The following is a 230686-nucleotide window of genomic DNA, read 5'->3' as shown; positions in this document are numbered from 1 at the left end:
TGCTTTATGTTATTCGAGCGGATGGGTCTTTAAAATTTTATACGACGAAGAGTGAATTGCAAGCAAACCCAGGTGATTTAGTTGTAAGTTTAACTCCTCCGACGAAATTACAAGATAAAATCAACGATAAGATTTCTCAGTCGAAAGAATGAACTTTTTTAGAACCATGCCAATTTTCTCACAAGAGAGCTCCTTCTTTGATACAATAAAGTACGGGTAAAGGAGGTTCTACAACGATGAAAATTCTACTCGTAGACGGAACAATTATCGGCACGAAAACAAGTGTCATTCTTGAAAAAGTGAAAGATTATATAGAGGAAATTAGCACAGAGCATACATTAGAAATTATTCGATTTGCCAATTATGAGCATCAGTTTGTAGATGGCAGACCAATGGATCAGTACAATGACGATATGCAGCTACTTGTCAGTAAGTTCGAGCAAGCAGATGGGTATATCATTGCAACGCCGATTTTCCAAGGATCCATTCCAGGTGTTCTAAAAAACGCTTTTGATTTTTTACATCCGAAAACGATGCGATATAAACCGGTATCTATTGTTGCGAACGGTGGGACATATCAGCACCATTTAGTCATTGAAAACCAGCTAAAACCTATTTTGGACTATTTTAGATGTTTGGTGACACCAAATTATGTCTATACACAGACTAGCCATTTCGACGAGAATAATATAATCGTGGACGAAGATGTGCATAATCGTCTCCGTGAATTAGCTCGTGTATTCGTCCAGTATGCGGAAATGAGCAAAGGCCTTTGCAAAGAGCCAATTGATACGCATTAGTTAAGTCAAAGGATATCCCATTCAGTTGGAGATATCCTTTTTTTATTTTAAATTTAATGAACTTTTTCCTGACTCAGATGTCTAATAAATAGCAACAAATGAAATGGGGTGATGGGTTGGAGGAAGTGGAGCTTGCAAGTAAGGCGATCAAGCGAGATGAACAAGCATTTTTACAACTTATGAAGCTACATAAAAACGCTCTCTACCGAACTGCTTTTGCATTTTTAAAAAATGAACATGAAGCAATCGAAGCAATGCAGGAAGTAACATTTAGAGCTTTTCAAAAAATACATACAGTAAAAGAGCCAGCGTATATGAAGACATGGCTTATTCGAATCATGATCAATTATTGCCAAGACCAACTGAAAAAGAAGAAGCGTATTACTTCGGTTGAATTGCTAGGGGAAATCGGAAACCATTCGGATAATTTGAAACTTGAAATAGAAGAAGCACTTGCATCCCTATCGAAAGCAGAGCAACAGCTAATTTATCTGAAATACTACCAGGATACGAAAATTAAAGAAATAGCCGCACTTGAAAAAATACCAGAAGGTACAGTCAAATCAAGACTCCATAAAGCACTGAAGTCACTGAGAAATTTCCTAGCGGAGAAAAAGGGGACATAGATCATGTATGAGAAAGAAGAAAAGATGCTAAACGAGTCAAAAGAGCAACTGGAGCAACTAGCAATACCTGACCAGCAGATAAATGATGCAATTCAGCAAGGTTTTTACAAAGCTAATAGTAAAAGAAGAAAGCGTAAAAAAACAATTTGGACTCTAGCAGTTGCTGCAATACTCATACTTACATTTATCACTTCCATTCGTGTATCCCCGGCATTTGCAAACGCGGTTGCATCAATACCAGGTATGGAAAGGTTTGTTGACTTAATACAGTTGGATAAAGGATTGGAAGCTATTATAGAAAATGATTATTATGAGCCAATTGGGGTTAGCCAGGTGAAAGATAATATGACGTTCACGATAGATGGAATTATATTAGATGAAACAGGAATGGAGATTTTCTACACGCTAGAAGCACCGTTTTCTATGGAAGATATTCAATATGGGAAACTCGAGGTATGGAATGATGGGAAAAATCTTAGTGAGGATTCAGCCTATTCGTTTGGACATATGAGTGAAAAAACAAATCGAATAGTCGAACGTTTTAGCTTTACGTTTGGAAAAGCAAAGCAATTTACTTCCCACCAATTTGAATTGAACTTTCAAATAGAGAATGATAAAGAAACGACCTTCACAGTTCCATTTACTCTAAAAAATAAAATACCACAAGGCAAAGTATATAGCTTAAATGAAGAAGTAGAGATGGACGGTCAAAAAATGTTGGTGAAAGATATTACTGTTCATCCTCTTCGAGTAGCAGTAAATATAGAATTTAACGAACAAAACGATATGGAAATTTTGCAATTTGAAGATATGCGTCTAGAAGATGAAAATGGGGAAGTATGGAGTTCCATTCAAAATGGAACAAGTGGCTTTGGGGGAATAGAAAATAAAGAAAGAACTTATTTCTTGCAAAGTAATTATTTTAAAAAACCTAAAGAACTTTATTTTAAAATGGATAAGGTGCAGGCGCTGCCTAAAGAGGAAAGTTATTTACTAGTTGACTTTGGAAAGAAGAAGATTCTCAAACAGCCTTCAATAGGCAAAGTAAAAGTGACAAATATCGAGAGCAATTCATTAACAGTAAAATATCTACCAATACGAGAAAACCATTCCTATTCCCTATTTTCCCAAGGTAAGAATAGAAATGGTGGAGTGGTTGATATACCAACTCAAAGTATGAGAAGCGATGGAGAATATGAGTATTCCGAAATAACTGTAAATGCAGCAGATATAATTAATCCGGTGAGAATTGACTATATTGCTTATCCAAATTACTTAGATGGTTCTGTCTTAATTCAGATTAAATGATACAAAAATAGCTTGCGGAAATGATAGGATTGCTTGATAAGTAGAAATCCCAAAACCACAAACCGCCAAGGTAATCTCCTTCCTTGGCGGTTGTTTTATGCTCTTAACGACTCTCTTCCTTATAAACGGCAATAAGTAGGACAGCGTTATCTTCTCCAATATTTTTGACAAAGTGCGGGACACAAGCGTTCCAACTGAATGAGTCGCCTTCATTTGCAATGACCGAGTCTTCCCCTTGTTCTGCAAGTACAGTTCCCTTAAGGACAATATGACTTTCTTCCCCTTCATGCGCATTAGCTTCTCCAGTTGATGCACCGGGTGCTAATTCCACATGCATCATGCGTAGCCCGCTTTGAGACGTCAGATGCTCTATTTTAATATTGTTATGTGTCGTATACACTCGTTCAGACTTCCTTACCACTTTCATATGTTCCTTTTTTTCGAGTAGTAAATAAGGCAACGGAACATCCAAATAGTTTGCGATCGTTTGAAGTGTATTGAGGGAAGGGGATGTATTATCGTTTTCGATATTACTGATAAACCCTTTGGACAAACCGATTTGATCACTCATTTGTGCAATAGTAATCTTTTTTCGTTTACGTATATCACGGATTTTGGAGCCGATTTCCATTTTCAACCCTCCAAAAATAATTTTGATTGGCTATATCGTAACACAAATTAATTGACGATATCTACAATGAAATGTTATCTTATAGAAAATAAATATTCTTAATAGATAACTATATTTAAGTTGAATGGGACCAAATCAAAAAAAGAATATTTTTTTAAATAAATAGTTCACTTATATGAATAAAATATTTTTAAGTGAATAAAATTATGATGAAAGAAGGAAAGCAAGATGGATAAACTAGGGATAGGTACACTGTTATTAAGACTTGTGTTAGGAATTAGCTTTTTTGTACACGGGCTTGTAAAATTTCAAGGTGGTATTGAAAATACTGTAGGATGGTTTGATAGTATTGGAATTTTAGGTTTCTTCGCATATGCAGTAGCTACATTGGAATTAGTAGGGGGACTTGCACTTATTTTAGGAATTGGAACTCGTGTCGTTTCTGCATTTTTTGTTGTGTTAATGGTGGGCGCAATTATAAAAGTTAAATTCGCAATCGGGTTTTTAGGTACACCTGAGATGGCTGGTTATGAACTAGATCTTGCATTTTTAGTGATTGCTCTGTTTTTAGTGATTAACGGAAGTAAGTTTTTATCTATTGACGAAGCATTTTTTAAATAAAAAATTGAATGATGGATTCTAGAATCTCTGCTTAAAGCAGCTTTGCGCAGGAGCAACCAAATAAAAACAAGCCGATTCGCGAAGTGAATTGGCTTGTTTTTATTTATAGTTTTAAGTTTTTCAAAGCTTCAGCTAGTGCATTGTTCACTGGCTCTTCTTCTTTATTTTGCTTTTTCATATACTTTTGTACATCGCGTTTATCTGCTTTTCCACCGGAAGTTTTTTTGCGACGTGCTTCAAAAGCGGATAGCTTTTCACGGTAACCACATGTACAAGTGAAAATTTGCCCATCACCTTCACCACGTAGCTCTAGTTTTTTCTTACATTGTGGACAGCGAGCGTTTGTCACTCTCGATACGTTTTTGCGATGTCCGCATTCACGATCTTGGCAAACGAGCATTTTGCCTTTTTTGCCGTTCACTTCAAGCATTGGCTTACCGCAATCTGGACAGCTCTTGGTGGAGATGTTATCATGTTTAAATTTTTTATCGCTGTTTTTAATGTCACTAACAATTGTTTTTGTATAGTTTTTCATTTCACCGATAAACAGGTTTTTGTTCAGTTTACCTTTTGCGATAGCCTCGAGTTTTTGTTCCCATTCTGCTGTAAGAGCAGGAGTTTTTAAATCAGCTGGAACTAAATCTAATAGTTGCTTTCCTTTAGAAGTAAGGTAAATATCTTTTCCTCTCTTCTCCAATAGGAAGGAGTTGAATAGTTTTTCGATAATATCAGCTCTTGTCGCAACTGTTCCTAAGCCACCTGTTTTATCGAGTGTTTTTGCTAATTCTTTATCCTGTGTACCCATATATTTTGCTGGGTTTTCCATGGCTGTTAATAGAGAAGCCTCATTAAATCTTGCCGGCGGCTTTGTTTGTCCAGATGTTTCGTTTACGAATTTGATGGAAAGTTTATCTCCTTTTTCGATACGAGGAAGTATTTGTTCCTTCATATCATCCGCATTTTCATCTTCGTCAAAACGATTTTCATATACTTCCTTCCATCCGGAGGAAAGGATCGTTTTTCCTCTTGCTACAAAAGTTTCGTCACCAATAGAAGCTTTCACTGTAATTTGCTCGTATTCAAAAGGAGGATAGAGAACTGCTAAAAAGCGTTTCACGACTAAATCATAAATTTTGCGTTCTTTATCTGTGAAGCTGGCTTGATTGACAATTTCCTCTGTTGGAATAATGGCATGATGATCTGATACTTTACTATCGTCGACAAATGCCTTATTTGCTTTAATTGGTTTTTGCAACACTTTGTTCGCAAGCTGTCTATATTGTCCGATCCCACAGGATTTTAGGCGCTCCGGTAGCGTTTCTACAATATCACTAGATAGGTATCTCGAATCTGTACGAGGGTAAGTTAATACTTTGTGTCGCTCATACAGTGTTTGCATAATGCCAAGTGTTTCTTTTGCGGAGAAGCCGAATATTTTATTGGCATCGCGTTGTAATTCTGTTAAATCATAAAGCTGTGGAGCAAAGTTCTTTTTTTGTTTTTTATCGACTTCGATAATCGTACCTTGCTTATTGTCTACTTTTGCAATGACTTGTTCAGCTTTTTCCTTGGAGAAAGTTCGCATATCATTTGTTTGGCGATCCTGCCAGGCTAGTTTTAGGTTGTTCGTTGTATGTGCTTCTACACCGTAAAATGTTTTCGGTTTAAAATTGCGTATTTCATCTTCTCTTTGTGCGATGATCGCAACTGTAGGAGTTTGCACGCGCCCGCATGATAATTGAGCATTGAATTTACTTGTCAGTGCACGAGTTGCGTTCAGTCCGATATACCAATCTGCTTCGGAGCGGGCAACAGCTGCATGGTATAAGTTTTCATACGCTTTACCAGACTTTAAGTTTTGAAAGCCCTCTTTAATCGCTTTATCTGTAACAGATGAAATCCAAAGGCGTTTAATCGGTTTGTTTACTTTTGCTTTTTCAATAATCCATCTGGCAACTAGCTCACCTTCACGTCCAGCGTCCGTTGCAATTATGATATCACTAACATCCGTACGAACTAGCTGACTTTTGACAGCATTATATTGCTTGCTAGTTTGTTTAATAACAACCAGTTTTAAATCATTTGGAAGCATCGGTAAGTCTTCCAAATTCCACGTTTTGTATTTAACATCATAGCTTTCCGGATCTGCTAGCGTTACAAGATGCCCGAGTGCCCAGGTGACAATATATTTATCGCCTTCTAAAAATCCATTTCCTTTTTTATGACAATTCAATACACGCGCAATATCGCGAGCTACTGAAGGTTTTTCTGCAATTACTACACTTTTCTTCATGTATAAACATCCTTTCCACGGTAACCATTGTACATAAATATAGCATAGAAAGGTATGTTTTTACTTGCTGATGATTTCAATCGTGTTTCTTGAAGGATCTTGCACGATAATCGAGTTATCTTTCTCTTCAAACAGAAAATCCAAGTCTGTAAGTCGAGTTTTCGCTTCCTCTAATTCTTCTTTTGAAAAAAGAAGGGTAAAGTTTTTTAGCCCTCTAGAATTATCTGGTGGAGCAGGTATTCCAGTACCTGACCAGGTGTTTAGCGCTATATGATGATGGTAATTATCTTTGGATAAAAATAAACTACCATCATCTTTACTGGTTACATTAAAGTCAAGCCCATCGACATAAAACTTTTCCGTCATCACAAGTTCTGTAGCCTGCAGATGCATATGTCCAATACGTGTATCATCCGGAAGTCCATTCCAATTAGGGTTCGCTTCAGCTGCTAATTTTTCAAAATCCATCGGGTAAGATCCACCTGCATAACCGCCGTTCTTGTCTCTTTCCCAAGTGTCAGGAGATAGATCCGCGTAAATTTCTATCCCATTGCCATCTGGATCTGCTAAGTAGAGTGCATCACTGTACTGATGATTAGCGGCGCCTTGCATCGGATATTTGGTTTGTGCAAAATGCAACATCATATTTCCTAAGCTAACATGATCAGGCATTATAATCGCAAAATGATAGAGACCTGTTGAGGGAAATGGCCTTTCCACAGAGTCCTCTTGCTCCTCTAGTATGAGTAGGGGAGTGCGCCCATCAGCAGTAAGTGTTACCCGTTTGGATTCTTTCGTTAAAATATCAAATCCTATTACTTGTTGATAAAACGCAGTAAGGTTATCCACATCAGAAACAACTAAGTGCACTTCTCCAATTCTAGTAGGAGAGTCTGTATTATATAATTCATAAGTTGAATCATTCTTTTTAAATAGCATAAATAGAGAAATGAATAATGTAATTGAGATAATACCTATGATGATTAATCGTTTGTTTTTCATTGCAAAATTCTCCTTTTTCAACTAAACTACATGTTGTAGTGTATCAAGAGAGCTTTACAAAATACAATTATTTTTTTCACAATTTCTTATATGAGTAAATATGTTTGACCGAAAAACCTGTTTAAACTACAATGTGTAATGTGAGGTGGTTAAGCTATGAAAATTCGAAAATTTAAAATGAATGAAAGTGGATTAAACCGCTTTTTTGGTCCTCTAGAGGCAAAAATTATGGACATCTTATGGAACGACGTGGAAATGACGATTAAAGATGTGCAACAAGTGCTGGATAAGGAAAAGGTTACGAATTTTAACACAGTGATGACCGTCATGAACAGACTAGTGGAAAAAGGAATTTTGCAAAAGAGAGCAGAAGGAAGATCCTCTCTTTTCAAACCGGTACAAACAAGGGACGAATTTTTAAGCGCGCAATCGAAAGAAATGACAAATGAGCTGATGGATGAATTCGGAAATGTTGTTGTCAGTCATATGTTGGATGCGTTAGAGGACGTAGACGATGACCTTGTAGCGAAACTAGAGTTAAAAATTAAAGAATTGAAAAAGGAACAATAGCCTATGTCCAAACGTCAATCATCGTTTTTATTTCTCGCTACACTCGTTATTTCTGGTACTATTTTTTTGCAAATGGTGATATATGCGATCTCTATGCTAGTAGGGTGGAATGCTAAATTTAATCTGGTGGTAGTATGCCATAGCTGGTTAAAGGCAGTTGGACTATCCTCTCTAGAATATGCTTTGGACGGACTCGTAATCTTTACGCTCCTTTTTGCCATTTGGCATATTAGCTCGCAATTAATTCATACTGCACGTATGAAAACACGATTAGAGCAATATAGAGCAAAAAAACTTACGACTGAGTTCAATCAAACATATAGCAATGAAAAAGAAGGTTTGATCATCATCTCGCATCCTACACCAATGGCAATTACAATGGGATTTGCGCAACCTAAAATCGTTATTTCAACAGGTTTGATAAACTTATTAACAAATGAGGAACTGGAAGCTGTCATTGCACATGAGATGTACCATAAGGAAAATCGTGATCCACTAAAGATATTCATATTATCGCTTTGTGCATCAACAATCGGGTACATCCCAATTTTAAAATGTTTTAGTCATCAATATAGAATAATTCAAGAAATCTTAGCAGATGAATTTGCTATTAAAAAACAAGAAACAACTGTGCACTTAGGCAGTGCACTTTTGAAAATGTTAAAGGTGGGAACGGCTAAAAAAATGCCTTTTTCCTATGCATCCTTTGCAGATACATCCGTCAACTACCGGATTGAATATATATTGAATCCATTACAAATTCAAATGAAAATTCCAGGAAAAGTCGCATGGCTATCATTCGTTATTTTTAGCATGATTTGTGGGATTTTTATGTACGCTTTAGCATAGTTAAATTATTTTTGTTTAGAGAAGCTTACCGCTCAACTTCTGTTAAAAAGTAAGCAGTGAGCTTCAAAAACAAGATATTTTCATTTTTTTATCCCACTACACTACATAATGTAGTTTTGATTAGGAGTGTTTTAATTGTCAAAAAAATTATTTTGGATCATTGGAATAATCGCTGTATGTATTATAGGGATTATCGTATTAACAGACGCAAAACAAGAATCAGTAGACATTGACTATGCAGGACAGCCGTTTATCGGGGAAGAATCAGCACCTGTTGAAATTATCGAGTTCGGGGATTATAAATGCCCGCATTGTGGAGATTTTGATAGTACATTATTTCCACTCATCCATGAACAATTTGTAGAAACAGGAAAAGCGAAGTTTTACTTTATGAACTACTCATTCATCGCACCAGATTCTACGACATCTGCGCAATTTGCGGAAACAGTGTATAAAGAGCTTGGCAATGAAAAGTTTTGGGAATTCCATCACTTGTTATTTGCCAATCAGACAACTGAATCAGGACAAGAAAATGTAATGACAGAAGCGTTTTTACAGGCAGTATTAGCTGAAGTGGCGACTGCTGAAGAAGTAGAAAAGGTAAGTCTTGCATATAGCGAAAGTTCTGGGAAAGAAGCTTGGCAGAAGGATATGAATATAGCAAACAATCTAGGAGTCGCTTCCACACCAACAATCTACATAGGCGGGAAGGAATTCACAGGTGCAACGATGGATGATTTTGCAAAAAAGGTAGAAGAGGCTGCCGATGGTAAATAAGCCACTCCTATTTGCGTGGATCACTTCTATTATTGCGATGGTAGGTAGTTTGTTCTTCAGCGAGCGCATGGGGTTTATCCCATGTACACTTTGCTGGTATCAGCGAATTTTAATGTATCCACTTGTTCTATTTCTAGGTATCGCTTTTTATCGAAATGATCGGGAGATTTATACATATATATTGCCCATTTCGATTATTGGCATCGTTATGTCTAGCTATCATTATGCGCTGCAAAAGATCCCTTCTATGCATGAATTCAGTAGCTGCACAAGTGGAGTTCCATGCACTGGACAATATATAAATTGGTTTGGATTCGTGACGATTCCATTTTTAGCGCTCATTGCTTTTATATTTATTACAATCATGATGCTCATACTTTGGAAACGGAAGTAAGAAAGGAGAATTGTGTCAATGGAAAAAAAGAAAAAACGATTTTACATCCGTACCAGTATTTTGACCTTATTAGTCGTGGCAATCGTTTTTACGATCTATTCGAATTTAACGAAAGAGAAAACAGCGATATTACAAGTAGGAGACAATGCACCGGATTTTGCGCTTATTGATATGAATGGTGAAAAGCATCAATTATCGGATTACAAAGGGCAAGGCGTCTTCTTAAACTTTTGGGGAACTTGGTGTAAACCATGTGAAAGAGAATTTCCACTCATGGACAAACACTATCAAGATTATAAAGATCAAGGTGTCCAAATCCTCGCGGTTAATATTGGAGAATCGGATTTCGCTGTTCAGAAATATGTAGATAGAAAAGGTTTAACATTTCCAGTTCTAATCGACGACAATAAAAGTGTCATGGAAACATATAATATCAATCCGTTGCCAACAACGATGCTTGTGAACTCAGAAGGTAAGATAGAGAAAATCATAACTGGGGAAATGAGCGAAGAAGCAATTAAAGGAAATATGGAACAAATTAAGCCGAACTAAAGAAGCCTTACAACAGCAGTACAAACCAACAGCATGGTTTGCACTGCTGTTGTTTTTTTCAGGAAGGATCTTTACGCATAGGCTATTCCTGCTAGAGAAACCGTCTGCCGCTAATAACAAAATGTTATATAAAATTTTTAAAGGTGTGCATCCAAGAAATGGCTAAGGGCAACCAATCGACCATTGAAAGCAATCAGTTTTCTCGGAAAGCAACCATAATGACAGGAGAGCAACCAAATTGCGTGTGAAAGCAATCAATTCTTATAATAACAAGTTTACTTGAAGTGAAACGCGTATTTATTAGTTGAGCATTTCAATCTTCTACGGATAACTTCGTTGTAGCGCGATGCACAGTGGCTATTCCTCTAAATAGTTATTTAGACATATTTTATCCGAATAAAGCTACACCTTATTTTGTATCATTTTTCATACATAAGCTTATGACTAAAGTTTGTTTGATTATTCTGTTAATGTGGTAAAATATTCTATAATAGAAATGCAGGAAAGAGGTGAATCATTTGAACTTAGTAAGATCCACTGGTAATGGCATGCTAGGACGATGGGCAGACGTTGAAGAAAGAAAACGAATGCACAAACGTCATAACGCTGGCGATGCATACCGTAAACAAGCGGAATATTTCCAACCTAAAATACCAACCTTATCCCAAATAGAAGAGTTGTTACTAGGAAATAAAGAAAGAGAAAATGATACGCCAAGCAGTCCAAAAACGAATATGCTTGAAATTAAAGGTCCTAGTATCCCGGTGCAAACAATCGATGGACCTACACTTGAAAAAACAGTAGAACTATTAGAGAAAGTAAGAAGCACCGCGCTTGCTCCTGCAGAGCCAACGCCTGAGGATCTACGTGTTGCGGCTAGTGCATCCGCTAAAATTCAGCGTGTGAATGCACAAATAACTTTAAATACGGAAGCGAACCGTCAAATTGCACTTGAAATAAAACAACAACTAGAAGACGAAGCATCTATTTCGAACCGCTCTGTTTCTTCGGATCTATCACCCCCGAAAATGTTACAAGAAGACCTACAGAAAAAACGATTAAAAGAACAAGCGATTGCAAAATATTCGTATCAAGTACATTTAAAGAGATACGGATTTGCTGATTTAGAACCAAGTTTCTTCCATATAGCTTAGGAGCAATAAGAAATGGCCAAAAAACCAAAAACGAATGCAGTTCGAATGTTAGAACAGCAAAAAATAGATTTTGAGCTAATTGAATATGAATTGACAGGTGACAAAGTAGACGGGGTGACTGTAGCAAACAAAATCGGCTACCCTGTTTTTGTTGTCTATAAAACGCTACTTGTTACAGCTGGAACAGGTAAATATTATGTGTGCATCATACCGGTTGACAATGAACTGAATCTAAAAGCAATCGCTAAGGTAGTAGGAGAGAAAAAGGTAGAATTGCTTCCTCTAAAAGATTTACTCCCGACTACTGGATACATAAGAGGGGGATGTTCTCCTATTGGGATGAAAAAACTATTTCCAACAGTAGTGGATGCAAGTGCGGAAAAGCATGATTTTATTATTGTAAGTGGAGGAAAAATTGGGCTTCAAGTAAAGCTTGCATTGCCTGATTTACTTCGGATGACAAAAGGTCAGGTAGCTGCAATTAGTAATAATGGATAGCTATATTTACTTGTTAGAACATTACAACATTGTTGTGAAGGTTATGTTTAGGGAAGAAGGAGTGAAATGAGCAAAGAATGTATGTGGCGCTGGGTGTTTTTTGTTAGTGGTATTCTTTTGATGTCTCTAGGCATTTCATTGACAATTAAAGGACAGCGGTTTGGAATTAGTCCATGGGATGTTTTGCATGTTGGACTGTATAATCATTTAGGATTGTCAATTGGTACGTGGGCTATTTTAACTGGCATTATTATCGTTGTTGCTACCGTGATTGGTACAAAAAAGTGGCCACAAGTAGGAACATGGCTGAATATACTTTTTATCGGTTTTTTTATTGATATGTTCAACTGGATGCTACCAGATTTTACAAGCTTTGCTTGGCAATCTATTAGTTTTTTATTGGGACTAATCGTTATGGGGATTGGTGTTGGGGTATATGTATCTCCTAATATTGGAGCTGGACCGAGAGATTCTTTGATGCTTTTAATAGTACAGAAGATGGGCTGGAGCATTAAAACTGTTCGTACTGGCATAGAAGTAATCGTAGGATTAGCCGGATGGATACTAGGAGGACCTGTAGGCATTGGAACCATTATAACAGCACTCCTTCTAGGGCAACTTGTTCATTACACTTTACCGATGTCTCAAAAAATTTTACTAAATTTAAGTGGCTATACACAGCCTTTTGCAAAACTGAGTGTGGAAGATCAGAAATGATTTTCTGCACTTTTTTTCATCTTTTTCAATTCGTTCGCATATAGTATCCATGGAACGAAGAGATTGAAAGGGTGATAATTTGGGCGGGACAGTTACGCATTATATGGGCAGATCTTATACAGGACAAGGCGTGAAAAATTTTTATAAAGAACTTATTCAGGAAGCTAAAAAAGTATATTTTTTTAAAGGACCGACTTCTTATCGACTAACAGAGGTATTGAAAGAAATAGGATATGCAGCTATTCGCAGAGGCAGAGATACGGAATGGTTCTATGATCCATTACACGAGGATGTTTTAGAAGCTGTATATATTACCGATTCGAAAACACTCTATTTACAAGCGGATACCATTGATCCTACCTACTATGGGGCAGGGCATATATGGGTTCCGTTTTATGAAACGTATGATGATCGAAAGCTGCATGAATTAGCTTCTTTAATTCGCGATAAACAAATTGCAAATGAAGGTTGGTTGACGAAAGGGCTACAAACTTTATCACGGGCTAAGATTATTCATGATGAATGGGAGCAGCTAATCCTTCCGGCAATCGATTGGGATGGCATCAACGCATTGCTAGAAACAGTCAAAAAGAAATGTCTTGGTAATGTGCAACTTCAAAAAAAGTCAGACGTGACGCATCGATTAATGGGATCACTCACTCCTACAGGCGCACAAGACACGTTAAAGTCTATTTCTAAAAACTTAAAATCTCGTTTATATATAAAAGGTTTACCTGGAAGCGGAAAATCATCCTTTATGAAGAAATTTGGAGAAGCCGCAAAACTACAAGGATTAGACATTCGCTTCATCTGGTGTGGGCTAGATGCCAATAGTGTGGATGGAATTATTATTCCTGAGTTGCAGCTTTGTATGGTAGACGCAACAAGCCCTCATGTATACGACCCTGAACGTGAAGGAGACGAGATTGTCGATTTCATGTCTCATATCAACCAAGAATTATTAGAGGATAAAAAGATTGCAGAGGTAAGACAACGATATTCTAACGAAATGGAGCTTGCTCAAGATTATATTTCCACGTATGCAGGTGACTCTAGAACGATCAGAATGCTCTATGATTCTACAATAGATGAAGAGAAATGGACAACTTTCCAAAATGAAATGATGGCAACAATCGAATGAGCAGGGATATTTCCTGCTTATTTTTTTCGTATTTTTCTAGGAACATGTTAAACTAGAGAAGAATATTTCGCTTGAAAGGAAAGATGACCTTGTCAAACGTACTAAACAACTTTTTAACAGAAAACTTAGATGCACTAAAAAACCAAGGATTATACAACGAGATTGATCCAGTAGAGGGAGCAAATGGTGCGAAGATTCTAGTTCGTGGTTCAGAACTTATTAACTTATCTTCTAATAACTATTTAGGACTAGCAACTAATCCAGAGCTTAAACAAATCGCAAAAGACGCCATCGACAAATATGGTGTCGGAGCAGGAGCGGTCCGTACAATCAACGGAACACTAGACCTTCACGTAAAACTAGAACAAAAACTAGCTGAATTTAAAGGGACAGAAGCTACAATTTCTTATCAATCGGGCTTCAACTGTAATATGGCAGCAATCTCAGCGGTAATGGATAAAAACGATGCAATTCTATCGGACCAATTAAACCATGCATCCATTATCGACGGTTGCCGACTATCCAAAGCGAAAATCATCCCATTCAACCACTCAGACATGGAAGATTTACGTGCAAAAGCAAAACAAGCTACAGAATCAGGCCAATACAATAAAGTAATGGTTATAACGGATGGCGTATTCTCGATGGATGGCGATATCGCAAAACTACCAGAAATCGTAGAAATCGCAAAAGAATTTGATCTAATCACTTACGTAGATGACGCTCACGGTTCAGGTGTTACTGGTAAAGGAAAAGGAACAGTAAAACACTTCGGTTTAGAAAAAGAAATCGACTTCCAAATCGGTACTTTATCCAAAGCAATCGGTGTCGTAGGTGGATACGTTGCCGGTAAAAAGAACTTAATCGACTGGCTAAAAGTCCGTTCTCGTCCATTCCTATTCTCAACAGCACTACCACCAGGCGACGTAGCAGCAATCACTGCAGCAGTTCAAATGATCATCGATTCAACAGAATTGCATGACAAGCTATGGGAAAATGGTGACTATTTAAAAGCAGGTCTATCCAAGCTTGGATTCGATATAGGAGAATCGGAAACACCGATCACTCCATGTATCATCGGAGACGAAAAACTTACACAGGAATTCTCTAAACGACTATTCGAAGAAGGCGTCTACGCTAAATCCATTGTCTTCCCAACTGTACCAAAAGGCACAGGCCGTGTACGCAACATGCCAACAGCAGCCCATACGAAAGAGATGCTTGATGAGGCGCTTGCGATTTATGAAAGAGTTGGGAAAGAGCTTGGGGTAATTAAATAATGAAATCATCATGGGTAACTCTTAGAGGGGCCTGTAATCCAAATTAAATTATTGTCCAAAACAAAAAGCAGCCACGTAGGCTGCTTTTTCTTACTATTACTATATGTCTCATTCAAATCTCTTAAATGAATAAAGTAGACTAAACTTCTGAATGCCCCTAGCACTCTCAATACTAGAATCCACTTCTTTCCGGAACGTCTCCATATCCCCTTGTTCTTTTGCAATAATCGCTTCGATTGAATGCTTCATCCAAGAGGCTTGTAAACTCTCTTTTAATGCTCGAGCTTCCACGAATTTTCCTTGTAATGCTTCGGCATATGCTTTGTAATATGTACGAAGTGGCTCTTTACTTATTTGTCTAGCAAGTGTATTGAACTTAGAAATATTGTTTTCATATAGCGCTAGATTCGCTTTGTACACTTCTTGCATATACGGTTGTTTATATTTCTTTAAGATATCATTAATTGCTTGAATAATAGCAGTCCGATCGCCAGCTTTTACTGCAAGTGGGTATGCAAACAGCGGTTTCTTTTTATTTCCCTCTAAATAGCGCTCGATTCTAGCTAGGTTATTCGATTTGTACACGAGATACATCGGGGGAACAACTAGTAAAAGAATATACAAAACGATGATACTTAAATAAATAATCCACAAGGATACTTCTAAAAAGCTCATCACAACAGTTAATGCCATGCCGAGTAAAATAATCAAAACATATCTAAGAATTTTCATGTTTACCTCTTTTTTCTTTTATTATATCAAATCCCCATTCAAATCTCTTATTGTATTTTCCAAAAGAACAGCATATAATAATAAAAAATAAACGCTATTAAAACAACGTCAATAAACATAAAGTGTTCTTTCCAAAAATACAATTGTTTTCGAGAGGGAGTAGACAGCATGAAAAAAATTATGGTCACCGGAGCTTTAGGGCAAATTGGTTCAGAATTAATCACCAAACTTCGAAAAGAATATGGTGCAGAAAACGTACTTGCAACCGATATTAGAGAAATCACGTCTGAAACAACGAAAAGTGGCCCATTCGAAATCCTTGATGTAACAGACGGAGAAAAAATGCATCAAATTGCCAAGAACTTTGGAGCAGATACCATTATGCATATGGCTGCACTATTATCGGCGACTGCGGAAGCGAAACCACTATTTGCATGGAACTTAAACATGGGTGGATTGATGAACGCGCTCGAGACTGCACGTGATTTAAACATGCAATTTTTCACGCCAAGCTCAATTGGAGCATTTGGACCATCTACTCCTAAACAAAACACACCTCAAGACACACTTCAACGTCCAACTACGATGTATGGTGTGAACAAAGTTGCTGGGGAACTTCTTTGCGATTATTACTTCCATAAATTTGGATTGGATACACGTGGTGTACGTTTCCCAGGACTGATTTCAAACGAGACATTACCTGGCGGCGGAACGACTGATTATGCAGTAGATATTTATTACAAAGCGTTAGCAGAAGGTAAGTACACTTCTTATATTGCTGAAGGTACTTACATGGATATGATGTATATGCCGGATGCACTGCAGGCAATAGTAGATCTTATGGAAGCAGACGCGTCGAAGTTAATTCACCGCAATGCTTTTAATGTCACAGCGATGAGTTTTGAGCCAGAGCAAATTGCTGCATCGATCAAAAAAGTAATCCCAACGTTTACAATGGAGTATGATGTAGATCCTGTACGCCAAGCGATTGCAGACAGCTGGCCGGATTCAATTGACGCAAATGCTGCAAAAGAAGAGTGGGGCTTTACGTATAAATATGATTTAGATGCAATGACGAAAGATATGCTTGAAAAGCTAGCAACTAAAAAAACAGCGAACTCCTTGTAAAAGGGTTCGCTGTTTTTTTCATTTCATTAGAATAAAATATGTGCTGCTGCTGCAATAATCGGAAATGCAATAAGTGTACGTAGTAGGAAAATAAAGATTAAATCTTTAAAGTTAACTGGAATTTTCGAACCAAGTAACAACCCACCAACCTCAGACATATAAATAAGCTGCGTCACAGACATTGCGGCGATGAAGAATAAAGTAACCTCTGACTCGATGCCACCACTAAGTAGTGTTGGAAGAAACATATCCGCGAATCCTACAACCATGGTCTGAGCCGCCTCGGCAGCTTCAGGTATACCAAAAAGCATTAATAATGGTTCAAAAGGTTTTCCTAAAATCGTAAAAATTGGTGTGAACTCTGCAAGCATTAATGCGACCGTACCAAAAGCAAGTACGACAGGTGCAACACCGATGTATAAATCGACAACGTTTTTAATACCATCTGAGAAGAACTTCTTAATAGAGCGATTATCATTCGCTTTCACAAGTGCATTTTCTAAACCATGTGTAAAAGCATTATAGCCTTCAGGAAAGTCTTCAGCTTTTAAATCTAGCGGACGACCATCAATGTACTCATTTGGCTTCCCCCGTAGTGGATAAATTCGAGGCATGATGAATGCTAATATTAGACCGCAAAGCAGAACGGTAAAGTAAAATGGCAAGAAATAGTTAGAAAGACCAACCTCATCAAGTACGACGATACAAAAAGTGATGGATACAACCGAAAATGTAGAACCAATAATAGCTGCTTCTTTTTTCGTATAGTAGCCCTCTTCATATTGTCTTGCTGTCAATAAAACTCCAATTGTTCCGTCACCAACCCAAGAAGTCAGGGCATCTACTGCAGAACGCCCTGGAAGCTTGAAAAGCGGACGCATAATTTTTACTGCCATTGTACCGAAAAACTCTAGTAATCCAAAGTTCAATAAAAACGGTAATAATAACCCTGCGAATAAGAAAATCGTAAATAAGAACGATACTAAACCGTCTGGGCTAAGTAACATCCCACCAGTATTTTCATTCCAAACCGCTTGTGGCCCAATTTGGAAAATGATTAGTACAGCAAAAACAGCACCAACCACACGAGTAATGGTCCAAAATAACGATACCTTAAATAATTGGTTAATAAATGTATTTTGCTTAGGCAAAAATAGAAATACAACCGATCCAATTGCGGCAATCCATATCATTACTAATGCAATCCATTGCACAAATGGAGCAATGGCATTAGATAACATATTAGAAAACAACGCAATCGGAATTTTAAAGCCTTCCGAAGTAGGAAGGGGAATCATAAACAATATAATACCTGCAATCGATGGAAGCAGAAACAAAATCCATGTAGATAAAGAGAATTTCTTCAATGTTATTGACCAACTTTCTATAAATGAATAATTATGCGTAGTGTCAAGTCATTTATACATACTAATTCATTTACATAGAGAAGTCTATATAAACAAGTGATGTTCTATTATTCGAAATCTTTGTTGAAATCGTACGTATAGAATCGTTCGAAATGTAGCCAATTTTCTGCTTCTGGCTCCCCGTCCGCTAAGCGTTTATCCATTTCTTCTAGCATCCATGCCGTTTGCGAAATATGTGCGCGCATTGCACCCATTTTTTCTTCGCGAGATTCTTTAATATTATGCACAATATCCGGTTCTCCTAAAACTTCCTTGGAATCATTTGAAAAGGCAAGTGCATAAATAGTAGGGCGAGTCTCTTTTGGCATGCGGCGAATCGCGCGAATCATGGCACGTCCTGTTGCATCATGATCAGGGTGAACCGCGTAGTTTGGGTAGAACGTGATGACAAGTGATGGATTAGTATCTTCAATGAGGTTCTCCATCATTTCCACCATTTTTTCATCGTCTTCAAACTCCACTGTTTTATCACGAAGCCCCATCATTCGAAGATCCGTTACGCCCATTGCCTTGGCAGAAGCGAGTAGCTCCTCTTTACGAATTTGTGGAAGGGTTTCACGTGTCGCAAAAGGTGGGTTTCCCAAGTTTCTTCCCATTTCGCCTAAAGTTAGACACGCATATGTAACCGGAATTCCTTGTTTTACGTAAGTTGCAATCGTTCCGGAAACGCCGAAAGCTTCGTCATCTGGGTGAGGGAATACAACAAGTACATGTCGTTCCATTGGTAAAGTCATTTGTTTGTCCTCCTTAATAAGTGAATGGTGTTTTACTAATTTGTAATGCTACAGCAAGCTTCCCATTTTGGTCATGTCCTGCCATTAGTAAACGATCATGTTCGTCTAATTCAAAATGCGTAATGCCTTGAGCGTATACCCAACCATGTGGTAATTTAAGGCCGACACGATGTGGTGCTTCTCCTGCTACTTTTCCAAGCTCATATCGAAGCATGACATTGCGGATAAAAGCCCCTGCATTGAATACCTTTTCATCAAAATGGGATGCATATGCACCATTTGTTGTTTCTAGATGAATATATACATCTTCGTTTGCAAATTTATTCAAAAGTACTTGTAGTTGTTCTACATTAACAAGTTCCATTTATATATAGCCTCCTAACATAACGTCTTTTATAAGTATAATGAAAATAAGTTTGGGAAGCGAATGATTGAGATGAAAAACTCGCAAAGTCAGTGAGACTTTGCGAGTGAATCATTTCTTATACAGTAGTTGTCGTTACTTCTGGTGCACCGTATTTCCCTTTTGCTCCGTGAAGAACTGGTCCTACATATTGGTTTAGTTTCCAACCATGCGCAATAGCGGCTGAAACGAATTCTTTCGCTTCAAAAACAGCATCCGCAACTGATAAACCATTTGCCAAGTTAGCAGTCACCGCTGCAGCAAAAGTACAGCCAGCTCCGTGGTTATAAGTTGTATCTGTTTTTTCTGTCTCTAACAATGTGTGCGCTTGTCCATCATAGAAAAGATCGACCGCTTTATCATGTGCTAATTGTTTGCCGCCTTTAATAACAACGTTTTTAGCGCCAAGTGCATGAATTTTCTCCGCAGCAGCTTTCATATCCTCAATTGTTTTAAGTGTTCCCAGACCTGAAAGTTGTCCAGCTTCAAAAAGATTTGGAGTAACTACTAAAGCAAGTGGCAGTAGGTTAGTAATCATCGCATCCACTGTGCCTGGGTTTAATACTTCATCTTCTCCCTTGCACACCATAACAGGGTCGATTACGACATTGTTTGTACCAGACGCTTCTATGATGTTTCCAGCTGTTTCGATAATTTCTTCTGTACTTAGCATACCCGTTTTAATCGCATCGACATTTGTCGATAAAGCGGTTTTAGCTTGTCGTTTTATCTCTTCTACTGGAAGAGAAAATACACCATGGCTCCAACCGTTATCAGGATCCATCGTAGCGACAACCGTTAGAACGTTCATGCCATATGTACCATGCTCTTGGAATGTTTTTAAATCTGCTTGTATACCAGCTCCGCCTGAAGTGTCAGAGCCTGCAATTGTTAGTGTTTTTTTAATCGACATTTTAGCGTTTCCCCTTTTGGTAAAAAGTTAATATTTTTCATTATATCAGACAATAGTCGAAACTTACATTATGGAAGTTTCGGTGCAGTTAATAATTTCAGCAGAATGAAAATGAAAAGAGCTGCGACGAAAAAAGTGATAACGGATCCGAATATAATATCATTAATAAATAAGGAGATTGCTAAAAATAGAAGAAAGCCAATGAATAGTAGCATGCCCACTGTAAAGCAACCAAGTCCAAAACTTTTCACACCGTTAGAAACTTCATTTGTACGAGCAGCTTGTTCAATTTTTCTTAGTTTCTCTCGATAATGTAAATCAGCCATACACAGATCACCCTTTTTCATCGTAACAGATATAGAATAGTTGTGAAACGGACAATTTTTTTGTACTGTTAACGTAGTAGATTAAGAGGAAAAGAGAGATGAAATGCGAAAAGATGACAAAATTCGAGAAATGGAGAAACTACTAGCAGAATTGAAAGCACAAAAAAACGAAACAACTGCAACAATCGCAGAAAACCCTTCTAGACAAGGGTTTGGCTTTGGGAAAATTCCACGTGCTTTATATAGATTTAGAACGAAATCGATTATCCTTATTGTAATAATTGTACTCCTCTTGTTAGCTGCATTACCATTTGCCGCTTATTGGGCGATTCAAGGTAGTACGTTTACGGAGAACAAAGGTTCAATTGTTGAACGAGTACAGGCACTAAATGAATTGTCGACCGCTGAAGCCTATACAAAAGTAATTATCGAACGACAGGATAATCAGTTATTCGGCAAAGAAATCGGCATAGATTTACCAGGGACAAAAAGGCAGATTCTTGTTGTGGTGCCTGGAGCTGTTCGTGCAGGAGTAGATTTCTCTCAAGTAACGGAATCAGATATTAAAGTGGACGACGAGAGTAAGACGGCGACGCTTACATTGCCTATGCCAAAATTTCTAGGTGGACCTGAAATTTTCTTCGACCAAGTAGAAGTATTTTCATATGAAGGATTATTTCGTGAAAAAGCGGATATAACAGAGGCATACGAGCTTGCAGAAACAGCGAAAGAAATGATGATTGAAGAAACGACGGGACAAGGCATTTTACAGTTAGCGGAAGAAAATGCGGAGAAATCTGTAAAAGAGATGTTCCAATTAGTAGAATACGATGTACAAGTTCAGTTTAAGGAGTGATGCACATTGCCAAGCTGGAAAGAAGTTTTAGCAGATGAATGGGAAAAGCCATATTTTTTGGAACTGCAATCTTTTTTAGATAATGAATACGCAGAACAAACAATTTATCCAAAGCGAGAGGATATTGGCAACGCATTTCGTGCAACGCCTTTTGATGAAGTAAAAGTAGTAATATTAGGGCAAGATCCCTATCACGGGGAAGGACAAGCGCATGGGATGAGTTTTTCTGTAAACCCTGGGGTTAGGGTACCACCGAGCTTACGCAATATGTTTAAGGAGCTAGCGGATGATATAGGGTGTCCAGTTCCTTCGAACGGCTATTTATTGAAATGGGCACAGCAGGGGGTTCTATTGCTTAATACGGTAATGACCGTGCGAGCAGGGCAAGCTAATTCCCATAAAGGGATGGGCTGGGAAACGTTTACGGATGAAGTGATTAAGCGTCTATCGGAAAGAGAACAGCCGATTATTTTTGTCCTCTGGGGAAGACCAGCGCAAATGAAGAAAAAGCTAATTGAGACAAAAAAACATATGATTTTAGAATCTCCACATCCAAGTCCGCTAAGTGTACATCGAGGATTTTTTGGGAGTAAGCCGTATTCTAAGATAAATGCGCAGCTCGAAGCATGGGGAGAGACACCAATCGATTTTTGCTTATGACTATGCTATTATATGGACGGGAAAGCGAGGGAGTAATTTGGCAGTAAACTGTTTTAAATGCCGCTTCTTTTTTACTACATGGGATGCAAGACATCCACGTGGGTGCAAAGCTTACGGATTTAAAACGAAAGAGCTCCCATCTGCATTAGTAAAGCGTACCTCGGGCATGGAATGCTTGAAATTCGAACGAAAGCAAGAAGAGGGGCAAAGACGATGATTTCAAATGAACATATTTTCATGCAAATAGATAAACAGCTTACGCTAGCCAAAACAACTGGTAATGAACAAACGAAAAGAGAAGCACTCGCTGCAATACGAGCATTATGCGATTTAGCGTTAGAATCCGGGGGAACATCGCAAGCTTCACCAGTTGTCCAAGCGGTAGCCATAGCCCCAGCATTACAACAGCCGGTTGCATTAAAAGAAGACGATGCAAACGGAGAGTCATTATTTGATTTCTAAATAGAAAGATAGAAAGTAGGAATGATTGTGAAATTATTTATCATTGCAGGAGCTATCAATGGATTTTTGGCAGTAGCATTTGGCGCTTTTGGCGCACACGCTTTAAAGGAAAAACTATCTGAAAAGTATTTAGCGATTTGGGAAACGGCTGTACAATATCAAATGTTCCATGCACTTGCATTAATCGCAATCGGTATTTTGATGAGTAGCAAGATACTTGGACCTGTTTCATCATTAAATACAGCAGGCTATTTAATACTAGCAGGAATCATCTTATTCTCTGGTAGTTTGTATGTATTGAGTTTAACTGGTATTGGCATTTTAGGAGCTATTACTCCGATTGGCGGCGTAGCATTTTTAGTTGGATGGATTATGATTATTGTTGCTGCAGCAAAGTTTGCAAGTTAATGAAGTGAAGGGCGTAACAGTGACAACAAAGAGACTTATCCTTTAAATTCGGATAAGTCTCTTTGTTTATAAGTTATAGTTAATTTCTTCATCGAATGTTACATAGTCTAGATAAATCATTAACATTAAGTATCTCTTCCCATTTGGATCACTAATGATCACATGATCGCGGCCTGCTGCTTCTACATAGCCTTTAATCACTTTAGCATTCCATTCTTTGTTGTTTTCGAAGGTGAAATAGAATGTACCTAGCTTACCTCTGTTCATTCGTAAAATGTTCTCGATATACGATTCTTCTTGTCGGCCTGGGCTTGGCGGTTGAGCAGGAGGAGTCATCGGTTGTTGCTGTTGTGGTGGAAAAGCTCCAGGATACCAATAATATTGAACCATTCATACATCCTTTCTAGAAATAGAATTATACACTTGGGCAATCGGCAACGGTTGGAGAGTAAAAACAATGCGTTTTAAAACGTCCGGTGTTCCATTGGTTATACCACTGAGGAGGACAATCGCCACCCGGATCAAAAAACCATAAGGAGCGTTCGCCGGGACTAAAACGTTCCCCATTAATAACGCGTCTTGCTAAATTTCGATCCTGTTCACGGGCACGTTGATAAAAATAAGATTGGGTTGTTGCCACAAACCCACCTGGTTTTTGGAATACCATCTCTTCCAAATTACGAATATTACGAAAATCTAAGCAATCGGCAAGAACCCGGTTCACTCCAACATTACCAACCAATAACATACCGAGCTGACCATCCCCCTCAGCTTCCGCACGCATTAGCCTTGCTAGTAAATCTAGTTGCCTTGAAGTGGACTTAACTACTGCCAACGCATCACCTCCTATATATACACTATGTTCGGAACGGAGAAATGATACATATCGCGAGGAGAGAGGAAAAGAAAGAAGACCGCAGTGGTGCAGTCTTTCTTAAGCAATAAGGAAGTGATTACTGAGAAAAGAGAGGCTGGTCGTGACGTCAGTCACGGCCCAGCCTCTCCCAAAAATTAAACGGTAATAATATATAGCAACAGTTTTTTTACCTTAAAGGGCATTCGTTCTTTTCATTAATCTTTAAATGTTGAAAAATTCTACTCGTTTTTCGCCTGCTAAAATGGTACCAATAAAGAATGAACCAAATTCCGCATAACGAGCACTTACTTCATCAAAACGCATTTCGTACACTAACTTTTTAAATTGAAGCACATCATCCGAGAATAATGTTACGCCCCACTCGAAATCATCAAATCCGACAGAGCCAGAAATGATTTGTTTTACTTTACCAGCATAACCGCGACCGATTTTTCCGTGGCTCGCCATAAGAGCGCGACGATCTTCCATAGAAAGCATATACCAGTTGTCTTCACCGTTACGACGCTTGTCCATTGGATAGAAGCAGATATATTGTGAACGTTGAAGTTCCGGATATAAACGAGCTCGTACATGTGGATTTTGATATGGATCTTCCGTAGATTCTCCAGCTAGGTAGTTAGATAATTCTACAACTGATACATAAGAATAAGCAGGAATTGTAAAGTCTGCAATCGTTAATTTATTGAATTTCGCTTCGATTTCTTGAAGTTCGTCTATTGTTGGACGTAGAGTCATTAACATGAAATCTGCTTTTTGACCGACAATCGTGTAAAAAGCATGTGCGCCTGTTTTTGCGTCATCTGCTTGTTGAAGTTCGTCTAAAAATGCCACAAATTCATCTGTTGCTTCTTTGCGAAGTTCTGGATCTACTTGCTTCCAAGATGCCCAGTCCATTTGGCGAAAATCATGTAAAACGTACCAGCCGTCTAGTGTAATTGCTGCTTCATTCATTTTATCAGACACTCCTTTTATATAAGAAATTTACATCTTTAGTTTATCACAAGAAAAGATTCTTATCTCGTAATGACTTCGATATTGCATGACAATATGTGACAAAGTCGTGTATGCTTGAACTAATGAAAACAGTAGAGCAATCGTTAGATTAAGGAGTAAGAAGTATGTCACATATAGAATCATTACTACAGCACAAAGTTTGGCGATTTTGGGATCAATCGCTAAGTGGTAAAAGTCGCTCCGCATTGGAGTCATTTGCAGCGGACGATCTTCTTTGCCATTTAGTTGGACAAGGTTTGTCGCCGGCAACTGTTCGAACATGGGTGCATGATCAGACAGTTGTGTTAGGTATTCAAGATCACCGATTACCATTCGTAGAAGAAGCACAAGATTTTCTACGTACACAAGGCTACATACCAATTGTACGAAATTCGGGGGGCCTTGCAGTTGTATTGGATGAAGGAGTGCTGAATATTTCCATCGTATTGTCTGAACAAGCGCAGTCGGTTGATATTTCCGCGGGTTATGACGTAATGCTTACTTTCATCCGGCTCCTATTTCCAGAAGCAGAAGGAAAAATAGAAGCTTATGAAATTGTCGGTTCCTATTGTCCAGGTTCATATGATTTAAGTATTGATGGCAAGAAATTTGCTGGCATATCACAGCGTAGACTTCGTCAAGGAATTGCTGTGCAAATATACTTATGTGTAGAAGGTAGTGGGAGTGAGCGTGCTGAATTGATTCGCCAGTTTTATGAAATCGGTGTGCAAGGGGAAGAAACGAAATTCAGCTACCCAGTCATAAAACCAGAAGTAATGGCGTCGTTAAACGAACTTTTAAATGCCTCTCTTACAGTTCAGGATATCGTCATACGGGTTCAACAGGTGCTACAACAGCTATCTACAAAAATAGTATCGCAATCCGTCACGCAAGATGAAATGGAGCTTTATCAATTTTATATGCAACGTGTTGTCGATAGGAATAAAAAGATGCTTACAAAGGAATAAGAAAAACCACCAACTGCATTACATAGTTGGTGGTTCTTTTGAAACTAGGTTTCCGTTTTTCTCCATTTGGAAAACAGGTACAGCTGGTACTTCTTCATCATTCAATGTAACAAGTCGTCGTGCGCGGTTCATAATTTGTACAAACTGCTCGTAATCTTGTTTAATCGCTGCATTTTCTTTTTCAAGTTTGGCAAGTTCAGTTTCTAGTTTGCGAATTTTCTCGTTTGATATAGAAGCTAAATGACGATATCTAGAAATATCTGAATCGCTATGCTGTAAACGAACGAGATAGGCAATAATAATATCGATTGATAAAGCAGAAACCGGAACTGATGTGGTGCGTTCGCCTTCTTCTTGAGGCTTGGCAAGATAAATACCGTTTCCTCTACGTCGATAATCTTTTCCTAATATACGTAGCTTTTCTTTTCTTTCTTTTTTTGCTTCCTTTAGTTCACTTTCATATTGATGGCGGACAACTGCATTCCAGCGAAATCCACATGCAGCAGCAGTTCGGTTTAATTCGTCACCTGCTTCTTCAAATGCATTTAGTTGTGTACTGCCTTCGCGGACGTGTCGTAACACCATTTCCGCTAACATTTCATCATTTTCTGTCATCCATGCGTCTTGTCTTATTTTTACCATATTGCTCCTCCTACCATGTTCATAGTTTCGTTACTCTATTAACATCATGGACAACATAGCGCTCTTTTATTCACGTAAAATACACTTGATAGCAATATATATTTTAAGATACAATGGCGTGTAGACTATTATCTAATCTAATTTAGTTGGTATAAGGACACCAACTAAATTAGATTAATGCCTCCGGCGGATGTCACAGATTTTTAAAAGGAGTGAATTGTGCGTGCACAATTCAAAATCTGGACGCAATTACGTCGAGACGTAATTGATGAAAGGGGTTGTGGACGAATGGCAAACCATTTCCGAGTTTGCGATGAGTGTCAGGCCGTCAATATAAAAACATTAATTCCAAAGCTTAAAATAATAGATCCAGAAGCAGAAATTGAAATTAAAGAATGTCAATCCTACTGCGGACCGGGACGAAAAAAGACATTCGCATTCGTGAATAACCGTCCTGTTGCAGCTTTGACAGAAGATGAATTAATGGAAAAAGTACGCGCCAAACTAGAAGACTAAACAGAACTTTTGCCGCCTTACCACAAGCGGTTTTTTTCTTTATAATGAAGGATAAATAACATTTAACTTCACGGAGGTGGGCAAATGAGCTATGCAACGCAGAAACTAGCAGAAGAGAAAGTGTTTAAGGATCCGGTTCACAGATACATTCATGTTCGGGACCAAGTCATTTGGGACGTCATCGGCGCAAAGGAATTTCAACGACTTCGCCGCGTTAAACAACTTGGAACTACATATCTAGTTTTTCACGGGGCAGAACATAGTCGCTTTAGTCACTCTCTAGGAGTTTACGAAATTGTCCGTCGTATTGTGGATGATAGTTTCAATGGCCGACCCGAATGGGATGCCTCTGAAAGACTTTTAGTTTTATGTGCAGCACTTTTACATGATTTAGGACATGGACCGTTCTCACATGCTTTCGAAAATGTGTTCAATCTAGATCATGAGGAATTTACAAGAAAAATATTACTTGGGGAAACCGAAGTAAATGAAATATTAAAGAGGGTAAGCAAAGACTTCCCGCAAAAAGTAGCAGACGTTATTGCAAAAACCTATGGAAATAAACAAGTCGTTAGCTTAATATCCAGTCAAATCGACGCCGATCGTATGGATTATTTACAGCGAGATGCCTACTTTACAGGTGTAAGCTATGGCCATTTTGATATGGAGCGAATTCTGCGTGTCATGCGTCCTAGGGAAGATCAAATCGTCATCAAATCTAGCGGTATGCATGCAGTGGAAGACTATATTATGAGTCGCTATCAAATGTACTGGCAAGTATATTTTCATCCTGTTTCCAGAAGTGCAGAAGTGATTTTAACGAAAATCTTACATCGTGCAAAAGCTTTAAGCAAAAGTGGGTATGATTTCGCACAGCAGCCAACTCATTTCCAAGGCTTTTTCGATGGCACATTCACGTTAAATGAATATTTAGCTTTAGATGAAGGTGTCTTAATGACCTATTTTCAGCTTTGGGTAAACGAGAAGGATCCAATCTTAGCTGATTTAAGCTATCGTTTTGTCAATCGTAAGCTATTCCAATATATTGAGTTTGACCTGGCAAAAGATTATATGAAGATGAAAGAGTTGGAGTTATTATTTAAAAAAGCGGGTATAGACCCAGAGTATTATTTAGTATTTGATTCGTCATCGGACTTACCATACGATTTTTATCGTCCAGGGGAAGAGGGAGAACGAATTCCTATCCATTTACTCATGCCATCCGGAGAAATTAGAGAGCTTTCCCGTGAATCGGAAGTAGTAGAAGCGATTTCAGGAAAACGTCGAACTGATCATAAATTATATTTTCCAGAAGACTTTTTAACAGAAGACGGAAAGAAAAAAGCGTTAAAAAAACAAATATTAGATCTGTTGAAATAAAGGTGGGGGCTAGAATTGCTAGAAGAACATGCTAAAATCATACAATTTATCGGAGCAGCAGACGGAATAACTGGCAGAAAAAAACTGCAAAAAATGGTGTACATCGCTAAAAAGTTAGACTATCCATATAAAGAAAAGTACGAGTTTCATGTATATGGTCCATATTCGCATGAGCTCACATTGCGAGTGGAAGAGCTTTGCAATATGGGATTTTTACAAGAAGACAGACAGGATAAAGGGTCATACGTCCAATACAAATACCAAATGACGGACGCAGGGGAACATTTCACGCAAATGGCACAAGTGGAAGAAGCAGCACCAGCGCTAGTCGAATGTATTTCGCAAATGAAAAACAAAAGCTCTCGCTTCCTAGAACTCGTCTCAACTCTATTGTTTTTCGACCATCTTCCAAAAGAAGAACAAATCGAAAAGCTCCACGCTGTGAAAGGGAAGTTAAACTTCACAGAGGAAGAAATTGCAGACGCATACGAATTTGTCATGCATTTAATGAACATGAGAACTATCCACTAGGGGATGGTTCTTTTTTTGTGGAAGAATAATCCTAAACGAGACAAAACAAGCACCGAACGCGACAAACCACTTACCTAATACGACAAAGCCAAAAAGGCCCTTTGCTAAAGCAAAGAGCCAACTCCAAAATTATTTATCACTAAATAACTTCCCAGCAACACCGTAATGATTTTTGGGCATGTCCTCGATAAACACGACAACATTTTCAGCTGGTGCGTTCACTGTTTCTGAAACTGCAGCTGTTACTTTTTCTACTAAAGCTCTTTTTTGCTCTTCTGTGCGACCTTCTAGCATTTTTACTGTTACATATGGCATTTCATTTCCTCCTTTAGTGAAATTTTCTGTATAGTAGTATCATAACATAGTGATTTGTAAAATAAATCAGATATATTCAAAATGAAATAGTGGATTATATACTTCATTCTCTTGAAAAACCAAAGTGAAAATGGAAATGCTGACATTAAAGAAAGGATGATTATAAATGAAATACTTCGCTGTTTTTTTACCAATGTTGAATCAGGAGAAGAGCATAGAATATCGCGCACAGCATCTTCAGTATTTAGAGCAAAAGCGTAATGAAGGCAAAATCATTGCCAATGGCCGATTTGCTGATGGTACTGGGGGATTAGTTATTTATCGAGTTGACTCAATAGAAGAAGTGGAACAACTCGCAAAACAAGACCCTTATGTGATTCAAGGAGCGAGAGGCTGTGAAATCCACGAATGGGATATGGACAGTGACTCAGCATTACTTCGGTAACGTGAAAAGTACAAGGGATTCGGGTATATAGATAAAAAGGCATCAAAAAATGAGCTTGGACTCACATTTCTCAGCTCATTTTTATATGCATTATTAGTCAACTTTTACCTGTTAAATAGCCTATAAGTGTATGAAGAGTAAAGATATTAAACCTTCCTTATTAACGCGCTCGATTTAGATACTTTTCACTCGACAACTTTCTGGACATGCGCGGCAACTTAGCCTGCTTTTCTATGCATTAACTTACGTTTATGATAAGATTAAGAAAAGTTTCAATCCTTGATGTATCAAGGGTTCAAGAAATATAATTCACTTTATGTAAGATGAAAATACTACATATCATAACAGAACGGAGGGAACTTTTGGATGGCAAATGAAGAAAAACCAAAACAAAAAATCGGCTTCACCATTATAAAAAATGATCCAACTGATGGACACAAAGGCTTCGGAATTGGTTCTCTATCTTTAGAAAATGTGTCTCCGGTTATTATCGACGTCGAAGAAGACGTTGCGAGAATTGAAATTGGTGCGATGCATGCGCGCAGCGACACTGAAAGAGGCATCAAGTTTACGACGAACCGCGAAGACTCAGAAGGCGGAAAACCGTATTGGCTAGTTTGGGTAACAATCGATTATAAGGCAGAAGGTCCTTACTATGCAGGGGTTACTGCATGCGAAATGGTTGTAAACCGTGAAAAACGCCGCGGCTACAAATTACTTGCAGATCACGTAAATCGAATGGATAAATCGATGAAACGCCACATTATGGTAGATTTTATGGATAATCGTTCCAAAAATATTTTAAGCGATTTTTTACAAACACATAACCGCGAAATGTGGGAACGTAGCGATGAAAAGCTACATAATGACTTGTCTGTAACTTCCAATTAAACAGTAACAATTTGGTATAATTTCGTAATGAGGTTGAATTCAAATCGAAAAGACAGTACAATTTACTTAAAGCTTACTTCACAGTAATGCTAGGACACTTAGGAGTCGTAAGTAGGCTAGGAAAGTGTAATCATTGTGAAACCCAATCCTGTAATTACATAATTTTGGCAGAACGCAACACTAAGAAAAAGCTTTCCATTACCTTTTATAGGTAATGGAAAGCTTTTTATTTTTGTTTTGGTTGCTCTAGGGAGAGAATTGGTTGCTTTGGTCATGAAACTGCTTGCTTTCATTCGCAAATGGTTGCCCTTATCCAATTACTTCCAATTAAGCATATTTCCTAACCAAGTTAACTCGTTATAAAGAGAACTGGTTGCTCTCACTCTTGCCCTAATCCATCCATTCCGACTCACTTCATTCTCCAAAAAACGAAAATGGGAATATGGACCATGGCGTTGTATCCTCACTATCAGATGCTTCGAATGTTTGCTGCTTCAATGTCGGATCTGTACATAGTTTAGTTGGAACATCTTCCTCTTTTAAATAGACAAGTCGTTGTTTTTCACAAGCGGAAGTAGCAATTCCACCAGTCTCAATATCCACAATAACTCCTCGAACTCCTTGGGGAGCAATAAACGGTTCTGATGGTAATCCTTGATGTGCTTTTTCCATAAATTCAATCCACACTTGCTTCGTTACTTGCCTTGCTTCTGCTTCACTCACCTGTTTTCCTTGGTCATAGCCATTCCAAACACCAGCAGTCAATTGAGGGGAGAAACCGATTAAATATTGATCGGAAATCGTCGTCCCGGATTTTGCTGCATATGGTCTCGTTTGTTTCGCACGAATAGCTAAGCCAGTTGCAGGAGAGTAATCATTAAAAGTGGGATCGAACATACCAGTTAGTAAATGAGACAGCAAAAAGGCATCTTGTTCAAGCAACACTTTTTTATCTTTCCTTTTATCTTTCTCTAAATCATAAATGACCTTGCCATTGTTATCAGTTATTTTCGTAATATAAGTTGGCTCTCTCAAAATACCTTTAGCCGAAATCGCGTTATATGCTTTGGTCATGTCCAACAAAGAAGCTTCCGATGTACCGAGTGCAGTTGCAGGCGTTTCATCGATGTCCATTTTGATATTAAACCGGTCAATCAGTTGTTCAAAAGGTTTATATCCAATTTGTTCAAGGGTTTTTACGGCATAAATGTTATCCGAGATAGCAAGTGCTTGTGCCATCGATATAGGATGCTCTGCAAACTTATCATTGACGTTTTTCGGCTCATATTCTTGTCGCCCGTTATCATAGGTGAAAATAGTTCGTTCACTTTTCATATAAGTCAAAGGAGTGAATCCATTTTCTAATGCCGAAGCAAATAATAATGGTTTTATCGTCGAACCTGGCTGCCTTTTCGCTTGTGTTACTCGGTTAAATGGACTTTCGCCGAAATCACGTCCACCGACCATTGCTGTCACGTATCCCGTTTTTGGCTCCAGGCTTACAAAACCAATTTGTAGCTCTCCTTCTGGCATCCACTTTTCGATCACCTCTTCGGCTGCTTGTTGGTGACTTCTATTCAAAGTGGTCTCGATGGTCCATCCACCTTCTTCAATTCGTCGACCTTTTTTCTGAAGAATTCCTGTCGCTTCCTTCCAAACCTCTTCTAAAAAGTAAGGAGCCGCTTTTTTCTTCACAAGCGAATCTTCCGTCTTTAACACATAATGCTCACTGACAGCACGTTCCCGTTGCTCGGCAGTTATAAATTGCTCGTTTTCCATTAATTTCAAAATTAGTTGTTGTCTGTTTACCGCTTTTTCCTCATCGACTAATGGGGAATAATAGGTAGGTCCTTTTGGGATTCCCATCAACAAAGCCGATTCTGCAAGTGTTAATTCTTTTGCACTTTTTCCAAAATAATATCGGCTAGCGGCTTCTACACCGTACATACCATGGCCAAAATAAACGGTATTTAAAAATCCTTCCAACAATTCATCTTTTTCATAGAAAACTTCTAAACGGTATGCATACAAAGCTTCATTAATCTTCCGAGTCCAAGACTTTTCATGCGTCAAAAATAGATTTCTAGCATATTGCTGAGTAATCGTACTTGCACCTTCCACTTTTCGCATCGCTTTTATATCCTTCAAAAGAGCAGAAGCAATTCGAGTATAATCAAACCCGTGATGCTTATAAAATTCCTGATCTTCTACAGCAATAATCGCGTCAGGAATAAATGGTGACATGTCCTCGAGGGAAACCCAGTAACGCCTTTGATCTTCAAATCGATCCCCAATCACATTTCCTTGGTCATCTAAAAAGACAGACGAAATAGGTACTTGGATAATAGGTGCACCAACGATTTGAGCGTAAACCCGGAGCGTAACAAGTGCACCAATTAATGCAAAGCTAGCAACGATACTTAGTAAGAAAACTCTTTTCATGCGTTTAGATCGAGTGGCTTTTTTCCGGTATTGTGCACGCCCCAATAAAATCTCCTCCGTCCTGTTTGGATGTTTTTTATTAGTATGAGAACAATAGATTCAAATTAAACGGAAAAAGAAAAAAGTATTGCACTTTTGTGAAAAAGCTCTATACTTTCTTTGTATTATTTTTTTGATACAATAAATACAAATGTATACTCAAAGGAGATAGATAGATGAGCGGATTTTGGTTTACTGAAAAACAAACCGAGAATTTTGGAATTACGATGAAGGTAAAACGTACACTTCACACGGAACAAACAGATTTTCAATTATTGGAAATGGCAGAAACAGAAGAGTGGGGCAATATGCTCTTTTTAGATGGCATGGTTATGACATCTCAAAAAGATGAGTTTGTGTACCATGAGATGGTTGCGCATGTTCCTTTGTTCACACATCCAAACCCTGAAAACGTATTAGTTGTTGGTGGCGGAGACGGTGGAGTAATTCGTGAAATTATGAAGCACCCGAAAGTAAAAAAAGCAACTCTTGTTGATATAGATGGAAAAGTTATCGAGTATTCGAAGAAATATTTACCGGAAATTGCATGTGAATTAGAAAACCCACGTGTTGAAGTTCAAGTAGGAGACGGCTTTATGCATATTGCAGAATCTGAAAACGAATACGATGTAATTATGGTAGATTCTACTGAGCCAGTAGGTCCTGCAGTAAACTTATTCACAAAAGGATTCTATGCTGGAATTTCAAAAGCTCTAAAAGAAGACGGGTTATTTGTTGCACAATCGGACAACCCTTGGTTCAAAGCGGATCTTATCCGACAAGTACAAAAAGATGTAAAAGAAATTTTCCCTATTACAAATATGTACTTAGCGAATATCCCGACGTATCCAAGTGGACTTTGGTGCTTTACGATCGGATCAAAAAAATACGATCCACTTCAAGTACCGGACGAGCAGTTCCACGAAATCGACACAAAATACTATACAAAAGAGCTTCACAAAGCAGCATTCGTATTGCCTAAATTTGTGAAGGACTTAGCAGGAGAGTAAGCCGATGCGATTTGATGAAGCTTATTCTGGCAATGTATTTATTAAAAGCAAGCAAAATTATGATGAAGCGCAAGCGGTTATTTACGGCATGCCAATGGACTGGACAGTAAGCTATCGTCCAGGTTCACGCTTTGGTCCGCAGCGTATTCGTGAGGTTTCGATTGGTTTAGAGGAGTATAGCCCATACTTAGACCGTGAGCTAGATGAAGTAAACTATTTTGATGCAGGAGATATTCCGCTTCCTTTTGGAAATGCATCAAAAAGCTTAGATTTGATCGCAGGTTTTATTCGCCAACTTATGCAAGATGGGAAAGTCCCTGTTGGCATGGGCGGCGAGCATTTAGTGTCATGGCCGGTTATGAAAACAGTAGCGGACAATTACAAAGATTTAGCGATCATTCATATGGATGCACATACGGATTTACGTGTGGAATATGAAGGAGAGCCACTTTCTCACTCGACACCGATTCGTAAAATTGCGGAATACATCGGTCCAAAAAACGTTTATTCATTTGGAATCCGTTCCGGAATGAAAGAAGAGTTCGATTGGGCAAAAGAAAATGGCATGCATATTTCGAAATTTGAAGTATTAGAACCATTAAAAGAAGTATTGCCAACGCTAGAAGGTCGTCCTGTCTATGTCACTATTGACATCGACGTATTAGACCCTGCACACGCACCTGGTACAGGAACAGTAGATTGCGGTGGTATTACTAGCCGTGAGTTACTCGCTTCTATCCATGCAATCGCAAACTCAGGCGTCAATGTAGTTGGTTTCGATTTAGTAGAAGTTGCTCCTATTTATGATTCATCGGAACAAACTGCAAACACTGCGTCGAAATTATTACGTGAAATGATTTTAGGTTGGGTGAAATAATTTAAAAACGTGATGTCCTTTTGGGCACACGTTTTTTTATGTTTTACCCATGTTTAGTTGTCATTATCATGCTTTTAGCTTTATAATAAAAAGGTTACATTAAAAATGTTAAGGATGAACGCAATGTCTCAACCAATTAAAAAAATAGTTAATATCCACATACAATCTACGATTCAACACCCAGCTGCCGCATTAGAAACATTTGATATCCAAACAATAGGCGAACTTACGATAAAAGGGAATCAACCTTATTTAGTTTACGAGGAAACGCAAAATGACAAAGCTGTTAAAACTACCGTAAAATTAAATGGAGATTCTGCATTAATTATGCGAAGTGGCGGCGTAAAAATGAGACTGCCATTCGTAAAAGAAGAGCTTCAAACAGGAAGCTATGATCCGGGTTACGGAACTATAATGATCACAACAAATACAAAACAGCTACAATTTGGAGATGGTAATTTCAGAGTGGAATATGAACTCTTGATAAACGAAGAAGTAGTTGGTACATATACATTAGAACTAATTTACACGGAGGCGAATTAAATGAACGCAGTAGAACAAGTACAACAATCGATTAAAAACGCATTACAACAAGCAATTGTGAAAGCAGATCTTGTAACAGAGGAACAAATTCCTTCGATCCATTTAGAAACACCCAAAGACAAAGCAAATGGAGATTACGCAACAAATATTGCCATGCAATTAACGAAACTTGCTAAAAAAAATCCGCGTCAAATTGCGGATGCAATCGTTGAAAACTTAGATATGTCAGGAACGATAATGGAAAAAATCGACATCGCTGGTCCAGGATTTATGAATATTACGGTGCGTAAAGATTATTTACAGGAAGTAGTAAAAGCAGTGCTTGTAGAAAAAGCTGATTATGGTCGTACTAAATCTGGTGCTGGCGAAAAAATCCAAGTCGAGTTCGTCTCTGCTAATCCAACTGGTGACTTGCATTTAGGACACGCGCGTGGTGCATCTGTTGGAGATTCCCTATGTAACGTACTTGATTTTGCTGGATATGATGTTTCCCGTGAATATTATATAAATGATGCTGGAAATCAAATCCATAACTTAGCAGTTTCTATTGAAGTACGTTATTTCGAAGCATTAGGTTTAGAAAAAGAAATGCCAGAAGACGGATACCGCGGACAAGATATTATCGATATTGCAGCGGATCTAGTAAAAGAGCATGGTGATAAATTTGTGAACATGTCCGACGAAGAGCGCTATAAAGCTTTCCGTGCACACGGTTTAAAAGTAGAGCTTGCGAAACTACAAAAAGACTTATCAGACTTCCGCGTAGGCTTTGATAATTGGTTCTCTGAAACATCTTTATACACAGATGGAAAAATTGAAGTAGCATTAGATAAATTAAAAGCAAATGGTCATATTTTCGAAGAAGAGGGAGCAACTTGGTTCCGCTCTACAACGTTTGGCGATGACAAAGACCGCGTATTGATTAAAAGCGACGGTTCTTTCACGTATTTATTACCAGATATCGCTTACCATGAAGATAAGCTAGTACGCGGCTTCGACCAACTGATCAACATTTGGGGAGCAGACCACCACGGTTATATTCCACGTATGAAAGCAGCGATTGAAGCACTTGGGTACGAGCGTGAAAAACTAGAAGTTTCCGTTATCCAAATGGTTCAACTGTATAAAGACGGCGAGAAAATGAAAATGAGTAAGCGTACTGGTAAAGCAGTTACAATGCGTGAACTAGTAGAAGAGGTAGGACTTGATGCAGTTCGTTACTTCTTCGGCATGCGTTCAGGTGATTCACATATGGACTTCGATTTAGACTTAGCAGTTTCTCAGTCAAATGAAAACCCAGTGTATTATGCACAGTATGCACATGCACGTATTTGCTCCATCTTACGAGCAGCTGAAACTCAACAATTAAAAGCTTCAACAGATTCACTTGATTTATTACAAAGTGAAAAAGAATTAGATCTATTGAAAAAAATCGGTGACTTCCCACAAGTGGTAGCAGATGCTGCAAAACTTCGTGCACCTCACCGCGTCGCAACCTATATCCAAGAACTAGCAGCAACATTCCACAGCTTCTACAATGCGGATAAAGTACTCGATGCAGAAAATGTCGCATTAACTGGTGCTCGTCTAGCTCTAGTAACATCTGCTCGCCAAACAATTGCGAACGCGCTCCGCTTAATCGGCGTTGCTGCTCCAGAAAAAATGTAATATCGAACACTTCGACCTCGGTCGGAGTGTTTTTTTAATTAGAGGGAAAGGAGTACTAAATGGGGTAAAAGTAAAAAAGAGGAGAAATATATTCAAATTGTCGTTATTATCTCCATAGAGCTTTGGAAAGCACATTAGTCTTACTTTATTGTGAGAATCCAAGAACCAATAGTAAAGTTATGATCGAACGGCTCTTTTCATGGGTAATTCTATGAAGACACATTTGACCAATGTTCTTCTTGAGTCTGTACACTTCTCCATTCAGCCCGATTGTTCAAAAAGTCACAGACAGAGCACTATTCCTCATCGATCTATTCTCGGTCGACTCTTGACGACAGGTGTCTCATCTAACTTCACATCGAACATGTTCTGTAGAATCTGATTGTTGGAAAACTCATATTTGGAGTTTGTTATTATGTCATGCATATAACGAATAGCACCCAAATCATTTTTATTGTCTTACTGGAGATGCAAAGTATTAATTATCCAATATGATTCTATTTGTTAAGAAAAAGTTAAAAATATCACAAATTCAAGTCAAAATACTAAAAAAATAATATCTGAATAATCCGTATAATTAAAAAAACAGTATTAAGGGGAGGTTCAGATGAGATTGAAGAAACATTGGCTTGGTTTGGCTATTACTGGACTGTTGCTTTTAACAGGATGCTCTACACAGCTTTCGGCAGATGATGGATCATCTAGTAACGCGCAAGCGTCAGATGCAGATACGTTAATCATTGCACGTCTGTCAGATGCAGAAAACTTAGATCATCAATTTATGTCGACTATTAATGCGGCGAGTGTTACACATGGGAAGGTATACGAAGGATTAGTGGGGCGTGATAAAAGTTCTGAATTTGTGCCGCTTCTAGCTGAAAGTTGGAAACAAATCAGTGATACCGTTTGGGAATTTTCCCTTCGAGAAGATGTAACATTTCACGATGGAGAACCGTTTACGGCAGAGGCAGTGAAGAAAACATTCGAACGATTGTTAGATCCAAATGTAGGGTCGCCACGAGCGGGTGCTCTTTCTATGGTTCAAGAAATTAAAGCTGTTGATGACCATACTGTACAATTTATTCTTACTGAACCATATGCTCCTTTACTTTCTATTCTGGCGGGTCACGAAAGTGGAATCATCAGCCCTAAAGCAATTGAACGCTTTGGGAAGGAACTAATCAATGAACCTGTCGGTACTGGCCCATTCCGTTTTGAGCATTGGAAACCAGGGCAAGAAATCGTTTTAGTACGAAATGAAGAATATTGGGGCTCGGCTAGTAAATTAGCGAAAGTCATCTTTAAAGTAGTACCTGAAGAAACGACTCGTGTATCCATGATTGAGACCGGGGAGGCGCACGTTACAGAACCATTGTCAGTTACAATGATGGAGACAGTTGAAAATTCGCAGTCTAGTAATCTTTATAGAAGTGAAAGCTATGGTACGGAGTATCTTGGATTTAATGTTTCAAAGCAACCATTCGATAATGTACTTTTACGAAAAGCAGTTGCTCATGCAATTGAGGTTGATTCCATTCGAAAAGGAGTATTTAACAACGTTGGTGGAGTTGCTAATTCGCTTCTCGGATCTAAAGTGTTCGGATACGATGATACGATGCAGCCGTATAGCTATAATTTGGATGAAGCGAAACGTTTGATGGCTGAAGCTGGATATAAAGATGGATTGACGATTAAACTTACAACGATGGATAGCAAAGAACGTATTAACCTTGCTGAGGTGGTTCAATCTCAACTAAAAGGTATTGGTATTACAGTTGAAATAGAAGTTTTAGAATATGGTACGTTTGTAGATACGACGAATTCCGGTAATACAGAAATGTATATTTTGAGTTGGAGAAATGCCACTGGAGATGCCGATTATAACCAGTTTAATCTCTTGCATTCTAGTACACATGGACCGGGTGGAAATAGATTCTTCTACGCAGATCCACAAGTTGATGAATGGATTGAACAGGCAAGACAAGAGATGGATAGTGACAAGCGAGGCGAGCTTTATTCCAAAGCGCAACACAAACAAATGGAAGATGCTCTCTACATTCCAGTCCGTGTGATTGAAAACATGGCTGCGGTGCATAAAGATGTTAAAGGTTTCGATATCACCCCAGCGGGATATATCGATCTCTCAACAACTCGTATCAACAATTAACTACAGACAGGCTTCCTTGAAGCCTCTTTTCCATTTAGAGGAGGGTATTTTATGAAAGGTCTAAGAAATGTAAGAATAGAAAAAGGATGGAGTCAAGTTGATCACCAACGCGTAGAAACAGTTACAGAACTAGTGGATATTGAGTGGAAGAATGGTAAGATTGTCAAGATTAGCGAGACAACAGGAGATTCTTTAGCGGAAGGATGGCTAGATGCTGGTGGGAGATTGGCGTTACCAGGAATTTCTGAAAAACACGTACATTTAGACAAAACTTATTTCGGTATGCCATGGAAAGCGTGTATCCCAGCCTCCTCCGTATTGGAGAGAAGCTATATTGAAAAGTCAATACTAAAGAAAGCTGAACATACGTCAGAAAAAAGGGCAGAGAACTTATTTAAACATTTAATTTCGATGGGTGCCACTTCTATACGAACCCATGTGGACATCTATCCTGAAGTTGGTCTCTCTTTTTATAGAGAAGTAAAAAAAGTAACTGAGAAGTATCCTGAAATACAAACAGAAATCGTGGCATTTGCCCAACATGGTTTTCTTAACGACGATACAATCTCTGCCATGCGTCAGGCAATTGTAGAAGGGGCTGACTTTATCGGTTCTGTTGATCCGGCTACCGTGGATCAAGATATCGAAAAGTCCCTACGTACACTACTAGAAATGGCAGTAGAAGGTAACGTCGGTGTGGACATACATTTGCACGATCCTGGACACCTTGGAACGTATACTATTGAAAGGCTAGCAAAATTGACTTGCGAGTACGGACTTCAAGGGCGTGTTTATGTGAGTCATGCATTTGGGCTTGGAGATGTGCCGACAGAAGCTCTAGGTTCTGTTATACAGGCAATGAAAGAGGCGGAAATTCAAATTATTACAACAGTTCCTATTGGTCGAAACGCACCTCCAGTCGATTGGCTAGATAAACAAGGGATAGGTGTGTATCTAGGTAGCGACAATATTTATGATTCTTGGTGGCCGACAGGAAATGGGGATTTGGTAGAAAGATTAGGGAGATTGCTAGAAAAAAATCGCTGGACCAATGAAAAAGCATTGGCTGCGTCTCTCAAATTTATCACAGACGGTATTACTCCTCTCTCCGAACAAGGTGAGAGACTTTGGCCCTGTGTAGGTCAAGATGCTTCGATGATTTTAACTTCTGCTCAGTGTTCTGCAGAATTTATAGCACGACGCACACCTAGAGAGGTAGTAATCGCTAAAGGAGTACGTATGTATTAAGGAAAAGCCTTCTATCTTAAGAAGGCTTTTTTCTGTGAAATCAGGTGGTATTGAGAAATGCAAAGAAATCATAGAGAAAATAAGGGTCAAAAGAACCTACCAAGTACACAAAATAATCCCACAACCAATGAGACGATGGACATTTGAGATGTTCTGGAATGTCTTGTCATTTCGGAGTAACTGACGAAAGGAGCAATCCGAGTGGCAGTTAGTAAGGTTTATCGGATGCAGGTCAGGAGGAACATCATTGTACGTGCCATTATGTCAATCTTCTATTTCATCGGTTTCTTGTATTTTTGTAAGTTAAATAAATAAAACGCTATAAAAAGTAAGCATGCTGACAAAAAGCTTGCCCATATTGAAAAGAAGGAATGAAGTGATAGATGACTCACAATTCCTATGACAGAACCTATCGCAACAATTATGGTAGGTGCAGGTCCCGTGCGATGCTCTGTTATCAATATATACATCACAGCTGGAATCAAAGAAGCGTACAGATTCCCAAAAAAGAAGAGTAAGGAAAAAGACGAAGGGAAAACAATTGCAACGATTACGAAAAGGATAAATGCCAAAAGCCAAACAGATAGGTGACGATACTGTGTAATCTGTTTATCCGTCAATGATTTTTCTAGCCATACGTTTTTGATGAGAAGAGATGTCCAACCATGCAATTCACTACTCGAAGCTGTAAGCATTGCTATCAAACAAAAAAACACAAAGATAATCATTAAGAAAGATGCATCTAGTGCTTGCAACATTGTTTGGATGAGAAGGTATACATGATCAAATGATTTCCCAGATATTGCGAACAACAACAGTGCTAATAGTGCCATAGGAACGGTGGCCCAAATAAGCCCAGTAGATTGAAAAGCTAAACCAATTTTTTCTGGTTTTGTTACAAAAATTCGCATCCAAGTAGCGCTATCCGTTAGAATTTGCCCTGTGAATACAAGGATGGCAGCCGACACAAACCAAACCGTCTCATGACTTCCCATGAAAAAAAGATACGGATGATATAGTTTGACCCCATCATAGATGGGGCTTATACCGTTTTGAAGATACGAATAAATAGGGAGCAGGATAGTCGTCAGAAATATCATTACGACACTATAGAACGACAGGGAGGTTAATTTTTTCAACCCACCATACCCGCCAAAATAGATAACCAAAAGCAAAAATCCTCCAAAACCAATGAGTGGTAACTGAGGAATTGCATAATAAAACAGTGTTCCAGCTGCATAAAATTGCACCATAAGAGCATATGCACCCATGAAGAGCAGCATCAGAATAAAAGTGTGATAATAAGAAGGCAAAAGCTTTTCTTTTAACACGTCACCAATCGTTATTGCTTCAGGAAAACTACGTCGGACTCGTTTAGCCACAAGGCCAAGAAAAAAGAAAGCGAGTCCGCCTGCAATAGCGTACCCGATACTACCAGCAATTCCATATTGAATTAGCGTCTGAGGAGAAGAAAGGATGGTGTTTCCGGTTACCCACCGTGCAAGTAATGTAATAATTGCTAATCCTAATCCAAAGGTAACCGACCCACGCATATAGAGCATCCATTTGTCGTTCATGCCATGTACAGCTCCTTGGCTCTGTAATCTCGTGGGGTGGTGTTAAATTCTTTGCGAAACATTTGGCTAAAGTAATGCTGGCTGTTGAAGCCGCAACATTCAGCAATAGATGAAATTGTGGCATCTGGCTTTTCGCATAACATTCGCTTGGCAGCGACGAGACGATAATGGTTCACGTATTCAGCAAACCCCGTTCCGACTTCTTCTTGAAACTTTCGACTTAAGTAGGCCGGATTGATATGTATACGGGACGCTAAACTGCTAAGTGTTAGACGCTCACCAAATTCTTCATGAATAATTTGAAGCGTACGGCGTATCGTCTCGGAATAGTGAGAATGAGCTGTATAATGATTTAGTACACGCACTAGATCTTCTTCTATAATCGGTTTAGTCAAATAATCCAATACTCCGACTTTGATAGCCTGTTGTGCATATTCAAAACTTTGAAATGCAGTGACCATAACCAGATCAGCTTTTGTTTCTGTTCTAAGTTCCTGAGCAAGGTCCAATCCACTTTTACCAGGCATCTGTATATCCAAAAAGGCAAGACGAATAGAAGTCTTTCGGGCAAGACGAATAGCTTGCGATGCGTCTTGGGCTTTCCACACTGTAGCGGTAGGGAAATGCTTTTCAATGAGATACACCATCTGTTCAATCTCGAGAGGTTCGTCATCTACTACTAAAATGTTCATTTTTATTTCCCCTTTCTTCCCAATATTGGAATGGATATGAGATAGATACGGTGATCCATTCCCCATTTATCTGGCTTTCAATAGATATTTCGTCTTTCGAAAACAAGAGTGAAAGACGATTCTCTAAGTTTGATAACCCTATTCCTGTAGTATCTTCTTTATCTGTTGAAGAAACGACAAGATTGTTGGTGACAGCTATTTGTACTTGCGACCCTTTACGAATTGCAGAAATGATTAAATGAGCTCGCCCTGGATTTTTTTCAAATGCATGTTTAAATGCATTTTCAATTAATGTTTGGACTAAATATGGAATAGTAAGAGCAGACGATACCTGCTGTTCTGTTTGCCAATCGATTTCAAGGCGTTCACGGAACCTGATTCGTTGTATTGCCAAGTAGTATTCGACATATTCAAGTTCCTTTTGCAAGGTTAGGGTTCTATCAGTAGTAATATATTTGTGTTTTAGTAACTTTGAGAAGTTTTCAATTCCTGAAATTAACTCTTCTTTTCGTCCAAGTCTTGCTAAACTCAGCAAGGAGTTTAGCGTGTTAAAAAAGAAATGAGGTTGTATTTCTTGATTGAGTTGATTGTAGAGTGCTTCCTGTAAATCACGTTCTAAAGCCATTTCTTTTTTTTGTTTTTCTAGTAAATCAATTCGATTTTCGTAAGCTAATAAAAACAATAGGGCAAGCGCTCCTAAGATAGGAGCCAGAATGCAGAGGGCGATGAATATCGTAAAAGCCTCAATTGTTAACATATGCTCTGACTCCTTTTTAATAATCGGTTAAGCAGAGAAGAAATCGTTCGCGTAGTGACACGCAACGTAGTGTCCATTTTGCACTTCTACTGTCTCCGGTTCCTTACTACTACATAATTCTGTCGCAAAAGGACAGCGAGTATGAAAGCGACAACCAGATGGCGGATTGATTGGTGAGGGGACATCCCCTGATAAAAGAATACGTTCCGTTTGTACCTTAGGATTGGGTACAGGTATTGATGAGAGTAATGCTCGAGTATACGGGTGTGTTGGTTGATCAAACAGTGCGTGTTTAGGCGCAATTTCTACTACTTTACCAAGGTACATTACCATGACACGATCAGAGATATGACGAACAACGCTCAAATCATGTGATATAAACAAAAATGTCAAATTCAATTGACGTTGTAGTCGTTTTAATAAATTTAAGATTTGTGCTTGAATTGATACATCTAAGGCAGATACGGCTTCGTCACAAATTATCAATTTAGGGTTCACAGCCAATGCTCGTGCAATTCCGATACGCTGTCGCTGTCCGCCACTAAATTCATGAGGATGACGAGACAATGCTTCTTCAGGCAGTCCTACGAGATGCATAAGTTCTCTCATTCGATCTTTTCTTAACTCTTTCTGAACGGAGTTTTGAATCGACATCGCTTCGGAAAGGATCTGTTGAATCGTTTGTCGTGGATTTAAAGATGCGAAAGGGTCTTGGAAAATTACTTGTAAGTCACCTCGTAATGTCCGCAAATCCTTTTTTGACAATTCTAATATATTCTTACCATTATACACTACTTTTCCCGCTGTCGGTTCGTCTAATCTTAGGATCGCTCGACCGGTTGTAGATTTACCACAACCGCTTTCTCCTACAATACTTAACGTTTCTCCTTCGCGCAGTGTGAAACTAATATCATCCACAGCCTTCACAGAAAGCTTAGGTTGCAATAGCTTTTCTCGTTTTACAGGGAAGTACTGTTTAAGATTTTGTACTTCTAGGAGAACCTTTTGTTCTTGAACATTTATCATTACACAACTACCTCCTGTTCTTGCCACTTATTACTGTAAACCCAGCATCGTACCTTTGAGCCGCTTTCATGTTCAATTAATTCAGGTTTATACTCTCGACATAGGTTTGTTGCCAACGGACATCGGGAAGCAAAACGGCAACCGGATGGCATATTGAATGCACTTGGTACATTTCCTTCAATTGTATAAAGCTCTTCTTGATCCTCATCAATTTTTGGCAATGAAGCTAATAGTCCTTGCGTGTATGGGTGCAAGGGAGTTTCAAATAACGTTTCTGTAGTTGCATGTTCTACGATGTTTCCTGCATACATAACGGCCACTTTATCGCATGTTTCAGCGACCACTCCCAAATCGTGTGTAATGAGTATTACACCCATCCCTAATCGTTCTTGCAGTTCTTTCATCAATCTTAAGATTTGAGCTTGAATAGTTACATCTAATGCCGTTGTTGGTTCATCTGCAATAAGAACTTCAGGATTACATGATAGTGCCATCGCGATCATCACACGTTGTCGCATGCCGCCACTCAATTGAAACGGCTCTTGTTTGGCGCGTTTTTCGGGAGATGGGATACCTACAAGACGTAACATTTCTACTGCTTTTTTAGCAGCCTCTTTTTTATTTAGTTTCTGATGAAGGCGGATAGCTTCTGCAATCTGTTCACCAACAGGAAGTACTGGGTTCAGCGACGTCATTGGTTCCTGAAAAATCATCGAGATCTCATTTCCCCGTAATTTTCTCATCTCAGATTCAGGAAGTTCCACTAAGTTCCTTCCTTTGAAGAGAACCTCTCCTCCGGCAATTTTTCCTGGAGGAGAGGGAATTAGACGTAAGATTGAAAGCGACGTGATACTCTTACCACATCCAGATTCCCCTACAATTCCAAGGGTTTCCCCTTTGTGAAGTGTAAAATCAATCCCATCCACGGCCTTACTTGTACCTCGTTTAGTTGTGAAATGAGTCTGCAGATTTTTAACTTCTAATATGACCTCTTTTGACATGAAAATCACCTACTTTCTTGAATTAATTAAGTTCGATACGTTTATTGAATAGACGATATAGAATATCTACGATTAGGTTTACTACAACGAATACAAGAGAAGCGACAAGAACACCGCCTTGGACAACAGGCAGGTCACGCATACGAATTGCGTCGACAATCATACGACCTAATCCATTGATTGCAAAGATGGACTCTACTAGAACAGTTCCACCTAAAAGAGCGCCGAATTGCAATCCGACAACAGTAATAACAGGAATTAGGGCATTTCTTAATGCGTGCTTGTAGATGATTACACGCTCTTTAACACCCTTTGCACGTGCTGTTCGAATATAATCTTGGCGAATAACTTCTAGCATGCTCGAACGTGTCATTCGAGCCACGATTGCAGCACCACCTGCTCCAAGCGTGAATGCGGGAAGAACAACGTGTAACATGCTATCCCACCCTGCAACAGGGAAAATATGAAGTTTGACTGAAAAGGAATACATTAACATCAAACCGAACCAAAAGCTTGGTAATGAGATACCTAGTAATGCAACAACCATAACAACTGTATCTAAGATGGAATATGGTCTAATCGCAGAGATGATACCTGCAAGCATTCCAAGGACGATTGTGATAAGCGTACTGAAAATAGCAAGCTCTAATGTAATCGGTAGACGAGTCATAATTTCTTGCAACACAGGCTGGTTATTTTTGAGTGAGAAGCCCATATCGCCCCGTAGTAGATTGCTAACATAATCGAAGTATTGTACATAAAGAGGTTGATGAAGACCGAGTTGTTCACGAAGTGCTTCAATCGTCTCTTTTGTTGCCCCTTCACCAGCAAGTAGGACAGCCGGATCTCCAGGAACAAGTTGCATAATGACAAATACTACAATAGTTACTCCAATAATGACCGGTACGGTCTGCATTAAACGTTTTATGATGAACCAAATCATGTAAGCACCTCCTAATTTTTCATACGCGGATCCAGTGCATCGCGCAATCCGTCGCCAAAGATATTAAAGCCAAGAACTAGAATGGCGATGGCCATTCCTGGGAAAATAGCAATGTAAGGTGCAGAGAATAAGAAATCACGTCCACCGCTTAACATAGTTCCCCATTCAGACGAAGGAGGCTGGGCTCCTAGACCTAGGAAGGATAAACCAGCAGCAGACAAAATAGCTGTAGCAATCCTTAATGTCCCTTGCACGATAATCGGTGATAGAATATTCGGTAAGATGTGGCGAAAGATGATTGTCCTGTCTTTGGCCCCTAATGACCGAATGGCATCTACATACTCTAATTTCTTTACTTCTAAAGTAGAACCGCGTACGATTCGAGCAAATAGAGGTACTGAAAATGCTCCTACTGCTATCGTTACATTAATCATTCCTGGTCCTAATGCACTGATGATAGCAAGTGCTAAGAGAATACCTGGAAATGCAAGAAGTACATCCATACACCGCATAATGAGGGAATCTACCCATTTTCCGTAATAACCTGCAATCAAGCCAAAAAGAATTCCAAAGAATGCACCAAAGGCTACAGCAGCAAATCCAACTCCCATAGAGAGACGAGAGCCATAAAGAATTCTGCTTAATATGTCTCGTCCTTTGTCGTCAGTACCCATCCAGTGTTCAATAGAAGGAGATTGAAGCTTGTTCTCCAATTGAATCTCGTAAGGATCATAGGGAGCAAGTAGTGGAGCAAAGATAGCAATAAAAACATAGAAGGCAATGATAATAGCTCCAACAACAGCCGCTTTATTTCGGAAAAACTGAGAAATAAAATTGCGCCAAGCGGACTCTTTGGGAGCGCCTAATACTTGAGTGACAGCAAGTGTATCTGTCTCTTGGATCGTAGACATAATGTTCTCTCCTTTTTCAATTTAAAATCAGTAAGCTAGCTTAAAATTATCAAATTATATAGAAAAGTAAATGTGTTTTGAATATATAGTCGAAATAGTAAAACAACTTGTAAAAATAATGCAAAACGCATGGGGAACATTTAAGTACGATAGGTACTGTAACCAATAGATGCTGTGCATCAATTTCAAAGGGAAGGGAAATGAGAGTGATGAAAAAGATGAAACATTTGTTCCTTGCTGGGAGTATCGCGCTACTATTAGCAGCATGTTCGACTAGCGGCTCGTCAGGGACAGAGAAACAAACTGATGGAGTAGAAAATACGGCAGAAGAGTTGATTGTAGTCCGTCTGTCGGATGCTACAAATCTTGATCCCCATTTTATTACGGATATCCCATCGGCAAATATTTTGTACCAAAAAGTCTATGAAACGTTAGTAAGGCCTGATGAGAACTTTGAGATTCAACCCGGTTTGGCAAAAGAATGGAATGTAATCGATGATACTACTTGGGAATTCAAACTTCAGGAGGGCGTGACTTTCCATGACGGGACTCCATTCAACGCTGATGCAGTGAAAGCGACTATGGATCGTCTTTTAGATCCAGCTGTAGGGTCACCACAACGTGAAAAGTTTTCAATGATCGAAGAAATAGAGATCGTTGATGAACTGACGGTTCGTTTCCATCTCTCTTATCCATACGCTCCGTTGCTTTCCATTTTGGCAAGTCAAGAGGGAAGTATGATCAGTCCAACAGCTATCACAGAAAATCCAGAAGCCCTTAAAGAAAATCCGATAGGTACCGGACCATATACATTTGAAAAGTGGATCTCAGGGCAAGAGGTATCTATTGTGAAGAATCCAGACTATTGGGGAGAGGAAGCTGCTGTTGAACGTGTAGTCTTTAAAGTGGTGCCAGAAGACGCTACACGTCTGGCGATGATTGAGACTGGTGAGGCGCATATTAACGACCAAGTACCAGTAACAGAGATAGAACGAATTGAAGCTTCGGATACGATGGAACTTTATCGAACAGAAGGTCTTGCAGTTGAATACCTAGGATTCAACGTTGAAAAGGAACCATTTGATGATTTGCGTGTACGCCAAGCAATCAGCCACGCAATTGAAAGGGAAGCTATTATTTCTGGGGTCTACAATGATGTCGGTACATTAGCGAACTCTGCAATGAGTCCAAAGGTCTTCGGTTATAGCGAATCTTCTAAACCACTTGCCTACGATCTAAATGCAGCGAAAAAATTACTAAAAGAAGCTGGTATTGAAGAAGGCTACAAAATTTCCTTGCTGACTAGTGACCGTAAAGAACGTATTAATATGGCTGAAGTCATCCAGTCCCAATTAAAAGGGATTGGCATTGATGTTGAGATTCAAGTGATGGAATATGGAGCTTTTATTGAGATGACGAACAACGGCGAACATGAGATGTTTATCTCAGGTTGGGGTAATGCAACAGGAGACGGAGACTACAATCAATATAATCTGTTCCATTCCTCATCACATGGACCTGCCGGAAACTCATTCTATTACACTAATCCGGAAGTCGACCAATTAATTGAACAAGCGAGACAAGAAACAGACCAAGAAGAGCGCAAAGCACTTTACGAAAAAGTGTTACAAATTGAGTTAGACGAAGCAGTATATGTACCAATCCGTAACTATGAACACTTGGCTGTATCCAACAAAAATGTGACTGGTTATTGGTTAAACGCATCGAACTACCTCATGATTGAGAATGTAAAGATTACTGAATAATCATCATATCTTGGCATCATCTATTAAGGTATTGCCACTGACTATTAAAGGAGGAAGAAATAAATGAATAATTATTGGATTACAAACGTTCGAATTGAAAAAGGATACGAAAAACCTGAAAATACAGTCGCTAAAACATTGACAGAACTAGTGAATATTCAAATTGAAAAAGGGCGAATTGCCAATGTCACAACAGAAGCACCTCCATCTGAAAGTGAAATGATAGATGCAAATGGAGCGTTGATGATTCCTGCATTCCGCGAGATGCACATTCACATTGATAAAACATACTACGGGGGACCTTGGAAGGCAGTCAGACCAGCAACTAATGGAATATTTACTCGAATTGAAGAAGAACAAAAGGTGTTAAAAGACCAATTGCCAACGGTGGAAGAACGTGCAAAGAAAATGCTCGAATTGTTGATTCAGAATGGACATACACACATACGTACACATTGTAATATCGACCCAGTCGTCGGAATTGAGAATTTGAAAGCTACAGTCAGCGCATTAAAAGCCTATGAAGACTTAATCACCTATGAAATTGTAGCTTTCCCACAACACGGACTATTACGTAGTGATTCAGTCGAACTTGTTCGTCAAGCGATGGCAAATGGAGCAACGCATGTTGGGGGTGTCGATCCAGCAACTGTTGATAGGAACATCGAAAAAAGCTTAGAAACTGTATTCTCCATTGCACAAGAATTTGATGCACCGATTGATATTCACTTGCATGATTCGGATTCTCTTGGAGCCTTCCAAATGGAACAAATTGCAGAATTGACAGAAGCATCAGGAAATCAGGGCAAGGTAACAATCAGCCATGCTTTGGCTCTAGGAGATCTTGTGGAGCCGCGATTACAGACAGTAACTGAAAAACTTGCTGAGGTTGGTATTGACGTAACAACTACAGTACCTGTCAATAGACCGACTATACCTATTCCATACCTCTGGGAAAACAATGTTCCGGTCTCAGTTGGACATGACAGTATCACAGATCACTGGTCTCCATTTGGAACAGGGGATTCCATTCAGAAACTAGCATTATTGGGAGAGCGTTTTCGTATTAGCGATGAAATTGGTCTAAGCCAATTACTTCGTTTCGCTACTGGTGGGGTGACGCCACTATCACCAACTGGAGACCTACAGTGGCCGAAGGTGGGAGATGATGCTTCATTTTTATTAGTTGATGCTACCTGCAGCGCAGAAGCGATTGCAAGACGAAAACCAATTCGCGCTGTGTATGGAAAGGGAAATATATTCGTTCCTAAACAAGTTGTGGAAGAAGGCGTTCATTCATGACGCTTTGGTTAACCGATGTAAAGATTGAGACAGGACGAAAAACAGATGCAAATGGAACAATGTATACCATTACAGAACTTGTTTCCCTTGAGATAGTTGAAGGAAAGATACAGTCCGTTCAACCTGCTGAAGTTCCTCTCCCGACTTATGGTCGGTCTCAATCGATGAATGGTTTGTTATTAATGCCCGGATTTCGAGAAATGCACAATCATTTGGACAAAACATACCTATCGTTGGATTGGAAATCAATTCAGCCAGCAGCAAATTTAAAAGAACGACTGAGATTGGAAGCACTCGAACTTGCAGAGCTAGCACAGTCAGGAAAGCAACGCGCATTGGCGATGATCGATCTGCTTGCTTCACAAGGCGCAACACATATTCGGACACATGTAAATATTGATCCGTACATCGGTCTCCAGAATTTAATTTCAGTTCGAGAAGCGTTAGAGGAATCTAAGGATAAATTGAGTTATGAAATCGTTGCTTTTCCGCAACATGGGATGCTAAACACAGGAGTCGTTGAACTAATGCATGAGGCTATGCGTGAAGGTGCTACCCATATCGGTGGATTAGACCCTGCAGGTATTGATGGAAAAATTGAAACTTCACTGCGTACGATGATGCAACTTGCAGAGCGATACAATGCGGATGTTGATATTCATTTGCATGATGAAGGACATATAGGTGCATATACAATATCTAAACTCTTAGAGATTGTTCGGAGTCAGGGGTGGGAAGGTCGAACAGCTGTCAGCCATGCTTTTGCATTGGGTAGTATTCCGGAAGTTCAACAACGTACATTAATCGAAGAACTTGTACAGACAGAAACTGCAATTATGTCTACCGTACCTTTAACTCGTTCAATTCCCCCAATTGATCTATTAGATCATTCAGGTGTAAAGGTACATTTTGGTTGCGATGGATTCTATGATTCCTGGTCCTCCTTTGGAACAGGGAGTTTACTTGAAAAATCAACGAAATATAGTCTTGTCTATCGCCAGGCTCAAGAAGACCAATTAGCACGTAATTTAAAGTTTATTACAGGAGGGGTTACCCCTTTATCTACTTCGGGAGAACAGCAATGGCCAAAAGTAGGAGATGAAGCAACGTTTGTATTCATCAATGCTACCTCTAGCGCAGAGGCTGTAGCTCGAACAGCTACAACTGAAGCCATCTTTTATAAAGGCAATCAGACATATGGAGAAGTGAGTTGGAATGCAGAAAACTCAAATCATGCACGAACTGTTTGAGGCAATTACTCAATTTGACGATTTGGTGTTGACGAAATGTCTTGCAATGGGTATAGATTCAAATCGTACCAACGAAGTAGGGTTACCGCCAATTGTTGCAGCTGCAGCAATTGGTTTTACAAAAGGCATGCAGATTCTTTATAGAGCTGGAGCAGACCCAAACGCGTTAAATCGATTTGGAGGTACTATTCTCTTGCCTTCTAGTGAAAAAGGGCATGTATCAGTAGTGCGAGAAGGAGTCTATTGGGGAGTAAATGTAAATCACGCCAATTATTTAGGATGGACAGCTCTCCAGGAAGCATTGATTCTTGGTGATGATAGTGAACTTTATCAACTTGTCGTCTATATTTTGAATCGTAGTGGAGCAGATTGGAGCAAGAGAGATTTTAATGGAAAATCAGCAGAAGACTGGTTGAGTAAGAAAGAAGAGAGTTTTGTGCAGATTCAGTCGGACAGTCTACCTGTTATAAAGCAAATGTACTTTGAAGCATATTTCTTAAAGCTAGAAATTGAAGATAAGCTCCCTGCTGATAAATTCAGCTGGAAGAGCCTTGATTATTTTATGGCTTTTATCGATGCATATGATAGAGGCAATCACCAAACCGCTCTAACTCTCTGTCGACATGCTCGAAATCGCTTGTCGGTGGAAGAGCAAAGCTCTTTTATTTATTATGAATTTCTAGCGAGAAAGCGATTTATAGGATGGGAAGACGCTAACTTGTTTATTAAGCGTTTTCACGGAGAAATTCACGAAAACCTATTCTTTAAATACCAATATTCTAACTTTCTTAGAGAAGGTAATCAGCACGATGAAGCCATACAGATAATGAGAGAGCTATTAGAACAATCTCCAACTAGAACAGATTATCTTTTCCATCTAGCAAATAGCTTATCAAGTCTAGGAAAGAAGAGCGAAGCGCTTGATGTGATGAAACGAGCATCTACTATACAGCCAAACAATGCCTTGTTTCAGAATTAATGAGGTGTAAGCATGGACACACAATTTGTCCATGCTTTTTTATGTATTGTATTCAATGAATATAAGGTTGAAAACTTTTCTTTATCTACAATATTCGCTATACAGTTACTGAAAAAGAGAACCAGGGAAGTGAAGTAGTCACTCCCCTGATTCTCCAAAATTTCCACGATAAGAGTGTAGCAAATTGTCTAGCCAAAAGCACTCTTCAAAAAATTCGACAATTACCTATTCTCTAAAAATCATTGTCGACAACACTATCATTTCATGTATAATGAAGTCGATGCATACAAAATTATACTTTGAACATAAAGGTGCTTGCTATGAAACTAGTAAGTTAAAAGGGAAGCTGGTTAAAGTCCAGCACGGTCCCGCCACTGTGTGTGATAGTCCGCTATCATGAGTCAGAAAACCTGCCTTTATGTGTAAACACTTTAATGCCTACGAGGATAGGTAACGTGTGAGTCGGCTTGGCATTTGGAAAACCTTGCAGATTTATACCTATTCTATCTCTCGTTCATTGGACGAGAGTTTTTTATTTGCACAGAAGAAAATGGGGGAAAGTAACATGAAGAAATTATGGCAATTATGGATGACATCCGCTTTAGCAGTATTGCTTTTAGTAGGATGTGGCCAAAAAGAAGAAACACCAGTCGAAAATAACGACAATGTACAACAACAAGAACAACCAACAGAGGTAGATGAAGCAGCATTTCCGATAACAATGACGGATGCGGTTGGCAATGAAATAACGTTAGAAGAAGCTCCAAAAACAATCGTTTCCATGATTCCAAGTAATACGGAAATTTTATTTGCACTTGGATTAAATGAGGAAATCGTTGGAGTCAATGACTACGATAACTATCCAGAAGAAGCGTTAGAAAAAGAGAAAATCGGCGGACAGGAATTCAACGTAGAGAAAATCGTATCGATGAATCCAGATATCGTCTTTGCGCATGAATCAGGTTTAGGCGTGGGTGAAGCAGGATTACAACAAATTCGCGATGCTGGTGTGAAAGTATTCGTTGTGAAAAATGCAGCAGATTTCAATGAAACATATACAACAATCGAACAAATTGGTCGTGCTACAGGTAAATTAGAAGAAGCACAAACAATTGTAGAAGATATGAAAGCAAAAGTAGAAGAAGTAAAAGAAAAAGTAGCAAAAGTAGAAACAAAGAAAACAGTGTTTGTAGAAAACTCGGATGTTCCTGATATTTATACAGCTGGTAAAGGAACATTCATCCAAGAAGTTTTAGACATGGTGAATGCAGAAAATATCGCAGCAGATCAAGAAGGCTGGTTTATAATGTCGCCAGAAGAGATAGTTAGTCGTAACCCAGACGTAATTATTATTATGTATAGCTATGTAGATGGAATTGTAGATAGCGTCAAAGCACGTGATGGTTTCGATACGGTTACTGCGGTTCAAAATGATGCTGTAGTACAAGTGGATGAAAACTTAACAAGTCGTACAGGTCCACGTCTTGCAGATGGCTTAGAAGAAATCGCGAAAGCAATTTACCCAGAGGCATTTAGTGAGTAAAGCCATGATCGGCTACATCTTGTCGATTGCAGCGCTACTTGTTGCAATTTGGCTTGGTGTATCGGTCGGATCCGTAAAGGTACCGATCAGCACTTTATGGGATACGGGAGCAGATGCAATCGCATCGAATATTGTTTGGAAAATTCGCATGCCGCGTGTTGTGCTTGCAGGGCTAGTTGGTGCATCACTAGCTATTGCAGGCGCTGCGTTTCAAGGATTGTTAAAAAATCCGCTTGCCGATCCTTATACGTTAGGAGTGTCGTCCGGTGCCTCGGTAGGTGCCGTGACTACGCTCTTTTTCGGTATTTCGGTACCATTTTTAGGAATATTCACGTTGCCGGTTTTCAGTATGATCGGTGCATTAGTAACGATGTTTCTTGTTATTTCTTTTGCAAAACTAGTAGATCGTGCGATGAAAATGGAAACGATTATTTTAACTGGTATTATTTTCAGCTCTTTTTTAGGCTCCGTTATTTCACTAATGATTGCACTCACTGGGGAAGAGCTACGCCAAATTATTAGCTGGCTTCTCGGTAGTGTATCGATGCGCGGCTGGAGTTTTGTGCAAATGGCTATCCCTTTTGTGCTCATTGGTACGCTGTTATTATGGTTAAACAGAAGAGAGCTAAATGCGATGCTATTTGGGGAAGAGCGAGCACAGCATTTAGGGGTAAATGTGAAAAAGAGAAAAATGATGATTTTGATCGGTGGGTCCATGCTTACCGGCACAGCAGTTGCAGTATCTGGAACAATTGGGTTTGTCGGGCTTGTCGTTCCCCATATGACAAGACTACTATTTGGCTCGGACAATCGGCATGTGTTGCCACTTAGCTTTATAAACGGAGCGGCATTATTAATCATCTGTGATTTAGTATCTCGTACGATTATTGCACCAACCGAATTGCCGATCGGTGTCATTACGGCATTTATCGGAGCTCCTGTTTTTGCATTTATTTTCTTTAGACAACGAAAAAAAGGAGGCATTTAATATGTTAAAAGTGGAAAAGCTCTCGGGTGGATATGATCGCCAATTGATCGTCAAAAATGTCACCTTTCAAGTTGAAAAAGGAGAAATGCTAGGAATTTTAGGACCTAATGGGAGTGGCAAATCCACCTTGTTAAAAGTGATTAGTGGCATCCTACATAAGGAGTCCGGAGATGTGCTTATTGATGGGAAATTGTTAACGACGTATTCGTCGAAAGAGCTAGCGAAAAAAATGGCAGTTCTCCCACAATTACATAGTCATGCCTTTTCCCATACCGTAAGAGATACAATTGCACTCGGGCGTTATCCTCACCAAAGTGGGTTGTTTTCCTCGTGGTCGGACGAAGATGAAGCGGCTGTTGTAGGGGCGATGAAGCAAATGGGGATAGAAAAATATGAGCATCATATGTTAGATCTATTATCCGGTGGGGAGCAACAGCGTGTATTTGTGGCACAAGCACTCGCACAACAAGCGCCAATCCTGTTACTCGATGAACCAACAAATCATTTGGATATTGCACACCAAAAACAATTGCTAGATACGATCAAAACGCAAGCAAATGAAAACGCGATGACTATCATCAGTATATTTCATGATATCAATCTTGCATCTCTTTACTGTGACCGGCTCTTATTAATGGATCAAGGCGAAGTAAAAGTCATCGGTGAACCGCATGAAGTCGTTATGAAAGAAAAAATCGAAACAGTGTATAAAGCTAGAATTAGCACAAATCCGCATCCCGAGCGGCCAAAACCTCAAATCACGATACTGCCAGATATAAAAGAGCGATGTGAGGAGAAACTCATTACGATTGAAAACTTTCAAGTGACCGATGAGTTAGTCGTATTCCAAGCGGAACATCAATTAAAAACTTGGTCATCCGCAGTTATAAACGCTGGGACGGGCTGGTACCGAACATTTGTGAATAGAAGAGTAGACGCTTTTTATAATATTGATAACGCCCAAACAGAAATGCAACAATTCCTAACCAATCGCGGATATTCTGAAACAGAAACAGTAGGAATGATGACTGCTGTTTATACGAAAGATGCGGTTATTAAACAATACGATGGAGATTTTGGCTCCGTCATTATTATGGTGACCGCAGGAGTTGGAAATGCAGTAGATGTAGCAAAAGCTTATGAAGTAGAAGCATTACCTGCAATCGGTACCATTAACACATGGATCATTATAAACGGGGAATTAGCAGAGGAAGCTTTTATACAAGCGGTCATTACTGCAACCGAAGCGAAAACAAAAGCACTAGCGTACGAACAAGTTAAGGATCCTCGTACTGGCACGATTGCGACTGGAACATCAACAGATAGCGTGCTCGTTGCAGCAACACAACAAGGAGCATATATTCCATATGCAGGTCCAATTACGGAAGTAGGAAAGAAAATCGGACTTGGTGTGTATGAATGCACAGTCGAGGCAATCCAAACTTACAAAAAAGCTAAAGGCTGGGAATAGAAATGGGTCCACATATAATCGCAATTGCAATAGGGCTCATGCTCGATCGAATAATTGGTGACCCGCCGAATTGGCCGCATCCCGTTCGCTTTATTGGGACGCTTATTTCAAAGCTAACCACATGGTTGAATAAAGGGAGAGCGAAGAAAGCAAAAGGATTTCTCCTCGTTTTTATCGTTGTAGGAATTACATTTTCTGTAACGATTGCGCTTTTAATAAGTGCGTATTCCATCCATATGTGGGTTGGGATTATAGTGGAAAGTATGTTAATAGCTTCGGGACTTGCGCAAAAAAGCCTAAGAGAAGCAGCGTTGGATGTATACAAACCACTAGTTGCAAATGATTTACCTGCTGCTAGGCAAAAGCTATCGTGGATAGTCGGAAGAGATACGGAAACGTTAGATGAACAAGAAATTACACGAGGTGTCGTGGAAACAGTTTCCGAGAATATTAGTGATGGAATTACTGCTCCGCTTTTTTATGCGTTTTTGTTTGCAGGTGCACCTGGGCTTTGGGTTTATAAAGCGATCAATACACTCGATTCGATGGTCGGTTATAAAAATGAGCAATACGAAGAGTTCGGATACGCTGCGGCTAAGCTTGATGATATAGCAAACTATATACCAAGTCGTTTGACAGGCTATCTTATTATGCTGTGGGGTAAAAAAGAAAGTAAGCTACCTTTTAACAAGCGCATGAAGGGGTGGTGGCTTGATGCGAAAAAACATCCAAGCCCAAATAGTGGTTATTTAGAAGCAGCGACTGCTTACCAGCTAGGCATTCAACTGGGAGGAATTAATACATATAAAGGAATCATTTCGAATCGTGCCCGCATGGGAGTTGTAGAGGTTCCTTTATCACCAAACCATATATTAAGTACCATCTCGCATTTGAATACAGCGGTATTTCTATTTTGGCTTTGGATGATGGTTATTGGAGGAATTTTATATGGCATTACCTAATCATGGAGCAAATGCACATCACGTATATGAACGGCTAGGAATCGAGATGCCAGAGAAGATAATGGATTTTAGTGAAAATGTAAATCCTTTAGGTCCACCAGCATTTGTAATGGAAAGATGGTCGACCTATGCTGAATTAATCACAAAGTACCCAGATCCTGCTGGAGAGCCTTTTTTATCTGCAGCTGCTAAGTATCACGACGTATCCGTTAGTAACATCATCGTTGGAAATGGAGCAGCAGAGCTATTTGCAAGCATTGCGAAACGATATGAAAACAAGCGTGTCGTCTTGATTCATCCAACTTTTTCAGAATACGCGGCGACCCTTGCCCCTTATCATGTATACATAAAAGAAATAATTGCAATAGGACAGCTTCCTTTAGAGGAAGTGTTCGATGAAATCGAGTTTGCAGAGGCCATCTATATTTGCAGACCAAACAATCCAACCGGCTATCTAATACCTTTAGAGGAAATTATCCAAATTGTACGCTACGCAAAAAGATATAAATGTGAAGTGATTTTAGACGAAGCGTTTCTCGACTTTATTGATGAAAAAGAATCATTTATCCCGTATTTGAAGGATTTTCCGAACGTGGTTGTCGTGCGCTCGATGACGAAAATGTATGCGATTCCGGGGTTGCGCCTTGGATATGCAGTAGGAAGCGAAGCCTTTATAAAGGATATTCGTTCCCGATTGTCGCATTGGAATAGTAATGCAATTGCTACAACGATCGGAGCTGACTGTTTGCAGGAAGAGGAGTACCGAATACAGGCGATTACTTTTGCAAAAGAAATGCGGGAGGGCTTTTCGGACTTCCTAGAGAAATGGCATTGCATTGTATTGCCATCCACAACTAATTTCCTTTGTTTCCAACTGCCTGATCATGCACGTTCGAAAGCGTTTTTCGATTATTTATTGGCAAAAGGTTGTGTCCTTCGCCATACAGAAAACTTTAAAGGCTTGGATGGAAAATGGTTCCGTGTTGGCATGAAGGAAAAGGCGCAAATGGAGCATTTGCAAAGGGAGATGACCACATGGTTCGAGGAAAACTTATCTTCATAACAGGGGGCGTGCGGAGTGGAAAAAGCAGCTTCGCTGAACACTTTGTCATGAACGAGCAAGCAAAACGAAATGTGTACGTTGCTTCTGGTATTGCAGTCGACGAGGAAATGAAAGCACGTATTAACAGACACCAAGACGATCGTCGAAATTATTCGGTTGAATGGGTGACAATCGAGCAGCCAAGACATTTGGAGCAAATTATCCCTAAAATTGAAAAAGGGGATGCCATTCTTTGGGATTGTGTTACGACTTGGCTTGCAAATGAGCTTTACGAAGGTCAAATGGAAGAAGTAGAAAAGCAGTTATTCACGACAATTGAAAAGCTATTAGAAAAAGTGCAAGTATTGGTCATTGTTTCAAATGAAGTGCTGGATGAACCAGTATCAAAATATGAATATACAGCTCTCTATCAAGAGTGGATTGGTCGACTCCATCAAAAGCTTGTAGCAAAAGCAGATCATGCCTTCGAAATGGAATATGGTGAAGATCGTCAGTGGAAATGAGGGATGCAGATGAAAGGCTTAATGGTGCAAGGGACCGCTTCTAGCGTAGGGAAAAGCTTAGTATGTACAGCGATTTGCAGGCTCCTAGCAAATGAAGGAAAGCAAGTGGCTCCATTTAAATCACAAAATATGTCATCGTTAAGTATCCGAACAGAGGAAGGCTTGGAAATAAGTGTTTCGCAATCCTTACAAGCAAGAGCCGCAAAAACCCCTTATAGAGCAGAAATGAACCCAATCCTGCTCAAACCCGCGGGAAATATGGAATCGAACATCATTATTTTAGGGGAAAAGCTGAATAAAATGAATGGAATGCATTACCGGGAGCAGTTTTTTGAAGAAGGTCAACTATTGATAAAAAATAGCTTGAAGAAGCTTTCCACATCTTATGAATATTTAATTTTAGAAGGGGCCGGTAGCCCTGTGGAAGTGAATTTAAGAGATCGAGAATTAGTAAATATGCGGATTGCTGATTTGGCAGATGTCCCGGTTTTATTGGTAGCAAATATTGAGTATGGAGGGGTATTTGCATCTATCGTCGGCACGCTTGCACTGTTACCAGAAGCGCAAAGAGCTCGGGTAAAAGGAATCATTATCAATAAGTTCCGAGGGGATACTTCTTTATTCCAAGATGGAATAGACTTTATCGAGTCATTTACGGGAATCGATGTGATCGGAATCGTTCCTTATTTTCCTAATGAACTAGAGGAAGAAGACGGCGAAGCGAAAAATGGCGGGAATGCATCTGAAGAACAAATAGACGAGTGGGCAAACCATTTTAAAAAGCATGTAAAATGGGAAAAAATCATCTCCGTGTTAAACGGGGTGCAAAAGTGAATAGCTTGTTATTAGCACTTCAATTTTTCACTATTATACCAGTGAACAAAAATTTACCGATGGAAAGACGTCAGATTACGGGGATGTATAGTGTTTTTCCTTGGATAGGAGCTGGGATCGGGGCAATTGCCTGTATCGTGCTCTACGCCCAATGGAGTCCATTAATGACAGGATTTAGCATTGTACTGCTTGGCATTTTCTTTTCTGGCGGCCTTCATATGGACGGGTTTATCGATACATCGGATGCATTTTTTTCTTATAGAGACCGTATGAAGCGATTCGAAATATTAGATGATCCGCGAGTCGGAGCATTTGGTGTAATGGCCGTTGTATTGCTGGTCGTTGGCAAAGTAATTATTGTTTCGGAAGTACTTGCGGCAACGTCTTTTCATTGGATTTTACTCATACTAATCCCTTATTTTTCTAGGGTGATACTTATCACATTATTCTCTCTCACAAATAATGCGAAAACGAGTGGACTCGCTCATTTTTTCAAGCAAAAAATGAATGAGAGGGCTGTGTGGTTTGCAGCTGTATGTCACTTTTTACTGGGTCTTGCTGTTTTAGGATTGCTGACGGATTGGCTTGTGGCGGTCACAATTGCAGTCGTGTTGATTGGTTTTATTTGTTTATTTCGCAATTGGGCTCTTAGGAACTTCGGTGGGGTTACCGGTGATTTGCTTGGAGCGAGTGTAGAAGTTTCGGAGGTGGTATTATGGCTGACACTTTTACTATTACTCTCTTAAGGCATTTGCCAACGCAAGGGAATCGCGATAAAAAATACATCGGTTGGACCGATGAACCGATTATCGATGATATCCTAACGAAAAAACTATCTAGTACAACCAAACAAGTGATTGGCAGCGATTTAATGCGATGTAAACAAACTGCAGCGAAAGTATTTAGGGGAATTTCTTATACGGAAAATGCAAATTTCAGGGAATGCTCCTTTGGTGATTGGGAGCAAAAAACATATAATGAATTAAAAGAAGATACTTTATATAGAAATTGGCTGGATAATCCGAGGGAAGTTGCTCCTCCAAATGGAGAGTCGTTAGAACAAATGGAAGACCGAGTATTGCAAGCTTTCTATGGAGTAGTGGAAGAAGTAAACCATCCCATTATTATTACACATGGTGGTCCCATTCGCTTTTTGTTGATGAAATTTGCACCAGTTAAAAAAAGCTTTTGGGAATGGGAAGTACCACATGGGTGTAGCTACGAGTTGCAATGGACACGTAAAAAAGACGTACTGGAGGGAAAGCGATGCATGTCATTTTCGGTGGAGCATTTAATGGAAAACGAGCGTACGTAGAGAACCGGATTCAAGGAAGAAGCGTGCAATGGATGAATGCAGAGGAGGATATTCCAGTATTATTGTCAAATACAGAAGTAGTCGTTGTTTATGGGGTAGAAAATTTGGAACAAACAAAGTTGGAAGATTGGCTCGAACACTTGGATCGATGGAATACGAAAGTCGAGGTTATTGTAATCGCAACTGAAATTGGTCGAGGAATTGTACCGATGGAAGCAACTGCCCGTAGATTAAGAGATGACGTCGGTCGATTTTATCAAAAACTTTTTACAAAGGCGGAAAGTGTTACACGTATTTGGTATGGAATTGCACAAACAATAAAGGGAGATGTGTGGAGATGAAAATTTATACAAAAACTGGCGACAAAGGGAAAACAGGCTTAATCGGAGGAAGAACCGATAAGGATAATATTCGTGTAGAAGCATACGGAACAATCGATGAGCTAAATTCATTTATCGGAAAAGCGGTGACAGAACTAGATCCCGCTGTATTTGCGGATATTCTAGAAGATCTAGAAACTATTCAGCATGAGCTATTCGATTGTGGCGGAGATCTTGCAAATGTATCGAATCGTCGCGTATATAAAATGACAGACGAACCAATCGAAGCAATGGAAAAACGAATTGATGTACTTGTGGATGAAAGCCCGGAGTTAGAGCGTTTTATATTACCAGGCGGAACACCAGCAGCGGCAACGCTTCATATTGCACGCACTGTTACGAGACGTGCGGAACGACAAGTAGTCACTTTGACAAAAGCAGAAGAAGATGTACCAACAGTTGTGCAACGCTATTTAAATCGACTATCTGACTATTTATTTGCAGCAGCTCGAGTAGCTAATGCGCGAATGAAAGTTTCGGATGTAGAATATATTCGAAGTGCAAAAGTATTCAAGAACGTAGGAAGCGTTAAAAAAGAAGGGGAGTAAATAAGGTGAAGCTTCGTTTACTTACACTTGCAGCAATGTTTGCAGCACTATCCGCAATAGGAGCATTTATTAAAATTCCAATAGGGATTAATAGCGCGGCACTCGACACAGTGCCAGCGCTTATATCGGCTGCATTTTTGCCTCCTGTTTATGCAGGAGCAGCATCTTTAATCGGACATTTATCATCTTCTTTATACGCAGGATTTCCTCTGGGGCCACTACATTTAATAATAGCTGTTGAAATGTTTTTGATTTTATTCGTATTTACAAAGCTTCATCAAGCAGGACGAAATGTATGGAAATGGATATTTTTTATCGTCGCAAACAGTGTGCTTGCGACGCTACCGTTTTACTGGATCATTTCCCCGGCATTTTTTGTGATGGCATTGCCTGGAATAACAATTGCGACTGTACTAAACGCTGGAATCGCAATAGTTGTGTCTCCGGTCGTAGAGCGAGTAATGGAAAGAGTGAGAACACATGCGTAATGCGGTTTTATTGCCAAATGGATTTGTTTTGACGACCGATAATTCTGCAGGAATCGGTGAAAAAGAAGCCGATTTAGTGCATGTTTCTGACGAAGTAGTAGCTTATTTTGCAACGCGAGTCGCACTGATGGAGCAATGGGCGGCAGGAGCACATCCGATTTCGATCGTACTGCATAACTTTTCTGGCAATAAAAACTGGGATAAATATGTAGAGGGTATTAAGAAACTCTTTGGGGAGATAGCCCAGCCTTGTCCGGAGATTACCGGCAGCACAGAGTCAAATATGGAAACGTTGCAATCCGCCATCGCTGTCACGCTGATTGGCAAACAGAAAACGGACAGTGCTGAAAAATATACTTGGTATGTGTACGGCAAGCCATGTGTAGGTCAAGAGGTTATGACAGAGTCGGACAAAATTGCAGACCTGAAAAAGATTTGGGAAAGCATCAAGAGTGGTCTGGTAGAAAGCGTATGGCCAGTCGGTTCCACTGGAATAGCAGAAGAATGCAAGCGACTTGGTTTGCGTTGTGAATTGCAAGGTTGGGATATAGTGAAATCAGCAGGGCCAGCGACTACTGTACTACTTGGAATAGCGAAAAACCGAATCGAGGAAGCGAAATTACATTTTGGAAAGTATTTTGAAGAAATAAATTGATCGAAGAAGGCTATCTCGCATAGAGATAGCCTTTGTTATAGGTTTTGGTTGCGTTCACTGCTGAATTGGTTGCTCTTCGATATGATTCTGTTGCTTTGCCAAGCAAACTGGTTGCTTAAACAGTCCTATTGGTTGCCCTTATCTATTTTCTGGAAATAATTAAGGGCTACATCAAGCCGACTTAAGAAAGCTGTTTTCTAAAAATGAAAATTTTCAATAAATAACTGTTGACTGAATGCTCATTCAGTTTTAATATTAAATTAATTCTTTATTAATCTATTAGCCTAATGGTATTCTATGCATAACATCATTTTACGTCTTTAAGGGGGAGAATAAGATGAATCCATTGTTAATCGCAAACTGGGTACTGTTTATCGCAGTTACTTTGTATGCAATTGGTTTGTTCGCATATTTGTTAAAAACAAGATATGCATATATCAAACTTGGGAAAAAAGTGGAGTTTGAAGATAATGTGAAAGAACGACTCCAGAAAATTTGGGTGTATGTATTTGGACAAAAGAAACTGTTAAAGGATAAGAAAAGTGGAGCGATCCATGTCATGTTCTTTTATGGGTTTTTACTTGTTCAATTTGGCGCAATTGATTTTATTTGGAAAGGATTAGCGCCGGGGTCACATTTGCCATTAGGACCGTTGTATCCTGCGTTTACATTTTTCCAAGAAATCGTGACATTTGTTATTTTAATAGCAGTCGTTTGGGCATTCTATCGACGCTATATTGAAAAGTTAGTTCGTTTAAAACGCGGATGGAAAAGTGGACTAGTTCTTATTTTCATCGGTGGGTTAATGGTTTCTGTATTAGTTGGTAATGGTATGGGGATGATCTGGCATGGACACGAAGCGACTTGGTCAGAGCCGATCGCATCAACTGTAGCGACAATTTTTGGAATATTGCCAACTGCGGCTGCTACAACTATTTTCTATGCAATGTGGTGGATTCACCTATTATTCTTACTAACATTCTTAGTATACGTACCACAATCGAAGCATTTCCATTTAATCACTGGTCCTGCAAACGTTTACTTCCATCGTTTAGATAATGTGGGGAAATTACGTCCGATCAATTTCGAAGAGGAAGAGGATGAAGAGGCGGACGAAGAAGAAATGCCATCGTTTGGTGTTGGAAATATCCATGAGTTTACCCAAGCACAAATGATCGACTTCTACGCATGTGTAGAATGTGGTCGTTGTACAAATATGTGTCCTGCGACGGGAACAGGTAAAATGCTGTCTCCAATGGACTTGATCACAAAGCTCCGTGATCACTTAACATTTACTGGGGCTGTAGAAACAAAAGCAAAACCTTGGGTACCTGCACTTGCTTTCCAAGGAACAAGAGGTAACCAACTTGCAATGGCTGCGGGAGCAGAAGGTGCAATCATCGAAGATATTTATAGTCCTTCTTTAATTGGCGATGTTATTACCGAAGAAGAAATTTGGGCATGTACGACTTGCCGTAACTGTGAAGACCAATGTCCAGTTATGAATGAGCATGTTGATAAAATTATCGACCTTCGCCGTTATTTAGTCATGACAGAAGGAAAAATGGATCCAGATGCACAACGCGCTATGACGAATATTGAGCGTCAAGGAAATCCGTGGGGCTTAAACCGTAAAGAAAAAGAAAATTGGAGAGATGCTCGTCCAGAAATTCATATTCCAACGGTGAAAGAAGTATCTAAAGCTGGCGAAGAATTTGAATACTTATTTTGGGTAGGTTCTATGGGATCCTTCGATAATCGCTCGCAAAAAATTGCCTTAGCATTTGCTCACTTGATGAACGAAGCGGGAGTGAAATTTGCGATTCTCGGCAATAAAGAAAAGAACTCTGGAGACACACCACGTCGTCTAGGAAACGAATTTTTATTCCAAGAGCTAGCAACATCCAATATTTCTGAATTTGAAAAAGCTGGTGTCACAAAAATTGTCACTATTGATCCGCATGCATATAATATCTTTAAAAATGAATACAGCGATTTCGGTTGGAACGGGGAAGTGCTTCACCATACAGAAATGCTGTACGACTTAGTAAAAGCGGGTCGCTTAAAGCCGCAATACGCAGTGGAAGAAACGATTACATTCCATGACTCTTGTTATTTAGGACGATACAACGATGTATATGACGCACCACGAGAAGTGTTAAAGGCAATTCCTGGAGTGAAACTAGTGGAAATGGATCGTAACCGTGAAACAGGCATGTGCTGTGGAGCAGGTGGCGGACTAATGTGGATGGAAGAACATGTAGGAAATCGCATTAACGTTGCTCGAACTGAACAAGCGCTTGAAGTGAATCCAACGATTATTTCATCTGGTTGCCCTTACTGCTTAACGATGTTATCTGATGGTACGAAAGCGAAAGAAGTAGAAGAAAACGTAGGCACATATGATATTGCTGAATTACTGGAGAAATCTATTTTCGGAGAATTCACTCCATCATCCGAAGAGGAAGAGAAAGAAGAAGCAATTGTTTGATAAATATATTGCAAATAGTTTAACAGTTTCGTAAACTAGAAGTAACAGTAGAGGGAGTAGTTGATACTCCCTTTTTCTAACAAGTCAAATTGAGCGAGCGTTCAGTCAACTAAATTTTTTATTTTATTAGTAGTGAAAGCGCATACAAAAGGGGTGGCTATGTTGACAAAAACAGTAATTTTGGATGGGGCACGTACAGCATTTGGTAAGTTCGGGGGAGCACTTAGTAGTTTAACAGCTTCAGATCTTGGAGGAATTGCGATAAAAGAAGCATTGGCTCGCGCAGGGGTAGACGGAGTAGATGTGGATGAAGTAATTATGGGATCTGTATTGCAAGCTGGGCAAGGGCAAATTCCTTCTAGACAAGCGGCGACAAAAGCGGGAATTCCATGGTCAGTGAAAACGGAAACAATCAATAAAGTATGTGCTTCCGGTATGAGAAGTGTGACGCTAGCTGATCAATTGATTCGACTGGGTGACGAGGAAATAATCGTCGCAGGTGGAATGGAATCGATGTCAAATGCTCCTTACTATTTGCCAAAAGGACGTTTTGGTCTTCGTATGGGAGATGGTCAGATGGTAGATGGCATGATTTATGATGGACTTTCTTGTTCATTCCATCCCAAAAATGTGCATATGGGAACATACGGAAACTCTACTGCCGAGATGTTTGAATTATCACGGGAGAAACAGGATGAATGGTCCTATAGAAGTCATAACCTTGCACTAAAAGCGATGGACAATGGAATTTTAGGAGAGGAAATCGTTGCAGTAGAAATACCTCAGCGAAAAGGTGATCCAGTTGTTGTAAAAGAAGACGAAGCGCCAAGACGCGATACATCCATCGATTCGCTTGCTAAATTGAAACCAGCGTTTGGGAAAGATGGAACAATCACAGCAGGAAACGCACCAGGGGTTAATGACGGAGCTTGTGCAATCGTTTTGACCAATGAAGAAAAAGCAAAAGAGCTTGGTAAAGAGCCACTTGCATACGTTATTGGACACGCGGAAATCTCGATTGAGCCAGAAAACTTTCCGCAAACACCAGGAATCGTCATCAATAAATTGCTCGACAAAACTGGAAAGAGACTAGAAGATATTGATCTATTTGAAATAAATGAAGCATTTGCAGCAGTAGCCCTAGTTAGTAGCCAAATTGCAGGCTTAGATGAGGAAAAAGTGAATGTAAATGGTGGAGCGGTAGCACTTGGTCACCCTATTGGAGCCTCTGGTGCAAGAATCATCTTAACACTTGCGTATGAATTAAAACGTCGTGGCGGTGGAATTGGTGTCGCGGCAATTTGTTCAGGCGGCGGGCAAGGCGATGCAATAATGATCGAAGTTCCAAAAACAGGGAGAAATAACGCATGACAATTCAAAAAATAATGGTAATTGGTGCAGGGCAAATGGGATCAGGAATTGCACAAGTTTGTGCACAGGCTGGTTTTGAAGTGAAGCTGAATGATCGGGAAGAACAATACTACGAGCGTGGACTTCAAACAATTACAAAAAACCTTTCCCGTAATGTGGAAAAAGGTCGCATGTCAGAAGAGGAAAAACAAGCAGTACTAAATAATATTACTAAATCGCTGTCAATCGAAGATGCAAGTGACGTAGATATTGTGGTCGAGGCGGCAGTTGAAAATATGGAAATCAAGCAATCTATCTTCAAACAGCTAGATGAAATCACACCAAAGCACACAATTTTAGCAACAAACACTTCATCGCTACCAATTACGGAAATAGCTGCTGTAACGAATCGCCCGGAGCAGGTGATTGGAATGCATTTTATGAACCCGGTTCCTGTAATGAAGCTAGTGGAAATTATTCGTGGTCTGGCAACTTCAGATGAAGTCTATACAGCAATCGAAGATATGACAAAGAAGCTAGGCAAAGTACCAGTCGAAGTAAATGATTTTCCAGGCTTCGTCTCTAATCGAATTTTAATGCCGATGATCAACGAAGCAATTTACACGCTTTATGAAGGGGTTGCTTCCAAGGAAGCGATAGACGATGTGATGAAACTCGGGATGAATCATCCAATGGGTCCACTTCAACTAGCAGACTTTATCGGCTTGGATACTTGCTTATACATTATGGAAATCTTACACGAAGGGTTCGGAGACAGTAAATATCGTCCATGTCCACTTCTTAGAAAATACGTAAAAGCTGGTTGGCTAGGGAAGAAGTCTGGTAGAGGTTTTTACATTTACGAATAAAAGTGAAACTTCATTCAGTGGGTATGTTTATCACCCGCTGAATGTTAGTTGAGGCTCATAGGAAGAGAGCCACAAAGGCGTTGCCGCACGATGCGGCGTACTTAGTCTTTGTTCATAAAATGGAGGTTTTTATGGGCAGTTAATCTCCCACGGTTAGCTCCTCAAATTGACAAAATACTTGAAGTGTGAATTTACTGCCCGTTAATACGGGAAAAAGGGGAAAATAAGATGGAGCTAAAGTTTACTGAAGAACAACTTATGATGCGCAACATGGTCAGAGATTTTGCTAAAACGGAAATTGAACCTTTTATCGACCGCATGGAGCAGGGGGAATTTCCTCGTGAAATCATCCGGAAAATGGGAGAGCTTGGGTTAATGGGTATTACGGTACCAGAGGAATACGGCGGCTCAGGGATGGATTTTACAAGCTATGTCCTTGCTATTAATGAACTTTCAAAAGTAAGCGCAGTAGTTGGGGTAATTCTTTCTGTGCACACTTCTGTTGGAACAAATCCAATCCTCTATTTTGGCAATGAAGAACAAAAAAATAAATACATTCCAAAGCTTGCAACTGGTGAATACTTAGGAGCATTTTGCCTAACAGAACCATCTGCTGGATCTGATGCGGGTGCATTGAAAACAAAAGCTGTAAAGAAAGACGACCACTATGTACTGAATGGTTCTAAAGTCTTTATAACAAATGGTGGAGAAGCAGATGTAAACATCGTTTTTGCTTCGACAGATTCTTCCCAAGGCTCAAAAGGGATTACAGCATTTATCGTAGAAAAAGATACGCCAGGTTTCATTGTCGGAAAAGACGAAGAAAAAATGGGCTTGCACGGCTCTAGAACAGTTCAGCTTACGTTTGAAGATATGAAAATTCCTGTAGCAAATAGACTTGGTGAAGAAGGCGATGGATTTAAAATCGCCATGGCGAACTTAAACACAGGACGCATCGGAATCGCAACGCAAGCGCTAGGCATCGCAGAAGCGGCCTTCGAAGCGGCAATTGCGTATTCGAAAGAGCGCATTCAATTCGGCAAGCCAATTGCTGCGAACCAAGGAGTAGGCTTCAAACTAGCAGATATGGGGACTGCGGTAGAAGCAGCAAAACTTCTTGTTTACCGAGCAGCAAGTCTTCGCGATCAAGGACTGCCATGCGGTAAAGAAGCATCAATGGCAAAACTTTTTGCTTCGAAAACAGCGGTAGAAGTAGCAATCGAAGCAGTGCAGGTGTTTGGCGGTTACGGCTACACCGAAGATTATCCAGTAGAACGCTATTTCCGTGACGCAAAAGTAACGGAAATATACGAAGGCACAAGCGAAATTCAACGAATTGTTATTAGTAAGCACATAACTAATTAATATACTTTCCAATAAATGGTCAAACGCGACAAACTCACAATTGAACGCGAGAATACAAAAAAGGGGCGGGATACACAATGAACTTTCAACTTTCAGAAGAACATGAAATGATTCGTAAAATGGTACGTGATTTTGCAGAAAACGAAGTAGCACCAACAGCGGCAGAGCGTGACGAAGAAGAACGTTTTGACCGTGAAATCTTCGACAAAATGGCAGAGCTTGGCTTAACGGGTATCCCTTGGCCAGAAGAATACGGCGGAATAGGTTCTGACTATCTTGCTTATTGTATCGCTGTCGAAGAGCTATCTCGTGTTTGTGCTTCCACTGGTGTCACGCTTTCTGCCCATACCTCACTTGCAGGATGGCCGATCTTCAAATATGGCAATGAAGAGCAAAAGCAAAAGTATCTTCGTCCAATGGCAGAAGGTACTAAAATCGGTGGTTATGGTTTAACAGAGGCTGGCTCTGGTTCAGATGCTGGAGGCATGAAAACGACTGCTAAACTAGATGGCGACCACTATGTTCTAAACGGCTCTAAAATCTTTATTACCAATGGTGGAATTGCAGACATTTATGTTGTATTTGCGGTAACTGATCCAGAATCGAAGCATAAAGGAACGAGCGCATTTATCGTAGAAGCAGATTTCCTAGGATTCTCGGTAGGGAAAAAAGAAAAGAAACTAGGCATTCGTTCTTCACCTACAACGGAAATTATTTTCGATAATTGCCGCATACCAAAAGAAAACCTTCTTGGGGAAGAGGGAGAAGGCTTTATCATCGCGATGAAAACTTTAGATGGTGGACGAAACGGGATTGCTGCTCAAGCAGTTGGAATCGCACAAGGCGCATTAGATGCAGCAGTCGGATATGCAAAAGAGCGCGTGCAATTTGGTAAGCCAATCGTTGCAAACCAAGGGGTATCCTTTAAACTAGCGGATATGGCGACAGCAACAGAAGCATCAAGACTTCTTACGTATCAAGCGGCATGGCTGGAATCGAATGGGCTTCCTTATGGAAAAGAATCCGCGATGGCAAAGTTAATGGCTGGAGATACAGCGATGAAAGTAACAACAGAAGCTGTGCAAGTTTTCGGTGGATACGGCTATACAAAGGATTATCCAGTCGAGCGCTATATGCGCGATGCGAAAATTACTCAAATATACGAGGGAACGCAAGAAATTCAACGACTTGTTATTTCTCGTATGTTGACGAAGTGATCGATGCCTATGGAAAAAAAGCATGAAGTACTGACATCTATAAAAGATGAAAGTCTCATCGAAAAAAGACGCCACCAAATGATCCGTGCAGGTGTAACGTTATTCAAACAAAAAGGCTTTCACCGAACGACAACAAGAGAAATTGCAAAAGAAGCCGGCTTTAGTATCGGAACACTATACGAGTACATTCGGACAAAGGAAGATTTGCTCTATTTAGTTTGCGACAGTATTTACAACGAAGTGAATAACAAACTATCGGAAATTCCGCTGCAAAAAGGCACGACGCAAGGACTTAAAACAGCGATACGTCAATATTATGGAGTCATTGATGATATGCAAGATGAATTCGTCGTGATGTATCAAGAGACAAAATCCTTACCTAAAAGTGCATTGCAATACGTACTCACCAAAGAGTTGGAAATGGTTGAAATTTTTCGTAGTATTCTGATTGGCTGTCAACAAGCAGGGGAACTTGAGCTAACAGATACACAAATCAATCTGTATGCGCATACACTTGTCGTTCAAGGGCAAATGTGGGCATTTAGAAGATGGGCGCTCGGCAAAGAATATTCGCTCGAACAATTTACTGAATTACAAATACAGTATGTACTGAAGGGGATGGGACAGTAAATGGTTACTAAACAAAGGGGGAGCAACATGTCTTCTGTAGAAGTATATCGTCCAAAAAATCATATTCGTTTTGTCACAGCATCAAGTCTTTTTGACGGGCATGACGCATCGATTAATATTATGCGCCGTATTTTACAAGGGAGCGGGGCAGAGGTCATTCACTTAGGCCATAATCGTTCCGTAGAAGAAGTCGTGAATGCTGCGATTCAAGAAGATGTTCAAGGGATTGCGATATCTTCCTACCAAGGAGGACATGTAGAGTATTTTAAATATATGAAGGATTTACTCGTAGAACGTGGTGCACCACATATTCAAATATTTGGTGGAGGCGGCGGAGTAATCATCCCAAAAGAAATAAAAGAGTTGCAAGAATACGGCATATCCGGTATTTTCTCACCAGAAGATGGTCGGAAATTAGGTCTCCAAGGGATGATCAATAAAATACTGGAAGCATGTGATGTACCTACTAAATCGACAGGTGCCACCCTGGAAGTGGAAGCTGTTTCGACGGAAAAACCGGAATTGCTTGCCCACTTAATCACTGTTGCTGAAGAAGCGCACCAAACAGGAGATGCCGAAGCAAAAGCGATGATTGAGCGTGCGAAAAATATTACAAAAGGTACACCAGTGCTCGGTATTACTGGGACGGGGGGAGCAGGGAAAAGTTCACTAACTGACGAATTAATTCGCCGTTTCCTTCATGATTTGCCAAACAAAAAAATTGCGGTCCTTTCTATTGATCCAACAAAGCAAAAAACAGGTGGCGCGTTACTTGGAGACCGTATTCGCATGAATGCTATTTTCAATAAACGAGTATTTATGCGAAGTTTAGCAACACGCGGATCTCGTACAGAATTATCCGGTGCAATCTCGGATGTGCTAGATGTCGTAAAAGCAGCGGGATTCGATTTAATCATTGTGGAAACGAGTGGTATTGGACAAGGGGACGCTGAAATTGCCAATGTATCGGATGTTTCGATGTATGTAATGACAAGCGAGTTCGGTGCACCGTCTCAACTTGAAAAAATCGACATGATTGACTACGCAGACTTAATCGTCATCAATAAATTCGAACGAAAAGGCTCCGAAGATGCGCTTCGCCAAGTGCAAAAGCAATATCAACGAAGCCGTGAATTATGGCATGATGATTTAGATACAATGCCAGTTTACGGTACGATAGCGAGCCAATTTAATGATAAAGGAACAAATTCTTTATTTGCAGCATTAATTGGGGTATTAAATGATAAAGCGGGTACAGACTGGGAGACATCCTATGAGCAGTTTGTGAAAACACAAAAACAAAACGTCATCATTCCAAACGAGCGCCGTTACTATCTTCGTGAAATTACCGATGCAGTTCGTGGTTATCACAAAAAGTCGGAAGAGCAAGTAGCTTTTGCACGAAGACTATTTCAATTAGAAGGTGCCCTTGAAGCGGTAAAAGAAAAAGCAGCAGATGACGCGCTAGTAAGTTCCCTAGAATCACTTGCTTCCGGTGTACGTGACGAATTAACGGCAGAATCCAAACGTATACTAGAAAACTGGGCCGCTTTAAAAGCGGCGTATGCTGGAGATGAATTCGTCACAAAAGTTCGCGATAAAGAAATTCGTACTATCCTTCGGACTGAAAGCTTATCGGGACTTAAAATACCAAAAGTAGTCCTTCCGAAATTCGCTGATTACGGAGAGATTTTAAGATGGGTGTATAAGGAAAATGTACCAGGATCGTTCCCATATACTGCTGGAGTTTTCCCTTTCAAACGAGAAGGAGAAGACCCGAAACGTCAATTTGCGGGAGAAGGTACACCAGTACGTACGAATCGTCGTTTCCACTATTTATCAAAAGATGATGATGCTAAACGATTGTCTACTGCATTTGACTCTGTAACTTTGTATGGAGAAGATCCGGATCACCGTCCAGATATCTTCGGAAAAGTGGGAGAATCAGGCGTAAGTGTTTGTACGCTAGATGATATGAAAAAGCTATATGATGGCTTTGATTTATGTGCACCATCGACATCTGTATCGATGACGATAAATGGCCCTGCTCCAATTATTTTAGCGATGTTCATGAATACGGCAATCGATCAGCAAGTGAAGAATCGAGAAGCAGAACTAGGACGCACTTTGACTTTAGAAGAATTCACAGAAGTAAAAACAAACACATTGCAAGTCGTTCGTGGAACGGTGCAAGCAGATATTTTAAAAGAAGACCAAGGACAAAATACCTGCATTTTCTCCACAGAATTTGCCCTTCGTATGATGGGGGATATTCAACAATATTTTATTGACCAAAAGGTTCGTAATTATTATTCGGTATCGATTTCTGGATATCATATCGCAGAAGCTGGTGCCAACCCAATTTCGCAGCTGGCATTCACGCTTTCCAATGGTTTCACGTACGTGGAGTACTATTTAAGTCGCGGGATGCATATAGATGATTTTGCGCCAAACCTATCGTTCTTTTTCTCAAATGGCCTAGATCCTGAATATACGGTAATTGGCCGGGTCGCTCGTCGAATTTGGGCAGTCGTAATGCGTGACAAATATGGTGCGAATGAACGAAGTCAAAAACTTAAATATCATGTGCAAACATCTGGTCGAAGCTTACATGCACAAGAAATCGATTTTAATGATATTCGCACGACACTTCAAGCATTAATGGCATTGCAAGACAACTGTAATTCACTTCATACAAACGCGTATGATGAAGCGATTACCACACCAACAGAGGAATCGGTTCGAAGAGCAATGGCCATTCAAATGATTATTACAAAAGAACATGGTCTATCGAAAAACGAAAATCCACTGCAAGGTGCTTTCATTATCGAAGAACTGACAGACATAGTGGAAGAAGCTGTACTTGCAGAGTTCGACCGTATTAACGATCGCGGCGGCGTACTTGGTGCAATGGAAACGCAATATCAACGAGGCAAAATCCAAGAAGAATCCATGTACTACGAGATGAAAAAACATACAGGTGAATTACCTATTATTGGGGTTAATACGTACTTAAATCCTAATCCAGCAAGTGCTGAGGACATCGATAATATGGAAATTGCCCGTGCAACAACAGAAGAAAAAGAATCACAAATCACCAATCTTCGCACATTCCAAACAAAGCATGCAGAAGAAGCAAACCTAGCGCTTAACAAGCTAAAGCAAGTAGCAGTATCTGGTGGTAACATTTTCGAAGAGCTGATGTACACAGTCCAAAAAGCAAGCTTAGGACAAATCACCAACGCACTATACGAAGTAGGCGGACAGTACCGAAGAAATATGTAAAAAGAATTAGTGTCTCGATGTATTATCGGGACACTTTTTTGTATAATGAAGTAAGTAGATTATGTAGTAGAGGAGAAGAAGCGTGAAAAAACCAATTCAAATAATGCTAATTATTATACTCCTACTACTTACTATTTTTTTGTATAATAGAAGACTGGCATCTATTCCATTACTCTTGCTCTCTTTTTATTTGTTTTTAATGGCAGGTGAAAAGTTTTCTCTTTTCAAAAAGAATAAATGACGGTAGCATATAACATAATGGTTTGTATATAATGGAAAGTATGCAAACGGACATAGAAAGGACGTGCACGATTTGAATTTTCGTGAAATGACAACAGCACAACTACAAGAAGAATCGCTAATAGATTTAGGATTTGCGATTTTAGAAGATAAGAAAAATGCATTAACACTAACAGATCTATTTGATGAAATACAAAAATTAAATGGATTCACGGATGAAGAAATGGCTGCTCGTAAACCACAATTCTACACAGATATGAATATCGACGGTCGCTTTTTAGCAATTGCTGAAAACCAATGGGGACTACGTGAATGGTACCCAGTAGAACAAATTGAAGAAGAAACTGCTCCTACTGTTAAAGTACGTAAAAAGAAAGCAAAAGCAGTGGATGATGAAGATTTAGAAGATTTAGATGAAGATGAAATCGTATTCGAGGAAGAATTCGATGAGTTTATTGAAGATGAAGAAGAAGACGATGAGGACGATGTAGTAGTTGACTTTGAAGAAGAGATCGATGAAGAAATCGAAGAGGATCTAATCGATGAGGACGAAGAAGACTTTGACATTATCGATGACGAAGAATTAGATGAAGAAGAAGAGGAAGACGAAGAATAATTCTTGACATCTTCTTAGAATCGCTATAAGATTCTATTGGGCTCTTTTTAAAGAGACGTTACTCATGTGCATATAGCGCTCCCCTGCCAAATTAGCAGGCGGGGCGCTTTTTTGTTATTGTAGAACTAATTAACATTCTAGGAGGAACACATTTTGACTAAATTTATTTTTGTTACTGGTGGGGTTGTATCTTCATTAGGTAAAGGAATCACTGCAGCATCACTCGGTCGTTTATTGAAAAATAGAGGATTAAATGTAACGGTTCAAAAGTTTGATCCATATATCAACTTAGATCCAGGGACAATGAGCCCATATCAGCACGGGGAAGTTTTTGTTACCGATGATGGCGCAGAAACGGACTTAGACTTAGGTCATTACGAGCGTTTTATGGATATTAATTTGAATAAATATTCCAATATTACAACAGGGAAAGTGTATTCTTCCGTATTAAGAAAAGAGCGTCGTGGAGATTATAACGGTGCAACTGTACAAGTAATCCCACATATTACAAATGAAATTAAACAACGTCTATTCTTAGCTGCAAAAGAAACACAAGCTGATATCGTTATCACAGAAATCGGTGGAACAGTTGGAGACATCGAATCTCTTCCATTCCTAGAAACAATCCGTCAAATGAAACGTGACGTAGGTAGCAATAATGTGATGTATATTCACTGTACATTAGTACCATTTATTAAAGCTGCTGGTGAGATGAAAACAAAGCCAACACAACATAGTGTAAAAGAATTACGTAGCCTTGGTATTCAACCAAACGTAATTGTTCTTCGTTCAGAAGCACCAGTTCCTCAAGATATGAAAGACAAAATCGGGCTTTTCTGTGATATTAAACCTGAAGAAGTAATTGAATGTATCGATGCGGATTCATTATATGAAATCCCATTAAATCTTCAAGCGCAGCATTTAGATCAAATCGTTGTAGATCACTTCCAACTTACTACAAAAGAAGCAGATATGACGGACTGGAAAGAATTAGTAGATCAAGTAAAATCTTTATCGAAAAAAGTACGTATTGGTCTAGTGGGTAAATACGTTGAACTTCAAGATGCTTACATTTCTGTTGTAGAAGCAATGAAACATGCAGGGTACCAATTCGATGCAGATGTAGAAGTAAAATGGGTGAACGCAGAAGAAGTAAACGATGCAAATGTAGCAGAAGCTCTTTCAGATGTAGACGGAATCCTTGTTCCAGGTGGATTCGGAGACCGCGGTGTAGAAGGGAAAATCTCTGCAACTAAATACGCTCGTGAAAACAATGTGCCTTTCCTAGGTATTTGTTTAGGAATGCAATTGGCAACAGTGGAATTTGCACGTTCTATTTTAGAATTACAAGATGCGCATTCTTCTGAATTGGATCCAACTACAACACATCCAATCATTGACCTATTGCCAGAACAAAAAGATGTTGAAGACTTAGGTGGTACACTTCGTCTTGGATTATATCCATGTAAACTAACTCCTGGCTCTAAAGCTTTCGAAGCTTACGGAGAAGGACTTGTATATGAGCGCCACCGTCACCGTTATGAATTCAACAACGAATACCGTGAACAATTCGAAGCAGCAGGCTTTGTGTTCTCTGGTACAAGCCCAGATGGTCGTCTAATTGAAATCATCGAGCTTCCAGATCACCCATTCTTCCTAGCTTCTCAGTTCCATCCGGAGTTTGTGTCTCGTCCACGACGTCCACAACCATTATTCCGTGAATTCATCAAAGCATCTGTAGGTGAATAATATAAAACAAGCAGTTCGACATCGTCGAGCTGCTTTTTTAGTGTGGATAAAGGAAAAAAAGGCAAAGGGCAACCAAATAGTGTGGGAGAGCAACCAAATAGTATGTGAAAGCAACCAAATGGAGCATGAGAGCAACCAAGTCTTCTCGTAATAAGCCGACTTGGATTGAGATAGCATAAAAGAAAAGCTGTATTGGAGATAAATGGCAAAGAGCAACCAACTCCGTGGTCAAAGCACCAAATCAGCATGAGAGCAACCAAATAGTAAGTGAAAGCAACCAAATCCCCGACGAGAGCAACCAAGCCAAAAAAGTGCCCAAAGAAATGTCTTTGGGCACTCTCCATCATTATTCACCTAATAGCATTTCATCCAGCTTCATCTTCACTGCTTCGTACACAAACATCGCCGCTAGTGCATATGGCAAAACAATGCGGGAACCATCTTCTGCAGGTAGTAGGCCTTTCGATAACTTCAATGAAATATATGTATAGGCAAGATCCGCTAGCTTATTTTCTTCGCTTGCAGGCTCTGCAGCAAGTACGCTAAATGGGATAAATTCCTCGCTTAGACGTTCGGCAAGAGAGATTACTTCCTCATTTTCAGAAGATCGGGCGATAATCCAAACGCGGTCTGCACTAGTAAGCTGAACGGTTGGTGTCCAAGCTTTCATGCTTGGGAAAGGCTCTGCAGCAAATTGTGCATTTACCGCAATACTTGTCATTTCTCCAAACGCTGCAAAATAAATATTGCCTTCTCTTGCAGCGGCTTGTGCCAATAGTCGAGCAGTTTCTTCTATGTTCTCTTCCTCCGAAGTTGCTATACGCTGAAAAAGTCCAGTGAGTTGTGTTGTTAACATTTTCATTCTTTATTCACCTCTTTGTTATTATATCGGAAAGTCAAAAAAACGTCGCCTTTATGCCTAGCAAATGAGAATTTGAAAAATAATTAGGAAAAAAGGAGGAATAGCAAGCTATGTATCGAATAGTAGTATAAAAGTGGGAAATTCAAAAAAGGGGTTTGTTCATCATGAAACACATTTTAATTGTAGACGATCAGCTCGGAATACGAATGCTCTTGAAAGAAGTTTTTTCACAAGTACAATACGAAGTAAGTTTAGCTGCAAATGGTTTTGAAGCATTAGAAATTGCAAGTGCGCAGGAAATTGACGGTGTACTATTAGATATGAAGATTCCGGGGATGGATGGAATTCAAATCTTAAAAAAACTGAAGGATAAATGGCCCAATCTACCTGTAATGATGATGACTGCTTATGGGGAATTGAACTTAATTCAAGAAGCGATGGATTTAGGAGCATCTCTCTACTTCACAAAGCCCTTTGATATATTTGAAGTACGAGATGCTGTAACTAATTTATTGAAATAAGGAGCTTTCCTAGCAGGCAGTGGAAAACATCGCCTTTTTTTGTTATGATGAAAAGGATATAGGGTAAAAACACATTATGAAATAGTGAATAGAGGAGGCCCATTTAAATGGCTTTAGTATCGATGAAAGAAATGCTGGAAAAAGGGAAAAAAGAAGGCTATGCAGTAGGACAATTCAATATAAACAATTTAGAATTTACACAAGCTATATTACAAGCTGCTGAAGAAGAAAAGTCTCCAGTTATTTTAGGCGTTTCCGAAGGTGCAGCAAAATATATGGGTGGCTTTACTACAGTAGTGCATATGGTAAAGGGATTAATGGAAGACTACCAAACAACAGTACCAGTAGCTATTCACTTAGACCATGGTTCTAGCTTTGAAAAATGTAAAGCGGCAATTGACGCAGGATTTACATCCGTTATGATAGATGCATCTCATCATCCTTTTGAAGAGAACGTAGAAATTACATCAAAAGTGGTAGACTATGCACATGCACACAACGTTTCTGTAGAAGCAGAGCTTGGTACAGTTGGAGGTCAAGAAGACGATGTAATAGCTGATGGTGTTATTTATGCAGACCCAGCAGAATGTGCAGAGCTTGTAAAACGTACTGCAATTGATTGTTTAGCTCCAGCGTTAGGTTCTGTTCACGGACCATACAAAGGAGAACCAAATTTAGGATTCAAGGAAATGGAAGAAATTTCTCAGCTTGCAGACCTTCCATTAGTATTGCACGGTGGAACAGGAATCCCAACACATGATATCACACGCGCTATTTCACTTGGAACAGCGAAGATTAATGTGAACACGGAAAACCAAATTGCTGCGACAAAAGCAATTCGTGCATACTTAGCGGAAAATGAAGCGCAATATGATCCACGTAAATACTTGACTCCAGCACGCGATGCGATTAAAACAACTGTAATCGGCAAAATGCGTGAATTTGGAAGCTCAAACAAAGCGTAAACGAGTCAACACAAACTACTATAAGGGAGAAGTGTTCATCAAAAGGACCTTCTCCTATTTGTCCATCATGAGGAGGAAATACTACTATGAAATTTTTTATCGATACAGCAAATTTTGAAGAAATAAAAGAAGCACACGCATGGGGAATTCTATCTGGTGTTACAACGAACCCATCGCTAGTTGCAAAAGAAAACATTTCTTTTCATGATCGACTTCGTGAAATTACAGCGCTTGTGGATGGCTCAGTTAGTGCTGAAGTAATTGCACTAGATGCAGAAGGAATGATTAAAGAAGGTAGAGAGCTTGCTGCAATTGCACCAAATATTACAGTGAAGCTACCGATGACACCAGAAGGATTAAAAGCTTGTGCGGTATTCACAAAAGAAAATATTAAAACAAACGTAACGCTAATTTTCAGCGCAAACCAAGCATTGCTTGCAGCTCGTGCTGGTGCCACGTATGTATCTCCATTTTTAGGCCGTTTAGATGATATTGGGCATGATGGTATGGAGTTAATCGCTAAAATTGCACAAATCTTCGAAATCCATCAAATCGATACTGAAATCATTGCGGCTTCTATTAGACATCCACAGCATATTACAGATGCTGCGTTAAATGGCGCGCATATTTCAACAACTCCATTTAAAGTTTTAAAACAATTATTTAACCATCCTTTAACAGACAAAGGGATTGAAGGGTTTCTAGCGGATTGGAACAATCGTAAAAGCGAGTAACAAGTCGAAGGAGAAACGTATGGAAGTTTATAAGATAAAAGGTGCAAAACGCCTAAAAGGTACGATCAAAGTAAATGGAGCGAAAAATAGTGCTGTCGCATTAATTCCTGCTTCGCTACTAGCAAATTCACCTGTTACAATAGAAGGCTTACCAGAAATATTAGACGTATGGACGCTAAAAGAAATTTTAGAAGAACTAGGAGCAGATGTTACATTTGAGAACGGAACGATGACGATCGATCCCACAAAAGTAGTGGATTTACCGCTTCCAAATGGCAATATTAAAAAGCTACGCGCCTCCTACTATTTAATGGGTGTCCTACTTGGGAAATTTAACAAAGCAGCAATCGGATTGCCGGGTGGATGTCATCTCGGCCCACGTCCGATTGATCAGCATATTAAAGGTTTTGAAGCTTTAGGAGCCACTGTTTCCAATGAGCATGGTGCAATTTATCTGCGTACAGATGGATTAGTAGGCTCGAAAATCTATTTAGACGTCGTAAGTGTTGGAGCGACGATTAATATTATGCTTGCCGCAGTACTTGCAAAAGGAAGAACCATCATTGAAAACGCAGCGAAAGAACCGGAAATCATTGATGTTGCAACACTCCTATCTAATATGGGAGCAAACATAAAAGGTGCCGGAACGAATGTCATTCGTATTGATGGTGTAAAAGAGCTACATGGTACAAAGCATACAATTATTCCAGATCGTATTGAAGCAGGGACGTTTATGATTATGGCAGCGGTTGCAGGAGATGGTGTCACCATCGATAATGTCATCCCATTCCATGTGGAAGCATTAACGGCGAAGCTAAGGGAAATGGGCGTAAAAGTAGAAGAATATGAAGAGAAAATATTCATTCCAAAGACAACTCGCTTACATGCAGTTGACGTGAAGACGCTTGTTTATCCAGGATTTCCAACTGATTTACAACAACCATTCTCGGTTTTAATGACGCAAGCAACTGGTACATCGGTTATTACAGATAGTATATATTCTGCCAGATTTAAACAAATTGATGAGCTTCGACGTATGAATGCAAATGGTCGTGTCGATGGTAGAACGGCAATCATTACGGGACCAGCTAAGCTAGAAGCGGCAACAGTTCGTGCCAGTGATTTGCGAGCAGGAGCAGCACTCGTTATTGCCGGTTTGCTTGCAGAAGGAGAAACTGAGATTCAAGATATTTTTCATATTGAACGCGGGTACAGTTCTATTATTGAAAGACTTCAAGGACTCGGAGCAGATATTCGTCGAGTAACTGTAAAAGAAGTAGAAGTCAACAACGAGTAGGTCTTGCTACCTTGGCATGACATAGGTGCTTCCGTTTTTCTTATAAAATATGCTACAATAAAGCAGGAAGAAACACAGACCGGATTTTATTTACCGTAAAACGGGAGGCATATAATTAGATGGAACGTAGTTTATCAATGGAATTAGTCCGAGTAACAGAAGCAGCAGCAATCGCATCAGCACGTTGGATGGGACGCGGATTAAAAAATGAAGCAGATGACGCAGCAACTACAGCAATGCGTACAGTTTTTGACACAATCCCAATGGAAGGTGTCGTTGTAATTGGGGAAGGGGAAATGGACGAAGCACCGATGTTATATATCGGAGAAAAGCTTGGACATGGAACTGGAGGACCTCAAGTGGACGTAGCTGTAGACCCTTTAGAAGGTACGAATATCGTAGCTTCTGGTGGCTGGAATGCACTAGCAGTACTTGCTATTGCTGATCGCGGAAATCTGCTTCACGCTCCAGATATGTATATGGACAAACTAGCTGTAGGTCCTGAAGCAGTAGGGCAAGTAGATATCAATGCACCAGTAATTGATAACCTAAGAGCAGTAGCACGTGCAAAAAACAAAGATATTCAAGATGTCGTGGCAACGATTTTAGGACGTCCACGTCACCAAAAAATTATCGATGAAATTAGAGCTGCTGGTGCTCGCATCAAGTTAATCAATGACGGGGATGTAGCAGGAGCTATTAATACAGCATTTGATAACACTGGTGTAGATATATTATTTGGTATGGGAGGAGCTCCAGAAGGAGTAATCTCAGCAGTTGGATTAAAATGTTTAGGCGGGGAAATTCAAGGTAAACTTGTACCACAGGATGAAGCAGAGCTAGCTCGTTGTATCAAAATGGGTCTTGATGTAGACAAAGTTCTACGTATGGAAGACTTAGTAAAAGGTGACGATGCGATTTTTGCTGCTACTGGGGTAACAGATGGAGAACTTCTTCGTGGTGTACAATTTAAAGGAGCATTTGGTTCTACACACTCAATCGTTATGCGTGCAAAATCAGGTACGATTCGTTTTGTAGAAGGACGCCATAGCTTAAACAAAAAACCGAATTTAGTTCTATAAGTGAAACTTCTCTTAAGTATACCCGGTCAATATGAACCGGGTATCCTCATAATAAAGTGAAACTTCCATTAGTGGGGGTTTTTCTTCACCCTTACCTGATGGTTAGTTGAACCAATCGGGGATTTACAGGCTATTTCCCCTCTATTTTTCTCTTTTAAAAGTTGGGGAGAGGAATTACAGCCTGTTAAACCGGGGTAAACTTCATTCCTATTAAATCCGAAAAAAGACTTCACAACAAAATATAATAAAGAGTGGTGCGTTGCCGATGACACAAACGACAATTAATGAATTAGAAAACATGACGCTTAAAGAGCTTTATGCACTTGCGCGTAAATACAAAGTGACTGCTTATAGTAAACTTACAAAAAAAGAACTTATTTTTGCTATATTAAAATCACGTGCGGAACAAGAAGGCTTCTTCTTTATGGAAGGAGTATTAGAAATTATTCAACAGGAAGGTTTCGGATTCTTACGTCCGATTAACTATTCTCCAAGTTCTGAGGATATTTATATTTCTGCTTCTCAAATTAGAAGATTTGATCTGCGTAACGGTGATAAAGTTACAGGAAAAGTGCGTCCTCCAAAGGAAAGTGAGCGCTACTATGGTCTATTGCATGTAGAACTAGTAAACGGAGAAGATCCGGAAATCGCGAAAGAACGTGTACATTTCCCTGGGCTTACACCACTATACCCGGATCGTCATATTAAATTAGAAACCGTTCCTGAAAAGCTATCCACTCGCATAATGGACTTAGTAGCACCGGTTGGATACGGTCAACGTGGATTAATCGTTGCTCCTCCAAAAGCAGGGAAAACATTATTAATAAAAGAAATCGCAAATGCTATTACGACTAATCATCCAAACGCAGAACTAATTGTTCTATTAATAGATGAACGTCCTGAGGAAGTAACCGATATCGAGCGTTCTGTAAAAGCGGATGTCGTGAGCTCTACATTTGATGAAGTACCAGAAAATCATGTAAAAGTTGCTGAATTAGTTTTAGAAAGAGCGATGCGTATGGTGGAACATAAGCGTGACGTAATCATTCTAATGGATTCAATTACACGTCTTGCTCGTGCATACAATTTAGTAATCCCGCCAAGTGGACGTACATTATCCGGTGGTATTGACCCAGCTGCTTTCCATCGTCCGAAACGATTTTTCGGAGCAGCACGTAATATCGAAGAAGGCGGTAGCTTAACGATTCTTGCTACAGCTTTAGTAGATACAGGTTCCCGCATGGATGAAGTAATTTATGAGGAATTTAAAGGAACAGGTAACTTAGAACTTCACCTAGATAGAAGCCTCGCAGAACGTAGAATTTTCCCAGCCATCGATATTCGTAGATCTGGAACTAGAAAAGAAGAGCTACTTATCCCTAAAGAGCAGCTTGATAAATTGTGGGCAATCCGCAAAACATTCTCCGACTCATCCGATTTTGCAGAGCGTTTCTTGAAAAAACTTCGCCAAACAAAAACAAACGAAGCATTTTTTGAACAACTAGCAGAAGAAATGAAAGCACATCGAAGTGGGAAAGTAACGCTTTAAACTAATACTGAGTTAGATTTATAATTAATCTTAACTCATTTAATTGATTGAAGTAGAAGGTGGCGACTCCGGCGGGAAAAGCGAGAAAGTCGAGACCCCACAGGAAGCGTAGCGACCAAGGAGGCTCGACCTCGCCCGCGGAAAGCGTCCACCTGAAACGGAAATCCACATTGTATTTTAATGAGCCTAAAATAAAATAGTTGCAAGTGCATGCTAAAGATGATACTATATGTAACGTAACATCATACATTTCTGCTACATATGCGGTTGACATCAATCGGATCGTGTAAGGTATCAGTTTTCATAACCAACTCTGTTCCAGATGGTTCAGGGCGAGAGGAGAGATAGAGATGAAAGCAGGAATTCATCCCGATTACAAAGAAGCAACAGTAACATGTTCATGTGGTAACACATTCACAACAGGTTCTGTTAAATCAGACATTAAAGTCGAGTTCTGTAACGAATGTCACCCATTCTATACTGGACGTCAAAAATTCGCAGCTGCGGATGGCCGTGTTGATCGTTTCAACAAAAAATACGGTATTAAAGAAGAAAACTAATAACAAAATACCTGTAAGGCACATGGTGCTTTACAGGTATTTTTATTTGTGTGATACATAAGTGAAAAATGAAAACATTTCTTTAAATGTAGATGAACAGCATTGTATGTTATAAATAGATAGTGAAAAAATCATAAACGATGAATGATGAAGTGGCTGTGCTTGGAGACAGATTTCCCTAAAGCACATTTTTACGATAAATAAAAGACAGGATTTTTAATTTGTTTTTCGGTATGATGAGTAAAGACTGTTTGAAAGGGAGTATTTAAATGTTTATTACATCCCAAATGGGCTGGATAGAAGTTATATGTGGAAGTATGTTCTCTGGTAAATCAGAAGAACTAATTCGTCGTATTAGACGTGTGCAATTTGCAAAACAGAAAATTGCCGTGTTTAAGCCGATGATTGATAATAGGTATAGTGAAGAGGCGGTCGTGAGTCACGATGGAACGTCTACAATTGCAATACCGATTCAACGATCCGAGGAAATATGGCAGCATATTTCAGATGAAATCGACGTAATAGCAGTAGATGAAACGCAATTTTTCGATGAAGGAATAGTGGATGTTGTTACAAAACTTGCAGATCATGGTTATCGTGTAATTGTAGCGGGTCTAGACCAAGATTTTCGTGGCAAGCCATTCGGACCTATGGCTGCTATTTTATGTATGGCGGAGGATGTAACGAAACTCCACGCTGTTTGCGCAGTATGTGGATCTGAAGCAAGTAGAACGCAAAGGCTTATTAATGGACAACCTGCTGGTGCAGATGATCCGATTATTCTAGTAGGAGCATCAGAAGCGTACGAACCTAGATGCCGCCACCACCATGAAGTGCCTGTAGGAACAACAACTTTACAGAAATAACAATCCCAGGAGTAGCTATAGCTGCTCTTTTTTCTTGCAGCTTAATTGCTGGTGTTTAGAACCAGCAACTAAGCTGTAAGAAACCGTTGATAGAAAAAGTAGCGGAACCGATGTTTTTTCTTTATAATAGGAATGATATAGACTTAAACGAACGAGGTGAGGTCGATGTTTGATCGATTACAGTCGGTGGAAGATCGTTATGATAAATTAAATGAATTACTCAGCGACCCGGATGTCGTAAATGATACAAAAAAATTAAGACAATATTCAAAAGAACAATCCGATTTACAAGATACAGTTGATGTATATCGCGAATACAAAGAAGTAAAGAGTCAGCTTCAGGATGCGAAGCTTATGCTAGAAGATAAGTTAGATGCAGATATGAAGGAAATGGTAAAAGAAGAAGTGAACGAACTGGAGTCACAAATCGTGGAATTAGAAGAGCGACTCCGAGTTTTGTTGATACCGAAAGATCCGAATGACGATAAAAACGTTATTATGGAAATTCGCGGAGCAGCAGGTGGAGACGAGGCAGCGCTATTTGCGGGTAATCTATTCCGCATGTATAGTCGCTATGCGGAAACTCAAAATTGGAAAATTGATGTAATGGATTCTTCCCCTACTGGACTTGGTGGTTTTAAAGAGATTATTTTCATGATTAATGGAAACAATGCCTATTCGAAGATGAAATATGAAAATGGCGCGCATCGAGTACAGCGTGTCCCAGAAACAGAGTCTGGTGGTCGTATTCACACTTCAACCGCAACAGTTGCAGTACTTCCAGAAGTAGAGGAAGTAGATGTAGAAATTCATGAAAAAGATATACGAGTTGATACCTTTGCATCTTCAGGTGCAGGTGGACAATCGGTTAATACAACGATGTCTGCTGTTCGTATGACCCATTTACCAACCGGTATTACTGTATCGATGCAAGATGAAAAATCCCAAATCAAAAATAGAGAAAAAGCGATGAAAATACTTCGTGCTCGTGTTGCAGATAAATTCTTACAAGAAGCGCAAGCGGAATATGATGCAGTTCGAAAATCTGCAGTAGGTACAGGGGATCGCTCTGAACGAATTCGCACATACAACTATCCACAAAACCGAGTGACGGATCATCGTATTGGATTGACGATTCAAAAACTTGACCAAATTTTAGAAGGTAAATTGGATGAGATTGTTAATGCATTAATCGTAGAAGATCAAGCGGAAAAACTAGAAAGAATGAATGATACAAATGTGTAAAACAAATTATGAGGCCCTTACCCGGGCTTCTTCTTTTTTAGAGGAGAATAATCGGGAAAAAGGAGTTGCTCGTTTTCTACTACAACATGTCCTAGGAAAAAGTTATTCCCAACTTATGCAAGACTTATATGAAGACATATCCGCAGATGATTTTCAAATCTTTTGGTCATATGTGGAAGAACATAAAACGGGTCGACCATTCCAATATATTATTGGGCAAGAAACTTTTTATGACCGAAGCTTTCTAGTGAATGAACATGTCTTGATACCTCGACCTGAAACAGAAGAGTTAATAGTAGAAGTAAAAAATCGAACGAAAAAGCTATTCGGCGCACAATTCGCACCAAAAGTTGCGGATATTGGGACTGGTAGCGGCGCCATTGCCATTACGATAAAAAAAGAAATGCCTACCGCAAGCGTTACAGCAACGGATATTTCACCTGAAGCATTGGAAGTAGCTAAACAAAATGCAAAAATGCTAGAAGCGGAAGTTAAATTCAAGCAGGGCGATTTACTTGCCCCCATTGCAAATGAAAAATGGGATATCATCTTATCAAATCCTCCTTATATAGGAAATGATGAAGCGAAAGAGATGTCGGATACAGTGCTAGACTATGAGCCACATCTTGCTTTATTTGCAGAGGAAAATGGCTTGCAATTATATCGAAAAATGGCGGAGCAGCTCCCGCAAATGATGAAAATCCCTAGTTTCATAGGTTTTGAGATAGGTTATGCCCAAGGGCCTGCTGTACAAAGTATGCTTCAAACTGCTTTTCCAACTGCAACTGTAGAAATTGTAAAAGATATTAATCAAAAAAATAGATTTGTTTTTTGCACAATCGATGTATAAGTTATGAATCTACTGGTAACAATGTTCCTAAGGGAGGAATGTTACATGTTACCAGATTACGAGATTAAAAAAGCACCGAAACTTGGCGGGCAAATAGATGCAGTTATTTTCTTTATATGGATGTTGCTACTTATTCAGTTTTGTTTATTTTTTCTTTTCCAACAAGGAGAAGAAGCAGAAGGGTTACGCTTTCGCTTAATTGCCAATAGCAATACAGTACAAGATCAACAAGTAAAAGAAGAGGTCAAAAGCATAATTGAACCAATCTTATTGAAATATAATTTAGATCAGCAACAAGCATATAGCGAATTAGAGCAAGCTGTGGATAAGTTATCAGAAAAGTTAAATGAAGAAATCCATCTATCCACAGGTATGGCTCTATTTCCACCGAAAGTTTGGAATGAAGGAATTACTTCCCAAACAAATGTCGAATCAATTGTCATATCTATCGGAAATGCACGTGGAGATAACTGGTGGTGCTCGCTATTTCCTAAGGTTTGTTATAAAGAAGAAGTAGAAAAAGAAGAAAAGCCGAAATTTTGGGTATGGGAATGGTTAAAAAAGAAGTTTTCCACATAATTACCCACAAAATTCAGAAAGTTATCAACAAATTGTGGACAAAGTAGAGGGAAAGGAGAAAATACGACATGAAAACTGAAATAATGAGTGTGGATAACTTTTTAACGAGAGATCTTAGTTATACACAGGCTGTGGACTTATTAAGTACGGGAGAAACAGTTGCGTTTCCAACTGAAACTGTTTATGGCTTAGGTGCTATTGCCACGAGTGAAAATGCTGTGTCTAAAATTTTCAAAGCAAAAGGTAGACCGCAGGATAATCCACTTATTGTTCATATTGGATCAAAAGAAGAGCTATCCACATTTACAAAAAATGTTCCGAATCTAGCCAAAATATGTATGAATGCATTTTGGCCAGGACCGCTTACACTAGTATTACCTATAAAAGCTGACTCTCTTGCTAAAAATGTGACAGCTGGATTAAGTACAGTTGGTATTCGCATGCCGGATCATCCTGTAGCGCTAGAATTACTTAGACGTTTAAAACAACCAGTCGCTGCACCAAGTGCAAATAAAAGCGGAAAACCTAGCCCTACTAAAGCTGCACATGTGTATCATGACCTAAACGGGAAAATCCCGCTTATATTAGATGGAGGAGCAACTGGAATTGGATTAGAGTCAACTGTATTAGATTTTACAACGGAAGTACCAACGATCTTACGCCCAGGTGGGGTAACGAAAGAAATGCTAGAAAAAGTAATAGGTCCGGTAAATGAGTCTAAACTTACAGACGAAGCAGAAGCACCTCGCGCACCAGGGATGAAGTATGCGCATTATTCGCCTGATGCTCCTGTCTATTTAATCGAAGCCTCCGTCCCAAAAGTACAACAGGCGATTGAACAAATACATACGGATGAAAAAAAAGTAGCGCTAATAGCAACTGAACAGTTCACTCTAACAAAAGCGGACTATTATTTTTCATTAGGACAAGAACATCAACTAGAAGATGCTGCTCACTTACTTTACGAAGCGCTAAGAAATTGTGATGAAACAGATGCCCACATTATCTTAGTCCCAATATTTGCGAAGCAGGGTGTTGGAACAGCTATTATGAATAGACTGGAAAAAGCGGCTAATGGGAATTGGTTTGAGAGTTAACTACTTTATGTATAGGTTCTTTTGGAGAGCTTTGAACGGAACGAGTTCTACACCATTATCGAGAATCCTTGATGTGAAAGAGATGCGACAAAGTCATCTCTTTCACATTTTTTCGATAATCGTGTGGTAGTCGTTCGTCCGTCGCTCTTTAAAAGCACTAGTAATCAAATTGTTAAAGCTTTTCGGAACGAAAGAATAATTACTTTCCTATCGAAGAAAAACAGCCAAAGATACAATTTTGGCTGCTCTGTACTTCTCTATTGTATTTCGGCCTTTTCAATTAGAAGGAATTATCCATTTTTAATATAGTGTCAACAGATTGCTAGCATTTCACTTTTCAAAAGTATGTAAGGAAAGCATGATAGAAAGCGCTAGAACTCCCGAAATTGCATCGCATCTTCGGAGGTCCGCACGATGCGGGTCAGGCAGTCATTGCGACACTTGAACATATTTTGGAAAGCAGCTTTTCACTTATTATCCCAAAAGGTTAAACTGTTTTTTTATGACTTCAAAAGGGCGAAGGACAGACGCCAGTCACGAACTGCCTCTCTCGAAATCATTCGGTAATGATATAGCAACATGTTTGTCCAAAGTCCTTAGAAACCAATAGAAAAAGATTTAAAATTTAAAGTACACCCTTTGCTTTTATGATCTAGGTGTATTCTCTTCCATTCTTTTGCATACATTTAATTATGCAAAAGGACGGGGGAGATTTTTTTGTGGCGTGAAATTGTAGCGGGTGGATTAATGTCAGTAGATGTTCTGATTTTGTTTTCACTCGTGTTATATCGGAAGCAAATTTTTACACTGGCAGCGTGGGTCGCATCTTTACATATGCTTTTTCCGTTAATCGGCTACTACGCGGGAGCAATCGTGCAAAATTACTTGAAATTTGCAAGTCCGTATTTGTCTTCATTTTTGCTGATACTTGTTGGCTTGCAGATGATTTTAGCAAGGTCTCCTAAACAAGCACCGCTCCTATCACCTTATTTACTAGCGGTTGTTGCGAGCATTGATACCTTTTCAGTAAGTATTTCATTTGGTATGCTTAAAGTAGAAAAGTTTCTCTTCATATTAAGTTCGGGCATATTTTCTTATTTGGCTGTATTTATTGCCCAAAAAGTTATTTTTAAGCATGCTTTTCTCAATCGAGGGCTTATAATGAAGCTGGCGGGAGTTGGGATTTTAATATTAGGGATTATAATTTTACGAAATATTTAACAATTTACAACAATATTTGTGGCTAATTATTATATACTAGAGATGAGGAAATAGTACGATGAATATTTTGTTTGTGTGTACAGGTAATACGTGTCGAAGTCCAATGGCAGAAGCAATCTTAAAGGCTCGAGAGATAGGGAATATCCAGGTCCGTTCCGCAGGTATTTATGCGATGGATGGCGGCGAAATGTCTCTTAATGGGCAAAAAGTCTTAGAGAATGAAAATATACCTTTTATCCATGAGTCCGCTGCAATGAACGAAGCATTAGTGGATTGGGCGGATCTCGTTCTAACAATGACTGCATCCCATAAGCAAGCGATTATTTATTCATTTCCACAGGCTATTTCCAAAGTGTATATGTACAAAGAGTTTGTGACACCTGAAAATGCACAAGATGTTTCCGATCCTTATGGAGGCGATTTACGTACATATGAGTACACATTTCAAGAACTAAACACACTTACAGACGGACTAGTGAAAAAACTCCAGGGGGATTAGGATGACAACTGAAAAAAAGCGTTACTCATTTGGAATTCAAAAGAAAATTGTTTTATTTGTTACAGTTCTAGCGTTGGTTACATATACAACGAGTGCATTGTTCATCAATTTTGTACAGCCTTTACTTTTTGAAAATGCGACAAATTCGCTTGGGTTTGAGATTGCTATGTATGCATTAGGTATAATTTGGTCCGGTATACTAGCCTATTTTTTCAGCGGACTAATTATTAAACCTTTATTTAATTTGGAAAAGGTAGCAACACTGGCATCAGAAGGTAAAATTGGTGTGGACGTGGAAGTACCGAAATCGAAGGATGAAATCCAATCTGTTTCAATCGCTTTTCAATCAATGCTTGTCAATTTAAGAGAAATGGTTCAAAGCATTGAAGATAACTTTGAGAAAACGAATAATACGGTGCAACAATTATCCCAGCAATCCTCTGTAGCTGCTGATCAGGCAGAGGCGATTGCACAAACGATTGCACAAATTTCCGAAGGGGCAGAGCATTCGGCTGTTGCTGTACAAGAAACGGTGGAGTCTGTGGAAGACGTTCGAGTTCTTGCCTCTGAAGTCAATATGCGTGCAGAAAAGTCAAACGGACAGTCTAAGGAAATGATTCAAGGATTGGCGCAAACAACCGAAGTCATTCAATCGCTTGTAAATGGTATCCAACAAGTTGCTACTGGTAGCGAAGCGGCTTTAGTCAATGTAAAACAGCTCGAAGTAAATGCCGGGAAAGTGGAAAATATTATTCAACTAGTAGGTGATATTGCGGCTCAAACGAATTTACTTGCATTAAATGCATCGATCGAAGCTGCGCGTGCTGGAGAACATGGAAAAGGTTTTGCGGTAGTGGCAGAGGAAGTTCGTAAACTAGCAGATGAGAGCGGCAAAGCTGTTCAAGGGATTTCTTCATTAATCAACGCCATTCAAACCGATGTACAAACGGTTGTTCATCAGATGACCAATCAAGTAAACTTTGCAGTGGGAGAAGCGAAACGTGTTTCTGAAACGAATGAGGCGGTAGAAGGAATGTCGGATAAAATCCATCATATGGCGGAATCCGTGGCCGAAATTTCTTCATTAGTAGAAAAACAATTAACGAATATCGAAAATACTGCTCGTCAATCTCAAGAGGTAGCTGCTATTGCTGAAGAAACATCTGCAGGAGCAGAAGAAGTAAGAAGTGCAACAGATGAACAAGCACGATCAATCGAACAAATTGACCGCTTATCGTTCGGATTAAAGCAACAATCGGAAGAATTATTCAAGGTAATTTCGCAATTTGACAGAAATTCGTCAAAATAGATACTTTAAATACAATTCACTTTGCGTGAATTGTATTTTTTTTCGCAGATAAATGGTATGATGAAGTGGAGTACTAAAACAGAAAAGAGGGAACAAATTGAAAATTGCAATTTCTTCTGATCATGGTGGAAATAATCTTCGCAAGGAAATTATACAACAACTAGAAGAGCTCGGACTTTCTTATGAAGATTTTGGTCCAACGAGTGACGATTCTGTTGACTATCCTGACTATGCAATACCGGTAACAGAAGGTGTAGTAAGTGGGGAGTTTGATCGTGGTATTTTAATTTGCGGTACAGGCATTGGTATGTCGATTGCGGCAAACAAAGTAAAAGGTATTAGATGTGCGTTAGTGCATGATGTATTTTCGGCAAAGGCAACAAGATGCCATAATGACTCCAACGTACTTGCAATGGGAGAACGAGTAATTGGTCCAGGACTTGCAAGAGAAATCGTTGCGACTTGGCTTGCACAAGATTTCGAAGGCGGACGCCATACGCGCCGCGTAGAAAAAATAACAGCTTTAGAAAACTGAGGAAGAAGGGGATTTTCAGATGGAAGCAAAAGATTTGTGGAAAGAGCAAATAGAACAGCTTCTGCTGGAAGTAGAGCAGCAAATTGACTTTCACGAAGATGATCTTTTTGTTATCGGCTGTTCAACCTCAGAAATTATAGGGAAAAAAATAGGAACTGCCGGTGGTTTAGAAGTGGCGGAAATCTTATATGGACCATTGCAAGCATTTGCAAAGCGTAACAAGGTGCATTTAGCTTTTCAAGGCTGCGAGCATATCAATCGCGCTATAACAATGGAAAGAAAAACGCAAAAGCTTTATAGATTACCGGAAGTTTCTGTTATTCCAGTTGTTCGTGCAGGCGGCTCCATGTCTGCTTATGCGTACACAAAATTCCAAGACCCAGTCGTAGTCGAGCAGGTCCAAGCACGTGCCGGCATTGATATAGGACAAACCCTTATTGGTATGCAGCTGCAGCCTGTAGCTGTTCCAATTCGCGTGTCCACAAAACAAATTGGGGGAGCAGTCGTGACGATTGCAAACACACGTCCGAAACTAATTGGTGGAGAACGTGCATTTTACGGTTGATATTAGAGGAGGAAATGAGAAATGCAGAAAATTTTAGCACAAGATCCAGCAGTATACGAAGCGATGCTTGCGGAGAAAAAACGTCAACAAACCAATATCGAGTTAATCGCGTCTGAAAACTTTGTATCCGAAGCAGTTATGGAAGCACAAGGTTCAGTATTGACTAATAAATATGCAGAAGGCTACCCAGGTAAACGCTACTATGGTGGCTGTGAGCACGTGGACGTAGTAGAAAATATTGCTCGTGATCGTTTGAAAGAAATTTTCGGAGCAGAGCATGCCAATGTACAACCCCATTCCGGTTCACAAGCGAATATGGCGGTTTACATGACAGCTTTGCAACCAGGTGACACAATTTTAGGTATGAATTTATCACATGGTGGGCATTTAACACATGGTTCCCCTGTAAACTTTAGTGGAATTCAATATAACTTCATCGAGTACGGTGTAAGTAAAGAGACAGAACTAATCGATTACGAAGAAGTTCGAGTAATTGCATTAGAGCACAAACCAAAAATGATCGTTGCAGGAGCAAGTGCATACTCACGTACAATTGACTTCGCTAAATTCCGTGAAATTGCAGATGAAATCGGCGCATACCTATTTGTAGATATGGCTCATATTGCAGGACTAGTTGCTGCAGGTCTTCATCCAAATCCAGTTCCGCATGCACATTTTGTAACGTCAACAACCCATAAAACATTACGTGGACCACGCGGAGGATTAATCCTAACAACAGATGAATTCGCGAAGAAAATTGATAAAACAATCTTCCCTGGAATTCAAGGTGGTCCACTAATGCATGTGATTGCAGCGAAAGCAGTTGCATTTGGAGAAGCACAACAACCTGCCTTCAAAGAATACCAAGCGCAAGTAATCGCAAACGCTAAGACACTAGCAGATAGTTTAGTAGCAGAAGGTCTTCGTATCGTATCTGGTGGTACAGACAATCACGTAATGCTAGTAGACGTTTCTGCACTTGATCTTACAGGTAAAGTTGCTGAACACGTTCTGGACGAAGTAGGAATCACTGTTAACAAAAATACAATTCCTTATGAAACACAAAGTCCATTCATTACTTCAGGCGTTCGTCTAGGAACACCAGCAGTAACTTCTCGCGGATTCAAAGAAGAAGAGATGAAGGAAATTGCAGCAATCATCGCAAAACTATTGAAAAATCACGAAGACGCAGAAGTAATTCAAGAAGCAAAAGACCGCGTTGCAGCTTTAACAAATAAATATCCATTGTATAATTAATACAATAATTTGAAAGTAGGCTACCTTTTTTAGTATAGAAAGGTAGCTTTTTTGTGAGAAAAAATGGAAATACCAATTATTTGCATCTTACTATTACCAGTAAGTGGTTCTAGGCGACCAAATCCAGCGCGAACATGACAAAACTAACTCCGAACGCGAGAAAGCTACCCCTGAGTACGACAAACTGGACCAACTGATCTCTTCCAGCTAATTCGGCATGCTCTACGCCCCCATTTCTCTCTCATCTGCTCCATTCCTTTAATCATTTAGCCGTATTCAGGTTGGAATATTGCCATTTTGGAAAAGCTACATAAATAGTAAGATTAAGAGAGACGATTAGCTAGTAACTTTTCTGCATAAAGAAGAAATCATAGACAACATTTAATCGAGCTATATTTAGGATCTAAGGTCAAGAAATACTTTATTACAAACCAATGACGCCAGTGTGAATAGACGCAATATTAAGATATGCTATTAGTAGTATGTTACCTGCGTTTTTTGTTATAATTAATAGAATTTTAAATAAAACCGTGAAGGAGACGAAAATATGCCAAAAGTATTTGTATTTGATCACCCCCTTATTCAACACAAACTAACATATATCCGCAATATCGAAACGGGAACGAAAGAATTCCGCGAGCTTGTTGATGAAGTAGCTACACTAATGGCTTTTGAAATCACACGTGATTTGCCATTAGAAGAAACAGAAGTTAGAACTCCAGTACAAACAACAAAATCAAAAGTGTTAGCAGGGAAGAAAATAGGAATCGTGCCTATTTTACGTGCAGGAATTGGGATGGTTGACGGGATCTTAAAACTAATCCCAGCAGCAAAAGTTGGACATGTCGGCCTTTACAGAGACCCAGAAACATTACAACCAGTGGAATATTATGTGAAGCTTCCAGCAGATGTAGCAGAGCGCGATTTCATTTTAGTGGATCCGATGCTTGCAACAGGTGGTTCTGCAATTGAGGCAGTTAATTCTCTTAAAACCCGCGGCGCAACGAGCATTAAATTTATGTGTTTAATCGCAGCTCCAGAAGGTGTAGAAGCATTACAAAAAGCTCATCCAGATGTAGATATTTACATAGCTGCACTTGATGAAAAATTAAATGACCATGGTTACATCGTACCAGGTTTAGGTGATGCTGGAGACCGTCTGTTCGGAACAAAATAAAAACTCTACCCTATTTAAGTGAAAAACTAGTAGTGAAAGTAGCTTGGCCATAAAAATGGTCTGCTGACAAGCAAGTAGTTTCCACATTTCTTTTAAATTTGTCAAACCGATGTCAAATAAGAAGTATTTGTGAAGTTTTTCACTCTTACCAATTGACATCAAATTGCCCCTATTGTATGCTTACAAAGGATGTCAATGATAGGGGTTTCATGCGCGAAACACCTTGTCACATCTACTTTCTACTAGATTCACAGTTTTTACTTAATGCAGGAAAACATGAGGATTCTATTTATGCGTCACGCAAGACGTCCGTTACAAGGGATAGCATTATATTCAGCGATTCTCTCACAGCTTGTAGGTTCTATATTAATAGGAATATTCACAGGAATGTGGATAGATAAAACATATGGAACTACTCCAATTTTTTTAATAATTTGCTTACTACTAGGTCTTATGTCTGGTGTGTTAGCGCTTATTACTACCATTCGAAAATATAATTCAGGAGACTAATGAACAATGCTAGAAATGCAACGTATTTTTACTAAGCAGAAGAAATACATATTTTTTTTGCTCGCAGTATGTGCGCTAGGTTGGGGATTCACCCCATATTCGACAATTTTTGCAGGCTTAGCACTAGGTTCGTTGTTTGGTTTGTATAATTTCTGGATTCTAACTCGTAGAATGGAGAAATTTGATCGAGTGTTATCTGGTGAAAAAGGACGAGCAGGTTTAGGAACAGTATTCCGCTTTGGATCTGGAATTGCAGCTGTTGCCATTGCCCTTGCCCTTCCACAGTATATTCATCTTATTAGCACGGTAATTGGTTTAATGATTCCCTATGTTCTGCTTTTAGTAGAACGAGTTATGTTTCATTCAAAAAATCAGTAATGAGTATGTGAAAGAGAGGTGAACAAATCGTGGAACATGCAAATCCCACATTTAAGTTTCTCGGGATGTACGGTAACTGGTCCAACATTTTAATGCTTGCTGTTACTACACTCATCGTATTTTTGATCGCTTACATAGCGACAAGAAACTTGAAACTTAAGCCAACTGGTATGCAAAATTTCATGGAGTGGATTATGGACTTCGTGAAAGGCATTATTAAAAGTAACTTCGATTGGCAAACTGGTGGACGATTCCATATTCTTGGTATTACATTAATCATGTTTATCGCTGTAGCGAACGTACTAGGACTTCCGTTTTCTATCTCGTATGATGGAGTACTTTGGTGGAAATCTCCAACAGCAGATCCAACAGTAACAATGACACTAGCAGTAATGATTCTTCTATTAACGCACTATTATGGTATAAAAATGAAGGGCTTGTCGGAATATGGGAAAGACTTCTTAAAGCCACTACCATTCCTATTACCTTTAAAAATTATTGAAGAATTTGCAAACACGTTGACACTCGGTCTTCGTCTTTACGGTAACATCTATGCAGGAGAAGTTCTATTAGGACTACTTGCAGGTTTAGCAACAGGTTATGGCTTTTTCGGCTTTGTTGGTGCAATTATCCCAGCAATGGCATGGCAAGGTTTCTCTCTATTCATAGGCGGAATCCAAGCGTTCATTTTCGTTATGTTAACAATGGTATATATGTCGCACAAAGTGTCGGCGGACCATTAATATAATTGCTTGATTTTTAAGCAAAAATAAAACAAAACAACATTCCAAGGAGGAAATTAAACAATGGTAGGTTCAGTTGGTCTTTTAGCAGCAGCTATAGCAATCGGTTTAGGTGCACTTGGTGCAGGTATTGGTAACGGTCTAATCGTTTCAAAAACAGTAGAAGGTATCGCTCGTCAACCAGAAGCACGTGGAGCTTTACAAACAGTTATGTTCATCGGGGTAGCATTAGTTGAGGCGATTCCAATCATCGCTGCAGTTATCGCGTTCATCGTATTAAACCAATAGTATATTAGACAAGTCTATAATGGCGGAAACCAATCCGCCATTCTCTTTATGAATTAGAAAACAATAATAAATTATTTACATGATAAAAGCAAGATTTTAAAAGCAAGTTCTCTTAATAGCGTTTGAAAGGAGTGAAACAATCGTGTCTTTTGATTACCTAGTCCTTGGTGCTAGTGGCCATGACGGATTAAACATTTGGGATATCATCGCTACACTATTCTTCTTCTTATTACTTATGGCTCTTTTGAAGAAAGTAGCATGGGGTCCACTTATGGGAATTATGACTCAACGTGAAGAGTTGATCGCAAGTGAAATCGAAGCAGCTGAAAATAGTCGCCAAGAATCACAGCGTTTACTTGAAGAACAACGTGACTTACTAAAAGAAGCGCGTACAGAAGCATTAGCGATTGTAGAAAATGCGAAGAAGCAAGGAGAAGCATCTCGTGAAGATATTATCACGACTGCTCGTACAGAAGCTGCGCGTTTGAAAGAATCAGCTGTTCGTGAAATCGAGACAGAAAAAGAAAGAGCGATTGCAGCAGTACGACAAGAAGTAGTTTCACTTTCTGTACTTGCAGCGTCGAAAGTTCTTGAAAAAGAAGTTTCGGAAGAAGATAATCGTGCGCTAATCGAGGCAACGATTGCGAAGGCAGGGGAAGCTAATTGAGTAATTCAACTGCAGCAAAACGATACGCAATCGCATTATTCGAGCTAGCACAACAAAAAAACGAAATTCCATCTGTTGAGAATGATTTACGTGAACTTAAACTTGTTTGGAACGGCAACAAAGAAGTGAAGACATTATTCACTTCACCGAAGCTATCACTAGATAAGAAAAAAGCGTTAATCCGTGAGATTTTCAAAGATGCTAATCCAATCGTCATTAATACACTTTTAGTATTGATCGATAAGAAAAGATTAGGAGAAGTATCAGATATTATTACTGAATTTATGGTACTTTCGAACGATGCACAAGGTATTGCAGACGCGAAAGTGTATACGACTCGCGAGTTATCAGAACAAGAGCGTGCAAACGTTTCAGCTGTATTTGCGAAAAATGTCGGAAAACAATCTTTACGTATTCAAAACATTGTAGATCCATCCATTATTGGTGGAATGCGTGTTCAAATCGGAAACCGCATTTACGACAGCAGTCTTAGCACAAAGCTAGATCGTTTAAAACGTAATTTGATCGGTTAATATTATGAATTTTGAGAGGTGACATACATGAGCATCAAAGCTGAAGAAATCAGTGTCTTGATTAAACAGCAGATTGAGAATTATGAATCTGAGATGAAAGTTAGCGATGTTGGTACAGTTATCAAAATTGGTGACGGTATTGCCCTTGCTCATGGCCTCGACAACGTCATGGCTGGAGAACTTTTAGAATTCTCAACTGGTGTATTAGGTATGGCACAAAACTTGGAAGCGAACAACGTTGGTATCGTTATCCTTGGACCATACACTGACATCAAAGAAGGCGATGAAGTACGTCGTACTGGCCGTATTATGGAAGTTCCTGTTGGTAAAGAATTGATTGGCCGCGTTGTCAATCCACTTGGTCAACCAGTTGACGGACTAGGTCCTATTGCAACTACAAAAACTCGTCCAATCGAAAGTCCTGCACAAGGGGTTATGGCACGTAAATCTGTTCATGAACCACTTCAAACAGGTATTAAAGCGATTGACGCACTTGTTCCTATCGGTCGTGGTCAACGTGAGTTAATCATCGGTGACCGTCAAACAGGTAAAACAACTGTAGCAATCGATACAATTCTTAACCAAGCAGACCAAAACATGATCTGTGTTTACGTTGCAATCGGTCAAAAAGAATCGACTGTACGTAATGTAGTTGAAACACTTCGTAAAAAAGGTGCGTTAGACTATACAATCGTTGTTACTGCATCAGCATCTCAACCAGCTCCATTATTATACTTAGCTCCTTATGCTGGTGTAACTATGGCCGAAGAGTTTATGTTCGAAGGCAAGCACGTGTTAATCGTTTATGATGATTTATCTAAACAAGCTGCTGCTTACCGTGAACTTTCATTACTTCTTCGTCGTCCTCCAGGTCGTGAAGCATATCCAGGGGATGTATTCTACTTACACAGCCGTTTATTAGAGCGCGCTGCGAAGTTAAATGAAACACTTGGTGCAGGTTCAATCACTGCATTACCGTTCGTTGAAACGCAAGCTGGGGACATCTCTGCTTACATTCCAACAAACGTTATCTCAATTACAGATGGTCAAATCTTCTTACAATCTGACTTATTCTTCTCGGGCGTACGTCCAGCGATCAATGCTGGTTTATCCGTATCTCGTGTAGGTGGTTCAGCTCAAATTAAGGCAATGAAAAAAGTTGCGGGTACACTACGTCTAGACTTAGCTGCATACCGTGAACTAGAAGCATTCTCTCAATTTGGATCAGATCTTGACGCTGCAACTCAAGCAAAACTTAACCGTGGTATGCGTACAGTAGAAGTATTAAAACAAGACTTGAATAACCCGATTAAAGTGGAAAAACAAGTTATGATTTTATACGCTCTAACTCGTGGCCATTTAGATGATATTCCAGTAAAAGACGTTACTCGTTTCGAAACAGAACTTAATAGCTGGTTAGATTCAAACCACACAAACGTTTTAGATCATATTCGTACGACTAAAGACCTTCCTTCAGATGAAGATATGTCAAATGCAATCAATGCATTTAAAAAGACTTTCGCTAAATCTGAGTAATTCTAAAGTCTAAGTGAAAAAAAACGATAAGGTGGTGAAATACCAGTGGCATCATTACGCGATATTAAAGGTAAAATTACGTCAACAAAGAAAACAAGTCAAATTACGAAAGCTATGCAAATGGTTTCAGCTTCTAAATTGAATCGTGCGGAAGAAAATGCGAAAGCATATGTTCCTTACATGACGAAAATTCAAGAAGTAGTAGGTGCAATTGCAACAGGAACAAGCGACGGAGCGCATCCAATGCTAACTTCTCGTCCTGTGAAAAAGACTGCATATCTTGTTATTACGGCGGATCGTGGCTTAGCTGGTGCGTATAATAGTAATATTATTCGTGCAGCATCTAACGCAATAGCGGAGCGACATTCTTCCAAAGATGAGTATGTTATCTTTGCAATTGGTCGTATGGGACGTGACTTCTTCGTGAAACGTGGTTCGAATGTAATCGGAGATGTAATAGGTTTACCAGACCAACCTGCTTTTTCTGATATTAAAGAAATAGCGCGCAGAGCTGTTGGTATGTTCACGGATGGTACATATGATGAACTTTATATGTACTATAACCACTTTGTCAGTGCCATCTCTAGTGAAGTTACAGAGAAAAAGGTACTGCCACTTACGGATATTGCAGTAGAAAAAGGCACAACGGCTTCTTATGAATTCGATCCTTCAGCCGAAGCGATTCTAGAAGTGTTACTTCCACAATATGCGGAAAGCCTAATTTTTGGTGCATTACTCGATGGTAAAGCAAGTGAACATGCTATGCGTATGTCCGCGATGAAATCTGCAACAGACAACGCAACTGACTTAATTGGTAACTTAACATTAGTTTATAACCGAGCACGACAAGCGGCAATTACGCAAGAAATTACGGAAATTGTCGGCGGTGCAGCGGCTCTTGAATAGTCTATGAAAGAAAAGTAAGACAGGAGGGAACAGTAGTGAACAAAGGACAAGTACTACAAGTAATGGGTCCAGTTGTTGACGTTAAGTTTGACAACGGACAATTACCAGCTATTTATAACGCTTTAACTGTAGCGATTGAACGTCCAAACGAAGCGCCTACTACGTTAACGCTAGAAGTAGCTTTACACTTAGGAGATGACGCTGTTCGTACTATTGCAATGGCATCAACTGATGGTCTTAAGCGCGGTACGGAAGTAATTGATGCTGGTGCAGCGATTTCTGTTCCTGTTGGTGACGTAACACTAGGACGTGTATTCAACGTATTAGGTGAAGTTATCGACTTAGGAGAAGAAATTTCAGTGAATGATCGTCGTGATCCAATTCACCGTGCAGCTCCAACATTTGAAAATCTTTCAACAGAAGTTGAAATTCTTGAAACAGGTATTAAAGTAGTAGACCTACTTGCTCCATATATTAAAGGTGGTAAAATCGGTCTATTCGGTGGTGCCGGAGTAGGGAAAACAGTTCTTATCCAAGAACTGATCAACAATATTGCACAAGAACACGGTGGTATTTCGGTATTCGCTGGTGTTGGTGAGCGTACACGTGAAGGAAACGACTTATTCCATGAGATGAGCGATTCTGGCGTTATTAAGAAAACAGCAATGGTATTCGGTCAAATGAACGAGCCACCTGGAGCACGTATGCGAGTTGCATTAACTGGTCTTACAATGGCTGAATATTTCCGTGATGAACAAGGTGCAGACGTACTATTATTCATCGATAACATTTTCCGTTTTACACAAGCTGGTTCGGAAGTATCCGCACTATTAGGTCGTATGCCTTCTGCTGCTGGTTACCAACCAACACTTGCAACGGAAATGGGTCAATTACAAGAGCGTATCACGTCTACAAATACTGGTTCGGTTACATCTATCCAAGCGATCTATGTACCAGCCGATGACTATACGGATCCGGCTCCAGCAACAACATTTGCTCACTTAGATGCAACAACTAACCTAGAGCGTAAACTATCCGAGATGGGTATCTACCCAGCGGTGGATCCTTTAGCTTCTTCTTCTCGTGCGCTTTCACCAGAAATCGTAGGACAAGAGCATTATGAAGTAGCACGCCAAGTGCAATATACTTTACAGCGCTACAGAGAGCTTCAAGATATCATTGCAATCTTAGGTATGGATGAATTAGGGGACGATGACAAATTAACGGTTAACCGTGCACGTCGTATTCAGTTCTACCTATCTCAAAACTTCCACGTTGCGGAACAATTTACTGGTCAAAAAGGTTCATACGTTCCTGTTAAAGAAACAGTTCAAGGATTTAAACAAATTCTTGAAGGAAAATATGACCACCTTCCAGAAGATGCTTTCCGTCTAGTTGGACGCATTGAAGAAGTAGTTGAAAAAGCGAAAAGCATGGGCGTAGAAGTATAATAAATCGGACCAGGAGGTAAAAATATGAAGACACTTACAGTCAATATTGTCACTCCCGACGGCCCGGTATACGATTCTCAAGTCGACATGATCATCGCTAAAACAGCATCCGGTGAAATCGGTATTTTACCTGGACATATACCAACAGTTGCGCCACTTGTTATAGGTGCCGTTAAACTGAAAAAAGATGGGAAATCCGAGTACGTAGCAGTAAACGGCGGATTTGTTGAAGTTCGTCCTGAAAAGGTTTCGATTCTAACACAATCAGCTGAAGTTGCTTCCAATATCGATGTAGCTCGTGCGAAAGAATCGATGAAACGTGCAGAACAACGTCTTCAAGGAAAAGCAGATGCAACAGATTTTAATCGTGCAGAACTTTCATTGAAACGTGCGATGAATCGTATCAACGTTTATGAGGGTAACATTTAACTATATTTTGCATTATGGAACGGGCAGATAAAGTTCTGCCCGTTTTTTCTTGAATACATAGTTTGTGATGTTATAATACTAATCTAGCGTTTTTTTTATAACTAACTAGTAAGGAAAGGAAAATAAAATGGAGGACGATGAAAAATGGGTTTATTAAATAGCGAACAAGCAGTACTAGCGATTTTAGCAAATATTTTTTTTATCGGAATTTCTTTCTATGCATTACAGGCACTTATGCTGGACAGAATAATTAAAAAGAATCATGTGTTTCAAGCACAGCTTTTATTCATTTTGGGAAGCATTACAATAGGATCAATTGTCGCCAATTTTTTCTTGAACCTAACTGCATGGTCAGATCAATTACAATTTTTCTTTAATTAAAAACAGATCCTATATGCTCATGCAAATATTGGACAAGTTTGTATGAGCATGTAGAATCTGCTCGTATTTCCTGGGAAATAGTTTGTCGAATAGGTTTTGTTTAAAGCTATAGAGGGTAATAAAAATTATCTACACGAAAAGCCTGGGTATTACGTATAATACAACAAGAAAATATACTGAATTAGACATTGAAAATAGTGTTTTTGATGCTTGTATATAGTCGAATTACGTTGTATGATGAATATTGTTTTGAATACCTAAATATGACATCATACATATTTCTTTTATATAAAGCAAATGAGGATAAGAACGCGGAGGGAACGAAGTGGATAAAATCATTGTTAAAGGTGGCCAAACGTTAAACGGGAAGGTTCGAGTAGAAGGTGCAAAAAACGCCGTTCTACCAGTACTTGCTGCGGCATTGCTCGCTACAAACGGGAAAAACGTTATTAAAGATGTGCCTACACTTGCAGATGTTTTGACAATAAACGAGGTTTTAAAAAGTTTAAATACAGAAGTAGTATACAATCCTGAAAAAAATGAAGTGATTATTGATTCACAAGATAGACTTTCAAGTGAAGCTCAATTTGAGTATGTGCGCAAAATGCGTGCATCTATTCTTGTCATGGGTCCTATTTTGGCGCGCAACGGTTTTGCTCGTGTTGCGCTACCGGGTGGCTGTGCGATTGGATCACGTCCGATTGATCAACATTTAAAAGGGTTTGAAGCAATGGGTGCAGAAATTTCTTTTGGTAATGGCTTTGTTGAAGCAAAAACGAATGGTCGTTTACAAGGTGCCAAAATTTATCTCGATGTACCGAGCGTCGGCGCAACTGAAAATATTATGACAGCAGCAGCTCTTGCAAAAGGCACGACTGTTATCGAAAATGCTGCAAAAGAACCGGAAATTGTCGATTTAGCTAACTTCATCAACGAAATGGGCGGTAAAGTCAAAGGTGCTGGTACAGATACAATTCGTATCGAAGGAGTAAATGAACTTCACGGCACAGAACACCATATCATCCCAGATCGTATAGAAGCAGGCACTTTTATGGTAGCAGCAGCTATTACAAAAGGTGATGTAATTATCGAAAATGCGGTACCTGAGCATATGACTGCTCTAATTTCAAAAATGCAAGAAATGGGTGTAGAAATCACAGAAGAGGAACAAGGCCTTCGGGTAAAAGCTAGTGGCGATTTAAAATCAGTAGATATTAAAACAATGCCACATCCTGGTTTCCCAACTGATATGCAATCACAAATGATGGCATTAATGATGACGGCACACGGTACTGGCATTATTACAGAAACGGTTTTTGAAAATCGTTTCATGCACGTAGAAGAATTCCGCCGTATGAATGGCAACATGAAAATTGAAGGTCGCTCCGTTATAATGGAGTCTCCATCTGATCTTCAAGGCGCAGAAGTTGGTGCAACAGACTTACGTGCAGCAGCAGCATTAATCATCGCAGGCTTAGTTGCCAAAGGTATCACACGCGTAACTGAACTATATCATTTAGATCGCGGTTATGTGGACTTCGACAAGAAGCTTGCAGCACTTGGTGCAGACATTGAACGTATTGGAACAGAGAACCCTGAAAAAGCAATACAATTTGTGTAATATTATATGTAAAGCATTATTCATGTATTCGTGAATAGTGCTTTTTTGTGTTGGAGGAGGAGTTGGTTGCTTTCAGGCGAAGACTGGTTGCTCTTACTATGGGTTTGGTTTCCCTTAGCCATTTTCAGGTAGAAGGGCATTCGATTACGGAGTCATTTCTTATTCCATTGCTGTTTGGTTTCCACCAAGGCCACGTTAATTATTAAGTTTCATCGTATATTTTCTACCTCGAGACTGTCCGACTTTGCTTCATGCTTGTTGTTCAACTGTAAAAATTGTTGGCATTCTAGATTAGATATTGTGCTCTTTTAGATAAGAAAATAATCTTTTAGTGCGGATTCGTGTGCATAAGGATGAGAGGATTCGCATCTTGGGCAATACCAATTTCCTCTTGAATCTTAAAGAATTTTAAATGATTTTTAGGCATTCTTTTATAAAGAGCATGCAAAGCTTCTGTATATAGCGAAGCCGAATAGTTTTTGGCTATCATCATATCACCTCGCAAATAGCTTAGCATAATCTATGGGAAAATTAGAAACGGCAGAAATAGCGTTTTAGCATGTTATTAACAAGGGAATGAGATAGAAATGGCATTCTGAATGGAAACTAAGTATCAAAAATCAATTTTACTATAAATTTTTTTATATTCGTTGCTTTCACGCGTAAAATAGTTGCCCTTCGCCATATACCGTTATAATAATTCCTTTCAACCTTCTCTGCGTCAGAAAAAATCCACTCATGAGAACTCCCTCCTTCGCATATAGTTGTCCCATGAAACAAAATATCCTACTACTAATCCTATGCATCGGTCTCTTGTTATTACCTTTTTTATTGATCAAAGAAAAGCATGACGCAAAACCTGCACCAGTAGTCGATAAAGTATTAGAAGTAGACTGCCCAATACTAATAGATGTGGAAGGGGTCAAGGAGAAAATTCCTCTTGAAACATACGTACTAGGTGTCGTGGCTGCAGAAATGCCTGTTTCCTTCCATGAAGAAGCGTTAAAGGCGCAATCCATTGCGGCAAGGACGTATGTGCTAAGAGAAACAAACTATGGGGAAAAGTCGATCGACAAAACAGTGCAAAAACAAGTATACGCAACAATCGAGGATCGCAAGAAGAAATGGGGGGCCTCCTTCGAAGCATATGAGGACAAGCTTCAAAAAGTCATCGTAGCGACAGAAGGAGAAATTATTGTTTACAAAGATCAGCTGATCACTGCTATGTTCTTTTCTTCTAGTAACGGCCAAACAGAAAGCGCGGAAAATTACAGTGGATATGCGATACCTTATTTAGTCTCCGTACAAAGCGAGGCGGAAGAACAATATGCTCCAAATGTAAAAAAGCAATTTGAGTTCTCCCATAGAGAGTGGGCAAAAGCTTTTGGTATAAAGTGGTCTTCTAACATAGCAACTAGTTTTCAAGTTACAAAGACAGATACAAATCGTGTTGAGTCGATTCAAATGAATGGCAAGACATGGACTGGTAGAGAAGTTCGAACTCTACTTGGGCTACCCTCCACCGATTTCACAGTAACTTTTCAGAATGATAAAGTGGTAGTAAACACTGTGGGATATGGGCATGGGGTAGGGATGAGTCAGTACGGGGCTGAGGTGCTTGCGAACAATAATGCAAGCGCGCACGATATTTTATTGCACTATTATAAAGGAACAGAAATAAAAAGTTTTTCAGCATGTTTAAAATCTCCTTGATTTGCCAACAATGCAATTGAGGTGATGAAAATGAGAGAAGAACAATCAAACAAGACTTCTCAGAAGAAGAAAAACAATCCGAAAAAGCCATGGTTTTGGCCACTAGTGTATACTGGTTTTTCGGTAGCATTCGTAGGAATGATTTGGGGGTACAATGTCTATGTGAGCAATGATTCAGCAGAAGATGCTGAATGGAGCAAAACTGGTAACGAACCTGATAAAGTAGCAATTGAAACAAACGCTCAAACAGAAACGCTGAAATATCCATTTGAAGAAGCACTGTTTGATAAAGTGGAAGTTGTACAACATTATTACGACATGGAAGCTGATGAAACGACACGTGAAAAATCATTGCTCGTATTCAATCAAACTTACAGAACAAGCACAGGTGTCTCCCTATCTATGAATAGCGAACCTTTCGAAGTAGTAGCTGCAATGAGTGGGAAAGTAGAAGAAGTAAATTTGGATCCATTTGTAGGAGATGAAATTGTCTTAACGCATGCAAATGGTATGCAAACAAAATATCGCTCAGTCACTGGCATTCTAGTAAAAGTTGGAGACGAAGTAGAACAAGGGCAGCCTCTTGCATCTACATCAGAGAATGAATGGAATCCAACTGCAGGTAACCACTTGCAATTTGAAGTACTTGAAAACGGCGTTCTCGTAAATCCGGAATCATTACTAGCTTTTTAATTCATAATACCTGATACGTATGCATAAAGTGATGAAAAGTGTTCCTTTACTAACGAAAGGAAGAGTTGGTGCACGAAACGATTCGTCATAGATGTATACGTTTAGGTGAAATGGTCATTGAAACGAAAAAAACTGTCCGTGCCATCGCGAGCACAACCGGTCATTCCAAAAGTACTGTTCATAAGGACTTAACGGAAAGACTTCATTTAGTAGATCCGCAGCTAGCAAAAGAAGTGAAAGAAATTCTTGCGTATCATAAATCGGTCAGGCATTTGCGAGGTGGAGAAGCTACGAAAAGAAAATGGAAGTCAAAAAAGGAAGATAGAAAAGGTCGTGATTTGTAAAATCACGGCTTTTTCTTATGGATCAACTAGAGAGAACCCTAGATTGGTTGCTTTCGGAACGAATTGGTTGCCCTGCCCGAAGATTTGGTTGTTCATCCAGTCTAATTGGTTGCCTTAGCCACTTTCCCCAGTCAAATCGGTTCTCTAGCGTTAGCGTGAAAGTTGCTCTCACCCAAATCCAATCACCGCCAATCCTTCCTCCTCCATAAATTTATTTCCACCAGTCATACCTCGCAAATTCTACCTAATACGTTTCTAAAAAAAGTGTAATTCTGACAAAACTATGATAAAATAATAAGTTAGAGACGTATGGAAATTTACATATAAAAGGTTCTGACAGGGAAGGAGAAACACTGTTAATGTTTGCGAAGGATATTGGAATAGATTTAGGTACTGCGAACGTACTAATTCATGTAAAAGGAAAAGGGATTGTATTAAACGAACCTTCCGTTGTTGCCATAGATAGAAACACCAAAAAAGTGCTTGCAGTAGGCGAAGAAGCTCGTCAAATGGTCGGGAGAACTCCAGGTAACATCGTAGCGATTAGACCCCTTAAAGACGGTGTAATTGCCGATTTTGATATAACCGAAGCCATGCTCAAGTATTTCATTAATAGTTTGAATGTAAAAGGATTTTTGTCCAAACCACGCATTCTAATTTGTTGTCCCACAAACATTACAAGTGTCGAACAAAAAGCAATCCGTGAAGCAGCAGAGAAATCTGGCGGTAAAAAGATTTACTTAGAAGAAGAACCAAAAGTGGCGGCAATCGGTGCCGGCATGGATATATTCCAACCGAGCGGAAATATGGTTGTGGATATAGGAGGCGGTACAACAGATGTTGCGGTGCTATCAATGGGCGATATTGTAACTTCCGAATCCATTAAAATTGCTGGGGACGTTTTTGACAACGATATTCTTCAATATATTAAAAAAGAATATAAACTTTTAATCGGAGAACGTACAGCAGAAGATATTAAAATGACGATTGGCACAGTTTTCCCAGATAGCCGTAAGGAAGAAATGGATATTCGCGGGCGCGATATGGTGACAGGACTTCCGAGAACGATAACGATTCATTCAGACGAAATTGAAAAAGCATTACGAGAATCAGTTTCTGTTATTGTACAAGCTGCCAAAAATGTGCTTGAAAAAACGCCTCCTGAATTATCGGCAGATATTATTGACCGCGGTGTCATTATAACGGGCGGTGGAGCGCTGCTTCATGGAATGGACCACCTACTCATGGAAGAATTGAAAGTACCAGTATTTGTTGCAGAAGCACCAATGGATTGTGTCGCAATTGGAACCGGGATTATGTTAGATAATATTGATAAAATAACTAGACGCTAGTTAGAAAAGTGGAAGCGCCTATCTCTGCCACGACAGGCAAATGAGGATGGGGTAGGTCTGCAAAGTGCGCCACATCCTGTGGCAAAGCAGATATAACCCGCATCGTGCGGGCCAAGGAGGCAACTCTTCAGCCCACAGCTTTTTCACATTTGACCCCGAGGGGCAACGTTCTTCTGCGACGAGCTGTGCGCAGGAGCAAGGCGCTGCAACTAGACATTTGAATTAAACAACTTAGAGTGGAGGCTTTCTCATGTTTCGTGGATTTCATACAGTTGCATCGGGAATGATTGCGCAACAACGTAGAACAGAGTTGCTGACTAATAATATGGCAAATGCCAATACACCAGGATATAAAGCAGATCAAACAACGATTCGTTCTTTTCCGGACATGCTTATGTCTAGGCTTGGGCCTACTAAAATACCAACTGAAAATGCTATACATGGAAAGTATGCAGCAGAAATTGGTGGACTTGGAACCGGTGTATATATGCAAGAAACGATTGCACTATTAACACAAGGTCAATTGCAACAAACAGAGTTAAATACGGATATTGCCTTGATCGATGGAGCACTTCCGGTAGACGAGGAAACTGGTCAAACTGGTGCAGTATTTTATCGTTTGCAACATCCTGAAGAAGGAGAAGCCTACACTCGGAATGGTAATTTTACGCTAGATGCTGCAGGCTTTTTAACAAATGCGCAAGGATTATATGTGCTGGATAATAACGGGGAGCGAATTCAACTGCAAAATGATGATTTTCGATTAGCAGAAGATGGGCAAATTTTTGTAAATGATGCTTCCGTTGCACAAATAGATGTTTCATTTGCAGCACAGCCAGATACGTTATTAAAACAAGACAATGGTCTATTCCAAACAGCAGACGGTACAAACTTGCCATCTGCTTTCGATACAGCAAACGTGAGCTTCTCTATGCAGCAAGGGTATATTGAACGTTCAAACGTCGACGCACAAAAAACGATGACGGAACTTTTAACGGCGTACCGAGCATTTGAAGCCAACCAAAAAGTACTGCAAGCATACGACCAAAGCATGCAAAAAGCAGTGAACGAAGTAGGAAGAGTAAACTAATGAAGAAAGGAGGTCCACTTACATGTTACGTACAATGATCACTGCAACTAACACGATGTCGCAGCTCCAAAGCCAACTAGATATTATCGGAAATAATCTTTCCAACTCGGGCACCCATGGTTACAAAACAAAAGACGTGAAATTCCAAGAATTACTTTATCAGCAATACAATAACGACAAATTGGATAAAGCGGAAAGACAATCGCCTGTAGGAATTCGTTATGGAGTAGGAGCTTCTCTTGCCCAAACGCAGATGAATTGGAAACAAGGAAGCTTGCAATCTACTGGAAGAGACCTAGATTTTGCTTTTCAGGAACCGAAACAATACTTTAATGTGCTAATGCCAGATGGCGAAAATGGACAACAAACGGCATACACACGTCAAGGGGCATTTTATGTTTCACCACTTGAAAATGGTCAATTAATGCTCGTTAATGGCGATGGCTATCCAATAGCAGATAGTGCTGGACAAGTAATTACAATCCCAGAAAACGTTTCAAGCTTTTCGGTCAATGAAACAGGAATCCTTACAGCGACCTATCCAGACGGTGCAACAGTTCAGCGCGAACTAGTCGTGTCTGTTTTGCAAAAACCACAGTTAATGGAACAAATCTCTTCAACCTATATTGGGATGCCTACTAATCTGGATGAACTAGGCGTAAATGCAGAAGACGTAATGACGGATCTCCAAGGTGCAGAGCGAAGCGAAATTGCATTAACAAACCAAGTACTTGAAATGTCAAATGTGGATATATCAAAGGAAATGACCGATTTAATGACAGCGCAACGATCGTATCAATTCAATGCGCGTTCCATTACAATAGCAGACCAAATGATGGGTCTCATCAATGGAATAAGATAATCATTTCCGTAAGGAGTTAAACTTATGACACAAGAAGTAAAAATCTCTGGCAGACGACAGCGACGATTAGAAAAAGAGCAAGAGCAAACAGCGGAACCTAAAAAAACATATTGGGTACAAATTCGTATGTTTCCTATTTGGCTGCGTATACTACTTTGCATCATACTTTTTGCTGGAGCAGCCGCTACTGGATTAATGGTAGGATATGGCGTTTTAGGTGACGGTAAGCCAACAGATGCACTGAAATGGGAAACATACCAACATATTTTAGATATAAAAGATGGGAAATAGGAGGACGTTTCTATGTTAACAACAGAGCAAGTACAAGCACTTTTACCTCATCGTTATCCATTTTTAATGATAGATCGTATTCTGGAATTAGAAGAAGGAAAACGAGCTGTAGGTTTGAAGAATGTAACGATTAACGAAGATTTTTTTAATGGTCATTTTCCTGGATACCCAGTAATGCCAGGCGTATTGATCGTTGAGGCTCTTGCACAAGTAGGAGCAGTAGCTGTTTTACAAATTCCTGAAAACAAAGGAAGACTCGCGTTCTTTACAGGCATTGATAATTGCCGTTTCAAACGACAAGTAAAACCAGGCGATCAATTAAAATTAGAAGTGGAACTGACAAGATTACGTGGAGCAATGGGCAAAGGTCACGGCATTGCAACAGTAGACGGTGAGCTTGTTTGTGAAGCAGACATCCTATTTGCATTAGGTCCAGTAGTAGAGAATGCTTAATAATAGTATTCCTTTATTCGCTTAAAAATACAGTTAGTTAACATGTAAAAACAGGCAAGTTTGCCATGGCATAGTTCCTTCTTTTCCTGGACAACCTATCGTAAGTCACAAAAATGTGATGAACAAAATCCAGGAAGGAGGAATTTTTTAATGCTAAAAAAAGCTTTGCCGGTAGTGGCTCTTAGTTCTGTTTTGTTAGTTGGGTGTAATATGAACGATGATAACGTTCCAAATAATAACGAAACGCCGATGGAAGATGTTCGGGAAGGTGTGGACAAAATAGTTCCAGATCCTAACGTGAATACACCATCGCCAACTAATGAAAATGGAAATGATAATTTCAACAATAACTTTGATAACGATGGTTATAACGGCGGAGCAAACGGAGCTAACAACGGTATTAATGATGCACAGCCGAATATGCAAAATGAGAACGTTCCTAATGTAAGTGACGGTCCAATTGCACAACCGGATACGGGGAATAATGCAGATATGAATACCAATGAAGGCGTAATCCGAAAAGACGAAAACAACAAATAATGATTAAAAAGCTGATTCCTTTTGGGAGTCAGCTTTTTTTAGTATAGACAAAATGTTCTTGACTACGCATTATTCATCCCTTTTTAAAGTAGGTCTCGTTTTCATATCATGTTCAAACTTCGCTAAAAGTTCTTCGCCGGTCAATCCTTCTTCGATTAAATCAGAAAGCAGAGACTCTGCATATTTTCTTCTCGCACGTTTCAACGTACCACGCAATAATACCGATAAATGATCTCCGATTTGTTTCACTGAATAAGTTACTACTTCAAAATGTGCAGGTTCGTTTTCTGGGTAAGAAATAACCACCTTTGCTTTAAATAATTCACCGGAAGTTTTCAATTCATTAAAAAAGTCCTCATATTTTTGATCGATAAACAATTCTAATATCCATGAACGACTTGTATTCTCCTGGTTGATGACAATTCCATCTTCCAGTGCAATTTGCATTTCTTTACTTTCTCGAATAATATCAACGGAAATCATTTTGAATGTTTTCATAGACAGTCCATCCACCTTTACAGGGTTTATTACTACCTATTATAGCATAGCAGTGTTCCCTATAAAAAAACTTACGGAAATACCAAAATTGTATTTTGGATTTTCCTTTTATAGAGTCTATTAGCATCGGGGAGTAATGAAGAAATACAAAATACCATTTCTAACAAGAAAAGCCCTGGTAAATGAAATTGTTGACTTTTGCTAACAATTTAATGAGACGTTATGATGTTGCCATTGAGACAAAAGGAGGTGACAAAAGTGAACACGGTTTCGATAATCGGACGAATGACAAAAGCTCCACAGCTCAAGTATTTATCGGAAGGAAGGTTACAAACAAGCTTTGTCCTTGCCGTAAATAAAGGATATAAAAGTGATGATGCGGACTTTGTGCTATGCACGATTTGGGGTAAGCTCGCAGAAACGACGGTCAAGTATTGTGGGAAAGGCTCACTTGTTGGGATATCAGGTAGGCTAAATACGAGATCATATGATAAAGGCGATGGAACAAGAGTATTTGTGACAGAGGTAGTTGTGGAGGATATCCGATTTCTAGTGACTAAAAAACGAGACGAAGAAGAACAAAATGGTATGCAATCGATTGCTACACAGGAACACTCCAAGAATGAAGAAACAGATTTTGAGTTTCCAGCAACACAATCCAATCAACTTCCAGTATAGAAAGCGAAGACCGCAAAACTTTGCTGTTACAAAAGAGGAAAACCTGACCGGTGAAGCTCGGTCAGGTTTTAATATCAAATCGACAATGTTAATAAATCTTTTATATCCGCATCTGACATTTCCGTGATCCACTGACTTGAATGAATCAATTCTTCCGATAATGCCTGTTTTTCCTCTAGTAGCTTATCGATTTTTTCTTCAATAGTACCAATAGTAATAAATTTATGGACATGCACAAAGTTTGTCTGACCAATCCGATATGCCCGATCGGTTGCCTGATTTTCGACAGCTGGATTCCACCAGCGGTCGGCATGCAATACATGGCTTGCAGCTGTTAAATTTAAGCCAGTTCCACCAGCTTTTAATGATAAAAGGAATACAGGAAATTCCTTCGCCTGGAAAGCAGCTACTAAATGATCACGCTGATTTTTCGGCATGCTTCCAGTTAAAAATGGGGCGTCGACTTCATATAGTTCGGTCAAGCAATGCTGCAGTAAATGTCCCATTCCAATATATTGAGTGAAAATCAGACATTGTTCACCGCGAGCTGCAATTTCACCTGCCAGTGTCACGATTTGCGCCAGTTTTTCAGAACGTTCAAGCATATCTTCGGCATCATCGAACGGCTCTTTCAAATAAAGCGCGGGATGATTACAGAGCTGTTTTAGTTTACTTAGCATTTTTAAAATGAGTCCCTTTTTCTCAAAACCAGAAAGTGTATCAAGTTTACTCACTGTTTCTTGAATAAGCGATTCATATAAGGCAGCCTGCTCGGTAGTCAACGCACAATATTCACGTTGTTCTAGTTTTTCAGGTAAGTTGAGCAGAAGCTCTGGATCTTGTTTCGTTCTTCTTAATAAGAAAGGCTGAATTTTTACCCGTAGCTTATGCTTAGTCGCATTTGAATTATCTCGTTCAATAGGCACAATATAGTTTTCCTGAAATTTACCGAACGAGCCTAAATAGCCTTTATGGATAAAATCGAAAATAGACCAAAGCTCTGATAATCTGTTCTCGACAGGCGTTCCAGTTAATGCGATATGATGTGCGCCTTTTAGCTTTCGAATGGCACGAGACTGCTTCGTATGCATGTTTTTAATATTTTGTGCCTCATCAAGTGTAATACTAGACCAAACAATTTCTTCAAGTGATTCTGCATCTTGCATGGCAGTTCCGAATGTGGTGATGACAACATCTGCAGTCAAATCTATTTCTTTTGTACGAGTAGAGCCATAATGCGTCTGAACTTTCAAAGAAGGTGCAAATTTTGCCAGCTCTTTTTGCCAATTTCCTAAAACGGAAGTCGGACAAATGATAAGCGAAGGTGTTTCTCGCTTTTCATTTTCGTGAACATGCAATAAGTAGGAGATTAATTGCACCGTTTTTCCAAGCCCCATATCATCCGCTAAACAAGCCCCGAATTGTTCGTTACGCATGAAGGCAAGCCATTCCAGACCAAGCTGTTGATAAGGACGTAGCGTAGTCAATAAATTAGGAGAAACGGCGACTGCAGGAAATCCTTTTTTCTCGGAAAGCTGTTCCATGAGTGTTTGAAGGGATTTTTGCATTTCAAATTGGAATAATGGATCCTCATCTGACTCTTCGTCATCATCTAGCATCAGGGCCATTTCTTCGGGTATCTCTCGGAATAGTAGCTCTTTCACTGTCCAATTTTCGTCCTCTGATTTTTTCATTAGCTCGCGTATTTCATGCATCCATGCAGCATCTATGCGGAACCATTCATTGCCGGCTTGAATATAAGATCGGTTTTCGCTTACAAGACGCTGGAAATCCTCCGTTGAAATTTCTTGGCCGTTTAAAGAGAAACTCCAGTTAAATTGCAAAATTTCATTGAGACCAGCAGTAGTTTTATACGTATTCGCAGTTTTGGCAATTGTTTTGACGCGCATTTTTGTATCTTTTACCGCTTTTAACCATGCAGGAAGTACAATTTCAAATCCGAGCGCTTGTAGTTTGACTAAGTCATCTCGCAAGAATATGCGAACTTCTTCATCCGATAATGTAGAGGAGAAGAATATGTCCGGATTCAAGCTATCAATCGAAGAGATAAGGGAAAACATTTTCGATTGTATTTCTTCTATGAAGCTGCTAAATTCGCTCCATTTATCAGGTAAAGCTTCTTTGATTGGTAGCATTTTTTTACGATATGCCGGTGTCCAGTATACGCTGCTTTTCTTCCCGCGAACGACTGTTTCGAGTAGCCACGTGTCATCAAGTGCTTCTGGTTCGGATAATCGCAGGGCAACGAGTATATTTGGATGCTTCGTTTGCGATTTGATCGGCCAGCCGCCTTGTTGGAAAAATGGGATAAGTGCAGGTATATCTTCCAACGTAAGACCAGCTTGATACAGCTTTTGTGTGACAGCATTCGAAATTAGCGCCCTCGCTTTTTCATCAATTGGCGCTTTCACTTCAAATCTATTGTCTTTTAATTGGAGCTGGTCCCATAAGTTTGGACTTGCCCAAACGTTTGCTGCTTCTTTAAATGTTTGCAACCAATTGTTAGAGTCCTCGTTTACACCGGAAAAAGTAACAAAAGGATGTTTTTTTCCGGAAAAAAGTTCAACTAATTCAACTGGCGAAGCAATAAGTGCATTGTCTTCCACTTGTGTGTTAAGTCCAAAATAACTTTCCCGATGGTCTATATATAAATAGGGAACCCATTGTTCTGCAGGGCTGATTGCCGTTGTTAAATGGAAGTTCCCATTTTCAGTGGCGTGAATATGGAGTGAAAAATCTTTTGTAATAGATAAAGGCTGGGTCATAATGGCAAGTTTCCTTTCTCTATTTCTTGTTGTAATGCACGAAGTCGTTTGTATTTTTCACGTACGTTTTCTACATATGCATTCCAATAATCGGTGTCATTTGATTTCTTGGCTACTTGTTTCATCTTCTTCCAAATGCGGACTGCTTGTTTATAGCTATATCGATTTTTTTCTTGGATAAAACGCATCGCATAATGATGATAAAGCGGAAGCAATACTTCTGGAGCTTCTTCCTTTACGACAGGCAAGCCGCAAGCCTCTGCATATTCGAGTGATGAATTTGCCGACTGATGCAGTGCCATCCAATCACGGTAACGTTTCTCTTTTAATAACAAAGTCGAATAAGACTGTATTCCATACAGCCCAAATGATTGATATAGCTTTTCAAGTTCTTCTGATTCCAACTGGATTGTTGCAAATAACAACTCCAACCGGCGAATGAGCATGACGCGTGATGGATTGGTAACCACTTCATTTAGATAGTGGGAAATATGCGGCAATAACTTCCTTGCAAGATTATTCACCATATCTTTATTGGTCATGTGAAGTGCTTTTTCGCAAACTTCCAGCCATTCTAATAGTTGCTCCGTTTCCATCTTCTCAGCTGCTGCAAGCAATTCATAAGTCATAGATAACGTAAGATAGAAGTATGGCAATACGATATTCAAAGGAATATCTTCATCTGTTTTATCCAGTTGCTCTAAATACTCTACCTCTTCTAGACGAGTCTTTTTATCCGTTACAAGAGCGTCCCAAAATGCTAAATATACATGCTTTCGAAAACGAAAAAGGGACTCGGATTCGAAGTAAAAAGAGCGAACACGTTTCATCATGTCATCGTAAAATGGATCTGCAGCGAACATTCTTGGCTTGGAAGCTAGTTGTGCCAAAGAGTCATCCAGTTCATCTACATACTCATGTAAAAAATGAAAAACGCGATTGCGCATATTCGAATCGGCAAATGGCTCTAAATAAGGCCAAAGTTTGACTAGGATCGACAGATTTACATACACATCATAAATCGGCTGCCATTCTCTTTCAAAAGGACGAGATTTTTTAATTTGCGCTTTCAAATCATGCACGGCAAATTCTAATAAATAAAAACTCGTAGGCGGATATTGAGAAATGAACTTTCGGAAGAAGTTTTCGACGATTAGCTCCCAACTTCTAGGACTACGTTCATCCTTTAACAAAGTTAGCTGAGTCATATCATCATTGGCACGCCACTCCGAAATCCATGTCGATAACGAATCATTTTGTTGATACAAATAAAAAACAGCTGCCACAATATGCCGACAAGGTTTCTGCATCGGGCAAGGACAGTTAAAACGATTGTGTAATAGGTCATAAGATACGTCAATATTGCTAACATCACGAACCGTGAAATCGATTTTGTGATCCTGCGGATAGTAATTAGAAATAGAAACTGCCCCATTGCGCACAAAAAAAGTGGCACGTCGAACAAGCTCTTCGTCCTCTAAAATAGCAGGATGTAGCTTCTTTTCAATCATGTCCATTGATTGGTAAATATACTTTTTATAATGCGCGGCAAGTTTTTGGTAAGAAGTAAGGTTCAAGGGAATCTCTCCTAAGAAAAAAGGCTTTCCTTCCATTATACGTATAATCGAACGAGAATAAAAGCCGCACCTATTATTTAATAAAGAAAAGCTAAAATGAATGGCAGGTTTATTTGGAAGGTGATTTCTATGTTATTTAATAGTCCTTTAGTAAAATCAGTTTTCTTTCAAAGGAACAAGGTATCATTTTCTACTAATGAATGAAAATTTACAATAATTAACCTAATCTTTGTATTATTTAGGAAATAGTATGTTACTATAATTAGGAGGGAATTGGGGTTAAATTGATAAAAAGGAAGTGTAGGAAATAGAGAGAATACAGTTGCATATACCTAATTTATTGGGTATTCTAACTCACCAACCGACGATGGAGCCAGGAAAATTAAAATTGGTTGGTGCGAAGGCCAATAATTTAAGGTATTTGAATAATGATCCCTCAAGAGTAGAAACAAGTATTAAACAAATTGTAGCGGAAGATTTCACCGTTTATGATTTGGAGTTAGATTTTGAAACAGAAACCTTTACATTCTATTTAGAAAACGACAGTGAACTAAACGAATCGGAAATTCTACAAAAAGTATTTAAGACGTTTGCAATCAGATATGGTCCTTCAAAGGTCGGTTTTTTCTCTTATGCAAAAGGAAGAAATGAACCAACTGCTTTATTAGTAAAAAGATAAAATCCAAAAAGCAAATGCGACCTGCATTTGCTTTTTTACGCTTGAAACTTCGCTAAACACGGGAGATGCACTACACGAAAAATGTAAAATATGATAAACTAATAGTAATCAGAAAATTCTAATATAAGGAGGGGATGACATGCTACTCGTACAATTAATGAAACCATTTTACACAAAGCAAGAAGGCAATCGAATAAAATTAGTTTTTGCATACCAATACTTCTCCATCCGCAAAGATGATGAATTATTTCATTTTATACCAGTCGAAGGGAAGGAAATCATAGTTAATGCAGAAACATTGCAAGTGGAGAACCTAGCAGAAATTTTTGTTTTTCAAAAAGGAAACCGATATATCCGTCTACCACTCTATCAACTATTAGTCGTTTCAGATGTCCATAAGCATTTACAGGCAATCATTGAAACAAATGTCCATATGAATTTAAGTTCTTCATCTCTAGAAAATGCTGCTACAGTTATACAGGAGCTAGAAGAAAAAAACTATGAACGCATGATTGATTATGCATTATTGCATAGAGACATTAGCCTATTCAACAAATTACAACAATATAAAGAATTTAATGGGGGTTTTCCCAATTGAATAATACGAACACATAGAAACACCTAACACACAAAAACTGATAGGTGTTTTTATGATTCTAAAACGAAATGAAAAAGGGAAGAAAGAAAACAAAACCACTTGATCCAAGCCCCCCCAACAAAATATCCCCCAACTGAAACCTGGTCATTTGTCGATTTTCCTATCGATTCGACTCCTTTATACGTAAATTTCCCGGGAAATATCCCGATTTACGTCTAAGTCGAAAATTATTTGAAAAGCAATAAACAACATCTCCTATAACCTAACAAATTATACGAAACTCCTAGCACCATATTACAAAGGGGTTACATGTACCAAGTACCTGTAACCCCTGCAACAAAATTCTCTTAAAAATGTACGGAAATTGCCGATATAAAAAGAAAGACAAGCGTGGAGGGAGCTAAATTCGATGCTAGGTAAATGGAATGCTACTGGGATGTCTATTTTAAGAAATATGAATACACATTGGGCGCTGGCAAATAAGTCTATGGAACGTATATCCACTGGCTATCGCATTAACCGTGCTGCAGATGATCCCGCAGGACTTGCTATTTCAGAGAAAATGCGTGCACAGATTCGCGGTCTTGGCCAAGCAGCTCGTAATATTCAAGACGGTATTTCCCTCCTCCAAACAGCAGAAGGCGGACTAAGCGAAACCCACTCCATCTTACAGCGCATGAGGGAGTTAAGCGTACAATCTGCCAACGACACCTTAACAGATAATGATCGGAACCAACTGGCAATCGAATTTGATGAATTAAAGAAAGAAATTTCAAGAATTTCCACGGATACAGAATTTAATACAAAAACCTTACTCGATGGTTCTCAGACTTCGATAAAAATTCAAGCCGGTGCAAATGCAGGACAACATATCGACTTGCTAATTGGCGATATGGGGGCCGGGGCAATTGGGATCGAGAATCTATCTATTTCTACAAAAGAAGCAGCTGACAATGCAATTGGTGAATTAGATAAAGCGATCACTAAAGTATCAAGTGAGCGCTCTAGAATCGGCGCGTATACAAATCGGTTAGAGCATGCTTACAATAATGCAGTGAACATGGAAGAGAATTTGACCGCTGCGGAATCTAGAATTCGAGATGCGGATATCGCAAAAGAGATGATGGCACTTACAAAAGCGAAGATACTTGCACAAGCAGGACAGTATGTCCTAAGCATGCATATGCAACAAGCTCAATCTATACTACAACTATTAAAATAAACTGTTCTATATTAACTTTTCCGAGACAATCGTGAATGCGTCCTGTTCACGATTGTTTTGTTTGAAAACAATGAAAATGTCATTTTCATCTTTTTTCATAACTAGTATGAGAGCTACAAATTATTCCCAACTTATTGTTCGTAGAAAGTTCTGCAAAATGGTAGGTTTTGGGGTAATATAGGTTTATAGAGTACGAGAGGGGGAATAGGTATGAAGAGGTTTTCTGCGTTTGGTGCACTTATGATGACGATTGGTTTGTTGTTGGCTCCAATGGCAGCAGCGGCTGCGCCGATTGATGAGGTGAAGCAACTAGTTAGTGAACATTATATGGGAGAGCTTCCTTCGAATTTACAGAGCATGGCTTCGATTGATGACATTATTGTAAAACTGGATCCGTATTCTTCTTATTTTACTAAAGAAGAATTTGAGGCATACACAGGCTCTATCAACAATTCAGCGACTGGTATCGGTGTTATTATCGAAGAACATGAAAAAGGAATCCAAATAGTGAGCACGTTCGATGGAGCGGCTGCGGCACTTGCTGGAATAGAGCCAGGAGATATTATTTTGTCGGTTGACGGTGAGACGACAAAAGGTATGTCGATTCAACAGGCATCTTCCCTTATTACTGGCAAGGAAGGGTCGACGGTGCAACTAGTAGTGTTGAAATCTTCTAATCTAACCCAAACATACAAAATAACACGCAACAAATTCACCGTTCCCGCCGTGACGAAGCAACTTTTGTATGGAAATATCGGATATATTGGACTCAATACATTTTCAGATGATGGGGCAACACGTGTATTAAAAGCAAAAGAGGAGCTTCAAAAGCAAGGAGCAACTTCATTTATCGTGGATCTCACGAATAATGGGGGCGGCTTTGTACATACCGCAGAGGAACTCGTTGGTTTATTTCCGAAAAGCCCTTATGCCTATGCACTCCATATGAAAAAGCAAAATGGACTTGTGAAATCTGTGCAGCAACCATCCCTTTTCCCTGCAAACACCAAAGTACTAATAAATGGATATAGTGCCAGTGCCTCAGAAATGGTTGCTGGAGCATTACTCGATCAAAAATCGGCAACATTATACGGCCAAACGACGTATGGTAAAGGCTCGATGCAAACGTTTTACGAGTTGACGGATGGTTCCTATTTAAAACTGACGGTCGCAAACTTCACAGGACCAAAAGGAACGGTTATCCATAAAACCGGCGTCAAGCCACAAATTACGACAACGGTCGGGCAAGAACTAGCAAAAGCACATCTAGACGCCATTCTCGAAGCAAATAAAACCTACAAAAAAATGCCAGCACTACAAAATGTACCAACAACCAAAGAATTTACGGTTACATTCTCCAAGACTGTAGCATCAAACAAACAACAAAAAATAGAGTTAGTCAAACTGGGAACTGCGAGCAATGTACAAGTAAATATCAAGCAAAAATCGCATAATCAGTTCGTGTTATCACCAACAGCACCGCTTGAAAAAGGAGTAGCATACATACTGCTCATTCATCCAACATTCCAAACAGAAACAGGAGAAATGATGAAAAACGGTGCTTATGTGGAAGTAACTGTCCAGCCATAAGAGGGGGAACAATGGAATGTTTTTTGAATTTCGATTTTGGAAATACCTTTTTAACCGAAATGAGTTAATTGGGTCACTAGAAGATACAAAGATGCGCGGCTTTGAAAAGCGTGTCTGGCTAATCGCAATACTGGGAGTCCTCCTTTTTGCACTTCGTGATATTTGGGGGATGCACACAGAAGCACTCACCTCCCTATTTGTAGGTGGATTTGAAGATACATTCGTCATTGCACGAGCGACGTCTTTAATAGGAGCAATTATTTGGTCCTTTCTTTACATGGCGTTCCATTTCTTTGGAATTGCCTTTCTATTACATAAGATAACAAATATTGAATTGTCGAAAGTGGCGATCATTCAGCTATTTGTTGTAGCGCTACTGTTAATGGAAAAAGCATTTACTTTTTTCTTATATGCAATCGTAGGGTATACAACGGACTTTTCCATTTTGTCATTCGGACCGCTTGCTGCAACATTTTTAAACAATGAGTTTTTCACTTACTTTTTCAATGAATTAACGTTAATTACCGGATTAATCATTGCTATTCAGTTTCACTTCTTACGAGCATTTACCGAAATGTCGGCTCGCAATCTATTTATTATATTGCTAGTGATCCAGCTGGTTCTTGCTTTATTCGTAGCAGGGATCCAAGTGCTTCCACTTGAAGCATGGTTCGAAGGGGGGCAATCCGTATGAACAAAGTGATAACAATCGGTATTGCCATTGTCGTTTCTACATTTATTGCTTCCAACGCTATTCTTTTATTTTCGGATAAAAGCGAGATAAAGAGAACGTATTACGTCCATGAATACGACCGCGTACATGAAAGTACATACACAAAAGAACTGGAAAAAGAATCTGTCGTCGTACCAACAAATGAAATGACCGTAACTGTTGCTGTACATGCTATTTCTGACATCGTAGTAGCAGAAGGAGATATAGTACAAGAAGGAACGGAGCTTGCTACTTTAAATACACAGTCTGCCGATGCACAACGAGCACAATGGGAATCTGAGCAACAGGCATACACGGAAGAACAATCGCGACTCCGTGAAATTATGGACAACCTCGAATCGGAGCGCTACGGAGCAGGCTCTAATTCGACTAGCAATCAATCAGCAGGGAACGAAGAAACGACCGTAAATGTGCAAGTCGACGTAAACGTTTCACCTGAAGGGAATTTCTCCCAAGCAATTGCTGAAACAGAACAAAAAATTGCCGAAATAGACCGCAAGCTACAAATTGTCAGCACCCAACTTAGCCAAAACTCCGGCGAAACAGCCCTGCTAAGCCCAATAGAAGGGAATATTGCTACAATCGAAGAACGAAATGGCAGCTATTTCATCACCATTTATGCAAATGAAAAATCGGTCATCACCTATGCAAAAGAAGAGGAATGGCACCAAATCAATGAAGGCCAACGAGTAAATAACTACTCCGCCCACCGAGAGGGCGTAGTAGAGGGAACCGTTTTTGCCAAAACACAAGTACCAGCAAACAAATCCAAGTGGCTAAAAGCATACGAGCAATTTGGCGAGCATCCGAATGAACCCGTATACGAAGTACAAATTCAACTAGCAGAACAACTAGAATCATTACCGTTTTCAGCAAACATCAATTCCGTCTTCATCACAAATGAAGCCGAAAACGCCGTTCGCGTGAAAGCAAACTGGCTCCTAAACAGAGCAGATAATACTGCCGAAGTATACACCCTTTCAGCAGATGGAAAAATCATGCGAGCACAAGTAACCGTCCCATTTGACTTGAAAAAGCACGCTATTCTATCGGAAGGCTTACAAAACGATAGCATCGTACTGAACGCAGATCCAAAAACCGAAGAAGCACCAGCTTTCCTGCCATTCCCACGTGACCTCCCGTCTTGGAATAGCATCAAAGCAATCGGATGGAAAGACTACGCTAGATATTTAACTTACAAATAAAAGAAACCAGCTGTTGCACTTAACGCAATAGCTGGTTTCTTTGCTTTTGGATTGATACTTGTACTTGGTGTCAGTGACATCACTTTGGACAATCATTTGCTTTTTCTGGACAATAACTCAATAATCTTGGACAATAAAGCCCGAAAGGTGGACAATCATTTAGAACTTGGACAATCTCTTCCCAAAGGTGGACAATCCTATGCAAGACTTGGACAATCTTCTCAAATAGTTGGACAATCATTTAGAACTTGGACAAACTCTCCCCGAAGTTGGACAATCCTATGCAAAACCTGGACAATCAGCCCAAATAGTTGGACAATCTCCGTCTATTTCTGGACAATAAACCAATATTCTTGGAAAATCTCCAAGTCTTCCTAGACAAACAATCAATCTCCCTTAAGCGATACCTCTCAATCTCACAACAAAATCTCCCCTTAACAACTCAAAACAACTTCGCTATACTAAAGTAATAATATAAACGCAAGAGGTGGATATATAATGGATCCAAGATTTAAAATTGCCCATCGTGAAGCATGGATTGGCGTGGGACTGGCGGTTGTTCATTTTATATGGTGGTTCGGTTTTGCATATGGGCTTGGTTCACGGCCAGTAGAGGAGTACACGTATATCCTTGGTTTCCCAGATTGGTTTTTTTATAGCTGTATCGTCGGGTTCATCCTCATATCAATTACGGTGATTATTCTCGCAAAGTATATTTTGAAAGATGTGTCTTTTGAGGAAGAGGGGGATGAGTCATGAATACTGAAGTGATCATTCCACTTATTATTTTTCTTGGAGTCATTTTTTTCATAGGATTTTGGTCGAGCAAGAAAATAGAATCATCCACTGGTGGATTTCTACAGGAATACTTTCTAGGTGGGCGCGAACTAGGTGGCTTTGTGCTTGCAATGACAATGGTAGCAACTTATGGAAGTGCATCGAGTTTCCTTGGGGGACCGGGAACTGCCTATACGATGGGCTTCGGATGGGTGCTACTTTCTATGACACAGGTCGTAACTGGCTATTTCGTGCTTCTTGTTTTAGGGAAGAAATTTGCCATTTTAGCTCGGAAGTACAATGCGATTACGTTAATTGATTTCTTAAAAGTGCGCTATAACAGTACGGCAGTTGTATTACTCGCGGCGATCAGCATGATTATCTTTCTATTCTCCGCGATGACCGCACAATGGGTCGGCGGTAGTCGCTTAATCGAATCGTTAACTGGTATGAAGTATACAACGGCTTTATTTATTTTTGCTGTCTCGGTACTTGTATATGTCGTAATTGGCGGATTCCGCGCAGTTGCGGTGACGGATGCTGTGCAAGGTGGCGTGATGGTCATCGGAACGCTTATTTTATTGATCGCCGTTATTATCGCTGGCGGTGGAGTGCCGAATATTATGCAAGATTTACTTGCAGAAAACCCAAGACTGTTGACGCCTTACGGCAATGAAGGAAATCTATCCGCTGCATATGTATCATCCTTTTGGATACTTGTTGGTGTAGGTGTCGTCGGGCTACCGCAAATGGCAGTCCGTGCAATGTCCTATAAAAACACACGCTCGATGCACCGAGCACTGGTGATCGGAACGATTGTTACTGGATTTATCATGCTGAATATGCATTTAATCGGGATATTTGCTCGTCCTATTTTACCAGGAGTAGAAATCGCGGATACGGTCATCCCGCTTGTTACATTGAAGGTGCTACCTGCTTGGCTTGCAGGAATAGTGCTAGCTGCCCCGCTTGCAGCTATAATGTCGACAGTCGATTCGCTACTTATTTTGGTGAGTTCTTCTATTGTAAAAGATGTATATATTAACTATATAAAGCCGGATGCAAGCGAGAAATCCATTAAACGGCTGAGCTTCGGGGTAACGACTCTATTAGGATCCATTGTCTTTTTATTGGCATTAAATCCTCCTGACTTGCTGATATTCTTGAATTTATTTGCCTTCGGTGGACTAGAAGCGGCATTTATCTGGCCAGTCGTGCTAGGTCTATACTGGTCGTATGGCAATAAATACGGAGCCATCGCATCCATGATTACTGGAATTATTTCCTATATTGCGTTACACTTTTATAATGAAGCGTACGGCAATCTATTCGGCGTGCACACAGTCGTGCTGCCGATCATTTTATCACTACTTGCTTATGTGGCATTTAGTTTAACTATCAGGAAAACAAAATATCAATTTTAACAAGGAGGCCCTCAAGTGAAAGAATGGAAAATTTACGCCATGCTCGTGTTCGTCATGTTCGTTTGGGGAGCCAACCTTCCTATACTGAAATACTTAGTAACGGTAGTACCACCCGTTTCTTTAACAGCTATTCGAATATTAAGCGCTAGTTTAGCAGTATTTATCATCCTATGGAAAATGAAACTCCTCCGTAAACCGACAAAGCAAGAGTGGAAATATATATTACTAGGCTCTTTAACAAATGTCGTCTTGCACCACTATTTCCTAAATATCGGTTTATCCATCACAAGTGGAACCCACGGAGGACTCATTTTAGGTACGGGACCAATGCTCACTGCCATTTCTGCAGCTATTATATTAAAATACTTTCCAACGAAATTTCAGTGGCTCGGTCTAGTATTCGGACTTGCGGGAGTAAGTGTATCTATTTTAGTTGGCGGAGGCGAGTCGAACGGAGCAAATATTGGAGACTTCTACGTATTCCTAGCTATATTAGCACAAGTACTCAGCTATATGGTCGTAAGTAAAGCTGCAGCAACGCTTGACCCACGTCTGCTCACTGCATATATGATGATGATCGGTGCAGTCGTATTAGTCATCATAAGCTTAATACAAGAACCTGGAGGCATCGCCGTATTCGCAGAAACGACTCCGACGTTTTGGGTACTATTCCTAACTTCGGCCATTATCTGCACTGCCGTCGGTCACATGATGTACAACTACGCAGTAGGCAAAGCTGGCGCAACGAAATCAGCGATATTTATGAACTTAAATCCGCTATTCTCATTAATTCTATCGGCCATTTTCCTAGGCGAAATATTAACAGGACGCCATTTCATTGGCCTATTTCTCATTATAATAGGAGTAATGCTTGGATCCGGAGCGGCAGAAGATATGTGGAAAAAATATAGAGGAAAAAGAGCGGCTTCCTAAAAGTCGTTCTTTTTTTGTGCTTGCTTTTGTCAAAGCAATAACCAAAAAAAAACCTGTAATATATCTGTAATATTAATTTTTCTAGCATGACCCCCAGAAACCAAAAAGTGCGTACGAATAATAGAGTGTCCGAACAAAGCAGCATGGACAAATTCTATTCGAGGTGATTGGATTATGAAGATGAAATTTAAGAAAACTAGTGCAGCTCTATTAGTTGCAACGATAACAGTAACAGGTAGTGGATATGCATGGGCAAATGAAAACTTGTTCGATACGGTTGATTTAAACAATGTACCAAAAACAAGTGAACAAACAACTGAAACTACTAAAACAACAGAAGATTCCAAGGAAGTGACAACTGGAGATACTGTAGGATTTGATATTCAAATCCCAGAAGATTACCCAGCAGGAAACTTAGAAGCACTCTCAAAAGCATATGAAAATGCTGGAAGTGAAACTGCTAAAGCTGCAATCAAACGAAATGCAGAACGTGCAATCGCAAAATTTGAAGCATCACAAAAAGAGGAAACAGAAGCTACTGAAAGTGAAGAGCCAAAAACAGAACAACCAGAAGTTGAAAAACCAGTAGTGGAAGAACCAAAAACAGAAGCACCAAAAACAGAAGAACCAAAAGTTGAACAACCAGTAGTGGAAGCACCAAAAGCAGAAGAGCCAACTGAGGAAAAACCTGCTGAGGAAGTTCCAGCTAAAAAAGTAGAAAAAGAAGAACGTAAAGCAATTCAAGAAGCACAAAAAGCAGAGCGTAAAGCCCTTCAAGAAGAGCATAAAGAAGAACGCAAAGCATTACAAGCAGAACATAAAGCTGAAAAACAAGAAAACAAAAAGAACAAAAAAGACGAAGATTAATCATTTCGCAAAATAACCGCTTTTCATTTACCGATCTGGCCATTACAATAAGGGTCGACCGGTCAAGGTGAGAACGGAGGGTATGTATGCTTTTGTCCATTATTCAGGGATTATTCAAAACAAAAACAAAACAAACAATGAACGAGCTTGCTTATAAGGCGAAAGCAGGCGATGAGGAGGTTCTTAGTGACCTCCTTTTCGCCTTTACCCCTTTTATAAAAAAAACGGCGACCTTTATTTGCAAAAGACCGATTGATGAGCATGATGAGGAGTTCAGTATAGCGATGAATGGGTTTCATGAAGCGTTGAAGGCTTTTGATTCAACTAAAGATGCCTCTCTCCAAACATTTGCACATCTTATCATCAAAAGACGAATGGTCGATTTCATACGAAAAGAAGCAATAAGAAACGAGAAAGAGCTCTTCATGCAAACGAATGAAGAAGCGGCTACAACGGAACAACACTTTCTATTAGATAAGCAATCTATTGATACACACATAGAAGAACAACGGTCAGCTACAAGAAGAGAAGAGCTGATCCGTTACAGTGAATTATTAGCGACATTTAATTTATCATTTGATGAACTAACAAAAGTAGCACCAAAGCATGCGGATGCAAGAAAAACGGCATTTCAAATAGCGCAAATAGTCGCGGAAACTGAAGAATTCTATGATCATTTAATGAAAACCAAACAACTACCATTGAAAGAAATCGAAGCAATTGTCGAGGTATCTCGAAAAACATTGGAACGGCATCGCAAATATATGATTGCCGTTGTCTTACTGTTAAACAGTGACTTCGTTTATATAAAAGAGTACGTAAAAGGAGAAATCATATGATGCGCACATACACGGGCATTGTTTGCGAGAAGAAAAGTAAATACTCGGTTTTCCTAACGAATGAAGGCAAGTTTCTACGTGGTATTCCAGTCATTTCAAATCCCGAAATTGGAGAGGAAGTGGAGTTTCGGTTAGTGACCGCGACTCTTCAACAGAAGCGAATAAAACCTTTTTTCATCGGACCAGCGCTTGTCGCAGCGGTGCTACTTGTATTTTTGGTGGCATCATTCATTCCTAATACGAGTAGTGCGCTAGCAGCTTACGTGCAGCTGGAAGGAGAAACGGCACTTGAACTAGGTGTAAATCACGAAGGTAACGTCGTCTCCCTAAGATCTCTAGTCAATGATCCGATAACAATCGATGAATGGGAACAACTTCCTTTAGCGATTGTCCTCGATAAAGCTGTAAGCCAGATGAATCCGAAAGTAGAAAAACTAGAAATAATTATGATATACGAAAACGAAGAACAAGCAGAAACAAAGAAAATCGTCGAAGAAGCAGTCCGCACCGTCCAAAACGAACACACTAATCGGGTCTGGAAAGTATCAGAAAGCACAGAAGAAGAACGAGCGAAAGCAAACAAAACTAACCAAACGATCAAACAGCTAAGAAAAACAGAACAAGCACCAGCAATAAAGAATGAACAAAAACAAGCGCCAGTTCAACCGTCTACTCCAGAAACCAAGAAAGAGAAACAACAGGCTCCGCCTAAAGAAATTCCGCAACCGAAAGTAGAGAAACAACAAATAAAGCAAGGGAAACAAGAAGAAAAATCACAAAAGAAAAACGAAAAAGAAGAACAAAAGGCAGAGAAGAAAAATGACGGCAATCAGGGAAATGAGCACAATAATAATCAAGGAAATGAAAACAGCAATAAAGAAAATAAGCCTCATAACAATCAAGGAAATAATAATACCAACAATCAGGAGAACAAAAACTCCAATAATCAAGGTAACAAGAATAAAGAAGGAAACAATAACAACAAGCAATAGAACACAAAAAGAGGGCGACTCCCAAACGGGTCGTCCTCTTTTTTGAATAATTTTTCTAAATAAGACAAAACAAAGCGTGTCATGACCCGCCTCTAACACGATAAACCCTCAAAAACTACGAATTTCGAAATATATAAAAATACAATTGACTTTATAAATATGCAGTATTATACTTATCTCTAACATTAACGAAGAGGTGAACGAAAATGAAGGTAGGTATTATTGGTGCAACTGGGTATGGAGGAATAGAGCTGATTCGGCTTCTTCATAACCACCAAGAAGTTGAACGCATTGATTTGTTCACTTCTTCGGAAGAGGGAATGCAGTTTTCGAATAAATATACACATTTATTGAATATTCACGATCAGCCATTACAAAAAATTGAAAATGATAAACTAGCAAACTACGATGTTATTTTCACGAGCACACCATCAGGAGTTTCCACTGAACTTTTGCCTCCATTAATCGGAGCAGGACCAAAACTCATCGATCTGTCAGGGGACTTCCGCCTAAAAGATGCAACGGAATACGAGCAATGGTATAAAAAAACACCACCTCCAGCTGAAGCAGTCGCACAAAGCGTATACGGGCTAACTGAATGGAACGAAGAAGCAATCCAACAAGCGCAACTGATCGCAAACCCAGGCTGTTATCCAACGGCTGTCCTTCTTTCTGTATTGCCACTTATTAAAGAAAACCTAATCGATGCATCAGGACTCGTGATCGACGCGAAAAGTGGAATTTCTGGTGCGGGCAACAAGCCGAACCAAATGACGCATTTCAGTGAGACAAATGAAAACACAGCTATTTACAAAATTCATGAACACCAGCATATTCCAGAAATCGAGCAAGCAATCTGCAACTTTGCAGGTCAAACAGCGCCAGTCACATTTACTACCCATCTAGTACCGATGACAAGAGGGATTATTACAACTAGTTATGCACCAGTAACTTCCGGGGTGACAGAAGAGCAGCTCATAAACGCACTAGAAGAAACATACGCCAACCACCCGTTTGTCCGTATCATCAAAAAGTCAAACAAATTTGGCACAAACCAAGTGTACGGCTCCAACTTCTGTGATGTACATGTGAGACTAGACCCCAGAACGAACCGAGCGACTATCGTTTCGGTTATCGATAACTTAGTAAAAGGAGCAGCCGGGCAAGCGATTCAAAACATGAACGTCCAGTTCGGTTTGGATCAAACGTCAGGCCTCCAGCAAGTCCCACTATTCATTTAAAACTAGGAGGAATTTCATTTGACTACAGTAACTACTATGAAATCAATTTCATATAAAAATATTGCTTCACCTAAAGGCTTCAAAGCAACCGGCATCCACTGTGGACTTAAACACAAGAAAAAAGATTTAGCTTTACTAGTAAGCGATGTTCCAGCAAGCGTTGCGGGCGTCTTTACAACAAACGTGTTCCAAGCGGCACCACTACTTGTCTCAAAAGAAGTTGTGCAAAAAACTCGCAAGATGCAAGCAATCATCGTCAATTCAGGAAATGCCAATTCATGTACCGGCAAACAAGGGATGGCTGATGCCTACACGATGCAACAAAAAACTGCTGAAAAACTAGGCATCGAAGCGAACCTCGTAGGTGTAGCATCCACAGGAGTAATCGGTGAAATGATGAAAATGGAGCCTCTATTAGAAGGCATTCAAAAACTACATCCGATTGACGAACTAGAAGGGGCAATTGGGTTTGCACAAGCAATCATGACGACAGATACAGTAACTAAAAATACTTCGTACAAAACAACGATCGACGGAAAAGAAGTTATCTTTGCTGGAACCGCAAAAGGCTCTGGAATGATCGAACCAAACATGGCGACGATGCTTGGATTTATCACAACCGATGCAAACATCGAATCGAATCATCTACAAGCGGCACTTAAATCGATTACCGATGTAACGTTCAACTCCATCACAGTGGACGGCGACACATCGACAAACGACATGGTTCTTGTTATGGCAAACGGGCTAGCGGAAAATAACACCCTTACACCTGAACATCCAGACTGGGAAAACTTTATCCAAGCGCTCCATGCAGTCTCTCAAGATTTAGCGAAAATGATTGCAAAAGACGGAGAAGGCGCTACAAAACTGATCGAAGTGGAAGTGAATGGTGCAGCATCCGATGAGGAGGCACGCAAAATTGCCAAAACGGTAGTAGGCTCACCACTTGTTAAAACCGCTATTTTTGGAAGCGATGCAAACTGGGGAAGAATCATTGCTGCAGTAGGGCGTAGTGGTGCACATATCGATCCAACGGCGATCAAGATCAAAATTGGAGATGCCGATGTTGTAGAAAAAGGTGAACCAGTACCATTCTCAGAAGAAGATTTATTTAATTATTTAAAGCAGCATGAAGTGAAAATTACCGTCGAACTAAACAATGGCGATGGTCAAGGAATAGCATGGGGGTGCGATTTAACATATGACTATGTCCAAATCAACGCAACCTATCGCTCCTAAACGCATCGTTATCAAGCTCGGTGGAAGTATGCTTGAACGGTTAAATGAAGGACATATTGCAAACTTCAAAAGTCTGCAAGAGCAAGGGATTGATGTCATTATCGTGCACGGCGGAGGTCCTGCCATCAACAAACAGCTAGAAAAAAACAACGTCACTTCTACTACAGTAGGTGGAATCCGAGTAACGTCAGAAGAATCAGTAAGCATCGTACAGTCAACCTTGATCGGTCAAGTGAACCCTACACTAGTTCACCAGCTTAATAAAGGCGGGATAACAGCGATTGGGTTAAGCGGCTATGACAATCTACTAACCTGCACTTTTCTAGACAAAGAAACATATGGCTTCGTCGGGGAAATAAAAGAAGTAAACAGCCAATTACTCGATACCCTGCTCGCAAACGGCATCATGCCGGTCATTTCCTGCTTCGGCTGCGCAAATGACGGCATACCGCTGAACATAAACGGAGACATCGTAGCGAACAAAATCGCATTGGCAATCAAAGCAGAAAGCCTACTACTAGTAACTGACACACCAGGCATCAAAATCGCTGGAGAAGTGCAGCAAGTCGTCACCGTAAAAGCAATAAACAACTGGATCACATCCGAAGACATATACGGTGGAATGATTCCAAAAGTAACTGCAGCACTAGACTGTCTTGCAGAAGGTATCCCATCCGTCAAAATCGTCGGCGAAACATTAGAAGGAACGACCATTTTACAGCAGGAGGTTTACGCATGAGTGCATTATTCCAAAACTACGCCCGTCGACCCGTTCATCTCGTGCAAGGCAAAGGCACAATCGTTACAGATGACACAGGAAAAGAATATCTCGATTTCACAAGCGGCATCGCAGTACTAAGCCTTGGCCATGCCAATCCTGCGGTCGTGCAAGCCATTCAACAACAAAGTGAAAAACTGTGGCACACTTCAAATCTATTCGAAAGTCCAGAACAAGAAAAACTAGCGGCAACGCTTGTAAAAGAAACGCATCTTTCACATGCATTTTTCTGCAACAGTGGAGCAGAAGCAAACGAAGCTGCCATCAAAATGGCGCGTAAACATACAGGCAAAAACATTATCATCACATTCGAAAAATCATTCCATGGCCGAACATTTGGCGCTATGTCCGCAACCGGTCAAGACAAAATACGCCAAGGCTTCGGACCGTTACTAGAAACGTTTCGCACAATCCCTTTCAATGATATTCAGGCACTAGACGCTGCAATAGACAGTGATGTAGCGGCAATCATGCTAGAAGTCATCCAAGGTGAAGGTGGTATAAACAAAATTTCACCTGAATTCGCACAAGCAGTTGCGGACATTTGCGAATCAAAAGATATTCTACTGATCATCGATGAAGTGCAAACAGGTATCGCACGCACCGGAACTCGCTACGCATACGAGCAAACCGTCCTAAAACCGGACATCATGACACTCGCGAAAGGTCTCGGCGGCGGCTTTCCAATCGGAGCTATGCTTGGCACAAGTGCACTCTATGACACATTCAGTCCCGGCACACACGGCACAACATTCGGTGGAAACCCACTAGCAGTAGCTGTCGCGCAAACCGTACTAGACAATGTGTTCACGACTAAATTTTTAAATGCAGTCAATGAAAAATCTGCCTACTTTTTGGATAAACTAAAAACAGCACTACCGAACCATCAAATCGTCGGCTCCGGCTTACTACTAGGAATCAAATGCGAAGAAGAAGTAGCGCCAACCATCGAAAAAGCAGAACAGAATGGCCTATTACTAGTATCAGCAGGTCCAAACGTCATCCGACTTCTGCCACCGCTAACTGTAAAGAAAGAAGAAATCGACCAAGCTGTAAACATACTTTCTTCTATATTAATGTAGAACAAAAAAACTTGAATTAAAGCGCTCAGAGAACCGCTATTCACAACCGGATCGTCCTATTCCATAGGCCGGTCTTTTTTCAATTACCAAAATGAGTGGCAACCCTCAATTTATATCCTAATATAAAGTAGTTTGCCGATAAAACAATCCATAAAATGGTTAAGGGCAACCAACCGACCATGGAGAGCAACTAAAACTATCGGGAGAGCAACCAAATCGATTCTATAAGCAACCATTTCAAAGTCGAAAGCAACCATTTTTCTAAGTAAAAAACTTTTAGCCAAGATTTACTCATGTTTGTGCTTACTAACGAAACAATCCTCGATACTCTACATTCAGCACCTCGATCCACTAAAAAAACAAGCATTGTAATCAACCAATAATATGGTACACTATAGTGAAATTCGCAAACTATTCGGAATACTAAAAAGGAGCGCACACATGCTAACTTGGCACAAAGAAACCACGATTCAAGCACCAATCGAAACAATTTGGAACCTATTTGACCTCGACAACATCCAAAGAATCATGCCAAACATAGTAGAACACAAACCTTTAGAAATAAAAGAAGGCGTCGTGGGTTCCACCTATCAGCAAACCTACAGAGAAGGAAAAAGAACGGAAACGTACATCGTAACAGACATCGAATATGAAAACACAGCCCACAAAAAACACAATAAAATCGAGTTCACATTAGCAAAACTCTTTAAAATCCAAGCAGGCTTTACCTTAATAAAAATAGACGAACAAACAACTAGATTTATATACACCGGTCAAAATGAAGGGATCAATTTCATTGGACGTATTTTATCAAAAATGGGCAGTCAAAAACAAAATGAAAAAGTAGTAAATGACTTTGTGGAGCTTGTTCGTACCGAAGCATTAAAAGATACAAGTAAAGTGGTATAAAGTCCATTCATTAGCTGCTGTTGGCAGAGGAACTATTATAAATAATATAGGAAGGGATATATTAGTTGCTCTCCGTTCAAAAAGGTTAACGCTAATCATGATCTACTCTTTGAAATAAGACGCAAAAAAATGCCTTTTGCCAAAGCAAAGGGCATTTTTTAAACGGACGTAAATTAATCCTCTAAAAACTAGAAGTCATCGTCCAAATCGCCACCGCATCCTCGTCCCCTTCATTAAAAAAACGATGCGGCTGCGAACTATCGAAGTAAATACTATCCCCCTGACAAAGCGTGTGGCACTCACCCTCTAGCTCCACACGCAAGCAACCGGAAAGAATCATCCCACACTCCTCGCCCCCATGAAATACAAAAGGAGTATCCAAATCCTGTCCAGGTTCCACAGTCATCTTAAAAAAACTCATCTGCTTGCCGTTGCTTGGCGACAACAACTCATAACTCACAGTAGGACGTACTCGCTTCACCACTTTAGCCTCTCCGGCACGTGTAATCGAAACAGCATTCGTCTCCTCCGTTTCGAAAAACGAAAAGATTGGCACCTTCAAACTATGGCTCAACTTCCATAGTGTCTCCAAAGAAGGGGATACAAGTCCTCTCTCTATTTGGGAAATCATACTTTGACTCACTCCTGCTAGTCTAGCAAGCTCTTCTGACGTCAATCCTTGAAACCTACGTAAATAGCGTATTCGCTTACCAATCTCTCCTTTTGGAAACTCCATAACAAAACCCCTTTTCGAATAAATATACAATTACCAGAATAATAAAACATATAATATGATGAAGATAGATCACATATAATCTATTGGTAATTCTATTTTGCACCTTTTTGCAAATAGAATCAATAATAATAATATTATAACTATTTATTTTTTATGTAGACATGTGAATAATAATAATCTATACTACTAATAATTCACTAGTTTCAACAGGGGAACTGAATTAATTAGAGAAAAATGGGGGACACAAACATGAAAAAATGGTTAGCAGCAGTATTAATGATTACCATGTTAATCATTGCAGGGTGTAGCAATGATTCAGGTGGGGGAGTATCAACAGAAAACTCAACCATTCAAAAAGCATTAAAAAACAAAAAGTTAGTAATCGGGATGTCTACAGGATATTTCCCATTTGATATGAAAGATCCAAATGGTACTTTCGTAGGCTATGACGCAGACACTGCAGAAGCGCTTGCAAAGGCACTTGGCGTAGAAGTTGAGTACAAACAATTTACTTTTGACGGATTAATTCCTGCTCTACAAACAGGTGAAGTAGACATGGTTTTTGCTGGTATGACTATTCGCGGGGACCGCGCATTAGCAGTAAGCTTTGCTGATCCATACTTCCAAACTGGTCAAGCAGTAATGCTACCTGGTTCAGATACAGCGACTAAAACATGGCAAGACCTTGATGTAGCAGGTAAGAAAATTGCAGTAGGTATCGGAACGACTGGTGCGTTACTTGCAAAAGACGTATTTAAAAATGCACAAGTAGTGGACTATGAAAATTTCCCAGATGCAGCAGCAGCATTAGCACAAGGGCAAGCAGATGGTATCGTATATGACGAGCCGGCAATTGCAGTTTGGAAACTACAAAATGGTGATAATGTAAGACAGTTAGAAGGCTTAATTTCTACAGAAAATCTTGGAATCGCACTTAAGAAAAACGACTTCGAAACAATTCAATGGGTTAATTCATTCTTAAACAGCTACCTTGGAAGCCCAGCAGAGCTTGCATCTCGCGAAAAATGGTTCGAATCTTCTGACTGGTTAGATGAAGTAGTAGAAGAGTAGGACACTCTGGCAATCTAGAGGAGGAACAACTATGTATATGTATGACTGGAGTGTTATTACCCGCAATATGGATGTATTCATCTATGGAGCGTTGAAAACGCTGGAAATTTCAGCGATTTCTATCTTACTTGCTATTCCAATAGGGATTATTTTTGGAATGGGGCGTATCTCGAAAAATAAATTTTTTAGATTAATATCTTCTATATATGTAGAGATAATCCGCGGTGTTCCACTGCTTGTATTACTTATTTGGATTTTCTTCGTCCTCGGACAATTCTTGAAGCTGGGCTCCTATTGGGGCTCGATCTGGGGACTAGCCATTTTTGCTGGGGCATTTATTGCCGAAATCGTTCGTGCAGGTATCCAAGGTGTGCCAAAAGGACAAATGGAAGCTGCGCGATCACTTGGGATGTCTCACGCAAAGGCAATGACACACATTATTTTACCGCAAGCATTTAGAAGAGTATTACCACCGCTTGCATCGCAATTTATCATGCTAATAAAAGACTCGTCCCTGATATCTATCATCGGAGCGACTGAGTTAACCTTGGACGCAAAAAATCTAGTAGCAACATCATTCCGTTCTATTGAAGTGTGGACATTTGTTGCAGTTGTCTATTTCATCATGACATTCAGCTTATCACTAATCATTCGATACTTCGAAACAAGATTATCGAAAAGCGAAGCATAACGGCAAGGAGGGTGTACCCAAATGATCTCTATTAAAAATGTCAATAAAAGCTTCGGTGCCCACCACGTCCTAACCGACGTTTCGCTCGAAGTACCAAAATCGAATGTAGTCGCACTAATCGGTCCGAGTGGAGCAGGCAAATCAACCCTCATCCGAACGATCAATGCACTAGAACCTATCGATAATGGAGAAATTATCGTTGACGGAATCTCTATCCATGACAAAAAAACGGATATCAACAAAGCCCGTCTAAACATCGGCTTTGTTTTCCAAAGCTTTAACCTATTTCCGTTTCTAACGGCACTAGAAAACGTTACGATTTCACCAATGAAAGTAAAAGGTCTATCAAAAGAAGCGGCTGAAAAAAGAGGAAAAGAACTACTAGCATCGCTTGGGCTAGCGGATAAATGCGATGCTTACCCAAGTAGACTATCCGGCGGTCAACAACAACGTGTAGCTATCGCGCGAGCACTTGCAATGGATCCACACGTAATGCTATTTGACGAACCAACATCCGCACTCGACCCAGAAATGGTAACCGAAGTGCTCGATGCCATCCGTAAACTAGCAAAAGACGGTATGACCATGGTCGTCGTAACACATGAAATGGGCTTCGCCAAAGAAATCTGCGACGAAATCGTCTTCATGGCAGATGGCAAAATAGTCGAACGCGCAGCACCAAACAAATTCTTCACCAACCCAGATACACAACGCGCGCAAGACTTTTTATCCAAAGTATTAAACCACTAGAGGGATCTAGTGGTTTTTCTTTTGTAATAGATAAATAACAATAACTTATTTTATCTTCTATATAAACGAACACGTTTATATAGAAGAAACTCCCACTAAATATAAATAGTAATCAATTTCTCTAGGTGAACTTTATAGATAACAGTAGCCACCTAGCAGGCAAACTAAAAGGAGTTTTAGGACTATATGACATTACTATTCGTTTACGATAGTAATAAAAGTTTAATATTACTGAAAAGTTCGAATAGGTAAACAGTAAGTCGATTTAACTATCATATACAACTTTTATACTCTAGATTTATTTCTAAATAACTCCAATCAATCAGCTCTATTGGATTCGAGTGGCATAAAACGTTCTTAAATACTATCGAGTTCAAACACAAGACGGCTACGCTTGCCGCCCAACCTATACCGATAAAAAAACGACTTTCCGACCATAAGTAGAAGTACTTGCAGATCTGTTCAGAGGGGCTGTATTTGCGGCACGAATATAAAAAAGGCCCTTTGCATGAGCAAAAGGCGTAAAAATAAGAAAAGAAGCATCCGATGTTCAGATGCTTCTTTTCTTGAGCGATAAAACGAAGGAAGTAGAAGGCTGCACACTAATGAATGTACAAACAAGTTTACGGCGTTACACATCTATAAGTAACCTTCTATACTGTACATCATAACATAAATTTTGAAAAATGCACGCATTTAAACAAAGAAATTTTAAATAAAATAATTCACTAAAAAGAAGCTACTATAAATTGGCCGTAGAAAATAGAAAGAAAAATCAATTAAACTAATAAAAACAATGTTAGGTAATCTATCATTATAAAAATGGTAATAATTATTCAGAAAAAAAGGTGGCATAAATTTTAATAATCCTGTAATATGGAACATGTAATAGAGTCCTTGGTGCTTTCAAAACATCATCCTCAAAAATAAACTGGTAATCTTTGAGGTTTCTAGTTGATTTTAGCATAAGAGTTTTGTATACTCATATATTAGTTAGGGTGATGATATTGGACGCTATCAAGCGACCGGCGTTACACACTACAAAATTGCAACACACAAGCGAAGGGAGATCACAAGTTTATGAAGAAAAAAGCTATCAAAATTGCAGCTTCAACTGCAGTAGCAGCTTCAGCATTCGTTGCAGCAGCACCAGTAAACCAAGCTGATGCAGCAACAAATGTAAACCAATTAGTAACAGACGCACAAAACGCAGGTACAGTATTAAAATGGGCTATCTCAGTAGAAGGTTCTGCTGACTATGTAACACGTCCATATGACCAATACAACGCTGCTAAAAAAGCAATCGCAAATGCAGAAGCAGCAGCTAAAAAAGCTACTGCATCTGAACAATTAAGCATCAACGCTAAACTTGTAGAACCAAAATTACAAGTTAAACGCGCTCAAGCTTACATTGATGCAATTACTTCAAGTGAAAAAATTAAAGAATTAACTGCTGGATTAGATGCAGCAATTAAAACTGACGATATCGAAAAAGTAGAAACTGCTTACCACAAAGCAACTGCTGAGTACCGTAAACAAGCGGCTCTTTTAGACCGCGTATATGGTCAATCAACTCGTGACGGTATCCGTGGCGCAGTTAAACCAGCAATCGAAAAATTAGTTGCTTCAGTTAAAAACGAAGTAACTGTAAACATGTTATCTAAAGCAGCAGCAGCAGACGTTAAAGCAGGTAAAACTGCAGACGCTTCTAAAAAGATCGCTGAAGCACAAGCAATCCTTGATGCAAACGTTCTTACATGGGAAACTTCTTTACAAAAATCAGTTGATGATGTAGTTGCTTCTCTTCCATTAGCAGTTCAATCTGTTACTTATGTTGATAACAAAACTGTTATCTTAACTTTAACTAAACCAGTAGTTGCAGTATCAGAATCTGAATTTGTTTTAGATAATGGCGCTGTTGTAACAAAAACTGCATTTGGTTCAGACAATAAAACTGTAACTTTAACAACTACAGCTTTAGATGCTGCAACTAAATACTCTGTAACTTACAAAAACTCTACAGTTTCATTTGAAACACCTGCGGCTCCAGTTGGAAACGTTAATGTAGATGCAACAGCATTACATGCTGAAGTAGGTCAATCACTTGCTGTATCTTCTTCATTCAAGACTACACAAGGTACTACTCATAATGGTCCTGTAAAAGTTACATTAACTGATGATACTAACTATGTATTAGCAACTGTTAACGGTGCAGCTGCAGATGCTGCTGATGATATCTACTACCCAGTTAATGGACAATTAGTAGTAACTGTTAAAGCAGCTGGAAATACTGCTGCAACAGCTGGTAAAGTTAAATTCCAATCTTTAACAGGAGTAGAAGGATCTGTTATTGAAACAAAAACTTCTGGTTCATTAAACTTCTATACTGTACCTGAAACATTAACATTAGAAAACAATGCAACTGGAACTGTTAAATATGTAGATGCAGCTAATAACTATTTTGTTAATGATGCTAACCAAAAGATTCTATTGAAAGCAACTGGTAATGTATATCAAGATACAAACAATGCAGTTATTTCTTTAGATGCTTTAAAAGCTAAATTATCTAAAGGTGACGTAGTTACAGGTTCATACGTTAAAACTGGTGGTTCTACACTTCAATTAGCACTTGATAAAGTTGCAGGAGTAGACTTCTCATTAGATCAAGAATACTTAGGGGATACTACAGCTTTCCGTGTAGAAGGTAATACTATTACTTTAACTGGAACTGGTGAAGCAGGTAAAGTAGTGTCAATCTATAACACTTCTTTAACTCGTCCAGTAGCATCAACTACTGTAAAATCTAACGGTACTTGGTCTGTAGCTCTAAACGTAGACCCAACTGTAGCGGTAACTTTCCAAGCACGCCAAGCAGCTAACGTTAATGAAGTAGCTCCTGACTATGCTAACAATTTAGCTGGATTAAGCGATGAATTAAAAGTAGTAGCTGGTAAGTATAATGTAGCAGCTGTAACTGCTGGAAATGGTACTAATGAAACAATCACAGGAAAAACTGTAGCATTTAATGCTGCAAAAGATGAAGATAAAGATAATGTTAAAATTGCTTCAAAAGCACAAATTACATTATTAGACGGTGACTTAACTAAAGCTACTTATGTTGATGGAGTTAATAATACTTCAATCGTTGAAACTGCTACTGGTTTCAATATCACTTTTGGTGCTCCATCTTCTATCTCTGGTGGAGATGGTAAAATTAACGGTACTGTAACTGTTAATGGAGTAACAGGTGTAACTAACGAATACGGCTTAAAAGTTAATGTAACAAACTCTATTACTGGTTATTAATATTAATTAGAAATAATCTTTCTAACAATATTATCTAGTATTTATAAAAGCACTATTCCATTTATGATGGAATAGTGCTTTTTTGTTTCTTGACCGCTATTTGTAAAAAATCTGTCAATCGCCTCGATTCAAAATGAAGATTAAGCATAGAGTTCAATGAAGTAAGAGATAGCTAAATTAAAACTTTTGCTGTTTTTCTATGATATCATTTCTTTTAATTTATTATAATCGTTCAAAATTTGAATTGGTTAAATAATTGTAGAATTAACATGAGTAAAAAAAAATGTAATAATTTTTATTTTATAGTAAGTTTGTTTGTAAAAAATTGAAACCTTTACTATGAGAAGACGTACATATATATGGTAGAGTAATAATTCTGTAAAAAGGAAAGTAAGTAGTGTACATAGAATACATAAATACAACAAAATAAGTGTATGTTGAACATAGTAATTTAGTATAATCATATAATAAACAATATGAGTTTTGTAGAAGGGGATTATAAAATGAATAACAAGACAATGAAATTAGCAATTTCCACTGCAATTGCATCTTCTGTATTTATCGCAGCTACACCAAGTAACCAGACAAATGCAGCGGCAGCGACAAATATAGACAAATTAATGACCAATGTCCAAAATGCAAGTACTGTTTTAAAGTGGGCAATTTCAGTTGAAGGTTCAGCAGATGGGGTAACTCAACCATGGACTCAATACAACGAAGCAAAAAATGCGATTGCTCAAGCAGAAGCGGAAATAAAGAAATTGAGTTTTTCGGATCAATTGACATATGAAGCACGATTGTCAGATCCTAAAATACAATTGAAACGAACGCAAGGATATCTTGATGCAATTACAGCAAGTACAAAGATTAATGAAAAAACGAGTGCCCTTTCAACAGCAGTGGATGAAAATAATTTAGAAAAAGTTGAAAAAGCATATCATGAGATGACTGCAGAATTTCGGAAACAGACAATTTTATTGGACCGTGTATATGGTCAATCAACTCGAGATAAAATTCGCAATGCTGTTAAAGGACCGGCAGAAAAGTTAATTAAAGAATTGAAAAATGATGTTACAGTTCATATGTTAACAAAAGCAGCAGTTGAAGATATGCGAGTATCTAAACAAGCAGAAGCGACTAGAAAAATTAATGAAGCACAAGCAATTCTTGATGCAAATATATTGATGTGGGAAACTACGTTACAGAAGAGTTTAGATACTGTTACTAATGCAGTGCCAGTTCAAATTTCTTCTATTTCACGTGCAGATAATACGACAGTAATTGTAAAATTTAACCGTGCAGTTTCTACTATTAAAGCAACTGACTTTACAATTGATAACGCTTTATCTGTAATAAATGCAGTATTAAGTAAAGATGGGTTATCCGCAACGTTAACTACGTCAGCTCAAACGCCAAGTATTAAATACACAGTTAAATATAAGGGTAGTTCTTCTAGCTATACTGTGCCAGGAAGTATTGTGCCTATTCAAATAGGGGACACTACGACTCAACATAGAGAAACATCGGAAGTTCTTGCATTATCGGCTACCTTTGCAGGTTCGTATGGAAATAATACAGTAAGAGTGGATATTCCGGCCGGTGTTAAGCTATTAACTATTAATGGTATTGAGAATGTGATCTCTGGAGCGAAAAATGTAAATGTGTTACCGGACAAAAATGGGAAGGTGACAATTACCTTTACTGCAAAAGATGTGAATACTGCGGCATTAGATAAGACGATTTCTTTTAATCAAATGGTAAATAGTACTGTAGTAGATACGCTAACTTCAGCAAAAATAAACTTTTATGCTCTTGCTAAAGCAGGAACTATGACAAATAAAAAAATACATTATGTAGACATCAATAATAACTACTTTGTTACTTCTGATGGACTTAAATATAAACTAAAAGGTTCTAGTGACTCATACCGAAACGAAGGAATAGCAATTTCTTCTGATAGCTTCAAATCTGCTTTAGATATTGAAGATACCATCAGTGGAACATATCAATTAACATCTGCTTCGTCATTCAATATTACAGAAAATCATTATTCTGTTGGTTTATCTGTTGATTCGAAGTTTGCACGTAAATCAGGAACTACTGGATATCGCATGATTGGAAAAGATATAGAATTGATAGGAACGGGTCAACCGAACTATGAAGTGTTCTTTTTCAAAAATGGTGCTTATCTTTCAAAAGTTAAAATGAATTCTACTGGTACATGGAAATATAAAACTACCGTTACGCAAAACGACATAACGGATTTTACCATGATACAACAACCAGCTGGAAAAGCTACTCCATCGATTAGTGATTGGAATGGAACAACATTAAGAGTAGTAGAAGGTCCATTTAATTTATCTTCGATAACTGCCGGCAATGATAATGAGGAAGACATATCGAATAAAGTAGTAGCATTTAACATCGCTCCAATAACGCGTGCAAATGGAACAACAGTGGCTCAAGATCAGGCTGTAATTTCTAAAACATCCTCCATCACAGTGCAGGATTCAGATGGAACACAAGTTCAATTTACAAACAATGAAAGTGGTACACTCTTCACCAACACTACTAAGGGCTTTAATATTAAGTTCGGTCCAACAGTCGAAGATAAACTTGCTGGTAAGATTCTTAAAGATGGAGAGGATGGAACATTATCTGGCCCGCTAGATGTCATTTCAGTTGACGGTGTTTCCAATGCGTATGGTTTTATCTTAAAGGTAAATACAGGATTCCAAATCAAAGGGTACTAACTAAATAGAATTAACAAAGCCGTTAAGGGATACTCCTTTAACGGCTTAACTAATGGGAAAATCTTTTCTAAAAACTATTAAAGATGCTAATGTAGAAAATCTACAACAGGATGATTTTAGCAACTCACTCCTTATTTGGATAAATGGAAAGAACCTATTCATGATAGACTTATTTATAGTAGGACTCCACTTATTAAAACTTAGAGATATATTAGTAAAGGAAGAACAAAAATTATGAGAAATAAAGTCTTGAAAATAGCATGTTCAATTGCCATTGCGACATTTATAACATCGCCAGCTCTACAAGCCAGAGCAACTACGAATACAAGCCAATTAGTAACGGATGCACAGAATGCAGGCACCATTTTAAAATGGGCAATCTCAGTTGAAGGTTCTGCTGATTTTGTAACTCGTCCATACGATCAGTATAATACTGCAAAAATGAATATCCAAGCAGCAGAGACAGCTGCAACAAAGCTTTCAACTTCTGAAAAATTAAGTATTCAAGCTAAACTCGTAGAACCTAAGACTCATGTAAGACGTGCTCAGGCATATATCGATGCCCTTACATCCAGTGATAAAATCATCAATCTCACAAAAAACCTACAACAAGCAATAGATTCTAAGGACCTTGATAAAATAAACGTTGCATACCACAAAGCAACTGCTGAATATCGTAAGCAAGTAATACTTTTAGATCGTGTCTATGGGCAATCTACTAGAAATGGAATTCGTAATGCAGTAAAACCTGCTATGGAGAAGTTAATAGAGAAAGTGAAATATGATTTAACGGTCGAAATGTATCTAGAAAAGGCTTCTCAATTTATTAAAGAGAATAAGCTAGCAGAAGCAGCTACTGAATTAGAAAAGGCTCATTACTACTTAACTTTTAATGCTGCGAAAATTTCTTTCAAAAATCAATTACAGAAAAGCTATACGAAAATAGAAGAATCTTTACCATTACAACCTCTTGCCGTTACATCTGACGGACAGAATACAGTAATTGTGCATTTTTCAAAAGAATATTCTATACCACTAGCAGGATTAGAAGCTGGACAATTTAAAATTTCAGGTGAAACTGTGCAAAGTGCTAAATTATCAGAAGACAAAAAGGTAGTAATACTGACAACTTCCGATCTAAATCCTTCTACAGATTACACAGTCACTTGGAAAGACTATAAAAAGAATTTTAAAACAGAAGCGGTTGCTGATACTACAGGTATTTTATTATATGATACAGATGTTTCTTACTTGGAAACTTCTAATAATCATATATATCGAGCTAATATAACCAACTCTGATGGTTCTCCATATGTAGGTCGTGTCCGGATCACTTTAACTGAAGCAAACCCTGCTACTGAAACTACTTCTACTACTGCGGTGATTACTTCTGCAAATGGTCATATAGGAAATGCGGAACAAGAATTGACTGTGTACACCGATCAAAACGGGAACTTAACTTTTATAATTGCAACTGCTGACGATGCTTCAGCTACCTATGTGCAGCCGATAATTCAAAAGCTTGATGGAAACCAAAAAAGTAAAAGAGCTCCACTTACTCATTTTTTCCAGTTACAAAATACTAGTGATGTTTATGAGTTAAATATCGTATCTCCATATATATTTATGGAGGAAAACTATTTATTTTCTGATGGATTCAAATTTAAATGGGATTCTAATGATTTGTTTTTCATTCACGGCCAACAAGTATCACAGGAAGTATTTGAAACAGCACTATCTAATGGGGATTCAGTGACATCTGTTTATGAAACAGATGTAGAGAACATTTCTACTTGGAATATAACCAGTGATGTAACAGAAGCGGCTAAATTGGAAATTACAAACCCGGCGCATACACCGGTGACATATGATGGTTCTAGCTATATCATAAGTGGAACTGCTCAAGCAGGATATTCAGTAAAGGTTTACCGGAATAGTGTGTTCATTGGTACAGCGAAGGTAGATGAACAGGGAGATTGGACGCTAGGTTCGATTAGTTTATTGCAAAACGAAGCGAATACATTTGAAGCATATCAATACGCTCCTGGTAAAGACGGCAATAATGGGGAAGGATCTGAAAATCCGACTAAACCAGCCACTGCGACAATCAAAGAAGGTGCCTTTGCTTCATCTAAAGTTACTCTAAATGATAACAATGATAATGGATTATCTATTTTCGATACGTTAGATTTTACATTCATTAATCCTTCATATGAAAATGAATTTAAAAAAGATTTAACAGGTACGCTAACTATCAATGATGGATTTGGTAGAAATGCGGTTGTTAAAGTGGAGTATTTAGATGGTCATACACTCAAAGTTATTGATTTTGTTTCGATGGATCCTGATTTTACTCATCATTCATCTACATTTGTTATCGTAGCTGCTTCAGGAATAGTAAATCAAGATCAGCTTGCATATAATGTAGCTGAATCGAATTCGCTACTAGTAAAATAGAAATTTAGAAAAGTTCTTCGGAGAGAAATCTCTGGAGAGCTTTTTTCATTGCTTAAGTAAAATAAAAAGGAAGTTAGAGGGAAGGATTCCTCTCAACTTCCAAAGTTATTAATTCAATTCATCTAGTATATCTTCAAATGAAGATATATCTACTTTGGCCTTCTTCAACTTATCGATTAAAAGGGGGACAAATTGTTTAATAACAGTTGGGCTATCTAAACCGAGGAAAAGTTCTTTTGCATATTCTTTTAAGGATGCTGGTGATACTTGTTGCTTTTCGGCTGCTTTTAAGAACAATGCAGTCAATTCAACAACTTTATTAATATTATTTTCTATTACTAAAATAGAAATCGCCACTTCGAAATTTGCTATTCCTTTTGCATCAAATTTTAGTGAAGTTGTATTCATCTCTTTTAGATTTAATTCCACAGAAGCAATAAGTTTTTCATTGTCCTCTTTTGTTTTGAGGCTTTGTTGTACGTCATTTTTTAGGGCATTTACTTCTGCACGTGTAATAGAAGTATCTAATATAGTTTTTTCGATTACTTCACTAGATTGAATTTGTTCTTTTTCTCCGTAAGGTGGTAAAGCTGGAACTATAATGAGGAAGTTTTGTTCAAAGTTTGCAGGGGGATCTATTATTTCACCATTGTTGATTTCATCGATGTGCTCCTTAAAGTAATCTACCATTTCGTCTCTCACTAGTATGTCTGCTAAACTCAATACATGATTAGGATCAGTGACAAGTGTCCATGTTCCAAAGTAATCATTCGATTGATTCGTATATAAGGCAATTTGGTTCCATTGCCAATCATTAGAAAGCTTCTTCGTTAATTCACCATACTTAAGTTCTTCACTAACAAAGAGAATACCAACAGGTACCCCTTCTTCTTCCACTAAAACATATGGTTTGGATGGATCGTATCCAGGTATTTCATCCAAGAACTCATCAGGGAATCCAGGTATTTCACCTTCATTTTCTGCAATTTGTACGTTTTGATCTGCGTTAGCTGGTTGGCTATCATTTTGTGTAACTTCTATTACCACGTTATTATCGGAAGGAGCCTCCTCGCTAGTATTGCTAGCTGCCGAAACTCCACCAGCTAACAAATTAGTGGAAAGAACTCCTGAAACAATGGTACAAGCTATTATTTTATTTAACCTCTTTTTTCTTTCCTTTTGATCTTTGAAGTACATAGAATGATTCCTCCCTGAAGTAATTAGTAAGACCTATGCAGTATATGAACTTCCATTTATTAATATGATGTGCTTACAAATTAATTCAAAAAACCACTCAAGTATTCAACACTTGAGTGGTATCCTTTGCTATTTCACCGGAAGCATTTGAACATAAGAACGATGAATATAAACTTCATCATATGAAGTGGAGTCAGAAATCACTTTAATCCAATCAGATGCTGGTAAGTTATCATCTAAAATAGTAACTGGCATTCCAGCATTTGAATATTTATAGGCTACAGCATAATTGGTTCCAGGACCTGTACGAACATTGAGCCCCGAAGTAGTTGTGATTCCGATCTTGTATGGTGTTGCAGAATCTTTGCCGCCCATCGTTTGGTCGATTCGATACATATGACCAGCTGCTTTGGCACCCCAATATGGATCGGATGCATATCTTACGTTTAGTCCAATCGCTTTATTTCCAAAAACACTTCCATTTGCATAGCCTGCATTAGGAGGTAAATAGTTTTTATTCAAGAACGCATTTATCAGCTCATTAATATTTTGCTCAACTGTGATGAAATTTTTAGCAAGTGGATTGTTGTCGGTTACATATAGTCCAAACAAGTTATTGTATTGTTGAGCTCTATCACTTAATCCATAAGCACTTTCATGTTGTGCTAAGGCAAGGATATGTAGGGCATTGATATGATATGTTGCTTCCACTTGTTTTAAATAAGAGCCAAGCCCGATTAGTTTACTTTTTTGAGCTGCTTGTTGGTACATAGGGATGCTTGGATAATCGCTTTCTAGCTTTTGAAGCATAGACATTATATAGGCATCGATCTCTGCAGCTGAATAATTTGTTTTGCTTCTAGCAGATAAGTATTGAAAGTAAGGGTAGCTTGTCCCGACTTCTTGTCCAGTTGCATTTGTAAAATGTGCACCGTCCACACTGAAATATGTTTGACCCGAACTCATGAAGTTAGGTGCGTTGCCAACTTGATAGGATGCATATGAGCCAGTGTTAGGAGAGTAAATCGAATGAACAAGTTGACCATTTGAAACAGAGTAATAGGATCTTCCTTTTACCGCATTCCAAGGAAGAAGATTACTATTCTCATGCTTGATATATAAGTTTTTGTCGGCAACATTTACTTCCACATATGTATCGGTAGAGTCTATGTAAAGTAATTCTGTGTTAGCGGGTACGTATGTCACGGCTTTCGTTAGCTGCTTGTCCGAATAAATATTCGTTAGAACACTAGACGCAGTCCCTTTTGTGACAACCAAACCACTAGGTATTTTAATAAATGCCCCATTATATTGGATTGCTTGATCCGCTTTCAAATTAGTAACAGCCTCTTCAAACTTAGCGTAAGATTTCACTAGATTAGTGGTTCCATTAGACAAAATCGAGACAATATCGTATGTACCTGATGCTGAAGAGCCAATTGTAAATTTCTTATAAGTATAAGAGGAAAGAGATTCACCTTTTTCATCTTTAATGTCTCTCGTCATATGGAGCGTATATGTCTCCGCATTAGTATAACCTTGGAGTGGAGGTGCCACTAAGACACTTTTCCGATTTGATGAAACCGTTATAGCACCGTTCTTTTTTTCCCCAGATGAATTCAATACATAAATGGAGTCAGAATTGGCACTAGCAGGATCAATTGGTTTATTGAATGTAATTGTCCAGACCTTATCAGATCTCACATTCAATGCATCATCCAAATGGCTTTCTAATTCCTCCGCACTTGCCATAGTTGGTAAAACAATAAGTAGAATAAGTGCGAAAAAAGATAGCATTACATTTCTTATCTTATGTAGTTTTGCATACAACTGTTTTTTCCTCCTTTAAACCTCACTTTCCACTATTATACTATAAGACTGTAGTCGAAAGTCCTCAGATTGAGAGAAGGAGGGACAAAAAGGGATGAAAAAAGTCGTTAAAGGGAAAACCCTATAACGACATAATGATCTATAATGTTTGTGGAATCATTTCGATTTTCCAAGCACTGAAATCAGGACTTACTTTCATGAACACTTCTTTCGAGAAAGATAAGCTGAGTGGACGTGCTTGTTTAGAAGCAATTTCGAATTCTCCAATCGGGAAACCGAGTTTACATACTAAATCTCCAGTAGCATCAAACAATTGAATTGGTAGGTTTTCAATTGTTAATGATTGAGCAAATGCATTTCGAATGATGATATATACATTAACTGCTTCTTCTGTCTCGTGGAAATGGAATCCAACAACCGAGATTTCGTTCTCCTTAATTGGTTCTAATGAAGCAACCAAATTATGCACATACCCTTTTTGATCTTCCGTCAGGCCGTTCGACCAATTTTCATCTAAGTATAGTTCGAAATCTTTTACTACTTTTTCGTAATACTCAAATGCCATTTCAAAATCCATTTCATTTTGTATTTCTTCATAAGGAACTAGCAAATCGTCCCTTTCAAATAGGAAGTTCCATGGTCTCGCAGTACATGCTTCTAACTCCCCAAACAATTCCATATCAAATTGTTTCTTCGCTAGTTCTTTTCCTTCTTTATCTTTTACTACTAAGACTACCTGCTCGAGACGTAGTTTTTTCGGTAAAGAATGTCTAATAATTGCCGTTACAACAATACCATCATTCACTGTATATAATTTAACCCCATGTACATGAAGTTGGTTGGCTTCCAAGTCTGCTAATTGTTGATGAAAGTATTGAAAAATATACTTCTCCTGTGCTGGGATTTCCCAGTCTGTTGAAAAGTCGATTTCTGTTTTATATGTTTTAGGTGAATTTGTCATAAGTTAGTTCCTTTCTTCTAAACGTTCTATTTGATAAGTATAACATAATAAGACACATAGTCCTTCTGTAACCTAAAGATCCCTGTGTAAGAAACAATTCAGAATTATTTCTTACACAGGGATAAAAAACAAGACATTGAGCGAAAAATAAGAGAATGCTATACTAATCTGGTTAGTTTTAAAATTCAGACCATAAGAGGGGAAGATTTGAAAATGAGGAAATTTAGTAAAAGTATATCACTACTTATTGCTATGGTATTGATTCTTGCATCAGGGGTTTTATTTAAGCAAACACCTGTAAATGCACAGGAGAAGGAAGAGGAGATTAATATTACGCTCCTTGCCACGTCGGATATCCATGGCCGTTTTATGCCTTGGGATTATGCGATTGATGGTCCTAATTTAACAGGGAGTTTAACTCAATTACATACAATAATACAAGGTATTCGTAAAGATAATCCGAATACTATTTTGCTGGATAATGGAGATTTGATACAAGATAATTCTGCTGAACTATTCAATGACCAACCAGAATCTCCGATGACAGTTGCTATCAATGAAATGGGCTATGAAGCTTGGACTTATGGAAACCATGAATTTAATTTCGGTTTAGATGTATTAGACAAAGTTTCTAGTCAATTCAAGGGACCTAAACTAGCTGGAAATATATATAAAGAAAATGGAGAACGCTATTTACCAGCATATACAATCATTGAGCGTGAAGGGATTAAAATTGGGATTATTGGTATGGTGACTCCTATGATCACGGAGTACGAGAAGGGGACAAATCATCTGGATGGATTAGTTGTGAAAAATCCAATAGAAGAGACGAAAAAAGCAGTTGAAGAATTAACTGGTAAAGTAGATGTAATGATCGGCCTGATGCATATGGGCTTAGAAAATGAGAACGGCAATCCGGGAACGGGAGTGAAGGAAATGGCTAACGCGATTCCAGAACTAGCCGCAATCTTTGCAGGTCATAATCATGTACTTATTAATAAAGAAGATGTTAACGGGATCCTTATAACAGAACCTAACAAATACGGAACACATATTTCAAGAATAGATTTGTCATTTACTCGTCAGGGAGACAAGCTGACATTAACAGAAAAAGAGGCATCGACTATCCCAGTAAAGAACGAAGATGGGACATTTGTAGAATCAGATAAAGAACTGGAAAAGCTATTAAAACCATATCATGAGTTTGCTCGTAAGGATGCGAATATTGAGGTAGCACAACTAAAAGGAACAAATCTTGTCCCGAAAAATGAGATAAATGGAGTTCCTGCCGTACAAGTTCAAGAAACCCCTTTGTCAGACTTCTTTCATGAGGTCATGCTACATTATAGTAAAGCAGATGTAGTAGCACATCAGATTGATAACGACAAAGCATTATTGGATAAAGGTCCTATCAAGAAAAAAGATATTGCATACAATTATCAATTTGCTGGTGGAGAAGTATCTGTATATGAAGTAACCGGAAAAGACTTAAAAGACTATATGGAATGGGCGGTTGGTTACTTTAACAGTACACGAGACGGGGACGTAACGATTAGCTTTGATAAAAAACGACGTTCCTCTAAATATAGTACGAACGACTTTTTTGGCAATGTTAAATATGAAATTGACCTAACCGAGCAACCGGGAAACAGAATAAAAAATCTCCGTAAACTAGATGGAACACCTATTGAAATGGAAGATAATCTGAAACTTGGAATGAACTCATATAGAATGGATTTTCTTCTGTCAAAAGATCAAGCACTTGAAGGGCGTAAATTTAATATGATTTGGTCCTCTAAAGAGGAAAGTGCATATGGGGAAACAGGAGGGACTATCCGTAATCTAGCAATTAGATATTTAACAGAAGAGATGAACGGTAAGTATGAACCAATAATCCAAAATAACTGGAAAATTGTTGGGGTTGATACAACATCAGATGCTCGTATGGCTGCTGTCGAACTCATCAATAAAGGTATTTTAGACATACCTACGACAGAAGATGGAAAGTTTACGAATGTCGCTTCGATCAATGTAAAAGATACAATAACCAAAAAAGAAATTGAAGAGTTAACTAAGAAAGCAAAAGTAGATACAACTAAATTTTCTCAATTAAAAACGACAGGAGAATTTTATCAAGAGCTTGTGAAAGTCTTGAATACTCCGGTAAAAGAGAAAGAAACTGAAAAACCGGCAGAAAAGCCAACGATTCCAAGTAACACAACAACAGATAAACCAAAACCAACAAATACGAAACCAGTATTATCTAAAGAGAAAGGAATTGTTACTTCCTACTTCCTAAATGTTCGTCCTAAGCCATCCAACAATAGTAAACCAATAGGAGCAATCTCTAAGAATACAGAAATAACAATTCTAGGAAAAGAAAACGGTTGGTATAAGATTTCTTATAAAGGCAAAAAAGGCTATGTTTATAGTCGATATATTAAAATAGAAAAATAAGTTAGTTCTGTCCCTGTGTACGACTCAATTCTGAATAGTGTTTTACACAGGGACAATATCGAAAGAAGTGGCCAATGCAAACTGTTGGCTACTTCTTTTTTATATACAGTTATTGTTACTGTTGTCCGCACCAGTAACAATATTGTAATATTTCCCAAAATCCTGACATAACTCTCCAACGATCGGAATATAGTAGTTTAAATTCCCAACATTTCGGTAGGACAAGCTAATCATCACACTATTTCTAGAAGTTAAATAAAAAAACAGGGGGTCATTTATTCATGAACAGGAAACGATTTGTAGTTTTTATGATGTTTATTGACTTTTTGCTAATCGTATCGGGCTGTAATCGTTCAAAGGAAACGGATGCTAATAAGGGCAAGGATCGGGAAGTTGTGGTTGGGTTAGTTTCAGAACCCGACTCTGTGGATATCCATCGTACATCTTCTACTGGTGAAGCAAATATACCGCTATATGATACATTATTAAAACTTGATAATGACGGGAACATTGTACCAAATTTAATTACAGATTATGAAGTGATTGGGGATGGGAAGGAAGTGATTTTCAATTTGAAAGAGGACGCAGTATTTCATTCGGGAAAACCGGTGAATGCGGAAGCAGTAAAGTTATCTTTTGAACGGTTAATTTCTTCTTCACCATTTAGCACGAATGCAGGGGATATTGATAGCATCGAAGTTTTAAGTGACTACTCTTTCAAAATCACATGGAAGGATCAATTTGCACCGTTCTTTATTAATGCAACGACTCCATTTTTAGCACCTTTGGATGTTTCCGTATTGAATGGAGAAGGGGAAGGATTTGAGAAAAATCCTAGTGGATCTGGTCCGCTTAAGCTAGTGAAGATTAATAGAGGAGATTCACTTGTTTATGAGCCTTATAAGGATTTTAATTGGGAAAGCCAAAAACCTGGTTTTGATAGTGTGAAATTTAGATTTATTCCAGATGAGGAAACAAGAATTTTAGAATTTAAAAAAGGAAATGTAGATGTCTTGCTAAATGTTCCTTATCAATATATAGAAGACCTTGAAAAAGATTCGGAAGTAACGATTAAGAGAGTACAAAGTGATACATTAAGTTATTTGGGATGGAACAATAAACAACCTATTTTCCAAGATGTAAAAGTGAGACAAGCACTTGCACTTGCGATTGATCGGGAGTCAATTATCGACAACACATTAAATGGTGAGGCGCAAGCAGTATTCGGCCCACTACCAAAAACAGTGTTTGGCTATAGCGAAAAAATTGAGACAATGGCTCGGGACAAATATACAAGAGATATTGATGCAGCGAAAAAGCTTTTAGCGGAAGCTGGATGGAATGAAACGAATAAAGATGGCGTCGTGATGAAAGATGGTAAGGAGTTTTCGGTGGAGTTGTGGGTGGATGATGATCCAGCCAATCAAAGAGCGGCACAAGTCATACAAAATCAGTTAATGGAGATAGGGGTGAAAATAAATATTGCAGTGAAGGAATCCGCAACGATTATTGAACAAACACCAAAAGGCGTACATGAAATGCTGTTATGGAGTTACGGTTGGCCAGATGCAGATGTACTGAACTTTTTACTTTTCGGAAAAGACAAATCGAAAAGATTACATTATGAAAATGAGAAAATATACAGCATTTTAGACAAAGCAGCTATTGAAATGGACCAAGAGGATCGCTCAAAGTTGTATGAAGAGGCGCAAGAAATGCTTGTGGAAGAGTCTCCTTTTATCCCATTGTACGTAAAGGAAAACGTCACTGCTATCCGCAACTTTGAAAGCTTTGACGTTCATCCTATAAACAATACGATCGAGTGGACTAGTGTGAAGGTAAAAGAATAAATAAGTATTTGAGTTAATTTTACAATCGTAAATTGTAACTAAAAATCAGGATATTCGTTTGGAGTTCTAATTACATTGATTGAAGCGGAAGGCGGCGACTCCAGCGGGATTAGCTTGAGCTGAAGACCCCGCAGAAGCGGACCGACGAGGAGGCTGAAGCCAAGCCCGCGGAAAGCGTCCGCCTGGAGCGGAATCACATCGTTGTAGATTTTAAATGTTTTTCCCTATGATGAAATTGATTTAATTTACAATCTAATCCGAAGCAGAGGGGGCGTTTACTTGTCATCCTATTTGTTCAAAAGAATGTTCACGATGATCATCACTATATTTGGAGTATCTGTCCTAGTTTTTATGATTATTCATTTGATACCTGGCAATCCTGTTAATCATATTTTGGGAGATTATGCTACGGAGGAATCCATTAAGGAATTGGAGATGAGATTAGGGCTGGATCGCCCTATTCTTGTCCAATATTTTTCTTATATGTTCCAGGCTATCCAAGGCGATCTTGGAACCTCTTATATAACAGGCTATACCGTGGTAGAAGAGATTTTAAATCGTATTCCTATTACTGCGCAATTAGCGTTATATAGTATTATTTTTGGCTCTATTACTGGAATTATCATTGGGGTAGTAGCTGCAGTGAAAAAAAATACTATTTACGATCAACTTGCAATGGTTCTGGCTTTAATAGGAATATCCGCTCCTGGCTTTTGGATTGCTTTGTTTTTAATACTTCTATTTTCGTACCAACTAAGCATCTTCCCGATTTCTGGGTATAGCGGATTTTACTCACTCATACTACCCTCGATTACTTTAGGGCTCGGTACTGCGGGCAGTATTGCCCGGATGACTAGGTCGAGTATGCTAGATGTTATTAAACAGGATTATATTCGCACGGCAAAAGCAAAAGGAGCGGGTTCTTATCGACTTATATTTAGACATAGTTTACAAAATGCCATCATCCCTGTAGTTACGCTGATTGGCATGCAATTTGGCTATTTAATGGCGGGAGCAGTTGTGACAGAGACCGTATTTGCACTTCCGGGTCTAGGAAGTTTAATCGTATCCGCGATTTCTACTCGAGATATTCCAACTGTACAAGGATTACTCTTATTTATGGCTGCAATGATTATCATCGTAAACTTTGTTGTAGATCTTTTATATACAAAGCTAGATCCTCGCATTCAATACGAATAATAGGAGTTAGAGGGGAGAGATTATGCTGGGAAACAATCCTACTTCACTTGTTTATCCAGATCCAATTGATATCGAAACAAAGACCCAATCTTCCGTAGCACATTTTATAAAAAAAATGAAAAAAAATAAGGGCGCTGTAGTTGGAGCCATGATTTTACTCTTTTTTATCATCACTTCTGCTTTTGCGCCATTTATAGCACCATATCCAGTCAACGAAATGAAATTTGAAGATAGTTTGCAAGGACCGAGCATGGCACATTGGTTAGGTACAGATGAATTTGGAAGGGATATTTGGACCCGCATGCTTTACGGGGGACGAGTTTCCTTACTAATGGGGCTTTTTGCTGTGACGCTTTCTGGCACAATCGGAGTTATTTTAGGTGTACTTGCTGGGTACTACCGCAAATTGGATATTTATATCATGCAGTTTATCGATATATTGATGACGTTTCCTTCATTGCTTATGGCGATTGCTATTGTAGCAGTTCTTGGTGTCGGATTAACAAATGCCATGATAGCGGTAGCAATATCAGTAGTACCATCATTTGTACGAGTTGTAAGAGGTTCTGTCCTTTCTATTCGAGAAACAGAGTATGTAGAAGCATCCAAAGCAATTGGAGTAAAGGACTGGAAAATAATCTGCAAGCATATTTTGCCTAATGTCGCTTCGCCTATCATTATTTTAGCAACTTTAGAATTTGGTAGTTCCATATTATCTGCAGCGGCACTTAGTTTTCTTGGGCTTGGTGCACAGCCACCCAACCCAGAGTGGGGAGCACTTGTCTTCGTCGGAAAGTCATTTTTGAGCCAAGCTTGGTGGATGACGTTATTTCCAGGACTAGCCATTATGTTAGTAGTATTAGGGTTTAACTTATTAGGGGATGGGCTAAGGGATGCCTTGGATCCTCGATCAAAATAAAAGGAGAGATTGTATGACACTGAAGCAGCAAATCGAATCTTATATTGAAGGCATTGATGCTAATTTTGGTATTTATATTAAACATTTGGGGACACAAGAGGAAGTAAATATTCAAGGTAATCTATTATTTCAGATGGCTAGTGTGTTTAAGGTTCCTATTTTAGCAACTTTATATGAGAAAGTGTTTAACGGAGAAATTAATTTACAGGAACGGGTTCCATTAAACGAAGAAGATTATGTGCCGGGCTCCGGTGTTTTTCAAGAAATGCAATATGGGATAGAGCCGACTATAAAAGACTTGGCAACGATGATGATCATTGTTAGTGATAATTTAGCAACTGATAAGGTGCTGAGTATAGTTGGTGGAGCAAATAACGTACAGGAAAGAATGCATCAAATGGGATTTAAGGATATTTATATTCATCACACATGTTGGGAGCTTTTGAGCTTAAGCGCCGGTATACCATCTCAGCCCTATAGTAAAGAGCTTTTTGATGAGATTATAAATCGTTTAATAGAAGGTGACTATGATTGGAATAGTATCGTTTTTCAAGATAGTACAGAAAACAATGTAAGCTCTGCTAAAGATATGAGTCTCTTATTAGAAAAGATTGCATTAGATGAATTTGTTTCACCAGATTGTTCAAGAGAGATTCGTGAAGTCCTATTCAAACAGCATTTTCAGCAGCGTATTGGTGGTTTGCTGCCGAGAAATAAAAAAGTGGCGAATAAAACAGGCAGCTTAGGAACGATGTTCAACGATACTGGTATCGTTTACTTACCAGATAACAAAGGAGAATTCGTTATTACGGTCTATTCGACAGGCAGTTCTCTAGAGTATAAAGGTGATGAGCCAATCGCACGTATCTCAGAAATTGCTTATCAGTATTTTATGAACGGTGAGTAACGACATTACCCGTTTCGTCCATTAAGTGATAGGAGGTAGACCATTGACAATCGAATTAATAAAAGTCGAGAATATCAATATTTCCTTTCAAGATGATGAAGCAGGCACAATCTCAGCTGTTAGGGATCTATCTTTTCATATAAATGAAGGAGAAACAGTAGGTCTTGTGGGAGAGTCGGGTTGTGGTAAAAGCGTGACGGCTCTTTCCCTAATGGGATTAATAGAGAAAGGCACTAGCACAACAGAAGGAGAAATAGTGTTTGAAGGGGAAGATATTAATTTATATGCCGAAAAGAAAATGCGTTCCATACGGGGAAATAAAATATCTATGATCTTTCAAGAGCCGATGACCTCTCTCAATCCAGTGCATAAAATCGGCAAGCAAATTAGTGAAGTACTTCATTTACACGGATTTGCCAATAAAACAAATAGCAAAGAAAAAACAATCGACATATTAAAAAAAGTAGGTATTCCCAGAGCAGAGAGCATTATAGATGAATATCCTCATCAGCTATCTGGAGGAATGAGACAACGAATTATGATTGCAATAGCGATGGCCTGTAATCCGAAACTGCTCATTGCGGATGAACCGACGACTGCACTAGATGTAACCATTCAAGCCCAAATACTAGATTTGATGAATGCCTTACAACAAGAATATAACACCTCCATACTATTAATAACCCATGACTTAGGAGTAATCTCTGAGATGGCTGATCGAGTGATTGTTATGTACTATGGACAAATTGTGGAGCAAGCAGATGTGCGAACTCTTTTCAAACAACCAAAACATCCGTACACGATTGGTCTGTTAAATTCCGTTCCGAACATTGATAGTGAAAGCGAGGAAAGACTAACACCTATCGATGGAAACGTACCCAGTCTAGGCGTTATAAAATCGGGATGTCCTTTTCGTTCTCGTTGTCAGCATGTCCATGAAAAATGTCATAAGAAAAATCCGCCATTATTTAAGTGTGACTCACAATTTGTCAGGTGCTGGTTGTATGAGGAGCAGGGGGTGTCGGTTTGAATCAACCGCTACTAGAAGTAAAGAATTTGAAGACCTATTTTCCAATAAAGAAAAGCCTTTTTAACAAGAAAAAACACTTTGTAAAAGCAGTTGACGGTATAAGCTTTCAAGTAAATAAAGGAGAAACACTCGGAATAGTAGGAGAAAGTGGCTGCGGTAAGTCAACAATGGGCAGAAGCATTCTACGACTAATCGAACCGACAGAAGGCTCAATCCAATTCGAAGGAAACGAAATAACAGCCTTAAACCAAACAGATTTACGAAAGCTGCGAAAGGATATGCAAATCGTCTTCCAAGACCCTTTTGCTTCACTCAATCCGAAAATGACTGTTGGAGCTATTCTTGGGGAAGCCCTTGCAACACATCAACTGGAACAAAGTGCTAAAGAAAGAAAAGAAAAAGTTAAAGAGTTATTAGCGAAAGTGGGTTTAAGCCCTAACCATATAGGACGTTATCCACATGAATTCAGTGGTGGCCAAAGACAGCGCATCGGGATAGCGAGAGCGATTGCCGTAAATCCTGCAATCATAATTGCGGACGAGCCAGTTTCCGCTTTAGATGTCTCCGTTCAAGCACAAATTTTAAATCTATTTCAAGATCTTAAAGAAACATTGGGACTAACTTATATTTTTATAGCACATGACTTGAGCGTAGTAAAACATGTAAGTGATCGAATCGGTGTAATGTATCTTGGAAAAATTGTGGAGCTCTCTGATAAAAAACAATTATTTCGACAACCGCTCCACCCATACACACAGGCACTTATGTCAGCAGTGCCTTCTCTCGACCCAGATGTAAAAAAAGAACGAATTATTTTAACCGGTGACGTTCCAAGTCCATCCAATCCACCAACTGGCTGTGCATTTCATACCAGATGTAAGTTTAGAAGGGCTGTTTGTGAACAGGTGATCCCTAGTGAAGTGGTGGTCGCACCAGGTCGGTTTGTAAACTGTCATATGTATGATGAGGATTACCGGGCGGATTTTAATTGAAAGTCCTTTTAACTGTCCCTGTGTAAGAAACAATTCAAAATTGTTTCTTACACAGGGACTTTTATTAGCGGTGTAAAAAGGTCTATATGAAATTTTACAAAAACATTACAATATTCACATTGTACCAAATATTTCTTTTGATTATCTTTAAATAGGAACGTTATTACAAAATGGGAGGGAAATCATGAAGAAGAATACAGTGAAAAAGTCGGTAGTAGCCGTTGCTCTTGCAACGTCATTATTGGCTTCTACAAATGTAGGTTTTGCAAGTAGCTCGTTGCAAGATGTGGTGGATCAGGCAAGGAAAGACATGAAAGAGGCGGCTTATGCCTACGTCGTACCAGCGCAAAAGGGGAAAATTGCAACAAGTAAGGACTTATATCCTACGCTAAATAAAGCAAAAGCAAATTACACAAAAGCAAAAAATGCAATCGTCAAATCGAATGCTAAAAACAAAAACGTACTATTAAAAGAGTTAGAGGATTTACATAACGAACGTATTACAAAAGGAATCGTTCCATATATTGATGCTTATAATTATGTGGACAAGTATTTAAATCCAATCTTGGCGGATATCAAAGTTGCGGAAGCAGAAAAAGACTGGGCGAAAGTGGAGAAATTATACCACCAATTATCAGTCCAATTGAAAAGTCGAACGGTTATTCTTTACCGTTTCACTGGAAAAGCACCAAGAGATTTGTTGTTAGATCAATATAAAGAGCCAGCGAATGCAAAACGTGACCAGTTAATGGTGCCGGTAACTATTTATATGAAAGTAGTAGAAGCGGAAAAGTTAATTGCTGCTGGTAAAACTGAAGAAGCGGCAAAAGTTGTCGAATCTATTAAACCACTACTCGATAAAGTTCCTTCTACAAGTAGTATGCCAATGATGAAAGAGTTACTAGAAAAAGTAGCAGCATTAAATGTAGCACCTGCAGATGAAAAAGATACGGTTTCTTTACGTATTTTAGGTACTTCTGATATTCACACGAACATTGTGAACTATGATTATTATAAAGATACAGAGTCTAATAGTTTAGGACTTGCGAAAACAGCTACATTGATCAAAAATGCACGAAAAGAAAATAGCAACACATTATTATTTGACAATGGAGATGCGATTCAAGGTACTCCGCTAGGTTCATATAAACAATCGGTAGACAAACTGGTTGATGGGGAAGAACATCCTTCCGTAACTGCGATGGAACTTTTAGGTTATGACGGAGCTACAATGGGTAACCATGAATTCAATTATGGTCTCGATTATTTAAATGAAGTAATGGATGACGCGAATTTCCCTTATGTGAATGCGAATGTTCGGGATGCGGCAAGTGGAAAATTATTGTACAAATCTTATGTGTTAATCGACAAAGAAGTGGTTGATTCGGAAGGTAAAAAATCAACGATTAAAGTAGGGGTTACTGGAATTGTTCCTCCTCAAATTTTGAAATGGGATAAAACGAATTTAGAAGGAAAAGTGAAAGTCGACGACTCTGTGCAAGCTGTGTCAACAGTTGTTCCGGAACTGCAAAAAGCAGGGGCAGATGTAATTGTGGTGCTTTCCCACTCTGGAATGGGTGATGCAACACATGAAGTTGGCGAAGAGGATGTAACGTATTTATTAACTAAAGTTAAAGGTGTAGATGCGATTATTACTGGACATGCACACCAAGTATTCCCAGGAAAAGTAGATGCTTCACTTACAAATGTAAACATCGAAAATGGGACGATGAATGGTGTTCCTGTTGTTATGCCTGGTAAATTCGGTAGCCATTTAGGTGTCATTGATTTGAAATTGAAGAAAGATGGAGACAAATGGAAAGTGGCTTCTTCTAAAGCAGAAGTGCGCACTATCGCAAAAGATGCGACGGATGTCGATCAATCAGTAGTGAATGCGGTTAAAGAGGCACATGAAGGAACAATCACTTATGTTCGAAAAGCAGTTGGAAAAACTACAGCGGATATTCATAGTTACTTCTCTCAAGTGCAGGATGATCCATCTATCCAAATTGTAACGGACGCTCAAACAGCATATGTAAAAGCAAAACTAAAAGGTACAGCGAATGAAAACGTCCCAGTGCTATCTGCAGGAGCACCATTTAAAGCAGGAACAAGAAGCGACCCTGAGTACTACACATACGTTCCAAAAGGCGAGCTTGCGATTAAAAACGTAGCAGATTTATATCTATACGACAACACAGTATCAACAGTGAAACTTACGGGTGCAGATGTAAAAGAATGGTTGGAAATGTCTGCAGGTCAGTTCAATCAAATCGATCCTGCTAAAACAGGTGAGCAACAACTGATCAACACAGATTTCCGCTCATACAACTATGACGTAATTGATGGCGTAACATACGAAATTGACGTTACACAACCAGCAAAATACGATGCAGACGGCAAGCTATTAAACAAAGATGCATCACGTATCGTAAACTTGCAATACAATGGAAAACCAATAGACTTAAAACAAACGTTTATCGTGGCAACAAATAACTACCGTGCAAGCGGAACATTCCCAGGTGTCCGTAATGCAACTGAAATTGAAATTCATCCAGATGAAAACCGACAAATCATCATCGACTATATTCTAGAAGAGCAAACAATCGACCCATCTGCTGATAGCAACTGGAAATTTGCTGCGTTACCAGCAAAAGCACAAGTCGTATTCGAATCTTCTAAACAAGCGGAGAAAGTACTCCCAGCAGATGGAAACATCAAATATATCGGTGAGGGTACAGATGGATTTGGTAAGTATTCAATTAAATAAAGTCCCTGTGTAAGTGACTACCATTCATACGAAAAGCAGCAACTGGAGTGAAAACTTTAGCTGTTGTTTTTTGTTTTTGCATCTCTTTGTTAGTAACGATTCAGAATTACTGTCCCTGTGTCAGACACAATTCAGAATTGTGTTTTACACAGGGATATAACACTATTATTAAAATTATTGTACAAAGCAATATTTCCACATACAATTAACTTTATAAAAAAAATACAAGGAAACATACAAGCATGAAAAAAACCTACATAAAAATCATCACTATAATCGGAATTTTACTTATAAGTGCATTTTCCCTAAATTCGATACTAGTAAAAGAAAAACCAATATCACCAAAAGCAGTGGATGGAGTTTTGGATTTACGAAATTATGAGTTAGACGGAGCAGAACCAATAGAAATGAACGGAGAATGGGAGTTTGTTCCAAACAAGCTATTAGATTCTACGGCATTTGATAGACAACAATCATATCATGTTGAAGTACCCTCCATATGGACCGATTATGACTTAAATGGTCAGAAACTGTCGAGGTATACTAGCGGCACATATCGACTTAAAATCTTATTAAATAATTCACCAGAGGTTTTAGGGATAAAAACAACTAATATTCGCATGTCTAATGCTATCTATATGGATGGAAAACTAATAGGTAGCAGTGGGATACCAGCAGAAGATGATACTTATTCAGCTCATAATATCCCGTATGTTTCTTATTTTTCTCCAGATGAGAAAGAGCTGGACATAATTGTACATGTTGCCAATTTTGATTATGCATCTGGTGGTGGAATATTAGGTTCTATTTTTATTGGAGATCAAGATAGTATAGGCAATCTTCGAGAAAGATCGCTTGCATATGATTGGGTAACCATTGCCGCTTTTTCAACCATGTTTATATACTTTTTAGGTTCATTTTTGTATGCAAGGATCGGCGTGGAGCAGCTATTCTTTTCGCTCTTTTGTTTTGCCAATGTTTTATATGCTGTTTCTCACGGAGAGAAGGTATTTTTGGAGTTGTTCCCTGCTACACCATATGCTTTTTTCGAAAGAATCCAATCAGTTTCGAGTATTTGGATAGGTTTGTTTATGTTATGTTTTTTTCAATCGTCTTTAAAGCAATTTTCGAATCAAAGGATTGTACGGTTTCTATGGATAATTGGTATTTTGTTAACAGGTACTGCACTTCTACCAGTAAAGTTGAACTCTAGCCTACAAATCTATTATTCTCTTTATATTTTTATCAGCTTAGTGTATATCATCTATTTACAAATTATTGCGGTATCCAAAAAGGCTGTGGGTGCTTCTTATTTAATCTTTAGTAGCTTTACTATTTTTATTTATTTTACTGTTGGAACTTTGAATGTTTCGGCAAACTATGCGATGAATTCATTACCCCCTTTATTTCCTTTTATTTGTTTAGCGATGCTTTCACTTTATATATCCCACCGTTTCATGGATTCCTTCTTAAAGAAAGAAGAGTTGTCCAATGCTCTATTACGTGTGGATAAGTTGAAAGATGGAGTTCTTGCGAAAGCCTCTCATGAATTTCGAACGCCTTTACATGGAATTATAGCGATCTCTCAATCAATGCTTGAAGATAGAAAATCTTCCTTGTCGGTAGAGGAAGAAGAAAAAATGGGATTAATAGTAGGGACTGCTCATCGTTTGTCTAACCTTGTAAACGATATACTAGATTTTTCGAAACTGAAAGAAGGAGAAATGCGGGTTCGGATAACCTCTGTGGATCTATTTGCTATTACACATGTCGTTGTGGAAACTTTTACGTATATGATAGACAAAGATGTGAAAATTATAAATCACATCCAAAGAGGGCAATTAGTATTGGCGGACGAGGAAAGGTTTCGTCAGATTTTATATAATTTAATAGATAATGCGGTTAAATATACGATGCGAGGGAAGGTAGAGATTAAATGCTATGAACAGGAAGAAAATTTAGTCATAACAGTTAGTGATACTGGTATTGGAATTGCTTCAGAGAATTTAAAATTTGTGTTTGAGCCTTTTCGACAATATAGCAATGCAACTGGAGGAACTGGTCTAGGTTTAAGTGTGACGAAAGAGCTTGTGCAGATTCAAGGTGGCACAATTACTGTAAATTCTGTAGTAAATAAAGGAACTACCTTTTCGGTTACGCTTCCTAAAGCAACTCAATTAAACAAACCAACAAAGCAATCTTTTTCACTTCCTATTCCTTCTGTTAACGGAAATAAGGATCGAAAAAAAATAATCATTGCAGATGATGATCATGTGAATCTGAAAGTTCTCATGGATACGCTTATATCAGAGGATTATTTTATTGTCGCAGTTGATAGCGGAAAGGCAGTTTTGGAGCAGGTGAAAAAATATCCTGATATAGATCTAGTTATTTTGGATATTATGATGCCAGAGGTTTCTGGATATGAAGTATGTCAACAATTGAGAAAATCTTATCTACCCTCCGAACTTCCTATTTTAATGTTGACAGCTGCTGTTCGACCAGAAGATATGATTGCAGCGTTCCATTCTGGTGCAAATGATTTCTTACACAAACCATTGGATACATCAGAGTTAAAAACTAGAATAAGAAATCTATTATTAATGAAGGAATCATCTGAAAATGCGGTGAAGATGGAAGTTGCTTTTTTACAAGCACAAATTAAACCGCATTTTATTTTCAATGTATTAAATTCGATTCTTTCACTAAGTTATATAGATTTGGAAAAGGCACGTACTATGATTACAGATTTTGCTAATTTTATGAGAGGAAGCTTTTCCTTTGAAAATACACATAGTTTAGTTCCATTAGAAAAGGAACTTTCCCTCATTCAATCCTATGTAAATATTCAACGGACTAGATTTCCAGAGCGACTAGTTTGGGAAGTGCAAATGCAAGATCCATTGCATTGTTTTATTCCTCCTTTAATCTTGCAGCCTATCGTGGAGAATGCTATAGTTCATGGTTTAAAAATGAAGGAAGGTCAAGGAATCGTAAAACTCACTGTTGTAAGGGAAGATGACTTCATCGTTTTCCAAATATCCGATAATGGAACAGGGATTTCTGCATATAAACTACAACAGATTTGGAATGTAGAACAAGATACAGGTCAAAGTGTAGGACTACAAAATATAAAAAAACGTTTAAAGTATTATGAAAATGCATCCATTCAAATAACTAGTGAGGAATATAAAGGAACGATCGTGGAATTAAGATTTCCATTCATACAAATTGAAAAGGAGGGAAATTAAATGTTAAAAGCCATATTAGTGGATGATGAAATCTTGGCAATCCAGTTATTAGAAGCCATGCTAGCAGAAATTGGAGGAATCGAAATAATAGGCAAGTTTATTAATCCATTAGAAGGATTGGAAAGTTTGGAAGCACATAAGCCAGATATTCTGTTTCTTGATATTGAGATGAAGGAAATGAACGGAATAAAATTCGCAGATAAATTGAATCCAGTTGCTTTTCAAACGGATATTGTTTTTGTTACAGCTTATGATGAATATGCACTGGAAGCATTTAATGTCCAGGCAGTGGATTATATCCTAAAGCCAATCGAAAAAAGTCGTTTAGAAAAAACGGTTCGACGAATTGGTCAGCGTAGAATTCAGCGTGAACTACCTCCTAATGAGACACCATACTTAAAAGGAAATTTTCTAGGAAGCTTTCGACTGCTTGACCATGACCGTGAACCGATCAAGTGGCGAACCAAAAAGGTAAAAGAATTCTGTGCATATTTAATCCATCAAGACAAACCGGTTCACAGAGAAAAGATTATGGAAGAACTATGGCCAGACCGTACATTAGATAAAGCTTCAGTAGCATTGCACACAAGTGTATACCATTTACGAAAAGAGCTAAAAAATCATGGATATCATGATTCGATCAAATATGTGGATGAACGCTATTCTTTAGAGGTAGAGTTAAAGAGTGATGTGCAAGATATAAAAAATATCTTAAATCTGTCGCAAGACACCGCTGAAGACGTTAAAAAGCTTATAGATTTATATAAAAATCATTACCTGGCCGAAGAATATTATGACTGGGCGAGAGAAGAACGAGAACAGTTGCTGAAAGGTGTTGTACAGTATTTAGAGAAGTTTATCAATACATACAACATGGAAATAAAATTAGAAAATGTATTAAAAGAAGCGATCGACAAGCTCATAGAAATAGATCCTTGGGAAGAGCGATATACTAACTATTTGGTTCAATATTATATAGAAAATGGAGACAATCGAGCAGCTATACAAGTCTATGAGAACTATAAAACGATTCTATGGCAACATTTAGGAACAAAGCCACAAGAAAAATTGGAACATCTCATGAAAATAATAAAATAGACCTTAAAACCATCTTATTTTAATCCAATATGATGGTTTTTTGTCGTATTTTGTCAGCAATGTACAGAAAATGTCTAGACTAAAGTTCTATAATACACAAAAGGAATATATCAAAAAGACTGGCACCCTAAAAGGAGAAGTACATTTAGAATGAACAAAAAAATAGTTAAACAAACTGTCGTAGCTGCCTTGCTTACATCCTCTATTTTCTCATTTACTTCCGTATCCTACGGTAAGGAGATGACTATCCAGCAATCAATAGATGCTGTGAAACTAGAGATGAAAAAAGCTCCACTCTATTATGTAGACCCTGCATTAAAAAGTATATTAGAGCCGAGCAAGGATTTATACCCGGTACTGAACAATGTAAAAAAGCACTATAAAGAGGTAAAACAACAAATCCAATCTTCGAATCTTTCTACAAAAGAAAAGAAAGAAAAGATAAAAGAATTAGACGCATTGTATGAGGAAAAAATCACAAAAGGAGTCATACCTTATATTGATGCCTATAATTATGCCGTTAAATATTTGGATCCGATTTTAAAAGAAATGTTAGATGCTCACGCTGCAGGAGATTTGGAAGGCGTGGAACAAGCATATCATAAGTTATCGTATCAATTAGGTTCCCGCACATCTATTTTATACCGCTTCACGGGAAAAGCAGCTCGGGATTTATTATTAGAAAAATATAAAAAGCCATCTGATGCAAAACGAGACGAATTAAGAATTCCTGTAACAATCTACATGAAAAATAATGAAGTCCTAAAGTTATGGAACGAAGGGAAAAAAGAAGAAGCAAGAAAAGTAATGGATGAGGTCCTTACACTTGTTGCGAAAGCTTCCATCGATGGGAAAACAAATTATTCAAATTTGTTATCTAAAGAAGTGAAGGAAGCAGAAGCACTTTTCTCTACCCTTCCGAAACCTACTCCAACACCAGAAGTTCCGAGCAATCCATCAGTAGGTGGAGGGGGCAACGAAGAACCTTCTGAAAGTTCTGCAGAACGTAAATTACGAATAGCAAAAGCAAATGCGATTGTAGAGTTAGAAGCATATGGGAAACAAGTTGAATTTAATGAAGTAGACTGGACAACTATTTTATTAATTAAAGAATCAGGAAAACGTACCATAAATAATTCAGCTTCTACAAAAGCAGTTGAGCAAGAATTATTAGCAATAAAGATATCTATAGATCAAGTAAAAACTAAAGCTGCTACTACATTAGCGCTAAATGAAGTTATCAAAGCCGCAGAGCAACTTTTAGTAGATCATGTAGAAGGAACAAATGTCGGTCAAGCAGTGGCTGTTGATCGAATCGCGTTATCTCAAGCAATCACCACTGCAAAATCTATTTTTACAGATGCAACAAATAGAACACAAGCAGATTTAGAAAACGCGATCGTTATCTTAACAACAGCGATTAACACATTTGAAACACAAGTAGTGAAAGCTGGAAACGCAACAGCATTGAAGGAAACAATAACGGTAGCAGAACAACTATTAGATAAGTATGCGGAAGGAACAGGCGTAGGACAAGTATCGACTGCAGCTCGAGAAACATTCGACCAAGCTGTAACAGCAGCAAAAGCTATTCAATCGAATGCTGCAAGTAAAACGCAAGCAGACCTAGACAACGCGAGCACTATCTTAACAACAGCGATAACTACATTTGAAGCACAAGTGGTAGAAGCAGGAGATGCCACAGAATTAAATAGAGCAATTACATCAGCAGAACAACTACTAGATAATCATGCGGAAGGAACAGGTGTAGGACAAGCATCGACCTCAGCTCGAGAAACATTAGCCCAAGCAGTAACAACAGCAAAAGCTATTCAATCGAATGCTGCAAGTAAAACGCAAGCAGACCTAGACAACGCGAGCACTATATTAACAACAGCGATAACTACATTTGAAGCACAAGTGTTAGAAGCAGGAGATGCCACAGAATTAAATAGAGCAATTACATCAGCAGAACAACTACTAGATAATCATGCGGAAGGAACAGGCGTAGGACAAGCATCGACCTCAGCTCGAGAAACATTAGCCCAAGCAGTAACAACAGCAAAAGCTATTCAATCGAATGCTGCAAGTAAAACACAAGCAGACCTAGACAACGCGAGCGCTATATTAACAACAGCGATAACTACATTTGAAGCACAAGTGGTAGAAGCAGGAGATGCCACAGAATTAAATAGAGCAATTACATCAGCAGAACAACTACTAGATAATCATGCGGAAGGAACAGGTGTAGGACAAGCATCTGCCTCAGCTAGAGAAACATTCGAACAAGCAATAACGGTAGCAAAAGCTATTCAATCGAATGCTGCAAGTAAAACACAAGCAGATCTAGACAACGCGAGCACTATCTTAACAACAGCGATTACGACATTTGAAGCACAAGTGGCAAAAGCAGGAGATCCCACTGTATTAAATGGAGCAATCACAACAGCAGAACAACTATTAGTAAATCATGCGGTAGGAACAGGTGTTGGACAAGCATCTTCTCCAGCTCGAGAAACATTAGCGCAAGCAATAACGGTAGCAAAAGCTATTCAATCGAATGCTGCAAGTAAAACGCAAGCAGACCTAGACAACGCGAGCACTATATTAACAATAGCGATAACTACATTTGAAGCACAAGTGGTAGAAGCAGGAGATGCCACAGAATTAAATAGAGCAATTACATCAGCAGAACAACTACTAGATAATCATGCGGAAGGAACAGGTGTAGGACAAGCATCGACCTCAGCTCGAGAAACATTAGCGCAAGCAATAACGGTAGCAAGAGCCACTCACTCCAATGCTGCAAGTAAAACGCAAGCAGACCTAGACAACGCGAGCACTATCTTAACAACAGCTATTGCCACATTTAAAGCTCAAGTAGTAAAAGCCGGAGATGCGACAACATTAGCAACAGCAATTAGAAATACAACTACTCTTCACACTAACGCCATAGAAGGCGCGGAAGTAAATCAGTATATAGTAGGTTCAAAAACAATTTTGCAAACAGCAATAGATGCTGCACAATTTGTGCTTGATAATGCTGCTCACAAAACAACTCAACAATTGGCAGATGCGAAGGCTTTATTAGATCACGCAATAGCAGATTTTGAAAATAGCAAAGTAATAGCTTTACCAGGATTACAAGATTTAACAATAGTTGGTACTGCAACAGATAGAAGTAATGTTGTAGCAATAAATGATGATGAGACACTTGTACTTACTTCTAGTGATGGGACTGGAGCAATTACTACCGTAGTTGAAGACCCTCTGGGGGTGATTAAAGTAACAGGAGTTGCAGTTGGGGATCCAGTTACCATCACTGTACAAGTGGTAAAAGGTGGACAAGTTATTAAAAGTGGCTCATTTATCGTGAAAGTAATATCGGACTATATACTTAGTAAGACATTAACGAATCTTGATTTTTCTACAACTTATGGAACACAAGCTAAACTTGTAAGTAAAACTATTCCGAAATCAGACTTTACAGGAGATCGAAAAGACTTTTCTATTGTTGTAGGTTCTGATGAAATTCCGATTTATGTAGACTGGAAACTCTCTACTGACTTTCCAAAAGGAGCTGCGATAGGGGGAGTTGTAGATAGTTTTATTCAAGATTTCTACTATAAAAAGTCTGGTGCAGCTGGAATATTGAATAGACCGATAGGAGCAATGGGAGGGGATGATACATTCCAAATCTATGCATTTCAACAAGGAGCTACTTCATCGTTCACATTAAAAGGCAAGGATTGGTCGTACTTCTTTGATCAATCAGTTGCTCAAGGAACCGATACCAACACATCAAAAAATCGTACATTTACAATTAGTGATGGCACTAATACGGCTACGATTCAATTAACCAAAAGCTTTACATCATTTGACGAACTATTGAATCTAATTAATAATCGCATTGCAAGTGCTAAAGTAGAAGCGATTGTTGAAAGTGTGAGCGGGATTCAATTTAAAATTATACCAACTTCTAAAAAAGTTATAACTGTTGGCGGGGTAAACAAATCAGACTTTTTTGAGTAGACTGATCGTTTTTCATAACGGACTATCGTACAGAGATCTCTGAGCAACAGATTATGAATAGGGAACCACTAGTAGACAAAGTGTAGAAACTTAAAATATACAAAAACTATAAAATTACTCTATAGAAATATTTAGGGACAAAGCCACAAGAAAAATTTGAACATCTAATGAAAATAATAAAATGGACCTTAAAACCACCTTATCTTAATCCAATAAGGTGGTTTTCTGTCGTATTTTGTCAGCAGTGTATAGAAAATGTATAGACTAAAGTTCTATAATAATCAAAAGGGGTATATCAAAAAGACTAGAACCCTAAAAGGAGAAGTACATCTAGAATGAACAAAAAAATAGTTAAACAAACTGTCGTAGCTGCCTTACTTACATCCTCTATTTTCTCATTTACTTCCACATCCTACGGTAAAGAGACGACTATCCAGCGATCAATAGATGCTGTAAAACTAGAGATGAAAAAAGCTCCACTCTATTATGTGGACCCTGCATTGAAAAGTGTATTAGAGCCGAGCAAGGAACTATATCCGGTATTAAACAGTGTAAAAAAACACTATAAAGAGGTAAAACAACAAATTCAATCATCGAATCTTTCTACGAAAGAAAAGAAAGAAAAGATAAAAGAATTAGACGCATTATTTGATGAGAAAATCACAAAAGGAGTCATACCTTATATTGATGCCTATAATTATGCCGTTAAATATTTGGATCCGATTTTAAAAGAAATGTTAGATGCCCACGCTGCTGGAGATTTAGAAGGCGTTGAACAGGCATATCATAAGTTATCGTATCAATTAGATTCCCGCACATCTATTTTATACCGCTTCACGGGAAAAGCACCCCGTGATTTATTATTAGAAAAATATAAAAAGCCATCTGATGCAAAACGAGATGAATTACGAATTCCTGTAACAATCTACATGAAAAATAATGAAGTCCTAAAGTTATGGAACGAAGGGAAAAAAGAAGAAGCAAGAAAAGTAATGGATGAGGTACTTACACTTGCTTCGAAAACTTCCATCGATGGAAAAACAAATTATTTGAATTTGTTATCTAAAGAAGTGAAGGAAGCAGAAGCACTTTTCTCTACTCTTCCAAAACCTACACCAACACCAGAAGTTCCGAGCAATCCATCAGTAGGAGGAGGGGGTAACGAAGAACCTTCTGAAAGTACGGCAGAAAGAAAGCTTCGCATAGCAAAAACTAATGCAATCGCAGTGTTATCAGATTATAAAGAAGTGCTTAAAAATGATTATAGTACAGCAAATTGGTTCACTATCTCATCATTAAAAACAACGTGGACAAGTACGATCAATGCGGCAACAACACCAGCTGCAGTTGCCCAATTCTTAAAGGATGTCAAAGCAGCTATCGATGAAGTCCCAACAAAGGAGCAAGAGGCGCTGGAAGTGGCGAAACACCAAGCACTTGCAGGTTTAACATATTATAAAGAAGACATAAAAGCTAACTATAGTACAGAGAATTGGAGCACTATTGAAACACTAATAACATCGTGGACAAACACGGTTAATGCCGCAATGACACCAGCGGAAGTGGATCAAGCACTAATTGAGGCTAAAGCAGCAATCGATGAGGTCCCAACAATGGAGCAAGAGGCGCTGGAAGTAGCGAAACACCAAGCACTTGCAGGTTTAACAAATTATAAAGAAGACGTAAAAGCTAACTATAGTACAGAGAATTGGAGCACTATTGAAACATTAATAACATCGTGGACAAACACGATTAATGCCGCAATGACACCAGCGGAAGTGGATCAAGCACTAATTGAGGCTAAAGCTGCAATCGATGAGGTCCCAACAATGGAGCAAGAGGCACTGGAAGTAGCGAAACACCAAGCAATTGCAGGTTTAACAAATTATAAAGAAGACGTAAAAGATAACTATAGTACAGAGAATTGGAGCACTATTGAAACATTAATAACATCGTGGACAAACACGATTAATGCCGCAATGACACCAGTGGAAGTGGATCAAGCACTAATTGAGGCCAAAGCTGCGATCGATGAAGTCCCAACAATGGAGCAAGAGGCGCTGGAAGTAGCGAAACACCAAGCACTTGCAGATTTAACAAATTATAAAGAAGACGTAAAAGCTAACTATAGTACAGAGAATTGGAGCACTATTGAAACATTAATAACATCGTGGACAAACACGATTAATGACGCAATGACACCAGCGGAAGTGGAACAAGCACTAATTGAGGCCAAAGCTGCAATCGATGAAGTCCCAACAATGGAGCAAGAGGCGCTGGAAGTATCGAAACACCAAGCACTTGCAGATTTAACAAATTATAAAGAAGACGTAGAAGATGACTATAGTACAGCGAATTGGGAAGCTATTCAAGCATTAAAAACCACGTGGACAAGCACGATTAATGGTGCAACGACACCAATAGAAGTTGATCAAGCATTAATTGAGGCTAAAGCTGAAATCGATCAAGTGGAAGTCAAATCGAATGTTTCCACCATTAATGGAATAACTGTTAAGAATATATCAGCAGTAGTTGATAATTCTGATTTAAATGTTTACAATGTCACTCTTCCAAGTGGAACTGTTTTGGCAGATATAACAGAAACAGATATTATTACTACGCCAACAAATTTAGATGCGGCCGTAAAAACGACAACAATTGATGGGGGAATTACGTGGCAAATAGTAGTTACCTCGGAAGATGGCAAGAGTACCAACACGTACAAACTAAATATTACAATTACTCCTCAATAAAAATAAACGAAACGTTACGCTATAAGCTGATTATTAATTAGTGAAACGCGTGGAAGAGAACAATTTCTTCTAACTGCTATGTTCAATTGGTAGGTGCAATTCCTACTCTTGTTTAACAGTCCAACAAACAAGTACCTAATCCTCCTGGGTCCAGTGAAGCACTGAAATGTGGAAAGGGCTAAGTCAGGTGAAGTCGTACCCGAAAGTATCGGGGCGGGGTTCTTTAAAAGATTTCTATGGTTAGGCAGACGAATCCATGTAAGCAGGGTAAGCAAGTGTATAGTGAGAAATGACAAGCTAGGAGTTCACTGTGCATCCATATAGTTGAAATACTATATCGGCGATTGACGAATTGACTGTTAACTCAGTTGTTCTTACACCTGGATAGTGGAAACCTAAGGAAATCAAAATAAGGGATGAACATAATGGAACGTTTGAAGTCTTGCTTAAAGAGGTGTTTCAGCATCAATGACATTAGCAAGATGGCAGCAGGTTCATAGTAGTGAAGATCGCTGACCGTTTGGACTTATATGGTAACATATGAGAAGGATAAAAACAGCAGGAGCAAAGGAACCTAGTCAGTGGTGAAAAAAACACTGATGGCACGCCGTGTGCGATGAAAGTCGCTTGCACGGTGTAGGCTCGTTATAATACCTTATTTAAAAGGGATAAGACGGGAATAGCATTTTATTACCACCAACTTTATTAACTGATTCCACTGAGGCTACTGTAGATAATATATTTGATATTACGTTTATAGATAATAGCGCATGGAGATCGGCAGTAACAGATGTGCAGGTAAATGGTGTCTCAGTAGGTGTAGGAAATTGGATCTTAAACGAAGGACACTTACTGCTCGATCCAGTAGATATACCGTCTTTACAAACGCCAGGAAATAAAGATATTACAATAATTGCAAACGAATACTCTGTTGTAAGTGTTCAGCAATATGTTGCTGTAGGAAAATTTTCGGAAGCAAACTCATCAGTCAAACCAAATGCAGGTTTAGTACCAGGACCAGGAAAGGGATTTTCTATGGTATTAACTGCCAAAGACCGATATGATAATTTGATTAAAGGTTATCAGTTTAAGCTGGATATTATTATTAATAATAACAATCCACTAAATGGAGAGTGGGTTTATTATTATAATAACAGGCATATGGTATCTATAACTGCTGATAAGTTAAACTTACCATCTCTTACGGATGGGAGTGGTGCAACATATCCCTCCTTCCAATGGGCTCCGTCCGGAGATAGGGGAGATTCAACTCAAATAGTATGGCGGGATCAAGACGGAAATCTAATTTTTACGCCAACGACTGTTACTTATTAAGTAAACTTCTTTTCAATATAATATTTAATAGAGAATTATTAAATTTTCCAGTAATAATTGAATCCTCTTGAGTCTAAAAGACTTTAGAGGATTTTTATTATCTTTATAATTATCGATAAAGGGCGAAGTAGTCACAATACCCCTTTAACAAGATAATACTTCAAACGTTATAAAAGCTACGTTAATATCTTCTTTATTTATATTCTGCAAAAATAACAGTTACTAAGGAATAGTATTAATCTTTTCCGTAACTCCAATTCCTGAATTACCTCGTTCATTTTTCAATCCATGTACTTTAGACCTATCAAATTCTTTCTTGCTTTTAAAGGATAGAAAAATATATTTAAATACGCCCAGAGAGATTCTATTAATAGTTAGAGGAAATAAATAAATTCTTGAAAGCAACCCATTCATTTACAAGTTGTGTCTAATCTAAAAAGAGGATTAGATCTATCTACCTATAATTAACTGATAATTATAAATAGTACTTTCATTCAGAAAATAATTATGTTATATTCATAATCGTTACAGTGTTACTGTAATTTAAAAGGAGTGTTTTTAGTATGGAAGATATTCACCTAAAGATTAAAGCGTTAAGGCAAGAGCTTAATATGACACTTAAAGATTTAAGTGAGGAAACAGGATTGTCTCTTAGCTTTTTATCACAAATTGAACGAGGCGCCTCCTCATTATCTATTACTTCACTAAAAAAGATCTCGGACGCCTTAAATATTCATATTAATTATTTTTTTCTTGAGGAGAATGATCATCAAAACTTTGTCGTACGTAAAGAAAACCGCCATAGCTTCAGTACTAATTTAGGCAGTCAAATGTATACGAGATTATCTGGCACATTTCCCGGAAGAAAACTAGAGCCTTTAATTGTTACACTACCTCCCCATATGAATGAGAATCATCCATATAGTCATAACGGCGAAGAATTGTATTTTATTTTAAAAGGTGAGGTTATTTTTTATTTGAATAAGGAGAAGTTTCACTTATATGAGGGAGATACTATTCACTTTCCTTCAAGCATCAGTCATCAATGGGAAAATCCTTTACCGACCGAATCAGTAGTATTAAGCGTAGTTACACCTATTATTTTTTAACTTATTCAGCAAGAAAATAGGATAAAAACAGGAGAGTGAGAGAAATGAGAGTAGCGACGGATATTGGAGGAACTTTTACAGATTTAGTGTATGTCGATGATAATGGAAATTTTGGTATTGCCAAAAGTAATACAACTCCACCACATTTCGAAAAAGGAGTATTGGATGTGATTGAAAAGAGTGGGGTAAGCGATTCTCCACTTACGATGTTTATCCACGGAACTACTGTAATCATTAATTCTTTAACGGAAAGAAAAGGTGCAAAAACAGCATTGATAACAACAAAAGGTTTCCGAGATGTTTTAGAGATTGCTCGTGGAAATAGACCAGATTTATTTAATGTTAAATATGATAAACCAAAGCCTTTTGTTGATCGGTATTTGCGAAAAGAGGTAAGTGAACGGCTGAACTATAAAGGAGAGGTACTAACCGAACTGAATATAGAAGAGGTAAAAGATGCAGTTGCTTATTTTAAGCAAGAGGGAGTAGAGGCAATTGCCGTATCATTCTTGCATTCCTACGTAAATCCATCCCACGAACAACAAACAGTACAGTTGATAAAAGAGATTTGGCCAGAAGTGAAAGTTACCGCATCAAGTGATATCACACAGGAATGGCGAGAATATGAAAGAACGAATACAGCTGTATTAAATGCATATGTGCAGCCAACAGCTACAACGTATATTGATCGTCTGGAACAGGAATTGCAGGAACAAGTAAAAATTGATCAACGTTATATTATGCAATCTAACGGAGGCACTACAAAATTCTCTAAAGCGAAGGAATCTCCTATTAACATGGTGGAGTCAGGACCTGTAGCTGGAATTCTAGGAGCAGCAGTTTTAGGAGAAATGATTGGTGAGAAAAATATTATTGCGTTTGATATTGGAGGAACAACAGCTAAATGTTCTCTTATTGAAGACGGAGAAGTAAAGGTTTCAACTGATTATTATATAGAAAAGGATAGCCGAAATGCTGGTTATCCAATAAAAACACCAGTTGTTGATATTGTGGAAATAGGTAATGGTGGTGGATCGATTGCTTGGATAGATGAAGCCGGTTCTTTAAAGGTTGGTCCACAATCAGCGGGAGCAAGACCGGGACCTGTTGCCTATGGGCAAGGTGGTACAGAGCCGACAACAACGGATGCAAACTTGTTAACGGGCAGACTTTCTTCCAAGAACTTTGATTATAATGTCAATTTAGAAAATGTGAAGTCAGCCATTTCTACTAAAATTGGTAATCATTTTGGTATATCTGCCGAAGAAGCTGCGCTTGGCATCATACGAATAGCGAACTCTAATATGCTAAATGCACTGAAACTTATTTCTATTAGAAAAGGTCATAATCCGCAGGAATTTACATTGCTTGCATTTGGTGGCGGTGGATCCATGCACGCCCCTGCACTGGCATTAGAGCTTGGAGTGAAGAAAGTAGTTATCCCAGTTGCATCACCAGTTTTCTCTGCATGGGGAATGCTAATGACGGATCTTCGTCACGATTACATTCAAACATATATCAAGCGTATGAATGAACTGACCATCGATGAGATCAATAAACAATGGGATGAGATAGAGCGTAATGCATTTACACATTTTGAAGAAGAAGGTATGGAAGCTAGTAATGTAGTATTCCAACGTTTTGCAGATATGCGTTACCTTGGTCAAGAACATACCGTAAAAGTTCCAGTAGCAAATGGAGAATGGACAGCAGCGCAAAAACAACAAGCAATTGAGGATTTCCATAAGCTGCACGAGAAAAACTTTACATTCAACTTACCTGACGCACAGACTGAGATTGTCAATATTCACGTGACAGCCTTTGGAAAAGTGCCAAAGCCACAACTACTTAAGTTAGAGCGAAACGGAACACTTGAAGAAGCGAAAAAAGAAGTAAGAGAAGTTTACTACGAAGAAGAAGGCTGGGTAAGTACACCTATTTACGACCGAGATAAGTTACCAACAAGACAAACAATTAAAGGACCTGCAATTGTAGAAGAAAAGGCTGCAGTAACGGTTATATATAAGCAGCAAAAACTCTATTTAGATGATTACGGAAACATTATCATTGAGAAGGAGGAAAACTAAGATGACTACAATGACTAAGCTCGATCCATTTACTTTAGAGATTGTGAAAGATTCTCTCTTATCAGCTGGAGATGAAATGTTTGTAGCCCTTGCGCGTACTTCGATGAGCCCGATTATTTATGAAGTGTTAGACTATGCAAGTGGTTTGACGGATGCACATGGAAATTTATTGACGCAAGGGAACGGAGTAACAGGTTTTATAGGAATGTTAACGTTTATGGTAAAAGAAACGCTAAATAAATATCCTGGTGAAAAGTTAAAAGAAGGAGACATCATTATTATTAATGACCCTTACCAAGGAGGGGGTTCTCATCTATCAGATGTTGGACTAGTTATGCCTATTTTTTATAAAGGTGAGCTCATAGCATTTTCTGCCAACAAAGCCCATTGGACAGAAGTGGGAGGAAAAGATCCAGGTTCATTTACAAATGATTCAGTAGATATTTTCCAAGAGGGTCTTCAGTTTTCTTGCATAAAGCTCTATGACGAAGGGAAATTGAATGAAGGAATTGTAGAAATTATACGCTCGAATGTTCGTTTCCCTGACTTGTCTCTTGGAGATATGTTTGCACAGGTTGCTGCTTTACGTACAGGGGAGCGCCGCGTAAAAGAATTATGCGAGAAACATACAATGGAAACGATTTTAGCTGCTATTGAATATCATTTAAACCATGGAGAGTTGATCTCTCGCCAAGAATTAAAGAAGCTTCCAAAGGGTGATTTCTATGCGGAAGATTTTATCGACACAGATGGTATTGGCAATGGTCCTTTCCCTATAAAAGTAAAAGTGACCATCACAGATGATGAGTTTATTTGTGACTTTAGGGGGAGCTCACCTCAAGTTCCTGGCCCAATGAACTGTTCATACACAGGATTGGTGTCAGCGGTGCGTGCAATCTTTCTGGCAATTACAAATCCTGCTCAAGACGTAAACGATGGTGTGTTCCGTCCACTAAAGATTATAGTAGATTCCAAATCTATTATGTCTGCTGAACGGCCGGTACCAGTTTCCAATTATTTTGAAACGCTTTTGGGAAGCTTAGATTTAGTCTGGAAAGCGATGGCCCCACATATCCCATCTCGCTTAAATGCAGGGCAATTTTTATCTGTATGTGCGGTTACATTGTCTGGTAACCATCAAGATACAAATGAACCATTTCTTATTGTGGAGCCGTCTGTTGGTGGTTGGGGAGGCTCTATCGACAAAGACGGAGCTTCAGGCCAATTCTGTTTCTCAGATGGAGAAACATATAATGTGCCAGTCGAGGTTGCAGAAACTAGATATGGTGTACTACTAGACGAGTATAGTCTTCGACAAGATGGAAATGGAGCCGGAGCAGGAAAATTTATCGGTGGGAAAGGTGTTATTCGTTCTTATCGTGCTCTTTCAGATGGACAAGCGGTAACTGTAACTTTTGGACGGAATAAGTTTTTGCCATGGGGAATTGATAAAGGCCATGAAGGGTCTCCAAATGAATTCTATGTAAAAAAATCGACAGGAGAAGTGGATGGTCCTTATGGGGTTTACCCGAGATACAAACTAAACACAAATGATGTAGTTCAGCTAATGACAGGAACAGGCGGAGGCTATGGTGATCCGTTAGAACGTCCTGCTGTACAAGTTGCAGAAGATGTGAAAAATGGGTACTTCACTGTCGAAGAGGCTCGAGACTATTTCTTAGTTGAAGTAAATAAAGATACATTCGAATATAAAGAATTAGCTGGAAGAAATTAAGTAAAGGGGAATCACAATATGAAAAAAACAACACCACAAGTAACAAATGATATTGTTCAAAACCTATTTCACGATCAGTATCCACATGCAGAGGTGAAATTTGGATATGTAACGGTGCCAGCAGGAGAACGCCTTCCAGCAGAAGGAACCAATGCACATGAAGAGCAAGAGTATTCCTACCTATTAAAAGGTACCCTTCGCGGAGAATCCAATGGAGAATCATATGAAATTAGTGCAGGAGAGGCCTCTTTTATACCAGCTGGTGAGCAACATTGGTGTGTAAATGAAGGAAATGAACCAGTTGAATTAGTATTTGCATTAGTTAAAGCATAAAAAACGGAGGTAGAAATACCTCCGTTTATATATAAGGGGTGGAATGAATGGCCAATAATCAATCGGAAGAAAAAACATCTTTTTTAGGAAATGACCCTGCTTTATCTGCTATTCCAGAAAAAGACCGTCAGCATTGGATTACTCCGGCAATGATATTTGGAGGCTTAGAATTTACTATACCTGTATTAATGGTAGGAGCAGCTCTCACAGCAAGCTTTGGTTTAAGTAAAATATTGCTGATTCTTATCATTGCGTTATTCGTATTCCAATGGGTTGGGAACACTTTACAGGGATATATTGGCGCAAAAACTGGACGATCTTCTTCCGTAATTGCAAAAACTAGCTTCGGATCTGTTCAAGCCAAAGTACTTGTGGGTCTTACGATTTTCATCGTCTCACTAGGATGGTGGGCACTCCAAACAGCAGTAGCGGGAAATGCGATGTCCGCAATGTTTGGTATTGATTATGAAACTAACTGGATAGGTTGGGCGGTTATTACGACGATTGCGGGGATTCTTTTCGCATTACCATCCATTATAGGCTATGGCTCCATGAAATGGACTGATTATCTTGCTGTTCCTTCAGGTTTGTTATTGATAATTGGTGGTATTTATCTGGCATTGAAAAATACAGGTTGGGAAACAATTACATCATGGAATCCAGAACCTACCATGACCATTTTTGCAGCGATTAGCTTAGTGATTGGGGTCAATGTTTCCCAATGGGTAATTGCATCTGACTATACACGTTATGCAAAACCAACATGGAGAGACAATTGGATTATCCCGAGTGGAATTGTAGTTATCGGCTTTCCATTATTTATTGTAGGAGCAATCATGTCAGTTGGTGTTGGGGATGCAGACATTGTAAATGTAATGATGAACCTTGGTTTTCCAGTATGGGGTTTTCTAATCTTGTGGTTAGCTACTTGGACTTCTCAGCTTGTAAATAATTATAGTATGGGTCTAGCACTTGCAAACGTATTAAACGTTAACTCGAGTAAAGGGAGAGCGCTCCTTACATTAATAGGGACAATCATCGCCATCATTATTGCATTAATGGGTATTTTACAATATTTTGAAGACTTCTTATATTTAACTGCACTTTTATATCCAGCCATTGCAGGAGTAATGATGGGTGACTTTTTCTTCATTCGACGCCAGCAGTGGGAAGACATACCTGGATGGAATTGGATGGCGACAATTGCTGTCGTGGCGGGAATTATTGTAGGCTACATTACACAATACATTAGTCCGATGGGTTTACCAGCGGTACAATCATTATTAGTGTCGATAGCAGTTTACATTATAGCGATGAGGATTAAAAAGAAAGTCGCACCAGACCGTTTTACCGTATAACAATATAATACTTTAATTCGACTATAAATAAATATAGATTCTGTACTTATAATATTTGCGCTATAATTATAGATTAAAAATTCAAGATTTCCGTAAAGGGAGGAGTGTTCTAGCACTTCTCCCTATTTTTGTCCCTGTAAAATTAAAGCTTATGTATTTTCTCTTATAAAGAACACAATTATGTAAACGCACTCAACTTTTCAACTATTCTGAAATAAAACAAGATAATCAAGTAGAATCATGTATAATAGAATATGAAATCATTATTTCAAGAAAGTAAAAAGGGGTATGTTTATGAGGAAAAACAAATTATTTTGGCTTTTAGGAATGATTTTGGTACTAGGTATCTTTTTAGTGGCGTGCGGCGAGGGGGACAACGCCGACACTTCTGACGATACAAATGACGCGGATCAAGCAGAAGGTACAGAAAAGGCAACAGGCGACAAACTCGATAAAGAACAAGTATTAAATTTAGTAGAGAGAGCAGAAATTCCATCTGTGGACTCCGTTCTTGCGGATGATGCTGTTTCTTTCAATGTATTAAACAATATTGGGGAAGGGTTGTTCCGTTTAGACCAAGAAAATGTAGCGGTTCCTGCTATGGCTGAAAGCGAGCCTGAGGTTAGTGAAGATGGGATAACTTATACATTTAAATTACGTGATGCTAAATGGTCAGATGGTACACCTGTTACTGCACATGACTTTGTGTTTGCGTGGCAGCGTGCGGTTGACCCGGCTACCGGATCGACTTACGGACCTTATATGATGACAGGTATTATTAAAAATGCGACAGAAATTGCGAATGGCCAGCTGGATAAATCGGAGCTCGGGGTAGAGGCGAAGGATGACAAAACGTTAGTTGTGACATTAGAACGTCCAGTTCCTTATTTTATTTCTCTAATGGCTTTTGGGACATTTTATCCACAAAATGAAGCATATGTAACTGCGCAAGGAGAGAACTTCGCTACAAACTCTGAAAGTTTAATATCTAATGGACCGTTTATCCTTAAAAATTGGGATGGCACAGGTCTATCTTGGTCCTTGGAAAAGAACCCAGAGTATTGGGATGCAGAAACAGTGAAGCTTGATATGATCAATGTTGACGTTATTAAAGAACCAGGTACGGCTGTTAACCTGTATAATAATGGCGAAAAAGATCGAGTTGGACTATCTGGAGAATTTGCAATGCAGTATGCGGATGACGTGGAAGTAGAGCAAGTTTTAAAACCGACCGTCTACTATTTGAAGTTAAATCAAGAACGAAATGGTGAAAAGACACCGCTTTCCAATGTGAAGTTACGAAAAGCAATTGCTATGTCTTTCAACAAGAAGGATATGGTGGATGTTGTTCTAGCAAACGGTTCTATTCAGGCAGACTTCCTTGTGCCAACTGGGTTTGCATTCGATGAAAACAAACAGGACTTCCGTGATGTAAACGGTGATATGCTTCCATTCAATGCAGAAGAAGCCGCGAAATTATGGGAAGAAGGGTTGAAAGAGGAAGGTCTGACAGAGGTGACACTCGAGTATATATCTGGTGATACCGAGCTTTCTAAAAACTTAGATGCTTACTTAAAATCACAGATTGAGTCAAATCTTAAAGGGCTTACGCTTAATATTAAGAACCTTCCATTCAATGTTAAATTAGATTTAGATGCAGCTCAAGATTACGATATCCAAAGCACTGGATGGGCTCCTGACTTCCAGGACCCAGTTACATTCTTGGATTTATTCCAATCGGAGTCATCCCAAAATAATATGTCCTTCTCTAACGAAAAATTCGATGCACTGCTTGAAAAAGCAAAAGGTGAACTTGCACTAGATCCAGCCGCACGTTGGACAGCGTTAGCGGAAGCTGAAAAAGTAGTTGTCGAAGAAGAGGCATCGATTGTTAATTTATATCAAACAGGAACGATGTCGCTACAAAAACCTTATGTACATGGAATCGTCGCACACCCATTCACTGGTGATTATAGCTACAAATGGGCTTATATTTCTGGAAAAGAATAAAATAAAATGTTAAAAGGGTATCCGGTTCAGAAGAAAATTGAACCGGATACCTTTTTTTCTATCTTTGTGTCAGTCACTGTAAAAAAAGTTAAATCGAATCTCACATCTTGTATTCTCATTATACTTATCAATATCTGTAGAATATTGTAATCTAATGACATAATTTACGAACCTACAATAATAATATCCTAAAATAAATCCAAAAATAGGAATAAAAATGGTGTTTCAATTTTTAGAATATTTATACTATAATAATAGAAAGTAAAAATCTATTATCTTACTCCTCAGCCTATCTCATCACTCTTCCATCTAGAAAAAATCAGCATTGAACAAAATCGTGTCTTAAGTCATAGCACCATGAATTATCACATACATTAAAAACAGCATGAAATGATGGGGGTTACTTTCTATGTAATGCTCATTATTTTTCACAGAAAGGAAGCGATGATTATAAAAAAGCATTAGCATAAGGCTGGACAAACTTATAGTTTTAAAGAGTAATCATTCGGGGAAATGGGGGAATTATGATTGAAGAAAAAAACATTAAATAAGTTATTTAGCCTATTTATGGTACTAGCTATGGTCTTTACGATGTTCAGTCCAGCTATAACAGCTTCTGCGAACACAGCTGTAAAACCATTTAAGCAAAACATTCCAAGCGAAAGCACGATGCAGCTAAAGTCGGCAATCGCTGATCAATTAAATTTATTGGATGGAGCACCTAAACTACACAAAGAATTACAGAGTCTCACAGGTAACCAAGAGGTTGCGGTAATCATACATTTATCTGAAAAACCAGTTGCCCTTGAAAAGGGAATTAACCAGTTAAAGGGGAAATCATTCTCTGCCTCACAAGAAAGCCAAGTGAGAAGCAAAGTAAAAAGTCAACAAATATCCGTACAAAAAGAATTAGCGGTAAAAAATATCTCGATTAAAAAAGGCTATACATTCGATACAGTACTAAACGGTTTTGCAGCAACTGTAAAAGCGAGCGATCTTCCAAAACTACTAAATGTTCCAGGAGTGACTTTAGTAGAACCGGACACAATCGTTCATGCTTCGGCAGAACCTCAAAAAACGAAACCGACTAAACCTTCTACGATCAACAAAGATAAAGTCGTAGATGCAAAAATGAATACGAGCATATCATTCCTAGGAATTGAACAACTTTGGAATGAAGGAATACAAGGACAAGGTATCAAAGTGGCTGTTCTTGATACAGGAATCGATGCAGATCATCCAGAGTTCGCAGGCATTTATAAAGGCGGAAAGAACTTTATCCCGAATTCTTCTACCTATACAAGACCACGTGCCGATAATGACGCATCAGAAACTTCACCAGTAGAACGACCTGCTGGAACGCCAGAATTTAATGCAAATGGAAGTGCATTCTATACTTCTCATGGTACACATGTTGCAGGTACTATCGCTGCAATTGGTGCAAATCAATACGGCATTAAAGGGATCGCTCCAAAAGTAGATCTTTACGCTTATCGTGTGCTTGGAGCATATGGAAGTGGAGCTACTTCTGGTATCGTAAAAGCAATTGACACAGCTGTTATTGAAGAGATGGATGTTATTAACCTATCACTTGGTGGCGGTGCTAATACAGAAACTGACAGCGGATCATTTGCGATCAACAACGCAATGATGGCTGGAACAATTTCAGTAATCGCAACTGGTAATGACGGCCCTAATCGTGGGACGATGGGAACTCCAGGTACAGCACGTTTAGGGATCGCAGTTGGAAACACGACTAACCCTGAAACAATGTACGATGGACAAGTGAAAGTTACAGTTGGTGATTACAATCTAACTAAACAATTACAGTTAATGGGCACTACTTTTGGTCAAGACTTAGCATCACAACTGCAAGGTGAATTTGACTTAGTAGCAGTTCCTGGAAACGGAGAAGCAAAGGATTACCAAGGAATCGATGTAAATGGAAAAGTTGCATTGATCTCTCGTGGTAGCATTGCATTTGTGGATAAAATTGAATATGCGAAAGCAAATGGAGCAGTTGCAACGATAATCCATAACTTCGCAGGTGGAACGAATGCACCGAACGCTTCAGGTACATTCCTAGGTGATTCCTTTGCGTTTATTCCAACATTTGATATGTCCCAAACAGATGGAGATGCTATTCGTGCAGCGTTAAATGGAGGAACAGGAAAAGTTTCCTTTGGTAATTTCCACTCTGCAGCAACTGTTGGGGATGAGGTAAACGATTCAAGTTCACGTGGACCATCCACTCCAAACTTTGATATCAAACCAGATGTAACTGCACCTGGAACGAATATTATGTCTACCATTCCAATGTACAAAGCAGATTTCCCAGATGCTGTTTACAACGAAGCTTATGACCGCAAAACAGGAACATCGATGGCTACACCACATATCGCTGGAATTGCAGCGCTTGTAAAACAAGCAAATCCAGACTGGAATGCATTCGATGTAAAAGTGGCACTTTCTAATACCGCTAAAGTGCTTAACAAATCTAAATACGATGTATTCGCTCAAGGTGCTGGACGTGTAAATGCGTATGCAGCAGCTCATCCGACTGCACTTGCTTATGCAGTAGATACAGCAGTACTAGATGGTAGTGGAGCTATCGTTGAAAACTTAAAAGGGACAGTTACATTTGGTCCGCAATCATTAAAAGATGAAAACCTTTCCGTTACAAAAGAAATTCTAGTAAAAGATTTGAAGGGTACGGGAGGAAATTATGAAGTAACAGTTGATACTATCAAAACATTTGGCGACGCTAAAGTAACGGTAGATAAACCGACATTCACTTTAAATGGAGAGCAAGTGTTAAATGTTAAGTTGACTGCTTCTAAAGCTACAGCACCAAACGGTTCTGAAATTCTAGGATATATCCACATCAACGGTGGTGGTTCAGAAATTTCATTACCATTCGCAGCTGATTTTGGTGGAGTTGCTACTACAGAAATTAGAGATATGAAAATTTCTGGAACGGATCTTTCCTTCAACGGCGATGGTGTGAAAGATTCAGCTGTTCTTTCATTCACATTAACAGGCGATGTAACAACAAACTATATTGAGCTTTGGGACATTATGAATCCTGAAGGTGGAGAGTACGGGGATGGCTACATCGGCTATTTACATGCAGGTTCTTCACTTGGAAAAGGATCATATACACTAAACGTAGCTGGGCAATACAAGCCATGGGGCAGTGCTCCGGCAACAACGATTCCAGATGGTCTATATACAATTGACTTTACAGCACTTGCTGCTTCAGGAGTAGTTAGTGACTACGTTGGACCAGTTGTAGTAAAAACAACGAAACCAGCAGTAACAGGTTCTGTGAAAGATGGAGTAGCAACAGGCAAAGTAACAGACAAGTATATTGAATATAACGAAGAGTTATATTTATATGGTTTAGAATATGACTTAAATGACAAGCTAAACGCTTCTTATATTGTTAACGGGGATACAGCTAATGCAGTAGACTTCGATTTAGCGCAAGATGGATCGTTCACATTCCCAGTAACTGCAGCAACTAATTCTGTGAAAGTAATCATTAAAGATGCAGCAGGCAATGTAGGGGAAGCTTTAATTTATGAAAAAGAAGAAGAAAATGCAGTAGTAACGCTTTCTGTAAATCCGACATCCCTTGACTTAAAGGTAGGAGGAACAGCTCAGCTAGCTGTTACAGAAACTTCCACTCCTGCTGAAGGAACACCAACAAATACAGATGTAACTGCAGAAGCTACGTATGTGGTAGCAGATGAAAGCATCGCAACAGTTACAAATGGTTTAGTAACTGCAGTAGGAAAAGGTTCTACAACAATCACTATTACACATGGTGGAAACGAAGTAACGGTAAATGTAACGGTAAAAGATGCGGATGTAATCGTGCCAGGAGTTACATTAACTGCTAACAAAACACAAGTTGATCTTCAAAAAGGTAAAGAAGCACAACTAAAAATTACAGAAGTAACAACAACAGCAGATGGCAAAACGAAAAAACAAGATGTAACAAAAGCGGCAACATACAAAGTGGCAGATACGAAAGTTGCTTCTGTCAAAGATGGTTTAATAACAGCTAAAAACGCAGGAAGCACAACAATTACAGTTAAATACGGTAAAAATGAGCTTACTGTAAATGTAACAGTTACAGAGCCTGGCGTGACGCTAATTGCAAACAAAACAGAACTTGACTTGCTAAAAGGAAAAGAAGCACAGCTAAAAATCACAGAAGTAACAACAACTGCAGATGGCAAATCGAAAAAAGTAGATGTAACTAACTCAGCAAAATATTCTGTAGCAGACAGTAAAGTAGCTTCTGTTAAAGCTGGTTTAGTAACAGCTAAAAATGCAGGAACTACAACAATCACTGCTAAATACGGTAAAAATGAAGTGACGGTAAACGTGAAGGTTACAGAATCAGTCGTAACTTTAACGGCAAACAAAACTCAAATTGACCTAGAGGCAGGAAAAGAATTCCAACTGAAAATTACCGAAGAAACTACAACGGCTGATGGAAAAACGAAAAAGACAGATGTAACAAAAGCAGCGACGTATAAAGCGGCTAATACTAAAGTAGCTTCTGTAAGCAATGGTTTAGTAACTGCAATCGGAGCTGGAGATACAACAATTACTGCTAAATACGGCAAAAATGAAGTAACAGTAAATGTAACAGTGACAGAACCAGTCGTGACGCTAGAAGTAAATAAAACTGAGCTTAACCTTGAGCCTCAAAAAGAAGCTCAACTGAAAATTACTGAAGTGATCACTTCTGCTGGTGGCAAAACAAAAAACACGGATGTAACATCTCTTGCAACATATAAGTCAGCAAATACTAAAGTGGCAACTGTAAGCAATGGATTAGTAAAAGCAAAAGCTGCAGGAACTACAACAATCACAGCTAAATACGGCAATAAAGAAGTGACAGTAAATGTAACAGTAACAGAGCCGGAAGTATCACTAAGCGCAAACACAACAGAAATTGCCTTAGAACCTGGAAAAGAAGCTCAACTGAAAATTACAGAAACTACTACAGGAGCAGATGGAAAAACAACGCAAAAGAATGTAACAACAGCTGCCAAGTATAAAGTAGCAGATAGTAAAGTGGCTTCTGTAACTGATGGAGTAGTAAGAGCAAAAGCAGCAGGAGCTACAACAATCAACGTTAGCTACGGTAAAAACAACCTAACAGTTAACGTAACGGTTACAGCACCAGAAGTATCATTAGTTGTGGATAATACACAACTTGATTTGGAAGCAGGAAAAGAAGCTCAACTAAAAATTACAGAAGTAACAACAGCAAATGGAAAAACGACGGAAAAAAATGTGACAACATCTGCAACTTATAAAGTAGCAAATGGTCAGATTGCTTCTGTAACAAGCGGTTTAGTAAGAGCAAGAAATGCAGGAACTACAACTATAACTGTTAAATATGGCAAAAATGAAGTGCCAGTAAATGTAACAGTTTATGCAGCAGAAGTGTCACTAGTTGCAGATCAAACACAAATTGATTTAGAACTAGGAAAAGAAGTACTTCTTAACATTAAAGAAGTTACAACATTAAATGGCACAACAACTGAAAAAGACGTTACAACAGCAGCTACTTACAAAGTGGGAGACACTAAAGTAGCTAGCGTAACAAATGGTCTAGTAAGACCTAAAAAAGCGGGCAGCACAGCTATCACTGTAAAATACGGTAAAAATGAACTAACTGTCAATTTAACAGTGAAAGAAGCAGCGCTAAAATCTGTTGTACCAAACGCTGAAACTCTAGTACCAGGTCCAGAGACTGTTACACCAGATTTCGATTTGAAGCTGCCAACACCAGAGTACAACGTACCAAATATTGACACACTAATCCCAGGTGCAGGTCCAATGCCTGTAGCTGTGTGAGCTTGAAATTCTATAGAAACAGCTGGGGACCTTTCCCCGGCTGTTTCTTTTTTGAAGTTTACTGTTAAAAAATGGAGATTTTAAAGGAAGAGGTGGATTAATCGTTAATGAATTTAGATTTGACCTTAAAATGTATAGCAACTAAAAAGAAAAGGCGCATCACCTAAGTGATCACGCCTGTAAGATAGATTAATCCCAAATACGTACTCTTGGAACCCCCGCCATTCTTAAGTAATCCAGCAATTGACCGGTATGTACGGATTCATGATAAGCGACTCTTAACAACATGTCACCCAAACTTCTTATGTAACCTGAATCAGAACGATCAATTTTAATACTGTTTAAATCTACTTCAGAATATGACTTTATAGTTTCTATGAAGTCATTTCTAAATGGTTCTGCAAATTTCAATTCTGCATTTACAGTAGAAAAGGGTTGTTTTTCGAAAGGAGAATCAAAGGCTGCCAGACTGCCTTGATTTTGGATAGCTAGATGGTAGTAATGTTCACTTTCTAGAACATGCCTAACCATCTCAATACAAGTCATAGCTTCATCATCGGGTTTCCAATGTAATTTTTCTTGGGGAATAGATGTCCAAATCTTAATACTTCTTCTACGTACTTCGTTGAAATTTAAAAGAATTAAATCGATTGAGTTCATAATTTATTCTCCTTTAATTGGTATATTTTAAATATACACGAATGAACGTTCGAATAAAAGAGTGCAATTCTACTAAACACGACAAAACTACCTCCGAACACGACAAACCACACCGACCACACGGCAAACTCCCCCGCGAACGCTACAAACAAAACACAAAGCAAAGAAAAGGCCCAAAACCTATTCGGTTTTAGCCCTTTCCAATAATCTGTTAATCCAAATATCTCCGAGCACCAGCATAGTTTCGCTTATAAACGCCAGCTGAAATAGATTCAATCTTCACTTTATCCGAAGCGTTCGGTGCATGAAGCATTTTACCATCCCCTACATACAATCCCACATGATACACCTTTCCTTTTCCGCCGTTGCCAGCAAAAAAGACGAGATCGCCAGGTTCTAATTTACTTTTGGAGACAGGTGTTCCTTTCGTTGCTTGATAAAACGAGTCGCGAGGAATGAGAATCCCATGGTTTTTATATACAGAGTAAATGATGCCAGAACAGTCAAATCCAAAGGAGGATGCACCTGCCCAAAGATAAGGTAGGCCAAGGAACATTTTGGCGCTATTTACGATATCTTTTTGTGTTGGCTTTGGAACTGCTGCGTAATTTTTGTGTACTTTTGCGTCCTTTTTAGGCAAGTACTTGATGCCATTTTGAGGAGTAAGCACATGCAGCCATTCGCCTTCTTCTTTTACAACAGGAAGAATCGTTGTATAGCTGATATCTATATATTTATTCTTTTTCTTTGTATCACTATATAGAGTAGAAGATTTTGCATTTACGATAGCAATCGAACAATTGGACGTATCCGTTGTAGTTTCATATAAATGCGATGTTGGTACCCAACCAGGATAGCCTTCTTTTTGATAGGGCACGTACTGGTCTTTGATTGCAATTTTGGACCATTTGCCGCTTTTTTGTAAGACGACGACCTCATCTCCGAATAACGCTTGCGTATCCGTTTTATCTACAAGCCACCATTTTTGTTTGAGATTCATCGTTTTCATCCATTTAGAAATGTCTACTGGAGTAGAGATAGAAGGACGATCTACGGCTCTATCTATGCCTGGCTTATGCCAAAGCGATGTAACTTGAACGTTCACTTTCACTGTTTTTGTCTTGCTTGGCTTTTCACAAGAAGCAGGAACGGTTGGAGCAGGTTGAACCGGGGGAACCGCCGGTGTTTTAATTCGGAATTCGGGATTTATTGCCCGAGCAATAAATACAGCAAAATCTGCTTTTGTAATGTTTGCCAAAGGCTTAAAAGTATTGTCTGGATAACCATTTGCAATGTTCACTGCTTGCAGTGTACTAATAGACTCTGCAACCCAATAAGTCGGTGACACATCGGCAAATGGCGTCGTGGATGTCCCTTTCAGATTAAAAGACCTTACAACAAAGACAGCGGCCTCTCCTCGGGTGAAAGGGGCACCTGGATTGAATGCTCCATTCTCATCGGCTCTCATAATTCCGCTGTTTGCCAAGGTCGCCATGATTGGAAAGCTTGGGTGGTCAGCGGCCACATCCGTAAAATTCGGATCTACTGGGCTCGATGTATCAAGTCCCAGAGACTTCACAATCATTTCCGCAGCCTCTAAACGAGTAATTTCCGCATCCACTCCGAAAGTTCGTCCGGGGTCACCGGCTATGATGCCTTTCGAAGCTAAAAAATCTAGTTCTGCTTTTGCCGGATGATTATCTCCAACATCCTTATACAAAGGAGCAGCAGAGACGCTACTAAAACTTGAAAATAAAAGAACAATAAGTGCAAAGAATACGAAGAACCTTTTCATTTGGCTGCCTCTCCCTTAAGTTTGGTAGTTTCATAATAGTATAGACTATTTTTATAACCTTGTGTGCAAACTTTTCTGAATAATTGCTCTCATATAAAAGTGAACCAAAAGTTTCAAAAAATTTATTATTATTTGTAAATTATAACTATACATAGTTTCTTATATTTGATAATATGTAGAAGGAGAGGGGAATAATGGAGTAAAGAAGGGGAATAACTTGAAAAAAATGAAAAACGATTTGAAAGAGAAAGATTCTAAGTTGATTAATCGAAGAGTATTAGCAGTTGAACCGTATTTTACGAATGGCAACAAATCGAAAATCACGACAACGCACGGAATTCATTATTCAAAAGTGTCTGTACTGGAGTTACTTAACAATGCTTGCATACGCTATGCCTCTACAATAGAGGGCCGTATGAAAGCAACGAAAGAAGTCATGGATTACAATCAGAAAACACCTATCCTCATTAATCCGAATGAGTTCGGTGCATTCCCAACATTATCATACAAAGATATTGAGTGTGTTTGGATATTTAATCATCACTTCTACGTAAACGAGTTAGGTAATGGAAAATCGCAAATCGTATTTGACAACGGAATTCACCTGACCGTAAAAGCCTCCAAAAATGTATTACTAAAACAACAACAAAGATTACATACAGCGATCAGTATATTTAGCAATATGGAGCATTCAGAGTAAAAATATCTGAAAAGAAAAAGCAGTCGAAGAAAAAAACTTCGTCTGCTTTTTTGCTGCTCAATCATTTGTAGCAGTATTCTACTTTCGATACGAACAAATGAATAACTTCCTCCTCATAAACATGTAGTTTCAGCCTACATACTGTGCGTATGCCAATTCGTACGTTCACGAAAATCCATATATTCTATATCTACCTAGGAATAACTGAACCGTGCACGAGTCAAAAGGAACGCACAGTGAACACCTTTGAAGAAGTACTGCCGCAATATGAACCAATGATTTCTGCCTGCATTCGCAAATTGCATATTTACAAAAACCACGAGCTTTATAAACAAGCCGGAAGAATTGCCTTATGGAAAGCTTGGGTAAAGTTCGATGCAACAAAAGGGGATTTCGCACCGTATGCCTATAGGTGCATATACGGAGCCATGCTGGATGAGCTAAAAAAGGAAAAACATCAGGAAGAATACATCGATGTAGTAGAAGATGAAAAACTGTCCATTCTGTTGGAAAAGTCGCTCGTCACAAGCTTCGTCAACGAAGAACTAGGAACCGCTTTAGAAAATTTGACCGAAAATGAACGGAAGCTGTTGCTCTGGATTTTTGTCGAAGGAATCTCCCTTCAACAAGCTGCAACACGAGCAGGCATTACAATACCCGGTATCAAAAAAAGACGTGAACGCTTGCTATTAAAACTGAGAGAAAAACTGACCCAGTAATCGAAAAAACTCTGTAGAGAAGGAAACATCTCTGCAGAGCTTTATTCCAATAAATGGTGTAATGTAACAAAATAAGCAGTGAACGCGACCAACCAACCTCCGAACAAGACAAACCCCAAACAACCAATCAAATCAAATAAATCATTCGATCCAAATAAGTCCCCAGCATCGTTCCGGCCATAATAGTCACCAAAATCAACATCAACAAAACAAATACCAAAATATAAAGAATAAAACCGTACAAAGAATCCATGCCAGGCGCCTTTTTAGTCGCTAAAAAACTAACCAAGTATAGCGGCAAAATAAACAATGCAAATATAAAACTTACAACTAATACAAACTGCCCATATGTAAAAGATTGAATAATCATCAGCAAAAACGCCAGCCCAACACTTACTAAAACAGGAGACAGCTGTCCTCCATAAAAACCAACAATAGCCTTCACTGAGTTCGGGGAACCAAAAAAGTTATTTGCAATAAAAAGTGCAAACACCGCAATCCCACACAGCATGAATACAAGCAGCATAACCTGAAAGAAAAAAGGAAAAAAGCCTAAAGACTCTCCAAAATAATTTCGATTAACAACTAAAAACAGAGAAACGGTGTACATAATGGCAAACAAAACAATGCTAAGTAACCCGTTCGTAAAATCCTTATCTCCTTGTTCAAATGCGCGTGAAGGATTTTTTAATTGTTGCACAAAATAGGTTCTGTAGATTTTGGATTGCTTTTTAATCTTTTCTATATGGATATTCGGTTCAACCTGTTGAGCGGAAGATCTTTTTTTCACCACAACACTCGGCTCTTCTAATTTTTCACCACATATTCCACAAAAGTTTCCGATGGCTTGTTCGTGACTACAATTAGAACATACGATATGAATTTCCTCCTGGGTTCTTTTAATCCCGCTTTAACGGGTAGGAAACCCCTACTTACATGAAGTTTCACTTATATATATCGTATGAGATCGGTAGGACTAATATTCCAATTGGTATATCCTGTCTAAAACAAGCCGTCATTATCTACTCCCTGTGTTAGACACAATTCTGAATTGTTTCTTACACAGGGAAGCAAAAAAAGTTCACATAGAAAAAAGTCGGATTTTGGTGAATGTTAGAACATTAGAAGAATCGTTTGCAATACCACTAAACTAAGCGATATGATAGGTAAAAAAGGCGGGATATTAATTGGAAATGACTATAGGACGCAATAACCCATGTCCGTGCGGGAGTGGGAAAAAATATAAAAAATGCCATGGCGGCAAAGAAGTCGTATCAATTCAGCAAGTGGTCGACAAAGAATTGAGCTCCATCATCGAAAGCTTTTATAAAGAATATCCAGAACGAAAAGATATTTATGAGCTTCGTCTTCTACTCCACAAATGGAATGCAAGATTAAAAGGATTCTGGCCATCAAATAGAATTGAGCAACAACTGGTAGATTACTATTTACTATTACAAAAGCAAGAGATTTGGACAAAATACGTAGAGAAACAATTGCAAAAAACAATACGTCCATCCGTCATTCAAGTGCTAGAGAAGTGGACAAGCCCTATGATGATTATCGGGGAAGTATTAGAGACGCAGCAATCGTCTATTCAATTGAAGGAAATTGTAGATGGTAATGTGTATGAACTAGAAACATTAAGCGAAGATTCAAAAGCTGCTGTAGGAAGTTATGTAGTAGGTATCGTCCTACCGGATAGTCGCCGAGGAGCAAATGGCATTATGATTCTATCAGGCGTTGCATTCCTCCCAAGTGGGATAGCAGACAGCTTGAAACAAGTGAAGCAACTTGCCAAAGAAAGCAAACTCGATACACAAGCGTTTTATCGTGAACATATGCTAGAAAGCTTATCATTCATCCATGAAAGTGAAAAACGTGAGGATGAAACATCGAAAGTCAATCTCGAAAGTGAGATAGTCGAAAACGATAATGAGAAACAAGATTCAACCATGTCCGAAAAACAAACAGAAATGCTAGTAACGTTGGAAGACATGATGAACGAGAAGGGGATACATAACGACCAACTTATCCGTATTTTCCGTTCCTACTTAACAGAATGTGCTCCAAACCCACGAAAAGCAGGAGCTGCAGCAGCCGGTGCCGTCCGTTTTGCAAAAGAACGTTTGTGTGCAGATGAATTCCCATGGACAAATAAAGAAATAGCAGCCATGTTCGAAGTATCCACATCGACGGTTCAAAAGTATTTTGAAGAAATTGAAGAGTTTTCAGCTGTCCCTGTGTAAGACATAATTTGAGAAATAGAGCTAAATTGTTCCTTACACAGGGAACAATTTCAGCGTCTCAATTTAGGGTCCAAATATTTATGGAACACTATTTTCTTCGAATCTTCTAGTTCTTGCTTTGCTAATTTGGGAGAATAAAACATCGTAGACCCTAATGCAAGCTTGTCCGCCTCTGCTTCATAATCGATAACTGAAATATTCCGATTACCTGATCTTTTAAGAATATCGATCAAGTCACTAGTCCCCATATCGACTCCTAAAATAACATGCTCTGTCTTTCTCTTCTTACTCAGATGTTGATGCATTTATACTTCCTCTTTTCATGTGTTTTCTTGCGTATATCATATCACTTAATATTGTTCTTGTGTATGACGGAAGTTGACCTCACTTCCCTGTGTAAGAAACAACTTCGAAACAATTCAGAATTGTTCTAGATTTGTTTCTTACACAGGGAACAATAGGGAACGATACCACGCTGAACCACCACAATCTCCCCCTAGACAATTCCAACCCTCCCTATTAAAATAAAAATAAAGAGAGTAATAGCTTCACAACCCCATAATCTCAAACCAAAAATCCCATTCACCAGTAAACTTGATTCAGCGCAATATCTCATCGTCTAACAAGATAATTTCCCATAAAACAAACGAATTTATATCCTTCCCAAAACAAACAAATCCAACAACAATATTAGAAAAGTGAGGAGCACGCATTGACAAGAAAACGAAACCTAAATCCTAATTCTTATTATCATGTCACCATGAGAGGCAATAACCGCCAACCAATCTTTGGAACCCATCAAGACATATACGAACTCATACGAGCATTTCACCATACCCACAGTAAATATCCCTTTGAAATTCTTGCCTACTGCATCATGACAAACCACTACCACATTCTAATCAAATCAGACAAGGATTCACTAAGTAAAGTGATGGCTTCTATCAATAAGCGATATAGTAATTCATATGCCAAACGCTATAACCATGTAGGAAGAATCTATCAACAACGCTACTTTGCAAAAGAAGTAGATTCGCCTCTCGGTCTTCTGACAGTAAGCAAATACATTCATCGCAATCCCATAGAAACAAAGCAGCCTATGGTCGAACGATTAGAGTGGTATCCTTACAGTTCCTACCCACTATACTTCGAAGAAAATAAAGCCGCACCACCATTTCTAAACAGAGATATTTTAAAAAATCTCCTACCTACTCAATACGACAAATCAAACGCTGGTTATTGTAGCTACTGTTTAACTGTTCCCTGTGTAAAAAACAATTCTACAGTATTCTGATAATAACCGATAATGACTTGGTCAAACGAAAAATAGCCAAAGCAAAGGAGCTTTGGCTATTTTTAAACTAGTTTTACGTTGGTTTTGAACCATTCAGAATAGTGTTGGACTTGTGTATTACAAGGGGAATCAAAAAAATTGGAATAGTGCTGGAATTGTGTGCTACACAGGGAAGTAAACCAAAACCATTCAGAATAGTGGTGGATGTGTGTATTACACAGGGAACTGAAAAATTCAGAATAGTTTTGTAACTGTGTGCTACACAGGGAACCAACAAAACATGACTTGGTCAAACGAAAAATACCCAAAGCAAAGGAGCTTTGGCTATTTTTAAACTAGTTTTACGTTATTTTAAACCATTCAGAATAGTGGTGGATTTGTGTATTACACAGGGAACCGAAATATTCAAAATAGTGCTAGATCTGTGTCTTACACAGGGAACCCCAAAAAACAAACCCAAAAAAACCCCATTGTAAACACCATCATTTTCAGTGTACAGTAAAAGAAGGAATATTTTGGAGAAGGGATGTGGGATAGTGAAAAGGAAAATTTTCATCTTTTTGTCGATTAGTATTTTTCTTTTAACGTTGATAAGTATAGTGCACTCATTCCAGTTGTTAGATTCTCCTACTATTCCAACACAAAATGGAGTCTTGTCATTGCAAGAGTGGGAAGAAGAAGACGACCCAATCATAGAGCTAAACAACACATGGGAATTTTATCCGAATAATCTACTTGTTCCAAATCCTGAATATAATGTTTTTGCTGCTTATCAAAAGATAAGAGAGCAAATAACGGTACCTGGAGATTGGAGCGGTCACTTTGAAAAAGATAACGATCCTCATGGAATAGGTACATATCGCTTGCTTATCGAAGTTCCTGTAGACGGAGCATACGGGCTTAAGGTAGATTCCATTCGCAATTCTAGTAAAATATTTATCAATGGAAAAGAAGTAGGAGGCGCCGGAAATCCTACAAGTGATAAAGATGACTACATCTATGATAATAGAAAATATACAGTGTACGGTGAAAGTGTAAACAAACAGTTGGAAATTGTCGTGTTAGTAGCAAATTTGACTTATCATACAGGGGGAATTGTACACCCACTTAAGTTTGGTCCAGCTGAGAAAATAATGGTCAAACATGAACTGGATAAGCTGATCGAAATGATGATAATTTTAGGATATATTGTAATCGGTGTAATTCACTTTTTTATATTTTTACAACGAAAAAAATATATGTATGAATTGTTCTTTGGCTTATTTTGTATCGTGCTTGGGCTTTATACTTCTATGTTAAATGAGTACCTATTCTTTCTTATATTTTCGGGCTTTGATTCAACCGAGCAAACAAGAATGCAATTATTATCCATACATTCGGTCGTATTGTTTTTCTTGTTATTTGTTTTCCTGCTTTTTAAACAATATGCGAACAAAAAAATAGTAGTTGTTTTAAGTATTTTGATTAGCACACAGATATTTCTCTATAGTACGGAAAGTCCATTGCTCTTGTTAGTCAGGTCTTTTCCATTAGAGGTTAGACAAGTATGGATTGTATTCCTATTAGGTGTGTGCTTTGCTTACATATTCATCATCCTGATGAAAGCTTTTTTTAGAAAGAAAGAGGATGCCGAATATTTATTGCTAACGGTGACTACTTTCATGTGCTACGGATTACTATTGGGATTAGAATTTCTTTTAGAAATAGAAGTTCACAATATGATGGCAGTTTTGTGTTTGCTGATGATTTTCAGCTTGTCCTTACTGATGAGTCATCGTTACCAAGCGGCTTTCAAGAGAGTAGAAGGGTTAACGGAAGAACTTCTATTATACGACCGACTTAAAGATGAATTTCTAGTCAAAACATCGCATGAACTAAGTACGCCCTTACATGGAATTATTAATCTATCGAAATCTTTAATGGAAGGAATCGAAGGTCCCTTAAAACAAAAGCAGCAAGAAAGCGTTATTTTAATACACAATGTGGGAAAACGATTGGCAAGCTTAGTAGAGGATTTATTGTTTGTATCTAACATTAAAAAAGGAGAAATACCAACTATCGCACAACCGGTGAACTTTCATGTTGTAGAAGAAGTGCTTGCAGAAATGAATTATTTAATTTCACCGTCGCAAAAAGTCACGCTTATCAATAATGCTGCAAAGAATCTTCCGCTTATTTACATGGATGAACAAAAGCTCAAGCAGGTCTTTTTTAACCTAGTATATAATGCGATTAAGTTCACAAAAGAAGGAAGCATAATCATTGACGCAGAAGTAAGAGAAGGCCAGATGCATATATCAGTAACAGACACAGGCAAAGGGATAGAAAAAGAGCATTTAGATTTGATCTTTTCTTCCTTTTATCAAATCGAGAGCAGTAGATTAGGAGATGCAACAGGATTAGGATTAGGACTTAGTATAACTAAAAATATTGTAGAAAGCTTTGGGGGACGTATTTCGGTTTCCTCAGAGGTAGGGAGGGGTACCCGTTTCACTTTCACAGTTCCACTTGCAACTACACAGCAAATTGGAGAAGTTGTAGAAAAGAACAGTATAGAACGTTTGGAGCAGAAAACTTTTATTAAAAAAAGAGAAGTGGCTCAGCTTCAATCAGCGACAATATTATCTACAAAAAAGACGGATACTAAAACTTATACCATACTTGTTGTAGATGACGAACCTACAAACTTGAAAGTTCTTGTAAATATGATTCGGTCGCTGGAATATAATGTAGTCACTGCTAGCGATGCCCAAGAAGCGCTGACAATTTTAAAAAGAGAAGCGATCGATCTCATTATTACGGATTTAATCATGCCGAAGATGTCTGGATATGAATTATGTCAAGAAGTACGGAAGGAATATGGTCTGGTGGAATTGCCGGTCATTATATTGACAGCTGGTGGACAATTATCCGATTTAGTCGTTTCTTTTCAGATGGGGGCAAATGACTTTTTACAAAAACCAGTAAATTTAGCAGAGTTAAAAGCCCGTGTGGAATCGCTGCTATTGATGAAAAAATCTTCCCAAGATGCTTTAAACCTTGAGCTAAGCTACTTTTATGCACAAATAACGCCTCATTTTTTATACAATACACTTAACACCATTATTGGTTTAAGTTACGAAGATGAAGAAAAAACACGGGAGGCCCTACAGCATCTATCTATCTACTTCCGTGCAAAATTAGACTTTCAGGGCCATCATTCATTTGTACCGATAGAAGATGAGGTAGAACTAGTCCAATCCTATCTAGCAATTGAAAAAATGCGTTTTGGTGAAAGATTAACGATTGAATATGCGATTGACGAAACAATCGAAGCGTACATTCCATCGATGACCATACAACCGCTAGTGGAAAATGCGGTACAGCACGGTATTTCCAAACAAGAACAAGGTGGAACTTTACAGTTGGCTATTGAGAGGGAGTTTCCTAACATCAAAATAACCATTAAGGACAACGGTGTGGGCATCCCTCTTGAAAAACAACAAGAACTACTAGAAGGTAAAAACAACCGAATCGGTTTTACCAATCCATTGAAAAAATTAACGCTTATAAAAGGGGCAACTTTTCAACTGGAAAGTATTGAAGGGGAAGGAACAAAAATAACAATACGAATGCCTGAGGTAAAAAACAATGAGAGTATTATTAATTGATGATGAAGAAATGGCTTTAAACGTCAATGAAAATATGCTACAAGAATTGAGCGGCATCGACGTAGTTGGAAAATTTACAAACCCGTACTTAGCTTTGGAACAAATAGAAAAATTAGATGTAGAAGTAGTGTTTTTAGACATGGAAATGGGAGAAGTACATGGACTGGAACTTGCAGAAGTGATTATGAATAAATATAATCATGTAGAAATCTTATTCGTGACTGCCCACCCACAGTATGCACTAGAAGCGTTTGAAGTAAATGCAATCGATTATCTATTAAAACCTCTCAATAAAAAACGACTAAAAAAAGCGATTGACAAGACGCAGGGGAAGTTAGAACTATATAGAGAAAGTAAAAAGCGGAACACAGTTAAAGATGTACCTTATTATGCAAAAACTCTGGGCAACTTTCATCTACTAGACAATCAACAAAATATCGTCAGATGGCGTACGAAGAAAGTTAAAGAGTTGTTTCTGTTCCTTTGGCAACATCAAGGAACACCCATCCATAAAGCGGTAGTCATGGAGCAGCTATGGCCAGATACACATATAGACAAGGCTGCAACTCTCCTGCATACAACGGTGTATCAGCTTAGAAAAACATTTAAAGAAAATGGAATAGAGAACGCAATTCAGTTTATAAATGAGCGATATACATTAGGTGTATTTATAGATAGTGATTATACAAAGTTAATAGAATTATTAGACGCAAGTAAAATGGAAGCATCCAAAGTGGAGGAAATTCTTTCACTGTATGAAGGTGACTTCTTAGAGGAAGAGGATCTCAGTTGGGCGGTTTCTATTCAGCAGAATTTACGACACAGTGTATTGCAATATTTCGAACGTGTAATCTCCAATGATGAAAGGGATCTTCAGCTTGTAGAAAAATGCTTGGTGAAGATGCTGAAGATTGACTATTATAATGAAAGCTATATGTACCAACTTTTGACTTTTTATAACGAAACGAAAAGCAGTCAAAAGATGAAAGAATTTTATAAGACAGTTGAAGTTAGATTAAGAGACGATTTAGGTATTGAAATTCCACCTGAAATAGTAAGGCTATATGAGCAAAATATCCAATTTGATTAAACACTTATTTCCCATTTGTTGGGAGATAAGTGTTTTTCATTGTTCAGAATTTGTTCAGTGCTGAACAGCTATCATTTGAGACGGGTATTTCTGAGAAAAAAATTTCAAACAACTAAAGATAGATGTGCACACAAGTAAGCGGAAAACTTAGTAATACCTAGTGATGAATTGAGCGTATTAACGTGGAAAGGAGATGGAGATTTGCGATGGGTCATCAGTATTGGCTTTCTGCTTTTAGGTTTCTTCCTGCTGTTTCATCCTCAGATGGAGAAGAAGTTCTTTGATAACAAGCAAGAGCAGCTTATAGAGGCTTTTGAAAGTCTGGGAGATACTAGCTCCTATGAAGAAGCGGTTTCGCCAGTAGAAGTTCAAGCGAATACTGGTGATAAAGGGCTAGGCTTATTAGATGGAGCGAGAGGAATTATTCGAATTCCAAAAATTGATTTGGAAATGATGATTTTTGAGGGAACTACACCCAGTTCTTTAACAAAAGGAATCGGCATGATAGAACCTCACAAACAATTCGGTATAAATAATATTGGACTTGCAGGCCATCGTGCGACAACAAGTGGAAAACAATTCAATCGTTTGGATGAGCTAACACTACACGATATGGTGGAGGTTCAAACAGAAGCTGGAACAATCGAATTTGAAGTTGTTCAAACCTTTGTCGTGGATCGAACACAAATAGAGGTATTACAAGATGGGCAAGAACCACTCCTGACATTAGTAACTTGCACCCCCCTAGGCCAAAAAAATCCAACCGACCGGTTAATCGTTCAAGCAAAGTTAAAAGATACACGATAAACAGGGGGTAGCTATGAGAAAGATAAGTTTTGTCACGCTCGTATTTTTATTAGTTTTGCAAAGCTTCATGGGTCCAATCGCGGCTAGTGCTAACACCGAAACTGCGCCAAAACAAAGTTTCACATTTAGCGAAGTCACGGTCGGTGAGGATGGCAAAGCAAGCATTCCATGGATTTTTGTTGCAGGTAACGAGGAAACGGATGTTCCATACACACACCAGACGGAATTTACACTAGACCAACTGGTCACAGGTAGTTTAAATGGAATAGGTAGTTATACGATTTCGCCTGAAGGGCTTATAACAGTAACTGTTTTAGCACATCAAACACAAGATGCAAATGGAACAATAGAAGTGGTAGGGATTCAACAACCAACTACACAAAGCAACGAACAAGAGCCTGTAGAAGCTACACCTGAGAGCGACACGACAGATGAGGCGGTAAAGGACAAAGAAACAACGGAGGAAGTAGAAAAGGATTCAGAAAAAGTAGAGGAAGTAGTAGAAGAAGTTTGCGAAGAACAATCTAACGAGAATGAACAGACTAAATGTGAACCGCAACTTGAGGAAGCAGTAAAAACTACGAATGCCCCATCAGTAATTACGGAGAATTTACTGACAGGTGCAACCCTTCTCTATGAGGATAGCAATGGTAATGTAGTAGAAAAGCCAAGTGTAGATTCTATTGTTTCTGTAAAATACACATGGGCTTTGCAAAATAACCATGGTTACAAAGCTGGATCAACCTTTACGTTTAGCCTACCACCAGAACTGATTGTATATGATGCGGCGGATAATTTACCGATGAAAGATGGAAATGGGGAAATTGTTGGCCACTTTACATTCACTAAAGATGGGAAAGCTACTGTGACATTCACAGATTATATCGAAAAGCGTTCCAATATCAATGGTAATCTGGAAGTACTGACAAAGCTAAGTAAAGAAATCATTGTAACAGAAGACAAGACAATCACGATTACACCTATAGCTGGTGGAGCTTCAATAACCGTTCCACTTGATTTTACGCCTGGTGGTCCTTCTGTTACGAAAAAAGGTATACCAAATAGGGCTTACAATGCTGAAACGATAGAATGGACTATAGATTTCAACAAAACATTGGAAAATGTTGAAAAAGCAATCCTTAGTGACCCAATTCAAGACGGACAGCTATTAAATGAAGGCTCCATCAAACTTTATCACTTGAACACAAAGTTAGATGGAAATGTTACATTAGGATCAGAAGTGACATCAGGATTTGCAGTCGGCAAAACAGCAGGCGGGAAAGATTTCACTATTAACTTTGAGGGAGATATAAAGTCCGCTTACAGACTGGTCTATACAACAACTCTTACAAATGAAGACCAGACAAAATTTGAAAACAAAGCTACCTTACTATCCAATGGTCAAAATGTAGGAGAGGCAGCCGCTTCTGTTACAGTCAATCGAGGTACGGCATTAGCCAAAAAAGCAGCCAAATACGATGCGGACAGCCAAACCATTACTTGGGAAATTAAATACAATTACAATGAAAAAAATATCCCTCAAAAAGATGCTTTGTTGAAAGACTTTTTTAATGGTTCCCAAGAGCTGATTAATGATTCATTTCAAGTGCAAGAGATTACTATTAATGAAAATGGGAATGAAAGTGGATCGAAAGACGTTTCGACAGGCTATACAATAACACCCAAAACTATGGATGGTAAAAATGGATTTGAATTTCAATTTAATCAGGGTATCCAATCTGCATATAAAATCACCTATAAAACAAAAGCAACGAATCGGGTGTTTGAAACGGAAGAAATCGTGAATATTGTATCGTCGGATGATAAACAATCAACCGGAAAACAAACGATCAATCAACGAATATTGTTTAAATCCAATCAAAATGCAAATTACAAAAATAAAACAGTCGATTGGACAATTACATTCAACCATGACCGCCAAGAAATGAAAAACGTTATATTAACAGATGTATTCACCAATAAAGGACTTACGCTAGTTCCTGATACGATTATAATTACAACTGGCAGTACGACTCTCACATTAGGTGAAGATTATAAGATTATAAAAAATGAACGAGATGAGTTTGTCATTGAGTTCCTAAAAACATTAAACACACAGCATACGATCAAATACACAACAAACTTTAATTATGAACAGCGTGCGGATATTCAAAAGAATTATTTACAAAACAAGGCAACGCTAACTTGGAAAGACAAAGACGACAAAGACCGAACTAAAGAAGCAGTATCTGACTTCAAGCCAGATAATTACACACAATCCAACGGGTTTAAAAATGGTTCTTATAATGCGGTTACACAGGAGATCACTTGGAATGTCGGAGTAAACTATAACTTGAAAACTCTTGCGAATGCAGCGATAGAGGATTTCATTGTAGGCAATCAAAAAGTATTAAAAGAGTCACTAGAAGTTTATCAAATGAGTCTGACAGGCGGAGCTAACGGAACGAAAGTTGAGGAATTGATTGAAGGAGTAGATTATTCCATCAGTTGGATTAAAGATATGAATAACAATCCTGGTTTTCGAATCCAGTTCACTAAAGAAATCAATTCGCCCTATATGGTAACATACAAAACTAGCCTAAAAGATTTAAGTTTTGTAGAAAAAGAATATAAAAATACAGCAACATTTTATAATGGTTCACAAAAAGAAACAGATTTAAGTGCAACTGTATCTATTCCTAACGGTGGAACGTATACGACAAAAAATGGAGCTCAGAATAGTAAAATCCTTAATTGGTCAGTCAATATTAATTTTGCACAAGCGAAAGTGTCAAATGCAACAGTGACCGATATGCCAAGTGCTGATCAAGCAATTTTAGAAGATTCCATTCAAGTGTATGCTACTACTATTGAAACGAATGGTAATGTAAAAAAAGCAGAACCATTAGTTAAGGGTAAAGACTATGAGCTGGATTTCCAAGAAAGTCAGCGTCCCTATGGGTTCAAAATTTCATTTAATGAAGAAATCGATAAGCCCTATATTTTAGAATATCAATCCTTTATTCTAAAGGCACCAGCTAGTATTTCCAACAAAGTTCTATTTAATGGTGACCATGTGAAGGAAGATAAAAAGGAATCATCTAAAGTAGTTGAAGTGAAGAAAACTATTGGAATGGGTGACGGCACGGGAGAACTAGGCGGACTACTCATTACAAAAACGGATGCCACTACTAAGCAAGTACTGGAAGGAGCTAAGTTCGTATTAAAAGATAAGGATACCGGAACTATTATCAAAACAGGAACAACAAATGATAAAGGGATGGTCCAGTTTGATAAATTACTATTTGGTGAATATCTGTTAGTAGAAACGGAGGCACCTGTAGGATATTTAAAAAACAATGCCGAAATTCCTATCACAATCGATAAGGCATATGTAGCCGAAGATACTGTGAAAACAGGCAATGCTGTACCTGTAACAAATAAAAAACTAGTTCATGCTGTTCAGTTAGAAAAAGTGGATAGCGAGGATGCTAGTAACAAGTTAAAAGGAGCAAACTTCCTCCTCGAAAGAAAAAATGGAGACAACTATGAAACTATAGGGCTTCTTGTAACAAATGAACAAGGAATCATTTATAAAGAAGAACTAGCACCAGGCGAGTACCGATTCACTGAGCAAATAGCTCCAGCTGGTTATGTAAAAGATGACACACCGATTCCTTTTTCGATTAAAGAAAACCAATTGGCAGTTATAAAACTTGGCCCTATTAAAAACGAAATAATAAAAGGGGCAGTCGAACTCAAGAAAGTAGATAAAGACAACCAGAAAAAAACATTGGAAGGTGCAATATTTACATTACAAGATACCAATGGAAACAAGCTGAAAGAAGGCTTAACAACAGATGAAAACGGAAAACTCACTGTAAATAATCTTAAGCCTGGTAAATATCAGTTTGTTGAAACAAAAGCTCCATTTGGATATAAACTAGATACAACTCCAATTTCATTTACTATTGTGGCATCACAAAATACAACGCTTGAATTGACGGCACAAAATGAAATGATTTTAGGCTCCGTCTCGCTAACGAAAGTAGATGAAGATGATTCGAAGATTACATTAAAAGGTGCCATCTTTGAATTACAAGATAAAGAAGGTAACACGCTTCAGTCTGGGCTTTCCACAAATGCGGAAGGAAAGATTGTAGTTCCAAACTTAAAACCAGGTACTTACCAATTCGTTGAAACTGAAGCACCTGACTACTATCAACTGAACACTGCACCGATCCCATTCAATATTGAAATGGGTGAGACTACCAAAACAACTATGTTAATGGTACCAAACAAATTAATAGCGGGTTCTGTTGAATTGTCGAAAGTCGATAAAGACGACGCTAGCCAAGTGGTAGCAGGAGCGGAATTTGCATTGCAAGATGCAAACGGGAAGACGCTTCTGACAGAATTGAAAACGGACACTGACGGCAAGCTGTCAGTTACTAAACTAAAACCAGGTAGTTATCAGTTCGTAGAAACGAAAGCACCTTTCGGATACGACTTAGATCAGACACCTATTAAATTTACAATCGAGAAAAGTAAGTCAATTGCGGATGTAAAAGTAGCGAAAGTCACAGCTCAAAACGAATTATCGACTGGATCGGTGGAATTAACGAAGGTTGATAAAGAAGATCAAACCACTACTTTGGAAGGCGCGGTATTTGAATTACAAGATGCAAATGGTAATGTCATTCATACTGCATTGACTACAAACAAAGATGGTAAAATAGTTGTTTCTGATTTAAAACCTGGCAACTATCAATTTGTCGAAACGAAAGCACCATTTGGTTATGACCTTGATCCAACACCGGTTATTTTCACTATCGACAAAGGTCAATCTGAAATGCTAAAAATTTCAACCAAGAATAGCTTAACACTTGGTTCCGTAGAGCTTATCAAAGTGGATAGCGACAACAAAGAAGTAACTCTAGCAGATGCACAGTTTAAGCTATTGGATGCAAAAGGCGATTTACTGAAAGAAAATCTTTCAACAAATGCGGAAGGCAAACTAGCTGTAGATGACCTGAAGCCTGGTAACTATCAATTCGTTGAAACAAAAGCACCTTTTGGATACGAATTAAATGAAAATCCAATTGAATTTACAATCAACATAGGTCAGACAGAAGCACGCAGCATAGAATTTCCAAACACGATCACGAAAGGCTCTGTCGAATTGACCAAACAAGACAAAGACAATAACAATGCAGCGCTAGCGGATGTTGAATTTACCTTGCAAGATGAGCATGGTATTTCCATTCAAGAAGGCTTGATTACGGATAAAGACGGTAAAATCATCGTAGATAATTTAAAACCTGGTAACTATCAATTTATCGAAACGAAAGCACCATTTGGCTACAAGCTAGATCCAACACCAATTAAGTTTACAATCATTCTAGGACCTACAACTGTAAATTAGTAGAGGCCTTCAATGAACTAGCAACAGGTTCGGTTGAACTGACAAAGCTAGCAAGACATAATGGAAACCTGAAGCTTAGTGGAGCCATCTTTAAACTTCAAGATGCAGCAGGAAATACATTGCAAGAAGGATTAATTACAAGTAATGAAGGTAAAATTGTCGTAAACAATCTAAAACCAGGACATTATTACTTCATCGAAACAAAAGCACCAACTAATTATATTCTCGATACAACACCAGTGCCTTTTGAAATAGTTAAAGGGCAAACGGTTACAGTGCAGCTTTCAAAAACAAACAAGTATAACCCATATGTACCACCGACAGATCCAGGTGAACCGGAAGAACCAGGTAAGCCAGGTAAACCGGAAGAACCAGGTAAGCCAGGAGAACCAGGCAAACCGGGTGAACCAGGTAAGCCAGGAGAACCAGGTAAACCGGGAGAACCGGGTAAACCAGGCGAACCAGGTAAACCAAGTGAACCAGGCAAACCGGGAGAACCAGGTAAACCAGGAGAACCAGGCGAACCAGGCGAACCAGGCGAACCAGGAGAACCAGGTAAACCAGGCGAACCAGGTAAGCCAGGCGAACCAAGTAACCCAGCCGATCCGAGCAATCCAGAAGAACCAGGTGTTCCAAGTAACACTGGAACACCAGGAAAACCAGGGAACCCGAATAATAACGGACAACCGGATAATCCCGAAAAAGTAAAAGATCCAAAAGACTCCAGTACATTAATCGAAACCAATAGAGGAAACTATCTTCCACAAACTGGGGAAGCATATCCGATAGGCACTCTATTTGCGGGTATTGCATCCATCCTTTTTGGTCTTTGGATAGCATTTAAAAGAAGAAAAACATCTAAAGCATAACTAAAAAAAGGACTATTAGTAGTTTATGATAACACTAATAGTTCTCTTTTTTTTGTAGTCTAAAAAGGAATGAATATTATTTTTTCATTTTATATCTTAATATTCAGAATAATTTTAAGTTGTGTGCCACACAGGGAGCTGAAAAGTCGACAACACTATAAACTGAATATTATGAATAGTACTGAATTGTGTCTTACACAGGGAACCCAACAGTTTAATAAAATTCAGAATTTTGTCGACCACTAGCTGTTACTGGAAAACCAATCCATTAAATAAGTTGAATAGTTTCCAGTTAAATAGTAATATTGAAATTGTTAAAATATATTGTCAATTTGAAGGCAATCTATTACTAAAAATGAGGAGGAGAAACATGAGTAAACGTCTTATTAAGCAAACGACAGCAGCAGTATTATTAACAACATCGGTATTATCATTTTCATCCGCTGCACTAGGGGCGACGAATTCATCCGTGGATCAATCGGTGAATAAGGTGAAAGTAGAATTGAACAATGCGACGAAGCATTATGTGTATCCGTCACTAGATGGGAAACTTGCTCCAAGCAGCAAACTATACCCAGCATTAAACAGTGCAAAGAAAAACTATCAACTTACTAGAAGTGCAGTAGTATCTTCTAAACTCTCTTCTGCGCAAAAGAATGCAAAATTGAAAGAGATTGATGCGCTTTACAGCGAGAAAATTTCAGGTGGATTAGTACCATATATTGATGCATACAACTATGCAACAAAATACTTAGTGCCAATCATGGATGAAATCGCAGCAGCACAAGAAAGAAATGACTTTGCAGCTGTCGAAAAAGGTTACCACAAATTATCGTACCAACTAAAAGGCAGAACAGCGATTCTATACCGTTTCTCTGGTAAAGCAGCTCGTGAACTACTACTGGAAGAGTACAAAAAACCAGCAGATGCAAAACGTAATGAATTAATGGTGCCTGTAACAATCACGATGAAAATTACTGAAATCAACGATTTATTGAAAGCAGGCAAAAAAGCGGAAGCTAAAACAGAGTTTGCAGAAATCGAAGCACTATTACACCGTCTTCCAAATGCTTCAACAAACAAATTTGTTGCTGCATTGTTAGCGGAAGTAGCTAAAGTGAAAGCAGCTGTGGGCGATACTACACCAGTAACTCCACCTGTGACACCACCAGTAGTTACTCCAATTGATCCACCAGCAACAGGCGGTGGCGGAGATGATACACCTTCTCAACCATCCCAACAACAAGTATTAAATACGAAAGTTGCTAGTTTGGTAAAATTACTTAATGCAGAGCAATCTGATATAGCGACAGCTTCTACAACTGGTTCAAATTCTCTTACGGTTAAAGTGGTGAAAGAAGACCTTGCAGTAGCAGACTTTTTAGGGAAAGGATTCTACCAAACATTTACGAAACAATTAGGTGTAACTAAAGTAAATGGTCATAATCCTACATCTCTAGAAGCTGTAACTTATATTACAAATGCATTCCCAACAGGAGTTACTACTCTAAAAGACTTAAAAGGCCAAACAGTAACGCTTAAAATTACTGTAGACAATGGTTCTCCGTTAGACGTTAACTTTAAAATAACGTTTGAGTAAACAAAAATCTATACAAAAATCCCTTCACATCGACAACTTGTGAAGGGATTTTCTGCATTATCTGACTTTAATCTACTCTTCTCTTATTCTTCATGCTAAACTATTGATAGAATCACGGTAGACAAAGGAGAATCCTATGAAGAAACTGAAAATCTTTTTAATCGCGGCTTTAGTCATCATACTCGGTGGAGGAGGCTACTTGCTTTATATGTTCAAATTTAAAGAGTATGACATAGCAGATGAAGAAGTAAGTGAGATTGTCGCAGATCCATATAAAGTGGAACTCCCGGATGGAACCTCACTGGTCATCGATGAACAAGGGAAAGTTGTTATAGGAGAGTCAGGAGAATCTGAAAACAATACCAATACTAATACTAATGCAAATAATAATACGACAAGTCCATCAACCAACGAAGAGAAGCTAGGCGGAAAGACGGCAGGGACTAGCACGGATTCAACAACTACAGGAAACAACTCAAGCGGTACAACAACAACCTCTACCGAAAAGCCAACAGTTGCATCGATAAAGGATAAATACAGACCGGCATTCGAAGGATTAGAAGCACAGGCAGATACTAAGATTAATGCACTCATTGGACGAGCAGTAACCGAATACAACGGCAAAAAAGCAAGTGGAGAAAAAGTAGATTTCGGCTATTTTTACAATAAATACATGGCGGCAGCAGGTAATCTGGAAGCGAGCACGGATACAGTATTCAATGCAGTACTAGGTGCTGTAGAAAAAGATTTAGCTGCAAATGGCTATGATAAATCCTACGCACAAAGCTTCAAAGATGAATACGAAGCGACTAAAAAAGCGCGACGTGATGGAATTCTAAAAAAAGCAATGGGCAATTAATGCCAAACCAAAAATCCCCTCCCTACAGTTTGAAAAACGTAGGGAGGGGATTTTATTTACCGGTAAAATAATGAATTAAAGATAAAGCCCAAGCTTTCGCACCTTCACTATTGGGACTATTATCTTCTGTAAGCAAATCTTTCAATGCAGGATCATTAGTAGCTGGCCAAGCACTCCAATGATTAATATATGGATATCCTCTACGTGTAGCAAACTTCTCTAGTGAGTCAATCTGCACTAAGTAAAAATTAGCTTGAAAAATAGGATGAGATGGCTGAAGGATCACAACTGCATCTGGCACTTCCTCTAACACTTTCTGCTCAAAAGCTTGAATATGCCTATGTTCATCTTCAATGACTACGACTCCATTATTATTGAGCGTGAATGGTTCCATCAGGACAAGATCAAACCCTTTCTCCCAAGCAATTTCTGCCATACCTTCGATAAATTGTTTGGACGTACCATTGAACGGCAAAACAGTCGTTTCGACAAAATCCCCATATGTATCCGTTAAGGCATTTGTAAGTATAGTAGCGTAGCCTGGTGCTCCTTCTTCCATTGAGCTAGAACCTACGATAAGTAGCTGAACTTTTACTCCTGCATCTAATCGATTCAACAGTAATTCTTGTACTTTTTCATCTGCATTTTTTATAGAATCTTCGACAAAAGTTCTACTTAAAACAATAGATTCCTCTTTTTTAGGTAGTATTACATCCTTTTTTTCGGTAAGTTCTGTCTGGGTAGAATGGATTGTTTTTATATCGCCTTTAACATAATCGATTCTCGATTTCCACGTAAGATAACTAGAAATAAGCAAAATAATACAAATAGCGGAAATAACTATTGCTATCATACGCCCGTATTTCACTTGAATCCCTCCTTTCCTCCTATATAGGTAATCTTTCACTTGTTGTGGTTATATTATACTTCTCTATGATAGAATATTAAAGATAAAGGCGTAAAATGCCGACATATGCTATACTATATCGAAAATAGAAGAATCGAAATTAAAGGAGTTATCAGTTAATGGAAGAGACAATTAGCCTCCAGGATTTATTTAAAACACTGAAAAAAAGATTACTATTAATCATACTGACAACTATTATCGCAATAACGGTCAGTGGAGTTGTTAGCTTTCTTTATCTGACACCCATTTATCAGTCCTCTACACAAATTTTAGTCAATCAAGAAAAAGTAGATATTAGTACATTAAACTCCCAAGACATACAAACGAACTTACAACTAATAAATACATACAATGTAATCATCAAGAGTCCCGCAATTTTAAGTAAAGTAATTGAACAGCTAGATCTTAACACCACGCCATCTGCTTTAACCAATCAAATTACAGTCAAAAATGAACAAAACTCACAAGTAGTGAATATTACCGTGCAAGATGCCAATCCAAATGTAGCGGTGGATATTGCCAATACAACAGCTACTGTATTCCAAGAAGAAATTAAAAAGTTAATGAAGGTAGACAATGTTAGTATACTAACACCTGCGTTGCTTGGAGAAAATCCATCACCTGTAAAACCGGATCCAATGCTCAATATGGCGATTGCAGCTGTTATTGGATTGATGCTAGGAGTAGGAATTGCATTTCTATTAGAATATTTAGATACTACGATGAAAACAGAACAGGATATCGAAGAAATCTTAAACTTACCGATACTCGGATTAATCAGCACGATTTCAGATAAAGAGATTCAACAAACAATGGTACAAATGCCACAGAGAAGAAAGAGGTAGTTAAATGGCTAGAGCAAAAGCGAAAAAAACAAAAAAACGTGCTCTTCAAACTGTAGCGCGAAAGCTTATTACGAGTGTTAATACTAGATCCATTGTGTCGGAACAATTCCGTACGCTTCGTACAAATATTAACTTTTCTATGCCAGACAAAGAATTGAAAACCTTTCTAATTACCTCTTCAGCTCCGGGAGAAGGGAAATCGACCGTCGCAGCCAACACAGCGGTTGTCTTTGCACAAGAAGGGAAAAAAGTATTGTTAGTCGACGCAGATATGCGGAAACCTACCGTGCACTATACGTTTCATCTAACAAACACAACTGGTACATCCAATCTATTAACTCGACAAGCTACTGTAGAGGAAGTAGTGAAACAAAGTGAAATAGAAAACTTGGATATTATTACATGCGGTCCTATTCCGCCAAATCCTGCGGAGCTTTTAAGCTCTCAAACAATGGATAAAGTAATGGAAGAGATGAAGGGAATCTATGACATTATTATTTTTGATGCTCCGCCTATTTTATCAGTGGCAGATGCTCAAATACTCGCCAACAAGTGTGAAGGCTCCATCTTAATAATGAGTGCGGGAGAAACGGAAAAAGATAATGTGCTAAAAGCAAAAGAAGCACTTGTCTCCTCTCAAGCGAACATTATTGGAGTAGTCCTGAACAACTTCCAATTACAGAAGGACCATTATTACTATCAGTATTATGGAAACGCTGAATGAGTAGGTAATTTTACCTAATCATTCTTTTTTTCGTTTAACTTATAGGAAAAACGGGTAATGAAAAGTGAGTGTTATGCATGCGCATATTTTCCCTGGCGTGGATAACAAGCCACAAACGTTGTCTATCTCGTTAAGTTAATAGAACAAGCAGTAAATAGAAAAAAGGGGTAATGAAAGATGATTGACATACATGCGCATATTCTTCCAGGAGTAGATGACGGACCACAAACGTTAACAGAATCGATGGAGTTAATAGAACAAGCGGTAAAGGAGGGCATCACAGATATTATTACGACATCGCATGCAGACAATCCGCATTACGATGTCTCCAAAATAGAAGTACTTGAAAAAATTGAACTGCTAAATGCAGAGATGAGAAAAAACAATCTATCGATGAATATTCATCCTGGCCAAGAAATAAGGATAGGACAATCTACTATTGAGAGATTAACTAATGGAGAGCTCCTGACACTGGCAGATTCCAAGTATGTATTAATCGAGTTGCCGACTGGGGGAATACCTGCTTACACTATTCAAATAATTCAAGGGATTTTAAATTTAGACAAAGTACCAATTATTGCACACCCAGAAAGAAATCGAGCAATTGCAGAAAAACCAAGTAGATTACTAAAACTGATCAATCACGGGGCACTAGCTCAAATTACGGCAGGGAGTCTCGCTGGTCATTTCGGTAGAAATATTCAAAAGCAATCGCTTGAATTGGTGGATGCTAACTTAGTCCATACATACGGCTCTGATGTTCATAACGCAAAAACACGCCCGTTTCTTTTTGACGCTGGATTACGTTACTTGGAAAAGCATAAAAGGCTAGATGCAGTTGATATTTTTCTAGAGAATAATGCAAGAATAGTAGAAAATATTGAAGTAATTATATTGGAGCCAAAAGAACTACAAAAGTCTAAGTGGTGGAAAATATTTGCATGATTTAGTGTTAATTAATAGATTTATCTGATAATTAATGGCCGGATGATAAAATTGAATCATGGTCATAGATAAAAGATATATAAATAATAGTTCTTTTCATCCATTTAATTGTAAGAAGCAATAATTGCAGGAAAGAAAGTCAAGTAAGTATGATACAAAAGTGCTATAATCATTTATGGAAATGAATATACAAAAATGTATAAAGAATGGTGGGTGCTGGATGTCGTTGAGAAAAAGAATGTCGATGTTAGTAGTGGTGGATTCTTGCATCGTGTTGTTTTCAATTTATATTGGCTATTTTTTATTGCATCCGATAAACAACCCTTTTACTGACACTTTTCTATTGGTAAGTTCACTTGCAATTTTTTTAGCGCATCACGGTTTTGCGATGTTTTATGGACTCTATCGAAAGGTATGGGAATACGCATCAGTAAGAGAGTTAGTATCGATTTTTAAAGCAGTAACATTTTCAATCGTAGCTGTAGCAATTATTCAATTTATCGTAAAAGGGGACATCCTGTATCGTGCATTATCCATTACATGGATGCTTCATATCCTATTAATCGGGGGCTCTAGGCTTTCCTGGAGAATCATTCGAGACACTTATATATCAGGTGAAAAATTCACTAGTAAAAAGAAACGAACCCTTATAATAGGAGCAGGTTCCGCGGGGACGATGATCGCAAGGCAATTATTACGTAATAGCGAAGCTGAATTAGAACCAATCGCTTTTTTAGACGACGATTCCACGAAAAAAGGATTAGAAATCTTTAATATCCGTGTATTAGGTGGAACAGACATCATTGCAGATGCAGTGAAAGACTTAGATATCCAACATATTATTATAGCTATCCCATCACTCGATAAACCAACGAGTTCCATGCTTATGCAAAAATGTCTAGATACCGGTATTCATACACAAATCATGCCACTTATAGAAGATTTACTAACTGGTAAAGTTTCTATTAATGAAATAAGAGATGTGAAAATAGAAGATTTACTCGGCCGAGACGAAGTAGAACTAGATTTAGAGTCAATCTCTACGAAACTGACAAACAAAAAAATTCTCATAACTGGAGCGGGCGGCTCAATAGGTTCTGAGATTTGTCGTCAAGTAGCAAGATTCGATCCAAAACAACTCATCCTACTCGGTCACGGCGAGAATTCTATCTATACTATAGACATGGAATTACGAAATAAAGTTTCAGCAAATACAGAAATAATTCCAATAATCGCCGATATCCAAGATCGCAATCGCATCTTCGATATCGTTTCGGAATACAAACCAGATGTAATTTATCATGCAGCTGCCCACAAACACGTGCCATTAATGGAATACAATCCAATGGAAGCAGTGAAAAATAACATATTCGGCACAAAAAACGTTGCAGAGGCTGCGGACATGTTCGGAGTAGGATATTTTGTCATGATCTCCACGGACAAAGCGGTAAATCCACCGAACGTTATGGGTGCTACTAAGCGTTTTGCGGAAATGATAGTTCAGAATCTTGCGAAAGAAAGTAAGACGAAGTTTGCAGCGGTACGATTCGGTAACGTTTTAGGATCCAGAGGTAGTGTTGTACCATTATTTAAGAAACAAATAATGGCTGGTGGACCAGTGACAATAACAGATGAGCGAATGACAAGATACTTTATGACGATTCCAGAAGCTTCCAGACTAGTAATTCAAGCTGGTACGCTTGCAAGTGGTGGAGAAGTCTTCGTCCTCGATATGGGAGAACCAGTGAAAATTGTAGATTTAGCTAATAATCTAATTCGATTATCTGGTTATTCAAAAGGTGAAATTGAAGTGAAAGAAACAGGAATTAGGCCTGGAGAAAAACTATATGAAGAATTGATGAATGAAAATGAAAGACAGAGTGAAGTTATATTTCCGAAGATTTATATCGGGAAAGCGACACCGATTACTAGCAATCAATTAGATTACCTACTAGAAAAGATTCCTACACTTTCGATAGATGTATTAAAAGATACGTTAGTAGGAGTAGCTAATCAGAAGAATGTGGAAATAGAGCAAAAGGTAGTGAGTGTGTAACAGGTGATTGCATATAGATTCGATACTGAAAATTCAAATTTCTAGATCGGAGAATAGGGATGAGCACATTAACATTACAAACACACTATTTAGAGGCTTATATACAACAGGAAGAGTTACTTCTACTAAATGAGTCTGTTAAAACTATTCATGAAGAAATGCATAATAGAAGTTCAGTAGGAAGTAAGTTTTTTGGTTGGTTAGTGGTGGAAACAATTATTTAGAAAAGGTAAAGGGAAATGGCGTGATGGGATATTCCCAGCAGCAGTTTCCTATTCAACAGATCTTCATTCAATTGGACGATATATTCAGGACGGTAAACGTTTCTTATTTGAAACATTATTACATTTTTACGAAGCAGAGGAAGATTGTGAAATTCCATACGATAGTCAAAACAAAGATCAGTTGAATTATTTGAGTGATAAAACTCTAAACACCATCAATGATATTGCAATTATTTATTTTGTTATTTCAATATTCTTCCCAAGTAATTCAAGCATTCTCTGCCTATATGATTCTACAACTGGTAAGTCAAATGGATTAAGGTGGTGGCGAATGAAAAAAGTAAGAAAAGTCATTATTCCAGCTGCTGGATTGGGAACGCGTTTCCTTCCTGCTACAAAAGCTATATCGAAAGAGATGTTACCAATTCTTGATAGACCATCTATTGAATATATTGTTGAGGAAGTAATCGCATCTGGTATAGAAGATATTATTATTGATACGGGTAAAGGCAAACGTGCGATAGAAGACCATTTTGATCGGAATTTAGAGCTTGAAGAAAACTTAATGGGAAAGGGGAAGTTCGATTTATTGAAGAAAGTAAATCAATCCTCTAAAGTTGAAATTCATTACATACGACAAAAATAACCTAGAGGGTTAGGACATGCCGTATGGTGCGTACTCAATTTTATCAGTGTTGAACCATTTGCGGTATTACTAGGTGTGACTAGTTGATTGGGCTTTGTGTTTTTAAGTATTAAGAAATAAATACATATACTTATCGACTACAAAAATAAGCTATTTAAATTAGGAAGGAAGTCTTGAAAAATGCAAGGTAGAATATTCCTTTCATCACCACATATGAGTGATGAAGGTTATGAAATGCAATATGTAAAAGAAGCTTTTGATACAAACTGGATTGCACCACTTGGAGCAAACGTGAATGAATTTGAAAATGAATTAGCTTCAAAGGTTGGTTCTAAAGCTGGAGCTGCATTGAGTTCTGGAACTGGAGCAATTCATCTTGCACTTAAGGCGGCGGGAGTAGGAGAAGGGGATATCGTTTTTTGTCCAACCTTAACGTTCTCCGCTACAGCAAATCCTATTATTTATCAAAATGCTGTACCTGTTTTTATAGATAGTGATTATAAAACTTGGAATATGTGTCCAAAGGAGTTGGAAGAAGCCTTCGAAAAGTATCCTGAGGTGAAAGCAGTAATAGTTGTTCATCTTTATGGATTGTCTGCTGATATGGATAAGATTATGGAAATCTGTAGACGGCATAATGTTGCTCTAATTGAAGATGCTGCTGAATCGCTAGGAACTTATTACAAAGGTAAACATACAGGGACTTTTGGGGATTATGGTGTTTTTTCTTTTAATGGGAATAAGATTATTACCACCTCCGGTGGTGGGATGTTGGTTTCTGATAATGAAGAAAGAATCGCTAAAGCTAGATTTTGGGCTACCCAGTCTAGAGATCAAGCAAGACATTATCAACATAGTGAATTAGGGTTTAATTATCGTATGAGTAATGTTGTTGCTGGGATTGGTAGAGGGCAGCTTAAAGTATTGGACGATAGAGTTGCAAAGAAAAATTACATTTTTGAGTTTTATAAAAGAGAACTTAGCGGGCTTGATGGAGTTGAGTTCATGCCAAGTAATGGGTGGAATGAGCCTAATTATTGGTTAAGCTCAATGACTTTACATGGCAAAGTTAGACCAGTAGATGTTATGGATGTACTTAAAAAAGAGAACATTGAGTCAAGACCTGTTTGGAAGCCGATGCATATGCAGCCTTTCTTTGAAAAGTATGATTTTGTTGGGACAGACGTGTCAGAGAAGTTGTTTGAGAATGGTGTTTGTTTGCCAAGTGATACGAAGATGACTGATGGGGATTTGGAGAGAGTTTGTGAGATTATTAAGGGGTTGTGGAGATAATCAATGAGAATTTTAAATTTATTTATTAAACGTATCGTAGATTTTTTTGGAAGTTTAATAGGTGTGATTATTATTTCTCCAATTCTTATTCTTATAGCAATGTCTATTAAGTTGACTTCAAAAGGTCCAGTGTTTTTTAAACAAGAACGACTTGGAAAGAATGGTATGGTCTTTAAAATTTTCAAATTTAGAACAATGGTTGTTAATGCTGAAAATCTGGGATCAGGTTTGTTTGTTAAGACGGAAAAGGATAATCGAATTACAAAAGTTGGTAAATTGCTTCGTGCCACTAGCTTAGACGAACTTCCCCAACTTTTAAATGTGTTAATTGGAGAGATGAGTTTAGTTGGACCAAGACCTCCAGTGCCACATCACCCATATAAACATGAGGATTATAATGATTTCCAACGAAAACGATTCGAAATGAAACCAGGTATGACTGGATTGACACAGGTTACCGTTAGAAACTCTGTATCATGGGATGAGAGAATTCCAATTGATGTTGAGTATATTGAAAGATTTAACATTTGGTTAGACGTTAAGATTCTTTTTATGACAATTCTAAAAATTTTCAAACGAGAAAGTATTTATACTCATTACAATATAAAAAATTCAAAAAAATCATCTAGCATAAAATAAATTGCGAGGGGTTATAGTATGAAAATAGCTATTCGGAAATTTCAAGAAGAGGACATACCATACAAGGTAAAATGGATAAATGATGAAAGAAATAATAAATACCTGCATTATGATTTACCACTTAGAGAAGATAAGACCCTTCAATGGTTCAAATCTCTTGAAGCTAGAGATGATAGGGTTGATTACACCATTACGTATGGTGGAGAACCTGCTGGATTAATTGGATTACTGAATATTAAATTAAAAGGTATGGAAGCTGAATATTACATTTGTCTTGGTGGAGACAAATTTAAAGGTAAGGGGATAGCTAGCGTAGCAACAGACCTTCTAATTAAAACTGTTTATGAAGAACTTGGTCTTATTAACATATATCTTTATACAGAAGTAGATAATATTCGAGCTCAAAAACTTTTTGAGAAAAATGGCTTTGTAAAAGATGAATTAATAAATAATGATCTATTTTACAATGGCAAACATATAGATAGATATAAATATAACTTATGTATGGAAAACTATATTCATAATGTAGGTGGATTAGAAATTGGATCTATTTAATTTTCAAACGACACCAATTCAAAAGTTAAGTGAAAATCTTAATAACAACTTATTTTATATAAAACGAGACGATCTGCTTCCTATTTCATTTGGAGGAAATAAAGCAAGAAAAGCAGTTCTTTTTTTCGAAGATTTAATGCGAGAAAATTCTGATTGTGTAGTTACTTACGGTAGTAGCAGTTCCAACCATTGTAGAATTATCGCCAATATTGCAGCAGCAAAGGAGATTCCATGCCATATCATTTCACCAAGTGAATCTAGTTTCGGAACCTCTAATAAGAAGTTGATTGAATTGTTCGGTGCGTTAGTTACTCAGTGTCCTGTCGCCGAAGTTAGCACCACGATTGCTAGAAAAATGGAAGAATTAAGAGCAACAGGATATAAACCCTATTTTATTCAAGGGGGAGGCCATGGTGATATCGGTACGGAGGCTTATGTTAATGCATATGAAGAAATTCTGGATTATGAAGGTTTATCTGGCCTACATTTTGATTACATTTTTCATACGACTGGAACAGGAACTACACAAGCAGGACTAATATGTGGAAAAATATTGCATGGTGATGAAAGGGATATAGTTGGAATCAGCAACGCAAGAAAACATCCTAATGGAGGTCAAGTAGTTCTCGATAGTGTAAATAGTTATTTGCTGAATAAAGATAAAGAACCAATCGGCCTTGAAGCCATAGCATTCGTAGACGATTATATTCTTGATGGCTATGGTTCCTTTAACAATCAAGTATTAAAAACTATTAAGGAAGTTCTAATAAATGATGGTATACCAATGGATGCTACATATACAGGAAAAGCTTTTTGGGGTATGAAAGAGTATATTAAGAAGAATCATATTCTTGATAAGAAGATTCTTTTTATCCATACTGGTGGAACACCATTGTTTTTTGATAATTTGGAGGAACTAACAAATGAAAGATGATGTGAACATACTGATCTTAAGTTGTGGAACAAGAAATAAAATAGTGCAATATTTTAAGAGAGAGTTATTAGACAAGGGTTCAGTTATTGCTACAGACTGTAGTAATTTAGCACCAGCGCTTTATGAAGCAGATAAACATTATATAGTTCCCCGAATGGATGATGAAGGTTACATAGATGTTATTCTTTCAATTTGTAAAGAGAATAATATTAAAGCTGTTTTATCATTGATAGATCCAGAACTTAGTCTTCTAGCCCAACATAAACAATCTTTTTTAGATATTGGTACGATACCTATTGTCTCAGGTTACGAGACTATAGAATTGTGTTTTGATAAATATAAGATGTACGAATTCCTAATACGCAGTGAAATACAAACTGTTAAAAGTTATATAGAAAAAGAGAAATTTTACAGCGATGTAAAAATAGGAGTTATTAATTACCCTGTCTTTGTGAAACCTATAAAAGGCAGTGCGAGTATAAATATTAGTAAAGTTACCTCAAAAGAGGAAATTGAATTATTATTTAGTAGATTTGATAACCTAATGATACAAGAGTTTATGGATGGAACAGAGTATGGTGCGGATGTTTATATTGATATGATTTCTAGTGAACCGGTTGCGATATTTATAAAAGAGAAGATTAAGATGAGGGCTGGTGAAACTGACAAGTCGGTTTCGATTAAGGACGAGCGGCTCTTTGAATTAATTAAGAAGTTCGTAAAAGAGACTGGATTTAAAGGGATTATTGATATTGATATTTTTAATGTTAATGGTGAATATTTCATTTCTGAAGTAAACCCTCGTTTTGGTGGAGGCTATCCACATGCATATGAGAGTGGTGTGAATGTACCCAGTATGATAATTAATAATATAGATGGAAAAGTGAATACAAACATGATTGGTCAATATGATGAGGATATATATATGATGAAGTACAATGAGATAAAGATTCGTAAAGAGATGAAAAAAGTAGGAGGGGAGTTGTAGTAACTAATTATGTACTCAAAAAAAGTTTGGATTATGAACCATTATGCTACAAATAGTTTTTTTAATAAAGGTGGTCGTCATTATTGGTTTGCAGAAAATCTTATAAAAAAGGGTTATAAACCAACTATTTTTTGTGCAAATCTGAGGCATAATAGCGAGGATGTAATAAACATAAGTAATGGCAAATACACAAGTGAAAAGTCTGATGAAATACCATTTGTATTTGTAAAAACATCATCTTATTCAAGTAATGGAACAGATAGAATTAAAAACATGTTAGCTTTCTATAAAAACCTTTTTCCCGTTGCGAAAGAATATGCTAGAAAACATGGAAAACCTGATGTAATTCTTGCTTCAAGTGTTCATCCACTTACACTGATAGCAGGATTAAAAATAGCCAAGAAGTTTGGGGTCCCTTGCATTTGTGAAGTGAGAGATTTATGGCCTGAAAGTATTGTAGCGTACGGTACTTTAGAAAGAAATAGCATTATTGCGAAATTATTATATCAAGGTGAAAAATGGATTTATAAGAAAGCAGACTCTATCATCATGACATGGGAAGGTGGAAAAGAATATATTCTTGATCAGAAGTGGGAAGATAAAATTGATTTAACAAAGGTCAAGCATATAAGTAACGGGGTAGTACTTAATACATTCGATAGTAACAGTGATGAGTATAATATAGTTGACTCAGATTTAGATAATAAAGATTTTAAAAACGTAGTATATGCTGGTTCTATCAGAAGAGTGAATAATCTTGGTATGTTATTAGACGCTGCAAAAATAATTCAAAGTCAAGGGAGAGATGATATTCGATTTTTGATATATGGTTCTGGGGATGAAAGTGAAATGTTAAAAATGCGTTGCGAAGATGAAAATATAGATAATGTAATATTTAAGGGGCGTGTAGATAAAAAGTATATACCGTCAATATTGAAAAAATCCTATATAAACTTACTTCACAATTCAAGTACTTCACTTGATAAATACGGGCAAAGTCAGAATAAGTTTTTTGAGTATTTAGCAGCAGGGAAATGTATTGTTCAAACGTATTCAACAGGTTATAGTATCTGTGAAAAGTTTAATTGTGGTATAAGTGCTACTATGCAAAATGCAGAAGAGATTGCTAAAGCTATTCTTTTGGGGTGTAGTGACAAGCAGATTAATAGTTTAATGGGAAAAAATGCTCGAGAAGCAGCTATTGAATTTGATTTCACTGGTTTAACCGATAAACTTATAAAGATTATTGAAAATGAAGATTGAAGGAAGATGCACTTAGATTAAATTATTAATTCATTAATTTAGGTCATTCTAAATAATTTCTAAGTAAAACGGGTATTTAATATAAAAGCAAATAAAAAGTATAGGAGATAATCGTGAAAATTTTGCATATTAATTCTTATTACAATGGTAGTAAATTCTATAAAAATCTATATGACAAACAAATCGAAGAAGGACAAGACATTGATGTTTTCGTTCCAGTTTCCTATGCGAATAAAGAATTGAATTTTGATTTTGGTAGCTACACTACAGTCAGTAGAAATCATAATAAATTTGATAGATACATTTTTCATATAAAACATTATAAAATTTATAAGGATATTGTAAAAAAATATCAAATAAATAATTATGGTACTATTCATGCTCATTCGTTATTTTCAAATGGTTACATAGCGATGAAGATTAAGGAAAGTTACGGTATTCCATACATAGTAGCTGTAAGAAATACGGATGTAAATTTATTTTTTGCTAAGATGCCTCACCTAAGAAAAATGGGTATAAAAATACTAAAAGAAGCTAATAGAATTATTTTTTTATCAGAATCGTATAAAGATTATGTTTTCACTGAATACATACCAAAAAATCTGAGAGATGATTTACTAGCAAAAGTTTCTATTATTCCTAATGGAATTGATAATTTTTGGTTTAAAAATATTGGTAATTCCAAACAACTATTGAGCAAAGAAAAATTAAATCTACTTTTTATAGGGGATATTAATAGGAATAAGAATGTAACAACAACTATAAAAGCTATAGAAATCCTAATAAAAAAAGGCTATAGAATTGAGTTTACAGTGGTTGGTGAAATTAGAGATCAGGATATTTATAAACAGATTAGAAATATACAGTATGTTAAGTATATATCCCCAAAATCCATGAAAGAGCTTAGGAAGATATATTTGAATAATGATATTTTTGTGATGCCATCAATTAAAGAAACATTCGGTCTAGTTTATGCTGAAGCAATGAGTCAAGGATTGCCAATTGTTTATTCTAGAGGTCAAGGATTTGACAGGCAGTTTACTGAAGGAGAAGTTGGTTATTCTGTTTCTAATAACTCAGCAGAAGAAATATCTAATAGAATACAACAACTTATTGGCGATTATGAGGTAATCTCCAAGAGGTGTGTTAATAATGTAGGTAAATTTAATTGGCAAAAAATATCACAAGAATATATCCAGTTATACTATCAAATTAAAGATCATTAGATTTATTTTTAGTATTTTATATTTTACTTTTCTATAAAGAATTACTTCTCCTATAGAGGGAGTGGTTTATAAATGGAAATGCTTTAAAGTAATAAATTTAAAATAAAAAAAACTAATAATCAAAAGGGGAATTTCACCATTTTAAAAATTAGATGTGTAAGAAGATGAAGATGATGATGAAAAAAATATTAAAAAGTGATTTTAATAAAAACGTTTTAACTTTGCTGACAGGGACAACGATAGCGCAAGTCATACCTATTGCAATTTCTCCTCTTCTAACAAGGATTTACACACCTGAAGATTTCGGCACATTTGCAATTATTTTAGCGGTTACATCAATAATAAGTACTATAGCTACTGCAAGATATGAAATAGCAATTGTATTGCCTAAAAAAGACGAAGATGCTATCAATCTCGTTGCTTTGTCAATGGGGATTGCAATACTAATAAGTAGTATATCGTTGATAACCATTGTTTTTTTTGAGAATACTATAAAATCTATTTTAGGTAAAGATTTTAGTTATGTTTATTTATACTCAATTCCAACTATCGTTTTTTTTACAGGTTTTTATAACTCTCTAAAGTATTATTTTATAAGGAAAAAGCTATATAAAGATTTGTCGACAACAAATATGTTTAGAGCTAGTGTTTTAAGTACAACTCAAATAACATTTGGCTATTTGAGTCTAGGAAGTTTAGGATTAATTTTAGGGCAAGTTATATCAAGTATTTTTGCCAATTCTAGAATGTTTTTGAAATACTTCGTTGATTGGAAAGAGTCAGATGATAAAAGTTTGAAATCAGTTAAAACAGTAGCCAAAGAGTATATAAGTTTACCAAAATTCTCAGCTGCAGGTTCTTTTATTAATGCTAGTGCACAAAATGTCAACAACCTTTTATTACCAATGGTGTTTAATAATCAACTCCTTGGCTTTTATTCTTTAGTAAATAGAATTTTAGGTACACCAACTACGCTTATAGCATCCTCTATAAGCCAAGTTTATTTTCAAAGCGCTTCAGCAGAGAAAAATCAAAAAGGAAATAATATTTTATCATTTACTAGCACTTTAAAAAAGCTAATAATACTTTCTATTCCTTTGTTTGGTGTTCTTTACTTGATCATAGATAATTTTATTGTGCTTATATTCGGAAAAGATTGGGAAATGTTAGAGCCAATTAGTAAACTACTGCTACCATTATTTCTCATCAGATTTATAAGTTCGACATTAAGCACTACCTTGAACATACACCGTAAGGAAAAAGAATTTTTATTAGTTAATATAATATTATTTTTGGTATCAGTTTTAATATTAATTGTTGCGAAAGTAGTCTCTTTAAGTATTTTTGAATATTTTGGTTTTCAATCTATAATTCTATCAATTTTATATTTATTGCTATTATATCGATATTATATAATATCTAAGGGGTAGGGATAAAAATTTTATGAGAAGGTGTAAAAATGACTTTCAAGTCTCTAGGTATAATTCTTGCAAAATTCATAGGTAAAGTGTTTTACGACAAAAAATATTTAACAGGAAAATGGTTTGAAGGTAAAGATACAGGATGGAATTTCGTATTAAAAAATTTTATTTGGCAAAAAATTTTTAGGTTTAATAGTCATATTCCTTTTCCAGTGAGCCCAAGAATTGTTATTGCAAAGAATGAAAATTTAATCTTTCATCCAGATGACATAAATAATTTCCAATCATTTGGTATATATTTCCAAAATTATAATGGCAAAATTATAATAGGTAAGGGTACATACATTGCTCCTAATGTAGGATTAATAACTTCAAATCACGATCCTACTAATTTGAAACAACATTTGCCTGGAAAAAACGTAATATTAGGAGAAAAATGTTGGGTAGGAATGAATGCAGTGATTTTACCAGGGGTAGAACTAGGTGATAAGACCACTGTCGCTGCTGGAGCTGTTGTCACCAAAAGTTTTATTGAAGGTAATTGCATAATTGGTGGAGTGCCAGCTAAAGTAATTAAGAGATTGTAAACTAATTTCATTTGAAAGTAAGTTAACTTTTTTCAAGAAAGGTAGGACTAATGAATATATTATATGTTACGCCTATGTGGAGTGGTTTAAAGGATATTTTGATTGATGGTAAAGAGGAAGCAGGGGGGATGCCTGCTTTTATTAATCCTTTAAAGAAATTAATTGAAGGAGGGAATCAGGTAGATTTATTAATTGGTACTGATTCGTACAAACAGGATTTGAATATTAAAGCTTCTTGGTTAAAGAATAGTAAAATAAAGTTATTAAAATGGGATTTGTCTTCAAATAAATTGTTAACTTTTATTAGGACATATTATGAAATTAAAAAAAGAATAAAAGAAAAACAGTATGATTTTATATATTCACATGGATCTTTTGGGGTTTTAGGAGTGTTAGTTGCTCAGTCATTAGGTATACCAAATGGTCAAAGAATGTATGGCACTTTTCTTCATAAGAAAATAAATGATCCCAATTATAAAATATTTCTTAAACATCCTTTAGAGTTTTTATCTTATAGAATAAATAAGTCATTCCTAATTATGACTAATGATGGAACAAAAGGAGATATTGTTTATAAAAAAATAGCAAAAAAATCAAATGATAAATTCTATTTTTGGTTAAATGGTGTAAAGCAGTCTTATTCTAATAATGCGGATTCCAATTTACAGAGTGAGTATTTAATTTATCCTGCAAGAATCACGCCTTGGAAAAGACAACATTTAGCTTTAGAAGTATTAAAAAAACTTCATATTAAGGGATATACAAACATAAAGTTAATTTTTTTAGGTCATATCAGTGATTTGAATTATAGAGATAAATTAATTGAAATAGCAAAGGAAAACAATTTAATTGAGAGCGTTGTGATTAAATCATCAATAAATCAATCCGAATTATACACACATTACAAAGAATCATTAGCAGTATTATCTTTTTACGAGTTATCCAATTTAGGTAACGTAGTTATAGAGTCATTAATTAATGGAGGAGTTACAATTGCTTGGAATGATGGAAGTCTAAATGAAGTGATTACAAACGAAGTAAATGGATTTTTAATAGATAATGAAGATGAGGCTTCTGAAATACTAGAAAAAATAATAAAAAAAGAAATAGATATTAATCTTGTAAAAAAGAATGCAAAAAAGAAAGCTAAAACTACCTTTAGTTCATGGGATGAAAGAGCTTTAAAAGAGATAGAAATAATATATAAAGAATGTAAGTTGTCACGGGAATAGGGATGAATAAATGTTAGATAGACTAATTTATATAATTAAAAAAATATATAGTATTATTTTTTCATTTGAAATGATTTTTACTATTTTTTTGTTTGCTGGAAGATTTAAAGGCGATGATAGGTTTGATTGGATTCCTGTAGATATAACTTTATTATTTTGGATTATTAGCTTAGTAATAGGTATTTATGTATTAGTGAAAAATGAATTTAAATTTAAGGGAAATAATTTAAGATATTTTGTGTTATTTTTAATTTTTTCTATATATATTTTGGTTTCGAATTTATGGACTCCCAGTACTATTTTTGCCTTCGAAAAAACGATTATTTTTATAAGTTTTTCTCTATGGATATTTTTCTCAGTAAGCAACATTATAGCTACAGATGGAAAAAGGGTAAAACGCTTTTTTATTTGTGTAACTATTTTTGGGATTTGGATGTTAATTGAGTCTTTTCTTAATTTGATCAAAAGTCCAACGGTTTCTTTCATTAATACTCTTGGAGGAAATTATTTAGGAGTTGGGCGGATTTTAGGTTTTATGTGTTGTATCCTAATCACTTATTTACTATTTGGTGAAATAAAAAAAAACATGAAATTTTTACTATTAACTATTTTAGTTTTAACAGTTTACATAATGTTTTCTGTTGGTGGCAGAGGCCCTTTTATAGCATTATTGTTCTCTTTTCTTCCTCTATTCTACTATCTTTTTCATTTTAAGAAGAAATCAATTATAGTTAACAAAAGAATGAATATATTGCTGGGATTATTCTTAATATCAATTATTTATTTAATATATATTTTTTCAACTAACAATATTCCTTCGACAATTAGAAGGCTGATAGTTGTTTTTGAGCAGGATAATATGGGAGCTTCAGCAGGATTAAGGATGTATTACTATCAGTTAGGATTTGAACTTTGGAGAGAAAACTTCTTCTTTGGTCATGGAATTGGATCTTGGTCTCTAATAAGTAGTGGTATTGATTCAAGAGGCTACCCCCATAACATAATAATAGAGATTCTTGTTGAATTAGGAACTGTTGGTTTAATACTGTTTTTGATTATCCACATAAGAGCTTTTTATTTTATTAGAACTGCCAATAAAATACGTAATCCTATATCTTTAGCAATTACTGTATCTCTAATTTTCTTTTTTATAAATGCACTTTTTAGTGGTGATTTAAACGATAATAGGTATTATTATGCAGTGTTAGCATTGAGTGTATTTTTGCCAGTGAAAAAAATCCAGATAAATAAATAGATATATCTAAAGGAGAGACAATAATGTCTACACACTATGAAGAATTATTAGCAAAAATTGAAAACCACACAGCCGTAATCGGAGTGGTTGGATTAGGATATGTTGGTTTACCACTTGCAGTTGAAAAAGCAAAAGCTGGATACAATGTAATTGGTTTTGATGTACAAGAGTCAAAAGTAGAGCAAGTAAATAAAGGAATTAACTATATCGGCGACGTAGTAGACCATGACTTAAAAGATATGGTAGGCTCTGGTCATTTAAGAGCATCTTCTGACTACGGTTCCATCAGTTCAGTGGACGCGGTCGCTATTTGCGTTCCTACACCACTTGATATTTACCAACAACCAGATACTTCTTATGTAGAAAGCTCTGTAAATGAAATTGCAAACTACGCAAAACCAGGAACATTAGTTGTATTGGAATCGACAACTTACCCTGGTACAACAGAAGAAATTATCCGTAAAGCATTAGAAGATAAAGGATTTACTGTAGGAGAAGATATTTTCATCGCTTACTCTCCAGAACGTATCGATCCAGGTAATAAAAGCTTCAATACGAAAAACACACCAACTACTTTTGGTGTGTTT

The 230686-nt window shown here is 38.3% G+C and carries 207 protein-coding genes, 1 pseudogene and 1 riboswitch (1 of these 209 cut by a window edge); of the genes and pseudogenes, 172 read left to right on the top strand and 36 right to left on the bottom strand.

Annotation, left to right across the window (positions count from 1 at the left end):
• From FG382_RS06150 to FG382_RS06135, 4 genes are all read left to right on the top strand, one after another.
• Nucleotides 1-152, top strand: the final stretch of a protein-coding gene (locus FG382_RS06150; protein ID WP_244950521.1) for a cation:proton antiporter. Its footprint begins 1648 nt before the window's first position; only the last 152 of its 1800 coding nucleotides appear in the window; the start codon falls outside the window, past its left edge; the stop codon is at nt 150-152.
• An 84-nt stretch (nt 153-236) separates the two neighbouring features.
• Nucleotides 237-800, top strand: a complete 564-nt coding sequence (locus tag FG382_RS06145; protein ID WP_142538027.1) for an NADPH-dependent FMN reductase — start codon at nt 237-239, stop codon at nt 798-800.
• Between the two features lie 98 nt (nt 801-898).
• Nucleotides 899-1426, top strand: a complete 528-nt coding sequence (locus tag FG382_RS06140; protein WP_142538026.1) for a sigma-70 family RNA polymerase sigma factor — start codon at nt 899-901, stop codon at nt 1424-1426.
• A 3-nt stretch (nt 1427-1429) separates the two neighbouring features.
• The gene (locus FG382_RS06135) at nt 1430-2734 is read left to right on the top strand and encodes a DUF4179 domain-containing protein (RefSeq protein WP_142538025.1); all 1305 of its coding nucleotides are present in this window, start codon (nt 1430-1432) and stop codon (nt 2732-2734) included.
• 103 nt (nt 2735-2837) lie between these two features.
• Here FG382_RS06135 and FG382_RS06130 read toward each other — a convergent pair whose 3' ends face one another.
• The gene (locus FG382_RS06130; protein ID WP_142538024.1) at nt 2838-3365 is read right to left on the bottom strand and encodes a helix-turn-helix domain-containing protein; all 528 of its coding nucleotides are present in this window, start codon (nt 3363-3365) and stop codon (nt 2838-2840) included.
• A gap of 228 nt (nt 3366-3593) precedes the next feature.
• On the opposite strand from FG382_RS06130, the gene FG382_RS06125 reads away from it, so the two are divergent.
• Nucleotides 3594-3986 (top strand): DoxX family protein, encoded by a 393-nt coding sequence (locus FG382_RS06125; RefSeq protein WP_142538023.1) that lies wholly within the window; start codon nt 3594-3596, stop codon nt 3984-3986.
• Between the two features lie 103 nt (nt 3987-4089).
• Here the strand turns inward: FG382_RS06125 and FG382_RS06120 are convergent, their stop codons facing one another.
• Nucleotides 4090-6279: a DNA topoisomerase III gene (locus tag FG382_RS06120; protein ID WP_142538022.1), complete on the bottom strand. Its 2190-nt coding sequence runs from the start codon at nt 6277-6279 to the stop codon at nt 4090-4092.
• 60 nt (nt 6280-6339) lie between these two features.
• Complete coding sequence (locus FG382_RS06115; protein WP_142538021.1) at nt 6340-7281, bottom strand: VOC family protein; 942 nt, start codon at nt 7279-7281, stop codon at nt 6340-6342.
• A gap of 156 nt (nt 7282-7437) precedes the next feature.
• On the opposite strand from FG382_RS06115, the gene FG382_RS06110 reads away from it, so the two are divergent.
• The 10 genes from FG382_RS06110 (at nt 7438) to FG382_RS06065 (ending at nt 15213) form a co-directional block, all read left to right on the top strand.
• Entirely contained in the window at nt 7438-7851 is a 414-nt protein-coding gene (locus FG382_RS06110; RefSeq protein ID WP_142538020.1) for a BlaI/MecI/CopY family transcriptional regulator, read from the top strand.
• 3 nt (nt 7852-7854) lie between these two features.
• Nucleotides 7855-8700 (top strand): M56 family metallopeptidase, encoded by an 846-nt coding sequence (locus FG382_RS06105; RefSeq protein ID WP_142538019.1) that lies wholly within the window; start codon nt 7855-7857, stop codon nt 8698-8700.
• Between the two features lie 135 nt (nt 8701-8835).
• Nucleotides 8836-9477, top strand: a complete 642-nt coding sequence (locus tag FG382_RS06100; RefSeq protein WP_142538018.1) for a DsbA family protein — start codon at nt 8836-8838, stop codon at nt 9475-9477.
• The gene (locus tag FG382_RS06095; RefSeq protein ID WP_142538017.1) at nt 9467-9871 is read left to right on the top strand and encodes a disulfide oxidoreductase; all 405 of its coding nucleotides are present in this window, start codon (nt 9467-9469) and stop codon (nt 9869-9871) included. Before FG382_RS06100 ends, FG382_RS06095 begins: the two co-directional genes overlap by 11 nt.
• A gap of 18 nt (nt 9872-9889) precedes the next feature.
• A complete protein-coding gene (resA, locus tag FG382_RS06090) occupies nt 9890-10423 on the top strand; it encodes a thiol-disulfide oxidoreductase ResA (protein WP_142538016.1) in 534 nt (177 codons plus the stop codon).
• Between the two features lie 518 nt (nt 10424-10941).
• On the top strand, nt 10942-11577 hold the full coding sequence (locus FG382_RS06085; protein WP_142538015.1) for a hypothetical protein: 636 nt from the start codon (nt 10942-10944) through the stop codon (nt 11575-11577).
• Between the two features lie 12 nt (nt 11578-11589).
• Nucleotides 11590-12075 carry a Cys-tRNA(Pro) deacylase gene (gene ybaK / locus FG382_RS06080; protein ID WP_142538014.1) on the top strand — a complete coding sequence of 162 codons (486 nt, stop codon included), beginning with the start codon at nt 11590-11592 and terminating at the stop codon, nt 12073-12075.
• Nucleotides 12076-12141: 66 nt separating this feature from the next.
• Complete coding sequence (locus FG382_RS06075; protein ID WP_142538013.1) at nt 12142-12792, top strand: YczE/YyaS/YitT family protein; 651 nt, start codon at nt 12142-12144, stop codon at nt 12790-12792.
• 103 nt (nt 12793-12895) lie between these two features.
• Nucleotides 12896-13933, top strand: coding sequence for a hypothetical protein (locus FG382_RS06070; RefSeq protein WP_211356368.1), 1038 nt, complete (start codon nt 12896-12898; stop codon nt 13931-13933).
• A gap of 89 nt (nt 13934-14022) precedes the next feature.
• Nucleotides 14023-15213 (top strand): glycine C-acetyltransferase, encoded by a 1191-nt coding sequence (locus FG382_RS06065; RefSeq protein WP_142538011.1) that lies wholly within the window; start codon nt 14023-14025, stop codon nt 15211-15213.
• 108 nt (nt 15214-15321) lie between these two features.
• Here the strand turns inward: FG382_RS06065 and FG382_RS06060 are convergent, their stop codons facing one another.
• Nucleotides 15322-15945 (bottom strand): hypothetical protein, encoded by a 624-nt coding sequence (locus tag FG382_RS06060; protein ID WP_142538010.1) that lies wholly within the window; start codon nt 15943-15945, stop codon nt 15322-15324.
• A 168-nt stretch (nt 15946-16113) separates the two neighbouring features.
• Between FG382_RS06060 and FG382_RS06055 the strand changes: the two genes are divergently transcribed.
• The gene (locus tag FG382_RS06055; RefSeq protein WP_142538009.1) at nt 16114-17073 is read left to right on the top strand and encodes an L-threonine 3-dehydrogenase; all 960 of its coding nucleotides are present in this window, start codon (nt 16114-16116) and stop codon (nt 17071-17073) included.
• Between the two features lie 26 nt (nt 17074-17099).
• Here FG382_RS06055 and FG382_RS06050 read toward each other — a convergent pair whose 3' ends face one another.
• From FG382_RS06050 to FG382_RS06030, 5 genes are all read right to left on the bottom strand, one after another.
• Nucleotides 17100-18440 carry a YjiH family protein gene (locus tag FG382_RS06050; protein WP_142538008.1) on the bottom strand — a complete coding sequence of 447 codons (1341 nt, stop codon included), beginning with the start codon at nt 18438-18440 and terminating at the stop codon, nt 17100-17102.
• Between the two features lie 107 nt (nt 18441-18547).
• Complete coding sequence (gene bshB2 / locus FG382_RS06045; protein WP_142538007.1) at nt 18548-19234, bottom strand: bacillithiol biosynthesis deacetylase BshB2; 687 nt, start codon at nt 19232-19234, stop codon at nt 18548-18550.
• A gap of 13 nt (nt 19235-19247) precedes the next feature.
• Complete coding sequence (locus FG382_RS06040; RefSeq protein WP_142538006.1) at nt 19248-19598, bottom strand: YojF family protein; 351 nt, start codon at nt 19596-19598, stop codon at nt 19248-19250.
• 118 nt (nt 19599-19716) lie between these two features.
• A complete protein-coding gene (thiD, locus tag FG382_RS06035) occupies nt 19717-20550 on the bottom strand; it encodes a bifunctional hydroxymethylpyrimidine kinase/phosphomethylpyrimidine kinase (protein ID WP_142538005.1) in 834 nt (277 codons plus the stop codon).
• A gap of 68 nt (nt 20551-20618) precedes the next feature.
• A complete protein-coding gene (locus FG382_RS06030) occupies nt 20619-20876 on the bottom strand; it encodes a hypothetical protein (RefSeq protein ID WP_142538004.1) in 258 nt (85 codons plus the stop codon).
• Between the two features lie 103 nt (nt 20877-20979).
• Between FG382_RS06030 and FG382_RS06025 the strand changes: the two genes are divergently transcribed.
• The 5 genes from FG382_RS06025 to FG382_RS06005 are packed head-to-tail and all read left to right on the top strand — an operon-like array spanning nt 20980 to nt 23262.
• Nucleotides 20980-21732 (top strand): DUF4230 domain-containing protein, encoded by a 753-nt coding sequence (locus FG382_RS06025; RefSeq protein ID WP_142538003.1) that lies wholly within the window; start codon nt 20980-20982, stop codon nt 21730-21732.
• Between the two features lie 6 nt (nt 21733-21738).
• On the top strand, nt 21739-22392 hold the full coding sequence (locus FG382_RS06020; RefSeq protein WP_142538002.1) for a uracil-DNA glycosylase: 654 nt from the start codon (nt 21739-21741) through the stop codon (nt 22390-22392).
• A gap of 37 nt (nt 22393-22429) precedes the next feature.
• Nucleotides 22430-22609, top strand: a complete 180-nt coding sequence (locus tag FG382_RS06015) for a uracil-DNA glycosylase (RefSeq protein ID WP_142538001.1) — start codon at nt 22430-22432, stop codon at nt 22607-22609.
• Nucleotides 22606-22854: a YwdI family protein gene (locus FG382_RS06010; protein ID WP_142538000.1), complete on the top strand. Its 249-nt coding sequence runs from the start codon at nt 22606-22608 to the stop codon at nt 22852-22854. Before FG382_RS06015 ends, FG382_RS06010 begins: the two co-directional genes overlap by 4 nt.
• Before the next feature lie 27 nt (nt 22855-22881).
• Nucleotides 22882-23262, top strand: a complete 381-nt coding sequence (locus FG382_RS06005; RefSeq protein ID WP_142537999.1) for a DUF423 domain-containing protein — start codon at nt 22882-22884, stop codon at nt 23260-23262.
• A 66-nt stretch (nt 23263-23328) separates the two neighbouring features.
• On the opposite strand, the gene gerQ is transcribed toward FG382_RS06005, so the two are convergent.
• The 3 genes from gerQ to hemQ form a co-directional block, all read right to left on the bottom strand.
• On the bottom strand, nt 23329-23652 hold the full coding sequence (gene gerQ / locus FG382_RS06000; protein WP_142537998.1) for a spore coat protein GerQ: 324 nt from the start codon (nt 23650-23652) through the stop codon (nt 23329-23331).
• Nucleotides 23653-23677: 25 nt separating this feature from the next.
• On the bottom strand, nt 23678-24097 hold the full coding sequence (locus FG382_RS05995; RefSeq protein ID WP_142537997.1) for a cell wall hydrolase: 420 nt from the start codon (nt 24095-24097) through the stop codon (nt 23678-23680).
• 243 nt (nt 24098-24340) lie between these two features.
• Entirely contained in the window at nt 24341-25090 is a 750-nt protein-coding gene (gene hemQ, locus FG382_RS05990; RefSeq protein WP_142537996.1) for a hydrogen peroxide-dependent heme synthase, read from the bottom strand.
• Nucleotides 25091-25257: 167 nt separating this feature from the next.
• On the opposite strand from hemQ, the gene lipL reads away from it, so the two are divergent.
• Nucleotides 25258-26100, top strand: coding sequence for an octanoyl-[GcvH]:protein N-octanoyltransferase (gene lipL / locus FG382_RS05985; protein WP_142537995.1), 843 nt, complete (start codon nt 25258-25260; stop codon nt 26098-26100).
• Nucleotides 26101-26118: 18 nt separating this feature from the next.
• Here the strand turns inward: lipL and FG382_RS05980 are convergent, their stop codons facing one another.
• A complete protein-coding gene (locus FG382_RS05980; protein ID WP_142537994.1) occupies nt 26119-26742 on the bottom strand; it encodes an RsfA family transcriptional regulator in 624 nt (207 codons plus the stop codon).
• A 288-nt stretch (nt 26743-27030) separates the two neighbouring features.
• Here FG382_RS05980 and FG382_RS05975 point away from each other — a divergent pair, with 288 nt between their 5' ends.
• From FG382_RS05975 to FG382_RS05965, 3 genes are all read left to right on the top strand, one after another.
• Nucleotides 27031-27258, top strand: coding sequence for a YuzB family protein (locus FG382_RS05975; protein WP_142537993.1), 228 nt, complete (start codon nt 27031-27033; stop codon nt 27256-27258).
• Between the two features lie 84 nt (nt 27259-27342).
• Entirely contained in the window at nt 27343-28638 is a 1296-nt protein-coding gene (locus FG382_RS05970; protein WP_142537992.1) for an HD domain-containing protein, read from the top strand.
• A 15-nt stretch (nt 28639-28653) separates the two neighbouring features.
• Complete coding sequence (locus tag FG382_RS05965) at nt 28654-29169, top strand: YwgA family protein (protein ID WP_142537991.1); 516 nt, start codon at nt 28654-28656, stop codon at nt 29167-29169.
• Nucleotides 29170-29298: 129 nt separating this feature from the next.
• On the opposite strand, the gene FG382_RS05960 is transcribed toward FG382_RS05965, so the two are convergent.
• The gene (locus FG382_RS05960) at nt 29299-29484 is read right to left on the bottom strand and encodes a 2-hydroxymuconate tautomerase (protein ID WP_142537990.1); all 186 of its coding nucleotides are present in this window, start codon (nt 29482-29484) and stop codon (nt 29299-29301) included.
• A 166-nt stretch (nt 29485-29650) separates the two neighbouring features.
• On the opposite strand from FG382_RS05960, the gene FG382_RS05955 reads away from it, so the two are divergent.
• Nucleotides 29651-29929 (top strand): YciI family protein, encoded by a 279-nt coding sequence (locus FG382_RS05955; protein ID WP_142537989.1) that lies wholly within the window; start codon nt 29651-29653, stop codon nt 29927-29929.
• 366 nt (nt 29930-30295) lie between these two features.
• Nucleotides 30296-30820, top strand: a complete 525-nt coding sequence (locus FG382_RS05950; protein WP_142537988.1) for a YwhD family protein — start codon at nt 30296-30298, stop codon at nt 30818-30820.
• Between the two features lie 414 nt (nt 30821-31234).
• On the opposite strand, the gene FG382_RS05945 is transcribed toward FG382_RS05950, so the two are convergent.
• The gene (locus tag FG382_RS05945) at nt 31235-33307 is read right to left on the bottom strand and encodes a transglycosylase domain-containing protein (protein ID WP_142537987.1); all 2073 of its coding nucleotides are present in this window, start codon (nt 33305-33307) and stop codon (nt 31235-31237) included.
• A gap of 170 nt (nt 33308-33477) precedes the next feature.
• On the opposite strand from FG382_RS05945, the gene speE reads away from it, so the two are divergent.
• The 6 genes from speE (at nt 33478) to FG382_RS05915 (ending at nt 40814) form a co-directional block, all read left to right on the top strand.
• Nucleotides 33478-34311 carry a spermidine synthase gene (speE, locus tag FG382_RS05940; RefSeq protein ID WP_142537986.1) on the top strand — a complete coding sequence of 278 codons (834 nt, stop codon included), beginning with the start codon at nt 33478-33480 and terminating at the stop codon, nt 34309-34311.
• Between the two features lie 4 nt (nt 34312-34315).
• Nucleotides 34316-35188 carry an agmatinase gene (gene speB / locus FG382_RS05935; RefSeq protein ID WP_142537985.1) on the top strand — a complete coding sequence of 291 codons (873 nt, stop codon included), beginning with the start codon at nt 34316-34318 and terminating at the stop codon, nt 35186-35188.
• A gap of 123 nt (nt 35189-35311) precedes the next feature.
• Nucleotides 35312-35731, top strand: coding sequence for a YwiB family protein (locus tag FG382_RS05930; RefSeq protein WP_170206463.1), 420 nt, complete (start codon nt 35312-35314; stop codon nt 35729-35731).
• Complete coding sequence (gene argS / locus FG382_RS05925) at nt 35732-37399, top strand: arginine--tRNA ligase (protein ID WP_142537983.1); 1668 nt, start codon at nt 35732-35734, stop codon at nt 37397-37399. It abuts the gene before it with no gap.
• 607 nt (nt 37400-38006) lie between these two features.
• Entirely contained in the window at nt 38007-39566 is a 1560-nt protein-coding gene (locus tag FG382_RS05920) for a glutathione ABC transporter substrate-binding protein (protein WP_142537982.1), read from the top strand.
• 51 nt (nt 39567-39617) lie between these two features.
• Entirely contained in the window at nt 39618-40814 is a 1197-nt protein-coding gene (locus tag FG382_RS05915) for an amidohydrolase family protein (protein ID WP_142537981.1), read from the top strand.
• Between the two features lie 272 nt (nt 40815-41086).
• On the opposite strand, the gene FG382_RS05910 is transcribed toward FG382_RS05915, so the two are convergent.
• From FG382_RS05910 to FG382_RS05880, 7 genes are read right to left on the bottom strand one after another with little or no spacing between them, the layout of a single operon-like run.
• Nucleotides 41087-42391, bottom strand: coding sequence for an SLC5/6 family protein (locus tag FG382_RS05910; RefSeq protein WP_142537980.1), 1305 nt, complete (start codon nt 42389-42391; stop codon nt 41087-41089).
• A complete protein-coding gene (locus FG382_RS05905) occupies nt 42388-43083 on the bottom strand; it encodes a response regulator transcription factor (RefSeq protein ID WP_142537979.1) in 696 nt (231 codons plus the stop codon). The genes FG382_RS05910 and FG382_RS05905 overlap by 4 nt, the downstream gene beginning before the upstream one ends.
• Nucleotides 43061-43840 carry a sensor histidine kinase gene (locus FG382_RS05900; protein WP_142537978.1) on the bottom strand — a complete coding sequence of 260 codons (780 nt, stop codon included), beginning with the start codon at nt 43838-43840 and terminating at the stop codon, nt 43061-43063. The genes FG382_RS05905 and FG382_RS05900 overlap by 23 nt, the downstream gene beginning before the upstream one ends.
• A gap of 27 nt (nt 43841-43867) precedes the next feature.
• On the bottom strand, nt 43868-44866 hold the full coding sequence (locus tag FG382_RS05895; RefSeq protein ID WP_142537977.1) for an ABC transporter ATP-binding protein: 999 nt from the start codon (nt 44864-44866) through the stop codon (nt 43868-43870).
• Nucleotides 44866-45867, bottom strand: a complete 1002-nt coding sequence (locus FG382_RS05890; RefSeq protein ID WP_142537976.1) for an ABC transporter ATP-binding protein — start codon at nt 45865-45867, stop codon at nt 44866-44868. The genes FG382_RS05895 and FG382_RS05890 overlap by 1 nt, the downstream gene beginning before the upstream one ends.
• 22 nt (nt 45868-45889) lie before the next feature.
• Nucleotides 45890-46810 carry a nickel ABC transporter permease gene (gene nikB / locus FG382_RS05885; protein ID WP_142537975.1) on the bottom strand — a complete coding sequence of 307 codons (921 nt, stop codon included), beginning with the start codon at nt 46808-46810 and terminating at the stop codon, nt 45890-45892.
• Between the two features lie 11 nt (nt 46811-46821).
• On the bottom strand, nt 46822-47721 hold the full coding sequence (locus tag FG382_RS05880) for an ABC transporter permease (protein WP_142537974.1): 900 nt from the start codon (nt 47719-47721) through the stop codon (nt 46822-46824).
• 200 nt (nt 47722-47921) lie between these two features.
• Here FG382_RS05880 and FG382_RS05875 point away from each other — a divergent pair, with 200 nt between their 5' ends.
• The 26 genes from FG382_RS05875 (at nt 47922) to FG382_RS05750 (ending at nt 77580) form a co-directional block, all read left to right on the top strand.
• Nucleotides 47922-49487 carry a glutathione ABC transporter substrate-binding protein gene (locus tag FG382_RS05875; protein ID WP_188713288.1) on the top strand — a complete coding sequence of 522 codons (1566 nt, stop codon included), beginning with the start codon at nt 47922-47924 and terminating at the stop codon, nt 49485-49487.
• 63 nt (nt 49488-49550) lie between these two features.
• The gene (locus tag FG382_RS05870) at nt 49551-50789 is read left to right on the top strand and encodes an amidohydrolase (RefSeq protein WP_142537972.1); all 1239 of its coding nucleotides are present in this window, start codon (nt 49551-49553) and stop codon (nt 50787-50789) included.
• A complete protein-coding gene (locus FG382_RS05865) occupies nt 50786-52039 on the top strand; it encodes an amidohydrolase (RefSeq protein WP_142537971.1) in 1254 nt (417 codons plus the stop codon). Before FG382_RS05870 ends, FG382_RS05865 begins: the two co-directional genes overlap by 4 nt.
• A complete protein-coding gene (locus FG382_RS05860; RefSeq protein ID WP_142537970.1) occupies nt 52005-53018 on the top strand; it encodes an ankyrin repeat domain-containing protein in 1014 nt (337 codons plus the stop codon). The genes FG382_RS05865 and FG382_RS05860 overlap by 35 nt, the downstream gene beginning before the upstream one ends.
• 292 nt (nt 53019-53310) lie before the next feature.
• A riboswitch (cobalamin riboswitch) is annotated at nt 53311-53450 on the top strand.
• Nucleotides 53451-53583: 133 nt separating this feature from the next.
• A complete protein-coding gene (locus FG382_RS05855) occupies nt 53584-54561 on the top strand; it encodes an ABC transporter substrate-binding protein (protein WP_142537969.1) in 978 nt (325 codons plus the stop codon).
• Between the two features lie 4 nt (nt 54562-54565).
• Complete coding sequence (locus FG382_RS05850) at nt 54566-55549, top strand: FecCD family ABC transporter permease (RefSeq protein WP_142538226.1); 984 nt, start codon at nt 54566-54568, stop codon at nt 55547-55549.
• A 1-nt stretch (nt 55550) separates the two neighbouring features.
• Nucleotides 55551-57020, top strand: a complete 1470-nt coding sequence (locus tag FG382_RS05845) for an adenosylcobinamide amidohydrolase (RefSeq protein ID WP_142537968.1) — start codon at nt 55551-55553, stop codon at nt 57018-57020.
• A 2-nt stretch (nt 57021-57022) separates the two neighbouring features.
• Nucleotides 57023-57982, top strand: a complete 960-nt coding sequence (cbiB, locus tag FG382_RS05840; protein ID WP_142537967.1) for an adenosylcobinamide-phosphate synthase CbiB — start codon at nt 57023-57025, stop codon at nt 57980-57982.
• A complete protein-coding gene (locus tag FG382_RS05835; protein WP_142537966.1) occupies nt 57969-59045 on the top strand; it encodes a pyridoxal phosphate-dependent aminotransferase in 1077 nt (358 codons plus the stop codon). The genes cbiB and FG382_RS05835 overlap by 14 nt, the downstream gene beginning before the upstream one ends.
• The gene (locus tag FG382_RS05830; protein ID WP_142537965.1) at nt 59018-59548 is read left to right on the top strand and encodes a bifunctional adenosylcobinamide kinase/adenosylcobinamide-phosphate guanylyltransferase; all 531 of its coding nucleotides are present in this window, start codon (nt 59018-59020) and stop codon (nt 59546-59548) included. Before FG382_RS05835 ends, FG382_RS05830 begins: the two co-directional genes overlap by 28 nt.
• A gap of 9 nt (nt 59549-59557) precedes the next feature.
• Nucleotides 59558-60382 carry a cobyric acid synthase gene (locus FG382_RS05825; RefSeq protein WP_142537964.1) on the top strand — a complete coding sequence of 275 codons (825 nt, stop codon included), beginning with the start codon at nt 59558-59560 and terminating at the stop codon, nt 60380-60382.
• Nucleotides 60379-61128 carry an adenosylcobinamide-GDP ribazoletransferase gene (gene cobS, locus FG382_RS05820; protein WP_170206462.1) on the top strand — a complete coding sequence of 250 codons (750 nt, stop codon included), beginning with the start codon at nt 60379-60381 and terminating at the stop codon, nt 61126-61128. The genes FG382_RS05825 and cobS overlap by 4 nt, the downstream gene beginning before the upstream one ends.
• On the top strand, nt 61098-61697 hold the full coding sequence (locus FG382_RS05815; RefSeq protein ID WP_142537962.1) for a histidine phosphatase family protein: 600 nt from the start codon (nt 61098-61100) through the stop codon (nt 61695-61697). Before cobS ends, FG382_RS05815 begins: the two co-directional genes overlap by 31 nt.
• The gene (locus FG382_RS05810) at nt 61649-62038 is read left to right on the top strand and encodes a bifunctional adenosylcobinamide kinase/adenosylcobinamide-phosphate guanylyltransferase (RefSeq protein WP_142537961.1); all 390 of its coding nucleotides are present in this window, start codon (nt 61649-61651) and stop codon (nt 62036-62038) included. The genes FG382_RS05815 and FG382_RS05810 overlap by 49 nt, the downstream gene beginning before the upstream one ends.
• Nucleotides 62035-62625 carry a cob(I)yrinic acid a,c-diamide adenosyltransferase gene (locus FG382_RS05805; protein WP_142537960.1) on the top strand — a complete coding sequence of 197 codons (591 nt, stop codon included), beginning with the start codon at nt 62035-62037 and terminating at the stop codon, nt 62623-62625. The genes FG382_RS05810 and FG382_RS05805 overlap by 4 nt, the downstream gene beginning before the upstream one ends.
• A gap of 5 nt (nt 62626-62630) precedes the next feature.
• A complete protein-coding gene (locus tag FG382_RS05800; RefSeq protein WP_229677282.1) occupies nt 62631-63113 on the top strand; it encodes an ECF transporter S component in 483 nt (160 codons plus the stop codon).
• Nucleotides 63106-63768: a hypothetical protein gene (locus FG382_RS05795; protein WP_142537959.1), complete on the top strand. Its 663-nt coding sequence runs from the start codon at nt 63106-63108 to the stop codon at nt 63766-63768. The genes FG382_RS05800 and FG382_RS05795 overlap by 8 nt, the downstream gene beginning before the upstream one ends.
• 337 nt (nt 63769-64105) lie before the next feature.
• On the top strand, nt 64106-66259 hold the full coding sequence (locus tag FG382_RS05790; RefSeq protein ID WP_142537958.1) for a heterodisulfide reductase-related iron-sulfur binding cluster: 2154 nt from the start codon (nt 64106-64108) through the stop codon (nt 66257-66259).
• Nucleotides 66260-66421: 162 nt separating this feature from the next.
• Nucleotides 66422-67630: an acetyl-CoA C-acetyltransferase gene (locus FG382_RS05785; protein ID WP_142537957.1), complete on the top strand. Its 1209-nt coding sequence runs from the start codon at nt 66422-66424 to the stop codon at nt 67628-67630.
• Nucleotides 67627-68478, top strand: coding sequence for a 3-hydroxybutyryl-CoA dehydrogenase (locus FG382_RS05780; RefSeq protein WP_142537956.1), 852 nt, complete (start codon nt 67627-67629; stop codon nt 68476-68478). The genes FG382_RS05785 and FG382_RS05780 overlap by 4 nt, the downstream gene beginning before the upstream one ends.
• A 228-nt stretch (nt 68479-68706) precedes the next feature.
• Entirely contained in the window at nt 68707-69843 is a 1137-nt protein-coding gene (locus FG382_RS05775; RefSeq protein WP_142537955.1) for an acyl-CoA dehydrogenase, read from the top strand.
• A gap of 77 nt (nt 69844-69920) precedes the next feature.
• Nucleotides 69921-71060: an acyl-CoA dehydrogenase gene (locus tag FG382_RS05770; RefSeq protein WP_142537954.1), complete on the top strand. Its 1140-nt coding sequence runs from the start codon at nt 69921-69923 to the stop codon at nt 71058-71060.
• Nucleotides 71061-71069: 9 nt separating this feature from the next.
• The gene (locus FG382_RS05765; protein WP_142537953.1) at nt 71070-71690 is read left to right on the top strand and encodes a TetR/AcrR family transcriptional regulator; all 621 of its coding nucleotides are present in this window, start codon (nt 71070-71072) and stop codon (nt 71688-71690) included.
• A 27-nt stretch (nt 71691-71717) separates the two neighbouring features.
• The gene (gene icmF / locus FG382_RS05760; protein ID WP_142537952.1) at nt 71718-74975 is read left to right on the top strand and encodes a fused isobutyryl-CoA mutase/GTPase IcmF; all 3258 of its coding nucleotides are present in this window, start codon (nt 71718-71720) and stop codon (nt 74973-74975) included.
• A 313-nt stretch (nt 74976-75288) separates the two neighbouring features.
• Complete coding sequence (gene rpoE, locus FG382_RS05755) at nt 75289-75831, top strand: DNA-directed RNA polymerase subunit delta (RefSeq protein ID WP_188713287.1); 543 nt, start codon at nt 75289-75291, stop codon at nt 75829-75831.
• Between the two features lie 153 nt (nt 75832-75984).
• Nucleotides 75985-77580: a CTP synthase gene (locus FG382_RS05750; RefSeq protein ID WP_142537950.1), complete on the top strand. Its 1596-nt coding sequence runs from the start codon at nt 75985-75987 to the stop codon at nt 77578-77580.
• Nucleotides 77581-77926: 346 nt separating this feature from the next.
• Here FG382_RS05750 and FG382_RS05745 read toward each other — a convergent pair whose 3' ends face one another.
• Nucleotides 77927-78442, bottom strand: a complete 516-nt coding sequence (locus FG382_RS05745; protein ID WP_142537949.1) for a DUF2529 family protein — start codon at nt 78440-78442, stop codon at nt 77927-77929.
• A 164-nt stretch (nt 78443-78606) separates the two neighbouring features.
• Between FG382_RS05745 and FG382_RS05740 the strand changes: the two genes are divergently transcribed.
• The 31 genes from FG382_RS05740 to murA all read left to right on the top strand — a co-directional run bounded on the left by FG382_RS05740 (nt 78607) and on the right by murA (nt 105793).
• Complete coding sequence (locus FG382_RS05740; RefSeq protein ID WP_142537948.1) at nt 78607-78963, top strand: response regulator; 357 nt, start codon at nt 78607-78609, stop codon at nt 78961-78963.
• A gap of 107 nt (nt 78964-79070) precedes the next feature.
• Nucleotides 79071-79928 (top strand): class II fructose-bisphosphate aldolase, encoded by an 858-nt coding sequence (locus FG382_RS05735; protein WP_142537947.1) that lies wholly within the window; start codon nt 79071-79073, stop codon nt 79926-79928.
• Nucleotides 79929-80014: 86 nt separating this feature from the next.
• The gene (gene fsa / locus FG382_RS05730) at nt 80015-80662 is read left to right on the top strand and encodes a fructose-6-phosphate aldolase (protein ID WP_142537946.1); all 648 of its coding nucleotides are present in this window, start codon (nt 80015-80017) and stop codon (nt 80660-80662) included.
• 19 nt (nt 80663-80681) lie between these two features.
• Nucleotides 80682-81959 carry a UDP-N-acetylglucosamine 1-carboxyvinyltransferase gene (locus FG382_RS05725; RefSeq protein ID WP_142537945.1) on the top strand — a complete coding sequence of 426 codons (1278 nt, stop codon included), beginning with the start codon at nt 80682-80684 and terminating at the stop codon, nt 81957-81959.
• 119 nt (nt 81960-82078) lie between these two features.
• Nucleotides 82079-83041 carry a class II fructose-bisphosphatase gene (gene glpX / locus FG382_RS05720; RefSeq protein ID WP_142537944.1) on the top strand — a complete coding sequence of 321 codons (963 nt, stop codon included), beginning with the start codon at nt 82079-82081 and terminating at the stop codon, nt 83039-83041.
• A gap of 265 nt (nt 83042-83306) precedes the next feature.
• Nucleotides 83307-84590 carry a transcription termination factor Rho gene (gene rho / locus FG382_RS05715; RefSeq protein WP_142537943.1) on the top strand — a complete coding sequence of 428 codons (1284 nt, stop codon included), beginning with the start codon at nt 83307-83309 and terminating at the stop codon, nt 84588-84590.
• A gap of 350 nt (nt 84591-84940) precedes the next feature.
• The gene (gene rpmE / locus FG382_RS05710; protein WP_142537942.1) at nt 84941-85150 is read left to right on the top strand and encodes a 50S ribosomal protein L31; all 210 of its coding nucleotides are present in this window, start codon (nt 84941-84943) and stop codon (nt 85148-85150) included.
• A 269-nt stretch (nt 85151-85419) separates the two neighbouring features.
• A complete protein-coding gene (locus FG382_RS05705) occupies nt 85420-86016 on the top strand; it encodes a thymidine kinase (protein WP_142537941.1) in 597 nt (198 codons plus the stop codon).
• 165 nt (nt 86017-86181) lie between these two features.
• Complete coding sequence (prfA, locus tag FG382_RS05700; protein WP_142537940.1) at nt 86182-87261, top strand: peptide chain release factor 1; 1080 nt, start codon at nt 86182-86184, stop codon at nt 87259-87261.
• Nucleotides 87254-88111, top strand: coding sequence for a peptide chain release factor N(5)-glutamine methyltransferase (prmC, locus tag FG382_RS05695; protein WP_308421229.1), 858 nt, complete (start codon nt 87254-87256; stop codon nt 88109-88111). The genes prfA and prmC overlap by 8 nt, the downstream gene beginning before the upstream one ends.
• Before the next feature lie 45 nt (nt 88112-88156).
• On the top strand, nt 88157-88690 hold the full coding sequence (locus FG382_RS05690; protein WP_170206461.1) for a stage II sporulation protein R: 534 nt from the start codon (nt 88157-88159) through the stop codon (nt 88688-88690).
• Between the two features lie 68 nt (nt 88691-88758).
• Nucleotides 88759-89787, top strand: a complete 1029-nt coding sequence (locus tag FG382_RS05685) for an L-threonylcarbamoyladenylate synthase (protein WP_142537937.1) — start codon at nt 88759-88761, stop codon at nt 89785-89787.
• A 717-nt stretch (nt 89788-90504) separates the two neighbouring features.
• Nucleotides 90505-91008, top strand: a complete 504-nt coding sequence (locus FG382_RS05680) for a manganese efflux pump (RefSeq protein WP_142537936.1) — start codon at nt 90505-90507, stop codon at nt 91006-91008.
• Between the two features lie 58 nt (nt 91009-91066).
• Entirely contained in the window at nt 91067-91507 is a 441-nt protein-coding gene (locus FG382_RS05675) for a low molecular weight protein arginine phosphatase (protein ID WP_142537935.1), read from the top strand.
• A 1-nt stretch (nt 91508) separates the two neighbouring features.
• Nucleotides 91509-92816, top strand: coding sequence for a methyl-accepting chemotaxis protein (locus FG382_RS05670; protein ID WP_142537934.1), 1308 nt, complete (start codon nt 91509-91511; stop codon nt 92814-92816).
• Between the two features lie 97 nt (nt 92817-92913).
• Complete coding sequence (gene rpiB, locus FG382_RS05665) at nt 92914-93351, top strand: ribose 5-phosphate isomerase B (RefSeq protein WP_142537933.1); 438 nt, start codon at nt 92914-92916, stop codon at nt 93349-93351.
• Nucleotides 93352-93370: 19 nt separating this feature from the next.
• On the top strand, nt 93371-93916 hold the full coding sequence (locus tag FG382_RS05660; RefSeq protein WP_142537932.1) for a TIGR01440 family protein: 546 nt from the start codon (nt 93371-93373) through the stop codon (nt 93914-93916).
• A 21-nt stretch (nt 93917-93937) separates the two neighbouring features.
• On the top strand, nt 93938-95173 hold the full coding sequence (gene glyA, locus FG382_RS05655) for a serine hydroxymethyltransferase (RefSeq protein WP_142537931.1): 1236 nt from the start codon (nt 93938-93940) through the stop codon (nt 95171-95173).
• 547 nt (nt 95174-95720) lie between these two features.
• Nucleotides 95721-96350: a uracil phosphoribosyltransferase gene (gene upp, locus FG382_RS05650; protein WP_142537930.1), complete on the top strand. Its 630-nt coding sequence runs from the start codon at nt 95721-95723 to the stop codon at nt 96348-96350.
• A gap of 291 nt (nt 96351-96641) precedes the next feature.
• Entirely contained in the window at nt 96642-96860 is a 219-nt protein-coding gene (locus FG382_RS05645; protein ID WP_142537929.1) for an AtpZ/AtpI family protein, read from the top strand.
• A 6-nt stretch (nt 96861-96866) separates the two neighbouring features.
• Nucleotides 96867-97238 carry an ATP synthase subunit I gene (locus FG382_RS05640; protein WP_142537928.1) on the top strand — a complete coding sequence of 124 codons (372 nt, stop codon included), beginning with the start codon at nt 96867-96869 and terminating at the stop codon, nt 97236-97238.
• A gap of 29 nt (nt 97239-97267) precedes the next feature.
• The gene (gene atpB, locus FG382_RS05635) at nt 97268-97981 is read left to right on the top strand and encodes a F0F1 ATP synthase subunit A (RefSeq protein WP_142537927.1); all 714 of its coding nucleotides are present in this window, start codon (nt 97268-97270) and stop codon (nt 97979-97981) included.
• A gap of 63 nt (nt 97982-98044) precedes the next feature.
• Complete coding sequence (gene atpE, locus FG382_RS05630; RefSeq protein WP_142537926.1) at nt 98045-98269, top strand: F0F1 ATP synthase subunit C; 225 nt, start codon at nt 98045-98047, stop codon at nt 98267-98269.
• Nucleotides 98270-98411: 142 nt separating this feature from the next.
• Complete coding sequence (gene atpF, locus FG382_RS05625; RefSeq protein ID WP_142537925.1) at nt 98412-98936, top strand: F0F1 ATP synthase subunit B; 525 nt, start codon at nt 98412-98414, stop codon at nt 98934-98936.
• Complete coding sequence (locus FG382_RS05620) at nt 98933-99469, top strand: F0F1 ATP synthase subunit delta (RefSeq protein WP_142537924.1); 537 nt, start codon at nt 98933-98935, stop codon at nt 99467-99469. Before atpF ends, FG382_RS05620 begins: the two co-directional genes overlap by 4 nt.
• A gap of 27 nt (nt 99470-99496) precedes the next feature.
• Nucleotides 99497-101005, top strand: a complete 1509-nt coding sequence (gene atpA / locus FG382_RS05615) for a F0F1 ATP synthase subunit alpha (protein ID WP_142537923.1) — start codon at nt 99497-99499, stop codon at nt 101003-101005.
• A gap of 45 nt (nt 101006-101050) precedes the next feature.
• A complete protein-coding gene (gene atpG, locus FG382_RS05610) occupies nt 101051-101911 on the top strand; it encodes an ATP synthase F1 subunit gamma (RefSeq protein ID WP_142537922.1) in 861 nt (286 codons plus the stop codon).
• Between the two features lie 35 nt (nt 101912-101946).
• Nucleotides 101947-103362, top strand: coding sequence for a F0F1 ATP synthase subunit beta (atpD, locus tag FG382_RS05605; RefSeq protein ID WP_142537921.1), 1416 nt, complete (start codon nt 101947-101949; stop codon nt 103360-103362).
• 24 nt (nt 103363-103386) lie between these two features.
• Complete coding sequence (locus FG382_RS05600) at nt 103387-103791, top strand: F0F1 ATP synthase subunit epsilon (RefSeq protein WP_142537920.1); 405 nt, start codon at nt 103387-103389, stop codon at nt 103789-103791.
• 144 nt (nt 103792-103935) lie between these two features.
• The gene (locus FG382_RS05595; protein WP_142537919.1) at nt 103936-104172 is read left to right on the top strand and encodes a DUF1146 family protein; all 237 of its coding nucleotides are present in this window, start codon (nt 103936-103938) and stop codon (nt 104170-104172) included.
• A 325-nt stretch (nt 104173-104497) separates the two neighbouring features.
• Nucleotides 104498-105793 (top strand): UDP-N-acetylglucosamine 1-carboxyvinyltransferase, encoded by a 1296-nt coding sequence (gene murA / locus FG382_RS05590; protein ID WP_142537918.1) that lies wholly within the window; start codon nt 104498-104500, stop codon nt 105791-105793.
• Between the two features lie 328 nt (nt 105794-106121).
• Here murA and FG382_RS22550 read toward each other — a convergent pair whose 3' ends face one another.
• On the bottom strand, nt 106122-106283 hold the full coding sequence (locus FG382_RS22550; RefSeq protein WP_170206460.1) for a hypothetical protein: 162 nt from the start codon (nt 106281-106283) through the stop codon (nt 106122-106124).
• Nucleotides 106284-106564: 281 nt separating this feature from the next.
• On the opposite strand from FG382_RS22550, the gene spoIID reads away from it, so the two are divergent.
• The 9 genes from spoIID to FG382_RS05545 all read left to right on the top strand — a co-directional run bounded on the left by spoIID (nt 106565) and on the right by FG382_RS05545 (nt 113131).
• The gene (gene spoIID / locus FG382_RS05585; RefSeq protein ID WP_142537917.1) at nt 106565-107506 is read left to right on the top strand and encodes a stage II sporulation protein D; all 942 of its coding nucleotides are present in this window, start codon (nt 106565-106567) and stop codon (nt 107504-107506) included.
• A 30-nt stretch (nt 107507-107536) separates the two neighbouring features.
• On the top strand, nt 107537-108199 hold the full coding sequence (locus tag FG382_RS05580) for a M23 family metallopeptidase (protein WP_142537916.1): 663 nt from the start codon (nt 107537-107539) through the stop codon (nt 108197-108199).
• Nucleotides 108200-108267: 68 nt separating this feature from the next.
• Nucleotides 108268-108543: a sporulation transcriptional regulator SpoIIID gene (locus FG382_RS05575; protein WP_142537915.1), complete on the top strand. Its 276-nt coding sequence runs from the start codon at nt 108268-108270 to the stop codon at nt 108541-108543.
• Nucleotides 108544-108902: 359 nt separating this feature from the next.
• Nucleotides 108903-109895 (top strand): rod shape-determining protein, encoded by a 993-nt coding sequence (gene mreB / locus FG382_RS05570; protein ID WP_142537914.1) that lies wholly within the window; start codon nt 108903-108905, stop codon nt 109893-109895.
• Nucleotides 109896-110145: 250 nt separating this feature from the next.
• Nucleotides 110146-110985, top strand: a complete 840-nt coding sequence (locus FG382_RS05565) for a flagellar hook-basal body protein (protein ID WP_142537913.1) — start codon at nt 110146-110148, stop codon at nt 110983-110985.
• Nucleotides 110986-111007: 22 nt separating this feature from the next.
• Nucleotides 111008-111847, top strand: a complete 840-nt coding sequence (locus FG382_RS05560) for a flagellar hook-basal body protein (RefSeq protein ID WP_142537912.1) — start codon at nt 111008-111010, stop codon at nt 111845-111847.
• 24 nt (nt 111848-111871) lie between these two features.
• Complete coding sequence (locus FG382_RS05555) at nt 111872-112138, top strand: DNA-directed RNA polymerase subunit beta (RefSeq protein WP_142537911.1); 267 nt, start codon at nt 111872-111874, stop codon at nt 112136-112138.
• 12 nt (nt 112139-112150) lie between these two features.
• Nucleotides 112151-112591 carry a 3-hydroxyacyl-ACP dehydratase FabZ gene (gene fabZ / locus FG382_RS05550; RefSeq protein WP_142537910.1) on the top strand — a complete coding sequence of 147 codons (441 nt, stop codon included), beginning with the start codon at nt 112151-112153 and terminating at the stop codon, nt 112589-112591.
• A gap of 150 nt (nt 112592-112741) precedes the next feature.
• Complete coding sequence (locus tag FG382_RS05545; RefSeq protein ID WP_142537909.1) at nt 112742-113131, top strand: hypothetical protein; 390 nt, start codon at nt 112742-112744, stop codon at nt 113129-113131.
• A gap of 69 nt (nt 113132-113200) precedes the next feature.
• Here FG382_RS05545 and FG382_RS05540 read toward each other — a convergent pair whose 3' ends face one another.
• Nucleotides 113201-113629 (bottom strand): YwpF family protein, encoded by a 429-nt coding sequence (locus FG382_RS05540; RefSeq protein ID WP_142537908.1) that lies wholly within the window; start codon nt 113627-113629, stop codon nt 113201-113203.
• A gap of 258 nt (nt 113630-113887) precedes the next feature.
• On the opposite strand from FG382_RS05540, the gene FG382_RS05535 reads away from it, so the two are divergent.
• Nucleotides 113888-114307, top strand: coding sequence for a single-stranded DNA-binding protein (locus tag FG382_RS05535; RefSeq protein WP_142537907.1), 420 nt, complete (start codon nt 113888-113890; stop codon nt 114305-114307).
• Nucleotides 114308-114381: 74 nt separating this feature from the next.
• Here FG382_RS05535 and FG382_RS05530 read toward each other — a convergent pair whose 3' ends face one another.
• Together FG382_RS05530 and FG382_RS05525 are read right to left on the bottom strand one after the other, a co-directional pair.
• Entirely contained in the window at nt 114382-117093 is a 2712-nt protein-coding gene (locus FG382_RS05530) for a DEAD/DEAH box helicase (RefSeq protein ID WP_142537906.1), read from the bottom strand.
• Entirely contained in the window at nt 117090-118670 is a 1581-nt protein-coding gene (locus FG382_RS05525; protein WP_142537905.1) for a hypothetical protein, read from the bottom strand. The genes FG382_RS05530 and FG382_RS05525 overlap by 4 nt, the downstream gene beginning before the upstream one ends.
• 322 nt (nt 118671-118992) lie before the next feature.
• On the opposite strand from FG382_RS05525, the gene FG382_RS05520 reads away from it, so the two are divergent.
• The 17 genes from FG382_RS05520 (at nt 118993) to FG382_RS05440 (ending at nt 135781) form a co-directional block, all read left to right on the top strand.
• Entirely contained in the window at nt 118993-119349 is a 357-nt protein-coding gene (locus FG382_RS05520) for a hypothetical protein (RefSeq protein ID WP_142537904.1), read from the top strand.
• A 139-nt stretch (nt 119350-119488) separates the two neighbouring features.
• Entirely contained in the window at nt 119489-119947 is a 459-nt protein-coding gene (locus FG382_RS05515; protein WP_142537903.1) for a transcriptional regulator, read from the top strand.
• Nucleotides 119948-120356: 409 nt separating this feature from the next.
• Nucleotides 120357-121169: a flagellin N-terminal helical domain-containing protein gene (locus FG382_RS05510; RefSeq protein WP_142537902.1), complete on the top strand. Its 813-nt coding sequence runs from the start codon at nt 120357-120359 to the stop codon at nt 121167-121169.
• Nucleotides 121170-121379: 210 nt separating this feature from the next.
• On the top strand, nt 121380-122759 hold the full coding sequence (locus FG382_RS05505; protein WP_142537901.1) for a S41 family peptidase: 1380 nt from the start codon (nt 121380-121382) through the stop codon (nt 122757-122759).
• A 16-nt stretch (nt 122760-122775) separates the two neighbouring features.
• On the top strand, nt 122776-123453 hold the full coding sequence (locus tag FG382_RS05500; RefSeq protein WP_142537900.1) for a hypothetical protein: 678 nt from the start codon (nt 122776-122778) through the stop codon (nt 123451-123453).
• Nucleotides 123450-124697, top strand: coding sequence for an efflux RND transporter periplasmic adaptor subunit (locus FG382_RS05495; RefSeq protein ID WP_142537899.1), 1248 nt, complete (start codon nt 123450-123452; stop codon nt 124695-124697). The genes FG382_RS05500 and FG382_RS05495 overlap by 4 nt, the downstream gene beginning before the upstream one ends.
• Nucleotides 124698-125195: 498 nt before the next feature.
• On the top strand, nt 125196-125456 hold the full coding sequence (locus tag FG382_RS05490) for a YhdT family protein (protein WP_142537898.1): 261 nt from the start codon (nt 125196-125198) through the stop codon (nt 125454-125456).
• Nucleotides 125453-126898, top strand: coding sequence for a sodium/pantothenate symporter (gene panF / locus FG382_RS05485; RefSeq protein WP_142537897.1), 1446 nt, complete (start codon nt 125453-125455; stop codon nt 126896-126898). Before FG382_RS05490 ends, panF begins: the two co-directional genes overlap by 4 nt.
• A 15-nt stretch (nt 126899-126913) precedes the next feature.
• Entirely contained in the window at nt 126914-127831 is a 918-nt protein-coding gene (locus FG382_RS05480) for a DMT family transporter (RefSeq protein WP_142537896.1), read from the top strand.
• A 174-nt stretch (nt 127832-128005) separates the two neighbouring features.
• The gene (locus FG382_RS05475) at nt 128006-128698 is read left to right on the top strand and encodes a hypothetical protein (RefSeq protein WP_142537895.1); all 693 of its coding nucleotides are present in this window, start codon (nt 128006-128008) and stop codon (nt 128696-128698) included.
• A gap of 86 nt (nt 128699-128784) precedes the next feature.
• Nucleotides 128785-129537: an RNA polymerase sigma-I factor gene (gene sigI / locus FG382_RS05470; RefSeq protein WP_142537894.1), complete on the top strand. Its 753-nt coding sequence runs from the start codon at nt 128785-128787 to the stop codon at nt 129535-129537.
• The gene (locus tag FG382_RS05465; RefSeq protein WP_211356367.1) at nt 129537-130529 is read left to right on the top strand and encodes an anti-sigma factor domain-containing protein; all 993 of its coding nucleotides are present in this window, start codon (nt 129537-129539) and stop codon (nt 130527-130529) included. Before sigI ends, FG382_RS05465 begins: the two co-directional genes overlap by 1 nt.
• A gap of 206 nt (nt 130530-130735) precedes the next feature.
• Nucleotides 130736-131770, top strand: a complete 1035-nt coding sequence (gene argC, locus FG382_RS05460) for an N-acetyl-gamma-glutamyl-phosphate reductase (protein WP_142537892.1) — start codon at nt 130736-130738, stop codon at nt 131768-131770.
• A gap of 36 nt (nt 131771-131806) precedes the next feature.
• Nucleotides 131807-133012 (top strand): bifunctional glutamate N-acetyltransferase/amino-acid acetyltransferase ArgJ, encoded by a 1206-nt coding sequence (gene argJ / locus FG382_RS05455; RefSeq protein WP_188713294.1) that lies wholly within the window; start codon nt 131807-131809, stop codon nt 133010-133012.
• Entirely contained in the window at nt 132975-133751 is a 777-nt protein-coding gene (argB, locus tag FG382_RS05450) for an acetylglutamate kinase (protein ID WP_142537890.1), read from the top strand. Before argJ ends, argB begins: the two co-directional genes overlap by 38 nt.
• Complete coding sequence (locus FG382_RS05445; RefSeq protein WP_142537889.1) at nt 133748-134872, top strand: acetylornithine transaminase; 1125 nt, start codon at nt 133748-133750, stop codon at nt 134870-134872. Before argB ends, FG382_RS05445 begins: the two co-directional genes overlap by 4 nt.
• A gap of 441 nt (nt 134873-135313) precedes the next feature.
• Nucleotides 135314-135781 carry an SRPBCC family protein gene (locus tag FG382_RS05440; RefSeq protein WP_142537888.1) on the top strand — a complete coding sequence of 156 codons (468 nt, stop codon included), beginning with the start codon at nt 135314-135316 and terminating at the stop codon, nt 135779-135781.
• A gap of 181 nt (nt 135782-135962) precedes the next feature.
• Here the strand turns inward: FG382_RS05440 and FG382_RS05435 are convergent, their stop codons facing one another.
• Nucleotides 135963-136517, bottom strand: coding sequence for a helix-turn-helix domain-containing protein (locus FG382_RS05435; RefSeq protein WP_142537887.1), 555 nt, complete (start codon nt 136515-136517; stop codon nt 135963-135965).
• A gap of 249 nt (nt 136518-136766) precedes the next feature.
• Between FG382_RS05435 and FG382_RS05430 the strand changes: the two genes are divergently transcribed.
• From FG382_RS05430 to FG382_RS05405, 6 genes are all read left to right on the top strand, one after another.
• On the top strand, nt 136767-137588 hold the full coding sequence (locus FG382_RS05430; RefSeq protein WP_142537886.1) for a transporter substrate-binding domain-containing protein: 822 nt from the start codon (nt 136767-136769) through the stop codon (nt 137586-137588).
• A 31-nt stretch (nt 137589-137619) separates the two neighbouring features.
• Nucleotides 137620-138279 (top strand): amino acid ABC transporter permease, encoded by a 660-nt coding sequence (locus FG382_RS05425; RefSeq protein WP_142537885.1) that lies wholly within the window; start codon nt 137620-137622, stop codon nt 138277-138279.
• Nucleotides 138280-138300: 21 nt separating this feature from the next.
• Nucleotides 138301-139029: an amino acid ABC transporter ATP-binding protein gene (locus FG382_RS05420; RefSeq protein ID WP_142537884.1), complete on the top strand. Its 729-nt coding sequence runs from the start codon at nt 138301-138303 to the stop codon at nt 139027-139029.
• A gap of 1080 nt (nt 139030-140109) precedes the next feature.
• A complete protein-coding gene (locus FG382_RS05415) occupies nt 140110-142335 on the top strand; it encodes a hypothetical protein (RefSeq protein ID WP_142537883.1) in 2226 nt (741 codons plus the stop codon).
• A gap of 503 nt (nt 142336-142838) precedes the next feature.
• The gene (locus FG382_RS05410; RefSeq protein ID WP_142537882.1) at nt 142839-145088 is read left to right on the top strand and encodes a hypothetical protein; all 2250 of its coding nucleotides are present in this window, start codon (nt 142839-142841) and stop codon (nt 145086-145088) included.
• A gap of 234 nt (nt 145089-145322) precedes the next feature.
• Nucleotides 145323-147545 carry a hypothetical protein gene (locus tag FG382_RS05405; RefSeq protein ID WP_142537881.1) on the top strand — a complete coding sequence of 741 codons (2223 nt, stop codon included), beginning with the start codon at nt 145323-145325 and terminating at the stop codon, nt 147543-147545.
• A gap of 108 nt (nt 147546-147653) precedes the next feature.
• Here FG382_RS05405 and FG382_RS05400 read toward each other — a convergent pair whose 3' ends face one another.
• From FG382_RS05400 to FG382_RS05390, 3 genes are all read right to left on the bottom strand, one after another.
• The gene (locus tag FG382_RS05400) at nt 147654-148742 is read right to left on the bottom strand and encodes a hypothetical protein (RefSeq protein WP_142537880.1); all 1089 of its coding nucleotides are present in this window, start codon (nt 148740-148742) and stop codon (nt 147654-147656) included.
• Between the two features lie 129 nt (nt 148743-148871).
• Entirely contained in the window at nt 148872-150572 is a 1701-nt protein-coding gene (locus FG382_RS05395; protein ID WP_142537879.1) for a glucosaminidase domain-containing protein, read from the bottom strand.
• A 139-nt stretch (nt 150573-150711) separates the two neighbouring features.
• Nucleotides 150712-151533 (bottom strand): SLAP domain-containing protein, encoded by an 822-nt coding sequence (locus FG382_RS05390; RefSeq protein ID WP_142537878.1) that lies wholly within the window; start codon nt 151531-151533, stop codon nt 150712-150714.
• Nucleotides 151534-151746: 213 nt separating this feature from the next.
• On the opposite strand from FG382_RS05390, the gene FG382_RS05385 reads away from it, so the two are divergent.
• The 20 genes from FG382_RS05385 to FG382_RS05290 all read left to right on the top strand — a co-directional run bounded on the left by FG382_RS05385 (nt 151747) and on the right by FG382_RS05290 (nt 190642).
• Nucleotides 151747-153990 (top strand): 5'-nucleotidase C-terminal domain-containing protein, encoded by a 2244-nt coding sequence (locus FG382_RS05385; protein ID WP_142537877.1) that lies wholly within the window; start codon nt 151747-151749, stop codon nt 153988-153990.
• A 281-nt stretch (nt 153991-154271) separates the two neighbouring features.
• Entirely contained in the window at nt 154272-155840 is a 1569-nt protein-coding gene (locus FG382_RS05380; protein ID WP_142537876.1) for an ABC transporter substrate-binding protein, read from the top strand.
• Nucleotides 155841-156119: 279 nt separating this feature from the next.
• The gene (locus tag FG382_RS05375; RefSeq protein ID WP_142537875.1) at nt 156120-157040 is read left to right on the top strand and encodes an ABC transporter permease; all 921 of its coding nucleotides are present in this window, start codon (nt 156120-156122) and stop codon (nt 157038-157040) included.
• A 115-nt stretch (nt 157041-157155) separates the two neighbouring features.
• Complete coding sequence (locus FG382_RS05370) at nt 157156-157959, top strand: ABC transporter permease (protein ID WP_373287575.1); 804 nt, start codon at nt 157156-157158, stop codon at nt 157957-157959.
• 13 nt (nt 157960-157972) lie between these two features.
• Nucleotides 157973-158866 carry a serine hydrolase gene (locus tag FG382_RS05365; protein WP_170206459.1) on the top strand — a complete coding sequence of 298 codons (894 nt, stop codon included), beginning with the start codon at nt 157973-157975 and terminating at the stop codon, nt 158864-158866.
• 43 nt (nt 158867-158909) lie between these two features.
• Nucleotides 158910-159896, top strand: a complete 987-nt coding sequence (locus FG382_RS05360) for an ABC transporter ATP-binding protein (protein ID WP_142537872.1) — start codon at nt 158910-158912, stop codon at nt 159894-159896.
• Entirely contained in the window at nt 159893-160888 is a 996-nt protein-coding gene (locus FG382_RS05355) for an ABC transporter ATP-binding protein (RefSeq protein WP_142537871.1), read from the top strand. The genes FG382_RS05360 and FG382_RS05355 overlap by 4 nt, the downstream gene beginning before the upstream one ends.
• Before the next feature lie 184 nt (nt 160889-161072).
• The gene (locus FG382_RS05350; protein WP_170206458.1) at nt 161073-163658 is read left to right on the top strand and encodes a bifunctional 2',3'-cyclic-nucleotide 2'-phosphodiesterase/3'-nucleotidase; all 2586 of its coding nucleotides are present in this window, start codon (nt 161073-161075) and stop codon (nt 163656-163658) included.
• Between the two features lie 242 nt (nt 163659-163900).
• Nucleotides 163901-166909 (top strand): hybrid sensor histidine kinase/response regulator, encoded by a 3009-nt coding sequence (locus FG382_RS05345; protein ID WP_142537870.1) that lies wholly within the window; start codon nt 163901-163903, stop codon nt 166907-166909.
• Nucleotides 166910-168007, top strand: a complete 1098-nt coding sequence (locus tag FG382_RS05340) for a response regulator (protein ID WP_142537869.1) — start codon at nt 166910-166912, stop codon at nt 168005-168007. It abuts the gene before it with no gap.
• 150 nt (nt 168008-168157) lie between these two features.
• Nucleotides 168158-172039, top strand: coding sequence for a hypothetical protein (locus FG382_RS05335; RefSeq protein WP_142537868.1), 3882 nt, complete (start codon nt 168158-168160; stop codon nt 172037-172039).
• A 335-nt stretch (nt 172040-172374) separates the two neighbouring features.
• A complete protein-coding gene (locus FG382_RS05330; RefSeq protein WP_142537867.1) occupies nt 172375-174792 on the top strand; it encodes a hypothetical protein in 2418 nt (805 codons plus the stop codon).
• Between the two features lie 684 nt (nt 174793-175476).
• Nucleotides 175477-176127, top strand: coding sequence for a hemoblobin-interacting domain-containing protein (locus tag FG382_RS05325; RefSeq protein ID WP_142537866.1), 651 nt, complete (start codon nt 175477-175479; stop codon nt 176125-176127).
• A 563-nt stretch (nt 176128-176690) separates the two neighbouring features.
• Complete coding sequence (locus FG382_RS05320) at nt 176691-177236, top strand: helix-turn-helix domain-containing protein (protein WP_142537865.1); 546 nt, start codon at nt 176691-176693, stop codon at nt 177234-177236.
• Between the two features lie 44 nt (nt 177237-177280).
• Nucleotides 177281-179323: a hydantoinase/oxoprolinase family protein gene (locus FG382_RS05315; RefSeq protein ID WP_142537864.1), complete on the top strand. Its 2043-nt coding sequence runs from the start codon at nt 177281-177283 to the stop codon at nt 179321-179323.
• A 1-nt stretch (nt 179324) separates the two neighbouring features.
• Nucleotides 179325-181058: a hydantoinase B/oxoprolinase family protein gene (locus FG382_RS05310; protein WP_142537863.1), complete on the top strand. Its 1734-nt coding sequence runs from the start codon at nt 179325-179327 to the stop codon at nt 181056-181058.
• 18 nt (nt 181059-181076) lie between these two features.
• Entirely contained in the window at nt 181077-181391 is a 315-nt protein-coding gene (locus FG382_RS05305; protein ID WP_142537862.1) for a cupin domain-containing protein, read from the top strand.
• A 47-nt stretch (nt 181392-181438) separates the two neighbouring features.
• Complete coding sequence (locus FG382_RS05300) at nt 181439-182749, top strand: purine-cytosine permease family protein (protein ID WP_142537861.1); 1311 nt, start codon at nt 181439-181441, stop codon at nt 182747-182749.
• Nucleotides 182750-183043: 294 nt separating this feature from the next.
• The gene (locus tag FG382_RS05295) at nt 183044-184759 is read left to right on the top strand and encodes a peptide ABC transporter substrate-binding protein (protein ID WP_142537860.1); all 1716 of its coding nucleotides are present in this window, start codon (nt 183044-183046) and stop codon (nt 184757-184759) included.
• 528 nt (nt 184760-185287) lie between these two features.
• The gene (locus FG382_RS05290; protein ID WP_483407253.1) at nt 185288-190642 is read left to right on the top strand and encodes a S8 family serine peptidase; all 5355 of its coding nucleotides are present in this window, start codon (nt 185288-185290) and stop codon (nt 190640-190642) included.
• Nucleotides 190643-190831: 189 nt separating this feature from the next.
• On the opposite strand, the gene FG382_RS05285 is transcribed toward FG382_RS05290, so the two are convergent.
• Together FG382_RS05285 and FG382_RS05280 are read right to left on the bottom strand one after the other, a co-directional pair.
• The gene (locus FG382_RS05285) at nt 190832-191302 is read right to left on the bottom strand and encodes a DinB family protein (RefSeq protein ID WP_142537859.1); all 471 of its coding nucleotides are present in this window, start codon (nt 191300-191302) and stop codon (nt 190832-190834) included.
• A gap of 211 nt (nt 191303-191513) precedes the next feature.
• The gene (locus tag FG382_RS05280; protein WP_142537858.1) at nt 191514-193097 is read right to left on the bottom strand and encodes an S-layer homology domain-containing protein; all 1584 of its coding nucleotides are present in this window, start codon (nt 193095-193097) and stop codon (nt 191514-191516) included.
• A 226-nt stretch (nt 193098-193323) separates the two neighbouring features.
• Between FG382_RS05280 and FG382_RS05275 the strand changes: the two genes are divergently transcribed.
• Together FG382_RS05275 and FG382_RS05270 are read left to right on the top strand one after the other, a co-directional pair.
• Nucleotides 193324-193797, top strand: coding sequence for a competence protein ComK (locus FG382_RS05275; protein ID WP_229677306.1), 474 nt, complete (start codon nt 193324-193326; stop codon nt 193795-193797).
• Between the two features lie 149 nt (nt 193798-193946).
• A complete protein-coding gene (locus tag FG382_RS05270; protein WP_244950520.1) occupies nt 193947-194516 on the top strand; it encodes a sigma-70 family RNA polymerase sigma factor in 570 nt (189 codons plus the stop codon).
• A gap of 127 nt (nt 194517-194643) precedes the next feature.
• Here FG382_RS05270 and FG382_RS05265 read toward each other — a convergent pair whose 3' ends face one another.
• Nucleotides 194644-195216, bottom strand: a complete 573-nt coding sequence (locus FG382_RS05265) for a hypothetical protein (protein WP_194483519.1) — start codon at nt 195214-195216, stop codon at nt 194644-194646.
• A gap of 493 nt (nt 195217-195709) precedes the next feature.
• Between FG382_RS05265 and FG382_RS05260 the strand changes: the two genes are divergently transcribed.
• On the top strand, nt 195710-196765 hold the full coding sequence (locus FG382_RS05260) for a YecA family protein (RefSeq protein WP_229677305.1): 1056 nt from the start codon (nt 195710-195712) through the stop codon (nt 196763-196765).
• Between the two features lie 50 nt (nt 196766-196815).
• Here FG382_RS05260 and FG382_RS05255 read toward each other — a convergent pair whose 3' ends face one another.
• A complete protein-coding gene (locus tag FG382_RS05255; RefSeq protein WP_142537854.1) occupies nt 196816-197070 on the bottom strand; it encodes a hypothetical protein in 255 nt (84 codons plus the stop codon).
• Nucleotides 197071-197477: 407 nt separating this feature from the next.
• Between FG382_RS05255 and FG382_RS05250 the strand changes: the two genes are divergently transcribed.
• The 8 genes from FG382_RS05250 to FG382_RS05215 all read left to right on the top strand — a co-directional run bounded on the left by FG382_RS05250 (nt 197478) and on the right by FG382_RS05215 (nt 212359).
• Nucleotides 197478-198059 (top strand): REP-associated tyrosine transposase, encoded by a 582-nt coding sequence (locus FG382_RS05250; protein ID WP_142537853.1) that lies wholly within the window; start codon nt 197478-197480, stop codon nt 198057-198059.
• Between the two features lie 536 nt (nt 198060-198595).
• A complete protein-coding gene (locus FG382_RS05245) occupies nt 198596-201709 on the top strand; it encodes a hybrid sensor histidine kinase/response regulator (protein WP_142537852.1) in 3114 nt (1037 codons plus the stop codon).
• Entirely contained in the window at nt 201690-202799 is a 1110-nt protein-coding gene (locus FG382_RS05240) for a response regulator (RefSeq protein ID WP_142537851.1), read from the top strand. The genes FG382_RS05245 and FG382_RS05240 overlap by 20 nt, the downstream gene beginning before the upstream one ends.
• Nucleotides 202800-203000: 201 nt before the next feature.
• Entirely contained in the window at nt 203001-203606 is a 606-nt protein-coding gene (locus FG382_RS05235; RefSeq protein ID WP_142537850.1) for a class D sortase, read from the top strand.
• A gap of 13 nt (nt 203607-203619) precedes the next feature.
• On the top strand, nt 203620-209031 hold the full coding sequence (locus tag FG382_RS05230) for a SpaA isopeptide-forming pilin-related protein (RefSeq protein ID WP_142537849.1): 5412 nt from the start codon (nt 203620-203622) through the stop codon (nt 209029-209031).
• Nucleotides 209032-209069: 38 nt separating this feature from the next.
• Nucleotides 209070-209900, top strand: coding sequence for a SpaA isopeptide-forming pilin-related protein (locus FG382_RS23185; RefSeq protein WP_308421233.1), 831 nt, complete (start codon nt 209070-209072; stop codon nt 209898-209900).
• Between the two features lie 370 nt (nt 209901-210270).
• Complete coding sequence (locus tag FG382_RS05220; RefSeq protein ID WP_142537847.1) at nt 210271-211500, top strand: hypothetical protein; 1230 nt, start codon at nt 210271-210273, stop codon at nt 211498-211500.
• A gap of 136 nt (nt 211501-211636) precedes the next feature.
• The gene (locus tag FG382_RS05215) at nt 211637-212359 is read left to right on the top strand and encodes a flagellar basal body-associated FliL family protein (protein ID WP_142537846.1); all 723 of its coding nucleotides are present in this window, start codon (nt 211637-211639) and stop codon (nt 212357-212359) included.
• Nucleotides 212360-212411: 52 nt separating this feature from the next.
• Here the strand turns inward: FG382_RS05215 and FG382_RS05210 are convergent, their stop codons facing one another.
• Nucleotides 212412-213227, bottom strand: coding sequence for an SGNH/GDSL hydrolase family protein (locus tag FG382_RS05210; protein WP_142537845.1), 816 nt, complete (start codon nt 213225-213227; stop codon nt 212412-212414).
• 158 nt (nt 213228-213385) lie between these two features.
• On the opposite strand from FG382_RS05210, the gene FG382_RS05205 reads away from it, so the two are divergent.
• The 18 genes and pseudogenes from FG382_RS05205 to FG382_RS05125 form a co-directional block, all read left to right on the top strand.
• The gene (locus FG382_RS05205) at nt 213386-214111 is read left to right on the top strand and encodes a YveK family protein (RefSeq protein ID WP_142537844.1); all 726 of its coding nucleotides are present in this window, start codon (nt 213386-213388) and stop codon (nt 214109-214111) included.
• Between the two features lie 4 nt (nt 214112-214115).
• Complete coding sequence (locus FG382_RS05200) at nt 214116-214835, top strand: CpsD/CapB family tyrosine-protein kinase (protein ID WP_142537843.1); 720 nt, start codon at nt 214116-214118, stop codon at nt 214833-214835.
• Between the two features lie 177 nt (nt 214836-215012).
• Entirely contained in the window at nt 215013-215780 is a 768-nt protein-coding gene (locus FG382_RS05195; protein WP_142537842.1) for a tyrosine-protein phosphatase, read from the top strand.
• 220 nt (nt 215781-216000) lie between these two features.
• Nucleotides 216001-217836 carry a polysaccharide biosynthesis protein gene (locus FG382_RS05190; RefSeq protein WP_142537841.1) on the top strand — a complete coding sequence of 612 codons (1836 nt, stop codon included), beginning with the start codon at nt 216001-216003 and terminating at the stop codon, nt 217834-217836.
• Nucleotides 217837-217895: 59 nt separating this feature from the next.
• Nucleotides 217896-218060, top strand: coding sequence for a hypothetical protein (locus tag FG382_RS22545; protein WP_170206456.1), 165 nt, complete (start codon nt 217896-217898; stop codon nt 218058-218060).
• Between the two features lie 331 nt (nt 218061-218391).
• Nucleotides 218392-218781 (top strand): annotated as a pseudogene (locus FG382_RS05185) (sugar phosphate nucleotidyltransferase); the annotation flags it as partial.
• A 105-nt stretch (nt 218782-218886) separates the two neighbouring features.
• A complete protein-coding gene (locus FG382_RS05180; protein ID WP_142537840.1) occupies nt 218887-219999 on the top strand; it encodes a DegT/DnrJ/EryC1/StrS family aminotransferase in 1113 nt (370 codons plus the stop codon).
• Nucleotides 220000-220002: 3 nt separating this feature from the next.
• Nucleotides 220003-220638 carry a sugar transferase gene (locus FG382_RS05175; protein ID WP_142537839.1) on the top strand — a complete coding sequence of 212 codons (636 nt, stop codon included), beginning with the start codon at nt 220003-220005 and terminating at the stop codon, nt 220636-220638.
• Nucleotides 220639-220656: 18 nt separating this feature from the next.
• Nucleotides 220657-221193: a GNAT family N-acetyltransferase gene (locus tag FG382_RS05170; protein WP_142537838.1), complete on the top strand. Its 537-nt coding sequence runs from the start codon at nt 220657-220659 to the stop codon at nt 221191-221193.
• Entirely contained in the window at nt 221180-222127 is a 948-nt protein-coding gene (locus tag FG382_RS05165) for a 1-aminocyclopropane-1-carboxylate deaminase/D-cysteine desulfhydrase (protein ID WP_211356366.1), read from the top strand. Before FG382_RS05170 ends, FG382_RS05165 begins: the two co-directional genes overlap by 14 nt.
• Nucleotides 222117-223115, top strand: coding sequence for an ATP-grasp domain-containing protein (locus FG382_RS05160; protein WP_142537837.1), 999 nt, complete (start codon nt 222117-222119; stop codon nt 223113-223115). The genes FG382_RS05165 and FG382_RS05160 overlap by 11 nt, the downstream gene beginning before the upstream one ends.
• 9 nt (nt 223116-223124) lie before the next feature.
• Nucleotides 223125-224378 (top strand): glycosyltransferase family 4 protein, encoded by a 1254-nt coding sequence (locus tag FG382_RS05155; RefSeq protein ID WP_142537836.1) that lies wholly within the window; start codon nt 223125-223127, stop codon nt 224376-224378.
• 113 nt (nt 224379-224491) lie between these two features.
• Nucleotides 224492-225604, top strand: a complete 1113-nt coding sequence (locus FG382_RS05150) for a glycosyltransferase family 4 protein (protein ID WP_142537835.1) — start codon at nt 224492-224494, stop codon at nt 225602-225604.
• A 176-nt stretch (nt 225605-225780) separates the two neighbouring features.
• Nucleotides 225781-227034: a lipopolysaccharide biosynthesis protein gene (locus tag FG382_RS05145; RefSeq protein WP_170206455.1), complete on the top strand. Its 1254-nt coding sequence runs from the start codon at nt 225781-225783 to the stop codon at nt 227032-227034.
• A 29-nt stretch (nt 227035-227063) separates the two neighbouring features.
• A complete protein-coding gene (locus FG382_RS05140) occupies nt 227064-227612 on the top strand; it encodes an acyltransferase (protein ID WP_142537833.1) in 549 nt (182 codons plus the stop codon).
• A 50-nt stretch (nt 227613-227662) separates the two neighbouring features.
• On the top strand, nt 227663-228844 hold the full coding sequence (locus FG382_RS05135) for a glycosyltransferase (RefSeq protein WP_142537832.1): 1182 nt from the start codon (nt 227663-227665) through the stop codon (nt 228842-228844).
• Between the two features lie 10 nt (nt 228845-228854).
• Entirely contained in the window at nt 228855-230099 is a 1245-nt protein-coding gene (locus tag FG382_RS05130; RefSeq protein WP_142537831.1) for an O-antigen ligase family protein, read from the top strand.
• Between the two features lie 23 nt (nt 230100-230122).
• On the top strand, nt 230123-230686 hold a 564-nt coding region (locus tag FG382_RS05125; protein ID WP_244950519.1), incomplete at its 3' end, for a nucleotide sugar dehydrogenase.

Origin of the sequence: Psychrobacillus lasiicapitis, from assembly GCF_006861795.1 — a bacterium.
Taxonomy (GTDB): Bacteria; Bacillota; Bacilli; order Bacillales_A; family Planococcaceae; genus Psychrobacillus; species Psychrobacillus lasiicapitis.
Note: the sequence above shows the minus strand (reverse complement) of the source record. Positions and strands in the feature narration are given on the sequence as shown.

Excerpts from the sequence above, each read along its gene's own strand:
- FG382_RS05370 (WP_373287575.1), top strand. The coding sequence starts at position 157,156 with ATGAAAAAAAATAAGGGCGCTGTAGTTGGAGCCATGATTTTACTCTTT.
- FG382_RS05415 (WP_142537883.1), top strand. The coding sequence starts at position 140,110 with ATGAAGAAAAAAGCTATCAAAATTGCAGCTTCAACTGCAGTAGCAGCT.
- FG382_RS05315 (WP_142537864.1), top strand. The coding sequence starts at position 177,281 with ATGAGAGTAGCGACGGATATTGGAGGAACTTTTACAGATTTAGTGTAT.
- FG382_RS05275 (WP_229677306.1), top strand. The coding sequence starts at position 193,324 with ATGAAAAACGATTTGAAAGAGAAAGATTCTAAGTTGATTAATCGAAGA.
- FG382_RS05350 (WP_170206458.1), top strand. The coding sequence starts at position 161,073 with ATGAAGAAGAATACAGTGAAAAAGTCGGTAGTAGCCGTTGCTCTTGCA.
- FG382_RS05530 (WP_142537906.1), bottom strand. The coding sequence starts at position 117,093 with ATGACCCAGCCTTTATCTATTACAAAAGATTTTTCACTCCATATTCAC.
- speE (WP_142537986.1), top strand. The coding sequence starts at position 33,478 with ATGAGCGGATTTTGGTTTACTGAAAAACAAACCGAGAATTTTGGAATT.
- glyA (WP_142537931.1), top strand. The coding sequence starts at position 93,938 with ATGCAGAAAATTTTAGCACAAGATCCAGCAGTATACGAAGCGATGCTT.
- FG382_RS05175 (WP_142537839.1), top strand. The coding sequence starts at position 220,003 with ATGAGAATTTTAAATTTATTTATTAAACGTATCGTAGATTTTTTTGGA.
- FG382_RS05510 (WP_142537902.1), top strand. The coding sequence starts at position 120,357 with ATGCTAGGTAAATGGAATGCTACTGGGATGTCTATTTTAAGAAATATG.
- FG382_RS05705 (WP_142537941.1), top strand. The coding sequence starts at position 85,420 with ATGTTTATTACATCCCAAATGGGCTGGATAGAAGTTATATGTGGAAGT.
- FG382_RS05830 (WP_142537965.1), top strand. The coding sequence starts at position 59,018 with ATGGTTCGAGGAAAACTTATCTTCATAACAGGGGGCGTGCGGAGTGGA.
- mreB (WP_142537914.1), top strand. The coding sequence starts at position 108,903 with ATGTTTGCGAAGGATATTGGAATAGATTTAGGTACTGCGAACGTACTA.
- glpX (WP_142537944.1), top strand. The coding sequence starts at position 82,079 with ATGGAACGTAGTTTATCAATGGAATTAGTCCGAGTAACAGAAGCAGCA.
- FG382_RS05340 (WP_142537869.1), top strand. The coding sequence starts at position 166,910 with ATGTTAAAAGCCATATTAGTGGATGATGAAATCTTGGCAATCCAGTTA.
- FG382_RS05685 (WP_142537937.1), top strand. The coding sequence starts at position 88,759 with ATGAAAACTGAAATAATGAGTGTGGATAACTTTTTAACGAGAGATCTT.
- FG382_RS06115 (WP_142538021.1), bottom strand. The coding sequence starts at position 7,281 with ATGAAAAACAAACGATTAATCATCATAGGTATTATCTCAATTACATTA.
- FG382_RS05230 (WP_142537849.1), top strand. The coding sequence starts at position 203,620 with ATGAGAAAGATAAGTTTTGTCACGCTCGTATTTTTATTAGTTTTGCAA.
- FG382_RS05545 (WP_142537909.1), top strand. The coding sequence starts at position 112,742 with ATGCTAAAAAAAGCTTTGCCGGTAGTGGCTCTTAGTTCTGTTTTGTTA.
- FG382_RS05135 (WP_142537832.1), top strand. The coding sequence starts at position 227,663 with ATGAATATATTATATGTTACGCCTATGTGGAGTGGTTTAAAGGATATT.
- FG382_RS05860 (WP_142537970.1), top strand. The coding sequence starts at position 52,005 with ATGCAGAAAACTCAAATCATGCACGAACTGTTTGAGGCAATTACTCAA.
- FG382_RS05205 (WP_142537844.1), top strand. The coding sequence starts at position 213,386 with ATGGAAGAGACAATTAGCCTCCAGGATTTATTTAAAACACTGAAAAAA.
- FG382_RS05875 (WP_188713288.1), top strand. The coding sequence starts at position 47,922 with ATGAGAGTGATGAAAAAGATGAAACATTTGTTCCTTGCTGGGAGTATC.
- FG382_RS05260 (WP_229677305.1), top strand. The coding sequence starts at position 195,710 with ATGACTATAGGACGCAATAACCCATGTCCGTGCGGGAGTGGGAAAAAA.
- FG382_RS05580 (WP_142537916.1), top strand. The coding sequence starts at position 107,537 with ATGAGAGAAGAACAATCAAACAAGACTTCTCAGAAGAAGAAAAACAAT.
- FG382_RS05910 (WP_142537980.1), bottom strand. The coding sequence starts at position 42,391 with ATGAACGACAAATGGATGCTCTATATGCGTGGGTCGGTTACCTTTGGA.
- FG382_RS05980 (WP_142537994.1), bottom strand. The coding sequence starts at position 26,742 with ATGGTAAAAATAAGACAAGACGCATGGATGACAGAAAATGATGAAATG.
- FG382_RS05170 (WP_142537838.1), top strand. The coding sequence starts at position 220,657 with ATGAAAATAGCTATTCGGAAATTTCAAGAAGAGGACATACCATACAAG.
- FG382_RS06110 (WP_142538020.1), top strand. The coding sequence starts at position 7,438 with ATGAAAATTCGAAAATTTAAAATGAATGAAAGTGGATTAAACCGCTTT.
- FG382_RS05725 (WP_142537945.1), top strand. The coding sequence starts at position 80,682 with ATGGAAGTTTATAAGATAAAAGGTGCAAAACGCCTAAAAGGTACGATC.
- FG382_RS05890 (WP_142537976.1), bottom strand. The coding sequence starts at position 45,867 with ATGTCAAAAGAGGTCATATTAGAAGTTAAAAATCTGCAGACTCATTTC.
- FG382_RS05160 (WP_142537837.1), top strand. The coding sequence starts at position 222,117 with ATGAAAGATGATGTGAACATACTGATCTTAAGTTGTGGAACAAGAAAT.
- FG382_RS05870 (WP_142537972.1), top strand. The coding sequence starts at position 49,551 with ATGAATAATTATTGGATTACAAACGTTCGAATTGAAAAAGGATACGAA.
- FG382_RS05560 (WP_142537912.1), top strand. The coding sequence starts at position 111,008 with ATGTTACGTACAATGATCACTGCAACTAACACGATGTCGCAGCTCCAA.
- sigI (WP_142537894.1), top strand. The coding sequence starts at position 128,785 with ATGCTTTTGTCCATTATTCAGGGATTATTCAAAACAAAAACAAAACAA.
- FG382_RS05380 (WP_142537876.1), top strand. The coding sequence starts at position 154,272 with ATGAACAGGAAACGATTTGTAGTTTTTATGATGTTTATTGACTTTTTG.
- FG382_RS05770 (WP_142537954.1), top strand. The coding sequence starts at position 69,921 with ATGAACTTTCAACTTTCAGAAGAACATGAAATGATTCGTAAAATGGTA.
- argS (WP_142537983.1), top strand. The coding sequence starts at position 35,732 with ATGAACGCAGTAGAACAAGTACAACAATCGATTAAAAACGCATTACAA.
- FG382_RS05790 (WP_142537958.1), top strand. The coding sequence starts at position 64,106 with ATGAATCCATTGTTAATCGCAAACTGGGTACTGTTTATCGCAGTTACT.
- FG382_RS05745 (WP_142537949.1), bottom strand. The coding sequence starts at position 78,442 with ATGAAAATGTTAACAACACAACTCACTGGACTTTTTCAGCGTATAGCA.
- FG382_RS05645 (WP_142537929.1), top strand. The coding sequence starts at position 96,642 with ATGCGTCACGCAAGACGTCCGTTACAAGGGATAGCATTATATTCAGCG.
- FG382_RS05835 (WP_142537966.1), top strand. The coding sequence starts at position 57,969 with ATGGCATTACCTAATCATGGAGCAAATGCACATCACGTATATGAACGG.
- FG382_RS05515 (WP_142537903.1), top strand. The coding sequence starts at position 119,489 with ATGCTACTCGTACAATTAATGAAACCATTTTACACAAAGCAAGAAGGC.
- FG382_RS06120 (WP_142538022.1), bottom strand. The coding sequence starts at position 6,279 with ATGAAGAAAAGTGTAGTAATTGCAGAAAAACCTTCAGTAGCTCGCGAT.
- fabZ (WP_142537910.1), top strand. The coding sequence starts at position 112,151 with ATGTTAACAACAGAGCAAGTACAAGCACTTTTACCTCATCGTTATCCA.
- FG382_RS06095 (WP_142538017.1), top strand. The coding sequence starts at position 9,467 with ATGGTAAATAAGCCACTCCTATTTGCGTGGATCACTTCTATTATTGCG.
- FG382_RS05765 (WP_142537953.1), top strand. The coding sequence starts at position 71,070 with ATGGAAAAAAAGCATGAAGTACTGACATCTATAAAAGATGAAAGTCTC.
- FG382_RS05540 (WP_142537908.1), bottom strand. The coding sequence starts at position 113,629 with ATGAAAACATTCAAAATGATTTCCGTTGATATTATTCGAGAAAGTAAA.
- argC (WP_142537892.1), top strand. The coding sequence starts at position 130,736 with ATGAAGGTAGGTATTATTGGTGCAACTGGGTATGGAGGAATAGAGCTG.
- FG382_RS05335 (WP_142537868.1), top strand. The coding sequence starts at position 168,158 with ATGAACAAAAAAATAGTTAAACAAACTGTCGTAGCTGCCTTGCTTACA.
- FG382_RS05180 (WP_142537840.1), top strand. The coding sequence starts at position 218,887 with ATGCAAGGTAGAATATTCCTTTCATCACCACATATGAGTGATGAAGGT.
- lipL (WP_142537995.1), top strand. The coding sequence starts at position 25,258 with ATGTCACATATAGAATCATTACTACAGCACAAAGTTTGGCGATTTTGG.
- upp (WP_142537930.1), top strand. The coding sequence starts at position 95,721 with ATGCCAAAAGTATTTGTATTTGATCACCCCCTTATTCAACACAAACTA.
- thiD (WP_142538005.1), bottom strand. The coding sequence starts at position 20,550 with ATGTCGATTAAAAAAACACTAACAATTGCAGGCTCTGACACTTCAGGC.
- FG382_RS05690 (WP_170206461.1), top strand. The coding sequence starts at position 88,157 with ATGTTACCAGATTACGAGATTAAAAAAGCACCGAAACTTGGCGGGCAA.
- FG382_RS05565 (WP_142537913.1), top strand. The coding sequence starts at position 110,146 with ATGTTTCGTGGATTTCATACAGTTGCATCGGGAATGATTGCGCAACAA.
- FG382_RS05900 (WP_142537978.1), bottom strand. The coding sequence starts at position 43,840 with ATGTTAACAATTGAGGCTTTTACGATATTCATCGCCCTCTGCATTCTG.
- FG382_RS05420 (WP_142537884.1), top strand. The coding sequence starts at position 138,301 with ATGATCTCTATTAAAAATGTCAATAAAAGCTTCGGTGCCCACCACGTC.
- FG382_RS05145 (WP_170206455.1), top strand. The coding sequence starts at position 225,781 with ATGAAAAAAATATTAAAAAGTGATTTTAATAAAAACGTTTTAACTTTG.
- FG382_RS05960 (WP_142537990.1), bottom strand. The coding sequence starts at position 29,484 with ATGCCATATGTAACAGTAAAAATGCTAGAAGGTCGCACAGAAGAGCAA.
- FG382_RS05660 (WP_142537932.1), top strand. The coding sequence starts at position 93,371 with ATGGAAGCAAAAGATTTGTGGAAAGAGCAAATAGAACAGCTTCTGCTG.
- FG382_RS05295 (WP_142537860.1), top strand. The coding sequence starts at position 183,044 with ATGAGGAAAAACAAATTATTTTGGCTTTTAGGAATGATTTTGGTACTA.
- FG382_RS05555 (WP_142537911.1), top strand. The coding sequence starts at position 111,872 with ATGACACAAGAAGTAAAAATCTCTGGCAGACGACAGCGACGATTAGAA.
- FG382_RS05240 (WP_142537851.1), top strand. The coding sequence starts at position 201,690 with ATGAGAGTATTATTAATTGATGATGAAGAAATGGCTTTAAACGTCAAT.
- FG382_RS05675 (WP_142537935.1), top strand. The coding sequence starts at position 91,067 with ATGAATATTTTGTTTGTGTGTACAGGTAATACGTGTCGAAGTCCAATG.
- FG382_RS06135 (WP_142538025.1), top strand. The coding sequence starts at position 1,430 with ATGTATGAGAAAGAAGAAAAGATGCTAAACGAGTCAAAAGAGCAACTG.
- FG382_RS06010 (WP_142538000.1), top strand. The coding sequence starts at position 22,606 with ATGATTTCAAATGAACATATTTTCATGCAAATAGATAAACAGCTTACG.
- FG382_RS05285 (WP_142537859.1), bottom strand. The coding sequence starts at position 191,302 with ATGAACTCAATCGATTTAATTCTTTTAAATTTCAACGAAGTACGTAGA.
- FG382_RS05810 (WP_142537961.1), top strand. The coding sequence starts at position 61,649 with ATGCATGTCATTTTCGGTGGAGCATTTAATGGAAAACGAGCGTACGTA.
- FG382_RS05400 (WP_142537880.1), bottom strand. The coding sequence starts at position 148,742 with ATGTACTTCAAAGATCAAAAGGAAAGAAAAAAGAGGTTAAATAAAATA.
- FG382_RS06030 (WP_142538004.1), bottom strand. The coding sequence starts at position 20,876 with ATGGCTGATTTACATTATCGAGAGAAACTAAGAAAAATTGAACAAGCT.
- rho (WP_142537943.1), top strand. The coding sequence starts at position 83,307 with ATGACACAAACGACAATTAATGAATTAGAAAACATGACGCTTAAAGAG.
- FG382_RS05270 (WP_244950520.1), top strand. The coding sequence starts at position 193,947 with ATGCCAATTCGTACGTTCACGAAAATCCATATATTCTATATCTACCTA.
- FG382_RS05915 (WP_142537981.1), top strand. The coding sequence starts at position 39,618 with ATGAAAGGTCTAAGAAATGTAAGAATAGAAAAAGGATGGAGTCAAGTT.
- FG382_RS05880 (WP_142537974.1), bottom strand. The coding sequence starts at position 47,721 with ATGTCTACGATCCAAGAGACAGATACACTTGCTGTCACTCAAGTATTA.
- argJ (WP_188713294.1), top strand. The coding sequence starts at position 131,807 with ATGAAATCAATTTCATATAAAAATATTGCTTCACCTAAAGGCTTCAAA.
- FG382_RS05670 (WP_142537934.1), top strand. The coding sequence starts at position 91,509 with ATGACAACTGAAAAAAAGCGTTACTCATTTGGAATTCAAAAGAAAATT.
- FG382_RS05850 (WP_142538226.1), top strand. The coding sequence starts at position 54,566 with ATGATCGGCTACATCTTGTCGATTGCAGCGCTACTTGTTGCAATTTGG.
- FG382_RS05365 (WP_170206459.1), top strand. The coding sequence starts at position 157,973 with ATGACACTGAAGCAGCAAATCGAATCTTATATTGAAGGCATTGATGCT.
- FG382_RS05970 (WP_142537992.1), top strand. The coding sequence starts at position 27,343 with ATGAGCTATGCAACGCAGAAACTAGCAGAAGAGAAAGTGTTTAAGGAT.
- atpE (WP_142537926.1), top strand. The coding sequence starts at position 98,045 with ATGGTAGGTTCAGTTGGTCTTTTAGCAGCAGCTATAGCAATCGGTTTA.
- FG382_RS05930 (WP_170206463.1), top strand. The coding sequence starts at position 35,312 with ATGTCTCAACCAATTAAAAAAATAGTTAATATCCACATACAATCTACG.
- FG382_RS05735 (WP_142537947.1), top strand. The coding sequence starts at position 79,071 with ATGGCTTTAGTATCGATGAAAGAAATGCTGGAAAAAGGGAAAAAAGAA.
- FG382_RS05495 (WP_142537899.1), top strand. The coding sequence starts at position 123,450 with ATGAACAAAGTGATAACAATCGGTATTGCCATTGTCGTTTCTACATTT.
- FG382_RS05200 (WP_142537843.1), top strand. The coding sequence starts at position 214,116 with ATGGCTAGAGCAAAAGCGAAAAAAACAAAAAAACGTGCTCTTCAAACT.
- FG382_RS22545 (WP_170206456.1), top strand. The coding sequence starts at position 217,896 with ATGAGCACATTAACATTACAAACACACTATTTAGAGGCTTATATACAA.
- FG382_RS05905 (WP_142537979.1), bottom strand. The coding sequence starts at position 43,083 with ATGAACATTTTAGTAGTAGATGACGAACCTCTCGAGATTGAACAGATG.
- FG382_RS05305 (WP_142537862.1), top strand. The coding sequence starts at position 181,077 with ATGAAAAAAACAACACCACAAGTAACAAATGATATTGTTCAAAACCTA.
- FG382_RS22550 (WP_170206460.1), bottom strand. The coding sequence starts at position 106,283 with ATGATAGCCAAAAACTATTCGGCTTCGCTATATACAGAAGCTTTGCAT.
- gerQ (WP_142537998.1), bottom strand. The coding sequence starts at position 23,652 with ATGGTTCAATATTATTGGTATCCTGGAGCTTTTCCACCACAACAGCAA.
- prfA (WP_142537940.1), top strand. The coding sequence starts at position 86,182 with ATGTTTGATCGATTACAGTCGGTGGAAGATCGTTATGATAAATTAAAT.
- FG382_RS05855 (WP_142537969.1), top strand. The coding sequence starts at position 53,584 with ATGAAGAAATTATGGCAATTATGGATGACATCCGCTTTAGCAGTATTG.
- FG382_RS05740 (WP_142537948.1), top strand. The coding sequence starts at position 78,607 with ATGAAACACATTTTAATTGTAGACGATCAGCTCGGAATACGAATGCTC.
- FG382_RS06145 (WP_142538027.1), top strand. The coding sequence starts at position 237 with ATGAAAATTCTACTCGTAGACGGAACAATTATCGGCACGAAAACAAGT.
- FG382_RS05465 (WP_211356367.1), top strand. The coding sequence starts at position 129,537 with ATGCGCACATACACGGGCATTGTTTGCGAGAAGAAAAGTAAATACTCG.
- FG382_RS06040 (WP_142538006.1), bottom strand. The coding sequence starts at position 19,598 with ATGGAACTTGTTAATGTAGAACAACTACAAGTACTTTTGAATAAATTT.
- FG382_RS05775 (WP_142537955.1), top strand. The coding sequence starts at position 68,707 with ATGGAGCTAAAGTTTACTGAAGAACAACTTATGATGCGCAACATGGTC.
- FG382_RS05780 (WP_142537956.1), top strand. The coding sequence starts at position 67,627 with ATGACAATTCAAAAAATAATGGTAATTGGTGCAGGGCAAATGGGATCA.
- FG382_RS05975 (WP_142537993.1), top strand. The coding sequence starts at position 27,031 with ATGGCAAACCATTTCCGAGTTTGCGATGAGTGTCAGGCCGTCAATATA.
- FG382_RS05310 (WP_142537863.1), top strand. The coding sequence starts at position 179,325 with ATGACTACAATGACTAAGCTCGATCCATTTACTTTAGAGATTGTGAAA.
- FG382_RS05320 (WP_142537865.1), top strand. The coding sequence starts at position 176,691 with ATGGAAGATATTCACCTAAAGATTAAAGCGTTAAGGCAAGAGCTTAAT.
- FG382_RS06060 (WP_142538010.1), bottom strand. The coding sequence starts at position 15,945 with ATGAAAATTCTTAGATATGTTTTGATTATTTTACTCGGCATGGCATTA.
- panF (WP_142537897.1), top strand. The coding sequence starts at position 125,453 with ATGAATACTGAAGTGATCATTCCACTTATTATTTTTCTTGGAGTCATT.
- FG382_RS05955 (WP_142537989.1), top strand. The coding sequence starts at position 29,651 with ATGAAATACTTCGCTGTTTTTTTACCAATGTTGAATCAGGAGAAGAGC.
- FG382_RS05405 (WP_142537881.1), top strand. The coding sequence starts at position 145,323 with ATGAGAAATAAAGTCTTGAAAATAGCATGTTCAATTGCCATTGCGACA.
- FG382_RS05595 (WP_142537919.1), top strand. The coding sequence starts at position 103,936 with ATGGGTTTATTAAATAGCGAACAAGCAGTACTAGCGATTTTAGCAAAT.
- prmC (WP_308421229.1), top strand. The coding sequence starts at position 87,254 with ATGTGTAAAACAAATTATGAGGCCCTTACCCGGGCTTCTTCTTTTTTA.
- nikB (WP_142537975.1), bottom strand. The coding sequence starts at position 46,810 with ATGATTTGGTTCATCATAAAACGTTTAATGCAGACCGTACCGGTCATT.
- FG382_RS05385 (WP_142537877.1), top strand. The coding sequence starts at position 151,747 with ATGAGGAAATTTAGTAAAAGTATATCACTACTTATTGCTATGGTATTG.
- FG382_RS05440 (WP_142537888.1), top strand. The coding sequence starts at position 135,314 with ATGCTAACTTGGCACAAAGAAACCACGATTCAAGCACCAATCGAAACA.
- FG382_RS05195 (WP_142537842.1), top strand. The coding sequence starts at position 215,013 with ATGATTGACATACATGCGCATATTCTTCCAGGAGTAGATGACGGACCA.
- hemQ (WP_142537996.1), bottom strand. The coding sequence starts at position 25,090 with ATGAATGAAGCAGCAATTACACTAGACGGCTGGTACGTTTTACATGAT.
- FG382_RS05130 (WP_142537831.1), top strand. The coding sequence starts at position 228,855 with ATGTTAGATAGACTAATTTATATAATTAAAAAAATATATAGTATTATT.
- FG382_RS05805 (WP_142537960.1), top strand. The coding sequence starts at position 62,035 with ATGAAAATTTATACAAAAACTGGCGACAAAGGGAAAACAGGCTTAATC.
- FG382_RS05815 (WP_142537962.1), top strand. The coding sequence starts at position 61,098 with ATGGCTGACACTTTTACTATTACTCTCTTAAGGCATTTGCCAACGCAA.
- FG382_RS05300 (WP_142537861.1), top strand. The coding sequence starts at position 181,439 with ATGGCCAATAATCAATCGGAAGAAAAAACATCTTTTTTAGGAAATGAC.
- FG382_RS05445 (WP_142537889.1), top strand. The coding sequence starts at position 133,748 with ATGAGTGCATTATTCCAAAACTACGCCCGTCGACCCGTTCATCTCGTG.
- FG382_RS05950 (WP_142537988.1), top strand. The coding sequence starts at position 30,296 with ATGGCAAATGAAGAAAAACCAAAACAAAAAATCGGCTTCACCATTATA.
- FG382_RS05475 (WP_142537895.1), top strand. The coding sequence starts at position 128,006 with ATGAAGATGAAATTTAAGAAAACTAGTGCAGCTCTATTAGTTGCAACG.
- FG382_RS05255 (WP_142537854.1), bottom strand. The coding sequence starts at position 197,070 with ATGCATCAACATCTGAGTAAGAAGAGAAAGACAGAGCATGTTATTTTA.
- FG382_RS05390 (WP_142537878.1), bottom strand. The coding sequence starts at position 151,533 with ATGACAAATTCACCTAAAACATATAAAACAGAAATCGACTTTTCAACA.
- ybaK (WP_142538014.1), top strand. The coding sequence starts at position 11,590 with ATGGCCAAAAAACCAAAAACGAATGCAGTTCGAATGTTAGAACAGCAA.
- FG382_RS05215 (WP_142537846.1), top strand. The coding sequence starts at position 211,637 with ATGAAGAAACTGAAAATCTTTTTAATCGCGGCTTTAGTCATCATACTC.
- FG382_RS05155 (WP_142537836.1), top strand. The coding sequence starts at position 223,125 with ATGTACTCAAAAAAAGTTTGGATTATGAACCATTATGCTACAAATAGT.
- fsa (WP_142537946.1), top strand. The coding sequence starts at position 80,015 with ATGAAATTTTTTATCGATACAGCAAATTTTGAAGAAATAAAAGAAGCA.
- bshB2 (WP_142538007.1), bottom strand. The coding sequence starts at position 19,234 with ATGACTTTACCAATGGAACGACATGTACTTGTTGTATTCCCTCACCCA.
- FG382_RS05140 (WP_142537833.1), top strand. The coding sequence starts at position 227,064 with ATGACTTTCAAGTCTCTAGGTATAATTCTTGCAAAATTCATAGGTAAA.
- FG382_RS05190 (WP_142537841.1), top strand. The coding sequence starts at position 216,001 with ATGTCGTTGAGAAAAAGAATGTCGATGTTAGTAGTGGTGGATTCTTGC.
- FG382_RS05825 (WP_142537964.1), top strand. The coding sequence starts at position 59,558 with ATGAAAGGCTTAATGGTGCAAGGGACCGCTTCTAGCGTAGGGAAAAGC.
- FG382_RS06075 (WP_142538013.1), top strand. The coding sequence starts at position 12,142 with ATGAGCAAAGAATGTATGTGGCGCTGGGTGTTTTTTGTTAGTGGTATT.
- FG382_RS05435 (WP_142537887.1), bottom strand. The coding sequence starts at position 136,517 with ATGGAGTTTCCAAAAGGAGAGATTGGTAAGCGAATACGCTATTTACGT.
- FG382_RS05795 (WP_142537959.1), top strand. The coding sequence starts at position 63,106 with ATGCGTAATGCGGTTTTATTGCCAAATGGATTTGTTTTGACGACCGAT.
- FG382_RS05845 (WP_142537968.1), top strand. The coding sequence starts at position 55,551 with ATGTTAAAAGTGGAAAAGCTCTCGGGTGGATATGATCGCCAATTGATC.
- FG382_RS05330 (WP_142537867.1), top strand. The coding sequence starts at position 172,375 with ATGAACAAAAAAATAGTTAAACAAACTGTCGTAGCTGCCTTACTTACA.
- speB (WP_142537985.1), top strand. The coding sequence starts at position 34,316 with ATGCGATTTGATGAAGCTTATTCTGGCAATGTATTTATTAAAAGCAAG.
- rpmE (WP_142537942.1), top strand. The coding sequence starts at position 84,941 with ATGAAAGCAGGAATTCATCCCGATTACAAAGAAGCAACAGTAACATGT.
- FG382_RS06055 (WP_142538009.1), top strand. The coding sequence starts at position 16,114 with ATGAAAAAAATTATGGTCACCGGAGCTTTAGGGCAAATTGGTTCAGAA.
- atpA (WP_142537923.1), top strand. The coding sequence starts at position 99,497 with ATGAGCATCAAAGCTGAAGAAATCAGTGTCTTGATTAAACAGCAGATT.
- icmF (WP_142537952.1), top strand. The coding sequence starts at position 71,718 with ATGTCTTCTGTAGAAGTATATCGTCCAAAAAATCATATTCGTTTTGTC.
- FG382_RS05640 (WP_142537928.1), top strand. The coding sequence starts at position 96,867 with ATGCTAGAAATGCAACGTATTTTTACTAAGCAGAAGAAATACATATTT.
- cbiB (WP_142537967.1), top strand. The coding sequence starts at position 57,023 with ATGGGTCCACATATAATCGCAATTGCAATAGGGCTCATGCTCGATCGA.
- FG382_RS06070 (WP_211356368.1), top strand. The coding sequence starts at position 12,896 with ATGGGCAGATCTTATACAGGACAAGGCGTGAAAAATTTTTATAAAGAA.
- FG382_RS05500 (WP_142537900.1), top strand. The coding sequence starts at position 122,776 with ATGTTTTTTGAATTTCGATTTTGGAAATACCTTTTTAACCGAAATGAG.
- FG382_RS05220 (WP_142537847.1), top strand. The coding sequence starts at position 210,271 with ATGAGTAAACGTCTTATTAAGCAAACGACAGCAGCAGTATTATTAACA.
- FG382_RS05490 (WP_142537898.1), top strand. The coding sequence starts at position 125,196 with ATGGATCCAAGATTTAAAATTGCCCATCGTGAAGCATGGATTGGCGTG.
- FG382_RS06130 (WP_142538024.1), bottom strand. The coding sequence starts at position 3,365 with ATGGAAATCGGCTCCAAAATCCGTGATATACGTAAACGAAAAAAGATT.
- resA (WP_142538016.1), top strand. The coding sequence starts at position 9,890 with ATGGAAAAAAAGAAAAAACGATTTTACATCCGTACCAGTATTTTGACC.
- argB (WP_142537890.1), top strand. The coding sequence starts at position 132,975 with ATGACTATGTCCAAATCAACGCAACCTATCGCTCCTAAACGCATCGTT.
- FG382_RS05430 (WP_142537886.1), top strand. The coding sequence starts at position 136,767 with ATGAAAAAATGGTTAGCAGCAGTATTAATGATTACCATGTTAATCATT.
- FG382_RS06105 (WP_142538019.1), top strand. The coding sequence starts at position 7,855 with ATGTCCAAACGTCAATCATCGTTTTTATTTCTCGCTACACTCGTTATT.
- FG382_RS05280 (WP_142537858.1), bottom strand. The coding sequence starts at position 193,097 with ATGAAAAGGTTCTTCGTATTCTTTGCACTTATTGTTCTTTTATTTTCA.
- FG382_RS05345 (WP_142537870.1), top strand. The coding sequence starts at position 163,901 with ATGAAAAAAACCTACATAAAAATCATCACTATAATCGGAATTTTACTT.
- FG382_RS06125 (WP_142538023.1), top strand. The coding sequence starts at position 3,594 with ATGGATAAACTAGGGATAGGTACACTGTTATTAAGACTTGTGTTAGGA.
- FG382_RS05895 (WP_142537977.1), bottom strand. The coding sequence starts at position 44,866 with ATGATAAATGTTCAAGAACAAAAGGTTCTCCTAGAAGTACAAAATCTT.
- spoIID (WP_142537917.1), top strand. The coding sequence starts at position 106,565 with ATGAAACAAAATATCCTACTACTAATCCTATGCATCGGTCTCTTGTTA.
- FG382_RS05410 (WP_142537882.1), top strand. The coding sequence starts at position 142,839 with ATGAATAACAAGACAATGAAATTAGCAATTTCCACTGCAATTGCATCT.
- FG382_RS06140 (WP_142538026.1), top strand. The coding sequence starts at position 899 with ATGAAATGGGGTGATGGGTTGGAGGAAGTGGAGCTTGCAAGTAAGGCG.
- FG382_RS05425 (WP_142537885.1), top strand. The coding sequence starts at position 137,620 with ATGTATATGTATGACTGGAGTGTTATTACCCGCAATATGGATGTATTC.
- FG382_RS05920 (WP_142537982.1), top strand. The coding sequence starts at position 38,007 with ATGAGATTGAAGAAACATTGGCTTGGTTTGGCTATTACTGGACTGTTG.
- FG382_RS05865 (WP_142537971.1), top strand. The coding sequence starts at position 50,786 with ATGACGCTTTGGTTAACCGATGTAAAGATTGAGACAGGACGAAAAACA.
- FG382_RS05600 (WP_142537920.1), top strand. The coding sequence starts at position 103,387 with ATGAAGACACTTACAGTCAATATTGTCACTCCCGACGGCCCGGTATAC.
- FG382_RS06025 (WP_142538003.1), top strand. The coding sequence starts at position 20,980 with ATGCGAAAAGATGACAAAATTCGAGAAATGGAGAAACTACTAGCAGAA.
- FG382_RS05505 (WP_142537901.1), top strand. The coding sequence starts at position 121,380 with ATGAAGAGGTTTTCTGCGTTTGGTGCACTTATGATGACGATTGGTTTG.